Origin of the sequence: Brachybacterium paraconglomeratum (assembly GCF_039541415.1) — a bacterium.
Taxonomy (GTDB): Bacteria; Actinomycetota; Actinomycetes; order Actinomycetales; family Dermabacteraceae; genus Brachybacterium; species Brachybacterium paraconglomeratum_A.
The window spans coordinates 57,672-261,225 of record NZ_BAABGE010000005.1; the positions used below are offsets into that span (position 1 = coordinate 57,672).

General features: G+C 68.3%; 189 protein-coding genes and 2 tRNA genes (1 of these 191 running past the window's edge). 103 read left to right on the top strand and 88 right to left on the bottom strand.

Features of this window, described 5'->3' with window-relative positions; translation table 11 throughout:
* Together ABD893_RS07815 and ABD893_RS07820 are read left to right on the top strand one after the other, a co-directional pair.
* On the top strand, positions 1-391 hold the end of the coding sequence (locus tag ABD893_RS07815; protein ID WP_345077904.1) for an ADP-ribosylglycohydrolase family protein. It extends 653 nt beyond the left edge of the window; 391 of the gene's 1,044 nt are visible here — the last part of the coding sequence; its start codon lies off the left edge, out of view; it ends in the stop codon at positions 389-391.
* Positions 391-1,125, top strand: a complete 735-nt coding sequence (locus tag ABD893_RS07820; protein ID WP_345077906.1) for an endonuclease/exonuclease/phosphatase family protein — start codon at positions 391-393, stop codon at positions 1,123-1,125. Before ABD893_RS07815 ends, ABD893_RS07820 begins: the two co-directional genes overlap by 1 nt.
* An 85-nt stretch (positions 1,126-1,210) precedes the next feature.
* Here ABD893_RS07820 and ABD893_RS07825 read toward each other — a convergent pair whose 3' ends face one another.
* A complete protein-coding gene (locus ABD893_RS07825) occupies positions 1,211-2,074 on the bottom strand; it encodes a PIG-L family deacetylase (protein ID WP_345077909.1) in 864 nt (287 codons plus the stop codon).
* On the bottom strand, positions 2,071-3,324 hold the full coding sequence (locus tag ABD893_RS07830) for a glycosyltransferase (RefSeq protein WP_345077911.1): 1,254 nt from the start codon (positions 3,322-3,324) through the stop codon (positions 2,071-2,073). Before ABD893_RS07830 ends, ABD893_RS07825 begins: the two co-directional genes overlap by 4 nt.
* A gap of 176 nt (positions 3,325-3,500) precedes the next feature.
* On the opposite strand from ABD893_RS07830, the gene ABD893_RS07835 reads away from it, so the two are divergent.
* Positions 3,501-4,100: a class I SAM-dependent methyltransferase gene (locus ABD893_RS07835; RefSeq protein ID WP_345077914.1), complete on the top strand. Its 600-nt coding sequence runs from the start codon at positions 3,501-3,503 to the stop codon at positions 4,098-4,100.
* Between the two features lie 66 nt (positions 4,101-4,166).
* On the opposite strand, the gene ABD893_RS07840 is transcribed toward ABD893_RS07835, so the two are convergent.
* The 6 genes from ABD893_RS07840 to ABD893_RS07865 all read right to left on the bottom strand — a co-directional run bounded on the left by ABD893_RS07840 (position 4,167) and on the right by ABD893_RS07865 (position 11,137).
* Entirely contained in the window at positions 4,167-5,234 is a 1,068-nt protein-coding gene (locus ABD893_RS07840) for an FAD-dependent monooxygenase (RefSeq protein WP_345077917.1), read from the bottom strand.
* Positions 5,131-7,011 (bottom strand): HNH endonuclease, encoded by a 1,881-nt coding sequence (locus tag ABD893_RS07845; RefSeq protein ID WP_345077920.1) that lies wholly within the window; start codon positions 7,009-7,011, stop codon positions 5,131-5,133. The genes ABD893_RS07840 and ABD893_RS07845 overlap by 104 nt, the downstream gene beginning before the upstream one ends.
* 586 nt (positions 7,012-7,597) lie before the next feature.
* Positions 7,598-8,242 carry a response regulator transcription factor gene (locus ABD893_RS07850; protein WP_345077923.1) on the bottom strand — a complete coding sequence of 215 codons (645 nt, stop codon included), beginning with the start codon at positions 8,240-8,242 and terminating at the stop codon, positions 7,598-7,600.
* Positions 8,230-9,567 carry a sensor histidine kinase gene (locus tag ABD893_RS07855; protein WP_345077926.1) on the bottom strand — a complete coding sequence of 446 codons (1,338 nt, stop codon included), beginning with the start codon at positions 9,565-9,567 and terminating at the stop codon, positions 8,230-8,232. Before ABD893_RS07855 ends, ABD893_RS07850 begins: the two co-directional genes overlap by 13 nt.
* 95 nt (positions 9,568-9,662) lie before the next feature.
* On the bottom strand, positions 9,663-10,103 hold the full coding sequence (locus ABD893_RS07860) for an SRPBCC family protein (protein ID WP_345077928.1): 441 nt from the start codon (positions 10,101-10,103) through the stop codon (positions 9,663-9,665).
* Between the two features lie 62 nt (positions 10,104-10,165).
* Positions 10,166-11,137, bottom strand: a complete 972-nt coding sequence (locus ABD893_RS07865; RefSeq protein ID WP_345077931.1) for an NAD-dependent epimerase/dehydratase family protein — start codon at positions 11,135-11,137, stop codon at positions 10,166-10,168.
* A 106-nt stretch (positions 11,138-11,243) separates the two neighbouring features.
* On the opposite strand from ABD893_RS07865, the gene ABD893_RS07870 reads away from it, so the two are divergent.
* Positions 11,244-12,146, top strand: a complete 903-nt coding sequence (locus ABD893_RS07870; RefSeq protein WP_345077934.1) for a TetR/AcrR family transcriptional regulator — start codon at positions 11,244-11,246, stop codon at positions 12,144-12,146.
* 52 nt (positions 12,147-12,198) lie between these two features.
* On the opposite strand, the gene ABD893_RS07875 is transcribed toward ABD893_RS07870, so the two are convergent.
* Entirely contained in the window at positions 12,199-12,519 is a 321-nt protein-coding gene (locus ABD893_RS07875) for a hypothetical protein (RefSeq protein ID WP_345077937.1), read from the bottom strand.
* 134 nt (positions 12,520-12,653) lie between these two features.
* Here ABD893_RS07875 and ABD893_RS07880 point away from each other — a divergent pair, with 134 nt between their 5' ends.
* From ABD893_RS07880 to ABD893_RS07905, 6 genes are all read left to right on the top strand, one after another.
* On the top strand, positions 12,654-13,262 hold the full coding sequence (locus ABD893_RS07880) for a class I SAM-dependent DNA methyltransferase (RefSeq protein WP_345077940.1): 609 nt from the start codon (positions 12,654-12,656) through the stop codon (positions 13,260-13,262).
* A 32-nt stretch (positions 13,263-13,294) separates the two neighbouring features.
* Positions 13,295-14,071, top strand: coding sequence for a class I SAM-dependent methyltransferase (locus tag ABD893_RS07885; RefSeq protein ID WP_345077943.1), 777 nt, complete (start codon positions 13,295-13,297; stop codon positions 14,069-14,071).
* Positions 14,072-14,152: 81 nt separating this feature from the next.
* Positions 14,153-14,617 (top strand): hypothetical protein, encoded by a 465-nt coding sequence (locus ABD893_RS07890; protein WP_345077946.1) that lies wholly within the window; start codon positions 14,153-14,155, stop codon positions 14,615-14,617.
* Entirely contained in the window at positions 14,614-15,279 is a 666-nt protein-coding gene (locus ABD893_RS07895; RefSeq protein ID WP_345077949.1) for a transcriptional regulator, read from the top strand. The genes ABD893_RS07890 and ABD893_RS07895 overlap by 4 nt, the downstream gene beginning before the upstream one ends.
* On the top strand, positions 15,276-15,863 hold the full coding sequence (locus tag ABD893_RS07900; protein WP_345077952.1) for a histidine phosphatase family protein: 588 nt from the start codon (positions 15,276-15,278) through the stop codon (positions 15,861-15,863). The genes ABD893_RS07895 and ABD893_RS07900 overlap by 4 nt, the downstream gene beginning before the upstream one ends.
* Positions 15,860-17,050, top strand: a complete 1,191-nt coding sequence (locus ABD893_RS07905) for a PEP/pyruvate-binding domain-containing protein (protein ID WP_345077955.1) — start codon at positions 15,860-15,862, stop codon at positions 17,048-17,050. Before ABD893_RS07900 ends, ABD893_RS07905 begins: the two co-directional genes overlap by 4 nt.
* 89 nt (positions 17,051-17,139) lie before the next feature.
* Here ABD893_RS07905 and ilvD read toward each other — a convergent pair whose 3' ends face one another.
* Positions 17,140-18,897: a dihydroxy-acid dehydratase gene (gene ilvD / locus ABD893_RS07910; RefSeq protein WP_345077958.1), complete on the bottom strand. Its 1,758-nt coding sequence runs from the start codon at positions 18,895-18,897 to the stop codon at positions 17,140-17,142.
* 9 nt (positions 18,898-18,906) lie between these two features.
* Positions 18,907-20,172 carry an alpha-hydroxy acid oxidase gene (locus ABD893_RS07915; protein ID WP_345077962.1) on the bottom strand — a complete coding sequence of 422 codons (1,266 nt, stop codon included), beginning with the start codon at positions 20,170-20,172 and terminating at the stop codon, positions 18,907-18,909.
* A 242-nt stretch (positions 20,173-20,414) separates the two neighbouring features.
* On the opposite strand from ABD893_RS07915, the gene ABD893_RS07920 reads away from it, so the two are divergent.
* Complete coding sequence (locus ABD893_RS07920) at positions 20,415-21,122, top strand: FadR/GntR family transcriptional regulator (protein ID WP_345077965.1); 708 nt, start codon at positions 20,415-20,417, stop codon at positions 21,120-21,122.
* 82 nt (positions 21,123-21,204) lie between these two features.
* Here ABD893_RS07920 and ABD893_RS07925 read toward each other — a convergent pair whose 3' ends face one another.
* The 7 genes from ABD893_RS07925 to ABD893_RS07955 all read right to left on the bottom strand — a co-directional run bounded on the left by ABD893_RS07925 (position 21,205) and on the right by ABD893_RS07955 (position 28,348).
* Complete coding sequence (locus ABD893_RS07925; RefSeq protein WP_345077968.1) at positions 21,205-22,371, bottom strand: bifunctional 2-methylcitrate synthase/citrate synthase; 1,167 nt, start codon at positions 22,369-22,371, stop codon at positions 21,205-21,207.
* 3 nt (positions 22,372-22,374) lie between these two features.
* The gene (prpB, locus tag ABD893_RS07930) at positions 22,375-23,322 is read right to left on the bottom strand and encodes a methylisocitrate lyase (RefSeq protein WP_345077971.1); all 948 of its coding nucleotides are present in this window, start codon (positions 23,320-23,322) and stop codon (positions 22,375-22,377) included.
* Positions 23,322-24,839, bottom strand: a complete 1,518-nt coding sequence (locus ABD893_RS07935; RefSeq protein WP_345077974.1) for an MmgE/PrpD family protein — start codon at positions 24,837-24,839, stop codon at positions 23,322-23,324. Before ABD893_RS07935 ends, prpB begins: the two co-directional genes overlap by 1 nt.
* Positions 24,836-25,579 (bottom strand): GntR family transcriptional regulator, encoded by a 744-nt coding sequence (locus ABD893_RS07940; RefSeq protein ID WP_345077977.1) that lies wholly within the window; start codon positions 25,577-25,579, stop codon positions 24,836-24,838. Before ABD893_RS07940 ends, ABD893_RS07935 begins: the two co-directional genes overlap by 4 nt.
* A gap of 146 nt (positions 25,580-25,725) precedes the next feature.
* Entirely contained in the window at positions 25,726-26,295 is a 570-nt protein-coding gene (locus tag ABD893_RS07945; protein WP_345077980.1) for a PKD domain-containing protein, read from the bottom strand.
* 514 nt (positions 26,296-26,809) lie between these two features.
* A complete protein-coding gene (locus ABD893_RS07950) occupies positions 26,810-27,439 on the bottom strand; it encodes a DUF6318 family protein (protein ID WP_345077983.1) in 630 nt (209 codons plus the stop codon).
* 69 nt (positions 27,440-27,508) lie between these two features.
* Complete coding sequence (locus tag ABD893_RS07955; protein WP_345077986.1) at positions 27,509-28,348, bottom strand: spermidine synthase; 840 nt, start codon at positions 28,346-28,348, stop codon at positions 27,509-27,511.
* Positions 28,349-28,431: 83 nt separating this feature from the next.
* Here ABD893_RS07955 and ABD893_RS07960 point away from each other — a divergent pair, with 83 nt between their 5' ends.
* A complete protein-coding gene (locus ABD893_RS07960; RefSeq protein WP_345077989.1) occupies positions 28,432-28,905 on the top strand; it encodes a GNAT family N-acetyltransferase in 474 nt (157 codons plus the stop codon).
* Between the two features lie 21 nt (positions 28,906-28,926).
* Here ABD893_RS07960 and ABD893_RS07965 read toward each other — a convergent pair whose 3' ends face one another.
* A complete protein-coding gene (locus ABD893_RS07965; RefSeq protein WP_345077992.1) occupies positions 28,927-29,283 on the bottom strand; it encodes an HIT family protein in 357 nt (118 codons plus the stop codon).
* 173 nt (positions 29,284-29,456) lie between these two features.
* Between ABD893_RS07965 and ABD893_RS07970 the strand changes: the two genes are divergently transcribed.
* From ABD893_RS07970 to ABD893_RS07980, 3 genes are all read left to right on the top strand, one after another.
* Positions 29,457-29,744 (top strand): FmdB family zinc ribbon protein, encoded by a 288-nt coding sequence (locus ABD893_RS07970; protein ID WP_345077995.1) that lies wholly within the window; start codon positions 29,457-29,459, stop codon positions 29,742-29,744.
* Positions 29,745-29,802: 58 nt separating this feature from the next.
* On the top strand, positions 29,803-31,059 hold the full coding sequence (fmdA, locus tag ABD893_RS07975) for a formamidase (protein WP_345077998.1): 1,257 nt from the start codon (positions 29,803-29,805) through the stop codon (positions 31,057-31,059).
* 155 nt (positions 31,060-31,214) lie between these two features.
* Positions 31,215-31,919 carry a DNA alkylation repair protein gene (locus ABD893_RS07980; protein ID WP_345078001.1) on the top strand — a complete coding sequence of 235 codons (705 nt, stop codon included), beginning with the start codon at positions 31,215-31,217 and terminating at the stop codon, positions 31,917-31,919.
* Between the two features lie 153 nt (positions 31,920-32,072).
* Here the strand turns inward: ABD893_RS07980 and ABD893_RS07985 are convergent, their stop codons facing one another.
* From ABD893_RS07985 to ABD893_RS07995, 3 genes are read right to left on the bottom strand one after another with little or no spacing between them, the layout of a single operon-like run.
* Positions 32,073-33,059: an endonuclease/exonuclease/phosphatase family protein gene (locus ABD893_RS07985; RefSeq protein WP_345078004.1), complete on the bottom strand. Its 987-nt coding sequence runs from the start codon at positions 33,057-33,059 to the stop codon at positions 32,073-32,075.
* A 10-nt stretch (positions 33,060-33,069) separates the two neighbouring features.
* Positions 33,070-33,471 carry an MmcQ/YjbR family DNA-binding protein gene (locus ABD893_RS07990; RefSeq protein ID WP_345078007.1) on the bottom strand — a complete coding sequence of 134 codons (402 nt, stop codon included), beginning with the start codon at positions 33,469-33,471 and terminating at the stop codon, positions 33,070-33,072.
* A complete protein-coding gene (locus tag ABD893_RS07995; protein WP_345078010.1) occupies positions 33,461-34,417 on the bottom strand; it encodes an alpha/beta fold hydrolase in 957 nt (318 codons plus the stop codon). The genes ABD893_RS07990 and ABD893_RS07995 overlap by 11 nt, the downstream gene beginning before the upstream one ends.
* A 424-nt stretch (positions 34,418-34,841) precedes the next feature.
* Here ABD893_RS07995 and dnaK point away from each other — a divergent pair, with 424 nt between their 5' ends.
* The 4 genes from dnaK (at position 34,842) to ABD893_RS08015 (ending at position 39,071) form a co-directional block, all read left to right on the top strand.
* Positions 34,842-36,713: a molecular chaperone DnaK gene (gene dnaK, locus ABD893_RS08000; RefSeq protein WP_345078013.1), complete on the top strand. Its 1,872-nt coding sequence runs from the start codon at positions 34,842-34,844 to the stop codon at positions 36,711-36,713.
* Positions 36,713-37,390, top strand: a complete 678-nt coding sequence (locus tag ABD893_RS08005; protein ID WP_345078017.1) for a nucleotide exchange factor GrpE — start codon at positions 36,713-36,715, stop codon at positions 37,388-37,390. Before dnaK ends, ABD893_RS08005 begins: the two co-directional genes overlap by 1 nt.
* A 138-nt stretch (positions 37,391-37,528) precedes the next feature.
* Entirely contained in the window at positions 37,529-38,545 is a 1,017-nt protein-coding gene (locus ABD893_RS08010; RefSeq protein WP_345078020.1) for a DnaJ C-terminal domain-containing protein, read from the top strand.
* An 85-nt stretch (positions 38,546-38,630) separates the two neighbouring features.
* Positions 38,631-39,071 carry a heat shock protein transcriptional repressor HspR gene (locus ABD893_RS08015; protein WP_345078023.1) on the top strand — a complete coding sequence of 147 codons (441 nt, stop codon included), beginning with the start codon at positions 38,631-38,633 and terminating at the stop codon, positions 39,069-39,071.
* Here ABD893_RS08015 and ABD893_RS08020 read toward each other — a convergent pair.
* From ABD893_RS08020 to ABD893_RS08035, 4 genes are all read right to left on the bottom strand, one after another.
* Entirely contained in the window at positions 39,055-40,338 is a 1,284-nt protein-coding gene (locus tag ABD893_RS08020; RefSeq protein ID WP_345078025.1) for a glycosyltransferase, read from the bottom strand. The two genes, ABD893_RS08015 and ABD893_RS08020, sit on opposite strands and share 17 nt — an antisense overlap.
* Positions 40,339-40,369: 31 nt before the next feature.
* Positions 40,370-41,077, bottom strand: coding sequence for a TVP38/TMEM64 family protein (locus ABD893_RS08025; RefSeq protein ID WP_345078028.1), 708 nt, complete (start codon positions 41,075-41,077; stop codon positions 40,370-40,372).
* Positions 41,074-42,321, bottom strand: a complete 1,248-nt coding sequence (locus ABD893_RS08030) for a glycosyltransferase family 4 protein (protein ID WP_345078477.1) — start codon at positions 42,319-42,321, stop codon at positions 41,074-41,076. The genes ABD893_RS08025 and ABD893_RS08030 overlap by 4 nt, the downstream gene beginning before the upstream one ends.
* A 198-nt stretch (positions 42,322-42,519) precedes the next feature.
* Positions 42,520-43,005: a YbhB/YbcL family Raf kinase inhibitor-like protein gene (locus ABD893_RS08035; protein WP_345078032.1), complete on the bottom strand. Its 486-nt coding sequence runs from the start codon at positions 43,003-43,005 to the stop codon at positions 42,520-42,522.
* Between the two features lie 24 nt (positions 43,006-43,029).
* On the opposite strand from ABD893_RS08035, the gene ABD893_RS08040 reads away from it, so the two are divergent.
* The gene (locus ABD893_RS08040; protein ID WP_345078035.1) at positions 43,030-43,611 is read left to right on the top strand and encodes a GNAT family N-acetyltransferase; all 582 of its coding nucleotides are present in this window, start codon (positions 43,030-43,032) and stop codon (positions 43,609-43,611) included.
* Complete coding sequence (locus ABD893_RS08045; protein WP_345078038.1) at positions 43,601-44,539, top strand: hypothetical protein; 939 nt, start codon at positions 43,601-43,603, stop codon at positions 44,537-44,539. Before ABD893_RS08040 ends, ABD893_RS08045 begins: the two co-directional genes overlap by 11 nt.
* A gap of 17 nt (positions 44,540-44,556) precedes the next feature.
* On the opposite strand, the gene ABD893_RS08050 is transcribed toward ABD893_RS08045, so the two are convergent.
* From ABD893_RS08050 to ABD893_RS08075, 6 genes are all read right to left on the bottom strand, one after another.
* Positions 44,557-45,831 (bottom strand): carboxylate--amine ligase, encoded by a 1,275-nt coding sequence (locus ABD893_RS08050; RefSeq protein ID WP_345078041.1) that lies wholly within the window; start codon positions 45,829-45,831, stop codon positions 44,557-44,559.
* 33 nt (positions 45,832-45,864) lie between these two features.
* On the bottom strand, positions 45,865-47,121 hold the full coding sequence (locus ABD893_RS08055) for a carboxylate--amine ligase (RefSeq protein WP_345078044.1): 1,257 nt from the start codon (positions 47,119-47,121) through the stop codon (positions 45,865-45,867).
* An 80-nt stretch (positions 47,122-47,201) separates the two neighbouring features.
* A complete protein-coding gene (locus ABD893_RS08060) occupies positions 47,202-48,905 on the bottom strand; it encodes a glycoside hydrolase family 13 protein (RefSeq protein WP_345078048.1) in 1,704 nt (567 codons plus the stop codon).
* Between the two features lie 101 nt (positions 48,906-49,006).
* Positions 49,007-49,927 carry a sugar ABC transporter permease gene (locus tag ABD893_RS08065; protein WP_345078051.1) on the bottom strand — a complete coding sequence of 307 codons (921 nt, stop codon included), beginning with the start codon at positions 49,925-49,927 and terminating at the stop codon, positions 49,007-49,009.
* A 20-nt stretch (positions 49,928-49,947) separates the two neighbouring features.
* A complete protein-coding gene (locus ABD893_RS08070) occupies positions 49,948-51,525 on the bottom strand; it encodes an ABC transporter permease subunit (RefSeq protein ID WP_345078054.1) in 1,578 nt (525 codons plus the stop codon).
* Between the two features lie 116 nt (positions 51,526-51,641).
* The gene (locus tag ABD893_RS08075) at positions 51,642-52,916 is read right to left on the bottom strand and encodes a sugar ABC transporter substrate-binding protein (protein WP_345078057.1); all 1,275 of its coding nucleotides are present in this window, start codon (positions 52,914-52,916) and stop codon (positions 51,642-51,644) included.
* Between the two features lie 160 nt (positions 52,917-53,076).
* Between ABD893_RS08075 and ABD893_RS08080 the strand changes: the two genes are divergently transcribed.
* Both ABD893_RS08080 and trpS read left to right on the top strand, forming a co-directional pair.
* A complete protein-coding gene (locus ABD893_RS08080; protein WP_345078062.1) occupies positions 53,077-54,096 on the top strand; it encodes a LacI family DNA-binding transcriptional regulator in 1,020 nt (339 codons plus the stop codon).
* A complete protein-coding gene (gene trpS, locus ABD893_RS08085) occupies positions 54,093-55,169 on the top strand; it encodes a tryptophan--tRNA ligase (RefSeq protein WP_345078065.1) in 1,077 nt (358 codons plus the stop codon). The genes ABD893_RS08080 and trpS overlap by 4 nt, the downstream gene beginning before the upstream one ends.
* A gap of 59 nt (positions 55,170-55,228) precedes the next feature.
* Here the strand turns inward: trpS and ABD893_RS08090 are convergent, their stop codons facing one another.
* Both ABD893_RS08090 and ABD893_RS08095 read right to left on the bottom strand, forming a co-directional pair.
* Positions 55,229-56,806 (bottom strand): DUF5129 domain-containing protein, encoded by a 1,578-nt coding sequence (locus tag ABD893_RS08090; protein WP_345078068.1) that lies wholly within the window; start codon positions 56,804-56,806, stop codon positions 55,229-55,231.
* A gap of 123 nt (positions 56,807-56,929) precedes the next feature.
* Entirely contained in the window at positions 56,930-58,567 is a 1,638-nt protein-coding gene (locus ABD893_RS08095; RefSeq protein ID WP_345078071.1) for a DUF5129 domain-containing protein, read from the bottom strand.
* 198 nt (positions 58,568-58,765) lie between these two features.
* Between ABD893_RS08095 and cysK the strand changes: the two genes are divergently transcribed.
* A complete protein-coding gene (gene cysK / locus ABD893_RS08100; protein WP_345078074.1) occupies positions 58,766-59,695 on the top strand; it encodes a cysteine synthase A in 930 nt (309 codons plus the stop codon).
* Positions 59,696-59,709: 14 nt separating this feature from the next.
* Positions 59,710-60,297, top strand: coding sequence for a serine O-acetyltransferase EpsC (epsC, locus tag ABD893_RS08105; protein WP_345078077.1), 588 nt, complete (start codon positions 59,710-59,712; stop codon positions 60,295-60,297).
* A gap of 87 nt (positions 60,298-60,384) precedes the next feature.
* On the opposite strand, the gene ABD893_RS08110 is transcribed toward epsC, so the two are convergent.
* Both ABD893_RS08110 and ABD893_RS08115 read right to left on the bottom strand, forming a co-directional pair.
* Entirely contained in the window at positions 60,385-61,164 is a 780-nt protein-coding gene (locus ABD893_RS08110) for an SIR2 family NAD-dependent protein deacylase (RefSeq protein ID WP_345078080.1), read from the bottom strand.
* The gene (locus ABD893_RS08115) at positions 61,161-62,006 is read right to left on the bottom strand and encodes an aldo/keto reductase (protein WP_345078082.1); all 846 of its coding nucleotides are present in this window, start codon (positions 62,004-62,006) and stop codon (positions 61,161-61,163) included. Before ABD893_RS08115 ends, ABD893_RS08110 begins: the two co-directional genes overlap by 4 nt.
* Before the next feature lie 200 nt (positions 62,007-62,206).
* On the opposite strand from ABD893_RS08115, the gene ABD893_RS08120 reads away from it, so the two are divergent.
* Positions 62,207-63,439 carry an arginine deiminase gene (locus tag ABD893_RS08120; RefSeq protein WP_345078085.1) on the top strand — a complete coding sequence of 411 codons (1,233 nt, stop codon included), beginning with the start codon at positions 62,207-62,209 and terminating at the stop codon, positions 63,437-63,439.
* A gap of 28 nt (positions 63,440-63,467) precedes the next feature.
* Here ABD893_RS08120 and ABD893_RS08125 read toward each other — a convergent pair whose 3' ends face one another.
* Entirely contained in the window at positions 63,468-64,082 is a 615-nt protein-coding gene (locus ABD893_RS08125; protein WP_345078088.1) for a GNAT family N-acetyltransferase, read from the bottom strand.
* A 243-nt stretch (positions 64,083-64,325) separates the two neighbouring features.
* Between ABD893_RS08125 and gcvT the strand changes: the two genes are divergently transcribed.
* The 7 genes from gcvT (at position 64,326) to ABD893_RS08160 (ending at position 72,776) form a co-directional block, all read left to right on the top strand.
* On the top strand, positions 64,326-65,459 hold the full coding sequence (gene gcvT, locus ABD893_RS08130) for a glycine cleavage system aminomethyltransferase GcvT (RefSeq protein WP_345078091.1): 1,134 nt from the start codon (positions 64,326-64,328) through the stop codon (positions 65,457-65,459).
* A gap of 122 nt (positions 65,460-65,581) precedes the next feature.
* A complete protein-coding gene (gcvH, locus tag ABD893_RS08135; protein WP_345078094.1) occupies positions 65,582-65,953 on the top strand; it encodes a glycine cleavage system protein GcvH in 372 nt (123 codons plus the stop codon).
* 112 nt (positions 65,954-66,065) lie between these two features.
* Complete coding sequence (gene gcvP, locus ABD893_RS08140) at positions 66,066-69,008, top strand: aminomethyl-transferring glycine dehydrogenase (RefSeq protein WP_345078097.1); 2,943 nt, start codon at positions 66,066-66,068, stop codon at positions 69,006-69,008.
* Positions 69,009-69,102: 94 nt separating this feature from the next.
* Positions 69,103-70,314, top strand: a complete 1,212-nt coding sequence (locus ABD893_RS08145; protein WP_345078100.1) for a cobalamin-independent methionine synthase II family protein — start codon at positions 69,103-69,105, stop codon at positions 70,312-70,314.
* Positions 70,315-70,438: 124 nt separating this feature from the next.
* Positions 70,439-71,584, top strand: a complete 1,146-nt coding sequence (locus ABD893_RS08150) for a glycosyltransferase family 4 protein (RefSeq protein ID WP_345078103.1) — start codon at positions 70,439-70,441, stop codon at positions 71,582-71,584.
* Positions 71,585-71,712: 128 nt separating this feature from the next.
* Complete coding sequence (locus tag ABD893_RS08155) at positions 71,713-72,456, top strand: gamma-glutamyl-gamma-aminobutyrate hydrolase family protein (RefSeq protein ID WP_345078106.1); 744 nt, start codon at positions 71,713-71,715, stop codon at positions 72,454-72,456.
* 65 nt (positions 72,457-72,521) lie between these two features.
* Positions 72,522-72,776, top strand: a complete 255-nt coding sequence (locus tag ABD893_RS08160) for a hypothetical protein (RefSeq protein ID WP_345078109.1) — start codon at positions 72,522-72,524, stop codon at positions 72,774-72,776.
* Between the two features lie 138 nt (positions 72,777-72,914).
* Here ABD893_RS08160 and deoD read toward each other — a convergent pair whose 3' ends face one another.
* Positions 72,915-73,643 (bottom strand): purine-nucleoside phosphorylase, encoded by a 729-nt coding sequence (gene deoD, locus ABD893_RS08165; RefSeq protein ID WP_345078112.1) that lies wholly within the window; start codon positions 73,641-73,643, stop codon positions 72,915-72,917.
* A 93-nt stretch (positions 73,644-73,736) separates the two neighbouring features.
* On the opposite strand from deoD, the gene ABD893_RS08170 reads away from it, so the two are divergent.
* Positions 73,737-75,005: an MFS transporter gene (locus ABD893_RS08170; protein WP_345078115.1), complete on the top strand. Its 1,269-nt coding sequence runs from the start codon at positions 73,737-73,739 to the stop codon at positions 75,003-75,005.
* Positions 75,006-75,101: 96 nt separating this feature from the next.
* Here ABD893_RS08170 and ABD893_RS08175 read toward each other — a convergent pair whose 3' ends face one another.
* On the bottom strand, positions 75,102-75,737 hold the full coding sequence (locus tag ABD893_RS08175; protein WP_345078118.1) for an L-threonylcarbamoyladenylate synthase: 636 nt from the start codon (positions 75,735-75,737) through the stop codon (positions 75,102-75,104).
* A 136-nt stretch (positions 75,738-75,873) separates the two neighbouring features.
* Complete coding sequence (locus ABD893_RS08180) at positions 75,874-76,239, bottom strand: DUF952 domain-containing protein (RefSeq protein WP_345078121.1); 366 nt, start codon at positions 76,237-76,239, stop codon at positions 75,874-75,876.
* Positions 76,240-76,263: 24 nt separating this feature from the next.
* Between ABD893_RS08180 and ABD893_RS08185 the strand changes: the two genes are divergently transcribed.
* Genes ABD893_RS08185 through ABD893_RS08200 form a run of 4 tightly spaced genes read left to right on the top strand, consistent with a single transcriptional unit; the run spans position 76,264 to position 79,110 of the window.
* Positions 76,264-76,635, top strand: coding sequence for a GNAT family N-acetyltransferase (locus ABD893_RS08185; RefSeq protein ID WP_345078124.1), 372 nt, complete (start codon positions 76,264-76,266; stop codon positions 76,633-76,635).
* Positions 76,635-77,216 carry a low molecular weight protein-tyrosine-phosphatase gene (locus tag ABD893_RS08190; protein WP_345078127.1) on the top strand — a complete coding sequence of 194 codons (582 nt, stop codon included), beginning with the start codon at positions 76,635-76,637 and terminating at the stop codon, positions 77,214-77,216. Before ABD893_RS08185 ends, ABD893_RS08190 begins: the two co-directional genes overlap by 1 nt.
* A complete protein-coding gene (locus ABD893_RS08195) occupies positions 77,213-78,673 on the top strand; it encodes an amidase (RefSeq protein ID WP_345078130.1) in 1,461 nt (486 codons plus the stop codon). Before ABD893_RS08190 ends, ABD893_RS08195 begins: the two co-directional genes overlap by 4 nt.
* Positions 78,670-79,110 carry an RNA-binding S4 domain-containing protein gene (locus ABD893_RS08200; RefSeq protein WP_345078134.1) on the top strand — a complete coding sequence of 147 codons (441 nt, stop codon included), beginning with the start codon at positions 78,670-78,672 and terminating at the stop codon, positions 79,108-79,110. Before ABD893_RS08195 ends, ABD893_RS08200 begins: the two co-directional genes overlap by 4 nt.
* A gap of 70 nt (positions 79,111-79,180) precedes the next feature.
* Here ABD893_RS08200 and ABD893_RS08205 read toward each other — a convergent pair whose 3' ends face one another.
* On the bottom strand, positions 79,181-80,578 hold the full coding sequence (locus ABD893_RS08205; protein ID WP_345078137.1) for a PrsW family intramembrane metalloprotease: 1,398 nt from the start codon (positions 80,576-80,578) through the stop codon (positions 79,181-79,183).
* Between the two features lie 299 nt (positions 80,579-80,877).
* On the opposite strand from ABD893_RS08205, the gene ABD893_RS08210 reads away from it, so the two are divergent.
* Positions 80,878-83,511: an ATP-dependent Clp protease ATP-binding subunit gene (locus ABD893_RS08210; protein WP_345078139.1), complete on the top strand. Its 2,634-nt coding sequence runs from the start codon at positions 80,878-80,880 to the stop codon at positions 83,509-83,511.
* Between the two features lie 101 nt (positions 83,512-83,612).
* On the opposite strand, the gene ABD893_RS08215 is transcribed toward ABD893_RS08210, so the two are convergent.
* A complete protein-coding gene (locus ABD893_RS08215) occupies positions 83,613-83,759 on the bottom strand; it encodes a hypothetical protein (protein ID WP_345078142.1) in 147 nt (48 codons plus the stop codon).
* On the opposite strand from ABD893_RS08215, the gene ABD893_RS08220 reads away from it, so the two are divergent.
* Positions 83,751-84,167 (top strand): hypothetical protein, encoded by a 417-nt coding sequence (locus tag ABD893_RS08220; protein ID WP_345078145.1) that lies wholly within the window; start codon positions 83,751-83,753, stop codon positions 84,165-84,167. The genes ABD893_RS08215 and ABD893_RS08220 overlap by 9 nt on opposite strands.
* Before the next feature lie 162 nt (positions 84,168-84,329).
* Here ABD893_RS08220 and ABD893_RS08225 read toward each other — a convergent pair whose 3' ends face one another.
* A complete protein-coding gene (locus tag ABD893_RS08225; protein WP_345078148.1) occupies positions 84,330-85,019 on the bottom strand; it encodes an Abi family protein in 690 nt (229 codons plus the stop codon).
* Between the two features lie 465 nt (positions 85,020-85,484).
* On the opposite strand from ABD893_RS08225, the gene ABD893_RS08230 reads away from it, so the two are divergent.
* Positions 85,485-86,207 carry a hypothetical protein gene (locus ABD893_RS08230; protein ID WP_345078151.1) on the top strand — a complete coding sequence of 241 codons (723 nt, stop codon included), beginning with the start codon at positions 85,485-85,487 and terminating at the stop codon, positions 86,205-86,207.
* A gap of 936 nt (positions 86,208-87,143) precedes the next feature.
* Here the strand turns inward: ABD893_RS08230 and ABD893_RS08235 are convergent.
* The 4 genes from ABD893_RS08235 to ABD893_RS08250 all read right to left on the bottom strand — a co-directional run bounded on the left by ABD893_RS08235 (position 87,144) and on the right by ABD893_RS08250 (position 89,671).
* A complete protein-coding gene (locus tag ABD893_RS08235) occupies positions 87,144-87,776 on the bottom strand; it encodes a recombinase family protein (RefSeq protein WP_345078155.1) in 633 nt (210 codons plus the stop codon).
* A gap of 125 nt (positions 87,777-87,901) precedes the next feature.
* A complete protein-coding gene (locus tag ABD893_RS08240; RefSeq protein WP_345078158.1) occupies positions 87,902-88,474 on the bottom strand; it encodes a recombinase family protein in 573 nt (190 codons plus the stop codon).
* A 180-nt stretch (positions 88,475-88,654) separates the two neighbouring features.
* On the bottom strand, positions 88,655-88,930 hold the full coding sequence (locus tag ABD893_RS08245) for a hypothetical protein (RefSeq protein ID WP_345078161.1): 276 nt from the start codon (positions 88,928-88,930) through the stop codon (positions 88,655-88,657).
* Positions 88,931-89,149: 219 nt separating this feature from the next.
* Positions 89,150-89,671, bottom strand: coding sequence for a hypothetical protein (locus ABD893_RS08250; RefSeq protein ID WP_345078164.1), 522 nt, complete (start codon positions 89,669-89,671; stop codon positions 89,150-89,152).
* Positions 89,672-89,950: 279 nt separating this feature from the next.
* On the opposite strand from ABD893_RS08250, the gene ABD893_RS08255 reads away from it, so the two are divergent.
* The 4 genes from ABD893_RS08255 to ABD893_RS08270 all read left to right on the top strand — a co-directional run bounded on the left by ABD893_RS08255 (position 89,951) and on the right by ABD893_RS08270 (position 94,302).
* The gene (locus ABD893_RS08255) at positions 89,951-90,316 is read left to right on the top strand and encodes a hypothetical protein (protein ID WP_345078166.1); all 366 of its coding nucleotides are present in this window, start codon (positions 89,951-89,953) and stop codon (positions 90,314-90,316) included.
* A gap of 2,191 nt (positions 90,317-92,507) precedes the next feature.
* A complete protein-coding gene (locus ABD893_RS08260) occupies positions 92,508-93,497 on the top strand; it encodes a hypothetical protein (protein WP_345078169.1) in 990 nt (329 codons plus the stop codon).
* Positions 93,494-93,934, top strand: a complete 441-nt coding sequence (locus ABD893_RS08265) for a hypothetical protein (RefSeq protein WP_345078173.1) — start codon at positions 93,494-93,496, stop codon at positions 93,932-93,934. Before ABD893_RS08260 ends, ABD893_RS08265 begins: the two co-directional genes overlap by 4 nt.
* Positions 93,934-94,302, top strand: coding sequence for a hypothetical protein (locus ABD893_RS08270; RefSeq protein WP_345078176.1), 369 nt, complete (start codon positions 93,934-93,936; stop codon positions 94,300-94,302). Before ABD893_RS08265 ends, ABD893_RS08270 begins: the two co-directional genes overlap by 1 nt.
* 216 nt (positions 94,303-94,518) lie before the next feature.
* Here ABD893_RS08270 and ABD893_RS08275 read toward each other — a convergent pair whose 3' ends face one another.
* The 5 genes from ABD893_RS08275 to panD form a co-directional block, all read right to left on the bottom strand.
* Positions 94,519-95,061 (bottom strand): WXG100 family type VII secretion target, encoded by a 543-nt coding sequence (locus ABD893_RS08275; protein WP_345078179.1) that lies wholly within the window; start codon positions 95,059-95,061, stop codon positions 94,519-94,521.
* 88 nt (positions 95,062-95,149) lie between these two features.
* Positions 95,150-96,319 carry a hypothetical protein gene (locus tag ABD893_RS08280; protein WP_345078182.1) on the bottom strand — a complete coding sequence of 390 codons (1,170 nt, stop codon included), beginning with the start codon at positions 96,317-96,319 and terminating at the stop codon, positions 95,150-95,152.
* A gap of 242 nt (positions 96,320-96,561) precedes the next feature.
* Complete coding sequence (gene leuS, locus ABD893_RS08285; RefSeq protein WP_345078185.1) at positions 96,562-99,522, bottom strand: leucine--tRNA ligase; 2,961 nt, start codon at positions 99,520-99,522, stop codon at positions 96,562-96,564.
* 263 nt (positions 99,523-99,785) lie between these two features.
* Entirely contained in the window at positions 99,786-100,712 is a 927-nt protein-coding gene (locus ABD893_RS08290) for an AEC family transporter (RefSeq protein WP_345078188.1), read from the bottom strand.
* A gap of 105 nt (positions 100,713-100,817) precedes the next feature.
* Entirely contained in the window at positions 100,818-101,243 is a 426-nt protein-coding gene (panD, locus tag ABD893_RS08295) for an aspartate 1-decarboxylase (protein WP_345078191.1), read from the bottom strand.
* 68 nt (positions 101,244-101,311) lie between these two features.
* On the opposite strand from panD, the gene ABD893_RS08300 reads away from it, so the two are divergent.
* Together ABD893_RS08300 and ABD893_RS08305 are read left to right on the top strand one after the other, a co-directional pair.
* Positions 101,312-102,994 (top strand): DEAD/DEAH box helicase, encoded by a 1,683-nt coding sequence (locus ABD893_RS08300; RefSeq protein WP_345078194.1) that lies wholly within the window; start codon positions 101,312-101,314, stop codon positions 102,992-102,994.
* A 53-nt stretch (positions 102,995-103,047) separates the two neighbouring features.
* Positions 103,048-104,442 carry an L-serine ammonia-lyase gene (locus tag ABD893_RS08305; RefSeq protein WP_345078197.1) on the top strand — a complete coding sequence of 465 codons (1,395 nt, stop codon included), beginning with the start codon at positions 103,048-103,050 and terminating at the stop codon, positions 104,440-104,442.
* Here the strand turns inward: ABD893_RS08305 and ABD893_RS08310 are convergent.
* From ABD893_RS08310 to ABD893_RS08320, 3 genes are read right to left on the bottom strand one after another with little or no spacing between them, the layout of a single operon-like run.
* Positions 104,423-105,616, bottom strand: coding sequence for an AMP-binding protein (locus tag ABD893_RS08310; RefSeq protein ID WP_345078200.1), 1,194 nt, complete (start codon positions 105,614-105,616; stop codon positions 104,423-104,425). The two genes, ABD893_RS08305 and ABD893_RS08310, sit on opposite strands and share 20 nt — an antisense overlap.
* The gene (locus ABD893_RS08315) at positions 105,613-106,446 is read right to left on the bottom strand and encodes an SDR family NAD(P)-dependent oxidoreductase (RefSeq protein ID WP_345078203.1); all 834 of its coding nucleotides are present in this window, start codon (positions 106,444-106,446) and stop codon (positions 105,613-105,615) included. Before ABD893_RS08315 ends, ABD893_RS08310 begins: the two co-directional genes overlap by 4 nt.
* Positions 106,447-106,465: 19 nt before the next feature.
* Complete coding sequence (locus tag ABD893_RS08320) at positions 106,466-107,572, bottom strand: NADH:flavin oxidoreductase/NADH oxidase (protein ID WP_345078205.1); 1,107 nt, start codon at positions 107,570-107,572, stop codon at positions 106,466-106,468.
* A gap of 219 nt (positions 107,573-107,791) precedes the next feature.
* On the opposite strand from ABD893_RS08320, the gene acs reads away from it, so the two are divergent.
* Positions 107,792-109,771, top strand: a complete 1,980-nt coding sequence (gene acs, locus ABD893_RS08325; RefSeq protein ID WP_345078208.1) for an acetate--CoA ligase — start codon at positions 107,792-107,794, stop codon at positions 109,769-109,771.
* A gap of 109 nt (positions 109,772-109,880) precedes the next feature.
* Here acs and ABD893_RS08330 read toward each other — a convergent pair whose 3' ends face one another.
* From ABD893_RS08330 to ABD893_RS08340, 3 genes are read right to left on the bottom strand one after another with little or no spacing between them, the layout of a single operon-like run.
* On the bottom strand, positions 109,881-110,885 hold the full coding sequence (locus ABD893_RS08330) for a DUF4097 family beta strand repeat-containing protein (protein ID WP_345078211.1): 1,005 nt from the start codon (positions 110,883-110,885) through the stop codon (positions 109,881-109,883).
* Positions 110,885-111,538 (bottom strand): response regulator, encoded by a 654-nt coding sequence (locus ABD893_RS08335; RefSeq protein ID WP_345078214.1) that lies wholly within the window; start codon positions 111,536-111,538, stop codon positions 110,885-110,887. The genes ABD893_RS08330 and ABD893_RS08335 overlap by 1 nt, the downstream gene beginning before the upstream one ends.
* Positions 111,535-112,857, bottom strand: a complete 1,323-nt coding sequence (locus ABD893_RS08340; protein WP_345078218.1) for a sensor histidine kinase — start codon at positions 112,855-112,857, stop codon at positions 111,535-111,537. Before ABD893_RS08340 ends, ABD893_RS08335 begins: the two co-directional genes overlap by 4 nt.
* A 160-nt stretch (positions 112,858-113,017) precedes the next feature.
* Between ABD893_RS08340 and ABD893_RS08345 the strand changes: the two genes are divergently transcribed.
* From ABD893_RS08345 to rlmB, 4 genes are all read left to right on the top strand, one after another.
* Positions 113,018-114,205, top strand: coding sequence for a LacI family DNA-binding transcriptional regulator (locus ABD893_RS08345; RefSeq protein WP_345078221.1), 1,188 nt, complete (start codon positions 113,018-113,020; stop codon positions 114,203-114,205).
* Positions 114,206-114,264: 59 nt separating this feature from the next.
* A complete protein-coding gene (locus tag ABD893_RS08350; RefSeq protein ID WP_345078224.1) occupies positions 114,265-114,747 on the top strand; it encodes a phage holin family protein in 483 nt (160 codons plus the stop codon).
* Between the two features lie 151 nt (positions 114,748-114,898).
* Positions 114,899-116,338, top strand: a complete 1,440-nt coding sequence (gene cysS, locus ABD893_RS08355) for a cysteine--tRNA ligase (protein WP_345078227.1) — start codon at positions 114,899-114,901, stop codon at positions 116,336-116,338.
* Positions 116,339-116,357: 19 nt separating this feature from the next.
* A complete protein-coding gene (gene rlmB, locus ABD893_RS08360) occupies positions 116,358-117,338 on the top strand; it encodes a 23S rRNA (guanosine(2251)-2'-O)-methyltransferase RlmB (RefSeq protein WP_345078230.1) in 981 nt (326 codons plus the stop codon).
* On the opposite strand, the gene yczE is transcribed toward rlmB, so the two are convergent.
* From yczE to ABD893_RS08375, 3 genes are all read right to left on the bottom strand, one after another.
* Complete coding sequence (gene yczE / locus ABD893_RS08365) at positions 117,323-118,033, bottom strand: membrane protein YczE (RefSeq protein WP_345078233.1); 711 nt, start codon at positions 118,031-118,033, stop codon at positions 117,323-117,325. The genes rlmB and yczE overlap by 16 nt on opposite strands.
* 19 nt (positions 118,034-118,052) lie before the next feature.
* Positions 118,053-119,291 carry a DUF4032 domain-containing protein gene (locus ABD893_RS08370; protein ID WP_345078236.1) on the bottom strand — a complete coding sequence of 413 codons (1,239 nt, stop codon included), beginning with the start codon at positions 119,289-119,291 and terminating at the stop codon, positions 118,053-118,055.
* 154 nt (positions 119,292-119,445) lie between these two features.
* Entirely contained in the window at positions 119,446-120,531 is a 1,086-nt protein-coding gene (locus ABD893_RS08375; protein WP_345078239.1) for an ABC transporter ATP-binding protein, read from the bottom strand.
* Positions 120,532-120,855: 324 nt separating this feature from the next.
* Between ABD893_RS08375 and ABD893_RS08380 the strand changes: the two genes are divergently transcribed.
* Both ABD893_RS08380 and ABD893_RS08385 read left to right on the top strand, forming a co-directional pair.
* On the top strand, positions 120,856-121,539 hold the full coding sequence (locus ABD893_RS08380; RefSeq protein ID WP_345078242.1) for a peptide deformylase: 684 nt from the start codon (positions 120,856-120,858) through the stop codon (positions 121,537-121,539).
* Positions 121,540-121,627: 88 nt separating this feature from the next.
* On the top strand, positions 121,628-122,383 hold the full coding sequence (locus tag ABD893_RS08385; protein WP_345078245.1) for a hypothetical protein: 756 nt from the start codon (positions 121,628-121,630) through the stop codon (positions 122,381-122,383).
* Positions 122,384-122,586: 203 nt separating this feature from the next.
* Here ABD893_RS08385 and ABD893_RS08390 read toward each other — a convergent pair whose 3' ends face one another.
* Positions 122,587-123,099, bottom strand: a complete 513-nt coding sequence (locus tag ABD893_RS08390; RefSeq protein ID WP_345078248.1) for an inorganic diphosphatase — start codon at positions 123,097-123,099, stop codon at positions 122,587-122,589.
* A 67-nt stretch (positions 123,100-123,166) separates the two neighbouring features.
* Here ABD893_RS08390 and ABD893_RS08395 point away from each other — a divergent pair, with 67 nt between their 5' ends.
* The 14 genes from ABD893_RS08395 (at position 123,167) to ABD893_RS08460 (ending at position 137,802) form a co-directional block, all read left to right on the top strand.
* Positions 123,167-124,588, top strand: a complete 1,422-nt coding sequence (locus ABD893_RS08395) for a D-alanyl-D-alanine carboxypeptidase/D-alanyl-D-alanine-endopeptidase (protein WP_345078251.1) — start codon at positions 123,167-123,169, stop codon at positions 124,586-124,588.
* Complete coding sequence (gene tilS / locus ABD893_RS08400) at positions 124,588-125,682, top strand: tRNA lysidine(34) synthetase TilS (protein ID WP_345078254.1); 1,095 nt, start codon at positions 124,588-124,590, stop codon at positions 125,680-125,682. The genes ABD893_RS08395 and tilS overlap by 1 nt, the downstream gene beginning before the upstream one ends.
* Before the next feature lie 44 nt (positions 125,683-125,726).
* On the top strand, positions 125,727-126,281 hold the full coding sequence (hpt, locus tag ABD893_RS08405; RefSeq protein ID WP_345078257.1) for a hypoxanthine phosphoribosyltransferase: 555 nt from the start codon (positions 125,727-125,729) through the stop codon (positions 126,279-126,281).
* Between the two features lie 4 nt (positions 126,282-126,285).
* Entirely contained in the window at positions 126,286-128,475 is a 2,190-nt protein-coding gene (ftsH, locus tag ABD893_RS08410) for an ATP-dependent zinc metalloprotease FtsH (RefSeq protein WP_345078260.1), read from the top strand.
* Position 128,476: 1 nt separating this feature from the next.
* Complete coding sequence (gene folE, locus ABD893_RS08415) at positions 128,477-129,043, top strand: GTP cyclohydrolase I FolE (protein ID WP_345078263.1); 567 nt, start codon at positions 128,477-128,479, stop codon at positions 129,041-129,043.
* Between the two features lie 5 nt (positions 129,044-129,048).
* A complete protein-coding gene (gene folP, locus ABD893_RS08420) occupies positions 129,049-129,906 on the top strand; it encodes a dihydropteroate synthase (RefSeq protein ID WP_345078480.1) in 858 nt (285 codons plus the stop codon).
* A complete protein-coding gene (folK, locus tag ABD893_RS08425) occupies positions 129,903-130,820 on the top strand; it encodes a 2-amino-4-hydroxy-6-hydroxymethyldihydropteridine diphosphokinase (protein ID WP_345078266.1) in 918 nt (305 codons plus the stop codon). The genes folP and folK overlap by 4 nt, the downstream gene beginning before the upstream one ends.
* The gene (locus ABD893_RS08430; protein ID WP_345078269.1) at positions 130,817-131,326 is read left to right on the top strand and encodes a DUF3180 domain-containing protein; all 510 of its coding nucleotides are present in this window, start codon (positions 130,817-130,819) and stop codon (positions 131,324-131,326) included. Before folK ends, ABD893_RS08430 begins: the two co-directional genes overlap by 4 nt.
* A 175-nt stretch (positions 131,327-131,501) precedes the next feature.
* Positions 131,502-132,107 (top strand): PH domain-containing protein, encoded by a 606-nt coding sequence (locus ABD893_RS08435; protein WP_345078272.1) that lies wholly within the window; start codon positions 131,502-131,504, stop codon positions 132,105-132,107.
* Positions 132,104-133,831, top strand: a complete 1,728-nt coding sequence (locus tag ABD893_RS08440) for a PH domain-containing protein (protein ID WP_345078277.1) — start codon at positions 132,104-132,106, stop codon at positions 133,829-133,831. The genes ABD893_RS08435 and ABD893_RS08440 overlap by 4 nt, the downstream gene beginning before the upstream one ends.
* Positions 133,828-134,733, top strand: coding sequence for a Rossmann-like and DUF2520 domain-containing protein (locus tag ABD893_RS08445; protein WP_345078280.1), 906 nt, complete (start codon positions 133,828-133,830; stop codon positions 134,731-134,733). Before ABD893_RS08440 ends, ABD893_RS08445 begins: the two co-directional genes overlap by 4 nt.
* Entirely contained in the window at positions 134,730-135,620 is an 891-nt protein-coding gene (panC, locus tag ABD893_RS08450; RefSeq protein ID WP_345078283.1) for a pantoate--beta-alanine ligase, read from the top strand. The genes ABD893_RS08445 and panC overlap by 4 nt, the downstream gene beginning before the upstream one ends.
* Before the next feature lie 43 nt (positions 135,621-135,663).
* Complete coding sequence (gene lysS / locus ABD893_RS08455) at positions 135,664-137,172, top strand: lysine--tRNA ligase (protein ID WP_345078285.1); 1,509 nt, start codon at positions 135,664-135,666, stop codon at positions 137,170-137,172.
* Positions 137,173-137,472: 300 nt separating this feature from the next.
* Positions 137,473-137,802 (top strand): histone-like nucleoid-structuring protein Lsr2, encoded by a 330-nt coding sequence (locus tag ABD893_RS08460; RefSeq protein WP_345078288.1) that lies wholly within the window; start codon positions 137,473-137,475, stop codon positions 137,800-137,802.
* Positions 137,803-137,900: 98 nt separating this feature from the next.
* Here the strand turns inward: ABD893_RS08460 and ABD893_RS08465 are convergent, their stop codons facing one another.
* From ABD893_RS08465 to ABD893_RS08505, 9 genes are all read right to left on the bottom strand, one after another.
* On the bottom strand, positions 137,901-138,965 hold the full coding sequence (locus ABD893_RS08465; RefSeq protein ID WP_345078291.1) for a substrate-binding domain-containing protein: 1,065 nt from the start codon (positions 138,963-138,965) through the stop codon (positions 137,901-137,903).
* Positions 138,966-139,056: 91 nt separating this feature from the next.
* Positions 139,057-140,136 carry an ABC transporter permease gene (locus ABD893_RS08470; protein WP_345078294.1) on the bottom strand — a complete coding sequence of 360 codons (1,080 nt, stop codon included), beginning with the start codon at positions 140,134-140,136 and terminating at the stop codon, positions 139,057-139,059.
* Positions 140,129-141,649 (bottom strand): sugar ABC transporter ATP-binding protein, encoded by a 1,521-nt coding sequence (locus tag ABD893_RS08475; RefSeq protein ID WP_345078297.1) that lies wholly within the window; start codon positions 141,647-141,649, stop codon positions 140,129-140,131. Before ABD893_RS08475 ends, ABD893_RS08470 begins: the two co-directional genes overlap by 8 nt.
* Before the next feature lie 140 nt (positions 141,650-141,789).
* Positions 141,790-142,755: an aldose 1-epimerase family protein gene (locus ABD893_RS08480; RefSeq protein WP_345078300.1), complete on the bottom strand. Its 966-nt coding sequence runs from the start codon at positions 142,753-142,755 to the stop codon at positions 141,790-141,792.
* Positions 142,752-143,525 carry a LutC/YkgG family protein gene (locus tag ABD893_RS08485; RefSeq protein WP_345078303.1) on the bottom strand — a complete coding sequence of 258 codons (774 nt, stop codon included), beginning with the start codon at positions 143,523-143,525 and terminating at the stop codon, positions 142,752-142,754. Before ABD893_RS08485 ends, ABD893_RS08480 begins: the two co-directional genes overlap by 4 nt.
* Positions 143,522-145,129, bottom strand: a complete 1,608-nt coding sequence (locus ABD893_RS08490) for a lactate utilization protein B (protein ID WP_345078306.1) — start codon at positions 145,127-145,129, stop codon at positions 143,522-143,524. Before ABD893_RS08490 ends, ABD893_RS08485 begins: the two co-directional genes overlap by 4 nt.
* A gap of 108 nt (positions 145,130-145,237) precedes the next feature.
* The gene (locus tag ABD893_RS08495; RefSeq protein ID WP_345078309.1) at positions 145,238-146,023 is read right to left on the bottom strand and encodes a (Fe-S)-binding protein; all 786 of its coding nucleotides are present in this window, start codon (positions 146,021-146,023) and stop codon (positions 145,238-145,240) included.
* A gap of 95 nt (positions 146,024-146,118) precedes the next feature.
* Positions 146,119-147,603 (bottom strand): malate:quinone oxidoreductase, encoded by a 1,485-nt coding sequence (locus ABD893_RS08500; RefSeq protein WP_345078312.1) that lies wholly within the window; start codon positions 147,601-147,603, stop codon positions 146,119-146,121.
* A gap of 218 nt (positions 147,604-147,821) precedes the next feature.
* The gene (locus ABD893_RS08505) at positions 147,822-148,064 is read right to left on the bottom strand and encodes a DUF6458 family protein (RefSeq protein WP_345078314.1); all 243 of its coding nucleotides are present in this window, start codon (positions 148,062-148,064) and stop codon (positions 147,822-147,824) included.
* 257 nt (positions 148,065-148,321) lie between these two features.
* Here ABD893_RS08505 and ABD893_RS08510 point away from each other — a divergent pair, with 257 nt between their 5' ends.
* The 3 genes from ABD893_RS08510 (at position 148,322) to ABD893_RS08520 (ending at position 152,595) form a co-directional block, all read left to right on the top strand.
* On the top strand, positions 148,322-150,916 hold the full coding sequence (locus tag ABD893_RS08510; protein WP_345078317.1) for an ATP-dependent Clp protease ATP-binding subunit: 2,595 nt from the start codon (positions 148,322-148,324) through the stop codon (positions 150,914-150,916).
* Between the two features lie 195 nt (positions 150,917-151,111).
* On the top strand, positions 151,112-152,095 hold the full coding sequence (locus ABD893_RS08515) for a VTT domain-containing protein (protein ID WP_345078320.1): 984 nt from the start codon (positions 151,112-151,114) through the stop codon (positions 152,093-152,095).
* Positions 152,092-152,595 (top strand): amino-acid N-acetyltransferase, encoded by a 504-nt coding sequence (locus tag ABD893_RS08520; RefSeq protein ID WP_345078323.1) that lies wholly within the window; start codon positions 152,092-152,094, stop codon positions 152,593-152,595. Before ABD893_RS08515 ends, ABD893_RS08520 begins: the two co-directional genes overlap by 4 nt.
* A 69-nt stretch (positions 152,596-152,664) precedes the next feature.
* On the opposite strand, the gene ABD893_RS08525 is transcribed toward ABD893_RS08520, so the two are convergent.
* From ABD893_RS08525 to ABD893_RS08545, 5 genes are all read right to left on the bottom strand, one after another.
* Complete coding sequence (locus ABD893_RS08525; protein WP_345078326.1) at positions 152,665-153,651, bottom strand: HhH-GPD family protein; 987 nt, start codon at positions 153,649-153,651, stop codon at positions 152,665-152,667.
* 5 nt (positions 153,652-153,656) lie between these two features.
* The gene (mscL, locus tag ABD893_RS08530; RefSeq protein ID WP_345078329.1) at positions 153,657-154,094 is read right to left on the bottom strand and encodes a large conductance mechanosensitive channel protein MscL; all 438 of its coding nucleotides are present in this window, start codon (positions 154,092-154,094) and stop codon (positions 153,657-153,659) included.
* Positions 154,095-154,155: 61 nt separating this feature from the next.
* The gene (locus ABD893_RS08535; RefSeq protein ID WP_345078332.1) at positions 154,156-154,788 is read right to left on the bottom strand and encodes an SAF domain-containing protein; all 633 of its coding nucleotides are present in this window, start codon (positions 154,786-154,788) and stop codon (positions 154,156-154,158) included.
* A gap of 182 nt (positions 154,789-154,970) precedes the next feature.
* Positions 154,971-155,306, bottom strand: coding sequence for an FmdB family zinc ribbon protein (locus ABD893_RS08540; RefSeq protein ID WP_345078335.1), 336 nt, complete (start codon positions 155,304-155,306; stop codon positions 154,971-154,973).
* 78 nt (positions 155,307-155,384) lie between these two features.
* Positions 155,385-156,050, bottom strand: a complete 666-nt coding sequence (locus ABD893_RS08545; RefSeq protein WP_345078337.1) for a 5-formyltetrahydrofolate cyclo-ligase — start codon at positions 156,048-156,050, stop codon at positions 155,385-155,387.
* Between the two features lie 70 nt (positions 156,051-156,120).
* Here ABD893_RS08545 and ABD893_RS08550 point away from each other — a divergent pair, with 70 nt between their 5' ends.
* The 6 genes from ABD893_RS08550 to ABD893_RS08575 all read left to right on the top strand — a co-directional run bounded on the left by ABD893_RS08550 (position 156,121) and on the right by ABD893_RS08575 (position 161,439).
* Entirely contained in the window at positions 156,121-156,750 is a 630-nt protein-coding gene (locus ABD893_RS08550) for a GNAT family N-acetyltransferase (RefSeq protein WP_345078339.1), read from the top strand.
* 36 nt (positions 156,751-156,786) lie between these two features.
* Positions 156,787-157,680, top strand: a complete 894-nt coding sequence (locus ABD893_RS08555) for a hypothetical protein (protein WP_345078341.1) — start codon at positions 156,787-156,789, stop codon at positions 157,678-157,680.
* Between the two features lies 1 nt (position 157,681).
* Complete coding sequence (locus ABD893_RS08560) at positions 157,682-158,893, top strand: alanine racemase (protein WP_345078344.1); 1,212 nt, start codon at positions 157,682-157,684, stop codon at positions 158,891-158,893.
* A gap of 95 nt (positions 158,894-158,988) precedes the next feature.
* Positions 158,989-160,314 carry a D-arabinono-1,4-lactone oxidase gene (locus ABD893_RS08565; RefSeq protein ID WP_345078347.1) on the top strand — a complete coding sequence of 442 codons (1,326 nt, stop codon included), beginning with the start codon at positions 158,989-158,991 and terminating at the stop codon, positions 160,312-160,314.
* A gap of 58 nt (positions 160,315-160,372) precedes the next feature.
* Positions 160,373-161,266, top strand: a complete 894-nt coding sequence (locus ABD893_RS08570; protein WP_345078350.1) for an inositol monophosphatase family protein — start codon at positions 160,373-160,375, stop codon at positions 161,264-161,266.
* Positions 161,267-161,366: 100 nt separating this feature from the next.
* Positions 161,367-161,439, top strand: a tRNA-Ala gene (locus ABD893_RS08575).
* Between the two features lie 79 nt (positions 161,440-161,518).
* Here ABD893_RS08575 and ABD893_RS08580 read toward each other — a convergent pair.
* Complete coding sequence (locus tag ABD893_RS08580; RefSeq protein WP_345078353.1) at positions 161,519-162,451, bottom strand: aldo/keto reductase; 933 nt, start codon at positions 162,449-162,451, stop codon at positions 161,519-161,521.
* A 56-nt stretch (positions 162,452-162,507) separates the two neighbouring features.
* Positions 162,508-163,347 (bottom strand): aldo/keto reductase, encoded by an 840-nt coding sequence (locus tag ABD893_RS08585; protein ID WP_345078356.1) that lies wholly within the window; start codon positions 163,345-163,347, stop codon positions 162,508-162,510.
* 75 nt (positions 163,348-163,422) lie between these two features.
* Between ABD893_RS08585 and ABD893_RS08590 the strand changes: the two genes are divergently transcribed.
* The gene (locus ABD893_RS08590; protein WP_345078359.1) at positions 163,423-164,397 is read left to right on the top strand and encodes a LysR family transcriptional regulator; all 975 of its coding nucleotides are present in this window, start codon (positions 163,423-163,425) and stop codon (positions 164,395-164,397) included.
* A gap of 107 nt (positions 164,398-164,504) precedes the next feature.
* Here ABD893_RS08590 and ABD893_RS08595 read toward each other — a convergent pair whose 3' ends face one another.
* Together ABD893_RS08595 and ABD893_RS08600 are read right to left on the bottom strand one after the other, a co-directional pair.
* Complete coding sequence (locus ABD893_RS08595) at positions 164,505-165,353, bottom strand: NAD-dependent epimerase/dehydratase family protein (RefSeq protein ID WP_345078363.1); 849 nt, start codon at positions 165,351-165,353, stop codon at positions 164,505-164,507.
* A gap of 143 nt (positions 165,354-165,496) precedes the next feature.
* Positions 165,497-165,844: a hypothetical protein gene (locus ABD893_RS08600; RefSeq protein WP_345078366.1), complete on the bottom strand. Its 348-nt coding sequence runs from the start codon at positions 165,842-165,844 to the stop codon at positions 165,497-165,499.
* Between the two features lie 182 nt (positions 165,845-166,026).
* Here ABD893_RS08600 and ABD893_RS08605 point away from each other — a divergent pair, with 182 nt between their 5' ends.
* From ABD893_RS08605 to ABD893_RS08620, 4 genes are all read left to right on the top strand, one after another.
* The gene (locus ABD893_RS08605) at positions 166,027-166,737 is read left to right on the top strand and encodes an alpha/beta fold hydrolase (protein WP_345078369.1); all 711 of its coding nucleotides are present in this window, start codon (positions 166,027-166,029) and stop codon (positions 166,735-166,737) included.
* Positions 166,734-167,561: an alpha/beta fold hydrolase gene (locus ABD893_RS08610; protein WP_345078372.1), complete on the top strand. Its 828-nt coding sequence runs from the start codon at positions 166,734-166,736 to the stop codon at positions 167,559-167,561. Before ABD893_RS08605 ends, ABD893_RS08610 begins: the two co-directional genes overlap by 4 nt.
* Positions 167,562-167,603: 42 nt before the next feature.
* Positions 167,604-168,149, top strand: a complete 546-nt coding sequence (locus ABD893_RS08615; protein ID WP_345078375.1) for a LysR substrate-binding domain-containing protein — start codon at positions 167,604-167,606, stop codon at positions 168,147-168,149.
* Between the two features lie 111 nt (positions 168,150-168,260).
* Positions 168,261-168,734: an S-ribosylhomocysteine lyase gene (locus ABD893_RS08620; RefSeq protein WP_345078378.1), complete on the top strand. Its 474-nt coding sequence runs from the start codon at positions 168,261-168,263 to the stop codon at positions 168,732-168,734.
* Here ABD893_RS08620 and malQ read toward each other — a convergent pair.
* Together malQ and ABD893_RS08630 are read right to left on the bottom strand one after the other, a co-directional pair.
* Positions 168,721-170,844 carry a 4-alpha-glucanotransferase gene (gene malQ, locus ABD893_RS08625; RefSeq protein WP_345078381.1) on the bottom strand — a complete coding sequence of 708 codons (2,124 nt, stop codon included), beginning with the start codon at positions 170,842-170,844 and terminating at the stop codon, positions 168,721-168,723. The two genes, ABD893_RS08620 and malQ, sit on opposite strands and share 14 nt — an antisense overlap.
* A gap of 45 nt (positions 170,845-170,889) precedes the next feature.
* The gene (locus ABD893_RS08630; protein WP_345078384.1) at positions 170,890-172,491 is read right to left on the bottom strand and encodes a dolichyl-phosphate-mannose--protein mannosyltransferase; all 1,602 of its coding nucleotides are present in this window, start codon (positions 172,489-172,491) and stop codon (positions 170,890-170,892) included.
* 108 nt (positions 172,492-172,599) lie between these two features.
* On the opposite strand from ABD893_RS08630, the gene rsmI reads away from it, so the two are divergent.
* Positions 172,600-173,439 (top strand): 16S rRNA (cytidine(1402)-2'-O)-methyltransferase, encoded by an 840-nt coding sequence (rsmI, locus tag ABD893_RS08635; protein WP_345078387.1) that lies wholly within the window; start codon positions 172,600-172,602, stop codon positions 173,437-173,439.
* Between the two features lie 212 nt (positions 173,440-173,651).
* Here rsmI and rpmF read toward each other — a convergent pair whose 3' ends face one another.
* Positions 173,652-173,822: a 50S ribosomal protein L32 gene (gene rpmF, locus ABD893_RS08640; protein WP_096799564.1), complete on the bottom strand. Its 171-nt coding sequence runs from the start codon at positions 173,820-173,822 to the stop codon at positions 173,652-173,654.
* Between the two features lie 342 nt (positions 173,823-174,164).
* Between rpmF and ABD893_RS08645 the strand changes: the two genes are divergently transcribed.
* The 4 genes from ABD893_RS08645 to ABD893_RS08660 all read left to right on the top strand — a co-directional run bounded on the left by ABD893_RS08645 (position 174,165) and on the right by ABD893_RS08660 (position 179,381).
* Entirely contained in the window at positions 174,165-175,139 is a 975-nt protein-coding gene (locus ABD893_RS08645) for a TatD family hydrolase (protein ID WP_345078392.1), read from the top strand.
* Positions 175,136-176,044 (top strand): 16S rRNA (adenine(1518)-N(6)/adenine(1519)-N(6))-dimethyltransferase RsmA, encoded by a 909-nt coding sequence (rsmA, locus tag ABD893_RS08650; RefSeq protein WP_345078395.1) that lies wholly within the window; start codon positions 175,136-175,138, stop codon positions 176,042-176,044. Before ABD893_RS08645 ends, rsmA begins: the two co-directional genes overlap by 4 nt.
* Positions 176,044-176,970, top strand: coding sequence for a 4-(cytidine 5'-diphospho)-2-C-methyl-D-erythritol kinase (locus tag ABD893_RS08655; protein WP_345078398.1), 927 nt, complete (start codon positions 176,044-176,046; stop codon positions 176,968-176,970). Before rsmA ends, ABD893_RS08655 begins: the two co-directional genes overlap by 1 nt.
* A 746-nt stretch (positions 176,971-177,716) precedes the next feature.
* Positions 177,717-179,381: an HNH endonuclease gene (locus tag ABD893_RS08660; RefSeq protein ID WP_345078401.1), complete on the top strand. Its 1,665-nt coding sequence runs from the start codon at positions 177,717-177,719 to the stop codon at positions 179,379-179,381.
* Positions 179,382-179,496: 115 nt separating this feature from the next.
* Here ABD893_RS08660 and ABD893_RS08665 read toward each other — a convergent pair whose 3' ends face one another.
* The 3 genes from ABD893_RS08665 to ABD893_RS08675 all read right to left on the bottom strand — a co-directional run bounded on the left by ABD893_RS08665 (position 179,497) and on the right by ABD893_RS08675 (position 182,667).
* Positions 179,497-181,323 (bottom strand): ABC-F family ATP-binding cassette domain-containing protein, encoded by a 1,827-nt coding sequence (locus tag ABD893_RS08665; RefSeq protein ID WP_345078404.1) that lies wholly within the window; start codon positions 181,321-181,323, stop codon positions 179,497-179,499.
* Positions 181,324-181,462: 139 nt separating this feature from the next.
* Positions 181,463-181,999 carry a MarR family winged helix-turn-helix transcriptional regulator gene (locus ABD893_RS08670; protein WP_345078406.1) on the bottom strand — a complete coding sequence of 179 codons (537 nt, stop codon included), beginning with the start codon at positions 181,997-181,999 and terminating at the stop codon, positions 181,463-181,465.
* 20 nt (positions 182,000-182,019) lie between these two features.
* Complete coding sequence (locus ABD893_RS08675; RefSeq protein WP_345078409.1) at positions 182,020-182,667, bottom strand: TetR/AcrR family transcriptional regulator; 648 nt, start codon at positions 182,665-182,667, stop codon at positions 182,020-182,022.
* A 303-nt stretch (positions 182,668-182,970) separates the two neighbouring features.
* Here ABD893_RS08675 and ABD893_RS08680 point away from each other — a divergent pair.
* The 3 genes from ABD893_RS08680 (at position 182,971) to ABD893_RS08690 (ending at position 185,589) form a co-directional block, all read left to right on the top strand.
* Positions 182,971-183,042, top strand: a tRNA-Gln gene (locus ABD893_RS08680).
* Positions 183,043-183,103: 61 nt separating this feature from the next.
* On the top strand, positions 183,104-184,612 hold the full coding sequence (gene glmU / locus ABD893_RS08685) for a bifunctional UDP-N-acetylglucosamine diphosphorylase/glucosamine-1-phosphate N-acetyltransferase GlmU (RefSeq protein ID WP_345078412.1): 1,509 nt from the start codon (positions 183,104-183,106) through the stop codon (positions 184,610-184,612).
* Positions 184,609-185,589: a ribose-phosphate diphosphokinase gene (locus ABD893_RS08690; protein ID WP_345078415.1), complete on the top strand. Its 981-nt coding sequence runs from the start codon at positions 184,609-184,611 to the stop codon at positions 185,587-185,589. The genes glmU and ABD893_RS08690 overlap by 4 nt, the downstream gene beginning before the upstream one ends.
* A 188-nt stretch (positions 185,590-185,777) precedes the next feature.
* On the opposite strand, the gene ABD893_RS08695 is transcribed toward ABD893_RS08690, so the two are convergent.
* Positions 185,778-186,368: a hypothetical protein gene (locus ABD893_RS08695; protein ID WP_345078418.1), complete on the bottom strand. Its 591-nt coding sequence runs from the start codon at positions 186,366-186,368 to the stop codon at positions 185,778-185,780.
* A 411-nt stretch (positions 186,369-186,779) separates the two neighbouring features.
* On the opposite strand from ABD893_RS08695, the gene ABD893_RS08700 reads away from it, so the two are divergent.
* From ABD893_RS08700 to ABD893_RS08755, 12 genes are all read left to right on the top strand, one after another.
* Positions 186,780-187,382 (top strand): 50S ribosomal protein L25/general stress protein Ctc, encoded by a 603-nt coding sequence (locus tag ABD893_RS08700; protein ID WP_345078421.1) that lies wholly within the window; start codon positions 186,780-186,782, stop codon positions 187,380-187,382.
* A 306-nt stretch (positions 187,383-187,688) separates the two neighbouring features.
* Positions 187,689-188,303, top strand: a complete 615-nt coding sequence (pth, locus tag ABD893_RS08705) for an aminoacyl-tRNA hydrolase (RefSeq protein ID WP_345078424.1) — start codon at positions 187,689-187,691, stop codon at positions 188,301-188,303.
* Entirely contained in the window at positions 188,300-191,902 is a 3,603-nt protein-coding gene (gene mfd, locus ABD893_RS08710; protein ID WP_345078428.1) for a transcription-repair coupling factor, read from the top strand. Before pth ends, mfd begins: the two co-directional genes overlap by 4 nt.
* 244 nt (positions 191,903-192,146) lie before the next feature.
* A complete protein-coding gene (locus ABD893_RS08715) occupies positions 192,147-192,863 on the top strand; it encodes a MazG nucleotide pyrophosphohydrolase domain-containing protein (RefSeq protein ID WP_345078431.1) in 717 nt (238 codons plus the stop codon).
* 66 nt (positions 192,864-192,929) lie between these two features.
* Positions 192,930-194,213: a phosphopyruvate hydratase gene (eno, locus tag ABD893_RS08720; protein ID WP_345078434.1), complete on the top strand. Its 1,284-nt coding sequence runs from the start codon at positions 192,930-192,932 to the stop codon at positions 194,211-194,213.
* Positions 194,214-194,243: 30 nt separating this feature from the next.
* Entirely contained in the window at positions 194,244-194,933 is a 690-nt protein-coding gene (locus tag ABD893_RS08725; protein ID WP_345078437.1) for an FtsB family cell division protein, read from the top strand.
* Positions 194,930-195,475, top strand: a complete 546-nt coding sequence (locus tag ABD893_RS08730; protein ID WP_345078440.1) for a DUF501 domain-containing protein — start codon at positions 194,930-194,932, stop codon at positions 195,473-195,475. The genes ABD893_RS08725 and ABD893_RS08730 overlap by 4 nt, the downstream gene beginning before the upstream one ends.
* Positions 195,472-196,425: a Ppx/GppA phosphatase family protein gene (locus ABD893_RS08735; RefSeq protein WP_345078443.1), complete on the top strand. Its 954-nt coding sequence runs from the start codon at positions 195,472-195,474 to the stop codon at positions 196,423-196,425. The genes ABD893_RS08730 and ABD893_RS08735 overlap by 4 nt, the downstream gene beginning before the upstream one ends.
* A gap of 88 nt (positions 196,426-196,513) precedes the next feature.
* Positions 196,514-197,887 (top strand): NAD(P)/FAD-dependent oxidoreductase, encoded by a 1,374-nt coding sequence (locus ABD893_RS08740; protein ID WP_345078446.1) that lies wholly within the window; start codon positions 196,514-196,516, stop codon positions 197,885-197,887.
* A 190-nt stretch (positions 197,888-198,077) separates the two neighbouring features.
* A complete protein-coding gene (nagB, locus tag ABD893_RS08745) occupies positions 198,078-198,878 on the top strand; it encodes a glucosamine-6-phosphate deaminase (protein WP_345078449.1) in 801 nt (266 codons plus the stop codon).
* 52 nt (positions 198,879-198,930) lie between these two features.
* The gene (locus ABD893_RS08750; protein ID WP_345078452.1) at positions 198,931-200,436 is read left to right on the top strand and encodes an NCS2 family permease; all 1,506 of its coding nucleotides are present in this window, start codon (positions 198,931-198,933) and stop codon (positions 200,434-200,436) included.
* Positions 200,437-200,483: 47 nt separating this feature from the next.
* Positions 200,484-201,002, top strand: coding sequence for a MarR family winged helix-turn-helix transcriptional regulator (locus ABD893_RS08755; RefSeq protein ID WP_345078455.1), 519 nt, complete (start codon positions 200,484-200,486; stop codon positions 201,000-201,002).
* A gap of 122 nt (positions 201,003-201,124) precedes the next feature.
* On the opposite strand, the gene serC is transcribed toward ABD893_RS08755, so the two are convergent.
* Complete coding sequence (serC, locus tag ABD893_RS08760) at positions 201,125-202,288, bottom strand: phosphoserine transaminase (RefSeq protein ID WP_345078458.1); 1,164 nt, start codon at positions 202,286-202,288, stop codon at positions 201,125-201,127.
* 126 nt (positions 202,289-202,414) lie between these two features.
* Here serC and ABD893_RS08765 point away from each other — a divergent pair, with 126 nt between their 5' ends.
* Positions 202,415-203,113 (top strand): demethylmenaquinone methyltransferase, encoded by a 699-nt coding sequence (locus ABD893_RS08765; RefSeq protein ID WP_345078461.1) that lies wholly within the window; start codon positions 202,415-202,417, stop codon positions 203,111-203,113.
* Positions 203,114-203,554 lie beyond the last annotated feature (441 nt).

Sequence of the window (203,554 nt, forward strand, 5' to 3'; positions counted from 1 at the left end):
GCCGGAGGAGAGCCGCCAGCAGTGGATCGAACGGATCGACGAGGCGGAGGAGTCCACGCCAGCGATGTTCCGACGCAACGGCTGGGTGGTCGGTGCATTCCAGGCTGCCTGGGCAGCGATCTCCGGGGTCTCGCCGATTCCTGAGGGCAAGTTCGCGCAGCGCGACACCCTCGTCGCAGCCCTCGAAGCCGCTGCCCGTTCCGGCTATGACACCGACACGGTCGCGTGCATCACCGGCTCCTTGATCGGTGGTGCGCTCGGCTACAAGGCGGTGCCGCCGGAGTGGCGACGCACGCTGTTCGGCTGGCCCGGGTACGAGATGGATGAGCTCAAGGGACTGGTCGAACGGGTGATCGCCCCGATGGTGCTGGACGATGGGGGAGAGGCGTGATGACGAGGTCTGCCACTCCCCAGTCGGCGCCCTGGGATCTGCGGATCCTTGCCTGGAACCTGTGGGAGCTGCGAGGTGACCTGTCAGCTCTGATCGAGGCCGTTCAGGATCTGCAGCCCGATGTGCTGCTGCTCCAGGAGGCGCCACGCTTCGTGCTGCCGACCGCGCGGCTGCAATGGTTCGCCCGGCAGATCGACCGGCGGATCCTGGTCGGCGGTGCCGGCGGGCGCGGCCTCGCGATCCTCGCGACCGACGACGTCGCGGCACAGGTGATCCGACGAGGAATGCACCCGGTCGCGCAGACGGTGTCGGATCTGAACTCCACCTACCCGCGCGGAGTCGCGGCGGTGCGACTCTCCGTGCCCGGCGGAGGCGCGGTGGTGCTCTCCTCGACTCACCTTGCGCTGCAGGAGGACAACCGGATGCGGCACGCCGAGCATCTCGCGGCGCTGGTGCGCAGCGCGGGAGCGCCCGTCATCGTGGGTGGGGACCTGAACGAGACGGCCACCGGCAGCGCGCGGACGTTCCTTGCGCCGCTGCTGAGTGATCCGGCGGAGCAGAGCGAGCACACCTTCCCGGCGGCGTCCCCGACACGGCGGATCGATGCCATCCTGACCACCGCTGGAGTGCGGGTGCGGGAAGCGCGCGCGGTGCACGAGACCGTGCGGGTCAGCGAAGAACGGCTGTCAGGCGCCTCCGACCATCTGCCGACGCTGCTGAGCGTCTCGCTCTGACAGGGGTGCTTGCGCTCTCGCGCAGAGTATCCAGCGCTGCTCATCCGGCCCTGAGCATCCAGCGCTGAGCATCCAGCGCTGAGCGTCACCGGGCGAGCCGCAGCCCCGTCCGCAGGGCGACCACATCCCCCTGGCCCCCGACGTGTCGGATGGCGATGCCACCGGGGGAATCACCCACCACCGTGAGCTGGGTGCGGTAGGACTCGACAGCACGGCGCACAGCCGCTGCCGCCTCCGGCTGGTCACGCCAGAAGAAGGCGAGCTCGTCGGCGCGGGCGGCCGACTCCGGGTCGTCGCTCGGCCCGGCCGGAACCTCGCTCGCGACCTCGAGCATCGGTGTGCCGGTGCGTGCGCAGGCCCCGGCGGTGACGTGGTGGGCGCGGACGTGATCCGGGTGCCCATAGGTGCCGGCGTCGTCGTAGCCGATGACCGCATCGGGCTGCAGCAGGGAGATGAGGGCCGCGAGGTCCTCGACCGCATCCTCGAACGGATGCCGGGAGAAGCTGTCGGCACCCGCGGTCTCGGAGGGGCCCGCAAGACCCTCGCGCACCCATCGCATTCCGGAGTCCCGGTAGCGCCGCGGACTCGCTCCTGGGGCCAGAGCCGGGGCGGTGCCGAGCCAGTGCCGCTCGGAGATCCCGAGCGCGTGGGTCGCAGCGTCGATCTCGTGCTCTCGGATCTCCTCGAGCGGGCGGGGATCACCGGCAGGGACAGCCCCCGCCACGATCTCGCCCTCCTCCCCTCGGGTGGCGGTCACCAGCACGACCCGAGTGCCGGCTGCGGCCAGCGTCGCGAGCAGGGCGCCGGTGGAGAGGGACTCATCATCGGGGTGAGCATGGACCGCAAGGACCAGCCGGGCCGTATCCAACAGCTCCCAGGGGCCGACGGCGGGGGCAGTCGCAGGGGTGGTCGAGTGGGTGGTCGCGGGGTCGACAGCGGCGGCATTCATGACGTCTCCTCTGCGGCACGAGACTCCAGCAGTCGCGTGTACTGCGACTCGAGGGTCTGGGCGGTGGTCTCCCAGGTGCGGGTGGCGGCGAACTCACTGGCGGAGCTGACGGCTTCGCGGTAGTCATCGGCATCCCGCAGCAGGGACTGCAGCGCCTCGGCCCAGACGTCGGGATCGCGGCTGTCCAGCACGAGCCCCTCGGGGGCGACGGCCTCCTGGACTCCGCCGGCGAAGCGCCAGGCGAGCACTGGGGTGCCGCTGGCCTGTGCTTCGAGGGCGACCAGCCCGAACGTCTCCGACCAGCTGGTCAGCAGCAGAGCGCCTCCGCAGCGCATGGTCTCGGCAAGCTGGTCCCGGTCCAGCGATCCCACGAAGTCGACCCGGTCCTCGATGCCGAGGTCCCGGGCGAGCTGGCGCAGCTGCTCGGCATAGTCCGCGAAGTCCTGCGAGGTGCCTCCGGCAAGCACCAGGCGGGCACCGAGCTCCGGGTCCAGATGCGCGAGGATCTCGAGAGCGAGGTCTGGGCCCTTGAGCGGTTGCAGGCGCGCGGTGAACAGCAGCGTGGGACGCTGTCGCCGCTCGGTGAGATCCGCGCAGGGGCGGAACCGGTCGACATCCACACCGGGGCGCACGACGGTCAGCCGCGAGCCCGGCACGCCATAGCGCTCACCGATGGTGCGCGCCTCCGCCTCGGAGACGGCGACCACGAGGTCAGACCCGGTGGCGACGAACTGCTCGCCGGGAATCCTTCCGTCGGACTCAGCAGGCTCACCGGCATCCAGGGTGGTGGAGCCGTCCGGGGCGGCCACGGAATGGAAGGACTGCAGGTGGGGGAGGCCCAGCTCGCGGGCGACGGGAAGCGCGGCGACCCCGCTGAACCAGTGGTGCGAGTGGAGGAGGTCCCAGCCCGCCGTGGCAGGCCCTTCCCCCGATGTCACGCCAGCGGCGAGAGCTTCGCGCAGCGCCGCACGGAAGGGACTGATCACCTGTTCCATATCGCTCTTGGCCAGAGGCGTGGCAGGGCCGGCGTCGAGATGGAACAGACGCACTCCGTCGGCGATCTCGACCACGGCAGGGGAATCCGGGTCGGTGCGCCTCGTGAACAGGTCGACCTGATGGCCGAGGCGGGCCAGGGCCAGGGACTGTTCGAGCACCACGACGTTCATCCCGCCAGCGTCTGCACCTCCCGGTGCCTCGAGCGGTGAGGTGTGGAGGGAGACCGCAGCGATGCGCAGAGAGGTGGCCGACATGCCCGCCATCCTAGGCGTGCACAGGGCTCCTGCTGTGTTCGCTGCTGTGTCCGGGAGCGCAAAGGCGGGCGGGGAGGGGTGGACTTCTCACCCGGTGTTCGCCCTAGACGAAACTTCGGGCGGCTTGCGTCACGGGAAGTTGAAACGGGCAACAACAAGGTGCGAGTCTGAAACGCATGGAGACGGCGGAGAAGGTTGACTGGGCTGCGTTGAACGCCCACGCGGCGGGCCGTCCTGCCCGCCGGATGGTGTCGAAGGCGATCGCTGCAGCAGGTGGTTCCCGTAGACCGGGGACTGTGCTCGATCTCGGTGCTGGTGCGGGGGCGGACTCGCTCCAATTCGCACGCCAGGGCTGGACCGTTCACGCCTACGACAGTGATGACACCCTGGCCGCCCGGCTGGTGGAGAACGAGCGGATGACCGGCTCGGTGCAGTTCCACCACGGCGATATCGCGACTGTCCCTGCCTTCCCGCCCGCTCAGATCGTCTACTCGACGTACACGCTGGGCCTGCTGGGTCCGGCCGCGCTGCCTGGAGTCTGGAAGAAGCTGGTGGATGCCCTTCCCCGCGGCGGCGTGATGGCAGTGGACTTCTTCGGCATCAACGACTCGTGGGCGGAGCGCCCGGATGTGGCGACCCTGCCGCTCGAGCAGATCGACGCGATGTTCCGTGGCTTCCAGGTCATGGACCGGTCGATCCGCGACGAGGACGGACGATTCCTGGCCGACAAGAAGCACTGGCACGTCATCACCACCCTCGCCCGCAAGCTGCACTGAGGCGGCAAACGCTGGCGGGGTTCCCTCTGGAGAGGCTCTCCCTGGTGAGGCTCTCCTCTGTGCGTTTCACGCGCGGAACCTCCCGACCCTCGTGAGCACGCGATCACGCAGGTCTGCGTGCTCTTCTGTCATCGCAATCCTCATCATCAGGTCCGACGCCACCTGCCACCCTTGATCGGGGAGGGCCCGCCGCAGTGCGTAGAGACGCAGCGCACGGCGCACGAGCAGCGGCGTAGCTGCTCGTGCTGAGGTGCGGCCACCTAGCACCAGACGGACGGACCTGTCCAGAGCTTCGGCATCCTGGAGTGCGGTATTCGCCCCGTGCCCGAGGTTCGGGGCCATGGCATGGGCGGCATCGCCCAGCAGCACCACGTTCTCCCGCACCGGGCTGAGTGCTGGGGCGGTGTGGATGCCATGGACGAGGGTGCGCTGCCAGGAGGCTGCGGCGAGGACCTCATCGATCTCGTCGCGATGGCCGCCCACCACCTCGCGCAGATGGGCGAGGTCCCCGGCTATGGATCCGGTGCGATGCTCCGGGACGCAGGCGAACCAGTTGGTGCGATGACCGGGCAGTGGGGTGATGCCGAACAGCCACCCGCTGCCCCAGGTCTCGGAGATCTCCGGAGGGACGTGATCCGTGATGCCGCGCAGGACGGTCAGCCCACGGGACCGCGCCGCCTGAGCGCCGGGCCACCCTGAGCGTCGCACCAGGGAATGGACACCATCGGCGCCGACCAGGAGATCCGTTCCCTGGCGCAGCGGACGCACATCGTCGATGCGGCGCTGCCCGAGATGCACGGTCGGGGGGAGCGACTCCCACAGGATGCGCACCAGCTCGGAGCGCGAGATGAGCACTGCATCGTCGGCAGGCATCGTGAGCAGGATCCGCCCGTCGGACGCTCGCAGTGTGCCGGCTTCAGGTGCGACGGCCGCCGCCCGCACCTCCTCTCGCAAGCCCATCCGGTCGAGCGCCCGCTGCGCAGAGCTGAACAGGACCAGTGCGGTGCCGACGGTGGGGATCGCGAAGCTCTCATCGATCAGCTCTACGCGGTGACCGTCTGCGGCGAGCAGGATCGCGGAGGCCAGCCCGGAGATCCCGGCGCCGAGGATGCGGACCGTGAGCACTGGCGGCATGGAAGCGACTCCGGAGTCGAGGGATAGCAAGCGAGTTCTGGCCCCATCGTAGAGAGCGGATAGCTCTAGGCGGGGGTGAGGTCGGACGGGGGCAGCTCTTCGGGGGGCTTGTCGGGAGGCCCGTCGGGAGGCTCTTCGGCGTTCGGCCGATGCTGCTTCGGAAAGTTCTGCTCCGATGGAGCCTGCGATGGGTCCGGAGCGAGGAGAGCGCGCGTGAACGAGATTCCTTGCGCTCCATGCGGGCTCGACCAGAACCAGGCCTCCGGTGGCATATCTTCACCGGGCGCTGGCGTGGAGGACGGCGAGCCTTCCCGGTAGAAGCTATGTCCGTGCCATCCAGCGGCACGATCGCCCACAGGCCATGCTCCTTGAGCAGGTTGCAGCGCACGCACAGACCCTGGCCGTTCGCGTAGCTGGTGGGCCCTCCGCGATGGTGCGGGATGACGTGGTCGCTCTGGCGGATCTTCGCATTGCACCACGGCGTGCGACAAGTCGTGTCCCGCCATCGGATCATCCTCGCCAGCCCAGCGGGGAATGCCCGCGATCGCGATTCCATCGCGATCAGCTCACCCTTGCTGGGGCTGGCGTAGAGGCGCCGGTAGAAAGCGCTGACCTCTTCATCGGGATGCTCCGGCTCGGTATGGCGCAGGTGACCCGGCGGCCTGCCGAGCAGAGTGTCCGAGACGATGTGGGCGGGGATCACGCCGTACCCCTCGAGCCGTGCGCTCTCGGCATCATCGTCGCGGCCGAGCAGTGCCGTATCGGTGATGACGATGCCGACTTCGATGCAAGGGGTGGGGCGGGGGCGACGGAAGGCAGATCCCTCGGCTGCGGTGTTCGGCTCTGCCTCCGAACCCTGCCCTGCGTCGGCAGCGTGCGGATGCAGGACGGCGTCCACCAGCAGATCGGCTTCGAGGGCAGGGACGGAGGCCTTCTCCCCGGCGGCGCGCAGCGACTCGGCCTGACTGTTCAGAGTCTGCATGAGCCCGACGGCGTCGATCCCGCGCAGCACGGCAGAGACTCGTGCCATTCCATCGGCCAGCGGTGTCATCGTCACGTGCCGTTCCCGTGCGGCGCGCTCCGCCCGTTGCCGTGAGGTCTCCGGTTCGAGCGTCTGGATCATCTCGTCGACGTCTTCGCGCAGCCGCTTGTGCCCTTTGCCCGACAGCAGCTGAGGGGCCTCGGAGATGATCTCGTCAAGGCGTTCACAGGTGGCGGGGGAGGCCGTGGAGAGCGCGCCGGCCACTGTGGAGGCCTGCTGAGCGGTGACGGACCCCTCCCAGAGACGGGTGATCAACCGCGGCATGTGCTGAGTCAGTCGGCGAGCTGAGGCGAGGGAGAAGGAGGACGCAGCAGGGGTGATTCGGCGCGCCAGGGCGATCTCATGGCTCGCCCCCTTGCCCTGGGAGAGGGGTGCCACTCCGCGCTCCGCATCGCTGTGTCGGATTCGCTGTTCCGCGGTGACCTGCCAGGTCGCGTCCAATGCAGCCAGCGAGGCACGCAGATGGTCGATGCCGGCGAGGACCGCGAGGGCCTCTTCAGGAGAGTTCGGTGCAGTGTCCGGCAACGGGTCACGGACCGAGCCGGTGTGGGAGAAGGCGACCAGTGTCGCGGTCAGGATCTGCGCAAGCACGATGCGGGCTTCGCTGCTCGCCTCGATCTGGGTGAGGCGGGTCGCCACGGAGGACAGGACATCCGCCGACGGCTCGGCCTCGGCGCGACGAGGTTCGTCCTCGCCGGGGCCGTCCCCGTTGCTGTGCGGTGCCGTGTCATCCATACCTCGATCGTACGGAGATTCGAATCGGCCGACCATCCCCGGGAGAAATGTGTGGACAACGTCTTCGTAAGAGTGGAAATGTGCACAAGTATGTGGATAAGTGGGCTCGGTGGAGGAGTGGTCGCACAGTGATTCCGGCTCCCCATTCGTCACCCGGCTCCCGGGCGATTCGGTGCCTGGAGGCATTTGGCCTGCTTGCGACCTGGGGTGGGGCTCCGCTACCGTGCGCCTTGCAGCCTGGAGCGATGTTGACCAGGCGGACTCCGTATTCCGCATCATGATTGGTGATCGCTCTATGGCTCGGGCGTGCAGAGGCCGCAAGAATCGCGGAATCTAGAAGCGGTCAAGAATGCTGATGATCTTGTGGATAACTCGCACTGGGGAGGAAGCGTCGACTTTGCCGGCACCTTTGCCTACGTCGGCTCTGCCGACTTCGTCTCCGCCAACGTCGACTCTGCCCGGGAGGCGCCCCTGGACATGGTCACCACGGCCGAAGCCATCACAGCTGGAGCCATCACAGCCGAAGCCCTCACGGCTGGAGCCGCAGCATCTCTCCACCCGTGCCCGCAGCCTCATCAGCCAGCGGTCACTTGCCGCCCAGCAGCGTCAGCACCGCGGTGACCCGTCGGTGCACGCTCGCGCCCTCGCTGAGTCCGAGCTTCGCGAACAGGCGCTGGGTGTGCTTCTCCACTGCGCCGCCGCTGATGTACAGCCGCTCGGAGATTCCGGCGTTGGTCAGGCCCTCACCCATCAGCTCGAGCACCTCGCGCTCGCGCGGAGTGAGCTCATCCAGCGGCGTGCGTCGACGGGAGGAGATCACCTGCCCCACCACGTCGGGATCGATCGCGACCCCTCCCGCGGCGACCCGCTCGATCGACTCGAGGAACGAGCGGATGTCGAAGATCCGGTCCTTCAGCAGGTAGCCGGTCGCGCTGGCGCCGGATTCGATCAGCTCGGTCGCGTAGCCGACCACCACGTACTGACTGAGCAGCACGATCGGTGCCTCGGGCCACTGTGCTCTGATCTGCTGCGCGGCGCGCAGTCCCTCATCGGTGTGGCTGGGAGGCATTCGGATGTCCGAGATCACGAGGTCCGGCCGCAGCTCCAGGGCTCGCACCACCAGCTCTGTGCCGGTTGCGGCGGCGCCCACCACCTCGTGGTCGGCCTCTTCGAGCACCAGGCGCAATCCTTCACGGATCAGCGCTGAGTCGTCGGCGATCAGGATGCGCATGGGATGACTGCCTCGATCCGGGTTCCGTGAGCGTGGGGTGAGGTCACTGTCAGGCGTCCCTCCAGGGATGCGACTCGTCCTGCTAGCCCTGCCAGGCCGCCGCCGGTGCGCATCTCGGCGCCTCCGCGTCCGTCATCTTCGATCCTCACTCGGGCATCATCCCCGATGCGCGCCACCTCTACCAGGATGTTGTCGGCGCCGGAGTGCTTGGCCGCGTTGGTCAGTGCCTCGGAGACCACGTAGTAGATGCCGATCTCGACGTGCTCGGGGAGGGTCAGGTCGGGGCTCTCGACGGTGGTGGGGATAGGGGAGATCGCTGCCAGCTCGGTGAGCGCTGCGGCGAGACCGCGATCGACCAGCACCGGTGGGGCGATCCCGCGGGAGAGCCGACGCAGATCATCCAGGGTCATCCCCAGCTGCTCACGGGTCTCGCGCAGCACGGTCTGGGCCTTCGCCGGATCTTTCGCCGCGAGGGCTTCGACCCGGGCGAGGTCCATCGAGGCTCGCACGAGGCGCTGCTGAGGGCCGTCGTGCAGGTCCCGTTCGAGGCGGCGCAGGGCGGTGGACTCGGCGGTGCGGCCGGCAGCGCGGGACTGCTCGGTGCGCAGCAGCTGCTGCTGCTCGTGATAACGCGAGCTCAGCATGCCGCGTGCCACGCCACGGTGCAGAGCGGCCAGGCCCCGCATCACGGGGTTGAGGGTGAGCAGGAACAGCAGGCCGATGAGGAACTGCAGGACCATGTCCACCGGAAGTGCATAGGCCTGCGGCACCCCGATCAGCTCGCCCAGGCCGTTGTTGTCCTCAGCGGGCAGCACCTGCTCCAGGATCAGGGTCGCGATCGGCCCACCTGCCGTGGCGATCGCCCCGACGGTCCAGGCGATCGCGAGAGGGAACGTGATCAGCACCAGGATGAAGTTCACCAGCACCCAGAGCGAGTCCAGCCAGTTCTGCGGGTCGGTCAGCGGGGTGACGAGGCGACGCATCCAGCCGGCTCCGTGAGGAGCGGTCCGGGGCGCGGGCGTCGGCAGCTCCGTGCCGAGCATCGAGGACTGCAGGCCGCGCTCGGCCGCGGCGAACCCGCGGGCGACCAGCACCCCGCCGATCAGGATCGGCAGGCCCACCCAGACGATCACGGTCGAGACGCCAGCGGCGAGCAGGGTGAGGACGAGGGAGAATCCGATCGCACCGAGCAGCAGGGCGATCAGCGAGTAGGCGAGGAAGCGGCCGATCGGGGTGGCCCAGCGGCCCACGGACCAGCGCTGTGCCGGGGGAGCAGTCTGAGGGGGAGGCGCATCGAGGGCTTCGGGCACGGTCATGGTGGTCATGTCTCCACTCTGGTGGCGATGGACCGCGCACCCCATCCTGGCACCAGGTCAGCGGTTGTCGGGCTGGCCCGACAGCTGCTGAGCACGGAGGCGGTTCAGTCCTGCTCGCAGATCTTCTTGAGCATGGCGAGATCCTCGGTGACTGCCGCGGCATCCTCGGTGAACTCCTGCTCGGACATCGCCCCTCGGCGCAGGGTGAACACCACCTCGCAGCGATGCGGCTCGAGTGCCAGCACCCGCAGCGGATTCAGCACGGACTCGCCGCTGGGGAGGGTGACAGCGTGGTCCATGACCCCGTACTCGTTCTCCGGGACGAAACTGACCAGCACCCGCCCCATCGGAGAGTCCATCGACCACTGTGTGGCCTCGCGCTGCACTTCGCTGCCGGCGAGCCCCGCCGCCCAGCGCGGCAGATTCCGCGGATCGCTCGCGAATTCGTAGACCGTGCGCCAGGGTCGCTCGATGACGATGTCGAGATGGCGGGAGGCGCCGACGGAGGCTGTCGCACCGTCGCTCAGCTGTGCACTGTCGCTCATGGCGGCGACGCTAGCAGGTGCGGCCGACGGGCGATGCCTCGCACGGCAGCTCACACTGCAGCTCACGCCGCAGCGGCGCGTGCGCCGCGGGCTTCGGCCCGGGCCGCGCCCGCTGCCTGGGTCGTCTTCTCGAGCGCGTCCTCCCAGCTCGTCGGCTGCAGGCCCTCCTGCGTGGTGAGGAGCCCCGGCTGCAGCACGCTCGGTGAGTACCAGAGCCCGGAGATCCCGTGCAGTTCGCGCGCGAAGGTGCTCAGCGGTGCCAGTGCGCGCAGCGCGATCCGGGGGATGACCAGGGGTCGACGTGCTTTCGTCGCGAGGAGTGCGGACGCCGCTGTGATCAGCTCTGACTGCGAGCGGGCGGGGGCGGAAGGCGCATGCAGCACGGCATCGCCCTCGGGGGCCAGACGCGCCGCGTGCCGGACTGCATGGAGCATGGCGACGGCGAGATCAGGGATGAACGTCAGTGAATGCGCCGCGGCAGGATCTCCGACGACGATCGGCCGAGTGTCGGCGGCGATCCGCTCGATGAGCATCGCGCACACCACCGCAGCATTGGTGCCCACGGCCGTCGGACCGAGGAGGTCCGCCGCCACGAGGCTGAGGGTGCGGGCGGGATGCGCCCGGCGCTGGGCGAGGAGCATCTCGCGCACCTCGCCCTTGAGGTCGCGCGGGGCAAGCCGTGCCCCCTCGGCGAGGTTCAGCGCCGCACCCTGGAAGCCGTACAGCGATTCAGGGAAGGTCACCGGAATGTCCTTCGCTGCGGCGGCGTCCAGCACGGCCAGCTCCCTAGGTGGTAGATCCCGCGCCCAGATCCGGGCGTCATAGGGCGCGTGGAAGCAGGCATGGATCGCATCGGCTCCCACGAGCGCCTCGCGGAGGACGGTTGGGTCGAGGAGGTCGCCGGTGACCCGTCGGACCCCGGGTTCTGGCGCCGCTGAACTGCGGCGCAGCACGGTGACCGAGTCGCCCTCCGCGAGAGCCCGGTCGATGATCGCGCGACCGATCTGTCCTTCTCCGATGACGAGGTGATGCATGGGATCTCCTAATGGTGAGCACTGCTCTCGATGTGTGGGATTCAGTGAACACCGCTCTCGGTTCCGAGTCAAGAGCACTGCTCTCGAAATGTGGAAGAATGCGGCCATGACTCCCGCACCTCGTCCTCCCGGTCCGCGCGCCCAGGCACGCCAGCGCACGATGGAACGCATCGTCGAGCTGGGCAACGCGCAGCTCGTCGAGCAGGGAGTCGCGGGGCTGAGCGTGCGCGAGATCGCCCGCGGCCTGGGCATGGTCTCCTCCGCGATCTACCGCTACGTGGCCAGCCGGGACGAGCTGCTCACGCTGCTGATCGTCGATGCCTACGGCGATCTGGCCGACGCTGTGGGCGCCGCCGTCGACAACGCTGCCGTTGACAACGCTGCCGTTGGCAACGCTGCCGTTGGCAGCGCAGTCATCGATGATTCCGCCACGGCGGCCGGATTGACGGCCGGCGCGTCGAGTGATGGAGGATCCCGTGCACGCTTCCTCGCACTCGGGGATGCCATGTGCTCCTGGGCGATCGCGCACCCCGAACGGTGGACGCTCCTGTACGGCACGCCCGTGCGTGACTACTCCGCTCCGGCCGACGCCACCAACGCCGACGGCACGCGGGTGATGCAGGCGGTGCTCCGCATCGCCGCAGACGCTGCCGCCACCAGCACCACTGCCGCCACCGCCACGGCCACCACCGCTGCCGCCACTACCGGTACCACCGCTGCCACGGCCGCCGCCGCGATGGGACTGGAGGCGCAAGCAGGAATCGGCCCCATGGCGGGGGAGTTGGATCTCGCGCCTGAGGTCGCTGCGCTGCTCGAGAGCCATCTGGCCGAGTTCGGCGTCGAGACGACGCCAGCCACGGGGTTCGCTGCTCTGACCGTGTGGAGCAGCCTCGTCGGGATGGTCAGCGCACATGTGTTCAGGCAGCTCGGAGCTGATGCCGCCGCGGTCGGCGACCGCATTCTCGCCGCCCAGATCCGGGTGCTTGCGGACCTCATCGCGCCGCTCTGACTGCAATGGGGTTCAGGGGCCGCGGGGACTCTGATGGCAGTGAAGACGGCGATCAACGACGGGCTTCGGCCTCCTGCAGAGCTCCCAGCACAACGCGGACCACGGCGCTGAGCGTCGACGGCTCTCGCAGCCTCGCGCCGTCGGCCGAGGGAGTCACCACCACCCACCGGGCCGTACCTCGCCGGCGCATCCGACCGATCTCGATGCTGCGCCCCGTGGGCAGCGGGATCAGCAGGGCCCCGCTCGGGCCGACCAGCAGCCGACGCTCGAGATCCGGTCGATGCTCCAGCAGGAGGGCACGGATCGTCTCCCGCTCCGCGTGGGCGGTGCCGCCCGAAGCGGGGTGCGCGAGGATCGAGCCAGAGGAAGACATGCTCCGAGACTAGGAACGGGGTGTGACAGTCGACGGGGACATGGTTGACGGGGACGGTGCGAATCCCTTGCCACCAGCGGCAGTCATCAGCTGGCGGGGCAGAGAGTCCGGCAGTGGGGTCGTACAGTGCCGGAATGACCACGATCGATGCCTACGGTGTTCGCGCGCAGGAGTATGCCGAGCTGCTCGGCACGATCGAGGCGATGGCGCCCGAGGACCGGCACCGTATCGAGACCTGGGCCGGGGCCGTCGACGGACCGATTCTCGACGCCGGCTGCGGGCCAGGGCACTGGACCGCGCATCTGGCGGCTTTCGGATATGAGGTGCAGGGAATAGACCCGGTCCCGAAGTTCATCGAGATCGCACGCCGTCGCCATCCCGGGATCGAGTACGACCTCGGGTCCTTCGCGAATCTCGCCGACGGGTCCGTGCGGTCCGGTGGGGCAGGGGTCTGGAGCGGGATCCTTGCCTGGTATTCGCTGATCCATCTCGTGCCGAGAGAGGTGCCGGGAGCCCTTGCGCAACTGCACGGGGCTTTGCGGCCTGGGGGCTCCCTGCTGCTGGGTTTCTTCGACGGCCCGCGCCAGGAATCGTTCGCGCATGCAGTGGCGCCAGCGCAGCTCTGGCCGGCGGAGGAGATGGCGCAGCTGCTTGAGGAGGCCGGCTTCGACGTCGTCGACCTCGAGCGGCACGCGGATCCTGGCGCCCGACCACACGCCGCGATCATCGCGACCCGCCGCTGACGTCTCGGGCGTGGATGGCTACTGTGAGCGGTATGGGCACACGAGCGACGGATGGCAGTGCAGGCGACGCGAACTACGGGGAGATCGGCTCCTCGTACTCGCGGTACCGACGGCCCGACCCGCGGATCGCCGCGGTGATCAGGGAGGCGCTCGGGGATGCCCGCACAGTGCTCAACGTGGGCGCAGGCACGGGATCCTATGAACCGGCAGACCGGGAGGTGACCGCGGTGGAGCCCTCGGCGGCGATGCGGGCTCAGCGTCCTGCGGATCTGCCGTCCGCTGTGGACGCCACCGCGGAGCAGCTGCCCTTCGCCGACGACTCCTTCGACGCGTCGATGGCCACCTTCAGCGTCCACCAATGGCGGGACGTCGGCGCGGGCCTGTGCGAGATGCGCCGGGTGACCCGCGGCCCGGTCGTGATCCTCACCTGCGACCCGACGCGGGTCGAAGAGTTCTGGCTGCGTGAGTACGCCCCGGAGATCCTTGCCGTCGAGGCGCGTCGCTATCCCGCACTCGAGGTTCTTGCCGAGGGCCTCGGAGGGAACGTCTCGTGCAGCGTCGTCGCGATCCCGCAGGTCTGCACCGACGGGTTCACCGAGGCCTACTACGGCAGGCCGGAGCATCTGCTCGACGCGGAAGCCCAGCTGTCCTGCTCGGCGTGGAGCTTCGTGGAGCCGGCCGTCATCGCGCGCTTCACCCAGCAGCTCACGGTGGATCTCCTCACAGGCACCTGGGATGCGAAGCACGGAGCGCTGCGCACCCTTCCGCAGTACGAGGGGTCGCTGGTCCTTGTGTTCGCGGAGCCTTGAGAGAGACGATCACCCTCCGGGCCTGCCTTCAGAGTTCAACAGTGTGTTGACAACGAGTTGTTGATGCTCCAGGCTGGGCGGATGGACAGCAGCAGCCAGCACGACCCGTCGGACATCGACGTCACCCGCGAGATGCTCCGAGCCGCTGGAGCACGCGAGCTCCCGCGCGCTCCGTGGCAGCACCCGGCTGAGCCCCCAGAGGCGTCATCCCTGCTCCGCCTCGCGCTCCAGCGCGCCAATGCCGCTGCTGGTCACGCCTCGGCATCGGAGCTGACCGCCGCGCTGTCCTTGATCGAGACCGCGCGCTCCGACCTGGACACCCTCGAGGTCGCCCTTCTGCTCACTGCCCGTGCCGAAGGCCTGACCTGGGCGCAGATCGCTCGAGCGCTCGGGCTGCGTTCACCTCAGGCGGCACAGCAGCGGTATCAGCGGATCTCGCAGCGGCCGGTCGACACCGCTGTCGGACCCGACTCCGACCGCGACCGCGATTCACGCCGCGCCCACGACTCCGGCCGCGAGCTCGAGTCAGACAGCGGCACAGCATGAGTTCGCCGCGTTCTTCGAGCAGGCTCCTCACGCTCCACGCGGTGCGGCTCGCCGGATTCGCCGACGAGGAGGCCCTCGCCGATCGTGCCCTGCTCTCCCTCGACGCGATCCGAGCCGTGCTCGAGGACGCAGTGCGGGCCGACGAGGTGGAGACCGTGAGCTTCGCCGACGCCCGGGGCTGGATCCTCACCGAGCTCGGACACTCCCGTCTCTCAGCGCTGCTCCAGGACCAGGTCACCGCTGCCGAGGCGCGGGACGTGGTGGCCACGACGAAAGCCGTCTTCGAGCAGCCCGACGGAGTCAACGAGCGCTTCATCGAGGTCGTCTCCCGATGGCAGCTGCGTTCCACCGCTCCGACGCAGGGACCGGCCGAGGACGACGAGGCGGAGGAGGTCCACGCCCTGTTCTCCGAGCTCGCGACACTCGGCCGGCGGCTCCGCTCCGTGCTCGCCGAGCTGATCGCTCATCTGCCTCGCTTCGGGCGCTATCCCGCGCAGTACGACGCAGCGGTGCGCCGGGCGCGCACCGACGGGCTGGGATGGGTGACGGGCGTCGGGGTCCTCTCATGTCATGCCCTGTGGGCGGAGCTGCATCAGGACCTGCGCTCCACCGCCGGCGGTGACCGCCCGGCGGAGCCGGAGAGCCGAGGGGAGCGACGATGACGCGACGCACCCTGTACCTCGCCCGCCATGGGGAGGCGGATGCGCTCGGCACACTGACCGAACGGGGGCGTGAGCAGAGCCGGCGCCTCGGGTGCCGCCTCGCGAGCTCCCCGATCGACGTCATCTGGCATTCGCCTCTGCCGCGGGCGGCACAGAGTGCGGCCCTGGTCGCGGAGAGCCTGCCGGGTGTCCTGGTCGACGAGGCCCCGGAGCTCATCGACCACATCCCCTGCGTCCCCGAGCTGACGACGATGACGCCCACCTGGGCGGCGTTCTTCGACGGGTACGAGGCCGAAGAGGCGGCCGCCGGTGTACGCGCCGCTCACCGCCTCACCGAACGCTTCTCAGGGCAGAACCCCGCGGGAGCCCGACCCACGCACGAGGTGCTGATCACCCACGCCTACCCGGTGGCATGGATGGTGCGCGAGGCTCTCGGCGCACCTGCGGAGACCTGGCTGTCCCTCGCCGGGATGCCGAACACCGGGCTCACAGTCCTTGCGTACGACGACGGGCCGACACTCGTGCAGTGCGTCGGCGACCTCTCGCATCTCGCCGGCTTGGAGCATGAAGGGGCCCGGCGATGATCCACGATCTGCGCGACGCCCAGCTCCCGCAGTCCGGAGGGAAGGCCGCGGCCCTCGGGTCCCTGCTGCGCGCCGGGATCGATATCCCGCCCGGCATCGTCGTGCCGGTGCGGGAGTACCACCGGCACCTGCTGCGTGCCCGCCTCGACCCAGGCACGGCATCTCCCACAGAGCTGCGCGCGATGATCCTGCAGCTGCGCCTGGAAGCTGATCTGGTCCGTGCGCTCGAGAGCCGGCTGCGGTGCGGATCCGAGCAGGCGCTCGGCGACCTGCTGGCCGTGCGCTCCACGGCGACGAGCGAGGACGGGACCTCGGCGTCGGCCGCCGGGCAGCACGACAGCGTGCTCGCGGTGCGGGGAACCGACGCCGTCTGCGCAGCGATTCTGCGCTGCTGGGCCTCCCTGTGGTCCGAGCGCGCTGTCGCCTACCGCTGCGGCGAGGCCGCCAGGCACGGCGACGCCGCTCCGGACGATGCGCCTCCGCAGATGGCCGTGATCGTGCAGCAGTTCCTGGACGCCGACGTCTCCGGAGTGCTGTTCACCGGGGAGCAGCGAGTCCTCGAAGCCATCCGAGGACGGGGAGAGCAGCTGGTGGGCGGCGAGGTCACGCCAGATTCCTGGCGGATCGACGAGGGCGGGATCCAGAGCACCCGGGCCGGGTCGAATGCTCAGGGTGTGTGCCTGAACGAAGCGCAGGTGCATGCGCTGGACGCCCTCGGTGCTCGGGTCAGCCGGATCCTCGGGGCGCCGGCTGATATCGAATGGACCCTCGTGGGCGACCGGTTCCAGGTGCTGCAGGCCCGACCGATCACCGCGGCCGTGCCCGGGCCCCGCCCCGAAGCTTCCCCTGCTTCGGAGATCGGCACCCTGCAGGGCACTCCGGCGAGCGGTGGGTCCGCGACAGGTACGGCCCGGACTGTGCGGGGACCCCAGGACTTCCGACGGGTGCGACAGGGCGATGTGCTCATCTGCCGCTCCACCGACCCGGCCTGGACCCCGCTGTTCCGCATTGCGGGGGCCGTGGTCACGGAGGTCGGGGGAGTGCTCTCCCATGCGGCGATCGTGGCCCGGGAGCTCGGCATCCCGGCGGTCCTCGCGGTGCCCGGAGCACTGGCGGCCATCCCGGATGGCAGCGTCGTCACCGTGCACGGCGATGAGGGGCTGATCGCCTCGAAGCAGGCCAGCTGACGGTCACGGCAGCTCACGGTCACGCCAGATCGCTCACGCCAGATCGCTCACGGCAGGCCGCACTGGGCAGCCCCCTCGTCATGAGGCGCTCAGTCGCCGAGGATCGCGCCCCTCGAGGCGGACTTCACGAGCTTCACGTACTTGCCCAGCACGCCCTTGGTGAACTTGGGCGGCAGCGGCTCCCATCCCTCGCGTCGGCTCTCCAGCTCCGCCTCATCCACCAGCAGGTCCAGCGCCCCGGTCCCGACGTCCAGGCGGATCCGGTCTCCGTCGCGCACGAAAGCGATCGGGCCAGCATCGACGGCCTCGGGGGCGATGTGGCCGACGCACAGGCCGGTGGTGCCGCCGGAGAAGCGGCCGTCGGTCATCAGCAGCACGTCCTTGCCCAGCCCCGCACCCTTGATCGCGCCGGTGATCGCGAGCATCTCGCGCATGCCGGGCCCGCCCTTGGGGCCCTCGTAGCGGATCACCACCACGTCGCCGTGGGTGATGGTGCCGTCGTTCAGGGCGTCCAGCGCGTGCTGCTCGCGCTCGAACACGCGAGCGGTGCCCTCGAAGATGTCCTCCTCGAAGCCTGCGGACTTCACCACCGCTCCCTCGGGGGCGAGTGAGCCGTGCAGGATCGTGATCCCTCCAGTGGGGGCGATCGGTGCGGAGGCCGGTCGCAGCACCTTCCCGTCGGCCGGACGAGGGGCGAGCACCTCGAGGTTCTCCGCGATCGTGCGACCCGTGACGGTGAGGCAGTCCCCATCCAGCAGGCCCTCGTCCAGCAGAGTCTTCATCACCACCTGGATCCCGCCGACGTGGTCGACGTCGCTCATCACATAGCGGCCGTAGGGCTTCAGATCCGCGAGGTGGGGGACCTTCTTGCCGATGCGGGCGAAGTCTTCGAGGGTGAGGTCGACGTCGGCCTCATGAGCGATAGCCAGCAGGTGCAGCACCGCGTTGGTGGAGCCGCCGAAGGCCTGGACCACGGCGATCGCGTTCTCGAACGCAGGCTTGGTCATGATGTCGTGGCTGGTGATGCCCTGCCGGAGCATCTCCACCACGGCCTCGCCGGCACGGCGGGCGTCGGCATCGCGGCGGCGATCGGCCGACGGGGGAGTGGCCGAGCCCGGGATCGACATCCCGATCGCCTCGGCGGCCGTCGACATGGTGTTGGCCGTGTAGAAGCCGCCGCAGGCGCCCTCGCCCGGGCAGATCGAGCGCTCGATCCGGCCGACGTCCTCACGGTTCATCAGTCCGCGGGCGCAGGCGCCGACGGCTTCGAAGCCGTCGATGATGGTGACGTCCTTCTCCTCACCGCTCTCGAAGGTGACCCGTCCCGGCATGATCGTGCCCGCGTAGACGAACACGCTGGCCAGGTCCAGGCGGGCGGCGGCCATCAGCATCCCGGGCAGGGACTTGTCGCAGCCGGCCAGCAGCACCGAGCCGTCGAGCCGTTCGGCGCTCATCACCGTCTCGACGCTGTCGGCGATGATGTCGCGGGAGACCAGCGAGTAGTGCATGCCGTCGTGCCCCATCGAGATGCCGTCGGAGACGGAGATGGTGCCGAACTGCAGGGGGTAGCCGCCGCCTGCGTGCACGCCATCCTTCGCTGATTGCGCGAGCCGGTCCAGCGAGAGGTTGCAGGGGGTGATCTCGTTCCAGGAGCTCGCGATGCCGATCTGGGGTTTGACCCAGTCCTCATCGCCCATCCCCACTGCGCGGAGCATCCCGCGGGAGACGGTGGCGCCGAGCCCGTCGGTGACAGTGCGGCTGCGGGGTTTGATATCCGGGGCGGAGAAGGTGGCGTCGGCGTCGGCGAGAGGTGAGTCTGCGGTGCTGAGGGCGTCGTCGGCGTTCATGGCCCGACTCTATGCCTGGTCCGCATGGCGGGGAAGGGGCCCGCCCCTCAGTCGGGTGTAGCGGCTCAGCTGGGTGACGTGCTCCGGGGTGAGCTCCTGGAGGGTCGAGACCTGCAGGAGCTTCATCGTCCGCTCCACCTCCTCGGAGAGAATCTGGATCGTCCGATCCACACCCTGCCTGCCCCCGGCCATCAGGCCGTAGAGGTAGGCGCGGCCGATCAGCGTGAAGTCGGCGCCGAGGGCGATCGCGGCGACGATGTCCGCGCCGCTGCGGATCCCGGTGTCGAGGATGATCTCGAGGTCCTGGCCCACCTCACGCGCCACTTCGGGCAGCAGATGGAAGGGGACCGGGGCCCGGTCCAGCTGGCGCCCGCCGTGGTTGGACAGCACGATCGCGTCGACCCCGAGGTCGGCGAGCTTCTTGGCGTCCTCCACCGTCTGGACGCCCTTGACCGCGAACTTTCCGGGCCACATCTTCCGGATCTGCGCGAGATCCTCGTAGTCGATGCTGGGATCCATCGCGGAGTTCAGCAGCTCGCCGACGGTCCCGCCGGTCTGGCTGAGGGAGGCGAACTCGAGCTTCGGGGTGGTCAGGAAGTCCCACCACCACCAGGGCCGAGGGATGGCATTGGCCACGGTGGACAGGCTCAGCTGCGGCGGGATCGAGAAGCCGTTGCGGGCATCGCGCAGGCGCGCTCCGGCCACCGGGGTGTCGACGGTGAAGAACAGCGTGTCGTAGCCGGCCTGTGCCGCTCGCTCGACGAGCCCGTAGGAGATCTCCCGCTGCTTCATCACATAGAGCTGGAACCAGTTGCGGCCCAGCGGGTTCTCGGCCTTCACCTCCTCGATCGAGGTGGTGCCGAGGGTGGAGAGGGTGAAGGGGATTCCGGCGGCGCCGGCCGCGCCTGCCCCGGCGATCTCCCCCTCGGTCTGCATCAGACGGGTGAACCCCGTGGGTGCGATGCCGAAGGGCTGGGCGGAGCTGCCGCCGAGGATCTGTGTGGTGGTGTCCACCTGGGAGACGTCGTGGAGGATCGAGGGGTGGAATTCGACATCCTCGAAGGCCTCGACGGAGCGGGTCATCGAGATCTCCCGCTCGGCGGCGCCATCGGTGTAGTCGAATGCCGCGGCGGGAGTGCGATGCTTCGCGATCGTCCGCAGGTCATCGATGGACAGCGCGGAGCTGAGACGCCGGCGACGGGAGTCGAGGTCGATCTTCTTGAACTTCATGAGCTCCAGGAGCTCGGCGGGACGGGGGACCTGGCGCTTGACCAATGGGCTTCTCCTTGTGGATGGCTGTCACCGAGGGAACGAGGGCCAGCGACGCGAGGAATGGCGGACCGCGCTGTGGTCTGACCACACGAAAGAGACTAGTTGGTCGTGCAGCGGAGGGCAAGACCGCTGTCGCGCTGCAGGAGGCTCTGTGCTAGAACGTCCCCATGGTCGACAACACGCAGGGTAATGAGGTCGGACCGCAGGGCGCCGGTTCGAGGGAGCGGGGAGCCGCGTGGAAGCCGGTGGCGCGCAGCAGCACGCACCGGCTGGTCATCGACGCGATCGAGGACCAGATCATGACCGGCGCGCTCGCCGTCGGCGACCCCCTGCCGCCGGAGCGCGAACTCGCCTCCCAGCTCCAGGTCAGTCGCGCGGGGGTGCGTGAGGCGATCCGGGTGCTCGAGGCCTACGGCGTGCTGCACTCCGCGGTGGGCTCAGGACGGGGGGCGGGTACGTTCGTCTCGGCGCTGCCGAGCGCCGCTCTGGGTCAGTTCCTGCGTCTCCATGTCGCGCTGTCGAACTTCCGGCTGCCCGACGTCATCGAGGCGCGGATCCTGCTCGAGCGGGCGAGCTCCATGCTCGCCGCCGAGCGTGCCGATGCTGGGGCCCTGGCCGAGCTCGAGCGACTGCTGGCGGTGATGGATGCGCCAGGTGTGAGCCGTGAGGACTTCAGCGAGGCCGACACCGCGTTCCATGTCGCGATCGCGCAAGCAGGGGGCAACGCGCTGTTCTCCGAGCTGACTGCGGCGATCCGCGCGTCACTGCGCGCCCCGATCCTCGAGGGGTTCACGAAGGTCGCGCAGTGGGAGGATGTCGTGGGCAGCCTCCGCGCGCAGCACCACGAGATCTACCGGGCGATCGCCAGCAGGCGGGGAGAAGAGGCGGCGGAGCTGACCGTCACGCATATCCGCGCCGCGTCAGCATTGCTGCCAGGCCTGTCCGCGGACTGACCCGCCTCGTGATCCCGCCGGCACCCCGTCGGCAGGACGGGGCGCCGGCGGCGCGTACGGAGGGTGGGTCGAGGCGAGAACTTCAGGCTCCGGGCACCTGGCGCTCGTCCGGACCGTTGTAGACGGACAGCGGGCGGATCAGCGCATTGGCCGCGCGCTGCTCCATCACATGGGCGGTCCAGCCTGTGATCCGCGCGGCGATGAACAGCGGCGTGAACAGCTCGGTGTCGAAGCCCATCAGGTGATAGGTGGGGCCGGCCGGGTAGTCGAGGTTGGGCTTGATGCCCTTTGCCTCGTCCATCGCCTGCTCCAGCCCGTTGTACAGGCCGAGGATCTCGGGGCGGTCGAAGTGGGCGATCATCGCATCCATCGCCTGCTTCATCGTGGGCACCCGGGAGTCGCCGTGCTTGTAGACGCGGTGCCCGAAGCCCATCACCTTCTTCTTCTGCGCCAGAGCGTCCTCCATCCAGGCCTTGGCACGATCCTTGGCCTCCTCCTCCGTCTCCTCGGGACGGATGCCGAGCTCATCGAAGGTGTGCATCACCGCTTCGTTGGCGCCGCCGTGCAGCGAGCCCTTGAGCGCGCCGATCGCCCCGGCCACGGCCGAGTGCAGGTCCGACAGGGTCGAGGTGATGACGCGGGCGGTGAAGGTGGAGGCGTTGAAGGAGTGCTCCGCATAGAGCACCATCGAGACGCGGAAGGCGTCGACGACCTCGGGGGCGGCCTCCTCGCCGAAGGCCATCCACAGGAAGTTCTGCGAATAGTCCAGCTCCTCGCGGGGCGCGATCGGCTCCGTCGGCCCGTCCGCGCGCCGGCGCCGCTGCTCGTAGGCGATGACCGCCGGCAGCTGGGCGAACAGCCGTCGGGCCTTCTCCAGCTCGGCGTCGGGGGAGGAGTCCTCTGCGGTGGGATCGAGGGCGCCCAGCACCGAGACGGCCGTGCGCACCGCGTCCATCGGATGGCAGGTGGCAGGCAGCGAGTCCATCGCCGCCTTCACCTCCGGGGCAAGGTCCCGGTGGGCGCGTTCGTGGCGGGTGGCCTCGGCCAGCTCCTGTGCATCGGGCAGCTCACCGGTCCACAGCAGGTGCGCGACCGCTTCGACGGGCTGGGTCGCGGCGAGCTGCGGCACGGGGTAGCCGCGGTAGAGCAGCGAATTGGTCTCGGGGTTGACCTTCGAGATGCCGGAGACGTCGGCGATGACCCCGTTCAGGCCCTTGCGGATCTCACTGGTCTGGTCGTTCTCGCTCATGGCTCACTCCTGGGGGTCGACGGCGGTGTCTGGGGTGGTGGACGTGCGATGGGCGGCAGGGACCTCGAAATCGAACACCGAGGTGTCGAATCGGTTGTAGCCCTCATAGTCCACCAGTTCGTAGAGCCTGGCGCGAGTGAGCATCTCAGGAACCTGTGACTGCTGGGTGCCCTCGGCGAGGATGGACTCCAGCACTCGCTCGGCAGCGCCCATCGCCGACCGCAGCAGCGTGACGGGGTAGATCACCATCGCCACGCCCGCGGCGGCGAGCTGCTCGCGGGTGAACAGCTCGGACTTCCCGAACTCGGTCATGTTCGCGAGCACCGGCACGTCCAGCGCCGCGCAGACCCGTTCGAACTCGCCCAGATCCTTCAGCGCTTCGGGGAAGATCGCATCGGCCCCGGCATCGACCAGGGCCTTCATCCGGTCGATCGCGGCATCGAGCCCGTCGGTGGCGCGCAGGTCGGTGCGGGCCATCACCAGGAAGTTCTCATCCCGGCGGCCATCCGCTGCAGCACGGATCCGCTTCGTGGCGGTCTGGAGGTCCACCATGGCCTTGCCATCGAGGTGGCCGCAGCGCTTGGGATTGACCTGGTCCTCGATGTGGCAGCCGGCGAGCCCGGCATCCTCGAGCTCCTGGATCGTGCGGGCCACGTTCATCGGCTCGCCGAAGCCGGTGTCGGCATCGATCAGGCAGGGCAGATCGGTCGAACGGGCGATCTGCGCACCTCGGGCGGCGACCTCGGTCAGGGTGGTCAGGCCCACGTCCGGCAGCCCCAGCTCGTTGGCGATCACCGCCCCGGAGATGTACACCCCGGGGAAGCCCTTCTCCTGGATGAGCTTCGCCGACAGCGGCGTGAACGCGCCGGGGAAGGGCTGTGCTGCGCCGGGGGTCAGCAGAGCGCGCAGGTCCTGACGCTTCTGCGCCGGAGTCTTGGTGGAGGACAGCATCAGAACAGTCCCTTCGGGGCGGCCGACGCATTGATCACGCCGGGTGCGGCCTGGATGTTCAGCTGGCCCAGCTCCCCGGCAGGCAGCTGGGAGAGGTTGGCTGCGGCCTCGAGGAAGCGCTCGATCTCCGACGGCTCGACCAGACCTTCGGCCAGGGCACGGAACTTGCCGATGTACTGCTCGCGGGCGAAGGGCCGGGCGCCCTGCGGGTGGGCGTCGGCCACGGCGATCTGGTCCTCGATCACGGTGCCATCGGTGAGCGTGATGACCACCGCGCCGCCGAACGCCTTCTCGGCGAGGTCCAGCGAGTGGTAGCGGCGGGTCCACTCCGCGTCCTCTTCGGTGGTGACCTTGTGCCAGAGCGCCACGGTGTCGGGGCGGGCGGCGCGCTCAGGAGCGTAGGAACTCGCGTGATGCCAGGACCCGTCCTGCAGGGCGACCGTGAAGATGTACGGGATCGAGTGGTCGAGGGTCTCCCGCGACGCCGTCGGATCATACTTCTGGGGATCGTTCGCGCCCGAGCCGATCACGTAGTGGGTGTGGTGGGAGGTGCGGATCAGGATCGAGGCGACGTTCCCGGGATCGGTGGTCTCGGGGTGCTCGTTGTGGAGCCGGCGGGCCAGGTCGATCCAGGCCTGCGCCTGGTATTCCGCCGAGTGCTCCTTGGTGTAGGTGTCCAGGATGGAGCGCTTGGCTTCTCCGGCCTCTGGCAGCGGGACCGTGTAGCGGGCACCGGGGCCATCGAGCAGCCAGGCGATCACGCCGTCCTCGCCCTCGTAGATCGGGACCGGGGAGGTCTGGCCGCGCATCGACCGGTCCGCTGCCTCGACGGCCAGCTTCCCCGCGAAGGCGGGGGCGTGGGCCTTCCAGGTGGAGATCTCGCCCTTGCGGGACTGACGGGTCGCGGTGGTGGTGTGCAGCGCCTGCCCGATGGACTGGAACACGGTCTCGGTGTCCAGTCCCAGCAGAGTGCCGATCCCGGCGGCGGCCGACGGGCCGAGGTGGGCGACATGGTCGATCTTGTGCTCGTGCAGGCAGATCGCTCGCACCAGATCCACCTGCAGCTCATAGCCGGTGGCGATGCCGCGGATCAGATCACGGCCGGAGCGGCCGGTGTGCTCGGCGACGGCGAGGATCGGTGGGATGTTGTCCCCGGGATGGGAGTAGTCCGCCGCGAGGAACGTGTCGTGATAGTCCAGCTCGCGCACGGCCACACCATTCGCCCAGGCCGCCCACTCAGGGGAGGTGGTCTGGGAGATGCCGAAGACGCTCGCGCCTGAGCCGCCGGTGGAGACGGGGTGGCTGAGCGCCTGGCTGCGTGCGGAGATGATCGGCGCGCGGTTCAGCGAGGCAATGGCGACCGAGGCGTTGTCGATGATCCGGTTGATGATCATCTCCTCGACGTCAGCGTCGACCTCGACCGGGTCAACGGCGACCTCGGCCATCTTCCAGGCCAGCTGGCCTTCGCGGGGCAGGTTCTCATCGGAGCGGTGGACGCGGACGGCGTGGTCTCTCATGCTGATCTCTCCTGGGAGGTCGGGGTGTGGTGGGTGTGGTCTGTGCGGTCGGAGCCTGCGGTGTCGTCAGCGGGGGCTTCAGTCTCGGGGCGGTCGCCCTGCATGTGGGCGAGGGCGTGGTGGAGGTGAACGAGGGTGGTGGCCGCGGCGAGCTCCGGGTCTCCACCGGCGATGGCGTGCGCGATCGCGGCATGCTCCTGGGCGGAGGTGGCGAGCCGGGTGGGGGAGTTGCGAGCCAGTCGGCGCAGACGGCCCAGATGCAGGCGCAGTCCCCGCAGCGACTCTGCCAGGTAGGGATTGCCGCTGGCGGCGTCGAGCGCGGCGTCGAGTTCAGCCGTCAGGGAGTAATAGCCGGTGGGGTCGGTGCCGGTGGCGAGCTCTTCGGTGGCCCGGTCGAAGCGGGCCGCGAGGCTGCGGAAGGTCTCGCGCAGCGTGAGGCCATCGACGGGGTGGTTCGCGTGCTCTGCGGCGCGGCGGCTGGCGAGGGTCTCCAGCGCGATGCGCAGATCGAACAGCCGCGGGGCTTCAGCGAGAGAGACTGCGGTGACGACGACCCCGCGTCCAGCGGCGGGCGCTGCCAGCCCATCGGCGACGAGCCTCGACAGGGCCTCGCGCAGCGGAGTGCGAGACAGGCCCAGGCGTGCGGACTGCTCGACCTCGCCAAGGACCATGCCGGGGGCGAGGGCGCCGTCGATGATCCCCTCACGGAGGGCCTGGTAGGCCCGGTCGCTGGCACGCATGTCGCTCACTGTATACAGAGGGCGGTGGCAGTGGGCATATCTCGGTCGATCCCTCGCCCTCCCTCCGGTTCTGTATACAGAGACGGCGTTCGTGCCGGTGTGTCCGTTGCACGCACGGCCCGTGTGCAGATCTGGTGCCAGGGCCCTCAGAGCTCGCGGTTCGCAGCCTCGGGAGCCTTCGGACCTTCGGTGTCGGGAGAGCGTTCGGGAATCCAGGGGTCTTCGTTCTCGTCGACGGGGACATCGCCGTTGACGAGGCGAGATTCGAGGGACTTGGAGTAGATGGGAACCGGGTCCGAGGTGATCTCGATGGTGCCGTCGATGTCCTGCCATTCGCCGCCGTTGACGGAGAACTGTCCGGAGAAGGTGGTGGTGAGCGTGATGTCGTACCAGCCCTCCTGCGTGTACGTAGCCGAGACGGTTTCGGAGGGATACGGCTTGCCGGGGTTCGTGGTGCTGATGGTGTTCCCGTCCCCGAGATCCCAGTGATAAGAGATCGGGGTGGCACGGATCGCGACCGGGGTGTTGAGCAGCTCAGTGCTGAGCGTCTGGGTTTCAGGATCCGTGTGAAGGACGTTCACCATATTGACCGGCAGCCAGCCGTCGGCGGGCCCGGCGTGGGCCGCGAGAGGCTTCACTGGGAGTCGTGCGAAGTCCTCGCGGGTCACGGTGATCACGACGGGCGCTGCCTCTGCGAATTCAGGAGTGCCCGGCATTGCGCAGCGGAAGCCGAGGTCTACGTTCTCTCCACTCTCTCGGTCCACACGAATTCCACGTTGAGTCACGCCTTCGACGGGTGCTTCCGAGACTGTGGTGGCACCAATCTGTAACGTATCTCCCTGGCCCGTGACGCGACTGCCGTTCCCGGCCTCACAGGAATTTGGATCTGGCGTGCAAGACCAGGATGACCCGATTGTTAAATCAGTCCCGCACCCGGAGAACTCGGAGACGGGGACCCAGAGGTAGCTGTAGCGGGGTGGTGGGGCGGGTGCGCGAGAAGCGCCGCTCTCGGAGGTACTGCCGTCCCCTCCGTTCACAATTCTATCGCGTGCCTCCTGGACCGTGACACCTAGTCCACTTTCCGAATTCGAGGCCGCGGCTGAGGTGGATGGGGTGGGCGTGGGCGGCGGGTTCTTAGTGGGGGCTGTCAACGCAAAACTAGGGGCTGTGATGAGTGCTGCAGCGATAAGAAGTACGAATGCGAAGGGCAGGTATGCAGTTCGGCTGGACTCATGTTTCATCGCCGGTCTCCTCAAGCGCTAGCTCCTCGATGAGCCACGACTCTGACGCCCATGCCATTCCAGCAACTCCGGTCCACTCCTGTGCTGGAATCGGTGCGGATGAGTTGGGTTCTGTGTGCTGGCTAACTATGAAGACATAGCCGACTTCTACGTCGTAATTCTCCGACTCGAAGTTCGCTGTCCCGGTATCGACAATATCGATGTCTTTCCAGTGTTCTCCGCGTGCGTCATGTTCATTTACCGCCGAAGACATTTCTTTGCAGAGTGTGCATTCGTCTGAGAATAAGGTGTTGAGTGAGTCAGAGTCGCCGGACTGTCGTGCCCAGGCAAGAGTAGCGATGTAATACCGGAACGCCTGCTCCGCACCCTCTGGCGTCTGCTCATCCTTGCCCGCATAGTCCGCCGGATCCGGCGGCGGGATGTCGGGCGCGGCAGCCGTGGGTTCTTCGGTCTCACCCCCTCCGTCGCTCGGCTCGCTGTCACCGCCGCCATCGCTCGGGGCCTCGATATTTATGCTCGGCGGGGGAGTCGTGACGGTCCCCTCCTCGCCGTCGCCGCACGAGGCGAGGCTGAGAAGGAGAGCGCCAGCGGCAGCGGCGCTGAGTAGGCGACGGGGCATGGAAGTGCCTTCCGGGAGTGCGTCAGATCACGGTCACGCTACCCAGGAACGTTCAGGCTCGCCATCACATCACCGAGATTGTGGATAACTCCGGAGTCCGAACGCCTCGATCGTCTCGCCGGGATCGAGCACTGCGGCGGGGTGCGGCCCGGCCTGCAGCCAGGCCGAACGCCACTGGGCGACCTCTGGTGAAGCGAGCGCACCGCCCGCCAACAGCACCATATTCCCGTCAGCCGGAGTGCTCAGCAGCGAGGCGTGGGTCAGAGTCCACACTCCCGAGAGCCCGACTTCGGCGGAGGCGTCCTCGAGCTCACGCACCTGGGCGGCGAGGAACCGCTGACCGGCATCGTCGCCGACATTGACCAGCAGCAGACCATCGGCCTCGAGGTGCGCGATCGCTTCGAGGTAGAAGTCCTTTGTGGCCAGATGCGCCGGGGACTCGTCGCCGGAGAACACATCGAGCACGATCGCGTCGAAGCGACGACCCTCCATCACCGCGAGCTGTTCGCGGGCATCGCCGATCACGATCTCGAGGTCCGTGCCTTCCGGCAGGGGCAGCGCGGTGGTGACGAGAGTGGGTAGTTCCCGTTCGATTTCGATCACGACCTGTGCGGACCCGGGGCGGGTGGCCTGTACGTAACGCGCCAGCGTCAGCGCTCCTCCGCCGAGGTGCGCGATTCGCAGCGGCTTCCGTCGCGGCCACGCTTCATCGAGCACATTGGCGATGCGCCGCAGGTACTCGTGCACGATGTGCGTCGGATCCTCGAGGTCGACGTGGGACTGCTCCACTCCACCGATCTGCAGCGCCCAACCACCGGAGACCTCGTCCTTGACGATCCATGCCGGCTGATCGGAGAAGCTCAGCTGGGCACTGCGCTGTGCGCCGGGGAGAAAATCACTGGAGGCCATGGAGTCATTGTCCGCGATGCCGCATGCACTCCTCCCCATCCCGCCTGCTTCCAGGCCCGACAACCAGGCCCGACAATGGAGCCATGCATACTCTCGAACTCGGCGACCGCTCCTTCCGTGTGACTCGTGCGAACGGTTCCGAGCTGCCGGAGCTGGTCGCGCTCCTGGCGGACGACATGCTCGGCCGGGAACGGGAGAGCGCAGCTCTGGGACCCTATGAACGGGCCTTTGCACGTATCGACGGCGACGAGAACCAACTCCTGATCGCCGTGAGGGATGACACCGGTGCCCTCGTCGCGACGATGCAGCTCACGCTGATCCCCTCTCTGTCGCGCGGCGGAGCCACCCGACTGCAGATCGAGGCGGTCCGGGTCGCCGCATCGACGCGGGGAAGCGGCCTCGGCACAGCCCTGTTCCACTGGGCGCACCGGTGGGGGAGAGAGCACGGAGCACAGCTCGCGCAGCTGACCACGGATGCCGCCCGCACCGACGCCCACCGCTTCTATGACCGGCTCGGCTACCTGCCGAGCCATGTGGGGTACAAGCTGCCCCTGTGATCCGTTGCGGTATGCCGCGAGTCAGCGACGCGGCCCCGAGTGCACATGCACGTGCAGATGCTTCGAGTCCTGGTAGTGGCCCAGATTCGTGAGGACCGCGGCGGCGCCATGATCGCGCTCCACCTCGCGCGCCACCTGCTGGACCACGCCGAGCAGGGCTCGCAGATCGCCCTCCTCCGCGGCGTCCGCGGTGGTGAACGAGGCGATGTGCCGCCGCGGCACCACCACCACGTGCACCTGCCAGAACGGGCGGGTGTGGTGGAAGGCGAGAACACGCTCGTCGAGATGGACCACTTCGAGCGCACCGGGATCCGGGATCGCGATGTCGCAGTAGAAGTCATTGCCCGTGTACGCGGGCGGCGGTGTCGAAAGCTCCATGGGGTCAGTATCTTCGGTGTCGCATCCGGGCTGGGGACGTACGCCGACGTCCAGCCGAAGCACGCCCCTGAGCGATCAGTCCGGTGGATCTGCGCAGAACCGGCGCGCCCCGTGGCGCGGGAGCCTAAGGTGGGCGCATCCCGAGGACGTGATGCTGGTGAGGAGGACTATCCGTGCCGATCTACGAGTTCCGCTGCGAGAGCGACCATGAGTACGAGCGCTCCGTGCCGATGAGCACCCGCGACCAGGACCTCACCTGCCCCCGCTGCGGGGCCTCCTCGCGTCGCCGGATCAGCGCCCCGCGGCTCGGCACCCTCGGCTCTGCGGCAGGGAGGCTGCTGGAGAGCACCGCCGCGAGCGCCCACGAGCCTGCCGTCGTCGACCGGATCCCCGGCGCCCGACGGACCCCGGGAACCCGCACCACCCTGGACCCGCGCCACGCGCGGCTGCCGCGTCCCTGAGACCGGCACTGGACCTGGCGGGCCCGCGCAGAGGACCCGTCGCTGTGGAAGGAGAAGCATGCCAAAGAACGTGTTCCCTCTCGACTCCGCGAAGCCCTTCACCGAGCAGAAGATCCTCGGCCACAACCGCTGGCATCCGGATATCCCACCGGCTGTCAGCGTCAACCCTGGTGACGTCTTCCGCGTCGACTGCCGCGAATGGTTCGACGGCTACATCAAGAACGACGACTCCGCCGAAGACATCGCCACCGCACCCCTGCACACCGTCCACACCCTCTCCGGCCCGTTCCGCATCGACGGCGCGAAGCCCGGTGACCTGCTGGTCGTGGACATCCTGGACGTCGGCCCGATCCCGCAGGAGGACTCCGGCCCGCTGGCCGGGCAGGGCTGGGGTTACACCGGCATCTTCGCCAAGCGCAACGGCGGCAGCTTCCTCACCGACGAGTTCCCCGACGCCTACAAGGCCGTCTGGGACTTTCGCGGCGACCGGACCACCTCCCGCCACGTGCCCGGCGTCGAGTTCACCGGGATGATCCACCCCGGCCTGATGGGCACCGCCCCTTCGCCCGAGCTGCTGAAGACGTGGAACAGCCGCGAAGGGGCGTTGATCGCCACCGAACCGGACCGTGTCCCCGCGCTCGCACTGCCCCCGGAGCCCAACGGTGCAGTTCTCGGCGGCGTGCCGAAGGATGACTGGGACCGGGTGGCCGGGCAGGGCGCCCGCACCGCACCGCCGCGTGAGAACGGCGGCAACCAGGACATCAAGAACCTCACCAAGGGCACCCGAATCTTCTATCCGGTGTTCGTGGACGGGGCGAACTTCTCCGTGGGCGATCTGCACTTCTCCCAGGGCGACGGCGAGATCACCTTCTGCGGTGGCATCGAGATGGGCGGGTTCCTCGACCTCCACGTCGACGTCATCAAGGGAGGGATGGAGAAGTACAACGTCTCCGAGAACGCGATCTTCATGCCCGGCAACACCGCACCGCAGCACAGCCGGTGGCTGTCCTTCTCCGGCACCTCGGTGACCCTCGACGGCGAGCAGCGCTACCTCGACTCTCACCTCGCCTACCAGCGCGCCTGCCTGCACGCGATCGACTATCTGTCGACCTTCGGCTGGTCGAAGGAGCAGGCATACCTGCTGCTCGGGGCGGCGCCGATCGAGGGCAGGTTCTCGGGCGTCGTCGATATCCCGAATGCCTGCGCCACGGTCTACCTGCCATTGGACATCTTCGACATCGACATCCGCCCCGGCAGCGGCGACGTGCCGAAGATCGATCCGGGGATCGGTGCACCCCGGGCGAGCGTCGACTGAGCACGGAGCGCTGAGAGCTGAACGCCTGGGCGCTGAACGCCTGGGCCGACGGGGGAGCGTCGGCCCAGGCGCTTCGACGCCTGCACTTCCAGTGGCTGACGGGCCACTCCGCGACGTACGCTCATCGCAATCACACCTCGGAGGAAGGACCCATCTTGACCGGCACCACGCAGGCGACTCCCGATCTCACCGCTACGGTCGCCGCCCTGCGCGAGGAGCTGGCCGGGCTCGAGGATGAACGGATCCGCGCAGTCAATGCCCGGCGCGGCGACGACCACGCCGTGAACCTCACGAAGCTCCGCGGCATCGCCAAGCGCGTGAAGGTGCAACCTGGACTCGCCAAAGCGCTCTGGGAGACGCCGGCCCAGGACTCCACGCCCAAGCTGCTCGCGCTCCTGATCTCCCGCCCGAAGCAGTACTCCCAGGAGGACCTGGACCGGATGCTCCGGGAGGCCGGGACCCCCAAGGTCCACGACTGGCTGGTCAACTACCTGGTGAAGAAGAGCCCTCACCGCGAGGCGCTGCGCGAGGCCTGGTTCGCCGACGCCGACCCGGTGGTCGCGAGCGCCGGCTGGGCACTGACCAGCGACCGGGTGGTGAAGAAGCCCGAGGGCATCGACCAGGATGCGCTGCTGGATCAGATCGAGGCCGAGATGAAGAATGCCCCGGCGCGCCTGCAGTGGGCGATGAACGACTGCCTCGGTCAGATCGGCATCACGAACCCCGCGCTGCGCGCACGTGCTCGCGACATCGGGGTGCGACTGGAAGTCCTCAAGGACTACCCGACGCCGCCGAACTGCACCTCACCGTTCGCGCCGCTCTGGATCGACGAGATGGTCCGCCGAGGGCGCGCCGCCTGAGAAGCTCGACCTCCACTCGGTGTCCCCGTCGACAGCCTCCTCGAAGCCGTCATCATCCGCCATCGAGGCGAAGACCTCGTCATCTTCGGTGGGGTCCCCCGGGCCTTCGACGACCGTCGAGTACGGAGGTTGCGACCGTACGCGGTGGTGCCGCTAGTCGATCCTGGCGGCGACCTCGACCAGCAGCGCCTTGTGATCGCTGCCGGTGACCGTCTCGAACTGCGTCACCCCGCCGCGCACCCTGCCGGAGACCAGCGCGTGATCGATGCGGGCGAACGACGGCGCCCACGTGCCCGTCGGCCAGGTGGGATGCCAGCCCAGTCCTTCGCCCTGCTTCCTCGCCGCGAGGTCGCGCAGGTCGCCGCCGGCAGTCAGCTCCCGCATCGTGAAGTGCTGGTCGATCGCGTTGAAGTCGCCGACCAGCAGCAGGTTCTCCTCGAGATACGGCTCCGTGAGATCCTCGACCGCCGCGCCGTCGTGGACCCAGGCGTCGGCGCCCATCTGCGGGGGCGCCGTGTGGATGACTCCGAGATGCCAGTCCGTGCCCTCGACGGTGGTGGTCGCGATCAGGTTCTCGAAGACGGTGCCCTCAGTCTCGGCGACGAGCTCGACCGGGCTGCGGGACAGGAGCATCGTGCCGCTCGCATCACTCGCCGCAGTGCCGACCTGGTGCGGGAACTCCTCGAGCAGACCGGCCGCCACCAGCTCCTCCTCGAACCCCGGGGTGTACTCCTGCAGAGCGAGCACGTCGACATCGCCGTTGACCAGCTCAGAGACCTCCGCGATGTCCGCCTGGCCGAACTGGAGATTCAACGAGAGCACCGTGAGGGTGCTGCCGACGGCGATGGGGACGTCCGACCGTTCCTCCTCCGGCAGCAGCGGCCAGGCGAAGACCGTCATCGCGGCGATCAGGAGCGCGGCGCCGAGCAGCCGCCACCGGGCTCGGAGTACCAGCAGCAGTCCCAGGCAGCCGACCAGCACGGGGATCCACAGCAGCGGGATGAAGGACGACATCGCGATGACGTAGTGATGCCAGGTGTGCAGCTCCGGGACAAGCCGCAGCACCAGGAGCACTGCCGAGGCGAGGACCCCCGCCACCAGCAGCGCCCATCCCAGAATCGATACCCCCGCACGCCTCATGCGGCGGAGTCTACGGGGACGGAGCGCCGCCCGAACGTGCGCCGAAGGACCCCGGATCCACGGGACGCTGCGCCCGCGGCAGCCCCTCCACCACGAGCAGATACGACTCGGTCACCAGCTCCCGGATCAGGTCGCCGTTGAGCTCCCCACCCGGTGCGAGCGAGATCCAGTGGCGCTTGTTCATGTGATAGCCGGGGGTGATGTTCGGGTGGGCCTGCCGCAGCGCCTCGGAATCCCGAGGGTCCGCCTTCAGGACCACGATCTGCTCCCCACGCACCTCCGTGAACAGCAGGAACATCTTCCCCATCACCTTGAACACGTCGTAGTCCGGGCCGAAGGGGCGGGTCGCCTCCGCCGCCGGGAGCTCCTCAGCGCGGGCACGGGCGATCTCCTGCAGGGCGTCACCGTTCATGGCGCTTCTCCTCATTCTCTGCAGCGCGGTTGCCAGCGTCTTGAACCAGTCGGGTCACCCGGCCGACCGCATCGACCAGGTCGTGCAATCCCGGATCCTCGATAGGGAAATGGCCGCACTCGCGCAGTATGACGAGCTCGGCCGGGGCGGCGATCCGGCGGAGCCACCGGGTGCTGAGCTCCACCGGTGTCCAGGCATCCTTCGCCGGATGGGCAAGGGTCACCGGGGCGGTCATTCGTTCCGGCGGCGTATGGCGATAGGTGAGGTACGAGGCGAGGAATCCGAGCGGGACCTCAGCGCCTCCTCCCCGGGGGTCGGTGGTGCACAGACGCGACAGGCCCGGATCGCGACTCATCCTGGACAGCGCCGTGACCCAGGACATCCGGATGCGACGTCCAGCGAAACGTACCGGAAGAAGCCGCGCCAGCGGCCCCCCGAGCACGCCGAGCGGGCCGAAGCGCGTGATGACGGACCGGGTACGGGGATCGCGCGGGTCGAGCAGACAGGTGGCGACCACTGCTGCGGTGCGACCGGTGCGGGCGGCGACCTCGTAGGCGAGCATGCCGCCGATGCTGGCGCCCAGCAGCACGAGGGGACGGTCGTCCTCCTCAGCGGCGACGAACTCGCAGAGCAGGGAGACCCAGTCCTCGTATCGGACCGCGGCCGGGTCCGGTGACCTCGTCTCGCCGTACAGGGGAAGATCGACAGCGGCCAGCTCCACCTCCTGCTCCGGCAGGAGCGAGGCGATCGGCCAGAGTGCTGCGCTGTGGCCGCCGGCTCCGTGGAGGAGCAGCACCCGCACGGGAGCATCGGGATTCGGCCGACGAAGCACATGGACGTCGTGCCCGTGCCAGTTCCACCACGTGCTCGCGGGCTTCGGCTCGACACGCTCCTGCCAGGAAGCGGGGAGGAAGGCGGCGTAGTCAGCGACGCCGGGAGAAGTCATGGCACCACCGTACTGAGCAGGTGCACTCACCGTGCAGCATCGTGCGCATGCTCGGAAATGCTCGGACCGGCGGAGCCCGGACCGGCAGCGCTCGGACCGACAGTGCTCAAGCCGGCGGTGACGGAGGCTCGACGAGGCGCAGCGGCAGGATGCCCGACAGCACCGAGCACGAGAGCTGACGCCGCGCCCGAGCCGCGAGCCCGGTCCCTACAAAAGTGTGCCGCGCCACATCCTTGCCGCACGGGAATGAACCTGGCCAAGTCGAAGTTGAGTCTAGTGTGCTCAAGTTTGATGCTCTCCAGATTGACAACGTCGATCCAGAGTTTTCTACTTGAGCGAGTACAGCTCAAGTCTTGCCGTCGGCCCCAAGGTCGGCAGTGCACGAACCCGTTGCGGCGCACCCGTCGCAGAAAGGCAGGCCCCCATGTCCCGTGTCGTCGGAATCGACCTCGGTACCACCAACTCCGCCGTCGCCGTCCTTGAGGGTGGCCAGCCCACCATCATCGCGAACGCCGAGGGCTCCCGCACCACCCCGTCGGTCGTGGCCTTCTCCAAGCAGGGCGATGTCCTCGTCGGCGAGGTCGCCAAGCGTCAAGCCGTCACCAACGTCGACCGCACCATCGCCTCCGTCAAGCGCCACATGGGCACCGACTGGAGCCAGGAGATCGACGAGAAGAAGTACACCCCGCAGGAGATCTCCGCCCGCATCCTGGGCAAGCTCAAGAAGGACGCCGAGTCCTACCTGGGCGAGGCTGTGACCGATGCGGTCATCACCGTCCCCGCCTACTTCTCGGACTCTGAGCGCCAGGCCACCAAGGACGCCGGCACCATCTCCGGCCTGAACGTCCTGCGCATCATCAACGAGCCCACCGCAGCCGCGCTCGCCTACGGCCTGGAGAAGGGCAAGGACGACGAGCAGATCCTGGTCTTCGACCTCGGCGGCGGCACCTTCGACGTCTCCCTGCTCGAGGTGAGCAAGGACGAAGAGGGCTCCACCATCCAGGTCCAGGCCACCGCGGGCGACAACCGCCTCGGCGGCGACGACTGGGACCAGAAGGTCGTGGACTGGCTCGTCTCGCAGGTCAAGAACAAGGACGGGGTGGACCTGTCCAAGGACAAGATCGCCCTGCAGCGCCTGAAGGAGGCCGCTGAGCAGGCCAAGAAGGAGCTGTCCGCCTCGACCTCCACCTCGATCTCGCTGCAGTACCTGTCGATGACCGAGAACGGTCCGCTGCACCTGGACGAGAAGCTCACCCGGGCGCAGTTCGAGGACATGACCTCGGATCTGCTCGAGCGCACCAAGGCACCCTTCCACCAGGTCATCAAGGATGCGGGCGTCTCCGTCTCCGACATCGACCACGTGGTCCTCGTCGGCGGTTCCACCCGCATGCCGGCCGTCACCGAGGTCGTCAAGGCCCTCACCGGTGGCAAGGAGCCCAACAAGTCCGTGAACCCCGATGAGGTCGTCGCCGTCGGCGCCGCCCTCCAGGCCGCGGTCATCAAGGGCGAGCGCAAGGACGTCCTGCTCATGGACGTCACCCCGCTCTCCCTCGGCATCGAGACCAAGGGTGGCGTGATGACCAAGCTCATCGAGCGCAACGCCGCCATCCCCACCAAGACCTCCGAGGTCTTCTCCACCGCCGAGGACAACCAGCCCTCCGTCGCGATCCAGGTGTTCCAGGGCGAGCGTCAGTTCACCCGGGACAACAAGCTGCTCGGCACCTTCGAGCTGACCGGCATCGCCCCCGCACCGCGCGGCATCCCGCAGGTCGAGGTCACCTTCGACATCGACTCCAACGGCATCGTGCACGTGACCGCCAAGGACCGCGGCACCGGCAACGAGCAGTCCATCCAGATCACCGGCGGCTCCGCACTGTCCGATGAGGACATCGACCGCATGGTGAAGGACGCCGAGGAGCACGCCGCCGAGGATGAGGAGCGCCGCAAGAACGCCGACGCCCGCAACACTCTCGAGCAGCTCGTCTACCAGGGTGAGAAGCTGCTCAAGGACAACGCGGACAAGATCGAGGACGGCGACAAGACCAAGGCCGAGGACGCCATCAAGGAGTCCAAGGAGGTGCTGGCCAAGGAGGATTCCTCGACCGAGGACCTCGAGGCCAAGCGCGACTCCCTCAACGAGGCCCTGCAGGCCGTCGGCACCGCGATCTACTCGCAGGCCGAGGGTGCTGAAGGCGCCGAGGGCGCTTCCGAGGACGCTGCCGGTGCTGCCGGTGGCTCCGACGATGACGACGTGGTCGACGCCGAGATCGTGGACGAGGACGAGGAGAAGAAGTGATGACCGAGGGCCAGAGCACTCCTGAGGACCGCGAGCGGCCTGAGGGCGAGCCGAGGTTCTCCTTCACCGACAAGCGCAAGGTGAACCCCGAGGACGGCTCCGTCCGTCCCTCGGGGTCCACCCCGGCGGCGGAGGGGCAGGGCGGCACAGAGCCGGTCGATCCCTTCGACGCCGAGGCCGCGGCCCTGTTCGATCAGGCCGCCCAGGGCGGGGAGGATTCCTCGCTCCCGGCCGACGCCGGACGCGTCGCCGAGCTCGAGGGGAAGGTCACCGAGCTCTCCGAGCAGCTCAAGCGTGAGCAGGCGGAGTACGTCAACTCGCGTCGGCGCATCGAGGGCGCGGCGGAGGTGAGCAAGGAAGCGGCAGTGGCTCGCGTCCTCGGCTCGCTGATCGGCGTGCTGGACGATGTGGAGCTGGGCCGTCAGCACGGCGACATCGTCGACGGCACCCCGTTCCACTCGATCGCCCAGAAGCTCGAGGAAGTCCTCGGCTCGCATGGCCTGAAGCGCTTCGGTGCCGTCGGGGAGAAGTTCGATCCGAACCTTCACGAAGCCCTGATGCACGAGGACGCCGATGACGTCGAGACCAACACCATCTCGCTCGTCATGCAGCCCGGCTACGCGATGAACGAGCGGATCCTGCGACCGGCCCGGGTAGGTACCCGCGGCCCCGCCTGATCCGACTTACTCCCTGAGGCATCCGCCTCACCCGGAGACGGTGCGGTGCCCGCTGACCTCCACGGCCAGCGGGCCCGCACCTCCTCACCGCCACGAAACAGCACCCGCAGCACCCCACGCTCCCGGAAGGAGACGCACATGTCCCAACAGGACTGGCTCGACAAGGACTTCTACGCGGTCCTCGGCGTCTCCAAGGACGCGAGCGCCCAGGACATCAAGAAGGCCTACCGCACCCAGGCCCGCAAGTACCACCCCGATCACCACCCCGACGACGCCAAGGCCGAGGAGAAGTTCAAGAGCATCGGCGAGGCCTACTCGGTGCTCAACGATGACGAGCAGCGCCAGCAGTACGACGCGATCCGGGCCATGGGCTCCGGCGGTGCGCGCTTCTCCGCCGGCCAGGGCGGTCCCGGAGGTGCCGGCGGCGCCGGATTCGAGGACATCTTCTCCTCGATGTTCGGCGGCGGCGGGCACCCCGGCGCTCGCCCCGCCCCCGGCGGCGGCGCCGGCAACCCCGACATCGACGATCTGCTGAAGATGTTCGGCGGCCAGGGCGGCGGATTCGGCGGCGGGGCCCCCACCGGCTTCACGCCGAACCGCGCCCCTGCGAAGGGTTCCGATACCTCTGCCCGCACCCGGGTCAGCTTCCGCGACGCGGCGCTGGGCACCGATCTGCGCCTGACCGTCGACGGCCGCACCATCACCACCCGCATCCCCGCCGGAGTGCATGACGGGCAGAAGATCCGCCTGCGCGGCAAGGGACGGCCCGGCCCCGGCGGCGCCCCCGCCGGTGACCTGCTGCTGACGCTCGACGTCGAGGAGCACCCCGTGTGGAGCGCCGACGGCGTGAACCTGCGCATCACGGTCCCGATCTCCTTCGACGAGGCGGTGCTCGGCACCACCGTGGCGGTCCCGCTGCTCGACGGCGACTCCGTCTCCGTGAAGGTCCCGCCGGGAACCCCGTCCGGTCGTACCCTGAGGGTGCGAGGCAAGGGGCTGGTCACCACGAAGAAGACCGGCGACCTCCATGTCACCGTGCAGGTTGCGGTCCCCACTCACGTCGAGGGTGCGGCGAAGCAGGCCGTTGAGGATCTGCGCGCGGCACTGGCCGACGAGGACCCTCGTGCCGGCCTCACCGAGGCCGCTGCCCGCTGAGCATCCGCGTCTCGCGCGCGGCCCGCTGAGCACACCGAGCCGAGAGAGCACCCGCCCGCTGCAGAGCTTCGAAAGGAGCAATCCGATGGCTTCCCCGCACCGTCTCGATGACCGCGCCCCGGTCTTCGTGATCTCGGTCGCCGCGGAGCTGTCCGGGATGCACCCGCAGACCCTGCGTCAGTACGACCGGCTGGGACTGGTCGTCCCGCAGCGCACCCGGGGACGCGGCCGCCGCTACAGCCCCCGTGACGTCGTGCGCCTCCAGGAGGTCCAGGCCCTCTCCCAGGACCAGGGCATCAACCTCGCCGGCATCAAAAGGATCCTCGAGCTGCAGGACGAGGTCAGCGACCTGGCGGGCAAGCTCGAGAACGTCCGCGAGAAGCTCGGCGCGATGACCCCCGCCCAGCGGCGCGTGTTCTCCGCCGACAGGGATGGCGAGATCAGCGCGCTGCGCCGTGGTGAGCGTCCCCGCCGGCGCAGCAGCGGCAGCGCCCTGGTGGTGTGGCGGCCTACGCGCCGGTCGTGACCTCGCCGCTCGCCGTGTCGTGACTCCCGGTCTCGGCCGGCGACGGCGAACTGCTGGCAGGACGCTCACTGCGCTGCGGCAGCACCCCGGCGAGGCGGTAGATCTCCTCCAGCTGCAGGGCCACCTGTGCCAGGTCCACCCCTTCGGCGGCCTGGCGCCCGGCGGCGGTGAGATCCGCGAGCTCCCCGGTGAGCAGCGCGGTGAGCTTCTGGGCGACCTGACCCGCGAATTCGGGCCCGTCTCCGGCGACCTGGTGCGTGAGCACCCCGTCGGGCATCGCGTCGCGGTACAGCGGGATCCCGCGCACCAGTGCCGGGACCTCGGTCGCGAGCGCCTCCCAGAGCACGATCCCCTCGGTCTCCTCCTTGGTGAGGAAGACGAAGGCGTCGGCCCCGGCATACGCCTCCCGCAGCCGCTCTGCGTTCACATAGCCGGGGAACCGGGCGTTCGGAGGGGCACTGGCCAGCGCCCGCTGGACCTCGGCGGTCAGCAGCCGGGGATCTGTGCGCCCGTACCAGACGAAGCTCACCTCGGGCAGCTGCCGGGCGACCTCCACCCAGTCCAGGATCCCCTTGCGGACAAGGTGCATCCCGACGCTGATCACCACGGGGGCGTCGGCAGCGAGCCCGAGTCCTGCTCGCAGCCGTTCCCGGGCTGTCGGATCTGCGCGGAAGAAGTCGGTGTCCACGCCATTGGAGAGCACCTGGACCGGTGCCGTGATCCCGTACTTCGGGGCGGAGACGAGATCTCGTGAGTAGCCGCTGGGGGTGATGACGATGTCGCCGCGCCGGTAGAGGTGGGCGATCCAGCGCCGGAACAGCGGGGCCAGCTGATTCGACCCCGTGAAGGAATCCCGGAAGTCGTCCTCGGTGGAGTGAGCCCACACCAGCGCCGGGCGCCGCCACAGCCGTGCCCAGCGCGCCAGCAGGGGAGTGTCGGGGAAGGGAGTGTTCAGGTGGACCACGTCGAAGGGACGCAGGGGAGAGGTGACCACCTGGTGCCCGAGGGAGCGCACCGCCGATTCCTGATGGCGGATCGCGGCGCCGATGCCCGATTCCCGGGCCAGGCCCGTCAGCCCGCGCGGCATCAGCACTCGCAGCGGCCGGTCCCCGAGCTGAGCTCGGTCCCGATCGCTGCGCGGGTCTTCACGCTGGCCGCCGCGGGGGCCTCCTCCGGGCAGCGCGATCCGGGCGAACTGGTCCAGATGGCGCAGGGCACGGTCACGGAAGCGGGCGGGGCGCCGCAGGGCGCGAGATCTCATGAACATGTCGTGGCTCCATTCACCAGGGCAGGAAGTGTCACCAGGGCAGGAAGCGCATCACGAGCGCGCTGACGCCGAGGCCGTAGGCGATCAGAGCCCAGGGCTTGCACAGCAGGATGATCCAGACGTACGTGCGCCACCGCATCTTGGTGGTGCCGGCGATATAGCAGAGCAGATCATCCGGGGCGATCGGCAGCGCGATCGCGGTCGCGAAGGCGCGCGTGAAATGGGGGCTGCGGGTCCAGCCCAGGAACTTCTCGACCGTGCGCGGGCGGAAGATCCGCTCGATCAGCGACAGGCCGACATGCCGGGCGATGAGGAAGTTCAGCATCGAGCCGGCGGAGACGGCGACGTAGTTGTAGAGCGTGCCCTCGACCGCCCCGAACAGCACCGGGCCGGCGAGCACCAGCAGCCCGCCGGGAACGATCGGGAACACCACGGAGGCGACGGAGACCACCAGGAAGACGATCGGTCCCCAGGCTCCCAGCGAGTCCATGAACGCCTGCAGGTTCTCGAGCGACTGCAGCACCCCGCTCTGCAGCCCCCACCAGACCAGTCCGATGCTGAGGCCCAGGCCCAGCAGCGGGGAGAACCGGGCGGCGATCCGCAGCGGATCCCGGCGCGGGTGAGCCACCGGGGTTGCAGCCTGCGGGCGGTCTAACCGTGTGGCAGCCCGTGGACGGGTCGGGGTCGGCAGCGCGGAGGTGGCCTGCACGACGGGGAGAGTGTCCGTGCTGGTGCTCATGCTGCGACCGGCTGCCGGCGGAGGATCAGCGGGGAGCGCTGGGCATGGACCTGCTCGTACACCTCCAGCACCTTGCGCGCGAACTCCTGATCGCCGAACGTGGCGTGGGAGTGCTCGAGCGCGGCCACAGACATCTGCTCGCGTCGCAGCGGATCATCGAGCAGCGCGCCCAGGTGCGCCGAGAACTGTGCGGAATCCTCGTACTGCCAACCGGTGAGTCCGTCGAGGATCACGTTCGTGAGCGAGGGATCGCGGCGGGCCAGCAGTGGCAGCCCGACCGCCATCGCTTCGATGAAGGTCAGTCCCTGGGTCTCGCTGAGGGAGGCGCTGACGAAGACATCCCCCACGCGGTACCAGCGCTGGACCTCGGCCGGGTCCACCACTCCGGTGAACCGCACCTGGTCTGCGATGCCGAGCGAGAGCGCATGCGCCTCGAGCTCGGCCCGATAGGGTCCATCGCCCACCATGACCAGCACCGTATCGGGACGGTTCGCGGCAGCGACCATCTCGAGCACCTCGTCAAGGTTCTTCTCCTTGGCCAGCCGGGAGATCGAGATCAGCACCTTCTGACCCTCCGCGATCCCCAGCTCTGCGCGCAGCGCTCGGATGTCGGCGCGCTCCTGCTCGCTGCGCGCCGGGCGGAACTTGTCCAGGTCCAATCCGGTGGGGATCACGTGCAGGGGCTGATGCACGCCGTAGCCGGTGAGCAGGTCGGCGACCTTCGCGGTCGGGACGATCACCGCGTCGGTCACCGCGAGCACACGGCGGGAGAAGGACTCCACGAACTTGCGACCCATGGTCTTGCTGGGGGAGTAGTAGTGGGTGTAGTCCTCATAGATGGTGTGGTACGTGTGCACCAGTGGCACCGAGAGGGTGCGGGCGATGCGCCGGGCCCACACATAGGTGGAGAACTCTGCCTGCGAATGGACGACATCGGGGCGCCACTGCAGGATGTCGCGCAGCACGCGGCGGCTCGAGGGCATGCCGATCCGCGCACGGTCATAGAGCATCGCCGCGGAGACCGAGCCGATGCGATAGACACCGGGTTCGTGATGGGGCCGAATGCCCTGGGAGAGCGTCAGCACCCGCACATCGAGACCGAGCGCGATGAGCCCCCGGCGCAATGTCTGGACGGAGGCGACCACGCCGTTGACCACGGGCTCCCACCAATCGGTGGTGATCAGCACGCGCAGGGGACGGTGAGAATCGGTCTCCGTGAGAGGGCCGGGGAGCTTCGTCAACATGTTCACGCTATGAGCCTTCCACTCTGCCTCCGGGGATACGTCCCCCGTGCGGTGGAGAGGTATCAGACCGAAGTCTGATATCTGGTCCTGAGGCGCACCCTGAGCTGTCCGGCTGTTCATGTTTTGAGCCTACGACCGGTGGCGATGCGGTGATACGGGGCGCGCCCGACCCGTCGCGGAGTGTTTCCCCCTAGTATTTCAGGCTGTCACCTGGTAACGGGCCGTGAAGGAGGCGGAACCGAGCTGCTGGGAGAAGATCGCGAAGCGGGCACCGATATGCGGGTCCTGCGGATCAACCCCCAACGTTTCCACCGGCATCGCGTGCACAGAGAACTGATAGCGGTGAGGAGCGCCGGGCGGCGGCTCCGGGCCGTCGTAGCCGAGATTGCCGAAATCATTCCGCGCCTGCTTCAGCGAGGGATCCTCCCGGGGCACCCCGAGCGGGAGCGAGGTCGCCGAGACCGGAAGATCCCAGGCCACCCAGTGCCAGAACCCCGAGCCGGTCGGGGCGTCGGGGTCGTAGCAGGTGATGGCGAAGGAACGGGTCCCCTCCGGAGCGTTGCTCCAGCGGAGGTCGGGGGAGAGGTTCTCACCGCCGAGGGCCTCCACCAGCTGCTGCGGCGCCACATCGGAGCCATCGGGTGTGGCGGCTGAATGGATGACGAACGGATCCTGGGCAGTCATGGCGCTCAGTGTAATCTCTGTCATATGGAAGAGCGAGTACATAGCAGGATCGATCCGCCGCGGCATGGCCTCGACCCGAAAGACCTCGATTCGATATGGGAGATCCTCCGGGACGCGGACGGGCAGTTCATTCCGCCGCTGTCCGCACGTACTTCCAGCGTCCAATCCGATCTCATTGTCAGCGAGCTGGACCCGGATGGCCCTCGCGAGTATTTCGACTCGATGCGCACGCAATACTTCCTCATTGCTCGCGGAACGAAGGGGAGAGCTGTCGGCTTCATGAGCTTCCGGAAGAACTACCGGTTGCCGGAAGAAGCGTCCGCACCGCCCGGCCTCTACTACTACGTGAGCACTGTCATCATCGAGCGCGCCCATCGCAGGCAGGGCCTCACACGGGAGATGTACGAACTCCTCCTCGAGGACGCCGACCACCACGGTCACGGTGTCGCGACGCGCACCTGGTCGACCAATGCAGGACATCTGGCGCTCCTGGAGCAGCTTGGGATCGACGTCGTGCACACGATCCCGGACGGCCGAGGTCGGGGCGTCGACACCCTGTATCTGGCGCGACCCCCGCGACGTGAGGCGGCGGACGATGGCGCGTGAGAAGAACCGTGGCGGTCGAGAGAGGCTGGGTTTCCTGGGACGCATCGTCGCCTATCGCCTGCAGTCCAATGTCTACGCACTGCTCGCGCTCAGTGTGCTCACGGGCGTCTTCATCCTGCTCTACCTGGACTCGTCCAAGTCGTCCGGATTCTCTGCGAACCTGTGGCTGGCGATCTCCACCTCCCTGATGGCCTCCGTGCTGGTGCTCGCCGCCGAGACCTTCGTCAAGTTCCGCCAGCATCAGAACGACCTGTTCCTCGAGGGGATCTCGAAGCTCGGCATCTCGAACCTCCACTTCGACCGGGCGGGTCTGTTGAACGAGCTTCTCGAGAGTTGCGACCGAGCGTTCTGGGCGGTCGGCTACCGTCACATCCTGACGCGATCGCTGGTGCAGCAGGTGGAAGCCGTGGCAGACCGGGGGGTGTCGATCCGGTTGCTCATCGTCCCGCCATGGACGGAATCTTTCCGCCTTGTCTACGGCGGGCATGAGCGTGTGGCCGACAACTACGTCGCCATATTCAACGCGATGGTGCATGGTCGCGGGAGCGCAAGCATGGATGACATCGAAGTCAGGTTCGTGAACCAGCCTCTCTTCAACGACACGTACAAAGTCGATGACAAGATCGTCACCGGCCCCTACATGCATAACCGGGATAGAGACCACGGGAAGATCACCGCCAACCAGTTCTTCACCTATGAGCTCCATCGCTCGAGCAGACTCCACGAAATGGTGCTCGGCGAATTCGAGACCCTATGGGACATGGCGGAACAGAAGTTGGACTGGTCGCAATACATCAGCACGATGGAGAAGCTGCGGGTTGAGGACCTCAACGAGGCGGGTCGGCTGGAGCTGCTCAGTGCGGCGTGCGTGCCCGTGAGGGGCAGCGTGCCGGCTGTCGATGCGGCGGATGATGCGTTGCGTGCGTAGTCACGCAGACCCTCGCCTCAGAAGCCGTGCGCCGAAGGCCGCGGGTAATGCTGCAGGAACTTCTTGACCTGGTTCGCCATCGCCGCGAGGACATAGAGCCGACGCTTGCTGCCCTCGACCCCATAGGCCAGCGGATGGGTGGTCCCGTGAGCGCGGATCTGCTGCACCCGATCCCGCAGATCCGGATCCACGATGTAGCGCCGCAGCAACGGCCAGGGGACGATCGAGTACAGGATCTCCTGGCGGGGCACCAGGCGCGTCAGCTCGCGCTCCTCGATCAGGTCCGCGACCACCGGCTCGGCGACATTGGCACCGGCCGCGGTCATGTAGTAGTTGTTGCGCCCGATACGGGGATTCACCTCGAAGAACTTCGCGACCCCATCACGCGGATCGATCTTCACATCGAAGTTCGCATACCCGCGGTATCCGCTGTGCTGGAGGAAGCGCACCGACTGCTCGAACACCTCGGGCAGGTCGGTGGTGAACATCGCCGCCGGGTTCCCCAGCGCCCCCGGGGTGTGCTCCTCGAGCAGCACCTGAGCGCCTCCCAGCAGGGTGACCGCGTCCTGCGTATCGACATAGGCCGTGACCGACAGCATCGCGGTGTCATCGCCTGGGATCATCTCCTGGACCACGAAGCGGTCCCGGTAGCCAGCGGCGGTGAGGCGGCCGATCAGGTCCTTCAGCTGGTGCAGATCCTCGATCTCGAACACCTTCCGCTTGCCGGGGAAGGAGACCGCGTTGTACGCCGAGGATCGAGATGCCTTCGCCACCAGCGGCCAGCCCAGGTCCAGCTCGGGCACCTCGGGGGCAGTCCCGGACGCGAAGTCGAGCACCACGGTGCGGGGTGTGGGCACGTCGATCTCGGTGCACATCTCGGAGAAGGTCGCCTTGTCCGCGACCGCGTGCAGCACGTCATCGTCCAGCAGCGGCAGATGGAAGAGTTTGCCGAGCTCCTCGCGGTGGGCGGCGATCAGCGCGACCAGGAAGTCGGCATTGGCCAGCAGCACCGGGCGGGTGCCGGAGGGGCGGGACGCCTTGTCCGCACCGACTTTGAGCAGCGCCTGGACCATGTCCTCCTCGGAGGCGGACATCCCCAGTTCGACCGTGCGCAGGATCGAAGAGTCCGCGACCGGCCCGGCGACCTTGCGGGTCACCACGGTGGAGATGGTGCCGTACTTCTCGTGGAAGGCGCGCGCCAGCGCATAGATGCCGATGTCGCCACCGAGCAGCACCAGATCGACCTCAGAGCTCGGCAGAGCGGCGTAGGGGCGGGGCGGGGTGTCGGGCATGAGGGAGGACCTTCCAGGGGCTCGGACCGGAGCTCAGAATCCGGTGTCGGTGGGACGCGGGTAGACGGCGCGGTACTTGCGCACGAAGTTCAGACCGGAGACGACCGAATAGGCACGCATCCACAAACCCTCCGGACCGTACCGGAACGGATTGCGCAGGTGGGTGCGCGCCACGCGCCGAACTCGCTCATGCAGAGCGGGATCGCGCACATAGCTCAGCACCAGGCGCAGCGGCAGGATCGTGTAGAGGACCGGCGCGGTCACCACCACCTGCTCGAGATCGCGGTCGTGCACGCGATCTTCCACCACGTGGCGGGCCACGGATTCCCCGGCGGCCGTCACGTAATAGTTGTTGCGGCCGATGCGGGGGTTGATCTCGAAGAAGCACTCCCGGCCGGTGCGAGGGTCGACCTTCACATCGAAGTTCGCGAAGCCGACGTAGCCAACTGCGTCGAGGAATCTCTCGGCGGCGGCGGTCAGCGTCGGGAAGTCACCGGTGACCATCGCCGCAGGACGACCCAGCGCCTCGGGGGTGTGCTCTCCCAGCAGCACCTGGGCGGCGCACAGCAGGGTCACCTTCCCGCGGCTGCTGCGGTAGGCGGTGATCGAGCGCTGAGCGGTGTCATCGCCTTCGATGAGCTCCTGGAACAGGAAACGGCCGGTGAAGCCCGACTGCCGCAGCCGTCGCACCAGGTCCTGCTGCTCGGCAGCGGATTCCAGGAAGAACACCTTCTTCTTCCCCGAGAACTGCACGTGGTGGTACTCCGCAGTGTTCGCTGCCTTGCCCACCACCGGATAGGACCAGGGGAGCTCGTCCCCGCCGTTCCAGTCGGGCTCCTCGGTGCGGGAGAAGTCGACGATCACCGTGGGCACCGTGCCGATGCCGAGCTCCTCGCAGATCTCCGCGAACTCGGCCTTGTCGGCGAGGCGGGAGAGCAGCGGCGCATCGACCTGGGCCAGCAGGTAATGCTGCTCCAGATCGGTGCGGAAGCGATCGATGAAATCGATCAGAGAGTCCGCATTGGTCAGCAGCAGCGCCGGCCGACCGGCCGGGCGCTGCGAGGCGAGATCGATGAGCGCATCGCGCATGTCCTCATCGCTCGCGTCGGCGCCGAGGACGAGCAGATCCGAGGTGACGGTGTGCTCATTCATCGCCACCGGGATGCGCACCACCGTGGTGCAGCGCATCCCGTACTGCTGGTGGAAAGCGATGGTGAGGTTCAGGGAGTTCAGCCCGGCCCCGAGCACGACGACGTCGAATCCGGGGTCGACCGAGGGGGAAGGACGCATGGAGGCGATCCTAGCGGCGCGATCACGCCCGACCGCGGAGGACGGCGTCCTCCGGCGGCCGGGCGTGATCCGTGCGACGTTCAGGAGGTGCGCAGCCACACCGCCGTATCCGCCGGGACCGTGCCCGGGGAGGTGGGGGCGGAGGCGACCAGGACCTCGGCCGAGGCGAGATCGCCTGCGACCGAGGAGGCCGGCAGCTCGACCTGAGCGTCGGTGGTGTTCACGAGGATCGTGACGTCACCGCGGATCACGCCGAGCACTCCGGCGGGGAGGTCCTCGGCGAAGACCACCGCGGCATCGGGACGGCCCAAGCCCAGCTCGCGACGCAGGTGCACCGCCGTGCGGTACATCTCGAGCGTCGAGCCCTCCACCCCGTCCTGGGCGTCGGCGGCCAGGGGACCGAAGGCCTCCGGCTGCGGCAGCCAGCTCTTCCCGGTGGGGGAGAAGCCGTAGCCCGGTGCGTCCTGCGTCCACGGCAGCGGCACGCGGCAGCCGTCGCGGCCGGGCACGCCGGCCCGCAGATGGGAGGGGTCCTCGCGCAGCTCGTCGGGGATGTCGCTGACCTCGGGCAGGCCCAGCTCCTCGCCCTGGTAGAGGTAGGCGGAGCCGGGCAGGGAGAGCATCAGCAGGGTCGCGGCGCGGGCGCGGCGCAGGCCGAGCTCCGCATCGGGGATTTCGTCGCGGCGCAGCCCCTCGCCGAACTCGTAGTCCGGGGCGAAGCCGTAGCGGCTCGCATGCCGGATCACGTCGTGGTTCGAGAGCACCCAGGTGGTGGGGGAGCCCACCGCATCGGCCAGCGCGAGCGGCTTCTCGATCGCCGCGCGCATCGTCTCCACTCCCCAGCGGGCCTGGAGGAAGCCGAAGTTGAAGGACTGGTGCGCCTTCTCGTCGCCGATGTACAGCGGCAGGCGGTGCTCGGGGATCCAGGCCTCGAGCACCATCATGCGGTCGCCCTCGTAGGAGTCGAGGATCGGGCGCCACTCGCGATAGATGTCCAGCACGTCGTCGTTGTCGAAGTAGATCGGCACCTCGCCTTCGGGGATGTCGATCAGCCCGGCGGAGTTGACCGTCGCATCCGGCAGTCCCTCGGGCTTGATCATGCCGTGGGCGACGTCCACGCGGAAGCCGTCGGCGCCGCGATCCAGCCAGAAGCGCAGCACGTCCTGGAACAGCTCGTGCACCCGCGGGTTCTCCCAGTTCCAGTCCGGCTGGCTGGTGTCGAAGATGTGCAGGTACCACTGGCCGGGCGTGCCGTCGGCCTCGGTGACGCGGGTCCAGGCGCGGCCGTGGAAGATCGAGGTCCAGTTGTTCGGCGGCAGCTCCCCGTCCTCGCCCTTGCCGTCGGCGAAGACGTACATGTCTCGCTCGGGCGAGCCGGGCCCGGCCGCGAGCGCCTGCTGGAACAGCACGTGCTGATCCGAGGAGTGGTTGGGGACGATGTCCACGATGACCTTCAGACCCAGCTCGTGGGCGCGAGCGATCATCTCGTCGGCGTCGGAGAGCGACCCGAAGCGGGGGTCGACGTCCTGGTAGTCCGAGACGTCGTAGCCGCCGTCCTTCTGCGGGGAGGTGTAGAAGGGCGAGAGCCAGATCGCGTCGACCCCGAGATCGCGCAGATAGGGCAGGCGGGCGGTCACGCCGGGCAGGTCGCCCATGCCGTCGCCGTCGGAATCGGCGAAGGAGCGGGGGTAGACCTGGTAGACGACGGCATCACGCCACCACTGCAGGTCCGGGGAGGTCTGCTGCTCGGCGGTGCGCGCAGCGAGGGAGGTCTGGGGGGTCATGGCGGTCCTTCCGGTGGAACAGGGGGTGATGCGACGCGCCGCACCGACTGGCCCGTGCCGACGGGCCAGGTGGGTGCGGCGAGGTTCGGTGGGCGGGCGGGTCAGCCCTTGACGGCGCCGGCGGTCGAGCCGCCGACGATGTATCGCTGCAGGAACTGGTACAGGATGATCACCGGGACCATGACCATGACCGAGCCGGCGGCGAAGACGCCCAGATTGTTGGAGCGATCCGAGGAGAACATGCCGTACATGCCCACGGCGAGGGTCTTCTTGGAGTCGTCGGTGAGGAAGATCGAGCCGATCAGGAACTCGCTCATCGAGCCGACCAGGGCCAACAGCAGCGTGGTCGCCAGGATCGGGGTCATCGAGGGGACCAGGATCTTGCGGAAGGCCTGCCAGTGGGTGGCGCCGTCGATGATCGCGGCCTCGTCCAGGGACTTCGGGATGGTGTCGAAGAAGCCCTTGATCAGCCAGACCTGGCCGAAGGCGCCCCCCATCAGCACCGCGATGTAGCCGGCGAGGGTGTTCAGGCCCAGCATCGGCACCGCGTCGCCGAGGTCCGAGATCATCGTGTACACCGCGATCATCGAGAGGATCGCGGGGAACATCATGACCAGCAGCACCGCGAGCATGCCGCCGCGGCGGCCGCGGAAGCGGAAGCGGCTGAAGGCATAGGCGGCCAGCAGGGACAGGAACACCTGACCGATGGCGACGACCCCGCACACGATGATCGTGTTGAGGTACCAGCGCAGGAAGTTCGCCCGCTCCCCGCTGAGCATCGCTGCGTAGTGATCGAGCGTGACGCCCTGGGTGGGGACCAGACCGGCGGAGGTCAGCGAACCGCTCGGGTTCAGCGAGGCGGAGACGACGAACAGGATCGGGAAGACGGCGAAGATGACCGCCAGCACGCCGATGACGTGCCGCCAGCCGATCTCGGTGAACCAGCGACCGAAGGGCATGCGGTGCTTCGCGCCGGCCTGCTGAGCAGAGGTGCGGAGGGGCGGAACAGTGGTGGAGCTCATGATGGACCTCTTCCGCGGGCTCAGTTGACGTCTTCGAGGACGTTGGTGAATCGGAACTGGATGGCGGCCAGGACGCCGGTGAGGATGAACAGGCAGACCGAGACCGCAGAGGCGAAGCCGAAGTCGGCTCCGGAGCCGCCGAAGGCGATGCGGTAGACCATCGAGATCAGGATGTCCGTGGAACCACGACCCGAACCGTCGGGGAACGGACCGCCGCCGGTGAGCAGCTCGATCGCGTTGAAGTTGTTGAAGTTGAAGGCGAAGGACGAGACCAGCAGCGGGGCCACGGCCACCAGCAGCAGCGGCAGCACGATCTTCGACGTGGCCTGCAGAGGTGACGCACCGTCCATGCGGGCGGCCTCCGTCAGCTCATCGGGGATCGCCTGCAGGGCGCCGGTGGAGACGATGAACATATAGGGGAAGCCCATCCACAGGTTCGTCAGCAGCACCGCTGCCTGCGCGAGCGTCGGATCTCCGAACCAGTTCAGGTTCAGGCCGAGCGTCTGGTTGATCAGACCGAACTCCTGGTTGTAGAAGTTCGACCAGACCAGCAGGGAGATGAAGCCGGGGATCGCGTACGGCATGATCAGGATCGAGCGGTAGACGCGGCGGCCCTTGAGGCGCTGATCGTTGAGGATCAGAGCGAGGGCGAAACCGAGCGCGAAGGTCAGCAGCACCGAGCCGGCGGCGAACACCAGCGTCCACACGAAGGCGGAGACGAACTGGTTGGCCACGGTCGGGTTGGTGAACAGCCGCTCGTAGTTGGAGATGCCCACGCTCTGCAGCCAGCTCTGGGAGAAGGCCCGCTGGCCCTCGGAATCCACGAAGTACTCCTCGTCGCCTATCACGCCGACGGTGTACACCTCACCGGTCGCGGTGTCCGTGATGGCGTCCGCAGCCTCGTCGTACTGCAGCACCGTGGTTCCCACGAAGGCCTGGTTCACGCCCAGCGGGCGCACGGCGGTGGACTCGTCCACCGGTACGGCCAGCTCCATCAGCTCGTTGTAGATGGCGTTGACCTCGCCCGCGTTCAGCACGGTCATCCCGTCGACCTCGGTGACGCGGCCGTCGACGACGGTGACGTCCCCGGCGGGGACCTCCTCGAGCGCGTTCTCGGCGTCGCCGCTGAGCACGGTGCCGGCATCGGGGTCGACCAGGAAGAGCTCGTAGGGGCCCTCGGCCGCGGTGCCCGAGGTCGCCACCGTCATGGCGTAGCGCGGGGCGTCGGGGCTCTGCTGCACCGAGCTCGCGATGATCGAGCCGACCGCCTGCTCCTTGGTGCCGCGGGTGCCGTCGCCGTAGTTGGTGAAGGAGTAGCCGACCGTCAGGGCGATCGGCAGGATCAGGAAGACGGCGAGGAAGACCGAGCCCGGGAACAGGTACTTGCCCGGCACGAAGCGCTTGGTGGAGTAGAGGACGAAGATCCCTGCTGCGGCGAGCAGGAGCACCGTCAGCCACATCCATGACTGCTGGGAGATCAGCACCGGGGCGATGAACACCGTCAGTGCGAGGGTGATGCCGAGCACCAGGACTCGGGTGACCACGGCCGGGACCGACGTGGACCGCGTCCGGTGCGCAGGGGCGTGCGTCGAGGTCATGAGGCGACTGTGCCTTTCAGGGGATCAGTGCGGAGTGCAGGGTGGCGGGAGGCGAGGACGCCGATCGATCGTGCCCGCCACGAGGGCGGCGGGCACGATCGATCGGCTCGGGGACGTCAGCCGATCGCGGTGGCGATCTCCTCGCCCGCCCCCTCCATGGTCGAGTGCGGGTCAGCGCCGCCGACGATGTTGGCCTGGGCGATGCCCAGCGGGCCCCAGATCGCGGCCATCGCGGGGATGGCCGGCATCGGATCGGCCCCCTCGGCGGCCTCGGCGAAGATCACCACGTGTTCGTCCGAGGCGGCGATCTCCTCGCGCAGCTCGAGGTTCACCGGGGGCAGAGGGTTCGCCTCGTACATGGCCTTGGCGACATCCGGGGAGGAGGCCACATCGGTCATGAACTGCTGGGCGAAGCCGGCATTGGCCGCGTTGGAGGCGACGTAGAAGGAGTTCACGCCGGCGAACGGCGCGGCATCCTCCATGCCCTCGAAGCCGGGGATGGGGGAGATGGTGAACTCGAAGCCCGCATCGCGCACGTCGGCCAGGGCCCACGGACCCGAGATCAGGTACGCGGACTTGCCCTCGGTGAACAGCGAGATGGAGTTGTCGCCGTTGATCGAGTTCTTCAGCACGCCCTGCTCGCCGAGCTCGGCGATCTTGTCCGCCGCGGCGAGGGAGCCCTCCTCGCCCACACCGAGGTCGGAGGGGTCGAGGCTTCCCTCGGAGTCCTTGCCGAACAGGTAGCCGCCGGCCGAGGTGTAGATGGGCTGCATGTGGTACGGGTCGCCCTCCTCGCCGATCGGCAGAGAGAGGATGTTCTCGGCGCCGCCGGCCTCCGCCGCGGAGATCAGCTCCTCGAAGGTGGAGGGGGCGGGGGTGTCGGTGAGGTCGTGGTTCGCGTAGAGCGCGAGGGTCTCGACCGCGTAGGGCACGCCGTAGGTCTGGCCGTCGTAGGTGACGGCCTCGATGCCGATCGGCGCGATGGTGTCGCCGACGTCCGAGGGCAGCTGCACCGGGGCGATGGAGCCGTTCTGGACCAGGTTCCCGATCCAGTCGTGGGCGCCCATGGTGACGTCCGGGCCGTTTCCGGCCTGGTTGGCGGTGATGAAGTTGTTCTGGAGCTCGTCACCGGGGACAACCTCGACGACGACCTCGATGCCGTTCTCCTCGCCCCACGCCGTGGCGGAGGGCTCGAGTGCGGGGGCCTTCTCCTCGTCGGCCCAGATCACCAGGCGGCCGGAGGAGTCGCCGCCGGCCTCGACGCTGCCACCGTCGGAGGCGCCGCCTCCGGTGGTGCCACCGGAGGACGAGTCGTCGCCGCATGCGGCGAGGACGGTCATGGAAGCTGCGAGGCCACCCAGTGCGAGAAAGCTCTTACGACGGATCTGCACGTCTTCTCCTTTGAATCGTGGTCGTTCTCGACCGTTGTCAGGTCTGTGCCTGATGGGAGCACCGTAGACCCTTAGGCCATCTGTGTGCAAGAATGTGCAAGATCTTGCAGATTACGATTGGGCCACGGGGAGGATGCCGGGGGTCCGGAGGGAGAGCGTGATGGCGCGGCTCATCGATATCGCGAAGGCTGCCGGCGTGAGCGAGGCGACCGTCTCCCGCGTGCTCAACGGGCGCTCCGGCGTGAACGAGGCGACCCGCAGGTCAGTGACGGAAGTGGCGCGCCGGATGGGGCGCGTTGTCGACGCTGGCCAGGTGGAGGACGGGCCGCTGGTCGGCGTGCTCGTCCCCGACCTCGACAACCAGGTCTTCACCTCCTGGGCCGAGCGGATCGAGGCGGAGCTGTTCGAGCGTGGCGCCTCCACACTGGTGGCGATGCGGGCGCGGACCGCCGAGCGTGAGCGAGAGATCTTGCAACGCTTTCTGCGCTGCGGCGTGGTCGGCATCATCGTGGTCTCCGGGCACCACGCCCAGGAGAGCGGCCCCCTGGACCACTACCGCGAGGTGACCGCCGCCGGGATCCCGCTGGTGCTCGTCAACGGCGTGCAGGAGGAGCTCGACGCGGCCTTCCTCTCGACGGACGACGACCACGCGGTGCGCGCGGTGCTGAGCCACCTCCAGGAGCTCGGCCACGAGCGCGTGGGTCTGGCCGTGGGCGATGAGCACACCTGGCCGGTGCGCGAGAAGCTCCGCGCCTTCGAGGCGGTCACCGCTGACTGGGCGGAGGACCCCCAGCCGGTCTCCTTCACCGACTTCTCCTACGCCGGGGGCTACGAGGCCGCCCGGGACCTGGTCGCGCGCGGGGTGACTGCGATCGTCTGCGGCTCCGACGTGATGGCCGCGGGCGCCCTAGAGGGCGTGCGCTCCCTGGGCCTGAGCGTCGGGCGCGACATCTCGGTGGCCGGCTACGACGACGTCTTCTGGGCCTCGCTGACCAATCCGCCGCTGACCACCGTGCGCCAGGCCGTCGGATCGCTCGCCCGGGCCGCCGTGCGCACCGCCCTCAGCGGCGGCGAGGACTCACGCCGCCCCACGCGCACCGAGGTGGTGGTGCGCCCGCAGCTGATCGTGCGCGGCTCCACGGCGGCCGCACCCGGCGGGGCCGCTAGAATGGAGCGGTGACCGCACCGAACACCACCCGCACCAGCTACGACACCGCCCAGAAGCGCAGCGACGAGATCTGGTCCACGATCGTCTCGGACCCCTCCGGCCTGCGCATGCTCACCGGCGACCGCCCCACAGGCGCGCTGCACATCGGCCATTACTTCGGCTCGCTGCGCAACCGCGTGCGACTGCAGGACGCAGGGGTGGAGACGTGGCTGATCGTCGCGGACTACCAGGTGATCACCGACCGTGAGGTCATCGGGGACATCAAGGGATCGGTCCGCGAGCTGCTGACCGACTACCTCGCGGCGGGCATCGACCCGGAGCGCTCCACGATCTTCACCCACTCCGCGGTGCCCGCGCTGAACCAGCTGATGCTGCCGTTCCTGTCGCTGGTGACCCAGCCCGAGCTCGAGCGGAACCCCACCGTCAAGACCGAGCTCGGCGCCGCCGGGAAGTCCGCCATGGGCGGGCTGCTGCTGACCTACCCGGTCCACCAGGCCGCCGACATCCTGTTCTGCCACGGCAACCTGGTCCCCGTGGGCCGGGACCAGCTGCCCCACATCGAGCAGACCAGGGTGATCGCCCGCCGCTTCAACGAGCGCTACGCCGGGGGCGAGGAGTTCTTCCCCGAGCCCGATGCGCTTCTCTCCGAGGCCCCGACCATCCTGGGCCTGGACGGCGAGCACAAGATGAGCAAGTCCCGCGGGAACACCGTGATGCTGCGCATGAGCGCCGACGAGACGCTCAAGAAGATCAAGAAGGCCAAGACCGACTCGGATCGGCAGATCACCTTCGACCCGGACGGCCGGCCCGAGGTCGCGAACCTGCTGACCATCGCCGCGCAGGCGACCGGTCGAACTCCCGAGGCGATCGCCGAGGAGATCGGCGACGGCGGCGCGGGCACGCTGAAGATCTTCACCGCCGAGGCGCTCAACGAGCACCTCGCCCCGCTGCGCGCACGCCGGGCCGAGCTCGAGCAGGACCCCGGCTACCTCTTCCAGGTTCTCCGCGCCGGCAACGAGAAGGCGAACGCCGCGGCGGAGGAGACCCTGTCGAAGGTGCGCGAGTACATGGGGATGGTCTACTGAGCTGCATCTGAGCAACGCAGCGGGCGGGGCTCACCGCCCCGGCCGCTGCGGTCTCCTGGTCAGAAGCGGCTCGAGCTGCCTGCGCCGGAGAAGCCTCCCGAGGAGTAGCCCGAGGTGCTGCCTCCGCTCGAGGACGGCGGATTGCGGTGCGTCTCCAGAGCCGAGGTCGACTCGTGGTGCCAGCTTGAGTACCACAGCACGGGGCTGAGGCTCCAGAACTGATCACTTGCGGATCCGCCTGCGCTCCCGTGTTCTCGTCGATGGCGCCGCGCCCGCAGTGACGAGTACTCGTCATCTTCGGAGAAGTCGACGTCGTCGGCGGCCTCCCGCAGCACCTCGGCCTCCCCGTCGTCCTCGGCGATCTCGGCGATGTGCACGGTCTGGAGCCGCATCACCGCCGCCGAGAGCTCCCGGGTCAGGGTGTCCAGGCGCTCGAGCGCAGAGTCGGGATCGATCTGATCGGCCTCGAGCTGGGCGGTGAGGGTGTCGATCTCGCGGGCGACGTCCCCGCCGAGCTCCGTCAGCTCCGCGGCAGCCTGCCACTCCGCTTCCGACATCTCCTCTCGCTCCGCGACGACCTGCTCGAGCCCGGAGAGGGAATCCTGCAGGGGGGCGAGCTCGCGCTGCCAGGCCGTTCGCCAGTCACCCATCCGGTGCAGCAGATCAGCGGCGGAGATGATCTCGTCATCGGTGTCATCCAGCCGGCTGACGGTGTTCTCGAAGTCCTTCGCGAGTCTGCGATGAGCCGAGGCGAATCCCCAGCTCCAACGGCGATGCTCCGGTGCGGGCAGCTCGGCGTGGAGCCTCTCCGCCTCTGTGAGCCCCTTCCCGTACTCCTCATGTTCCTCCAGCATGGCCTGTGCGTAGGGAGAGGCGGTGGGCATGGTGCGCGCGGCGGCATCGGTGAGCGCGCGCTTGGCCAGCACGTCCCGGTAGCGGGGGAGGGACTGATCCACGCGACGACGGGCCGCACGGCGCAGACCGACAAGGCTCACGACGGTAAGGACCGCGGCGCCCAGCGCGACCGCGCCAGCGATGAGGGCGCTGGGCTTCTGCCACCAGGGCCGCTGCAGCAGGTCCGCGTACTCCTCGGCCCCGGCGAGCAGTGCTGCATTCCACTGGCCGTCCCGGGCATCCTCGGTCATCGACTCCTGCACCGCGTTGAACTCGTCCTCGCTGAGCTTCACGTCCTCACCGGCGTAGGTGCCCAGGAAGCGGCCCACCGGATCCACGGCGAGGATCACGGTCCCGTCGGCGAAGTGCTGACCGTCCGGGGAGAGCAGCTCCGGGGCCGAGGTCTGGGCATGGTCGCGCACGGTGTCGTTCAGCGCGGTGTCCTCGGAGGCGCTGTAGCCGTGCTCCGTGACGTCCAGGACCAGCACCACCAGGTCCACCTCGGTGCGGAAGTCGACCTCCGCCAGTTCGTCTTCGAGCGCAGCCTTCTGGACGGAGCCGGTGGTGTCCAGCACGGACACCGTGCTCGGTGGTACAGCGTGGGCCGGTGCCGGGACCAGGACGGAGAGCGCGAGCAGGAGCAGCGCGCACAGGGCGAGCACTCGTGGAATCGAGCGGACCCCAGCGGCCCCGGCGGCCGGGGTGCTCGCGTGCGGGACGGCGGGTACGGGCGAGAAGTCCATGGGGGCGAGCGTACGGAACGTAGGTGCTCGACCTCGTCCGACGTTGGTCGGCAGAAGCGGGGGACCTCGGTCCAGAACCTGAATGTGATCCGTGGATCTGATCCGGCGCCCGCCCGGCCACGGTCAGAACCTGCTCGAGCTCCCTGAACGGGACCGCCCGCCTGAGGACCGGCCCGCTCTGCGACCGGGGCGGGAGAATCCGGTGCGCACGCCCCTGCCGCGACCCGAGCGGAGCGAACCGGACCCTCCACGGTCCGCCTCCCGGGCACGCTGATCCGCAAGCGCGGCGTAGGACCCGCCATGCCAGAGCACGTACCAACGAACGGGGCTGATGCTCCAGAAGGTGTCCTGCTCGCCGCGGCCCGCAGCCTCTCGGGTATGGCGTCGCTCGCGCACTGAACGGTAGGGCACTGCCCCCAGCGCATCGGCACTGTCCCACAGCACGCCTTCCTCGTCGTGGTCATCGGCCAGACGGCTGATGCGCCTTGATCGGAGTTCGGCCACCTCGGCGCTCAGCTGCCGCGTGATCTCGTCGAGGCGATGCAGAGCGGCATCTGCCGTGATCTCCTCGGCGTCGAGGCGGGCGGTGAGATCGTCGAGCTCCTGCGCGATTCGCGGTCCGCGGTCCACCAGCGCCGCAGCTGCCTCGGCCTCAGCCCGCGGCATGCTCCGGGAGTGGAAGCAGTTGTCCTGCAGGGCCGCGAGCGAATCGTGCAGCGGCTCGAGCTCGTTCTCCCACTGCTCGCGCCATCCGCCTCGCAGGGTCAGCAGATCACTGGAGATCCTGACCTCGTCACCGAGTGCGTCGACCTGGGTGAGGGTCTGTGCATACTCCCTGCCGAGCTTCTGCTGCGCAGGCACCAGCCCCCAGAGCGCGCCTCGCTGCCCCGTGTCCGGGAGCTGATCGCGCAGCTGCTGGAGAGTCGTGATCCCGGCGGTGTACTCCTGATGCGCCCGGTGTGCGGAATACGCGTAGGCGGAGTCCTCGGGAAGCTCGCGTGCCGCACGGTCGGTGAGGGTGCGGGCGCTCAGCACCTGGGCATGGCGGTTATCGGCCTCATCCACGTCCTCCAGAATTCCGCGACGGAGGCGGAGCAGGTGCGTCAAGCCAGCGCCTCCGGCAAGGATCAGGACCGCGGCCAGGAGCATTCCGCCGGCCCCGCGCCACCAGGGGCGGCTCAGACGGTCGGCATAGGTCTCCGCTCCCGCGAGCAGCGCCTGCTCCCACTTCCCGGCTCGGGCGTCCTTGCGCATGGCCTGCTGCACGTCGGCAGGGCCTCCGCCGCGCAGTTCCACGTCCTGTCCGGCATAGACGCCGACAAAGCGATTCGTCGTGTCGAGGGCGAGGATCACGGTGCCCTCGGCATAGCCGACCCCATTGGAATGGAGCAGCTCCGGGGCCGTGTCCCCAGCGTAGGCCCGTACCGCGCTGTCAAGTGACCCGTCAGAGGACGGCGAGAAGCCGAGCTCCGCAACGTCCAGCACCAGCACCACCAGATGCACTTCGGTGCGGAAGTCCACCGTTGCGAGCTCAGCCTCGAGCGCGTCGGGATCCACCTCTCCGCTGAGATCTGTGACCGTCACGGTGCGGGGAGGCGCGGCCTGCGCGATGGCGGCGCCCCCGGTCATGAGGAGCGCCAGTGACAGCACGAGGGCGATGGAGAACGCCATGAGGACAGTTCGCCACTGCGCGATCCAGTGACCGGCAGCAGGCGCAAGAACAGCGACAGCGGTGGGCTGTAAGGGAGGCGCGGAAGGCATGGCCCGAGCGTAGATGACGGTCGCTCTACCCGCTCTACCCGCTCTACTTGCTCCACCTGGCCGCTCCGCCTGCTCGTTCCGCACGGCGTCGGGCACCAGAACCCCGATGTCGTGCACCAGAACCGCCCACACCGTTATGATCGGGGCAAGATCACCTTAGGGCTCGCCCGTGCGGGCCACGCAACGTCAAGGAGCAGCATGCCTATCTATGAGAACGTCTCTGAACTCGTCGGCCGCACCCCGCTGGTGAAGCTGAACCGCCTGGGAGACGAGGTCAAGGCGACCATCGTCGCCAAGCTCGAGTTCTACAACCCCGCCAGCTCGGTCAAGGACCGCATCGGTGTCGCCATGATCGACGCCGCCGAGAAGTCCGGCCAGCTGCAGCCCGGCGGCACCATCGTCGAGGCGACCAGCGGAAACACCGGCATTGCACTGGCGATGATCGGCAGCTCTCGCGGCTACAAGGTCATCCTCACCATGCCCGAGTCGATGTCCAAGGAACGGCGCATGCTGCTGCGCGCCTACGGTGCCGAGCTGATCCTCACCGAGGCCCCCAAGGGCATGAAGGGCGCGGTCGAGAAGGCGGAGGAGATCGCTGCCGAGACCGGCGCGGTCCAGGTGCGCCAGTTCGACAACCCCGCCAACGTCGAGGTCCACCGCCGCACCACCGCGGAAGAGATCTGGAACGACACCGACGGCACCGTCGATGCCGTGGTCGCAGGTATCGGCACCGGCGGCACCATCAGCGGTGTGGGACAGGTGCTCAAGGAGCGCAAGCCCGAGGTGAAGATCATCGCGGTCGAGCCCGAGGAGTCCGCGATCCTCAACGGCGGCCAGCCCGGCCCCCACAAGATCCAGGGCCTCGGCGCGAACTTCGTGCCCAGCATCCTGGACCGCGAGATCTACGACGAGGTCATCGACATCGACGCGGAGACCGCGATGGACCGTGCCCGCTCCGTGGCCCGGACCGAGGGCCTGCTGGTGGGCATCTCCTCCGGCGCGGCCATCGAGGCGGCGGTGCGCGTCGGCTCCCGCGAGGAGTTCGCCGGGAAGACAATTGTCGTGGTGGTGCCCTCCTTCGGCGAGCGCTACCTCTCCACCCCGCTGTACGCCGAGCTCGCAGACTGAGTCGGAGCACAGACATGGCGAAGAACCCGTTGGATCGGGTGATGGTCGCCGTCGCGGCGGTCCGGGAGGATCTCGCGGCGGCGCATCGCCGTGACCCCGCTGCGACCGATGATCTGTCGATCATGCTGACCTCTCCGGGGCTGCATGCGATCTGGACCCATCGAGTCGCCCACCGGCTCTGGACCAGCGGCGCGAAGCTGCCCGCGCTGGTCCTCGCCCAGGGCGCACGGTCGCTCACCGGGGTGGAGATCCACCCGGGCGCGACGATCGGACGGCGCTTCTTCATCGACCACGGCATGGGGGTGGTGGTGGGGGAGACCGCCGAGGTGGGCGATGACGTCATGCTCTACCACGGGGTCACCCTCGGAGGCCGGTCGATGGAACGCATCAAACGCCATCCCACGGTCGAGGACGGCGTGACCATCGGTGCCGGCGCCCGGGTGCTTGGCCCGGTGGTGATCGGGGAAGGTGCCCAGATCGGGGCCAATGCAGTGGTCGTCAAGGACGTCCCTGCCCAGGCCACCGCCATCGGCATCCCGGCGACGGTGCGCACGGGTGCCGCCCATCCCGAGGAGCAGATGGACCCCGCGATCTGGATCTGAGCGATCCGAGAGCGGGCTGGATCTGAGCGCTCCGAAAGTGGGTGAGCCCCGACAGGTGCTGTGGTGCCCGGACGTGAGCGGGCCGGCTCAGACGGTGAACGGGTCCAGGAAGGACGTCCCGCCCACGCGATGGATGCGCCGCTCCCACTCCGGAAGCACCTCATGGGCGTCCTCGGCGAGGACGTGATCGAAGAGCGTGCTGGAGCCGACGGGCGGATCGATGTCGATCAGCACCGTCGTCGCGCCGTGCGCCGCCGCCAGCGGTGCCAGCTGCGCGGAGGGGAACACGACCCCACTGGTCCCGACGACGACGAACAGATCAGCGCGCTGCGCCAGCTGCATCGCGAGCTGGAGCGCAGCCGGGGGAAGCTGCTCGTCGAAGAGCACCACATCGGGACGCGGTGGGGCCCCGCACTGCGGACATGTCGCGGGCACCCCGTGATCCGTGGGCCGGGAACCGTCCCCCGGTTCGAGCAGCTTCGTCCACGAGCAGTGCTCGTCCAGGCACACCGCACGCAGGGCGCTGCCGTGCAGCTCGGCGACCACCTCGCTGCCCGCCGCCTGGTGCAGCCCGTCGATGTTCTGGGTGATCACCGGTGCTCCGAGGCGCGCGATCGCACGATGCCCAGGGGTGGGACCGTGCTCGAGCGCGATCCGGGCCATCCGCCCCCAAACCCGCCACAGCTGCGGCAGCGAGTCCGGGAGCAGCTCGGCGTGCATCGCCTGCTCGGTCTCCGGCTCGAGCGCCCAGAGCCCATCGGGCCCCCGGAAGGTGCCGAGCCCCGTCCGGGCGCTGATCCCGGAACCGGTGAGGAAGACGATCTCGCGGTGCTCCGGGCCCGGGATGAAGCGGCCGGCTGCGGTCACCACTCCTCGTGCTCGCGCGAGTCCCAGGCGGCGTCCTCTCCCAGATCGAGGGAGGCCAGCAGGGCGCGGTCCTCGTCATCGAGCTGGATCGCGTCCAGCGTCGCATTGGCCTGCTGGCGCTCGGGACTCATCGACTTCGGGATCACCACGATGTCCTGGTCGATCGCCCAGCGCAGAGAGACCTGCGACGGCTCCACCCCGTGCTTGGTCGCGACCTTCTGCAGCGCGAACTGCGCGGCGAGCCCCTCGCGGCCCCCCAGCGGTCCCCAGGCCTGGGTGACGATGCCGTGCTCGCGGTGGAAGGCGACCGCCTCCGGGCGCGCCAGAGCGGGAGAGAGCTGGATCTGGTTCACCTCGGGAGTCACTCCGGTCGCGTCGATCAGCTCCTGGAGCTGCTCGGGCTGGAAGTTCGAGACCCCGATGTGCAGGGCCTTCCCCTCCTCCTTGAGGTCGATCAGGGTGCGCCACGTGTCCAGAGCCAGACCGCGGGAGGGGTTCGGCCAGTGGATGAGCACCAGCGCGGCACGGTCCAGGCCCAGCCGCCGCAGCGAGCCGAGATATCCCTCGCGGGCAGCTTCACGGCCCTGGTCGCCGCCGGCGACCTTGGTGGTCACCACGGCGTCGTCGGGGTCGATGCCGCTGTCCCGCAGGCCCTGCCCGACGGCGGCCTCGTTGCCGTACTGGGCCGCGGAGTCGATGAGCCGGTAGCCCGAGCGCAGCGCCGCCCCGATCGCGTGGGCGCCCTCGACGCCCTTCATGCTGGAAGTGCCGAACCCGATCAGCGGGAACGCGGTGCCGTCGGCGAGGGTCGTGGTCGGGATGGACAGCGCGGGAGCAGTCACTGGGTCCTCCAGGGGAGAGCGGATGCAGACCCCGCCAGCGTAGCCACCGCCGAGCCGTCGGTGCACGTCGGTCGCCCGAAAAGGGTGCCACCCCCACCGGATCGCCCAGTGGGTGCACTCCACTCTGTTAGCGTGCACGCACCGCAGAGTGGACGCGCCCTCACCGTCGAGGGTGCGCAGGCGACGAGCGAGGAGCACACATGGCAGTGGCAGCAGAGCTATCGATCGGGGTGCACGACGAGATCTCGCCGCTGCGCCGCGTGATCGTCCACGCGCCGGGTTCCGAGCTCGAACGGCTCACTCCCGATTCCCGGGAAGGCCTGCTGTTCGACGAGGTGCTCTGGCTCGACCGGGCCCGGGCGCAGCACCGGCAGTTCACCGACCTGCTGCGCGGTGAGGGTGTCGAAGTGCTCGAGCTGACGCTGCTGCTCACCGACCTGCTGGACGATCCCGCTGTCCGCCAGGAGCTGCTGCAGCGCGCCCTGGACCCGGCGATCCTCGGTGACATCGCCGTGCAGGACCTCCACGAGGCCCTCGCCGATCTCGCTCCCGGACCGCTGGTCGAGGTGCTCATCGGAGGCATCACCGTCGGAGAGCTCGGCGCTCTGGGGGTGAGCCCGCGCTCGATCGCCCTGCACCGAGCGGGGGAGGAGCACCTGGTCCTGGACCCGCTGCCCAACCACATGTTCACCCGAGACTCCTCCGCGTGGATCGGAGACGTGGTCTCGGTCAGTCCGATGCGCCATCCCGCCAGGCGCCGCGAGAGTCTGCACCTGGAGCTGATCTACCGTCACCATCCGCAGTTCGCCGGAGCCTCCGCACCCCGGCGTGTCGTCGGCCGGGACGGCGCTGGGGCCGCGACCGTCGAGGGAGGTGACGTGATGATGCTGTCACCACGCGTGGTCGCCGTCGGCATGTCCGAGCGCACCAGCGCGGTCGGCGTCGAGCGGCTCGCTGCGGATCTGCTGGCCGACGGATCGGTGGAGCGGGTGGTCGCGATCGCCCTTCCGCATCGCCGCTCGATGATGCACTTGGACACCGTGACCACTGTCGTGGATGAGGAGTCGATGCTGCGGTTCGGGCAGCTCGAGGCGCTGGAGACCTTCGAGATCGAGCGCCCGGGGGACCGTTTGGTCTCCAGGGCCAGGCCGGCCGACGAGATGGACCAGGTGCTCGCGCGGGGGCTCGGTGTCCCCTCGCTGCGGGTGCTCACCCCTCCGCTGGACGCCTACGCCGCAGCCAGGGAGCAGTGGGACGACGGCTGCAACGTGCTGGCTCTGGCCCCGGGGAAGGTCGTCGCCTACGAGCGTGCCGCGTCGACCAACGAGTACCTGCGGGGACAGGGCGTCGAGGTGCTCGAGTTCGCCGGGGACGAGCTGGGGCGCGGGCGCGGCGGTCCGCGCTGCATGAGCTGCCCGGTCGCTCGCGGCTGAGCGCTCAGCCGGGCGGGCGACGCCGCGGTCAGCGGCGGGTCGGGGGCGGCGGATCGGCCGCGGTCTGCAGCGGCTGGGCATACTCCGGCAGCGGCGCGCTCAGCGCACGCTCGAGGAGCAGCTGCTGGGTGCCGAACTCCTCGAGCCCCTTACGCACGGTGAAGCCGAGCTTGCGCAGCAGTTCCACGCTGCGTTTGTTGCGGGTCTGGCTGATGGCGATGACGTGCTCGTCCTCGAGCTCCTGGCGGGCCCAGCCCAGCAGGGCGATGCAGGACTCCGCGGCGAAGCCCTGGCCCGTCCACTCCGGCAGCAGTGCATAGGAGAGCTCGAGCTCTCCCCGGTCATAGCTGAGGGAGATCGACCCGATCATGGTGTCGTCGTCTGCCAGGGCGAGCGCCCAACGCCCCCAGGTGAGCCCCAGCGGTGAGAGCTCCAACGCCTGTCGCGAGGCGTAGTCCACCGCCCCGCCGAGATACTCCCGGGTGACGGGATCGGTCATCAGACGGATCATCGCTCCGCGATCGTCGTCGCCTGGCGGCCGGATCACCAGCCGCGGGCTGTGGATCCGTACCGGCCACTCAGTCGTGCCTTCCGTTGTCACGCACCCCACGGTACTAGGTACCCGGGCCGGGGCGAGCGGCATTCGGTCCCGACCGTTCCGCAGCTGAACCTCCGACTCGGCCCGGACACGGTCCCGGACTCGACCACCGACCCGATCCTCGGCATGCGAAGTGCCTGCGCGTGCGACGCGGTCGACGCGCGGGCGGTATGGTGACCCTGCGGCACAGCGACGTGGCGCACTGGTCGATGCGGCCTGTGCCGTGCCTGGCAAATCGGGACGCAGACGGTGGGAGCGCATGCCTCCCCGGGACGAGTAAGGAGCACCATGGCTGAGCAGGAGTTGCGCAGCACCGCCCTCGAGGCGGTCCACGAGTCGCTCGGTGCGACGTTCACAGATTTTGCGGGCTGGCGCATGCCGGTCCGGTACGACTCCGATCTCGCGGAGCACAAGGCGGTGCGTCAGAGCGCGGGCCTCTTCGACCTCAGCCACATGGGGGAGATCCACCTGCGCGGCCCGGAAGCCGCCGCCGCGCTGGATCATGCGCTCGCCGGGAAGATGTCCGCGATGTCGGTGGGGCGCGCGAAGTATTCGCTGCTGCTGACCGAGGACGGCGGCGTGATCGATGACGTCATCACCTACCGATTCTCCGAGGACCACTTCCTGGTGGTCGCCAACGCCTCCAACGCCGAGGTCGACGCCGCCGAGCTGCTCGCCCGTGCAGAGGGCTTCGATGTCGAGGTCGACGATGCCTCGTCCCGCACTTCGCTGATCGCCGTCCAGGGTCCCCAGAGCGAGCAGATCCTGCTCGATACGCTGCTCGGCGCGGACAGCGGGGTCGAAGGCCTCACGGCCGAGGACCTCACCGAGATGAAGAACTACCGCTTCGCCGAAGGCACCTATCGCGGAGAGTCTCTGCTGATCGCTCGCACCGGCTACACCGGCGAGGACGGCTTCGAGCTCTACCTTCCGAACGAGTATGCGCCAGCGCTGTGGGAGCAGCTCACCGCCGTCGGCGGCGACCGCGTGACCCCCTGCGGACTCGCCTGCCGCGACACCCTCCGCCTCGAGGCCGGGATGCCGCTGTACGGCAACGAGCTCGGCCGCGACCTCTACCCCGCGCAGTCGGGCATGGGCCGCGTCGTCGCGCTGAAGTCCAAGGAGGACTTCGTCGGCCGCAAGGGCATCGAGGCGGCGGACCTGAGCGGCCGTCCGGTCCTCGTGGGCCTGGTCGCGGAAGGCCGCCGTGCCGCGCGCGCCGACGCCCAAGTGCGCGACGGGGACGGACGCGAGGTCGGAGCGATCTCCTCCGGCGCCCTCTCTCCGACCCTCGGCCACCCGATCGCGATGGCCTTCGTGTCAGCTGACGTCGCCGAGGTCGGCACCGAGCTGGTCGTCGACGTCCGCGGCAAGGACCTCCCGGTCCGAGTCGTCGAGATGCCCTTCTACCGCCGCGACTGAGCCGCTGTCAGGACCGACCTCCTGGTGCGGTCCCAGCGGCCATGCTCCGATCCGCGTCACGACCCACCCGAGTCACGACCCCACTTGAGTTTCCCCCAACCCCCTCCGGAAGGACCGATCCCATGTCCGCAGAACTCCTCTACAGCAAGGACCACGAGTGGGTCCGCGTCGAGTCCGACGGCGTGGCCGTCATCGGCGTGACCGACTTCGCCGCCGAGCAGCTCGGCGACGTCGTCTACGTCGACCTGCCCGAGGTGGACGGCGAGATCACCGCCGGCACCGAGATGGGCGAGATCGAGTCGACCAAGTCCGTCTCCGATCTGTTCTCTCCGATCAACGGCACTGTCACCGAGATCAACGCCGCCGTCGTGGACACTCCCGAGCTGGTCAACTCCTCACCCTTCGATGAGGGCTGGCTGATCAAGGTCACCTACGAGGCACTGCCGGACGACCTGCTGAGCGCCGCGGACTACAAGGCGTTCACCGAGTCCTGAGCGACACGGAGGCGGTTGCCGCGCGGCAGCCGCCTCCCGCCGGTGCCGCGCAGCGCTGCGCGGACGGCTCCCACCATCCAGAACCGCACGCAACATCCAGGGGCATTCCTTCATGACCGCATCGCCTGCGCATGCTCACGACTCCTTCGTCCGCCGCCACGTCGGCACCGATCCCGACGCGCAGCGTCACATGCTCGAAGTCCTGGGCTATGAGTCCCTCGACGAGATGCTGACCGCTGCGGTGCCGAGCACGATCCTGCTGGACCAGTCCGAGGGGACGCGCAGCATCGACTCCGTGGTCCCCGCCGGCGTGACCGAGCCGGCCGCGCTGGTCGAGCTCCAGGCACTCGCGAACCGCAACACGGTCCACCGTTCGCTGATCGGCCTGGGCTACCACGACACCCACACCCCCGCGGTGATCCAGCGCAACGTGCTGGAGAACCCTGCCTGGTACACCGCCTACACCCCGTACCAGCCTGAGATCTCGCAGGGCCGCCTCGAGGCGCTGCTGACCTTCCAGACCATGATCTGCGACCTCACCGGGATGGACCTCTCCAACGCCTCCACCCTCGACGAGGCGACCTCCGCGGCGGAGGCGATGCTGCTCGCCCGTCGTCAGGTCAAGCGCAACGGCAACGTCTTCCTGGTCGACGCCGATGCGCTCCCCGCCACCAAGGCGGTGCTCCAGGGCCGGGCCGACGGACTCGGCATCGAGCTGCGCGAGGTCGACTTCGCCGGCGAGGGTGCGCCCGAAGGTGAGTACTTCGGCGCGTTCCTGCAGTACCCCGGCGCCTCCGGCCGGGTGTGGGATCCCCGGGACGTGATCGCCGAGGTGAAGTCCACCAAGGCCCTCGCGATCGTCTCCGCGGACCTGCTGGCCCTGACCATGCTCGCCTCCCCGGGCTCGCTCGGCGCGGACGTCACCGTCGGCACCTCCCAGCGCTTCGGCATCCCGCTCGGGTTCGGCGGCCCGCACGCCGGCTTCGTCGCCGTGCGCAAGGGATTGGAGCGCCAGCTGCCGGGACGCCTGGTGGGCGTCTCCCAGGACGCCGACGGGAACCCCGCGTACCGGCTCTCCCTGCAGACCCGCGAGCAGCACATCCGCCGCGAGAAGGCCACCAGCGCGATCACCACCGCGCAGGTGCTGCTGGCCGTGATGGCGGCGATGTACGCCGTCTACCACGGCCCCGAGGGTCTGACCCGCATCGGGCGCACCGTCGCCGATCGCACCGCAGCCCTCGCGGACCTGCTGCGCCGTAGCGGCTTCGAGCTCGTCGGGGACACCTTCTTCGACACCCTCGAGGTGCGGGCCACCGGGCAGGCAGCGGATCTCTCCGCCTCGCTCCGCGATGCCGGCTTCCTGGTTCACACCGTGGGCGATGACCTGGTGCACCTCTCGCTCGACGAGACCACCACCCCCGCAGACCTCGAAGCGATCGCCGCCGCCTTCGCCCCCCACGCGCCGACCCCCGGCCAGGAGCTCGCCGAAGTCAGCTCCGGCAGCGGCTGGGGCGGTCTGGTGCGTGAGGACCCCTTCCTCCAGCATCCGGTGTTCTCCTCCTTCCGCTCCGAGACCGCGATGATGCGCTACCTGCGCCGCCTCGCAGACCGCGACTTCGCGCTGGACCGCGGGATGATCCCGCTGGGCTCGTGCACCATGAAGCTCAACGCCGCCACCGAGATGGCGGGCATCACCTGGGCGGGCTTCAACGCCCTGCATCCCTTCGCACCCCGCGAGGACGTGAGCGGCTATCTCGAGCTAATCACGCAGCTGGAGACCTGGCTCGCCGATCTCACCGGCTATGACACCGTCTCCCTGCAGCCCAACGCCGGTTCGCAGGGTGAGTTCGCGGGACTGCTCGCGATCCGCGCGTACCACGCCTCCCGCGGCGAGAGCAACCGTGAGGTGTGCCTGGTGCCGTCCTCGGCGCACGGCACCAACGCCGCCTCCGCCGTCATCGCCGGTCTGCGCGTGGTGGTCGTCGCCTCCGATGCGCGCGGCAACATCGACCTCGATGACCTCAAGCAGAAGATCAAGGACCACGGCGACGAGCTCGCCGCGATCATGATTACCTACCCCTCCACCCACGGCGTCTACGAGGAGGAGGTGCGCACCGTCTGCGAGCTGGTCCACGATGCCGGTGGGCAGGTCTACGTCGACGGCGCGAACCTCAACGCCCTGCTGCAGGTGGCGCGTCCCGGTGAGTTCGGCGGCGACGTCTCCCACCTGAACCTCCACAAGACCTTCTGCATCCCGCACGGCGGCGGCGGTCCGGGGGTCGGCCCGGTCGCGGCGAAGGCGCACCTGGCGCCGTTCCTGCCCGGCCATCCCTCGATCCAGCAGGCCGAGCACCCGGTAGCAGGCCAGGGCGAGCAGCCCCACGGTGGCGCCCCGGTCTCGCAGTCCCCCTACGGCTCCGCGTCGATCCTGCCCATCACCTGGACCTACATTCGGCTGATGGGCCCGGACGGGCTGCGCCACGCGACCGCCTCCGCGGTGCTCGCGGCGAACTACATGGCACGCCGGCTCTCGGAGTCCTACGAGATCCTCTACACCGGCGAGAACGGCCTGGTGGCCCACGAGTGCATCGTGGACCTGCGACCGCTCACCGCCCGCACCGGGATCACCGTGGACGACGTCGCCAAGCGGCTCATCGACTACGGCTTCCACGCCCCGACCATGTCCTTCCCGGTCGCGGGGACGCTGATGGTGGAGCCGACGGAATCCGAGGACCTCGCCGAGATCGACCGCTTCGTCGACGCGATGCTGATGATCGCGAAGGAAGCCGACGAGGTCGTGGCCGGGACCTGGCCCGCCGAGGACAACCCACTGGTCAATGCCCCGCACACTGCGGCGTCGGTGGTCACGGGGGAGTGGACCCACCCGTACTCCCGCGAGGTGGCCGTCTACCCCGGAAGCTGGACCGCGCTCGAGGACGATTCCGTCCACGACAGCGCCCAGATGCGGATCCAGTCGAAGTACTGGCCGCCGGTGCGCCGCGTCGAGCAGGCCTACGGCGACCGCAACCTGGTGCCGACCTGGCCACGTGACTGAGCTCGGCCCGCTCGCCCGGTGAGCACCCGTTCTGTGTGAACAGCTGTGACGCCCCGGTTTCCGACCGGGGCGTCATTGCTTCTAGGCTCAGGGCATGACCGAGATCCTCACCACCCACGCCGGTTCCCTCCCTCGCAGCCCTGAGCTGATCGAGGCCAATGCGAAGCGCCCCGTCGGCGCCGACGGGCTCACTCCTGAACCCACCGACGAGTTCCGCGAGGTGCTGCGCCAGGCCGTGGTGGACGTGGTGGCGAAACAGCGGGAGATCGGCATCACGATCCCCAACGACGGGGAGTACGGGCACCTGATGGGCTCGGCCGTGAACTACGGCTCCTGGTGGTCGTACATCTTCGATCGCGTGAGCGGCCTGGAGCTCACCGGCAGCGACCATTTCTCCTCCGAGCCCGTGCGCTCGAGCCCGGGGAACGTTCGCCTGACCACCTTCCCGGACCGCCGCGACTGGACCACCTTCGCCGACGCCTACCAGGACCCGACCTCCGGCATCACCGTCGGCGCGCAGACCACGTTCCCGGCGGCGACCGGCGGGGTCGCGTTCTCCGACGTCGGCCGCGAGCTCGTCGCGCAGGACACCACCAACATCCAGGCAGCCCTGACGGCAGCCGGCTATGAGCACGGCTTCCTCAACTCTCTCTCGCCGGGGTCGGGCAGCCGCATCGTCGATGACCACTACGGTGACGAGGACGCCTTCCTCGACGCGTGGGTCGAGGTGATGCGTCCCGAGTACGAGGCGATCGCCGCCGCCGGGCTCACCGTGCAGATCGACGACCCCTCGATCGCCGAGAACTGGGACCAGATCAACCCCGAGCCGAGCGTCGAGGACTACTTGACCTTCACCCGCAAGCGGGTCGAGGCGGTGAACCGGGCGCTGGTGAACGTGCCCACTGAGCAGACCCGCTTCCACCTCTGCTGGGGCTCCTGGCACGGCCCGCACACCACGGACATCGAGTTCCGCCACATCGCCCCGCTGCTGCTGGAGATCGACGCGAAGTACTTGAGCTTCGAAGCGGCGAATGTGCGCCACGAGCACGAGTGGACCGTGTGGCAGGACCTTGAGCTGCCCGAGGACAAGGTGCTCGTCCCCGGGATCGTCTCCCATGCGACCAACGTGGTCGAGCACCCCGAGCTGGTCGCCCAGCGCCTTGAGCGCTTCGCGAAGCTCGTCGGCCCGGAGCGAGTCATCGGCTCCACCGACTGCGGTCTCGGCGGGCGCATCCACCCGCAGATCGCCTGGGCGAAGCTCGAGTCCCTCGTCGAAGGTGCGAAGCTCGCCTCCCAGCGCCTCTGACCTGGGCGCTCCGGCGGCCGTACGCTGCACCACCAGGCAGCGGCCGCCGGGGCGGACGAAGTGTTCATCCAGATGTCACGTGCCCATCGCGTGGAGGACCGCCGCTCGGAGCATCATCGGCGGCGTGAGGATTCTCTTCGTCTCCGAATCATTCCTTCCACACATGAACGGTGTCACGAACTCGGTGCTCCGGGTCGTGGACCACTTCGCCGCCACGGGTGATGATCTCGGGATCATCGCCCCTAAATGGCCGGGGGCGGACAAGCACCTGCGCACCGCGTGCGGCCGACGGGTGAGGGTGCGTCGTATCGCCTCCGCGCCGATGCCCGGCTACTCCGAGGTGCGGATCGCCACCACCAGCGCCGCGGCGCTGAAGCGGCGGATCGACGAGTTCCAGCCCGATGTCCTCCATCTCGCCTCCCCGATGATCCTCGGCGGCCGGGCCGTGGTCGCCGCGCAGAAGGCAGGGGTGCCCACCGTCGCGGTCTACCAGACCGACATCCCCGGGTACACCGCCCGGTACGGGATGCCCTTCCTGGAGAACGCCACCTGGCAGCTGCTGCGCGATGTCCACAACCGGGCGACGGTGAACCTCGCCCCCTCGACCGCGACCCGGGACCAGCTGCTCCAGCACGGGATCGAACGTGTGGACCTCTGGCGGCGGGGCGTGGACACCAGCCTGTTCACCCCGGAGCTGCGCAGCTCATCGCTGCGGGCCACGTACGCGCGCCCGGAGGAGAAGCTCGTGATCTATGTGGGCCGGCTCGCGGCCGAGAAGCAGGTCGAGGACCTCAAGGTCATCCACGACATGCCCGGTGTGCGGCTGCTGATCGTCGGGGACGGGCCCGAGAGGGAGCCGCTGCGCCGGCTCATGCCGCGGGCGCGCTTCGCAGGATTCCGCACCGGCACCGACCTCGCCGCCCACCTCGCCAGCGCCGACCTGTTCATCCACCCCGGTGAGCTCGAGACCTTCGGCCAGACCCTCCAGGAGGCCATGGCCTCCGGCCTGCCGGTGATCGCCCCGCGGCGTGGGGGACCGGTGGACCTCGTCGCCCCCAGCCGCACCGGCTGGCTCTACACCCCGGGCATGCTCGACGAGCTGAGGGAACGTGCGAGCGACCTGCTCTTCGACGATGCGAAGCGCCAGGCTTTCGGGCGGGCGGCCGAGGCATCCGTGCGCAAGCGCACCTGGCCGGTGCTCGCCGAGCAGCTGCGCGGCTACTACCTGCAGGCGATCGAGCAGCACCGACAGGTCGACGCCCTGTTCTGATCTCGCTGTCACGAACCGCCGTCACATTCCGCCACATAGCTCGCCCGCCACGCCCCGGACGAGGTGAACTGGGTCCAGTCGTCAACCGGCGGCCCGGAACATCGCTCCTCTGCGGAAGGGACAACATCATGGCGCAGCGCACTCGACGCCCGCTCATCGGCGTGACCGCGGGGACCCGCACGATGATGTCCGGCGCCTGGGCGGGCCATGACGCCGTCGCGGTCAACGAGCAGTACGTGCGCGCTCTGCGCGAGGCCGGCGCCCGCCCCGTGATCATCGCCCCGCAGGATGAATGGAGCGATGAGGAGATCGCCGAGCTGGATGGTCTCGTGCTCACCGGCGGCACGGACCTCGACCCCGCCGCCTGGGGTGAGGATGCCCTCGCGACCGATATGACCCCGGACCCGGAGCGGGACGCCTTCGAGACGGCGCTCTACCGTGCCGCCCGACGCAACGACGTGCCCGTGCTGGGGATCTGTCGCGGCCTGCAGATCATCGTCATCGCCGAGGGTGGCGAGCTGCATCGCCACCTGCCGGCGGATCTGCCCGCACACCCCGCGACCGGCCAGCAGCCCACCCGTGTCGAGGCGCAGCTCGATGCGGCCAGCGACCTGGCCCTCGCCCTCGGCACCCGCGCCGAGGTCACCGCCTTCCATCACCAGGGAATCCGCGCCGTCCGCGGCGATCTGAGGGTCGTGGCCCGCCATCAGAGCGGTCTGGCGCTCGCCGTCGAGGCCGAGTCCGGATCGAGCGTGCTCGGCGTGCAGTGGCACCCCGAGATCGACGGGGACGCAGGAAGCGCCGTCTTCGAGAGCCTGCTCACGGCCATCCACCACCGCGACACGGTCACGCTCACACCCTCCCTGGTCTAAGATGGGGAGCGGTCGTCCGAGCCCGTGTCGGACGCAGCCATTGGTGATACAGAGGAAGAGGCAGCATGAGCAACCAGCATGTCGCGGACGCGACCGATGCGCAGACGCATCAGGACGAGAACGTGACCTCGAAGGGCAACAACACCCTCTTGTCGGTGGTGCTGTTCATCGTGCTCTTCGGGCTGTTCGCAGCCGGGCTGTACACGATGTCGCTGATGCCGATGGATGAGCCGTCGATCGGTCTCTTCGTCGGCGGCCTCGCCATGTGCATGGTTGCGCTGTACGGCACCTTCGATCTGGTGCCGCGCTTCCTCACCTGAGCCCCATCCCTGACCATCCTCGTGCCCGGCGCCTCACGGCGGCCGGGCACGAGTCATTTCTGGTGGGTATCCCTCCCCGGAGCACCTGCCCGGGAGTGGCTGCTTGTCAGGGCGCGGCTGCCAGACCGACTGCACTGATCAGCCGACGGGGTGCTTCTCCTCCAGCCGCACGATCGACTCCAGCGCCACCACGATCATGTCCTCGAAGGTCTCCTGCCGCTCCTGTGCACTGGTCTCCTCTCCCGTGAGCAGATGATCCGAGACCGTGCAGAGGGCGAGCGCGCGGCGGGAGAACTGCGCGGCGAGGGTGTACAGGGCTGCGGCCTCCATCTCCACTCCGAGCACCCCGTACCCCGCCAGGGTGCGAGTGGTCTCCGGATCCGGTGAATAGAACTGGTCGGCGGAGTAGAGCCCACCGGCGACCAGCGGCAGCAGGCGTTCCTCGGCGACCTCCGCCGCGATCCGGGCCAGGGTGAAATCTGCGGACGGTGCGAAGGAGACGTGGCGGAAGCGCGGCACGTTCATCGCGGAGTCCGTCGAAGCGGCCACGCCCAGGATCACATCCCGCACATTCACCGCCTCCGAGAGGGCGCCGCAGGTGCCCACCCGGATGATGGTCTGCACGTCGTAGTCGTCGAAGAGCTCCTGGGCATAGATCGCCATCGAGGGCTGACCCATGCCCGACCCCTGCGCGGAGACCCGGATCCCGCGATAGGTGCCGGTGTATCCCAGCATCCCGCGCACGTCGTTGTACTGGACAGGATCCTCGAGGAAGGTCTCAGCGATCCAGCGTGCGCGATACGGGTCCCCGGGCATCAGGACGTAGGGGGCGATCTGGTCGGGCGAAGCACCGATATGTGTCGACATGCTGCCAGCGTACGGCGCAGTCATGGCACGACGGCCCTCGGCCCCGCCGCCCCATGGTGCGTTCCGGCACCGGATGGCGCAGAATGGTTGACCGTGAACGATCACGAACCTTCTCTCGCCACCTCCGGGCGCCCCTCTGTGCCGGCGGCGGTGCGCCGAGCCCGCTGGGCCGTCTCCCTGGTCTTCTTCCTCAACGGCGCGTCCTTCTGCGCGATCCTGCCGCGGTATCCGGAGCTGGTGGAGTCGATCGGACTGAGCAACACCTCCTTCGGCCTCGCCATCGGCATCGGTCCCCTCGGCGGTCTGCTGGCCGGCCTGTTCGCCGCCCGTCTGATGTCCCGCTTCGGTTCTGCCCGGGTCAGCGTGGTGATGCAGGTCCTCGCCTCCACCACGCATCTGGCGGTCTACCTCTCCGGGTCCTGGCTCTGGCTGACCTGTTCGCTGCTGCTGGCGACGGCGGCGGATGCGATCACCGACATCGCGATGAACGCCCATGGCATGCGGGTCGAGCGACGCTACCGACGTTCGATCATGAACAGCTACCACGGCTGGTGGTCGCTCGGAGCCGTGGTCGGCGGCCTGATCGGTGCCGGCTGCGCGCAGCTCGGCCTGCCGCTGTGGATCCAGGGCGTCGTCGGCATGATCGTGTTCGGCGCCCTCGCCGCCGGCTCGCTGCGCCTGATGCTGCCGGGTCATGACAGCACTGAGCGCACCCCGGTCGCCGCTCCTTCGGCCTCTTCCGCAGCAGAGGTCCCCGATGCGGCACCGACCGGCTTCCGGCTGGCCGGGATGAGCTTGCGAGCACTCGGCCTGGTGAGCGCGCTGGGCATGGTCCTGGTGTTCGCAGGCTCCACGGAGGACGCCGGCAGCACTTGGGGAGCACTGTTCATGCAGGACACCTTCGCGGCCACGCCCTTCCTGGCAGGCATGGCGTTCGTGGCGCTGCAGGGTGCGCAGACCATCGGCCGCTTCACCGGCGACGCGGTGGTGGACCGGCTGGGAGATCAGACCACCGCACGGCTCGGAGGCGTGATCGCGATGGTGGGGATGAGCTTCGCCCTGCTGGTGCCCACGCCGGTGACGGCAGTGATCGGCTTCGCCGCCGCCGGCTGGGGTGTGGCGACCCTCTTCCCCGCCGCCTATCGCGCCGCGGATGACCTGCCCGGTGTACCCCACGGAGTCGGCATCACGGTGGTCGGCTGGTTCGCGCGCCTGGGCTTCTTCCTCACCCCGCCGCTGATCGGGGTGCTCGCAGATGCGATGACCCTGCGCTACGCGCTGTGGATGGTCCCGTTGTATGCCATGGGAATCCTGGTGTTCTCCCGGGTGCTGAGCACCCGCAGCGTGAAGGCGGGTCACTGACGCCGCCCCTCAGGTCAGGTCGCCCCACCAGGCGAACGAGGTGGCGCTGGAGGAGTGCTCGAGGCTGCTGGGGCGGTCACCGGCCGGAGGCCGCGTTCAGAAGCGGCTGCTGTCCCCGGCACCTTCGCGAGCGATCACGAGATCTCCGCTGGAGAGATCCACCACGGTCGTCGGCTCGATCCCGACCTCCCCGGAGTCGATGATCGCGTCCACCTGCTCGCCGAGCAGATCCTGGACCACCCAGGCCTCGGACGGCGGGTCCTCCTGCCCGGGCAGGAGCAGGGTCGAGGAGGCGATGGGTTCACCGAGCGCCTCGACCAGAGCGTGAGCCACCCGATGGTCGGGAATCCGCACCCCGACCGTGTGCTTCTTCGGATGCGCGAGCTTGCGAGGCACCTCTTTGGTCGCCGGGAGGATGAAGGTGTACGCCCCGGGGGTCGCGTTCTTGACCACCCGGAAGACCGGGTTCGAGACCAGCACGAATTGACCCAGCTGCGCGAAGTCGGCGCAGACCAGCGTGAAGTGATGGTCCTTCCCGACCTGCCGGATGCGACGGATCCGATCGAGCGCCTCGACGTTTCCCAGGGTGCAGCCCAGGGCGTAGCAGGAATCAGTGGGGTAGGCGATCAGCCCACCGTCCTTCAGCACCGAGACCGCCTGCTCGATGAGCCGGAGCTGCGGATCCTCGGGGTGGATGTCGAGATACTTCGCGGGGCGACGTGACCTGGCCATGCCCGATGATACGTCGGAGCCTCACGAGTCGTCGATCAGGCGGGCGAACGGTCCAGCCCGGCAGGCCTCACCGTGATCCGGTGAGCGGCCGGTCGACGTGGGCCGTCCCCCGTGGGGGAACGGTCGGCACTACGGCTCAGGCGACGACCACGAATTCGCGGCCGATCCATTTGGTGCGCCGCAGCCGCACCACCGCGCTGACGGGCAGCGGACCTTTGATGTGGGGATAGCCGCGACCCTTGCCATCCACATCTGCCTCGATGTCCACCGCGACGCCGGCGGCTTCGACTCGCGCCACGTCGATCTCCAGGATCACGAGGTCTGAGGGGCGATCCGGATAGACGCGCTTGGCGACCTTCGAGACCTGCTCGGGCCAGGACGCGTGGAGGAAGCCTTCTTCGGCCAGCTCGCGACCGCGCGTTGCGCGGGTGTAGGAGCCTGACCGAACGGCTGCCTCCCAGGTGGGCAGTTCGGTGATGTGCCAGATCAGGGGCGGAGGCATGACCGGCAGTGTACCGTGGCCGGCATGGATGAGACCTCCGCCGGGCCTGGCGCGGTGCGCCTGGTCCACGATGAAGACCGTGACCGCTACGAGGCGCTCGACGGCGATGAGCTGGTCGCCGTCCTCGCCTATGGTGATGAGGACCTGTCGCCGGACTCCGGCGACGGCGGCGCTCTGGGAGTGCGGGTACGAGACCTGCGCTCGACCGTGGTCGCCCCCGAGCGCTCCGGTCAGGGCATCGGGTCCGCGATCGTGCGCTACGCCCTGGACGACATTCGTGGCCAAGGGCTGAAGGTGCGCCCCACCTGCTGGTTCACGAGGGGATGGATCGGCCGTCATCCCGACTACGCGGACCTGCTGGAGACCCCGCCGTCCACTTCCGACCAGGAGGGTTGATGACCTACCGGATCCTGACCGTCTGCACCGGCAACATCTGCCGCTCGCCGATGGCCGAGTATGCGCTGCGAGAGGCCCTGGACCACGCAGGCCTCGGTGACCGCACCGAGGTCGCCTCCGTCGGCACCACCGGTTGGGAGATGGGGGCACCGATCGACCCGCGCGCGGGTGCTCTGCTGCGCCGCCACGGCATCGATGCCGCCGGACATCGTGCACGCCAGCTCGAGGAGGACGAGCTGCGCCGAGCCGACCTCGTGCTCGCGCTCGACCATGACCATGTCGGGCCGCTCGAGAGCGTGCTCGGCCCCGAGCACGCCGCCAGCACCGTACGGATGGTGCGGGACTTCGCACCGACCCCCGTCCAGGACACCGGTATCCGTGACCCCTGGTACGGGGACGAAAGCGACTTCGAGACCGCCTGGGAGCAGATCGACGAGGCGCTGGGCGGCATCGTCGATCATGTCAGCTCCCAGATCGCCGCCGACGGCGATGCCACTGCCGACGCCGATGCTGTTGGCGATGGCGAGCGCTCAGGTGAGGGTGCCGCCCAGCGCCCAGTCGACCCGCCGGTGCAACGATGAGCGCTCCGGAGCCGCTCGGCGCCCTGGAGACGGCCGCCGCCCTGCGCAGCGGAGAGCTCGACGTCCTCGAGCTCGCCGAACAGACCCTCGCATCGGCCCGCAGCATCGGGGCCCGGACCGGCGCATTCGCCCACCTGCTCGAGGACCTGACCCGGGAACAGGCCCGCGCCGTCTCCGAGCAGCTCAGCGACGCGCGCCGCCGCGGTGGAGAGCAGGATCTCGCCGCACAGCTGCCACTGCTCGGGGTGCCGTTGCCGATCAAGGATCTGACCCAGATCGCCGGCGCCCCCTTCGAGGCCGGCAGCGCCGCCCTCGCCGGCAACATCGCGACCGTGACCGACGGCGTCGCACAGAAGATCCTCGACGCCGGCACCCTCACCATCGGCAAGACCACCACGCCCGAATTCGGCATGCCCTGCTACACCGAACCCGCCACCGGCGCCCCCGCCCGCACCCCCTGGGACCTGCGCCGCACCGCCGGCGGTTCGAGCGGAGGAGCGGCCGCTGCAGTCGCCTCCGGCGTGGTCCCGCTCGCGCACGGCTCCGACGGCGGCGGATCCGTCCGGATTCCGGCGGCCTGCTGCGGCATCGTGGGCCTGAAGCCGTCCCGCGGGGTCGTCTCTCCCGGGCCGTACGGCAGCGAAGGGATGGGCCTGGTCTCCGACGGCGTGCTCGCACGCAGCGTGCGCGATGCTGCCGCCGGACTCGACCTCATCGCCGGGCCCCGCACGGGCGACTTCACCCCGTCGCATGCCTCGGAACGTTCCTACCTCGCGCGCCTCGACGAGGGTGCCCAGGCTCAGGCCCCTTTGCAGATCGCCGTGCTGCGAGAGCCGCTGGCCGCGGAGACCGAAGTGCACCCGGCCGCCCTGCGAGGGCTCGAACGTGCCCTCGAGGTGCTGCGAGGACTCGGTCACGAGACCGTCGAGATCAGCGCCCCCTTCACCCCCGAGGACTGGAAGTCCTTTATGCCCCTGTGGACCGTCGGGGCGGCGACCATTCCACTGACCGCTGCCCAGGAGGACTCTCTGCTGGAGCTGACCCGCTGGCTGCGCGAGCGGGGCCGCAGCTACAGCGGAACAGATCTGGCCCGGGCGTTCTCCTCGGTGCAGTCCCTCGCGCGGCGCACCCTGGAGGGCTTCGCGCCGTTCGATCTGGTCATCACCCCCACACTGGCTGCGCCCCCGGCATTCCCGGCGGAGCTTCAGCTTCCCGACGGCGAGGCTGACTTCTTCGCCCAGTGCGCCTTCACCCCCTGGACCAGCACCTGGAACATGCTCGGCACCGCCGCGGTATCGGTCCCTGTGCATCGGGAGCAGATCGACGGCATGGAGCTTCCCTTCGGCGTCCAGATGGGCGCCACGCGTCCCGCCGACGAGCCGCTGCTGCTCGCCGTCGCCGCGCAGCTCGAGGCGCACGACCCATGGCCGCTGGTGCGCGTCCCGCAGCACGCATGAGCGCACCTGCGGGAGCGGACGGACCGCAGACCGTTCGACTCGACATCTGGCTCTGGAGTGCGCGACTGACGCCCACCCGCTCAGCGGCCACGGCCGCGTGTCGCGGCGGACACGTGCGGCGCAACGGTGAACCGGCCAAGGCAGCCCAGAAGATCGTGGTCGGGGACGAGCTGCGAGTGCGCTCACCGGGCCGCGAACGAGTCGTGGTGGTCACCCAGATCCTCACCAAGCGGGTGGGGGCACCGATCGCTCGCGTCAGCTACGAGGACCACAGCCCGGAGCCACCGCCCCAGCTCGCCGCCGCCCCGCCCCGGCGAGAGCGCGGCACCGGCAGGCCCACCAAGCGGGAACGTCGGCAGTTCGATCGTCTTCGCGGGCGTGACGCCGACGGCGGCGATGACGATCAGGAGTCCCCGCTCGGAGATTCTCGCTCCTGAGCACGACCAGGGCCCCGCGTCGATGACGCGGGGCCCTGGCCGATCCTTGCCGGGCTGCGCCGGAACTGGATCAGCGAGCGAAGGAGAGCAGCTCGTGGCGGTTCGAGGTCAACCGGCTGAGCAGATTCCGCTCGATCTCGATGACCTTCGGATTCGCGCCGTCGGCGAGCAGCCGCTGGCGGATCGAGGCGAGATCGGCGCTCTCCCGGATGAACCGCTTCATCACCGGCTTCGCACCGATCTGGCTCGCCCACTGCTTGCCCTCACGCCTTCCCTTCCAGGTGGCGAGCATGTCGACCTCTTCATGGGTGAGCCAGCCCTGGTTCGCGTAGTCACCCAGACGGACCCGGGTCAACCGGGATTCATCCCAGATCAACACCACGATCGCGATCAGCCACAGCAGGGAGAGCAACGCCTTGGCGCCGTACATCAGCAGCAGGACCGGAAGCCCGCCGCCGAGACCGGCGACGAGGTTCCACGCTGCATGGATCAGCATTCCGGGGATCAGCGCGGGGAGGAACACCAGGAAGCCCATGATGGTGCCCCATTTGCGCGCGACGAAGCCGACGATGATCCCCGTGAGCGAGGTGTAGATCGCGTGGCCGAAGATGTTCATCACCCCGCGCAGGATGAACAGGAACAGCACCTGACCGGCGCCGAAGCTCTCCAGCCCACGGGTGTAATAGATGATGTTCTCGGTGAAGGCGAACCCGCCGCCGATCAGTGCACCGTAGATCAGGCCGTCCAGCGGCCCGTTGAAGTAGCGGCGTGCGAGCACCATCAGGAGCAGCAGCCCGACCCCCTTGGTGGTCTCCTCGACCAGGGGTGCGCTGATCACCGGGCCGGCGAAGGCTACAGCCGCCTCGCTGCCGGTGACCATGTAGACCAGGAAGGAGTTCAGCGTGTTCAGGATGTAGCTGAGACCGGCGGCGATCGCCGCACCCCAGAACACCGCGATGATCAGCAGAGGCAGAGGCTGGGGATCCCAGCGGTCTGCGAGGAACATGATCCCGGCGATCACGAGCAGGGAGATCCCGGCGAGGAACGCCGTGACCGGCCACCAGATCGGGCTCGAGCTGGCGGTCAGGACGAACTCGAGGAAGAACCAGCCGAGCACCAGCAGCACGAAGAAGCCGAGCACCACCAGGGCGAGCCAGACCACGATGCTCACAGTGGGCAGCTTGGTGGCGTTCTGCGAGACGTCCTGCAACCGGCGAGTCTGTGTGGACCAGGCCGACTGCGGCTGGGCCTGGTCGGGACGCTGGATCTGCGCAGGCGCGAATCGCGCCGCGGTGAGTCCCGAGGCTGGCCGCACCGACGTGTCATAGGCACGCGGATTGCCGTAGTCGATATAGCGCGGTGGGGCCTGCGCCGACGGAGAGCCTGGCGCGGAGCTCGGGGCACCGGGACGCGGCCGCCCATTGGGCATGTATTGGCCGCCGGGCGGCTGATAGGGGGGCTGGGACATGTGGGCCTCTGTTTTCACGGCAGGGGTTTCAGCGATAGCTGTGCGGCTCGTGATCGACGTCGGTTCCCCTGGACGGGCGAGTCACGGCAGCAGTGCGATGCTACAGGTGGGTGATCCCATTCTTGCGGAGAGACAAGGTGCGCGGGAAGCATTGTGGACAGCGGCCGCTGGACGGCTGATGAGGGATGCCCGGGCAGCTTCCACCGAAGTTTCTTGAAGTTGAGCGGAATAGACTCAACTTGGTTGACGTTGATCTGAGCGGATGTCGTACACACCGACGCGCAGAGAAGAGGAGCATCGTGGAATTCCAGTTCACCACCCGCTCGCAGGAAGCTGTCGCCGCCGCCGCGGAGAAGGCGGTCGAGCTCGGCAACCCGCAGATCAGTTCGATGCATCTGCTGTGGGCGCTGGCTGATCAGGACAACGGCATCGGCCGTGCGGCGCTGGAGGCAGCGGGCGCCGATCCGCTCGAGGTGGTCCGTCGTGCCGCACAGGCGATCGACTCGCTGCCACGCGCCAGCGGGGGCTCTTCGCCCACCTTCGTCGGTACCGGGTTCGATGCGCTCGAGACGGCTCGGCGCGAAGCGACTGCCGTCCGCCGCACCTACCTGTCCACCGAGCATCTGATGCTCGGCATCGCGCTCGGGAAGGACGCTGCCGCACGGCTGCTCGCAGCGTCCGGCGCGACCCCGCAAGCACTGCGCGATGCCGTCACCCAGCTGACCCAAGGAGATGACCGAATGAACCAGATGGATTCACAGAACCCCGAAGGCACCTTCAAGAGCCTCGAGAAGTTCGGGGTGGACCTTACGGAGCTCGCTCGCGAGGGACAGCTGGACCCGGTGATCGGCCGGGACGCAGAGATCCGCCGTGTCGTGCAGGTGCTGTCCCGCCGGACCAAGAACAATCCGGTGCTGATCGGTGAACCCGGCGTCGGCAAGACCGCGGTGGTCGAGGGCTTGGCCCAGCGCATCGTCGCCGGGGACGTCCCGGACTCGCTGCGCGGGAAGCGGCTGGTCTCGCTCGACCTCTCATCGATGGTCGCGGGTTCGAAGTATCGCGGCGAGTTCGAGGAGCGCATGAAGGCTGTCCTGGACGAGATCCGCACCAGCAACGGTCAGATCGTCACCTTCATCGACGAGCTCCATACGGTGGTGGGCGCCGGGGGCTCCGGCGATGGCTCGATGGATGCCGGCAACATGCTCAAGCCCATGCTGGCCCGGGGCGAGCTGCGGATGGTCGGGGCCACCACGCTGGATGAGTACCGCGAGAACATCGAGAAGGATCCCGCCCTCGAACGGCGTTTCCAGCAGGTGTTCGTGGGGGAGCCGAGCGTCGAGGACACCGTGACGATCCTGCGCGGCCTCAAGGACAAGTACGAGGCCCACCACAAGGTCACCATCACCGACTCCGCTCTGGTGGCCGCTGCGACCCTCTCCTCGCGCTATATCTCGGGTCGGCAGCTGCCGGACAAGGCCATCGACCTGGTCGATGAGGCGGCCTCCCGCCAACGGATGGAGCTGGATTCCTCCCCGGAGCAGCTGGACATCCTGCGCCGTCAGGTGGACCGGTTGAAGATGGAGGAGCTCGCGCTCTCCGGCAGCGAGGACCCGGGCAGCATCGCCCGGCTCGAGTCGGTGCGCGCCCAGCTCGCTGATCGCACCGAGCAGATGGATGAGCTCTCCGCGCGCTGGGAGCGGGAGAAGGCCGGCCTGAACCTGGTGGGCGATCTCAAGGCGCAGCTCGAGCAGCTGCGCATGCAGGCTGACCGGGCGCAGCGCGAAGGTGACCTCACCGCAGCGTCGAAGATCCTCTATGGCGATATCCCGGCGCTGAAGGACCAGCTGCGCGACGCGGAGGAGCAGGAGGCGGGCATCGCCGGTGAGCAGGAGCGGCCGATGGTCGCCGACCACGTGGGCCCTGATGACATCGCCGACGTCGTCTCTGCCTGGACCGGGATTCCTGCCGGCCGTCTGCTCCAGGGAGAAACCGAGAAGCTGCTGCAGATGGAGGAGATCATCGGACGCCGGCTGATCGGCCAGGCTCGTGTCGTCGGCGAGGTCTCCGACGCGGTGCGCCGAGCCCGTGCCGGCATCTCCGACCCGGACCGCCCCACCGGCTCCTTCCTCTTCCTCGGACCCACGGGGGTGGGCAAGACCGAGCTCGCCAAGGCGCTCGCGGAGTTCCTCTTCGATGACGAGCGGGCGATGATCCGCATCGACATGTCGGAGTACTCCGAGAAGCACACCGTGGCGCGGCTCATGGGTGCTCCTCCCGGGTACGTCGGGTACGACGAGGGCGGCCAGCTCACCGAGGCCGTGCGGCGCAGGCCGTACTCGGTGGTGCTGCTCGACGAGATCGAGAAGGCCCACCCCGATGTGTTCGATGTGCTGCTGCAGGTGCTCGACGACGGCCGGCTCACCGACGGCCAGGGACGGACCGTGGACTTCCGCTCCACGATCTTGATCCTCACCTCGAACCTCGGTGCCCATGCGCTGCAGGACCAGCTGCTCGACGAGAAGGAGAAGCACGAGCGGGTGATGCAGGTGGTGCGAGCCTCCTTCAAGCCGGAGTTCCTCAACCGCCTGGACGACATCGTCATGTTCGATGCGCTGGACCGCGAGCAGCTGACCAGCATCGTCACGCTCCAGATCCAGGAGGTCGCCGCTCGGCTGCAGGACCGTCGCATCTCCCTCGAGGTCGACGAGGCCGCGACCCGTTGGCTCGCTGCCGAGGGCTTCGATCCGATGTACGGGGCACGCCCCCTCAAGCGCCTGGTGCAGAAGGAGATCGGCGACGGGCTGGCCCGGCTGATCCTGCAGGGCGAGGTCCACGATGGTCAGCGCGTCGAGGTCAGCTCCCGGGACGGCGCAGGACTCGAGCTGACGGTCCTCGGCGACAGCGATGAGGAAGATACCGCCGCCAGGGTGTGAGGCTGGATGCGCGGTGCAGCCTGCGAGGAGGCTGGATCGAATGATCGGCTCCGCTTCCGTGCGCAGTAAGTACCATCGGTCTGTGCGCTGGCCGCGGAGGCTCAGTCGTCTGCGGTGTTCCAGAAGCCGCTGATGAAGTTGGGAGCTGCGGTGATCGCATTGCCGGACGCGATGGCGAAGGACGCCACGGGAAGGACCACATCCATGTCGTCGTCTCGCGCGTCAACGACACCGGCGAGGTGTGGCACGGGCGCAATGATCGCCGGCAAGCACAAAGCGCCTGCACCCGCATCGAGAAGCAGCACGACCTCGAGCACGCGCCTCGGCGGCGAACCCAGCAGAAGAAGACGATCACCCAGCAGCGTCAGGAGCACCGCGAGTCCGCGGCCGTCACGCCCGAGCAGCGCCGCCTGCGGCGCCGCGTCAAGCAGTTCACTCCTGCGCAATGGGAGGCCCTCGACCCTGAAGTGCAACAGGTGATGCGCACCAACAGTCGGGAGCGCGTGCCGGGGGCGCACGTCAGGACGAAGGACGACATCCCGCAGGCCAGGAAGACAAAGCGATCAACAGCAGCACCGGATGACGGCAGGACCTCCTACCGGGAACGCACAAGCCCCCATGCCCCCAGCCGCAACGACCAGGGGTATGGCCGCTAGAGGCCCCGGCTCGCTCGACGGACGAGCGGGGGCGCACTGCGCCGCGGTACCTGTCTTCGGTGATGCCATCCCGACCGCGCCGTCACCGGACACTTGAGCACCCCAGACCCCCAGGCCCCCAAACGGCCATATGGGGGTTTGGGTGCAACCGTTGTCGTCCTATCAGGGAGTAGTGAGAGGAGAGCGGGCCAGGGTGCTCGAAAGGGAGGAGCTCGCCTCTATCCATGTCGCTAGGTCAGGGTCGATGTACCCAGCGAGCTCCTGGAGCTGTACTTGAAGTCGCTCGCAGGGGAGGTTCCAGATCCGGTGGTGATGGCCGATGCGGTTGCGGAGATCGCGGAGGGCCTCGAGCCGGTCAGCCACCAGTGCACGGTTACGACTCGGTGCGTGAGGGAAGGCGCGAGCCAGATCAGGCCACAGTGAAGACGCGAAGCGCTTGGAAACCAGCTGATGCCACAGTCCGAGCGACGTTTCGGAGATGATCTGCCCGTGGTCGAGTGGCTTGCCGTTGTCGTGGACCCGCCGCCGGGCGCGGTCGATGTCTCGGTAGGGCTGCCGATGGCGAGGACGAACATTGATGAGGTCCCGACCAAGAGCACCTGTCGGATCATCCAGCCAGGAGCCAGGATGTCCGGCGCTCTGATGCCGCATCGTCATGCGCTCATCCAAAGCGTTGCGCACCGCTACCTCGAGATGGCCGAGGTCGGCAAAAAACGCGGCGGCTAGCTGACTGTTCCAGATGTACAGCGCGTGCGCGAGATCGCGGTCGCCGCCGGCCGCGACGAGGTAGTGATGCAGGCGTGCAGAGCTGAAGTGATGCTCAGCGACTTCGTAGCTGCCCTGCTTGCCCATGCCACACATCCCCAGTATCGTCTTCAGTAACACCCCGGAACCGTCCCTGTAACTCCCTTGGGAGTCGATCAGACGGCCGGGGTTTTGTCTTGCCTGCCGCACCGCCGCGGGATGCCAGTAGGCACGAGCGTACGTCGAGGCTGCCGGTGACCCCTCAGGGGCCAGCCCACTCCCGAACTGCTTGGCATCGCCTCGGATCGATTCAAGTGCTCGCGCCTGCGGGGGTGCCCGCTGAGGAGTGGCTTGTGGGGTGGGTCACGTATCGGTACGGTGTAGGGCAATGACACAGGTGTTTTCAGGTTGCGATACAGGGGCGGGATCACGATGACGCGATCACTTACCAGCGATATGTGCCGAAGCTTGGCCGCGCTAACTTCATTCACAGTCGCCGGGGCGATGGTCCTTGCGGGAGCGGGTCTGGCATCCGCCGAACAGCCCGCGACGGATGCTGCATCCGCGCAGAGCGTGGAAGAGTCTCTCCAGAATCTGGAGGAGGTGAACCCCGGATTGCTGGCCGTGCCGGTCGAATCCGAAACGCATGGGTTGGCTGGATCAAGCCACTCGGTCCCCATTGGGGGAGGGAGCGTCGAAGTCTCTAGTAGCCCCGCCGAAGGCGTTAGCCTCCGCAGTTCGGAGGGTGAAGCTTTGAGCATCCAGTTGCCACATGCGAACAGCGCTGAGCCGGTTGAAGTGCTCGAAGACGGAACGTTTGCGTATCCAGGCGAGGATAGTGCCAATGCAGTGGTGGTCACTGAGCAAGGTGTGCAGATGTTGACTACGATCGCCAATGAGGGTGCATCCTCGACGTTCGCTTACGAGATCGATCTCAGTGTGGGTGAAACCCTGGAGCTGGTCCCCAGCGGGGCGGCAGTCGTCGTGGACTCTGCCGGCGAGACGGTACTAGCCTTCGGGGAGCCGTGGGCTAGTGACGCGGAGGGTAAGGAAGTTGAGACGTGGTTCGAGGTCAACGGCTCGACCCTGACTCAGGTCGTTGATCATGCGTCCGATGAGGATGTCACCTATCCGGTGGTCTCCGACCCGATCGTCCTGGCCCCGTGGATGGTTAGGTGCCTGGTAGGGATCGGCCTCAAGAGTCCTGACATCACCCGTATCGCGCAGTTGGGAACGCCCTATTCCATCCTGGCCGCCTTCGGCCGAGGGGCCGTCGCCTGCGTCTTCATGAAGTGATAGTCATGTTTCGTCGACGAAGCGTGCCCGAGCTGGAAGGACAGTTGCGCGAAGTGGAGGAACGTATTTCAGCTCATCCACTCGCCTCAGAGCGTGTAGTAGAGGCCCAGAAGCTGGTCGAAGAACGCAACGGGAAAGACCAAAAAGCACTTTCGAGAGAGCTGTCCGAAAGAGGCTTGCCCAGTCTCGAAGAGCTGGGCCAGATCCAGTTTCGGAATACTGCTAGTTGGTGGCGACTCCATCGTGACCAGAAGCGCTTATCCCGGCAGATCCAGAAACGCCGGACATAGGCTTCCGAACTCACTTTTCCTTAATCGGGAGAGCGGGGAGATTATTTTGCGTGAGCGGCCGCGTAGACGGACCCGATCACCGCTCCGGGCTTGCTTAGCAGTGTCCGGCTCTCAGGCACGACTAGCAGGTGGTTAACCATCTTCTGGGTACTTTCGAGGCTTCGATACCAATAGCCCCGGAAATGATGTGGACTCAGCGCCAGAGATCTCTCAGCGTGGTCACGAGTCGTAACTAGAGCGGCGCCGTCCTTTGGGGTAAACCCTGGGTCATCCTGGATTGCTGCGATAAGGGTTACGTAGGCGAGGTCGGACATCGCTTTCGAAAATGCAAAGCGAGACGACGGCATGTCTATATAAATCGACTTGAGAGCTTCCCATGGCTCCCCCCAAAGGCGTTGCTCTCGTTCGTGGTGGGAAACGGAGAGGGGGGTGAGGAGTAGGAAGTGTCGGCCAGGATCGCCGAGAGCTAAGCCCGCCGGAGTTTCCTCCAATGGCCCGAATCGCTTCACGCGCGTCAGCTCCTCTTGCTCATGATTACCGGCGACGCTGGACGGAGAGAGCTTAGCGCGAAAGGGGTGAAGCTCCGCTCTTAAGCAACTATTCTATGCGACGTTCGCGACGCGGAAGGTCTTTGCTTAACTGGCCATCAGCCCAGGGGTAGTTCTGGTTGCTCGAGGTAGCGGTACAGCGTGGATCGGCTGATTCCGTGGTCACGCGCGATTTGCACCTTAGGCGTGCCGGCCAGGGCGGCGTTGCGGACGGAGCGGATCTGGTCGCTCTCGAGGGTGCGGGGCCGGCCCTTGTAAACCCCACGCTTCTTCGCCGCGGCGATGCCCTCGGTCTGGCGCTGGCGGATGAGCTCACGCTCGAACTGAGCGAACGCGCCCATCATGTTCAGCTGAAACGAGGCCATCGGGTCCGTGTCGCCCGGGGCGAAGGTGAGTCGCTCCTTGAGGAACTCGATGCTCGCACCCTTCCTGGGGTGCTGATCGGTGTGTTCGGTCGGGTCGCCGGTGATCTGCTGGACGATGTCGTTGAGGTCGATCACCGAGCGGGCGAGACGGTCCATAGAGGCGACCACGACATGGTCGCCGTGGCGGACGTGCCGGATCAGCGCCTGCAGCTGTGGGCGGTCGACCGCGCTCTTGCCGGACTGCTTCTCAGTGAAGGTCTGGTCGCACTCCCCCACCGCTTCGAGCTGCCGCGCGAGGTTTTGGCCAGCCGACGAAACCCGGAGGTAGGCGACGCGCTGTCCCAGGGTCCGATGTGTGTCACTCATGTTCTAGACCCTAGCCGAGACATGTGCCAAAAGCCGCTATTGGACCCTGTGGAACAGGAGCGATATGTGGATGTGATGGCTCAGTGGCGCGGTTCTGTGCTCGCTCAGTGGCGGGGCATGGGCGGTCAGGAGGTGGTCGTGGTGCGGCGCAGCTCGCGGTAGATGGTGGTGCGGGAGACGTTGAACAGCTCGGCGAGCTCGGCCTGGGTGTGCTCGCCAGCCGTGTGCAAGGTCAGTAGGTGCTTGCGCTGAGAGGGCGAGAGCTTGGGCTTCTTGCCTTTGAGCTTGCCCTTGGATCTGGCGATGGCCATACCCTCGCGGGTGCGCAGACGGATGAGGTCCGCCTCGAACTCGGCCACCATGCCGAGCACGTTGAAGAGCAGCCGGCCCACGGCGTCATTGGGGTCGTAGACGCTGCCGCCGAGACTGAGCGCCACTCCCTTGATGGTGAGTTCGTCGGCGATGTCCCTCGCATCGGGGAGTGAGCGGGCCAGCCGGTCGAGCTTGGCGACCACCAGGGTGTCGCCGTCCCGGGTCGCGGCCAGTGCCTCGCGGAGCCCGGGCCGGGCGCGGTTCGTTCCGGTCAGGCCGTGGTCGAAGTAGATGTTTTTGCCCTCGACTCCGAGGCGCTCGAGCGCCTCTCGTTGGGCGGAGAGATCTTGCTCGAGGGTCGAGACGCGCGCGTAGCCGACATGCATGTCGACATTGTTGCAGTTAACCTCCCCTCACCGCTCACGTCACCGTACGGGTCTTGCGTACATGACGACCCCTCGTAAAGAGGCGTCGAGGAGGACGCTCGCTCGACATACGGTGAAGGATCCCCTATCGGGCGATTGCTCACTGCAGCTGTTCGCTTCGCCAGCTGCCCGCGAGGGCCACTAGTCCAGCATGAGCTCTACGTCGTAGGCCGGCCCGAGCTCGGCCACCAGAAGACGGTGCAGCTCGATGCCTTCGGCTCGGTGCTCCGCACCCGCCGCGGAAGAGTCCCAGCCGCGCTCCCAGTCGTAGTGCGCATTGAAGAAGGCCGCCCAAGCCGTCAGTCGCCGCTTCAGTGGCTGGGAGAGTTCCCAGTCGCTCTCATCGGTCAAGCCGTCGGTCCAAAGGGGCCATTCAGCGGTGTAGTCGTTCATCAGTCGCACCTGGATCGGTTTCATGCCAGCCAGTGTGCAGCCGGGAGGGAGCCTTGGCGACCTCGATGACGCCAGCGAGCTGTCACAGACAACCGCCACTCAGCGTTCACATCCACAAGCGATACTCCGCCGGCGGCCGTCTCGTTTGGGTATACCTCAGCGAGACGTTCCGATGACAGCTGGCCAGCCACCCTTTGGGCAGCGCGAGCTCCGTCCGGGACGCAATTACTGGCACTTCAGTGCTCAGCCCCCGTTGAGACCTTCCCAGGTGCCAATCTCGGTCACGCCATCGGCCTGGTAGGCCGTGATGGGGATATAGGCGAGGCCCTCGTCGTTGGTCTCTGTCGCCATGTTTTTCACGGTCTCGTTCCACTCGAGTGCCTCTTCCGGCGAGTTGACGTGCCCGCCTTCGAGGCGGATCAGCTCCTCCGCATAGATGTAGCCGACCGCACCGTCGGGCATCTCTACCGCAACGAGGTCTGGCATGGCGTCGTACGATTCCACATCAGAAGAGGAGCCGTAGGTCTGGCCGTTCGCGTTCGTGGGGAAGCTTGGACTCGGCGCGCCCTCATCGGCGGCGGGCTCTGCCTCCGCGTCGGGTGCCGGCTCGGTGGCGGGACTGGCCACGACGGGTGCTGCCTGGCTGGGCGTGGTGGGACCGCTCCCAGCGATCAGGAAGCCAGTGGTCATGCCGGTGACCAGTAGCGCGGCCGCTCCGGCGATGACAGCAGCAGTGCGGTGGCGGGGAAGTCTCTGCGAGGACATCTGTACGGCACCTCCAGACGGCATTCGGACTGCGTCGGTGTCCCATCTCGGTATTTCGAGCGTGGGCCAGGCGTTGTGCTGAATCTGCCAACAGTACCGGCCCGGGGTGACGGGCGCCACTAACGCGGCAGGGCTGCGCACCTCGCGTGACAAGTTTCGGTCCAGGATTGTGGAGCATCTTCATATGCGACAACGAAGCGCCGGCGGCCCTGCTGCTGATGTGCCGCAATGGACCGTTTATGACGCGGGCTGCGGATCGCACTCGGCTAGCCTGGATTGATGAGCGTCACCCTTTCGATCGACTCACGGAAGCTCGACATCCTCGGCATCATGTCAACCACCGCAGGCGGTCTCGGGGTCGCACTCACGGTCTGGGGGCAACTAGCGCGGCAAGAGCTGTATTCGTTCTATGTGTTCAACGGGCACGGGACGGCGGACGGCCTCATGCTGATCCCGTTTATTCCAGGGTTGATCTGCGTCGTTCTCGCCCTTGGGCTCGGCACGGCCAGCCTGCGTAGCCGGGACAGCGGGAGAACGTGGGCAATAGTGGGCCTCATTGCGGGAGCTGTTGCGGTCGCCTTCATGGTGTCTGGCATACCCGTCAATTTGGTGCCTGACCCCCGGATTCCACAAGGGCCCCTGTGAGCATCTTTGGTGCGTTCGCGGTTCACCCCTGAACCGACCGTTTAGGGATTGCTGACCTCCAGGCGCGTTCCGCGGCTTGGTCGTCGGCTGCCGCACGAAGCTGTTCGGCGGTTGTGATGTTTGGGGTTGCGAGCCGAGTGGGGTCCTCGTAGACGCCAGAGGCCGCCCCCAACAGGTGCGGCCCCTGGCGTTACGATCGGGAGAACTGTGCTATCTGAACTCTAGGGAGACTTTACTGGCGGAGGCGCCAGAGCCGAAACAATTTCCCGACTGCCATGATTCTCCGCGTATTGCCCAGCTCGTGTATCGATCCAGACCGGAACAATGAGCTCGCGCACGAGCCTGTTTGCCAGCAGCAAGAGTGGGGCATGAGACCGTTGCGTAGAAGGATGTTCCGGTGTAATAGCCGTGTTCGACGCTATATAGTCGCTCCGTTCTCTTTATTAGCTTGCCCGTACACCCGCTAGAGGTTGCCGTGCTGACGGTTGTGGTTTTGACCTGATCCGCATGGGCCAGACCAACCATCCCGGTCCACAGGCTGAGAGACAGCAACGCCGTTGCGGCTACGCGCATAGATCGTGATCGAGTTGGCATTCTCGAAGCCTTCGCTTTCTTGTTTAAGCGCCCAGCGAAAGGGCGTAGTACGTCAAGTAAATGGTAAAGGCTGGCGAAATTATTTCGACCACACCTACTAGGCACATCCACCAGGATCTGGCATATATGCCCAAACAAACTGTAACTATCCCGAGGAGGGGAACAAAAAGGAAAGCGAGACTGTTCGCGAGTGGAGACAATACGCATAACGCCAACGAAATCGCAGCTATACTCAAGGTTGAAATGGTAGCCATCTGTTTTCGTGATTGCGCGCCATTCGGAGTTGTCGCACTTTTGTCGGACATGCCATCCTCCACTGCTAGCATTTTACGGCGATTTGGGCCGCGAAATACGTTTTCACGGCGGTTGCTGCGATCTTCTCGGTCGTATGCATACGGTTGTAAGTGCGATTAATGGTGGCAATGAGGGCGCGGTCGCAGGAGCAGTTGAAGTATCCGTTTGAGGCGTAGCACCTATCATGGGTGCGGCAAGCGCTATCAAGGAGGTCCTTGGCGATTCCTCCACCATGCCCGGGGCCGCACCAGTTCCCCCAAATAGGGATACCTAGCTTCCTTGCAGATACGCCCCCTGCCTCCTCGGTAGCGTACGCTTCCGATAAGTCAGTTAGTATAGCCCCCGCTTGAAGCACGTCCGGCGAAGCCCCTTCGGAGAGGGCTCGATCAGTGTCGAAGGCGATTATTCCACCTTCGGTTACCACATACTCTTGCACGGCTGCGTCAAAGTCATCCTGAGACGAGTTCACTGAGGCTGAGACGGTCGCACTTCCCGAGCCTGCGCCAGGAATCGCAGGTGCCGCAAAAGATGGGGCGGCCATTAATAGCGGGGCTACTAAGATGACATGCGCTACTAATAGCGAAGTAAGCTTCCTCTGGCGCCGTGTCAAAGGCCCTCCACTGCCACTCTGCATGATTCTCCCCTCTTCCGGGCTGGTAACCTTCGCTAGCTACAAGTCCCGGGCGCTTCGTTGCGCTTAGGCGGACTGTACCGAACGCGGAAGGTTACCGCTAGGTCAAGCGGGCATCTGATCTTCGTGCTGCTCCTGCTGCCTCGGCAGGCAGTGATGGTTGCAGCATCCCGGACTTTCTTTGTCAGCCGCGACCCCAATGTGGCCCGCCTGGCGACAGCAGATCTGCCCCCGCCGGTTCGGTCGATGTCCTTCTGAACAGGACGAGCTTGTGCTTAGTACTGAGGGGCGGCCGGACGCCCGCGACACGCCGCACCCCGCAGCAAATCAGGACACAAGTGGGACTGCCGCACAAAGAGGTGTCACGCGCGGCACCGTAAGGTACGTCCTTAACTGGGGCACCCCAGCCGGACAGTTACCGGAGGGTCATTTACGGTTCCCAATAGGCCCAAAAATGCTCCGCCTCAGTCGACGACGGCGACGTCTCCTTCAGTCGAGTCGGTCGCCGCATCGACTGAAGCTCGTAGTCGGCACGTAGTGACGCGAAGACTGGGATGCGCGACCCCTGGGTCGCGCGCTGCCCAGGCCGAGATCGCGCTTTTACCAGATTTGTGGTCAACTTGTCCAACACGCTAGATCCCACGTGGCGGGATCTAAGTTGTTGGAGGTTTCATGTCTGTGGACGTAGCAGCTCTGTTGCAGGAGCTTGGCGTGCGGGTGGCTGAGGGCTCTTCTGAGTGGAGCTGGCTCCTGCGAGCTCCCGATGGCGGATCCTTTGAGGTCGAGTCGGTTGCGCCAGTGGAGCGCCTTACTGCCCACCGGGTGCGTGCGGTCGGCGGCGGGACAGACCCCCGCCGCCTTCTATACGTCGGCAAGTCGGCTACCGATGGGGTGGTGGAGGCCGCCAAGGCCAGCGAGATCAACATTCTCACCGCGGAGCCAACCCGGCTGATTTTCGACGGACGCTCATACTCGGTGAATCCGGGGCCGCAGCCGGGATCACGACTGCGCCCCCAGCGAACGGGCCGACCTGCCTGGATCCGCTGGGCGTTGGAGCGCTATCTTCTCCTGACCCATGAACCGAGTAGACAGTCCGTGATCGCGGAATCGCTGGGCACCACCCAGCAGTCGATCTCGCGGGCCGCGCAGTACCTCGACGGGCTCGTTACCGATGAGGGTGAGGGATTGGTGGCCGTCGATCGTGCGAAGCTCCTTGAGCGCTGGCGGAACGAGTACGCCGGCCCGGGGGGGCAGGAGTTCGGGTGGTACAGCCTGGACCCGGTAAACGAACAAGTAGAAGGGGTGGTCGACCTAGTGGCCCTGCTCGAGGTGAAGGCTTTGGTCAGCGGTGACATCGCGGCAGACCGACTCGCACCTTGGAAGCTTCCGTCGCGCGGACGGGTCTACCTCACAGGTCCGGTCGATCTCGGGGGCGACGGCTTCGTGGCCGTCCCCGTCGAGGAGGCCAGCCTGGTCACCTGTGTTCCCCGCGACGCGAGCCTTTGGTTGCTCGCCCCACCCACCGAGGCTGAGGCCGGGTCAGATGACCTCCCAATCGCCGACGCGGCGATCGTCTACTGGGACTTGCTCATGAGCACCGACCCCGATAGGGATGAAGCAGCTGATCAAGTAGCTACTCTTCTCACCAGGACCCCGCGATGAGCGACGACGCGGAGCTCCGACCCGAGCGACGACACAGCATCCGAGTCCATGCGATCAGCAACTCTGACGCGTTGGGATACCTCGGCCAACAAGCAATCTCCACAGCCGTCTCCCCTGAAGACGACTACCGGATTGTGGGTGGCCACATGGTGCGTCTCCTCCTCGAGGTATACCCGACCCCGCGAGCCACCCCGAGATCGACCCTCGATGCTGACGCCGCGGTTGGGGACATTGAGATGGTCGGCCCACTCAGTGAGAGCCTAAGGGCGCAGGACTTCGTTAAGAGTGGAGGCAACGTCTTCCTCAAACAGGCGGAGGGCGAACAGCAGATCGAGATCAATCTGCTCCTACCCCGTCTCGACCGCGCACCGGGAATCCGACCACGACATGTGGGGGCATCGGTCAGGTTGATTCCCTGCCCGAGCTCCACTTGGTGATGCAGAGCGATCCACTGCACCTCGATGTGACCGCCATCTTGCTTGACGGGCAGGCCATCGAGTACCGCACGCGGATCCCTGACGTCGAAGCAGCCATCATCCTGAAGGCCCACGCTTGGAAGGCGCGACGCACGGAGAAGGACCTCGCGGATCTACACTCGCTGCTCGAAATGAAAGAGGCTCATCCAGAGGTGCCATGGAAATTGGCAGGCAGCGGGCTAATCGGCTTCAAGCGAGACACGGCGCGAATCCTCCATGAGATCGCCGGGAGGGTCGTCCTCCGGAACGCCGGGTTCCCAGTGCCCGCACACCTCGACCGGAAACGCATGGCCGGGCTAGTTCTGCGGCATGTCTCGCCGCCGAGGTAGCCTCCCGCAGCACGATGGCCTGGTGGGGCTTGCGCCCGACTAATGCACGGATAGGCGGCGACAGTCTGGCTGACTCACGGGCGTGACGACATGGGCCAACCGACACTTATCACCGCACTTCCGCAAACATGAAGGCGGACCCTGGTTCCACCCAGAGCCCGCCTCCGACGCCGCACTTCTGCTGCCACCTCGAGGCCCGAACCAAGCAAGGTCTTTTCACGGACCAAGCCCCGAACGGATCACTTCCGATGTGTCAGCGCCTAGCTGAGGACTAAAGCTGAGGCGTGCAACTCTGCAGATCTGCGCAACCCCGCTCCCCCGAGCTTGCGTCCTTGAGGTATCCCGACCATCCTTGCCGAGTTTCCCGGCGTCGGAGGCCTTGTCGAGCCAGTCCGGGAGGTCGGGGCCGCCGTCGCGACCGCCACCGTCTCCAAGGATCCTGCGGATCGCATCGAGGGGGTTGTCATCCCTGATGCCGGTGGAGCTGCCCGAACCATCGTGGGCAGAGGTCGCGTCCTGCTCGTCGGCTTCTGCACTGAGCTGGGTGCCGCGCTCGGAGATCTGCGCGGTGGTGCTCGCTCCGCGCTGGTGGGTGTCATCGAATTGAGAGCGGAAGTCCTCGGCATCCGGGCCTGCCCAGTTCACCGCGCGGACCAGTCCCTGCAGCGATGTCAGCAGATCGTCGATACGTACCGAGGCATCGGTGAACCGGCCTGCGAGATCGCGCAGCTGCTCGGTGTCTGCACCATAGAACGTCATGTGGACAATGATCGGACCTTGGACGGCGAAGCACCATGGGGTGCACTACCCATCCCTCAACGGGGCATCTGCTGCGCGCCGGGCGATCTCACCCTTGTGGGTCCCACGGTGTCGGGAGATACTGGCGGCGCAGGTCGTAGTAGCGCTCGGGGTCGGTGATCTCGTCCACGCCGTGCTGCCATGCCTGCCCGAACTCGAGGGACGCCTGCTCCGCCGCGCGCAGCGGTGCCGCCGCCTCCGGGCTGAGGGGCTCCACCAGGTCCGCCCCGGTGCCGATCACCTCTGAAGCCGTCCGGGACAGGGCAGGCACCGGGGTAGCGGCGAAGATATCCGCCATCGCCCCGGCGTGACGGTACATCCCTCGTTCCCCAGCGCGCACCACACCCGCCAGATCCCCGTCGCCGATCGCGGAGGAGACCTCCTCGCTGGTCTGCATGACGTTGGCGAGCCCCTGGTCGATGCCGGAGATCACCTGCCCCGGCACGGAGTCGCTTCCGAGGATGGCACTGGAGAGGGTGTGGGGCAGCCGCATCACTGAGACCGCCGGGGTGAATGCCCCCAGGCCGACCTCCTCGAGGTTCTGCTCCGTACGGTCGAAGACCTTGCCCATCCCGCTGTGCACCCCCATCAGCGTCTGGACCGCGCCCACCACGGGGATCGCACCGAGGCCGAGCTTCCGGTCGAGCTGCGCTTCGGCCAGGGTCTCGGGATCCAGGGCGAACTCTTCTCCCTCAGGGAGCGGTCGAGTCGATGGGAGTGGCGATGGGTCCTGGCGCATGAAGGGACCGCCGATCATCGGCCAGAGCTCCTCCAGATCGGGGAGGTGATCCACCAGGCTCGGCGGGTCCGGGTGCATGAACGGCCCACCGATCATCGGCCCCCACTCCACGTCACCCTTCCCGCGCAACGGAGGGAATCCCACTGCCGGGTCCGGGACCCAGGGAGGGGCCATGCGCACACCGAGCGGATCTCCTGCCAGTCCTGGGGCGGTCTCGGGCTGGGAGCAGACGTCTTGTTCCGTCGCCTCCTGCTCGAGCAGTGTGCCGAGCTTCCGCAGCTTCTCAGCCAGCCGGATCACGGTGTCGACCACCTCGTCGGTGCGTCGACGATGGTCCACCGCATCCGGGCCGAACCAGGCTGCAGCGTGCACCGCGCGGGCTGTAGCGGTGATCACCGCTTCCAGCTGGCCCGCGCTGGTGGCGAACTCGGCGGACAGCTCAGTCACGGCCTCGGTCTCTGATCCCCAGAAGGTGTTCATATCCAGACCGTAGGCAGAGCAGCCCCCGGAGCGCCGGGTACCGCGGGGGAATGTGGACGGCGAGGGGATGTGGAGGAACCGTCGCCTGCGCGCGAGGGGCGCACAGCAGGGGCCCAGGGAACCCGCTCTGGGTTCCCGGGGCCGTCGGCCTGTCGCGAGCGCCGTCGTGCAGGGCAGCCCCTAGAACTGCCCCGCCGTACTGCTCCGTCGAACTGCACAGGCGAGCTGCCCAGCCGTACCGCTCAGACGACGATGTTCACGATCTTCGGTGCGCGGACGATGACCTTGCGGAGGGTCTGGCCCTCGAGCAGCTCCTGTACTCGCGGCTCGGCCATCACGGCGGCCTCGAGATCGCTTTCAGAGATCTCGGGATCGACTTCGATCCGGTGGCGTACTTTGCCCTTGATCTGGATCACGCAGGTGACCTGCTCGGCCTTCAGCAGCTCAGGGTCAGCCACGGGGAAGGGCACGCGCGAGATGCTGCCCTGGTGGCCCAGCCGTGCCCATAGCTCCTCGGCCAGGTGCGGGGCCAGGGGCGAGACCATCAGCAGCAGTGGTTCGAGGGCCTCGCGCGGAGTGGAGCCGTGGGCGATCAGATGCTTGGTCAGGTGGTTCACCAGCTCGATCAGCTTCGCGATCGCGGTGTTGAAGTGCATCCGCTCCATGTCCCGGGTGACCCCGTCGATGGCGCGGTGCGTCGCCTGCTGGATGGCGAGCTCGGCGGGCTCGTCGGAGACGTTCAGCTCCCCGGTCTCCTCATCGACCGCGAGGCGCCAGAGGCGTTGCAGGAAGCGCTGGGAGCCGACGACGGCCCGGGTCTCCCAGGGACGGGAGAGGTCCAGCGGACCCATCGACATCTCGTATACACGCAGGGTGTCTGCGCCGTACTCCTCGTACATGTCGTCCGGGGCCACAGCGTTCTTCAGCGACTTGCCCATCTTCCCGTACTCCTGGGTGACGGGCTCGCCCTGGTAGGTGAAGGTGCCGTCGGACTCCGCGACGACCTCCTCGGCGGGGACGTGGACGCCGCGGGCATCGGTGTAGGCGAAGGCCTGGATGTAGCCCTGGTTGAACAGGCGGTGGAAGGGCTCCTGGCTCGAGACATCGCCGCGGTCGAAGAGCACCTTGTGCCAGAACCGTGCGTACAGCAGGTGCAGCACCGCGTGCTCGACCCCGCCGACGTAGAGATCCACGCCGCCCACGCCACCGTCCTCGCGCGAGCCGAGCCAGTACTTCTCATTCTCCGCCCGCACCAGGACGTCGTCCTCGGTGGGGTCGATGTAGCGCAGGTGGTACCAGGAGGACCCGGCCCACTGCGGCATCGTGTTGGTCTCGCGGCGGTAGGTCTTCAGACCCTCGCCCAGGTCCAGCTCCACCTCGGCCCACTCGGTGGCGCGCGAGAGCGGCGTCTGCGGCTCGGTGTCCGCGTCCTGAGGATCGAAGGTCTTGGGGGAGAAGTCAGCGACCTCGGGCAGGTCCAGCGGCAGCATCGATTCCGGCAACGGGATCGGCACCTCGGGTGCCGCCGGGTCGTAGACGATCGGGAAGGGCTCGCCCCAATAGCGCTGGCGCGAGAACAGCCAGTCCCGCAGCCGGAAGGTGGTGCGGGCGCGACCGAAGCCCTTCGACTCGGCATAGGCGGTCGCCTTCTGCTTGGCCTCGTCCTTGTCCAGGCCGTTCAGATCCAGATCGGCGCTGGCAGAATTGATCTTCTGACCCTCGCCGGTCCAGGCGCCGCCCTCGAAATCGGCGGGCGGCTGCACGGTGCGGATCACCGGCAGCGAGAACTTCGAGGCGAAGGCGAAGTCGCGCTCGTCCTCGGCGGGGACCGCCATGATCGCGCCGGTGCCGTAGCCGGTCAGCACGTAATCGGCCGTGAAGACGGGCAGCACGCGGCCGTCCATCGGGTTGGTCGCGGTCAGTCCGGTGAAGACGCCGGTCTTCTCACGATCGTCTGCGGTCCGCTCATCCTCGTCGAGGGAGGCGGCTCGCGCCCGGTAGGCCTTCACTGCCTCACCCGGGGTGTCTGCGCCGCCGGTCCAGGACTCTTCAGTGCCCTCCGGCCAGGCTGCCGGCAGGGCCGAGGGATCCGCGAGCAGCGCGTGCTCGGGGGAGAGCACGCAGAAGGTCGCACCGAACAGGGTGTCGGCGCGGGTGGTGAAGACATCGAAGGATGCCTCAGGGGCGGAGGCGACGCCCGTGGTGGGGAAGGTGATCTGCGCGCCATGGCTGCGCCCGATCCAGTTGCGCTGCATGGCGCGGATCGACTCGGGCCAGTCCACCCGGTCCAGGTCGTCGATGAGGCGGTCCGCGTAGGCGGTGATCCGCATGTTCCACTGCCGCAGGCGGCGGGTGAACACGGGGAAGTTCCCGCGCTCGGAGCGGCCCTCGGCGGTGACCTCCTCATTGGCCAGCACGGTGCCCAGGCCCGGGCACCAGTTCACCGGGGTCTCAGAGATGTAGGTCAGCCGGAAGGAGTTCGCCAGCTCGGCGATCTCGGCGTCGCTCGCACCGGTGACATCGGCGGGGGAGCGGCCCGCCCAACCCTCCGGCAGGTCGATGCCCTGACGGTCTGCGAGGGTGAACGGATCCACCGTCCCGCGGCGCAGCTCCTCGCGCAGCTCGGCGATCGGTCGCGCCTTTCCTGTGACGCCGTCGGCGTTCGGCGCCGTCGGGTCGTACCAGGAGTCGAAGATCCGCAGGAAGATCCACTGCGTCCACTTCACGAACGCGGGATCGGTGGTGGCCAGCGAACGACGGGAGTCGTGGGACAGGCCCAGCCGGTGCAGCTGGCGGCGCATGTTCGCCACGTTCGCCTCGGTGGTGATGCGCGGATGGGTGCCGGTCTGCACGGCGTACTGCTCCGCTGGCAGGCCGAAGGCGTCGTAGCCCATCGTGTAGAGGACGTTCTTGCCCATCATCCGCTGGTGGCGGGCGACCACGTCGGTCGCGATATACCCCAGCGGATGCCCCACGTGGAGTCCCGCCCCGGAGGGGTACGGGAACATGTCCATGATGTACATCTTCTCGGCGGCCGCTCCGCCGGAGGTGGCGGCGGCCTGCTCGATCGACTCGGCAGAGCCGCGGAGCTCGCCGACGGGGTTGTCGGCGTGGAAGGTGCCGTCCTCGTCCCAGCGCTGCTGCCAGCGGCGCTCGATATCGTCCGCCACGGCGGCGGTGTAGCGGTGCGGGGCCTCGCTCATGGGTGGATCGTCCTCCGAAGGATCAGTGCGGCGGATGCCGCCAGGCGTCTCGTGACATGAAAAAACCCTCGCGCAGGCGAGGGGAGCCGCATCGGTGCCTCATGTGCGCACCGGCACGCTCTCAGGAGCGCGGGGTGGACGCGGGCCTTGTCCGACGCGGCTGCATAAGCAGGAGCCGTCGAGTCACCGACCCATCGTACCGCGCCGCGGGCCGTGCCCAGGAGTGTGCGCGCCAGCGCGCACCGAGGGGCACCCTGCCTCGCTCAGGCCCCGAGCACCGCGGAGATCGCCAGCAGCACCAGCACGGTGCCGATCGTGGTGATCAGCACCGTGTCTCGGGCGAGATTCTCCGAGGCCCGGTAGCGGGCGGCGGCGACGTAGACGTTCTGCGCCGTGGGCAGCGCCGCCATCACCACCACCTCGTAGAGCGAGGCGCCCCGCATGCCGAGCAGCAGCCCCACCCCCAGTGCGATCACCGGCATCAGCAGCAGCTTCGAGCCCGAGGCCACCGCGATCAGGCCGCGATAGCCGTCATCCTTCGCCAGCGGCCGCGATCCGTACAGCGAGAGGCCATAGGCCAGCAGCATCGCGGGGATCGCCATGTCCGCGAGCGAGTGGATAGGTTCGAGCGCCACTGCGGGGATCTTCACCCCCGCCAGCACCAGGAGCAGGCCGACCGCGGAGGCGATGATGGTCGGGTTCGCGATGATGCTGCGCAGCACTCCGGCGGGGCCCGACGAGTCCTTCTCGGTGATCCGATGCAGGACGAACAGGTACAGCGGTGTGTATACCGCCTGCTGGAACAGGATCACCGGCAGCGCGTGGGAGATGTCCCCGAGCACATAGAGGGCGATCGGGAAGCCCATATTCGCGCCGTTGACGACGGAACCGCTGATCGCGGTCATCACCAGGTCGGCCCCGCGCCGCTGGGTGAACAGCCGCACCGCGAGGATCACGATCGCGCCGGTGGCGAGCCCCGAGATCCCCGCCACGGCCATCGGCAGCGAGAGCACCTCGGCCACGTCGGATTCGAGCAGCCCCACCAGGACCAGGGCGGGGGAGGCGATGAAAAAGGTCGAGCGGTTCAGCACATAGCGGCCGTGCGGGCCGAGCACACCGGTGCGTCCGACCACCCAGCCCACGGCGATCATCGCCCAGACGATGAAGAAGCCGGCCAGAACCCCGCTCAAAGTGGCGGGAAGAGGGAAGTCGATATCACCGGGCTGATCCTAGTCGGCCAGCAGGAAAGGGGCTTCCCTCGTTCAGCAGCCGGACATCTACGACTGCGGCAGGGGTCAGCGCAGCCCGTGGGAGGTGCGTCCGTCGATCTGATCGCTGCTGCCGGGAACCGGCTCGGCGCCGTCGGCACCGAGCGCGACGATGCGGTTCTCCGCATCGACGTGGACCACGCGAGGACGGTGGGTGGAGACCTCCGTCTCGTCCAGCTGCCCGTACGCAATGATGATCACCAGATCGCCCGGGGTGACCAGGTGTGCGGCGGCGCCGTTGATGCCGATCACTCCGCTGTCGCGCTCGCCTTCGATCACGTAGGTGATCAGGCGGTGACCATTGGTGATGTCTACGATGGTGACCTGCTCGTTCTCGACCAGCCCCGCGGCCTCCGTGAGGGCAGGATCGATCGTCACCGAGCCGACGTAGTGCAGGTCTGCCTGCGTGACAGTGGCTCGGTGGATCTTTGAGGTCATCAGAGTGCGCAACATCGCTCCTATTCTCTCATCACGCCCGCATGCTGGATGATGAGGGCGTCCGTTTCGTCAGGAGGATCACCATGCCCAAGGCCCGCCGTAGTTCAGCACGCCGTTCCGAGCAGTTCGAGGACATGGCTCTGCCCGATGAGCTGCTCGGAGTCCTCGCCTCGCAGGGGCTCGAGAGCGCCTTCGAGATCCAGTCCGTGATCCTTCCCGACGCGCTCGCCGGGCGCGACGTGCTGGCCCGTGCCGAGACCGGCTCCGGCAAGACTCTCGCCTTCACTCTCGCGATGACCTCCCGCTTCCGTGGCCGCAAGATGCATCGCAAGCGCCCGCTCGGTGTGGTTCTGGTGCCCACCCGTGAGCTGGCGGTGCAGGTTGTGGACACGATCCACCCGTTCGCCCGAGCAGTGGGCATCAAGGCGCAGCTGGTCGCCGGCGGCATGAACATCGAGAAGCAGGCCGACGCAGTGGCTCGCGGAGTTGCGATCGTGGTGGCCACGCCGGGTCGGCTGATCGACCTCGCCGAGCGAGGCGCGCTCCAGCTGGACCTGGTGGAGACCACGGTCATCGATGAGGCGGATCACATGGCTGATCTCGGCTTCCTGCCGGACGTCAGCGACATCCTCTCCGCGATCCCGATGGGCACCCAGAAGATGCTGTTCTCGGCCACTCTGGACGGTCAGGTCGAGCAGATCGTCGACAACTTCCTGGTCGATCCCGTCAGTCACGAGACCACTCCCGTCACCGCCGCGGTGGCCACGATGGACCACCATGTGCTGGCCATCGCCCCGACCGCGAAGCGCGAGGTCACGGCTCAGCTCGGTGCCCGCGAGGGACGCACCTTGATGTTCACGCGCACCCAGCTCGGTGCCGAGCGGGTCGCGCAGGAGCTGGTCGAGGTCGGGATCGGCGCTGCGGCGCTGCACGGGAACAAGCAGCAGGGATTGCGGACCAATGTCCTGGCCGGGTTCCGCGAAGGCGCCTATCCGGTGCTGGTCGCGACCGACGTCGCCGCCCGCGGACTCCATATCGACGACGTGACGATGGTGGTTCACGTCGATCCCTCCGATGACGTGAAGGAGTACGTGCACCGCTCGGGCCGTACCGCACGTGCAGGAGCGACGGGCAGCGTGGTCACGCTCGCCCTGCCGCACCAGATCGCGAAGACCAAGAATGTTCTCGCCGGCGCCAAGGTCGAGCCGACCTGGGCCGACGACGTCGATTCCGCGGAGGTTCCCGCCCTCGCCGACCTCGGCGGGAGGACGCCTGCCGGCGAGCCCGTGGAGGATCCCGCGAGCGTGAAGTACAAGGGCGCCCCGCGCAAGCTCGACCTGGGGCGCAACCGCCACCGAGGGGCGGACGCCGGCAAGGCCGAGGAGCGACGGGCGAACGAGGAGCGGCGTGCCTCGTGGGAGGAGCCGGAGGAGGCCGAGGGCACTGCGCGCTCGGGCCAGCGCGGTGGCCGGCCCGGTCAGAGCAGCGCTCGCTCCGGGCAGGGCAGCGCCCGTTCGGGACAGGGGCAGCCGCGTCGTGGTGGCGCTCGTGGCCGGGACGGTGCCGCAGCTGAGGAACGAGGCCGTCAGAGCGATGCCCGCTCGGCAGGCGGCGGTCGTGGTCGCGCCGGTGGGTCCAGCAGGGGAGAGGACCGAGGTCGCTCCGCGGGTGGCGCCGGGAAGGGCGCAGCAGGCACCGGAAAGGGGCAGGGGCGTGGACGCTCCGGCGCGCCGACTCGCGCGCCACGTCGCCGTGGAGGACGATGAACGGCGGAAGCCTGGCTCGATGACGAGCAGGTGAAGCGCCGAGGAGGCACGCGATGAGCATCAGTACCTTCGACATGTTCAAGATCGGTATCGGGCCCTCGAGCTCGCACACCGTGGGGCCGATGCGAGCCGCCGGCATGTTCGCCCGCGAGGTGCTCGGAGATCCTGTGCTCGGCCCGCGCGTCGCCGATGTCGCAGTTCATCTCTACGGCTCTCTCGCCGCCACCGCGGTGGGGCACGGCACGCTGGACGCGGTGGTGATGGGCCTCGAGGGAGCTGACCCGGAGACCGTGGATCCGGTGGCCGGGCGTGAACGGGTCGCCCAGATCGAGGCCGAGGGCGGGCTGCTCCTGGATGGCACCCTCTCCATTGCCCTGCGGCCCTCCACGATCGTGCTGCATCCGCTGACGTTCCTGCCCCAGCACTCCAACGGAATGACCTTCATCGCGCTGGACGCCACGGGCCAGGAGCTTCTGCGACGCCCGATGTTCTCCGTGGGCGGAGGCTTCGTGGTCGACGAGGCGGATATGGACCGCTCGATCGCCGAGGTCGCCGCCGAGGACGAGGGACGCACCATCTTCACCACCGGTGACGAGCTGCTGCGGGTCTGCGAGGACCGCGGGATCTCCATCTCCGAGGCGATGCTGCTGAGGGAGCGCCAGTGGCGCAGCGACGAAGAGATCCGGTCCGGCCTGCTCACCATCTGGCGCGCCATGCACGACTGCATCGAGCGCGGCACCCGCACCGGCGGCATCCTGCCCGGAGGCCTCGAGGTCAAACGCCGCGCCTCCTCCTGGTACGACTCCCTCTCCGCTGAAGACCCGGTGCGACTGCCGATGAACGCCTTCGAATGGGTCTCGCTCGCGGCACTCGCGGTGAACGAGGAAAATGCCGCCGGTGGCCGGGTGGTCACGGCGCCCACGAACGGAGCGGCCGGCATCGTCCCGGCGGTGCTGTACTTCGCCACCACCTACATCGAGGGGGTGGACCCCGACGAGATCGCGGTGCGCTTCCTGCTCACCGCCGGTGCGATCGGTTCGCTGTACAAGGAGCACGCCTCGATCTCGGGTGCCGAGGTGGGGTGCCAGGGCGAGGTGGGCTCCGCCTGCTCCATGGCCGCCGCCGCCCTCTGTGAGGCGATGGGTGGCAAGCCCGCCCAGGTGGAGAACGCCGCAGAGATCGCGATGGAGCACAACCTGGGCCTGACCTGCGATCCGATCGGAGGCCTGGTGCAGATCCCCTGCATCGAGCGCAATGCCATGGCCGCGGTCAAGGCGATCACCGCCGCACGGTTCGCGCTGCGCGGCACCGGGGAGCATTTCGTCTCCCTGGACACCGTCATCGAGACGATGCGCCAGACCGGCAAGGACATGAACGAGCGCTACAAGGAGACCGCGATGGGCGGGCTCGCAGTAACTGCGGTCCCGGTCAGCGTCCCGGACTGCTGAGATCGGTACTGCTGGGATCTGTACTGCTGGGACCCGGCTGCCCGCATTCCGGGCTGCGGGGATCCGGAATGCAGGGACCTTCAGTGCTGAGCAGCATCTCGCGCGGCACCGAGGCGGCACCCAGCTGGTCCCGCACCAGTGCTCGCAGCTCCTCCGTGCCGGGTGCAGTCCCCGCCGCAGCTCCTAGGAGCCGCACTTCGGCGACAGTCCGTACCCCGAAGCGGTCATCAGGAACCACACGCAGGCGCGCCTCGAGCACCCCGCGTTGGGACCGCAGCAGCCGCAGCACCGAGGCGGGGTCGTGCACCATGCCACCGGAGGAGAGCGTGCCGTCGGCGCGCCCGAGCACCCGGACGACGCCGTCGGCGGTGATCTCTCCGCGGTCGGTGACCAGTTCTTGCCCTGCGGTGAAGGGGGTGCGGGCGTGCAGCAGGCCATCGACCTCGCGCAGCCGTACTCCGCGCAGCGGCGTGCCGTCGACGGTGAGCGAGCCGGTCTCGGTGGTCCCGTAGACGTCATGCACGCGGGCCCGGAAATGCCGGGCCAGATCCGCGCGAAGCCCGGGGGAGAGCTGATCGGAGCCGGAGACCACGCGGGGGATGTGCAGCGCCTGGCCTCGGTCCAGGGCACGGTCCGCGGTGAGGAGATCCACCAGGTGCACGGGCACGCCGGTGAGCAGGTCCGGTGCGCTGCGGTGCAGCAGGGTCACCCGCTGCGGGGCGGGGAGATGACTCAGATCCACCAGCGTGGCACCCAGCGCGAGCGAGCCCAGAGAGACCAGCAGCCCGTGGCCGTGGACGCCCGGTGCCGCGCAGGCGATCCGTTGCCCGCGGCGCATCCCGATCCGTCGGCCGAGATCGGCGAGGGTGGCCAGCTGGGCCACGGAGAGCGGACCGCGACGCTCGGTACGGGGCGACCCGGTGCTGCCGCTGGACCGCAGTTCGAGCATCCCGTTCCCCGCCAGCGCGGTGACCAGCACCTGACGCAGTGAGGCATTCGCAGGCAGCGCACCGAGTCCCGGCCGGTCCGCTGTCCTTCGAGAGCGGCGGTGCAGCTGCACCTGATCGAGCAGCTCGCCTGCGGTGAGAGTGCCGCGCAGGTCCAGGAGCACGACGGCGCGAGGACGCAGAGAGAGTCGGGCACGCAGAGCGGCCGACGGAGTCAGGAGTTTCATCGAGGCGTGCTCCTCCTGCTGGGGGGCTCCGCAGCGCCATCGGCGTCGGGAGTGGTGTGTCCTCGCGAGACGAGGCGCTGAATCACCTCTCCGACCCGCCCCGCGGCGGCAGCGGACAGCGTGGGCGCCGCTTGTGCGAGCACCGCCCCCGCGCGTGCCCAGAGCGGCGAGAGCAGGGTGCGGGGTGCATCCAGGGCGTGCAGGACCCGGCGGGCGGCGTCCGAGGGAGAGAGTGCGCAGCGCGGAGAGCTGCCGTAGGTCGGGGCCGCCATCGCGGTCGCGACCAGCGGGAGCTCCACGATCGCGATCCGCACCCCATGGCGTGCGGCGTGTGGGCGCAGCGCCCGCAACCAGGTGTCCAGCGCTGCCTTCGACGCCCCATAGGCGGCCCAGCCCGGGGTGGGGATTCGGGCAGAGGCGCTGGTGACCGCGATGACCCGGCCGCGACCAGCGCTGCACATCGGCTCCAGCATCGCCAGCAGCAGGGCAGCCGGTCCGAGCAGATTCGTCCCGGTGAGGCGCACCAGGTCATGGGGTCGCCCGAAGCTCTGCTCGAGACTGCGACGGATGGAGTGCCCGGCGAGCGAGATCACCGCCTCCGGGGTGCCGTGCTCGGCCAGAACGGTCTCGGCGAGCTCGGCGACAGCCTGCTGGTCGCGCAGGTCGCAGGGGAGCACCCGGGCCTCTCCTCCGGCGGCCCGCACCGCGGCGGCCACGGACTCCAGCCGGGATCTCTCCCGGGCGGTGAGCACGAGCTGCTCCCCACGAGCAGCCAGCGCCAGGCATACCTCCCGGCCGACCCCGCCGCTCGCCCCGCTGATCAGGATCATCGCCGCCCGCCAGGGACGTTCACCAGGAGCCCCGCTGGTATGCGCCGGGGTACAGCGCGGCATCGCGCATCCCGAGCTCGTGTGCGGCGCGCTGGGGCCAGCTCGGCTCGCGCAGCGCGGCACGCCCCACAGCGACGAAGTCCGCGTCGCCCCGCTCGAGCACGGTCTGGGCGCCGACCGGGTCCGTGATCAGGCCCACGGCCGCCACCGGCATCGACACCGCATCGCGCAGGGTGCGAGCGAAGCCCACCTGATACTCCGGCCCGACCGCGATGTCCGCGATCACCGCTCCGCCGGTGGAGACGTGCAGGGCATCGACGCCCACGCCCTCGAGCTCCTGGGCGAGCTCGAGGGACTGCTCGATATCCCAGCCGCCGTCGATCCAGTCGGTGGCGCTGAGGCGCACGATCAGAGGGCGCTCGGCAGGCCATTGCTCCCGCACCGCGGAGGCGATCTCGAGGGCGAGCCGGCGCCGTCCGGGACCTTCGCCGCCGTACTCGTCATCGCGGGTGTTCACGAGCGGGGAGAGGAACTCATGGACCAGATAGCCGTGGGCGAAATGCAGCTCGACGGCATCGAAGCCGGCTTCCTCCGCACGTCGGGCAGCGGCCACGAAATCCTTGACCACCTGAGCGATCTCCTCGCGGCTCAGCGCATCCGGAGCGTCCAGCCCGGGGAAGGGATCCGAGGTGGGGCCGACGGTGCGCCAGCCGGAGGCGAACTCCGGCACCGTGCCGCGCCGTCTGCGGAAGCGAGGCAGCGCCGGCCAGGTGGAGGCCTTGCGGCCGGCATGGGCGAGCTGGACCGCGATCTTCGCCCCCTGCTCTTGGCAGAAGCCGGTGATCCGTCGCCAGGCCTCGACCTGCTCGTCGTTCCACAGACCGGTGTCCTGGGGGCTGATCCTCCCGTCGGGGCTGATCGCGGTGGCCTCGGTGATCAGCAGACCGAATCCACCGGTCGCGCGCGCGCCCAGGTGCACCAGATGCCAGTCCGTGGGGACGCCGTCCTCCGCCTCGACCATGTACTGGCACATGGGCGCCAGCCAGATGCGGTTGCGGATCTCCAGGGAACGCAGGCGGGTCGGGGCGAGGAGCGCCGGAACTGCAGCGACAGGATCGGGGGCCATGGGCCCCTACGGTAGTCGCCTCGGCTGAAGGCCCGACGAGGTGCCCGCGAAGGGGACGTGGTGCCCTCGAACGGTTTGTCGGCTCGGTGCGACCTGCGCACCGCGACGGCCGGATCCTGTTCGAGGAGTGTGACCGGTGCCCGTGACGTGAGTCTCCTGCGATACGGTGGCCGCGTCCATTCGCCCCGGGGACCCGGGGCCCGTGTAGCAGGAGTGCTGATGTCCGACGACGCCACCACCGGGATCGAGAACCTCTCCCAGGAGAGCCGCACCTTCTCCCCACCCACCGAGTTCGTCCAGAACGCGGTCGCCCGACCCTCGCTCTACAAGGAGGCGGAGCGTGACAATCTCGCCTTCTGGCGCTCGCGAGCAAGCCTGCTGAGCTGGGAGACCCCGTTCACCGAGACCCTCGACTGGTCCAACCCGCCGTTCGCCCGCTGGTTCGCCGACGGCACCCTGAACGTCGCCTACAACTGCGTGGACCGTCACGTCGAGTCCGGGCACGGCTCCCAGGTCGCACTGCTGGCGGAGTATGAGGACGGCTCCGACGCCGCCTACACCTACGCAGACGTCAAGGACGAGATCTCCAAGATGGCCAACGTGCTGGCTGATCTCGGAGTGAAGACCGGCGACCGGGTCGCGATCTACCTGCCGATGATCCCGGAGGCGGTGTTCGCGATGCTCGCCTGCGCCCGCATCGGCGCCCCGCACTCCGTGGTGTTCGGAGGCTTCAGCGCCGAAGCCCTGCGCTCCCGCATCGAAGATGCCGAAGCGAGGGTGGTCATCACCGCTGACGGCCAGAACCGTCGCGGCAAGCAGCTTCCGCTCAAGCCCGCCGTCGACGAGGCGCTCGCCGGAGGCGGCGACAGCGTCGAGCACGTCCTGGTGGTGCGTCGCACCGGCGGCGACGTCGAGTGGACCGAGGGGCGCGATGTGTGGTGGCACGAGGCGCGCGAGACCGCCTCGACCGAGCACGCGCCGGTCGCGGTGGAGGCGGAGCATCCGCTGTTCATCCTCTACACCTCCGGGACCACCGGGAAGCCCAAGGGCATCATCCACACCACCGGCGGCTATCTCACCCAGGCCGCCTACACCCATCGCAACGTCTTCGACATCAAGCCGTCCACGGACGTCTTCTGGTGCACCGCCGACATCGGCTGGGTCACCGGCCACACCTATGTGGTCTACGGGCCGATGGCCAACCGCACCACGCAGGTCATCTACGAGGGCACCCCGGACAGCCCGCACCAGGGCCGCTGGTGGGAGATCATCGAGAAGTACAAGGTCACCCAGTTCTACTCCTCGCCCACCGCGATCCGCACCGCCATGAAGTGGGGCGAGGAGATCCCCGGCAAGTTCGACCTCTCCTCGCTGCGGCTGCTCGGCAGCGTCGGCGAGGCCATCAACCCCGAGGCGTGGCTGTGGTACAGCCGGGTCATCGGCGGCGACCGCTGCCCGATCGTGGACACCTGGTGGCAGACCGAGACCGGCGGCATCATGATCTCCCCGCTGCCGGGCGTGACCGCGACCAAGCCGGGCTCCGCCCAGCAGCCGCTGCCCGGTATCAGCGCGGACGTGCGCAACGACGCCGGTGAATCCGTCGCGAACGGGGAGAGCGGCTATCTGGTGCTGGACCAGCCCTGGCCGGGCATGCTGCGCGGCATCTGGGGCGATCCCGAGCGCTTCAAGGAGACGTACTGGTCGCGCTTCGAGGGCCTCTACTTCGCCGGTGACGGCGCCAAGCGCGATGAGGACGGCGACATCTGGCTGCTGGGCCGGGTGGACGACGTCATGAACGTCTCCGGACACCGACTGTCCACGATGGAGATCGAGTCCGCACTGGTCAGCCACGAGTGGGTTGCCGAGGCTGCGGTGGTCGGTGCGGCCGACGAGACCACCGGGCAGGTGCCTGTCGCCTTCGTGATCCTGCGCTCGGGGAACGACGAGGCGATCGCCGCCGCTGGTGGTGAGGACGCCGTGCCCGAGATGCTGCGCGCCCATGTGGGCAGGGAGATCGGCCCGATCGCCAAGCCGAAGAAGGTGCTGGTCGTCTCCGAGCTGCCCAAGACCCGCTCCGGCAAGATCATGCGGCGCCTGCTGCGGGACGTCGCCGAGAACCGCCAAGTGGGTGACACGCAGACCCTCGCCGACGCATCGGTGATGGATCTCATCCAGCAGGGCCTGGGCGGCAAGTCCTGAGCAGCAAGGGCTGAGCCCGTGGCCCGGCACCCGCCGGGTCCAGAAGGACGCAGGAGGGGCTCCCGGTCATCGGCCGGGAGCCCCTCCTGCGTGCTGTCGAGCCGACAGGTCACCGTTCGATGGTGATGTCTCCGAGATCTGCGGTCACGCTGAGGGTGCCGTCGTCACCGGCGCCGGCGGCCACGCCCGGGTCCACCCAGACCTGGCCGAGCTCCGAGTCTGCGTCGACCTGCCAGCGGGTGGTGCCGGGGGCCGTGACGGACACATCGCCCAGGTTCGAGACGATGTCCAGAGCGCCGCTGGAATCAGTGGGCAGCTGGAGGCTGACGTTCCCCACCGCAGCGGTGATCTCGGTGATCGCGGGCGCGGGGGATTCGAGCTCGATCTCCACCTCGCCTATCTCAGAGGACACCGTCAGCGTGTCAGAGACGCTGAGCGGTTCCAGCACCACGTTGCCCACATCAGCGCGCACCTCCAGCGCGTGGAACGTGCCATCGACCAGGACATCGCCGACACCGGCGTCGATCCCGAGGGAGAGCTCCAGACCGGAGGGGACCAGCAGCAGGACGTCCCTGGTGCGATCGTCCCAGGGCCATCCGACCGTGCTCTGCGGCTGAGCCACGGTGACCCACGTGGTTCCTGCCGAGTCGGTGTTCTGGGTGAGGCGAGCAGGAGTGGTGTCCTGTGGCGAGGGGAGGCCCGTGGCGCCCGGCTCCACCAGAGCGAGAGTCACCTCGTCGACATCGTCTGAGGGAAGCACCTGGACGGTCCCCATCATGCTGTCGAGGCGCAGCGAGGCAGGGCTGCCGAGCCCGGCCGTCGACGCGATCTCCGTGTAACCGCGACCCGCCGCCCAGTTCGCCGCGGAGGCCACGGCGAGGCCGCCGACCAACAGCAGCACGACCGAGGCGCCCAGGAGCACCGTCAGCACGCGCCACGGGCGGTCCCTGCCCGGGGAGGGGATCAGCCGCTCTCCAGGAAGCAGCAGGCGTCCCTGAGGCGGTGCCGCCGAGTGCTGCGCGAGGACTGCCGTCGGCGCGGCGGGCCCGGAGGGATCAGCCGGGCCGGGCGGGGGCGCCGGGCTGGGCGGAAGCGACGGGTGCGTGGTGGACATCAGCGTTCCTCGGATTCCAGAAAGCGCAGGACTGCCATGACTCGGCGGTTCTCGCCGTCGACAGGGGGGAGGTCGAGCTTGCCCAGCAGCGAGGAGATGTGCTTCTCGACGCTCCCGGTGGAGACGAACAGGGCGTCGGCGATCGCCTGGTTGGAGCGACCCTGGGCCATCAGCGAGAGCACCTCGCGCTCGCGCGGCGTCATGCCCTCGAGGGTGCGGCGCCGTCGGGAGCGGATGAAGATCTGCTGCACCACCTCGGGGTCGAGCCAGGTCCCGCCAGCCCCGACGTCCGCGACCACGCCCAGGAAGTCCTCGACATCCGCGACCCGGTCCTTGAGCACATAGCCCAGGCCGAGCGGGGAATCGGCGATCAGCTCGGAGGCATATCGCTCCTCGACGTACTGCGAGAGCACCAGCAGCGACACCTCGGGATCCTGGTGCCGGATCAGCACGGCAGCCCGGATCCCTTCATCGGTGAAGGTGGGCGGCATCCGCACATCGATCACCGCGAGGTCCGGCCGATGCTGCGAGATCGCGCTGAGCAGCGCCGTGCCGTCACCGACCGCGGCCACCACCTCGTGGCCGGCATCGGTGAGCAGCCGCTCGAGCCCTGCGCGCAGCAGCACGGCGTCATCCGCGATCACGATCCTCATCGGAGGTCCTCCTGGGTGGTGGGGTGGGAGAGTTCTGGCACCGGGGCGGTGCGATCCGCGAGCGGGATCACGGCGATCAGCACCGTGCCGCCGCCTGGCGGGCTTGCGACCTCGAGCAGGCCCCCGGTGGCTCGGACTCGGTCCGTGAGCCCGGCCAGACCGGTGGAGAGGCCGTCTCGACGCACCTGCGCGCCACCTCGGCCGTCGTCCTGGATCCGTACCCGGAGCATGGCGTCCTTCCGGCGGACGTCCACGGTCGCCGCTGTGGCCTCGGCGTGCTTGGCGATGTTCGTCAGCGCCTCGGCGACCACGAAGTAGGCCACCGCCTCCAGCTCCCGGTCCAGGGCGGGCATGTGCTCGGTGCCCAGCTCCACCTGCAGCTCGACCGGAACCAGAGAGCGGGCTGCCAGCGCGGACAGGGCGGCGTCCAGCCCCCGATCGGTGAGCACCGCAGGATGGATGCCGCGCGCAAGCTGGCGCAGATCGGTCATCACGGCTTTGGCCTCGGAGTGGGCCTCGCCGACCAGCCGCTCGGCTCGTTCGGGATCGGTGCGGACAGTGTTCTTCGCGATGCCCAGGGTCATCGCGAGGTTCACCAGGCGCGGCTGCACGCCGTCATGGAGATCACGTTCGATGCGCAGGCGCTCCTGCGTCGCAGCATCGACTGCACCCTGCCGGCGTTCGGCCAGTTCGGCGACCTGCTCGCGAAGGTCCTCTTCGGAGCCGGAGATCAGTCCCTGAGCGAGTCCTCGGTCCGCGAGCGCGCCGAGTCCCAGCATGACGATCGCCAGCACCACCCCCGCAGTGCCGATGCCACCGAGAGACCAACGAGAGAGCTCGAGCCCTCCGAGCTCCACGCTGCCGAGGGTGAGGGCCACTTCCCATCCTGTCCAGCCGATCCAGAGGAACACTGCGAAGGCGGTGAAGAAGGCACCGGTGACCAGGATCGCGAGATGGTGATGCAGCGCTCCCCGCCAGAATGCCCAGGAGCCGAGTTCGAACCAGCGGTTGCTGAGCCATCCGGCAGCGCCGGTGCGGCGGGAGCGTCGACGCGGGGGAAGGATCACGGGAATGCCATGGATGGCGACCGCACGGCGACGTTCGACCCGCACAGCCAGCTGCATCACCAGCAGCCACGGGATCAGCAGCAGCAGACCGGTGCCGAGCGCGGGAAGGGAGGCGAGCCCGCCGATCAGCAGGGTGAGGCTCAGCCAGAACCAGCTGTAGAACAGCAGCCCGCCCACGACCACGGAGGCGAGGGAGGAGGGGGTGAGCCGGGAGCGCGCGCGCATTGCACCCCGGGCAGAGGAAACGTCCATACCCAGACACTATGCGTGGACGGAGCGCCCGCCCACGGTGTCCGCCCGCCGTCTGACTGGGGGGAAACCCCCAGTTCGCCGGGCGAAGCAGAGCACGACCCATCGAGGTCGTTGCGCGGACAGTCACGGATAGTGCCGCAGAATGCGGTTCAATGGGTCTATGAGCAGTGACGCCACATCTTCCGATGAGACCATCGACCCCGCCTCCGATGCCGGGTCACCTTCCACCGCTGACGGCTCCACCGGTCAGGTGATCGAGAACGTCGAGCAGACCGCCACCGAGCTGGAGGCGGACGACCAGGACCGCGGCACCCTCCACGATGTCGCGAACTCGTTGGGCATCTCCAGCGCCGTCGCACTGCGCGCGCTGCGCGAGTCCGATGAGATCAAGCCGCAGATGATCCGCCGGGTGCGGGAGGCGGCTGAGCGGCTGAACTTCCCGCTCGCCGAGCTCAGCGAGGAGACCGACCATCGAGGTGTGGTCGCGGTGCTCGTGAATACGATGCGCAACACCTGGATCTCTGATCTGGTGCGGGCGATCCGCATCGAGCTGGCAGCGACCGGACGCACCGCCGTGGTCGTCCCCACCCGGCGCCGGATGCCCGAGTACCCGGTCGCTGCGGACACCGATGCGATCGAGAACCTGGTCCATCTCGGTGTCGACGGCTTCCTGATGATCTCCGACCTGGCGGATATGGACAACGTGCTCGAGGCCACGGGCAACCGCCCGTTCGTCGGGATCGGCTGCTCGCAGGAGTTCGTCGGCCGCTTCGACACGGTGCGCATCGACGACGAGGTCGGCCAGGGGCTGCTGGTGGACCATCTGGTCGGGCTGGGACACCGCGAGATCGCGCACGTCGGGGGAGTCGGCGCGGCAGTCGCCCGCGAGCGGGCCGAGGCCTTCCGCAAGGCGATGGACCGTCACGGCCTGGGCGAGGTCGCCCGCGTCGAGCCCGGTGACTTCACAGAACAGGTCGGGCAGACCGCCGGGTCGATGCTCCTGCGCGGCAGCCGTGTCCCCACGGCTGTCACCTGCGCCAACGATGTCACTGCGGTCGGTGTGCTCGCCGCGGCTCGTGACGCCGGCTTCGCGGTGCCTGAGGAGCTGGCGGTGGCCGGATATGGCAACACCTCGCTCGCAGCCTCCGGGGTGTCGCAGCTGACCAGCGTGGATCCCAACTCGGACCGTCTCGGCGCTCTCGCCGCCCAGTTCCTGGTCGAGCGCGTCTCCGGCCATGAGGGCCCGGCCCGTGACGTCGCGGTCGCGCCGTCCATCGTGGTGCGTCGCACGACGTCCGCGGGCCCGCGGACCGAGACCACCAAGCGCAAGCGGATCTCGGTGGACTGATCCACCGATCCTCATCCGGTGAACTTCGAACGACCTGCCCTCTGCGTTAGGCTCAGACCATGATCAACACCACGAACGACCCGAGCACGCCGCCCACCCAGCGGTCCATCGGCGAGCTCGTCCAGTCCATCCGTGACGAGCTCCTCGGTGTCGTGCACCATGAGATCGACATCGCCAAGAAGGAGTTCACCGCCCTCGCGATCAAGGTCGGCATCATCGCCGCCTGCGCGGCGGTGCTGCTCTTCCTGCTCCTCTCCGCCTGGGTGATGCTGCTGTTCGCAGCGGCCACCGGGCTGCAGAAGACGGGGCTGCCGGACTGGGCGTCCTTCCTGATCGTCGCCGGCGTGTTCATCGTGATCGGCGCGATCCTGGGCCTGGTCGCCTTCCTGGTCTTCAAGAAGCTCAAGGCTCCCGAGACCACGATCGAGACCGCTCAGAGTGCCGTGAGCGCAGTGCAGGGCAAGCGTCGTCAGAACGCGGTGTCCTATGACGACACCTTCGATGAGCTCTACGGCAAGCAGGTCAGCGCCCGAACGGACTGACCCGCAGGGAAGGCTCGCACGCACGGGCTGATCCGCAGGACCAGCCCTGCACCCACGGAATGACCACTGGGCCAGCCTCGCCGGGTCGGGTAGCCGACCCTCTGCGAGCCGCAGGCCGTGGGTCGGTCCTGAGGGCAGTACCCTTGAGTGCGTGAGCCTCCACCTGCATGACACCGCCACCCGTACGACCGCACCCTTCATCCCGGTGCGCGCGGGGGCGGTGTCGTTGTATGTCTGCGGGCCGACGACCCAGGGTGCACCGCACCTCGGCCATCTGCGCACCTTCCTCGCCTTCGATGTGCTGGTCCGTTGGCTCGAGCGCAGCGGACTCCCGGTGACACATATCCGCAATGTCACCGACATCGACGACAAGATCCTCGTCAAGTCCGCCGAGGCCGGCGCCGAGTGGTGGGCCTGGTCCCTGCGCTTCGAGCGCGAGTTCCAGGATGTGCTTGACCAGATCGGCAACCGTCGGCCCAGCTATGAGCCGCGCGCGACCGGCCACGTGCCCGAGATGATCGAGCTGATGCAGCTGCTCATCGAGCGCGGCCATGCCTACGCGGACGGGAACGGCTCGGTCTACTTCGACGTGGCCTCGCACCCCACCTACGGATCGCTCACCCGGCAGTCCCTCGAGAACATGCAGGACGCGGGGGAGGAGCCGGAGCCCGGCAAACGGGATCGTCGCGATTTCGCGCTGTGGAAGGCCGCGAAGCCCGCTGAGCCGGACACCGCCGCCTGGGACACGCCCTTCGGCAGAGGCCGGCCGGGCTGGCACCTCGAGTGCTCCGCCATGAGCCGCAAATACCTGGGCGAGACCTTCGACATCCATGCCGGAGGCCTCGACCTGCGCTTCCCGCACCACGAGAACGAGCAGGCGCAGTCGCATGCCGCTGGCTATGGCTTCGCCCGCCGCTGGATGCACTCCGGCGTGCTCACCGTGGACGGCCTGAAGATGGGCAAGAGCCTCGACAACTTCGTCACCGCTGCCCAGGCCCTGGCGGAGCACCCGACGCCGTCCGTGCGGCTGGCTCTGGTGAGCGGCCACTACCGCGCCACCGTGGAGTACAACGCCACGGCGATGCGGGAGGCGGAGACCGTCTGGGAGCGCTTCAGCGCCAGCGCACGCCGCGCCGCCGAGCTGCTCGGCGACCATCCGCTGGCAGCGCGCGAGGCAGAGCTGCACACGCTCGAGCTGCCGGCCGATTTCGTGGCGGCGATGGACGATGACCTCGGAGTTCCCGAGGCGCTTGCTGTGATTCACCGCGAGCAGTCCGACCTGAACTCCCTGCTCGCCGCCGGCGCTGCAGAGGCAGAGATCGCCGCGGTCCTCGGCCGGCTGCGCGCCATGCTTGACGTGCTGGGGCTGGACCCCCTCTCCGCCCAGTGGGGGAGCGGCACGGGGTCCGAGGGCGCCGAGCACGCGGCACTGGATTCGCTGATCAACACTCAGCTCGCTGCCCGGGAGACGGCACGCGCGGAGAAGGACTGGGCTCGCGCAGATGAATTGCGCGATGCTCTGGTCGCGGCAGGCATTCGTATCGAGGACGGGCCCGAGGGTGCCCGTTGGACCCTCGACACCAAGAACTGAAGGACTGAGGAGTTATCTGATGGCAGGGAACAGCACGCGACGCGGTGCGATGCGCAAGGGCAAGAAGGGTGCGACCGTCGGTTCCGGCGGTGTGCGCCGCCGTGCGCTCGAAGGCAAGGGCCCGACGCCCAAGGCCGAGGACCGCACGTATCACAAGGCTTACAAGGGCGGCGCTGCAGCGTCGGGCGGGTCCGGCGGAACGGGTGGGCGCCGTGGCCCCGCCGGCAAGGGCGCTCGGAAGCTGCCGGGCAGCGATCAGGTCGCTGGCCGCAACGCCGTGCTCGAAGCATTGCGGGAAGATGTGCCCGCGACTCAGCTGACCGTCATGGTCAGGATGGACAGTGACGAGCGCGTCGGCGAGATCATGCGTCTGGCCACTGCTCGCGGGCTGCCGATCGCCGAGGCTCCCCGCACCGATCTGGACCGGTTGACGGATCACGCGGTGCACCAGGGCGTCGCGCTGACGATCCCGGCGTATCAGTATGCGGAGCTCGATGACCTGCTGAGCATCGCCGCGGACCGTTTCGAGCCGCCGCTGCTGGTCGCTCTCGATGGGATCACCGACCCACGCAACCTCGGTGCGATCCTGCGCTCTGCGGATGCCTTCGGCGCGCATGGTGTGATCCTGCCGGAGCGTCGCAGCGTGTCGATGACCGCGAGCGTCTGGAAGGTCGCGGCCGGTGCCGCCGGCCGGGTTCGCGTCGCCCAGGTCACCAACCTCAACCGTGCCCTGACCTCGCTCAAGGAGGACGGCGTCTTCGTGCTCGGTCTCGACGCGGACGGGGATGTCACCTCCCGTGAGCTCGAGCTCGGCACCCAGCCGACGGCGCTCGTGGTCGGCGCGGAGGGCAAGGGCCTCTCGCGCCTGACACGGGAGCTCTGCGACCAGGTGGTGTCCATCCCGATGGGTGGGCGTGCGGAGTCGCTGAACGCCTCGGTGGCGGCGGCGATCGCGCTGTATGAGCTCTCCGGCGTGCGGGCGCGTCAGGGACTGGGCTGAGGAGCCTGACGCTGCTGTTCCGGGAGTGACCGCTCGCGGTCAGCCCGGACCCGCAGCGTCACATAGGGGAGGGCGAGCTGGATGATCGGACCCAGCCCGAACGCATAGACCACGGTGCCTGCCCCGAGCGGGCCTCCCAGCGCCCATCCGGTCCCCAGCACCAGGATCTCGAGCACGATCCGGACCGGGCCGACGGGGCGGCGCAGCACGCGTCCGAGTCCCGTCATCAGCCCATCGCGCGGCCCGGCCCCGAGCTGAGCCCCGATGTAGACGGCACCGCTGATCCCGTTGAGGATCACGCCGGCGATCATCATCGCGATCGCGATCGGCAGGGAGCCAGCCTCGGGAAGCACCGCCATGCCCAGGTCGATGCTCACCCCGACCCAGATCGAGTTCGCGACCGTCCCGATGCCGATCCGCTCGCGCAGCGGAATCCACAGCAGCAGCACCACGAAGCTCACGGCGATGCTCACCGAGCCGACGCTCCACCCGATGCGTCCCGCGACCGCGGCATGCAGCACATCCCATGGAGCACCGCCCAGCCCGGACTCGAGCAGCATCGCCAGCGAGACGCCGAATCCCGTGAGCCCCACCATCATCTGGAGCAGGCGCAGCGGCAGTCGGTCGACCCTCAGCTGCTCACGCAGGGTCAGGTTGTCCAGGCGCGCAGGACCCTGGCTTCGTTCACGACGCATCGGCGACGTGCTCCTCTCCTCATTCGAAGATCGGCAGTGCCGAGGTCTCGGTCGTCATCAGGGACTTCTCATCGGGCCGATGGATCAGGACGTTGAGGATGTAGTGCCGGACGGTGTCATCCAGGCTCACGTCCTGCCCGCCCTGCTCGGAGAGGAACCACTTGTGCTCGAGGATCTCATGGAAGAACTCCGGAGGTTCGAGCTTGGCACGCATCGACCGGGGAACCGCACGCACCACCGGCTCGTACTGGTCCTTCAGCCACTCGTGGGCCACGAACTCCTCGTCCTCGAGCTGCTGCTCGGTATCTGCGCGGAACTGGTCGAGGTCGTTGAGCAGCCGCCGGGCCTGGTTCTCCTGCGCGTCGATCCCGGTGAGCCTCATCAGGCGGCGCGAATGGTGCCCGGCGTCCACCACCTTGGGCATGATCGACAGCGTGGTGCCGTCGAGGTCGGTCGTGATCTCGAGCTCGCCCACGTCGAATCCGAGGGCGTTGAGCTTCTCGATCCGGGCGGAGACCCGCCAGCGCTCGTCCGCAGAGAACCGCTCCCGGGACGTCAACGTCTCCCACAGCTCCTCATAGCGGGAGACCAGATCGTCGCCCACAGCGACGGGATCCGCTTCCGGGTCGAACATGTCGCCGGCCTGGAGATCCATCAGCTCACCGATGATGTTGGTGCGGGCGAGGTCGAGATCGTAATGACGTTGTCCCGACGTGAGCTGCTCGTGGAGGGCGCCGGTCTCGACATCGACGAGATAGGCGGCGAAAGCGCCGGCGTCCCGTCGGAAGAGGGTGTTGGACAGGGAGACGTCTCCCCAGTAGAAGCCTTCGAGGTGAAGATGGACGAGCAGCACGGCCAAGGCATCGAGCAGGCGGTGTGCCGTGTCCGGTCGAGAGACCTGGCTGAACACTGCGCGGTAGGGCAGCGAGAACTGGAGGTGGCGCGTGATCAGCATCGCGTCGAGCGGCTCACCCGCCGGGGTGCTGCGGCCGGAGATCACGGCGAAAGGCTCCACGCAGGGGATGCCGAGGCGGCCCAGTATCCGGAGCATGTCGTACTCACGCTGCGCGAGATGCTTGGAGATCTCCTTGAGGGCGAGCACCCGTCCGGAAACCCGGACGAAACGCACGACGTGACGGGAGATGCCGCGGGGGAGGGCGGCGAGCATATGCTCCGGCCACTCCTCCAGCGGTTGCTCCCATGGCAGGTCCAGCAATGCAGGATCTGCACGGGACGCGGTGATCTCCAGAGGTGCCATTGCTCCATTCTCTCCCGAGCGGGGATGCTTCGACCACTCCCGGCATGATGTCACGTCGACCGGACGCACAGCACCCCGCGAGGACATGCCAGAAACAACGGCGACGGGCGCCCGGCAACAGCCGGGCGCCCGTCGCACGAGACAGCTGGCGAGGTCAGTCGCCCAGGCGCTGACCGCTCTTCACATCGAAGAGGTGGATGTGGCTCGGGTTGGGACGGAAGTAGACCGTCTCACCCTTGGCCGGGGGGTTACGAGAGTCGACGCGAGCGATGAACGGCTTGTCCGTCTCCTCGCTGCCGACGCGGCGGCCGTAGATGAAGGCGTCCGCGCCGAGCTCCTCGACGAGGTCGACCTCGATGGCGATGCCCTGGTTGTCCGAGGCGAGCTCGAGGTCCTCGGGCCGCACACCCACGGTGATGTGGGACTCATCGGTGGCCGAGAGCGTGGAGCGATCCACAGGGACCACGGTGCCGCCGAACTCGACACCACGATCGGTGAGCTTCGTGTCGAACAGGTTCATGGCGGGGGAGCCGATGAAGCCGGCCACGAACACGTTGTCCGGGTGGTCGTACATGCGGCGCGGGGTGTCCAGCTGCTGGAGAACACCGAAGTTCAGCACCGCGACACGGTCGCCCATGGTCATGGCCTCGGTCTGGTCGTGGGTGACGTAGACCGTGGTCACGCCGAGTCGACGCTGCAGCGACGCGATCTGGGTACGGGTCGCCACGCGCAGCTTCGCATCGAGGTTCGACAGGGGCTCATCCATGAGGAACACCTGGGGCGAACGGACGATCGCGCGGCCCATGGCCACACGCTGACGCTGACCGCCGGAGAGCGCCTTCGGCTTGCGGTCGAGGTACTCGGTGAGGTCCAGGATCTCGGCGGCGTCCTCGACGCGCTTGCGGATCTCGGCCTTCGGGTTGCCGGCGATCTTCAGGGCGAAGCCCATGTTGTCGGCGACCGTCATGTGGGGGTACAGCGCGTAGTTCTGGAACACCATCGCGATGTCGCGATCCTTCGGCGGGACGTCGGTGACGTCGCGGTCGCCGATCAGGATGCGGCCGGCGTCGATCTCCTCGAGGCCGGCGAGCATGCGCAGAGCGGTCGACTTGCCGGAGCCGGAAGGCCCGACCAGCACGAGAAATTCGCCGTCCCCGACTTCGATGTTGAGGTTGTCGACCGCAGGGCGCTCCTGGCCCGGGTAGACGCGCGAGGAATTGTCGAACGTGACTGTTGCCATGGTGGTTCTCCTTCACCGGCAGGTACGTGCCGGACGGTCCGTTGTGAAGTGATACGTGGCCGGGTGGATGTCGCTCTCACGAAGGGGTGCTCCATCGCACCGGCTCGGGAAAGTGTAGCCCAGCTCTCATCGGGATGGGTGCACCGGGCGAGGCATGTCTCACGTCTCGGGACTCCCGCCGCCTGAGCGCCGTGCACGGAGGACGTGGCGGGCGGGTCGCGCGCACAATGCCCCGTCGGTCCGGCGGGCGGGCTGGGCGCTCGATGCCCCGTCGTCCTGGTTGCCCGGGCCGCGGGTGAGTCCACGCTGCGGGATACTGGGGAGGTGGACATCACTGAGCTGACTCGCAAGATCCTGGACCGTCGCGCGAAGGAGGGTGACCCTCTGCGGATCGTGCAGGCAGGCCATCCCGCGCTGCGGAGAAAGGCCGTGAACGCCGTCGGGCGGATCGACGTCGGTCTTTTGATCGAGCTCGCCGAGGCGATGACGATCACGATGCATAAGGCGCCGGGCGTGGGGCTGGCTGCTCCCCAGGTGGGACTGCCGCTGCGGTTCTATGTGGTCGAGGATTCCTTCGCTGCGGAGGAGGGGGAGGACCCCGACGATGATCTGCTGGAGCGGCGGCCGCTCGCTCTGCGTGCCCTGCTGGATCCTGTCGTCGAGCCGCTCGGAGAGCAGCGGGTCTACGCCTTCGAGGGGTGTCTCTCCGTGGATGGCTGGCAGTCGATCGTCCCGCGCTCCCGGCGGGTGCGGCTGCGGGCGACCGAGCTGCTGCGCGATGGCCGTCTGCGGGAGATCGATGAAGAGCATGCGGGGTGGACGGCACGCATCTTCCAGCATGAGACGGATCACCTGGCGGGGACCCTCTGCCACGACGTCTCCGTGCCCCGGTCATTCATGGAGGCCGGGTACGCCGCGCACTACTCCGACCTCGGTGAGGCAGTGCGTCGGCTCGGACTGAGCGGGGAGATCGCTGAGCTCGGCGACGGCGAGGTCATGATCGGCTGAGCGGGCGAAGCTCGCGGAGTCTTCAGGGTGAAGCCTGCGCGAGGCGGTACCTTGACCCTGTTCATGACCCCACAGAACGGAGCCGACGGTGGCACAGAGCGACCCGAACATCTCGCGCGATGACCAGAACGGTCCGGAGGCGCTTCCCGAAGACGGTGAGCTCACCGAGCAGATCGACGAGCGCTGGCTGGCGGTGATCGATGCCGCGCTGAAGGTGCAGGCTCCGCTCGCGCACAGCTATGTGCAGAAGCTTCGCCGGAAGCACACCGAGGCGACCGATCGGCAGCTGCTCGAGCACGTCACCAAGCGCTTCACCACGCTGACCACTGCGGCCGGCGCGGGCATCGGCGGGGTCGCGGCGCTGCCGGGCCTCGGCACCGCGGCGGCGCTCGGCCTGACCGTCGGCGAGGGAGTCACGTTCGCTGAGGCCTGCGCCTTCCTCACTCTTGCTGCGGCGGAGATCCATGGCGTCGACATGACCGACAAGAACACCCGCCGCCTGGTACTGATGGGAGTGCTCGGTGGCGAGCGCGGCACCGAGATCATCGCCAAGGCGATGGGCAAGCAGGGCCTGCAGTGGCACTCCGTGCTGAACGGCGGTGGGGGCTTCCTGCCGGGCCTGATCAGCAAGCAGGTCTCCCGCTACGTCCGCCGCCGGGTGGTGGCCAGGACCGGCAAGCTCTGGTTGATGCGGCTGCTGCCCTTCGGCCTCGGAGCTGTGATCGGGGGGCTCGGCGCTCGCTCGGTCTCGAAGTCGGTGGTCGAGGCGATGCTCGAGATCTTCTCCCAGGAGCTGACCGTCCAGGGCGAGCTCGCCGACGAGCAGAGCGCGCTGGACGCCTGAGCATCACCGGACGCTGAGCCCGTCCACGTGGTGGATATTCGCGGAGCCCTGAACGGGCAGTGCGCGAAGAGGGCGGAGCGCCGAGAAGTCCAAGCACGAAGAGATCCAAGCACGAAGAGATCCAAGCACGAAGAGGGCCGACCCCTGCGGGTCGGCCCACTTCGTCTGCGTGATCCCGGGGGTCAGCCATCGCCCCCGGCCGGTCACATCTCCTGCGTGAAGTCGTTCTCGTGCTCGGTGCCGACTGCGCGCCGATAGGAACGACGGATCTCCGCCTCGGCGTCGCTGCGGCCCTCCCAGTGCGCGCCCTCGACGCTCTTGCCCGGCTCGAGGTCCTTGTAGACCTCGAAGAAGTGCTGGATCTCCAGGCGGTGGAACTCGCTGACGTCGGTCAGCTCCTGGCGGCGCACCTGACGCTGGTCGCCGACCGGCACCGCGATGATCTTGTCGTCGCCGCCGGCCTCATCGCGCATGCGGAACATGCCGAGCGCCCGGCACCGGATCAGGCAGCCGGGGAAGGTGGGCTCCTCGAGCAGCACCAGGCAGTCCAGCGGATCGTTGTCCTCGCCGAGGGTCCCCTCGATGAAGCCGTAATCGTCCGGATAGCGGGTGGCGGTGAACAGCATCCGATCGAGCCTGATCCGGCCGTTGTGGTGGTCCACCTCGTACTTGTTCCGATTTCCGCGAGGGATCTCGATGGTCACGTCAAATTCCACGACTGCCGCTCCATTGCTCCGGCCCCGTGGGCCTCTGGTACTGACCCGGACACCATATCGTGGGGTCATGGCCCTGAGAGCATCGGAACGCATCTGGCGCACCACCGCGATCGTGATGTGCGCGGCAGTGCCCACGAGCTTCTACGTGCTCGGCGACCTCACCGATGCCTTCCCCGGCGTGCTCACCGCCGCCGCTGTCGAGGAGGGGCCGGCCTCTGGTCCGCGTGCTGTGGCGGAGGATTGGGAACGGCTGACAGCTGGCGATCAGCTCCCGCCCATCGATCGGCCCGGATCCCCGGTGGACCCAGCTGACCTCCAGGAACGCATGGCCGCAGGGGCACAGCTGCCTGTGGTCGATGGGGGACTGGCCTTCAGCGTGGTCGACGCCGGGACCGGCGAGGTGCTCGCAGAACGTGACGCCGATGCCGCGCTCGTCCCCGCCTCGACGCTCAAGCTGCTCACCGCCGCCGCAGTGCTGCGCCAGTACAGCGGCGACGAGGTGCTCACCACCAGAGCCGCCGTGCAGGACGGCGTGGTGACCCTGATCGGCGGCGGTGATATGACTCTCAGCGAGGACGAGCTCCGCGGGCTCGCGACCCAGGCGGCCGAGCTGGCCACCACCCAGGCCGCGGCCGAGGGCACGGTGCAGGTCTCCGTAGTCCTCGATGACAGCTACCTGGTCGGCGGTGCCAATGCGGCCTGGGGGAACAACGGCACCGCTGGCGGATGGGTGACGCCGACCGCGAGCCTGGCTCTGGACGGCGGCTGGCTCGACGGAGAGCAGTACGGCCCGAAATCCTCCGATCCAGCCGGGGACGTCGCACGCCGCTTCGCGGAGCAGCTGACCGAGGCCGGCCTCGAGGTCACCGGAGAGGTCACGGCCGGCGAGGCTCCCGCGGAGGCGCCGTCGGTCGAGATCCACTCCGAGCCGCTCGCCGAGATCGTGCGCCACACCCTGCTCATCTCCGACAACACCACCGCCGAACTGCTGGCCCACCTGGTGGCGCTCTCCCGCGGGGAGGAGACCACACCGGCGGGGGCGGCCGCCGCGGTCGAAGCCGAGATTCGTGACCTGGCGTCAGAGATCGGGGTGACGGACGCCGACCTCGCCGGGCTCGAGCTGTATGACGGTTCAGGCCTCTCCCGGCAGAACCGGGTGCCGCCCGCCCTGTTCTCCGCCGTGCTCGCGGAAGTCGCCTCCGGTGAGGTCCCCCGGCTCGAGCAGATCCTCTTCGACGTGCCGATCGCAGGACTCTCCGGAACGCTCGCCGAACGCTTCACGGCCGACGGCACCGTGGATGCGAGCGGTCTGGTGCGCGGCAAGACCGGCTATCTCGGCGGCGCCGCCACCCTCGCCGGCGTGGCTGTCCTGCCTGATGGACGCACCGTCGGCTACTCGATCGTGGTGCATGGCTTCGACGGTGCAGATGCCCTGGCGGCCCGCGCTGCGGTGGACCAGGTCGCCGCAGAGATGGTGCAGGTCGACTGATGGCCGGCCCCCCACCAGTGATCGCCCGGGCTCGCACCGCCGTGCGCGCCTCGCTCACCGCACGCATCGAGCAGCTCGCCGATGACACCGCCGTCGGTCATCTCTCCCCCCGGATCCTGGTCGGGCTCAGCGGGGGAGCGGATTCCCTCGCCCTGCTGGCGACCACCGTCTGGGTGGGGTCGCGGATGGGGCTGGAGACCGAGGCGGTGATCGTGGACCACGCCATGCAATCGGGATCCGCGCAGGTCGCCGAACGGGCCCTGGTCCAGGCGCAGCAGCTCGGTGCCGGGGGACAGGTGATCCGGGTCGAGGTCGACCTCGCGGCGCCCGGCGGGCTCGAGAACGCGGCACGCAGCGCCCGCCACGAGGCCCTGGAGACCGCGCGAGAAGAACGCGGAGCGCTCGCCCTGCTGATGGCGCACACTCTCGACGACCAGGCGGAGCAGGTGCTGATGGGGCTAGCCCGGGGAGCAGGGCTGCGAGCGATGGCGGGGATCCCGCGCACGCGGGGAGCTCTGCTGCGGCCATTCCTGGGCACCGGGCGTGACGAGCGCACGGCATTGCGCCGCGTCGACACCGAGGAGATCTGCCGCCTGCACGATCTCCAGTGGTGGGAGGACCCGATGAATTCGGATCTCACGATGCTGCGTTCACGGGTCCGGCATCGGGCCCTCCCGCTGCTGCGAGAGATCCTCGGTGACCAGATCGACGAGAACCTCGCCCGCACCGCCGACCTGGTGCGCCCGGACGTGGACCACCTCGACCGGGAGGCGCAGGCACTGCTGCCTTCCCTGCGACGTGAGGGGGGCGAGCTGCGCGAGGACGGCGACCTGCTGCAGCTGGATGTGCACGCTCTGGCCGCCGTCCCCGCGCCACTGCGCACCCGGATCCTGCGCGACGCCTCACGTTCCGCTCACCGCGCAACGCCCCGGGACGCCGCCGCTGGATCATCGAAGTCCCTGCTCCGACGCCACGTGCTCGCGATCGACGCACTCGTGGTCTCATGGCACGGTCAGGCAGCAGTGCCCGTTCCAGGTAGGATCGAAGTCGCTCGCCGCGACGGCCTGTTGGTGTGGCGCCGCCTCGATCCGTGATCGGCGGCGGACGCACCCCACCACGTTTCATGGAGGAGATCCGCGTGCCCCAGACGCACCCCCACCCCGATGTCGACCGCGTGCTGCTGGACGAGCAGCAGATCCGCGAACGCCTCGCCGAGCTCGGTCAGCAGATCGCCGAGGACTACGCGGACGAGCCGCCGGTCCTGGTCGGCGTGCTGCGCGGCGCGGTGATGGTGATGGCGGATCTCGCCCGCCAGATCGACCTCAAGGTCGAGATGGACTGGATGGCCGTCTCCTCCTACGGCTCGGGCACCAAGTCCTCGGGCGTCGTGCGGATCCTCAAGGACCTCTCGGGAGACATCACCGGGCGCAACGTGCTGATCGTCGAAGACATCATCGACTCCGGACTCACCCTGAAGTGGCTGCTGTCCAACCTCCGCTCGCGAGGCCCCAAGAGCGTCGAGATCGCGACCCTGCTGCGCAAGCCCGAGGCCGCGCGCGTCGAGATCGACGTGAAGTACGTCGGCTTCGACATCCCCAACGAGTTCGTCATCGGCTACGGCCTCGACTACGCCGAGAACTACCGCAACCTCCCCTACGTGGGCGTCCTCGCACGCTCGATCTACGAGGACTGATCTCATGGCAGATTCCCCCAAGAGCAAGAGCAAGAGCTCAGGCGGCAAGAAGCGTCGCCCGTTCACCGGCATCGCCCTATGGATCGTCGTCGCCCTGCTGCTGGGCATGGCGATGTTCTCCCTGTTCGGTCGCGACGGGTATGAGCCGATCGACACCCAACAGGGGCTCGAGCTGCTGACCGGTGACACCGTGGAGCAGGCAAAGATCATCGGTGGCAACCAGCAGCGGGTCGACCTGGTCCTGACTCAGGACTTCGTGGACGGCGAGGAGAACAAGGGCACCGAGGTGCGCTTCTCCTATGTCGACGCGCGCGGCGAAGCCGTGGTGCAGGCCGTCGAGGACTCGGCACCGGCCAAGGGCTACACCGATGAGATCGCCACCAACTCCTGGTGGTCCACGCTCCTGCTGTCCTTCCTCCCGCTGCTGATCTTCATCGGCCTGTTCTGGTTCCTGATCATGAACGCCCAGGGCGGCGGCAAGGCGATGCAGTTCGGCAAGTCCAAGGCCAAGCTGTTCAACAAGGAAGCCCCCAAGGTCACCTTCGCGGATGTGGCAGGCGCGGAGGAGGCCGTCGAGGAGCTCGACGAGATCAAGCAGTTCCTCGTGGATCCGGGCCGGTACCAGGCTGTCGGCGCGAAGATCCCCAAGGGCGTGCTGCTGTACGGCCCGCCCGGCACCGGAAAGACCCTCCTGGCCAAGGCCGTGGCCGGCGAGGCGAATGTGCCCTTCTACTCGATCTCCGGCTCGGACTTCGTGGAGATGTTCGTGGGCGTCGGCGCGAGCCGTGTGCGCGACCTGTTCAACACCGCCAAGGAGAACTCCCCGGCGATCATCTTCATCGACGAGATCGACGCCGTCGGCCGCCACCGCGGCGCCGGCATGGGCGGCGGTCACGACGAGCGCGAGCAGACCCTGAACCAGATGCTGGTGGAGATGGACGGGTTCGATGAGAACCAGAACGTCATCCTCATCGCCGCCACCAACCGAGTGGACATCCTGGACCCCGCACTGCTGCGACCGGGCCGCTTCGACCGCCAGATCGCGGTGGAGGCCCCGGACCTCAAGGGCCGTCTGCACATCCTCGGCGTGCACGCCAAGGGCAAGCCGCTCGCTCACGACGTCGACCTCGAGCACGTCGCCAAGCGCACCATCGGCATGTCCGGCGCCGACCTCGCGAACGTCCTCAATGAAGCCGCGCTGCTCACCGCCCGCTCGGGCAACCAGATCATCGACAACCGCGCCCTGGATGAGGCGATCGACCGCGTCTCCATGGGGCCGCAGCGGTATTCGAAGGTGATGAGCGAGCGCGAACGGCAGATGACCGCGTACCACGAGGGTGGCCACGCCCTGGTCGCAGCGGCGATGAACAATTCCGCACCCGTCACCAAGGTGACGATCCTGCCGCGTGGCCGCGCCGGCGGTTACACGATGGTGGTCCCCACCCAGGATCGCAACTATCAGTCCCGCAATGAGCTGCTGGACCGACTGGCCTACGCCCTCGGCGGCTACGCCGTGGAGGAGAGCATCTTCCACGATGTCACCACCGGTCCCAGCTCGGACCTCCAGAACGCGACCAAGATCGCCCGCACCATGGTGATGCAGCTGGGGATGAGCGATGCCGTGGGCCAGGTCGCCCTGGCCGGCGAGCAGGACGAGGTGTTCGTCGGGATGCAGCAGGGGCAGGCCCCCCGCTTCAGCGCCGAGACGGCGAGCCTCATCGACCAGGAGGTCCGGGCCCTGCTCGATACCGCTCTGGACGAAGCCTGGGCCGTGATCGTGGAGAACCGTCACGTGCTGGACCGTCTGGTGGAGGAGCTGCTCGAGCGGGAGACGCTCAACGAGCACGAGCTCGCCGAGATCTTCAAGGACGTGAAGAAGCAGCCGGCGCGCGAGGTCTGGGTCTCCAGCGCCGAGCGTCCCGCACTGGCTGCGCCGTCCGTCGGGGCGACGATCACCGCGACCGGGACCGAGGCCCACGACGCGGGGGAGTCCCTGCAGCCGGGCGCCCCCGAGCTGCCCCACCCCGGTGGCCAGGGGCCGCAGATCCCGGGCGCCCCGCAGGGTGGCGGACCGGCAGAGGGCGGCACCGGAACCGGCTACGGCTATGGGAGCACGGAGTACGGCAGCACGGGCTACGGCGGCACTGAGCACGGCAGCACCGACCATGACGGCACCGACGGGGCGGAGCGTTGAGATGAGTGTGGATCAGCCCCGTATCGAAGCCGCCGTGCGGGAGATCCTCGCGGCGATCGGTGAGGATCCGGACCGGGACGGCCTGCTCGACACGCCGTCCAGGGTGGCGCGCATGTACGCGGAGGTCTTCGCGGGACTCACGCAGGACGCCCGTGAGCCGCTCTCGACCACCTTCGATATCGAGCACCAGGAGCTCGTGCTGGTGCGCGACATCGCGTTCTACTCGATGTGCGAGCATCACCTGCTGCCCTTCCATGGTGCCGCCCACGTGGGCTACATCCCCGGCAGCGGCGCGGTCACCGGCCTCAGCAAGCTGGCACGGCTGGTGGATGTCTACGCCCGCCGGCCGCAGGTGCAGGAGCGCCTCACCACCCAGATTGCGGACGCGCTGATGGACGAGCTCGGTGCCGACGGCGCGATCGTGGTCATCGAGGCCGAGCACATGTGCATGTCGATGCGCGGAGTGCGCGCGGCCGGCGCCCGCACCGTCACCAGCGCGGTGCGAGGAATGCTGCGCGACAGCCCGAGCACCCGTGGCGAGGCCATGGCCCTCATCAACAGGGCGTGAGCATGATGAGCAGTTCATTCCGTCGTCCCGCCGGTCTCCCCGAGCGGCTCGACACCGAGGACACCCTGGTGATGGGAGTCCTCAACGTCACCCCGGATTCCTTCTCCGACGGGGGCGCGCACGACGATGCACCCGCCGCGATCGCCCACGGGCAGCGGCTGATGAGCCAGGGCGCGGCGATCGTCGATGTCGGTGGCGAGTCCACCCGACCCGGTGCTCCTCGTGTGGATGAGGACGAGGAGCTGCGCCGGGTGCTCCCGGTGGTCACTGCTCTGGCGGCGCAGGACATCGTGGTCAGCGTCGACACCATGCGCGCCTCCGTCGCGGCGGCGAGCGTGGAGGCAGGGGCACTGATCGTCAATGACGTCTCCGCCGGCCGGGCCGATGTGGACATGGGCAGTGAGGCGGCTCGGCTCCGCACGCGCCTGGGCACCCCACCGGTCTTCATCGCGATGCACTGGCGTGGGCACAGCGATGTGATGAACGAGTTCGCCGTGTACCGCGATGTGGCGCGCGACAGCGCCGCAGAGCTCGCCGAGCGCCTTGCCGCTCTGCGCGAGGCAGGAGTCGAGGACCGCTTCCTGGTCGCCGACCCAGGCCTCGGATTCTCCAAGACCGGAGAGCAGAACTGGGAGGTGCTGGCCGATTGGCCGACGCTGAGCTCCCACGGGCTGCCGCTGCTGATCGGTGCCTCTCGCAAACGCTTCCTCAGCGGCTTGGGGGTGGACCGGGACCTGGCGACCGCCGCCATCAGTGCCTACAGCGCAGAGCACGGCGCCTGGGCGGTCCGCGTGCATGACGTCGCCTCCTCGGTCGCGGCCGTGACGGTGGGCGACCGCCTACGACGGAGCGTCCGACGATGACCGCGCAGCCTCTCCAGCCGGGCCGCGGCCCGACGCGACTGGACCGCATCGAGGTGACCGGGATCAAGGCCTGGGCCCACCACGGTGTGCTCGAGGAGGAGAAGCGCCTGGGACAGCAGTTCGAGGTCGATGTGACTCTCCACCTCGACACCGCACCTGCTGGCGCCTCCGATGCGCTCTCGCGCACCGTGAACTATGCCGAGGCCGCTGCGGCGGTGCACGAAGAGATGACCGGCGGCCCTTATGACCTGGTCGAGACGCTCGCCGAACGGATCGCCACGCGGATTCTGACAGACACCGGACACCCCCTGGTGCGTCGCGTCGGGATCCGGGTCCACAAACCCTCCGCCCCCGTCGGGCTGCCCGTCGGGTCTGTCACGGTGAGCATCGAACGGGACGCCGCGCCGATCTCAGCGGTGCTGGCAGTGGGCACCAACCTGGGGGAGCGGGAGCAGCACCTGCAGGACGCGCTCGCCCACCTCGCCGCGACCGACGGCATCGAGATCGCCTGGACCGGACCGGTGCTCGAGACGGTCCCCGTCGGCGGGCCCGCCGGGCAGGGCAGCTTCCTGAACTCGGTGATCGGCGTGCGCACCGTGCTAGGCCCCTTCGCTCTGCTCCGGGCTGCGCAGGATGCGGAGCATGCTGCGCATCGGGAACGCCTGGTGCGGTGGGGCCCGCGCACCCTTGACGTGGACGTCATCACCTACGGCGACTGGGTGAGTGATGATCCGGAGCTGACGGTGCCGCACCCGCGGGCCCACGAGCGAGCCTTCGTGCTCGCCCCCTGGCACGCTGCCTGCCCGCAGGCGATGCTGCCCGGTCAGGGCCCGGTCGACGCACTGCTGGCCCGTGCCGAGGACCGGGAGGGGCTGCGCCCGGGGCCGGCCCTCGAAGGGTTCGGACTCTCGTGAAGCCGCTCAACGTGCCGATCCTGGTGCTGATCCTCGTGATCGGCGCGGGCTTCGGGGCGCAGATGCTCGAGGCTCTCGCCTCCCGCGGCCATTCCCTGCCGATCGCTGGCTGGCTGACCACCCTGGTGCTGCTCGCCCTCGTGGCGGTGCTGCTGGTGAACGGCCTGCCCCTGCGCCGCTACATGCTCGAGAGCCAGGAGCGCAAGGAGCATCCCAGCTTCGCCCCGCGGCGCCATCAGATCGATCTGCCGACTGCCTATCGCACCGTGCTGCTCGCGCGTGCCTGCGCCTATACCGGCGTCGTGGTCGGCGGGATCTTCGCCGGGCAGGCGCTGTTCCTGCTCCTCACCGGGACCGGTGACCCGCTGCAGGGGATCCTGCCCACCGCCGCGGCAGCGATTGCGGGGATCGTGCTCGGGGTGCTGGGCGTGATCGTCGAGCGTTGGGGCCAGCTGCCGCCGGAGGATGGCGAGAAATCGGCGGAGGGTGCTGGCGTCGGAGGCTGAGCCTTCCGACTGTGCTCTTCGGCGGCATCCCTGGTCGAGCCGTTCGGCAGGACCCCGCGGCTGAGCCTCTCGGCCAGGCCGCGGAGGGTGCACACCTCGCTCCTCGACCTTCGGCGGGTCTTGTCCCCACTTCGGGAGGAGCGCGCCAGGGCTCGAGGATGACACGATGGTTCCTATGACCTCAGCGCCCGATCCCCACGAGCTCCCTGTCGAACCTGCCGCATCCGTCGAAGCGCGCTCGGCGGGAGCTCCTGCCGCTGCCGCGGAGCCCGCCCGTACGCTCTCGGATCTCCCCGCCGGTCTGCTCGGAGCGGAGCTGCTGCGTCCCGTCTCCCCGAAGCTCATCCCTGCCCGCTATGTGGGCGGCATCGCGGGGAATGTCTTCTGGCTGCTGCTGATCATCGCCGCGATCGTGGGCACTGTGCTGACGGGCTGGTGGTGGATCGCCGCCTGCGGCCTGCTGCCGCTGGTGATCATCGTCCAGAGCCTGCTGTTCACCCCGCGCCGGGTGCGGGCGATCGGCTACCTGGACGGCGAAGAGGACCTCACGATCGCCAGCGGCATCATGTTCCGCTCAGTGCACACGATCCCGTACGGCCGCGTCCAGTCCGTGAAGATCGGTGAAGGTCCCGTCGAACGGCGCTACGGACTTGCGACTCTCACCCTCACCACCGCCGCGGGTGGCGGCACGGAGACCCTGCCGGGGCTGCCGAAAGCGGAGGCGGAGCGACTGCGGGCCCTGCTCACCGACCGCGGCATCGAACTCATGGCGGCACTGTGAACGACTCAGAGACCAGCCCCACCGGCCCCGGCAGCCCCGCCACCCCTGCGGGTTCGACTCACCCTACGGAGTCGACTCACCCCACGGATGCGACCAGCCTGACGGACCCGATCGGTCCTGCGCTCGAGGGGAGTGCGCTGCCGGACGCGGATGCTCCGCTGGAGGCGACCGAGCCGGATCCCTCGACCCCACGCCGCCGCACCCACCCGATCACCCCGCTGGTGACCGGTTGGAAGATCGTGGTGGGCGTGATCGCGGTGCTCGCCGCGCAGAACATCGCCCAGCTGCTCGACGAGTTCACGGTCCAGCGCGCACTCATCGGCGCGGGCATACTGCTTGCCGCAGCGCTCATCGCGATCGCCTTCTCGACGCTCAGCTGGTGGTTCACCACCTACGCGGTGGACGAGGAGGGCGTCTCCCTGCACTCCGGCATGATCAGCCGCTCCCGCGAGTACGCACCCCGCGCCCGGATCGAGTCGGTCTCTGTCGAACGCCCGCTGCTGGCCCGGCTGCTGGGTCTGGCGAAGGTGCGCGTCGAGGTCGCCGGCGGGGGTGAGTCCTATCTCGACATCGAATACATCAAGTCCGCCGCGGCGGAAGACCTCCGACGAGGCATCCTCGGCATCGCTGAGCGCTCCGCCCCGGAACAGGCGGCCGAGCGCACAGTGGATCGGGCCGAGGGATACGAATCGACCGGACTCGCAGGCACCCCGCACCCGCACCCGCAGCACGAGGAAGACGCTGGAGCCCCCGGGCGGCTCGAGGAGCTGCTCACCGACGGGGTCACCGATGGCGAGCTGATCGCGCAGGTGCCCACCGAGCGGCTCGTCCGCTCCCTGCTGCGAGACATCGGCTTCCTGATCGGTGTCGTGATGAGCATCGTCGGCGTGGCCGTCGCCGTGGCGCTGGCGATATGGCAGGACGGGATCAACATTGCGATGTTCATCGCTCTGGCACCCGCCGCGATCGCCGTCCCGAAGTACATCTTCGGCCGCATCGAATCCGGCTGGGGCTTCGTCTCCAGGATCACGGGGCGAGGACTACGGATGCGCCGGGGCCTGGCCAACACCCGCACCGACAACATCGTCTCCGGGCGCATCCAGCGCATCGAGCTGCGGCGTCCGCTGCTCTGGCGCGGTCCGGGCTGGACCGCCGCCACCGCAACTGTCGCGGGTATCGACGACGACAGCGAGAACGGCGCTGAGAACGTGCTCCCGGTCGGTACCCGCGAGGAGCTCCGTGCGACGCTCGGCCACCTCGCCGTACCGCTCGGCACGGCAGACGACATGGCCTTCATCGAGCAGTTGCTCACCGCCCCGGCCCGAGAGATCGACGGGTTCCGCACGCGGGTGCGGGCGTACTGGATCGCCCGCCGCACCGAGGTAACCGTGCTGCTGCCCGGCGCACTGGTGAAGCGCGGGGGAGTGCTGACCCGGCACATCGAGATCGTTCCCCGTGAGCGCATCCAGCAGCTCTCCGTCGATGACGGCCCGCTGAACAGGAAGCTCGGCGTCCTCGACCTGCAGGTGGGGATCGCCGGGGAGACGGTCACGATGAGCAACCTGCCCCGCACCGAGGTGCTCGGCCTTCACAGCGTGCTCTCCCACGATGCCGCCACGCTTCGCCGCTACCGGGACCGGCAGCACTGGCCGCAGCCTGCGCTGAGCCTGGCTGCACCCGCTGGGCAACTGCCCCATCCGGTCGAGTCCGAGGAGCTGCGATGACCCCGCCCCGCCTCGGCATCGGGGTGATCGGCGCTGGCCGGGTGGGTGCGGTGCTCGGCGCCGCGCTGCGTGCTGAAGGACATGCGATCACCGGCGCCTATGCCGTCTCCGACGCCTCCCGCGAGAGAGCCGGACTGCTGCTTCCCGGAGTGCCGCTGCTGGATGTCCCGGCCCTTGTCGAACGCAGCGAGATGCTGCTGCTGGCCGTCCCGGACGACCAGCTGGGACCGCTCGCCGCGGGTATCGCTGCGACCGGGATGATGCCGGGCGGCCAGCTCGTGATGCACACCTCTGGTCGCTACGGCACCGAGGTGCTCGCCCCGCTCGCGGAGGCAGGCAGCGCCACCCTCGCCCTCCACCCGGCGATGACCTTCACCGGCACTCGAGCAGATCTTCCTCGACTGATCGGCTGCCCGATGGGGATCACCGCAGCGCCCGAGCTGCTGCCGGTCGCAGCCGCGCTGGCCGTCGAGCTCGGCGGCGAGGCGGAGGTGATCGCCGAGGGGGACCGTCCGCTCTACCACGCAGCTCTCGCCCACGCCGCGAACCATCTGGTGGTGCTGGTCGACCAGTCTCGTGAGGCACTGTCCCGGCTGGGGATCAAGGAACCCGGCGCGTACCTGCGCCCGCTGCTCGAGGCGGCGCTCGACGAATCACTCCGTCATGGTGCCAAGGCCCTGACCGGACCCGTGATGCGCGGAGACGCAGGTACCGTCTCCTCCCATCTCGAGGCGCTGCGTGACCTGGACGCCACCGGGGTTCCCGGCGATCCCGGGGACACCTCCGCCACGTATCGTGCCCTCGCTCTCGCGGCCCTGAGCCGTGCCAGACTCCCCGAGGACACCCGGATGCTGATCCGGGCACTGCTGGAGGACCACTCGCCGCTGGAGGACGACCGATGACCCTGGACCCTGGATCGCGCGAGCCGCAACCCGGCGCCGCCCTGCATCGCGCCACCTCGCTGCTCCGCACCAAAGCGGAGCTGCGCGCGCAGCGCGCGGCGATGACCGGCACGGTCGCGGCAGTCTTCACGATGGGCTCCCTGCACGCCGGACACCTGGCGCTGGTGAATCGCGCTCGTGAGCTCGCCGACCACGTCATCCTCACCGACTTCGTCAATCCCCTCCAGTTCGGCCCAGGAGAGGACTTCGACGCGTATCCGCGCGACCTCGACGCGGATCTCGCCCTCGTGGACGGGCTGGTCGATGTCGTCTTCGCTCCCTCGGTCCAGGAGATGTACCCGGTGCTGCCCCCGACCGTCTCGGTGTCTGCGGGGCGGGCCGGCACGATCCTCGAGGGCGCGGCCCGGCCCGGGCACTTCGACGGGGTGGCGACGGTGGTGGCCAAGCTGCTGCAGCTCACCGCTCCCGATCTGAGCGTGTTCGGGCGCAAGGACGCCCAGCAGCTGGCGATCATCCAGGCGCTGGTCGCTGATCTGGACCTGCCGGTGCGGATCGAGCCGGTCGAGATCCAGCGCGAGCGGACGGGGCTGGCTCGCTCCAGCCGCAACACCTACCTCAGCCCGGCCGGCCGGGAGCAGGCGCTAGCGCTCTCCCGCACCATCTCGGCGGCGCTCGCTGCCGCGCCCTCGGTCACCGAGATCAAGTCCGCTCTCGCGGAGGCCGTGGACCGCGCCGAGATCGAGTGGGACTACGCGCTCGCCCTCGACCCCGGCACTCTCGAGCAGATCGCGGAGGAGCATCGCGGCGAGGTGCTGGTGGTCCTCGCCGGGCGCGTCGAGGGCACCCGGCTGCTCGATGCAGCTGTGGCAGTGGCGACAGCACCCTGATCCAACGGGCATTACCGGGTGCAGTGATGAGACAATCGCACTCATGAGCGAGAATTCCCCTGCCCTCGAGACGACGGATACCTCCGACCAGGTTGCGGTCCGCAAGTCCAAGCGCGAGCGCCTGCTGGCGCGCGGGGAGGAGCCCTATCCCGTCTCGTTGCCGGTGACCACCACCATCGCCGAGGTGCGCACGCAGTACGGCCACCTCGAAGCCGGTGAGGAGACCCAGGACGTGGCGGGCGTCGCCGGGCGCGTCGTCTTCCAGCGCAACACCGGCAAGCTGGCCTTCATCACCCTCCAGGACGGTGCCGGGGAGCGGCTGCAGATCATGGCCTCGCAGGCCGTCATCGGCGAGGAGCGACTGGCGGATCTCAAGGCTGATGTCGACCTCGGCGACCACGTGTTCTTCGCGGGCCGGGTAGGTGCTTCTCGACGCGGGGAGCTGAGCATCTTCGCCGAGTCATGGCAGATGGCCGCCAAGGCCGTGCGGCCGCTCCCGGTGCTGCACTCCGGGCTGTCCGAAGAGTCTCGGGTGCGCCATCGGTATGTCGATCTGATCGTGCGCCAGGAGGCCCGTGACACGGTGCGTCAGCGCGCGGAGGTCATGCACTCCCTGCGCACCTCCTTCCGCGATCGCGACTTCGTCGAGATCGAGACCCCGATGCTCCAGGTGATCCCCTCGGGTGCGGCGGCGCGGCCGTTCGTCACCCATATGAACGCCTTCGACCTCGATCTGTACCTGCGGATCGCTCCCGAGCTCCACCTCAAGCGGGCTGCGGTGGGAGGCCTCGAGCGGGTCTTCGAGATCAATCGCAATTTCCGTAACGAGGGCGCTGATTCCACGCATTCTCCGGAGTTCGCGATGCTTGAGGCCTATCAGGCGTACGGCGATTACAACACCATCGGCGACCTCACCCGGACACTTGTCCAGGAAGCTGCTGAGCGTGCGACAGGTTCACAGCTCGTGACCCTCATCGACGGGTCGGAATACGACTTCTCGGGAGAATGGACACAGATCACGGTCTACGGGTCGCTCTCGGAATCGCTCGGCGAGGAGATCACCCCGGATACCACCCCGCAGCGCCTGCGAGAGATCGCGCGTTCCCTGGAACTGGATCTTGATCACCCGAAGTATGGCCACGGAAAGCTGGTCGAGGAGCTTTTCGAGCACCAGGTGGGGGACCACCTCTATGAGCCAACGTTCGTGCGGGACTTCCCTGTCGAGACCAGCCCGCTGGTGCGTGCGCACCGCTCGCAGCCGGGCGTGGTCGAGAAGTGGGACCTCTATGTGCGCGGATTCGAGCTGGGCACCGGCTACTCGGAGCTGGTGGACCCCGTCATCCAGCGAGAGCGCTTCGCTCAGCAGGCGGAGCTGGCAGCCCAGGGCGACGACGAGGCGATGCGCCTGGATGAAGATTTCCTCCAGGCGATGGAGTATGCCCTGCCGCCGACCGGTGGCATGGGATTGGGCGTGGACCGGTTGCTGATGGCCCTGACCGGCCTCGGGATCCGCGAGACCATCCTGTTCCCCCTCGTGAAGCCGGAGGCCTGAGATGGACTCTGGATTCTGGTTCGAGGCCGGGGCTCTGCTCCCCTCGATAGGCGTAGGTCTGCTGTTCTGGTTCACGATTCGCGCGATTATGCGGGCGGATCGCAGCGAACGGGAGATCGAACGACAGGTGGAGCGAGAATATCGTGAACGCCGCGATAGGGATGAACCGAATCACTCCGTCTGATTGAAAATCGGAATGAGATTGATATCTGTGTCTTCGAGTCGGATACTTGGTGCTGACGACGAACTCACCAGAGTTCGTTCGGATGCATGAAGACATATCAACGAGGGAGTACCCCTATGGCACGGAAGACGTACGTGGAGCTCATTGACGATCTCACCGGCGATAAGGCCGCTGAGACGGTGAGCTTCGCCCTGGATGGCGTCGCCTACGAGATCGATCTCTCCGAGGACAACGCGAAGAAGTTCCGCGAGGAGATCGGCAGCTGGACGGAGAAGGCTCGCCGTGTGGGCGGCCGTCGCGCTCGCGGCACCTCGTCCGCTCGCAGCGGTGCGAACGATTCCGCGCGGATCCGTGAGTGGGCCCGTGAGGCCGGCTACGAGGTCCCGGACCGCGGTCGTATCTCCGGCACCATCCGCACGGCGTACGAAGAGGCGCACGGGGAGTGATCCCTGCTTCTCCGCGGTGGCTGTGAGCGATCTCGGAGACCTTCAGCAGCATGCAGGCCCGTCACCTCGTGGTGACGGGCCTGCATGCTGTCAGGACCTCAGGATTCGAAGGCCGAATCGATGTACTGATCGACGTTGTCCTTCGTCACCACCGGGGCGAAGAGCTGGACCTGGCGGGGAACCTCGTTCTCGACGAGGTCGGAGAGGGACTTCCCCTGGACCAGCAGACGTGCCAGCGCCACGCCGTTGGCGGCCTGGCTGGAGGGGTAGACCACGGTGGCCTCGACCACCGAATCGCCATCCTGGATGTGGCGCATCATGTTCGCCGAACCGGCACCGCCGACCATGAAGAACTCGTCGCGGCCGGCGTTCTCGATGGCCGCCATCACACCCACGCCCTGGTCGTCGTCGTGGTTCCAGACGGCGTCGATCTGCGGCGCGGCCTGCAGCAGGTTGGCGGTGGCAGATTCGCCGCCCTGGACGGTGAAGTCCGCGTCGACGCGGTTGTCGACCTCCTGGCCGCATTCGCCGAGCGCATCCTCGAAGCCCTGGGTGCGCTCTGCGGTCAGGGGCAGGGAGGAGATGCCGGTGATCTCGGCGACCACGGCGTCGGGGTTGTCGCCCACACGCCCGCAGATGTACTCGCCGGCGTTGTGGCCCATTCCGTAGTTGTCACCCATGACGGTCACACGCGCGGCGTTGGGGTCGGAGAACTCGCGGTCGACGTTGACGACCGGGATCCCGGCTTCCATCGCCTGCAGAGCGACACCGGTCAGCGCTGCGCCATCGAAGGGGACCACCACGATGGCGTCCACCTCGTCGTTGTTGATGAAGGTCTCGATCTGGCTGATCTGCAGGTTGACGTCGTTCGTCCCCTCGGCGACCAGCAGCTCGACATCGTCGTACTCGGCGGCCAGCTCCTGCGTGAGGGTGCTCATCGCCGCCATCCAGCCGTGGTCGGCGGCCGGGGCGGAGAAGCCGATGGTGATGGTCTCGCCGACTTCATCATTGCTGCTGCCGGCATTCGTCTCCCCGCTGCCGTCGCCGTCTCCGCCACCGGTGCTCTCCGGTGTGTTGCCGGTGCACGAGGCGAGCAGTGCTGCTGAGGCGAGCACGGCGAAGAAGGCGGTGGTTCTGCGGCGCAACGTCATTGATGCGGTCATGGGGATGCTCCTTGGTGAGGTGAGGGAGATGTGGACAGATCGGTGCGGTCGGGATGGGCTGGGGCAGGTCATGGTCGGGACCCGCGCACGATCACGTGGATCTGGCGCGGACGACGAATCGTTGCTGGAGGAGGACCGCGAGCACGATGATCGCGCCCTGCACCAGTGCCTGGACGGAGGTGGACAGGTTGTTGAGCACGAAGACGTTGGTCAGGGTCTGGAAGATGAGCACTCCGATCACCGTGCCGACGATCGTGCCTCGACCACCGATGAGGAGGGTGCCGCCGACGACGACTGCCGCGATCGCATCGAGTTCGTACAGCGTCCCGTTGGTCGAGCTGCCGGCACCCGTGCGTCCCAGCATCATGACCGCCGCGAGGCCGGTGGTGAAGCCGCTGAGTGCGAAGACGTAGACGGTATGACGCCTGATATTGATCCCCGCCAGGCGGGCGGCCTCTGCGTTGCCTCCGACGGCGACGGTGCGACGACCGAAGGTGGTCCGGTTCAGCACCACCCAGCCGATGGCCGCCACCACGAGGAACATCCACACGATGGTGGGCACACCGAGGAAGCTGCCGCTGAAGAAATCATCGAAGCCGTCGTTCGTGACCAGCTGGGTGCCTCGACCGGAGATGATCTCGGCGAGGCCGCGGGCGGCGATCAGCATGGCGAAGGTGGCGATGAAGGAGACGACCTTGCCGTAGGAGACGACGATCCCGTTGACGACACCCGCGGCGGTACCGACCGCGACAGCGGTGAAGACCATCACGACCCAGTGCACATCCTCCGCCATGGCCTGGGTGGCCAGTGTGGTCGCCCAGACGCTGGCGAGCCCCAGCACCGAGCCCACCGACAGATCGATGCCGCCGGCGGTGATGACGAAGGTCATCCCGATGCTGACCACCCCGATGACCGCGGCCCCGCGGACGATCGTGAGGACATTGTCGACATCCAGGAAGCGGTCGCCGCTGGTCAGCGCACCTACGAGACAGATCAGGAGCAGTGCGACCACCAGTCCGAGGCTGCGTCCCAGCCCGCTGCCGCGGCCACGACCGGCGCGTGCGCCACCTGACGCTCCGTCCGTTGCTGGCAGCTGCATGCGATCCGTCGGCGGCAGGGAGCTGTCCACCAGTTCTGCGCCTCCCTCGCTGCGCGGGACCTGTTCACTCATGTGCGGTTCCTTCCATGACGAGGTCGAGCACGCGGTGCTCGTCGATCTGTGTGGTGGGGCCGTTGTGCACCACTGCGCCATCGGCGATGACGAGGACCTGGTCGGCGAGGCCGAGGACCTCGTCGATCTCGCTGGAGACCACCACGACGGCGGTGCCCTGGCGTGCCAGGCGTCGGATCAGCCCGTAGATCTCGGCTCGAGCGCCGACGTCGACCCCGCGCGTGGGCTCATCGAGCAGCAGCACCTTGCAGCCGTGCACGAGCCAGCGGGCGAGCATCGCTTTCTGCTGGTTGCCTCCGGAGAGGGTTCTGATCGGGCGATCGGGATCATCCGGTGCGAGGCGGAGCGCCTCGATCTGCTCTACGGCGGCCCGCCGCTCGGCGCGCTCGTCGAGGAAGCCTCCGCGTGCGAACCGGGCGAAGGTGGACAGCGTGATGTTGCGGAAGACCGGTTCGTCCAGCAGGAGACCCTGGCTCTTGCGCTCCTCGGGGGCAAGCCCGATGCCCCGTTGCACGGCGCGGGCGACGGAGCCGGTGCGCAGCGGCTGCCCGTCGACACTGACGGTGCCTGCGGCGGCCGGCCGGGCGCCGTAGAGCGTCTCGAGGATCTCGGAGCGTCCGGCACCGACGAGTCCCGCCAGGCCGAGGATCTGCCCGGAGCGGACCTCGAAGCTCACACCATCGAACACGCCAGCGAGCGCGAGGCCCTCGACCTGCAGCACCACATCGCCGAACTCCTCGACCCCGGCGCCCCCGTAGTCGCTCTCGACTCGGTGGCCGGTCATCAACTCGATGAGGTCGCCGGTGGGGGTGTCCGAGACCGCAAGCCCGGAGGCGACGGTCCTGCCGTCCTTGAGCACCGTGATCCGATCACCGATACGGCGGATCTCCTCCAGACGATGGGAGATGTAGATGACGGCCAGGCCTTCGGCGATGAGTGATTCGACCACTTGGAAGAGGTTGTCCACCTCCTCGGGGTCCAGCACTGCCGAGGGCTCGTCCATGACGATCACACGGGCGTCGTGGGACAGCGCGCGAGCCATGGAGACGATCTGTTTGCCGGCTGCGGACAGGCTCCCCACATCCTGGCCCGGGCGGATCTCCGGGTGCCCGAGGCGACGAAGCAGATCCCGGGTGCGCGCCTGCGCCTCGGCATGCCGCAGGAACCCTCCGCGGGAGAGCTCATGGCCCAGATAGATGTTCTCCGCGACCGTCAGGCCGTCGACCACATCCAGTTCCTGGTACATGGTGGCGATGCCGAGATCGAGAGCTCTGGTGGGCGACGCGATCGTCACGACGTCGCCCTGCCAGCGGATCTCGCCGTCGTCGGGCTGATGGGCCCCGGCGAGCACTTTGATGAGGGTGGACTTGCCCGCGCCGTTCTGCCCGAGCAGGCAGTGGACCTCGCCGGCACGGACGTCGAAGTCCACCCCGTCCAGGGCCTTCGCACCGGGGAAGTGCTTGATCAGATGAGTGACGCGCAGCAACGGCGCTGAGGGGTCGGCTGTGACCATGCCCACTATGTTAGATGAAGAAACTTAACAGGCAACCAGAATTTCGGGATCGGGGAATCTCGGGACGACGAGGTGAGGCCCGGCCACCGAGTGATCTGCTCGGCGGTGGCCGGGCCCGGACCGTTCTGCGTGCCTCTTTCTCACCAGCCGCGCAACGACCATGACGCCGAGTGCTCTGCCCCGGAGCGCAGGCGCACCACGTCCGTGCCGCTGCGGAAGGCATCCGGAGGACAGGTCATCGGCTCGACCGCAAGGCCACGCCGATTGTTCTCCGGCTCCGGCCGGTCCCCGGTGTGCACCTGCAGCCAGGGCAGCTCCGTCCCTGCGGAGAGCTCGACACCGGTGCCGCCCGGGGCGGTGACGGTGACGGTGAGACGCCCCTGCGCGTCCCGGTCGAGATCGGTGAAGGCATGATCGATGAACAGCGGGCCGATCTCCTTCACGCTGCGGAAGTCGAACTCCGACCCGGGCGCGATCGCAGCGGTACCGGTGGGCAGCAGTCGGTCCTCGGTGACGGTGAGCACGGTCCTGGCGTCGACCTGCAGGGACCACTGATCCAACGGTTCCGGGCCGGCGACCAGGTACGGGTGCGGGCACACGCCATAAGGAGCGTCCCGTGCGCCGAGGTTGCGGGCAGTCACCGCGGTGGTCAGCCCCTCCTGCGGATCCAGTGCATGGTGCACCGTCAGCAGCAGATGGAAGGGATATCCAGGGGAGGGGAACAGCTCGGTGCGCAGCACCAGTTCGTCCTCGGAGACCGTCACCGGGGTGAACGCCTGGAAGGACACCAGCCCGTGGAGGGCGTTGCCCCGTTCCGGTTCGGTCAGCGGCGTCTGGATCTCCTGCCCGTCCCAGGTGTAGCGGCCGTCGCCGATCCGGTTCGGCCAGGGTGCGACGATCGCGCCACGGTAGAACTGCATCGGCCCGGTCTCGGGATTGCGGACCAGCAGATCGCGGCCGCCGATGGTGAGCGACTCGAGGATGGCACCCACGGTGGAGACCTCGGCGCGGTACGCACCGGCCGTGATGGTGAGCAGCTCGCCTCGGTCCCGAAGGTCGCTGACGGCGTTCAGCTCGATGCCCTCAGCGGGGGTGGAATGGTTCATCGGGTCTTCTCCTGGTCCGGTGCGGGCACGGCCGCGGGCTGGCTCTCGGGTGCGCTCTGCGGCGCTGGGTCCGGTGGAGATTCTATGAGCACGACGTCGAGGCGGCGCGGCCCATGGACGCCTTCCACGCGCTCGAGCTCGATGTCGCTGGTAGCGCTGGGTCCGGAGATCATGGTCCAGGCCGCTCGAGGATCCTCGCCCATGCGCTCGATCGCCTTCGGGACGCCGAGCACCACCTGCGCGGCGTCCACCACGATCACGTGATGGTCCGGAACCAGCGAGATCGCACGGCGCCCGCCTCGCTCATCGCCGCGCAGCACGAGGGTGCCGGTGAGCGCGATCGCGGTATGGCAGCCGGTCAGCACGGCATCGATCGCGTCGAGCTGGTGCGGGTCGGCGCTGCCGTCGTCGACGATCAGCTCCGCCTCCACTCCCGTGGTCCATGCCCCGGGCAGGCCCGAGGGCACGACCACGGTGCGGGCGGTGCCGAGGGCGGCAGCGACTGCCGCCGGGACCTCGTCCGGGGTGGTCCGGTGGACGACTGCGGTGTAGTCCTCCAGCCGCTGGACCAGCACGGCGAGCATCTTCTCGGGCGCTGTGCGCAGCTCCTGCTTGTCGTCGGCCCGCTGGTAGCTGCGCGGCACATCCTCGGCCTCGGTGACCTCATCGCGGCGGGGGGCGTCCAGCGCGGTGCGGAGCCTGGCGAGGATCTCTTCCTTCGCGCTCATCCCCGGCGTGCGCTGCGGTCGAGCGTCGGTCCACTCGGTCATGCCTGCTCCTCGCTCTCTGGCACGGTCCCAGGACCGGCAGCAGGGGAGCCGCCGGCGTCGTCGGCTCCGGCCGAGCCGGTGGGACCGCCCTCCGCGGTGCGCCCCTTCTCATGCTGATCCCACCAGGAGCGGAACGAGGTGCCGGGCTTCGGCAGGTCGCGATGATCAGTCCAGCCGGGCACGAGGGGGAGCATGCCAGGGAGCTTCCCGATGTTCTTCCCGCCGAGCACCGAGGTCAGCGGCCCGGCGGAGCGCACCGCGAGATCATAAGCACGCGGAGAGGACATGAGCTTGCCCGCTCCCTTCAGCGCCATATCCCAGGTGCTGTGGAAGTCGCCGCGGGTCTCCCGACGGCGGTCGACGTCCTTGGTCCGCAGGTGCACGAGGATCTCCGGGATGTTGATCTTCACCGGGCAGACGTCGTAGCAGGCGCCGCACAGGCTCGAAGCATAGGGGAGTGTCGAGTTGGGATCGTCGTTCCCGCTCATCCCTGTCATCTGGGGGGAGAGGATCGCGCCGATCGGGCCCGGATAGGTCGAGCCGTAGGCATGGCCGCCGGTGCGGACATAGACCGGGCACACGTTCAGGCAGGCCGAGCAGCGGATGCAGTGCAGGGCACTGCGCCCCTCGGGATCCTCGAGCACCGCGGAGCGGCCGTTGTCCAGGAGCACCAGATGGAACTCCTCCGGCCCATCACCCTCATGGACCCCGGTGAACATCGTGGTGTACGGATTCATGCGCTCCCCGGTGGAGGAACGGGGCAACAGCTGCAGGAAGACCTCGAGATCCTCGAAGGTCGGCACGATCTTCTCGATCCCGACCACAGAGATGAGCGTCTTGGGGAGGGTGAGGCACATGCGGCCATTCCCCTCGGACTCCACGACCACCATCGTCCCCGTCTCCGCGACGGCGAAGTTCGCCCCGGAGATCGCCACCGAGCCGGGCATATCCAGGAACTTCTCCCGCAGGAAGCGACGTGCCGCCTCGGCGAGCTCGGACGGCTCATCGGTGATCGACTCCTCGAGGTCCGGCATCGAGGCCAGGAAGATCTCCCTGATCTCCTCGCGGTTGCGGTGGATCGCCGGCACCAGGATGTGGCTGGGCGTGTCATCGGCCAGCTGGACGATCAGCTCAGCGAGATCGGATTCGATCGCCCGGATACCGGCGTGGGCGAGCACCTCGTTCAGCCCGATCTCCTGGGTCGCCATGGATTTGACCTTCAGCACCTCGCGCGCGCCGCGTTCGAGCGCCAGCGCGGTGACGATCTCACCGGCCTCCTCGGCGTCGCGGGCCCAGTGGACCACGCCGCCCGCAGCGGTCACCGAGGCTTCAAGCTGCTCGAGAAGCTCAGGGAGATGATCTGTGACCTGCCACTTCAGGGCGCTGCCAGCATTGCGGAGCTTCTGCCAATCCCGCACCTCACGCACCGCCGAGGCACGCTTGGACTGGATCGTAGACGTGGCACGGCGCAGATTCTCACGGAGCGTCGGATCGGCGAGCTCATCTCGTGCCGCCTCCGGGAACCCTCGCTCACCGCGCAGGGTCGAGCTGGGGGAGGCGTGCTGGGGGCGGACCTGGGGGATGCCGAGGTGGACTGTGCTCATCCCGCCATCTCCTCCCGCTCGTTCCTCGCAGTTCGTCGACCGGCGCTGATGCTCATCCCGCTATCTCTTCTCGCTCGTTCCTCGCAGTTCGTCGACCGGCGCTGGTGCTCATGAGGCGCGCCCCAGGATGGTCTCCGAGGGGACGAAGGGGTCTTCCTTGGTCGAGGCGAGGATCTGCGCCAGGTGGACCGACTTCGGTGCAGCGCCGGTACGGCGCAGCTTGCCACCGATGTTCATCAGGCATGAAGCGTCGCCGGCGACCACGAAGTCTGCCCCGCTGCGCACCACGTTGGCGGCCTTGTCCGTCACCATCGCATCGCTGGTCGCATCGTTCTTCACAGAGAAGGTGCCGCCGAACCCGCAGCAGGTGTCCGACTCAGGGAGGTTCTTCACCTCGATGCCGTCCACTGCCCGCAGCAGCTTGAGCGGGCGGGCACCCACCTTCAGGAACCGCATCGAGTGGCAGGTGGGGTGGTAGGTCACCGAGTGCGGGAAGTATGCGCCGACGTCGGTCACCTTGAGCACATCCACCAGCAGCTCGGAGAGCTCATAGGTCTTTGCCGAGACCGCCGCGGCACGCTCTTCCAGGTCGCTGTCCCCCTCGTGACGAGCCACCAGCTGATGCTGGTCGCGCACACACCCGGCGCAGGAACCCGAGGGCATCACGATCGCGTCGACCGTGTCGAGCGCGGGCTCGAAGGTGTCGACGAAGGAGCGCACCACCGGAGCGGCCTCCGTGTAGTAACCGGAGTTGGTGTGCATCTGGCCGCAACAGGTCTGGCGCTTGTCGAACACCACCTGGTGCCCGAGCCGCTCCAGCAGGATGACGGTCGCGCGAGCGACGTCCGGGGCCATCACATCCACCAGGCAGGTGGTCATCAGCGAGATGCGCATCCGTGGTCCTTCTTCCTCAGTCGTGCGCCCTGCTGCAGTCGTGCGCACGGAGACGGGGACGCGGTCGGCAGACGATCGGCCGCGTCAGCGAGAGCTCAGGCGTGGTTCAGCCCCAGCGCCTCGGCAGTGCGCGAGAGCGTGCGGTGCGCCTCGTCCGCATCCTCTGAGAGCGACCGCCCCCAGCTCGGGATCATCTGCGTGAGCATGGGTCGCCAGGACTCGATGCGCTGCGGGAACATCTTCTCGAGCATGCCCAGCATGATGCTGGTGGCCGTCGACGCGCCGGGTGAGGCTCCGAGCATGCCGCCGATCGAGCCATCTGCGGCGGTGATCAGCTGGGTGCCGAACTGCAGCACCCCGTGCTTGGCCTTGTCGGGGGCGATCACCTGGACTCGCTGCCCGGCGGTGATCTCTTCCCAGTCGCCTTCCCGGGCGGCCGGCATGTACTCGCGCAGAGCTTCGAAGCGCTGATGGTGGGTGGAGGCGAGCTGCGAGCCGAGGTAGACCATCAGATCGAGGTTCGGGGGAGCGACGGCCATCATCTGGGTGATGTTCGAGGGCTTCATCGACTCGAAGAGGTCCATGTAGCTGCCGGTCTTGAGGAATTTCGGGGACCAGCCGGCGTAAGGGCCGAACATCAGCGAGCGCTGTCCGTCCACAAAGCGGGTGTCGAGGTGCGGGACGCTCATCGGCGGCGCCCCCACCGCCGCCTTGCCGTAGACCTTCGCATCATGCCGGGCGATGACCTCGGGATCGGTGCAGCGCAGCCACTGGCCGGAGATCGGGAAGCCGCCGAAGCCGCGGATCTCATCGATCCCTGACTTCTGCAGCAACGGCAGTGAATAGCCGCCAGCGCCGACGAAGACGAACGGTGCGCGCACCACCCGGAGCGAGTCATCCTTGGTGGAGCGGACCATGACGCCCCAATCCTCACCCATGCGGCGCAGGTCGACCACCTCGGAACCGGTGGAGACCGTGGTGCCGGTGCGCGCGGCGAAGTCCAGCATCTGGCGGGTCAGGGCGCCGAAGTCGACGTCGGTGCCGTCTGCGGAGCGGGTGGCGGCGATGGTCTGGGTGACCGGTCGGCCCTCGGCGATCAGAGGAGCCCACTCCGCCAGCTGAGCGTGCTCGGTGGTGAACTCCATGCGGTCGAACAACGGGTTCGCGGCAAGGGCCTCATGCCGTCGCCGCAGGTAGTCCTCGTTCTCCATTCCCTGCACGAAGCTCATGTGCGGGACCTTGTGGATGAACTTCGAGGGATCGCCGATGCGATCGTTCTCCACCAGGTGCGACCAGAACTGTCGCGAGACCTGGAACTGTTCGTTGATGGTGATCGCTTTGGCGGGGCTGACGGAGCCGTCGACGTCCTGCGGGGTGTAGTTCAGCTCGCAGAGCGCGCTATGGCCGGTGCCCGCGTTGTTCCAGGCATCGCTCGACTCCGCACCCAGGGTATGAAGTCGTTCGAGAACCACGATGTTCCAGCTCGGCTCGAGCTCGGTGAGCATCGCGGCGAGCGTCGCGCTGGCGATACCGCCACCGATCAGCACCGCATCCGCACGGGTCACGTCCAGGTCAGCCATATCTCTCCGTTCGCAGTGCACGTCACACGCCTCAAGTCCGGTCGGCATGTCGCGTCATGGAGCCCCGGGCGGTCGTGGCATCCAGCGTATCCCGTGTCCGGGCCGCTCCGCCGCCGCCTCCTCGAGCAGACGCAGGGCCTCCGGTGCACGCCGGAGGCCCTGCGGCCGTGACTGGGCCCGCCTCGGCGCGTCGCCTCTGCGCTGGAGGAGGGCGGAGATCAGACGGTGGGCGGGGGGTCCCGACGCTCGGAGACCGTGTGCCCCGGGGCGCTCTGGGTGTTCACCACGGTCTTGCGGGAACGGAGCGAGAGCAGCAGGCCCACGATGAACAGCACCGCGCCGGCGACCATCAGGATGGTGCCGAGCATGGCGGAGTCCACTCCCGGCAGATCGAACTCCAGCGCGAAGCGCGAGATGGCACCGAGCACGAACAGGATGATTCCGCCGACGATGGCGCCCATGGGTTGCTCCTTCAGGCAGGGAATATGACGTGCGTCATCTTACGTGTCGTGAGACCAGCTCTCCGCCCTCTCGACCATCAGGTCGGGGCGCGTGGCGGCTGCTGGACACAGCGTCATCGTCGGCATGCGGAATCGGTCGGTATCCCCTCCTCCGAGTCCTGGAGCGACGACCTGTCACGCCAGCGGCGAACAGGCGAGGAATCCCTCTCGGATCCGCGTAGTCTCGATCCATCACCACCACCGGACGGGGGAGGACCATGTTCGAACGCTTCACTGATCGCGCCCGTCGCGTCGTTGTCCTGGCGCAGGACGAGGCACGACTGCTCAATCACAACTACATCGGTACCGAGCACATTCTGCTGGGCCTCATTCACGAGAACGAGGGCGTCGGGGCCAAGGCTCTCGAAGCTCTCGGCGTGACGCTCGATGCCGTGCGCGAGCAGGTTCGCGACATCATCGGCGAGGGCAATCAGACGCCCTCCGGCCACATTCCCTTCACGCCGCGGGCGAAGAAGGTCCTCGAGCTGAGCCTGCGCGAAGCGCTGCAGCTGGGACATAACTACATCGGTACCGAGCACATCCTGCTCGGCCTGCTCCGCGAGGGCGAGGGCACTGCCGTCAAGGTGCTCTCCCGCCTCAAGGCAGAGCCGTCGGCCGTGCGCCAGGAAGTCATCGAACGGCTCTCCGGCTACCAGGGCAAGGAGCCGGCCAATGCGGGCGGCCCCGCCGAGGGACAGCCTGCCGGTTCCCTGGTGCTGGACCAGTTCGGTCGCAACCTCACCCAGGCTGCCCGTGAGGGCAAGCTCGACCCGGTCATCGGCCGCGAGCATGAGGCCGAGCGGGTCATGCAGGTGCTCTCCCGCCGCACCAAGAACAACCCCGTGCTGATCGGCGAGCCCGGTGTCGGCAAGAGCGCCGTGGTCGAGGGGCTCGCGCAGTCCGTCGTCGCGGGCGACGTTCCCGAGACGCTCAAGGACAAGCAGATCTACACCCTGGATCTGGGCTCCCTGGTCGCTGGCTCTCGCTACCGCGGTGACTTCGAGGAGCGCCTGAAGAAGGTGCTCAAGGAGATCCGCACCCGCGGAGACATCATCCTGTTCATCGACGAGATCCACACTCTCGTGGGTGCAGGTGCCGCCGAGGGTGCGATCGATGCGGCCAGCATCCTCAAGCCGATGCTCGCGCGCGGCGAGCTGCAGACCATCGGGGCGACCACCCTCGACGAGTACCGCAAGCACATCGAGAAGGACGCCGCGCTCGAGCGCCGCTTCCAGCCGATCCAGGTCGAGGAGCCCTCCGTGGCGCACACCGTGGAGATCCTCAAGGGTCTGCGCGATCGCTACGAGGCGCACCACAAGGTGACGATCACCGATGCCGCCCTGGTGGCCGCCGCGAACCTCGCCGACCGTTACGTCAACGACCGCTTCCTGCCGGACAAGGCGATCGACCTGATCGATGAGGCGGGCGCGCGCCTGCGCATCCGTCGCCTCACCGCACCGCCCGAGCTCAAGGAGTTCGACGCGCGCATCGAGGAGACCCGCAAGAAGAAGGAAGAGGCGATCGACGGACAGGACTTCGAGCTCGCCGCCTCCCTGCGGGACCAGGAGCAGACGCTCAAGACGGAGCGCGAGGAGAAGGAGAAGGCCTGGCGCCACGGCGAATCCGACGCCGTCACCACGGTCAGCGAAGAGGTCATCGCCGAGGTGCTGGCAGCCTCGACGGGCATCCCGATCGTGAAGCTCACCGAAGAGGAGTCCTCGCGACTGCTCAACATGGAGGACGAGCTGCACAAGCGGGTCATCGGGCAGAACGAGGCCATCAAGGCCATCTCCCGTGCCATCCGGCGCACCCGTGCGGGCCTCAAGGACCCCAAGCGTCCAGGCGGTTCGTTCATCTTCGCCGGGCCCACGGGCGTCGGCAAGACCGAGCTGGCGAAGGCATTGGCCGAGTTCCTCTTCGGAGACGAAGAGGCGCTGATCCAGCTGGACATGTCCGAGTTCGGCGAGAAGCACACCGCCTCGCGGCTGTTCGGCTCGCCCCCCGGCTACGTCGGCTATGACGAGGGCGGCCAGCTGACCGAGAAGGTGCGTCGCAAGCCCTTCTCCGTGGTCCTGTTCGACGAGGTGGAGAAGGCCCATGTGGACATCTTCAACTCGCTGCTGCAGATCCTCGAGGATGGTCGCCTCACCGACTCGCAGGGCCGCGTCGTGGACTTCAAGAACACGATCATCATCATGACCACCAACCTCGGCACCCGCGACATCGCCAAGGGCGTGTCTCTGGGCTTCACCGCGGGCGGCGACCTCTCCACCGACTACGAGCGGATGAAGTCGAAGGTCAATGAGGAGCTCAAGCAGCACTTCAAGCCCGAGTTCCTCAACCGTGTCGATGACATGCTGGTCTTCCCGCAGCTCTCGATGACGGAGATCGTCCAGATCGTCGATCTGGAGATCGCCAAGCTCCAGAAGCGACTGCTGGACAAGGACATGTCCCTCACCCTCTCTGCAGCGGCCAAGGGTCTGCTGGCCGAGAAGGGGTACGACCCGGTGCTCGGAGCTCGGCCGCTGCGTCGCACCATCCAGCGCGATATCGAGGACACGCTCTCCGAGCGGATCCTGTTCGGTCAGATCCAGGTCGGCGACGAGATCGTGGTCGACGCCGAGGGAGAGGGTCTGCTCGGCGAGCTCACCTTCGCCCGTCGTGGCGAGCATGGTGCTCTGGAGCCGATCTCCGAGGTCGTCGATCTCGAGTCGATGACCCAGGCTCGCGTGGACGTCGTGACCCAGGCCGAAGGCTCGGACGTCGAAGGCTCGGAGGCACCGGGCACGGACAGCGCGGACGCCAGCGCCTGATCACGCATGGTGCCGGCCCCGCCTCGACGAGGTGGGGCCGGCACCGGTGGGCCACCCCGCTGTTCTCCGCCGTGCGCATGGAGCCCGGACGCTCACCGACCGCGTCCGGGCTGAACGAACCGTGAGACCTGCTGCCTTGGAGCGGCTGACCGCGGAATCTCAGGGAGAGGACCGATAGCTCAGGTGATCGATTGGATGCTGTCGCTGACTGGCCAGCTGGAGTCATGGATCATGACACTCGCCGATGCCTGGTGGGTCTATTTCGTGGTGTACGGATTCGCCGCGTTCGACGGCTTCTTCCCCTCGGTGCCCAGCGAATCGACGATCGTCACGCTCTCCTCCCTCTGGTCGAGCTCGGGCAAGCCATCGATCATCCTGATCGGCCTCGCCGCCTGGATCGGCGCCTGGACCGGGGACAACCTCGGCTATCTGCTCGGCAACAAGATCGGCTACGAGCGCTTCAAGTTCCTGCGCGAGGGCAAGGGGCGCGCCGCCGTCGAGGCCGCTGACCGGGGCCTGCAGAAGCGCGCCCTGGTCTTCCTCATGACCGCCCGCTATATCCCCTTCGGCCGTACCGCAGTCAACCTCGTCGCTGGTGCCGTGCACTACCCCCACCGGGAGTTCTGGCCCCGCTCATTGCTGTCCACCTTCGTCTGGGCGGTCTACTCCTGCGCCATCGGAGCCCTCGCTGGGGCCTGGTTCGAAGACAACCACCTGCTGGGCATCACAGTGGCGCTGATCGCCGCGGTGGTGATGGCTCTGCTCGTCGAGCGGCTGATCAACGCGGTGCACCGCGCGCTGGACCGTCGTGCCGAACGCCGTGAGGAAGCGGAGGGTGCGGCGCAGGGCACAACCCACGAAGGGGAGTCCTCCACCGAGGGCTCCGCGATCGAGGACCCCGCAGACCCGCAGCCCGAAGCCGCAGCTCCCAGCGCCGAGCTCTCTGCCGCTGAGCGATCAGCAGCTGAGCGATCGACTGCTGAGCGATCGACAGCCGAGCGATCGACAGCTGAGCGGTCCACGGCTGAGCACGACCCCACACGGTGGCCCGACACCGAAGTTTCCGCTGGCTCGGATCCTGCGCTCACGCAGCCCCGCCCGGGGCTCCCGCACGGCGCACCGATCGTTGTCAGCGCTGAATCCCCGAGCGCAGCCCGAGGCGAGGAGAGCCCCGCATGAGCATCACCATCCGCCCCGCACTGCCCGCTGATGTGCGCGCGATCAACTCGCTGGTCGAGCCCATGACCCATACCGGGGTGCTCCTGGGCAAGGACCTCGTCTCCTACTACGAGTCGATCCAGGAGTTCCTGGTCGCCACGGATGAGCACAGCCAGGTGATCGGCTGCGGCGCCCTCCACGTGATGTGGGAGGACCTCGCCGAAGTGCGCACCCTGGCGGTCCATGACGACCAGCGGGGAACCGGTCTTGGCCATCGCCTGCTGGAGGCTCTGCTCGAGCGCGCCCTCCAACTCGGGCTGCAGCGGGTGTTCTGCTTGACCTTCGAGGTGGAGTTCTTCGCCCGCCACGGCTTCGAGGTGATGAGCGAGAGCGTCGACCCCGAGCTCTACAACCAGCTGCTGCGCTCACTCGACGAGGGCATCGCGGAATTCCTCGATCTCGCCAGGGTCAAGCCCAACACCCTGGGGAACACGCGGATGATCAGGCAGCTGAGCAGCTGATCTGGCGGCTCGACAGCTGATCAGGCTGCTCGACACCGCAGCCACCGACCCCCGAGGGGTCCCTGTCACTCAGGGCAGTTGCAGACTCTCGCCGACGCGGACCGCGAGCCCGTCGGCGATCAGCGAGGCGGTGCAGCGTTGCACACGAGCCGGGTCCTCGGGATCCAGGGCGAGCAGCAGCTCTTCGAGCGCAGCGCCGTCACGACGCAGCAGAGCCATGATCTGGCCGCGCATCTGCCGATCCGTCCCTTCGAAGCTCTGGCGACGTCGAGTGTCTGCTTCTGGTGCGGGGCGCCCTGCGGCCAGCCATGCGCAGCCCTCAGCTGCCAGGGGGCATTCTTCGCAGCGCGGCGACCGTGCGGTGCAGACCAGCGCCCCCAGCTCCATCACCGACTGGTTCCAGGCGACGGAGCGCTGCGGCTCGGCGGGGAGGCTGCGGGCGGCGAGCAGGCGCTCCGCAGCGCTGTAGGAGCGATCCGGCAGCGCACGACCCCGACGGGAACGGGTCAGCACACGCCGGATGTTGGTGTCGACCACGACGGCGCGTCCATGGTGGGCGAAGGCGGTGACTGCCGCGGCGGTGTATTCACCGACCCCCGGCAGAGCACGCAGCGCCTCCTCCCCGCGAGGCACCTCACCGCCATGCTCGCGGACGATGGCGCGGGCGCACTCCTGCAGCCGCAGCGCCCGTCGCGGATAACCCAGCCGATCCCAGCGGCGCAGCACCTCTGCGGTCGAGGCATCGGCGAGATCAGCAGGCGTGGGCCAGAGCTCCATCCACTCCTGCCAACGAGGCAGCACCCGGACCACGGGAGTCTGCTGAAGCATCACCTCGGAGACCAGGATCGCCCAGGCCGAGACTCCCTCGTGCCGCCAGGGCAGATCACGGCCGCTGCGCGCGAACCACGCGATGACAGCGTCGATCGACCCCTCGTCGACAGCAGAGCAGGGGTCATCCGGGGCGACGTCGGTGGGGGAGGCACTACGAACGGCGCGGGCCGAGACCTGATGGTCCCGACCCGCGCCGCTCGTGGATGGTGCCGAAGCACCGCTCATGGAAATCAGACCTGCGGGGTGGTGCCGCCGGGCTGGACCGGGCCGCCGCGCTGCGCGGTGAGCGCGTCACGGATCTCGGTGAGCAGGACGATGTCCTCAGACACCGCGGTCTCCTCTTCCTCGGGCAGGCCACGACGCTTGCGATCCATCGCGCGAGCGGCCGAGATCGGCATCACGAAGACGAAGTAGACGACAGCAGCGGTGATCAAGAATGCGATGACCGCGGAGATGACGACACCGAAGTCCACGCGGGTGGCCTCATTCGCGCCGATGATCTTGAACGAGAGTCCGTTGACGTTGGAGCCGCCGAAGACATTGATCACGGGCTGGATCAGGCCGGATACGAAAGCGCCGATCAGAGCGGTGAAGGCGCCGCCGATGACGACACCGACCGCCAGGTCGATGACGTTGCCCTGCATGACGAAGTTCTTGAAACCCTTCATGGGATCATCCTTCTTGATTCGGGGGAAAGGGAGGAGCCACGGAAGCGGTTCCGCCCGGACTCTAGCCGATCACCGCGACCATGAGGGTGCCCGCGCCGAGAGCGTGAGCCAGTTCTCCTGCACGGGAACGGCCCACGGCCACCAGGATCTGGGAGGAGCCGGTGCCGCTCCCGCTCAAGGCGGCGTCGGGGGCAGTCGTCGGGACTGACCGGACCACCTGGGCGGCGATGCTCTTGCGGGCATCCTGGGAGGTGCTGGCGACGAGGAGTTCGATATCGGTGCCCGGGCTCAGATGCGGAGCGAGCAGATCGGGTACCGGCACCACCATCAGGACCGCCCCCTTGGGAAGGGCAGGTTGTCCATCCGCTGAGAGATAGGGGTCAAGGAGCGGGGTGCCGGCAGGAACAGGTAGTGCAGTGGTGCGGCCGAGCACGTCCTCGGCCTTGGTCGGTGCCTCGGCAGGCACCAGCTGCACGGCGGTGCGCACAGTGCGCAGATGCTCGGGTCCCAGCACCGTCCCGACCGGCAGATCCTCGTTCGCGACGATCACCCGGACTCCCTGGGCCGAGGGAGGCAGGAACGAGGGCAGTACCGCGGTGACCGCTACCGCGAGCGCCAGCACCGCGAGGAGGCGCCGACGGCGGCGGAGGACACGGCGCCAATGCGGCAGATGATGGCGGAATCGGGAGAGCATGCCTGGACGCTAGGCCGCTGGCTCTCCCGGTGGGGTCGCTGGGGCCCCACGGTGGATGACCACTCGATGGGGAGGAACGGTCGAGACCTGAGCACGGCAGCGCAGAGCAGTGCCGCGCAGAGCGCGCTGCAGGCCCTTGCAGAGCGTGAACTCAGGAGAGCGTGAGCTCAGGATTTCCGAGCTCAGGACGCCGCAGCGGCGACCGGCTGTGCGTACGTGGCCGACGAGCTGGCCGTGGTCGAGGAGTCAGCAGCGGCGGGCGCAGCAGAGGTCGTCGACGTGTCGGCAGCGGACTCTGAAGAGCTGGAGGAGCTCGAGGCGGCCGTGGAGGCCCCCGAGGTCTGGGAATCGGTCGAGTAGAAGCCCGATCCCTTGAAGACGATGCCCACCGAGTCGAAGACCTTGCGCAGTGCATCTTCGGCGCACTCGGGGCAGGTCACCAAGGAATCTTCGCTGAAGCTCTGATACTGCTCGAAACGGTGCGCGCAGCTCTTGCAGGCGTAGACGTACGTGGGCACGCGGGATCCTCCGGGATGATCGATGGGCACGGGTCCGCCGCAGGGCTGACCGCCGACCATCTTACGACTGCAGAGCCCTCAGGCGCGCTCGGACGTGATCAGCGAGACCAGCCCGTCGGCGGTGAGCACGCGCGGGATCGGCACATCATGCTCCCCTCGCACCAGTGACCCCTCCTCCAGCAGCTCGCTCGGGTGGACCACGGCCACCACCAGGGCGCTCTCCGGGATCGTGGCCAGGGCACGGTCGTAATATCCCGCCCCGTGACCGATCCGGGTGGCCGAACGGTCCACAGCGACGGCGGGGGCGAGCACGAGCATCACCTCGTGGAGGGCTCCGACGCCCAGCCGCTTCCCCTGCGGCTCTCTGCCGAAGCCGCGTCCGGGAGAGTCTTGGAACTCGGAGGTTCCATCCCAGGAGATCCACTCGAGTTCGGTGCCCGCGTCGGCAGCAGGGAACACCAGTCGAGCTCCCGTCTGCGCCAGCCGGTGGGCCAGCGGCATCACATCGGCTTCGGTGGGGGTGGGGTGAAAGCAGGCGACCAGAGGCATGGCAGTGCCTGCCTGCCGCGCGGCGACCACGGCCGTCTCGACGGAGGCGATCAGGGGTTCGGCGTGCTCGAGCAGCTGCTGAGCTTCCTGGGCTCGTCGGGCCCTTCCGCCCTCGCCTGCATAGATTGCGGCTCGCCCGGCTCGCAGCTGCCGGCGTTGCTCCCGCTTCTTCGACGCCATCGTCTCTGGATCCATGACGACAGGGTCCCATAGGACACTCGCGTGGAGGGTCAGCGGGAGACGTGCTGGCGACTACGATGGCGCGATGGTTCACGTGTGGCCGCTGGCCCTGCACGACGGCGAGCTGACCCTGCGACCCCTGCGGCGGCGCGACCGCACAGACTTCGACCGGTTGCGGGCGCGCAATGCAGACTGGCTGCGCCCATGGGATGCGAGCGATCCGGATCGCGGTCGGGCCGGGATCGATTTCCGCACTCTACGTCGCTGGAACGAGCAGCAGGCACGGCTGGGTACGCACCTGCCGCTGGCGATCACGCTCCGCGGTGGTGCCGTGATCGGACAGATCACCGCCGGCCCGATCCAATACGGAGCCCTGCGCACTGCGGTGCTCGGGTACTGGATCGACCGCGAGGCAGCGGGGCGCGGCCTGGTGCCGCGATCGGTGGCGCTGGTCATCGACCACCTCTTCGCCGAGCTGGGACTGCACCGGATCGAGGTCACGGTGAGACCGGAGAACACTGCGAGTCTGCGCGTGGTCGAGAAGCTCCACCTGCGGTCGGAGGGGATGCGGCGCGCGGCGATACACGTCGATGGTGCGTGGCGCGACCATCTCGTCTTCGCGCTCACCGCAGAGGAAGTGGCCACGGGCGATGACGGCCGCGGGGTGCTGAGACGGCTGCAATACGAGTTTCCTTCCGACACGCCCACGACGTGACCAGGGGAATCACAGTCGTGTCATTACTCTGTGGGTGTGGAGTCCATCAATCTCGGAGCCGTCCTCTTCGGCATCCTGCTGCTGCTGTGGCTGGCCTATGCCCTGCCGCGCACCGCGAGTCGTCGTGAGGTGATGGGCCGTGCCCACGCCGCGGACGAAGCCGAGATGACCCCCCAGGCGCGGGACCTCTCCGCGGCCGTCCACGCCCGCCGCATGCCTACTGAGGTGAACCCGTCCATGTCCCAGGACCGTCTGCTCCTTCGCCCTGCTGATCCGACACGCCGTCCCCGCTTCGACGCCGAGCCGGGTACCCGCATCGACCCCGCCCAGGAGCGCGTCCGCTCCCGTCGTCTGCTGCGCGTGGTGCTGGGTGGGATGCTCCTGGCGACGGCGGTGCTGATCGGTCTCGCTGTCACTCAGACCGTCACCTGGTGGCTGCCGGTGATCGCGCTGATCGGCACCGTGATCTATCTGCTGGGGCTGCGGCGCAGCGAGCTCGAGCGGAGGTCGCGGCAGACCCGTGCCGTGACCCGCGCCCGCCAGCAGCGGGCCGAGCAGGAGACCGCGCGGCGCCGTGCGACAGCAGTGGACCGTGCGTCCAGCCCGGTCGCGGTGGCCGACGCCATCGAGCCCGCTCCTTCTGCGGCGACTGACGAGAGCACTCCGCTCGAGGATGCCGCTCAGCGCGCACTTCAGCAGACCACCCGGCCGGGGGAGTGGACCCCCCGTCCCGTGCCCCGCCCCACCTACACGATGCGTGGTGAGGTGGACGATCTCGCCACCCGCCATGCCGCCCACCGACAGAGCATCCTGGCCACCACGGTGCCGCTCGAGGGTGCGCAGGTCGAGGAGCTCGAAGCCGTCGAGGAGAACTTCGCACCGGCTCAGGATCTGCACCTCGACGAGATCCTCGCCCGCCGACGGGCCTGAGATGCGCGCGGGCCGAGACTTCGGCCGCCTCGAGACCCTGCTCGCCCGCGAGGGCTATCAAGAACGGCCGGTCGCGGTCCTCGATCTTGACGCCTTCGACGCCAACGCCGAGGATCTCGCGCGCCGTGCCGCCGGCACCCCGCTGCGCATCGCCTCGAAATCGCTGAGGTTGCGGGGCCTGCTCGACCGGGTGCTCGCCCGGCCCGAGTACGCCGGAATCCTCGCCTTCACCCTGCCCGAAGCCTTGTGGCTGGTCGAGCACGGGGCGCGAGATGTCGTGGTCGCCTACCCGACCGCCGAACGCGGAGCGCTGCGCCGACTCGCGATCTTCCCCGAGGCGCTGGACGCGATCACGCTGATGGTCGATGAGACCGCGCACCTCGACCTGCTCCTCGAGGCCACCTCCGATCTGCGCCCCCTGTCCGCGGGCCGACGATTCCGCCTCGCCCTCGAACTCGATGTCTCCTACATACCGGCGCCCGGCGTGCGATTCGGCGCCTTCCGCTCCCCGCTGCGCACCGCGGCGCAGACCGTGGACCTCGCTCGCGAGATCCAGGCCAGACCGGAACTCGCACTGGTAGGGCTCATGGCCTACGAGGGCCACATCGCCGGGGTGACCGACGCCGCCCGCACCCCCTACGGCGCTGCGGTGCGCGCCATGAAGGGGCTCTCCCGGCCGGAGATCGCCGCGCGCCGTGCCGAGGTGGTCGCTGCGGTGCGGGAGGTCGCCGAGCTCGAGTTCGTCAACGGCGGCGGCACCGGGTCGATCGAATCCACAGCCGCCGAGGACGTGGTGACCGAGATCGCGGCCGGCTCGGGACTGATCGGCCCCGGGCTGTTCGACCACTACCGAGACTTCGCCCCGCGCCCTGCCCTGCTGCTCGGGGTGAGCGTGGTGCGCCGACCCTCCCCGAACGTGGCGACCCTGCTCGGCGGCGGATGGATCGCCAGCGGGGTGCCCGGACCGGACCGCCTCCCCACCATCGCGCACCCGACAGGTCTCACCTTCGCCACCCAGGAGGCAGCGGGGGAGGTGCAGACCCCCGTCCTCGGGCCCGCCGCCGAGAGGCTGCGAGTGGGGGACACCGTCTGGCTGCGCCATGCCAAGGCCGGTGAGCCCGCAGAGCACTTCGCGAGCTACCTGCTGGTCCGCGGCGACCAGATCGTCGGATCCCAACCCACCTATCGCGGGGAAGGTGCAGTCTTCCTCTGAACAGTCTTCCCCGTTCTTCCCTCCGTGCCACCTCGGCGTAGGTTCCAGACCCCGGGGCCTGCGATCCACACCACCGAGCCCCGAAGGAGCGGCCGATGCCGACGAGCACCATGACCCTCCGCACCTGGAGCAGAGCCGTGCGGTGGACACCGCAGCAGGTGCTGCGCCCCACCTCGCAAGATTCAGTGGTCGCAGCCATTGCTGTCGCCCGCGCCCGCGCCTGCTCCTTGCGGGTGATCGGTGGTGGCCACTCCTTCTCCGCCCTCGCAGCGACCGACGGAATCACTCTGTCGCTGGACGGCTATCAGGGCCTGGTCGCGGCGGATCCTTCAACGGGTCTCGTCACCCTGCGCGGCGGCACGCGGCTGTGGGCGGTGGCCGAGCTGCTGGCCCCCTATGGACTCGCGCTGTCGGTGATGGGGGATATCGACCGCCAGTCCATCGCCGGAGCGATCCAGACCGGCACCCACGGCACCGGCGCACGCTTCACCGGCTTCGCCGGGATGGTGCGCGCTCTGCGGCTCGTGCTGCCGGACGGCTCCGTGGTGGACACCTCGCTGGACCGCGACCCGGCGCTGTTCGAGGCGGCCCGCCTGGGGCTCGGCGCCATCGGCGTGATCCTGGAGGTGACGCTGCAGTGCATTCCGGCCTATCGGCTCGAGCTCGTCGAGAGCACCGAGCCGATCGAGGCGACCACCCGCTCTTTCCTCACCATCTCGGATACCACTGACCATCACGAGTTCTTCTGGTTCCCCCGCACCGATCGCGCCACTGTGCGGACCATGCATCGTGTGCCGGCGGCCACCCCGCGGGAGCGCCCTGCCCGTGCCATCGAGCTGTTCCAGCAGGAGCTGCTCGGCAACGGGGCGTGGGAGCTGCTCTGCCGCAGCGCAGCAGCCATCCCCTCGCTGAGCAGGCCCGCCGCAGAGATCGCCTCTCACGTGTTCGCTGGGCCCAGGATTGTCGATGACTCGGCCGCGGTCTATGTCGCTCCGCGCCGGGTGCGCTTCCACGAGTCGGAGTGGGCGCTGCCCGCGGAGCGCTTCGAGGACGCCTTCGCCGCGCTGCAGCAGCGCTTCGAGGAGGAGTCGGTGCGCGTGACCTTTCCGCTCGAGGTGCGCCGTGCCGCCGCCGACCACGTCTGGCTGTCCACCGCCTTTGGCCGCGACACGGTCTACATCGCCGCTCACCGGTATCACGCAGAAGAGGCGGGGCCCTATCTGCTGCTGGTGCAGCGGACGCTCGCGGACTTCGGGGCCCGTCCGCACTGGGGCAAGCAGCACTGGCTCGGCGCCCGCGAGCTCTCGCGCCTCTATCCGCGCTTCGAGGACTTCCAGGCCGTGCGCCGCGCCGTCGACCCGGCGAGTCTGCTGATGACTCCCTATCTGCGCCACCTGCTGGAGGATCAGCCCGGCAGCTGAGCTGTCCGCACCGCAGGCGGAAGCCCCGGTGCCGACGGACCGGGCTAGCCTGGCGGTGATGAACACCACCGCGCCCCGCACCCCGTCCGATTCCCTCCCCTCTCCCTCGCACCTGCTGGACATCGCGACCGCCGCGGCCTTCGCCGCCGCCGAATACATCCGCGGCCTGGACCGCGACGGCATGGCCCGCGAGTACAAGACCTCCAGTCACGACATCGTCACCGAACACGACCGGGCCAGCGAGGAGATCATCGTCTCCGAGCTGCGACGGCTGCTGCCCACCGCCCGCATCGTCGGTGAAGAGGGCGGGGAGCGTCCGGCCGAGCAGTCCGCCACGAGCGCTGAGGGCGCGGAGCCGGTGGTCAGCTTCTACGTCGACCCCATCGACGGCACCAGCAACTTCGCCGCCGGCCTGCCGCTGTTCTGCATCTCGATCGGCGTGACCATCGGCGACGAGCTGGTCGCCGGCGTGATCGACGCCCCGGTGCTCGGTCAGGTGTTCGCCGCCGCCGATGGCGACGCCACCCTGAACGGCCGCGTGCTGCGACCCCGCGCCACTCGGTCGGCGCCCGATGCCCTGGTGCTCGCAGGGTTCCCCGGCCAGCGCGTCGGCGCCCAGTTCCCCGACTACGCGGCACGTTCCCTGCGCTCCCTCGAGGATGAGGTCTCCGCGGTGCGGCACCTCGGCTCGGCGGCGCTCGAACTCGCCTATGTCGCCGCCGGCTGGGCCGACGCGACGGCACTGACCGCGATCAACTCCTGGGACGTGGCGGCCGGCTTCCACATCCTGCGTCGCGCCGGCGGCTCGCTGCGCACCTGGCCTGGCGAGGGCGGCGTGGTGCGCCCCGATCACCTGCAGCCTGCCTATGTGGCCTGCACCGGGCAGGAGCGCGTCGCCGTGCTCGACACCGTGCAGGAAGAGCTCCAGGAGCTGCGCGACGCCCTGACGTGAGACCTGATGTGAGAGAGGTTGTGACCTTCCTCAAGACACTGATCTCGATGCGACAGCACTGCGGCCGCGGTGCTAATCTGTCGGGGTCGCTCAGCGACATGGGGCTATGGCGCAGTTGGTAGCGCGTCTCGTTCGCAATGAGAAGGTCGGGGGTTCGAATCCCCCTAGCTCCACCGCAGGTCAGAGATCAGAACCGCCCTTCCGGAAGTATCCGGAAGGGCGGTTCTGTGTTCGTAGCGGGGTCGTCCGGGATCAGGGGACCGTGTACCCCGCAGCGCGGAACAGCTCGTACCACTCCGAGCGCTCGAGAGGGACCTCGGAGCCGAGCGCAGCATCGGCCACCCGCTGCGGGGTGGTGGTGCCGAGGACGACCTGGATCTGGGCGGGATGGCGCGTGATCCAGGCGACGGCGATCGCGATCGCGGGGACGTCGTACTTCGCCGCGAGGCGATCGATGACCTCGTTCAGCTCCGGATAGTCCGGGGAGCCGAGGAACGGTCCGTTGAAGAATCCGGCCTGGAACGGTGACCACGCCTGCAGCGTGATGTCATGCAGCCGGCAGTAGTCGATCAGCCCGTCATCGCGGGTGATCGACTGATCGAGAGCCTGCATGTTGGCCGCCACGCCCTGGGCGATCAGCGGTGCGTGGGTGATCGAGAGCTGCACCTGATTGGCCACGATCGGCTGGCTCACGGACTTGCGCAGCAGATCGATCTGGCGGGGCGTGTGGTTGGAGACACCGAAGTGGCGCACCTTGCCCGCGGCCTCGAGCTCGTCGAAGGCCCGAGCGACCTCGTCGGGCTCCACCAGTGCGTCGGGCCGGTGCAGGAGCAGGATGTCGATGTAATCGGTGCCCAGCGCCTCGAGAGACCCTTCGACGGACTCGATGAGGTGCTCGTAGGAGAAGTCGAAGTACGGGCCCGAGGGAACGATCCCCGCCTTGGTCTGGATCACCCAGTCGGCGCGCTCGCTCGCGGAGAGCTGGAGCGCCTCGGCGAAGCGCCGCTCGCAGCCGTGCAGGTCGGATCCGTACACGTCGGCATGGTCGAGGAAGCTGATGCCCGCCTCTCGTGCAGTGCGGATCAGGGTCCGCACCTCGTCATCGGTCTTGTCCTGGATGCGCATCAGGCCCAGGGTCACGTTGGACGCGGTGATATCCGTGCCCGGCATGGTGAAGGTCTTCATGGTGGAGATCCTGCCGATCTGGTGGTGGTGGTCGTGATCGTGGTGGACTGGGGCGGTCAGTTGACCTCGAGCGGGTGGCCGCCCACACGCCCGGAGCCGTCGCGAGGATCGAGAGCATCGATCGTCGTGATCTCGTCAGCGGTGAGCTCGAAGCCGAACACGTCGAAGTTCTGGGCCATGCGCTCACGGTGGACCGACTTCGGGAAGACGATGATGCCGCGCTGCAGGTGCCAGCGGAGCACCACCTGCGCAGGGGAAACCCCGTGTGCTGCGGCGGCCGCGGCGACGGCCGGGGCCTCGAACAGCGGGTACTTGCCCTGCCCCAGCGGGCCCCACGACTCGATGTGCATGCCGTGCTCGGCCGCCCACGCGAGGATATCGCTCTGCTGATGGGCCGGGTGCAGCTCGATCTGGTCGACGGCAGGGACGACCCCGGTGTCCTTGACGATGCGGTCCAGGTGCTCGGGCAGATGGTTCGAGACCCCGATGGAGCGGGACAGTCCCGCGTCACGGATCTCGATGAGCTTCTCCCAGGCGTTCGAGAAGGTGTTCTTCTCCGGCGTCGGCCAATGCGTGAGGTAGAGGTCCACGTACTCGAGGCCCAGCTTCTCCAGGCTGGAGCGGATCGCATCGTGCGGCGCCTCGCCTGCCTGGTGGTCGTTCCACAGCTTGGTGGTCACGAACAGCTCCTCGCGCGGGATGCCGCTGCGTGCGATCGCTGCGCCGACGCCTTCTTCATTGCCGTAGATCGCGGCGGTGTCGATGTGTCGGTAGCCGAGCTCCAGGGCGGTGCTCACTGCCTCCTCGGCCTCGGCCGGCGCGACCTTGAAGACGCCGTAGCCGAGCTGGGGGATGAGGTGGCCGGAGTTCAGGGTGAGGGTGGGGACTGATGTCATGCAGGACAGACTAGAAGTGCGTAATCTATACGTCCAACAGCTCGCATCGATGGGATTGAGAAGCAGGAGCGGTGAATGGAACTTCGTCAGATGGAATACGTGGTCGCCCTCGCCGAGGAGCGCCATTTCACCCGCGCGGCGGAACTCGCCGGCATCTCCCAGTCGGGACTGTCCTCGGCGATCCGCAGCCTTGAGGCGGAGCTCGGCACGCCTCTCTTCGACCGCACCACTCGCCGGGTCGAGCCCACTGCCGCGGGCCACGCGCTGGTCCCGCACGCCCGGGCGATCCTCGATGAGGCGGCCAGGGCCCGTGATGCCGTGGTCCGGGTCAGCCGTACCGTCACCGGTTCGCTGCGGATCGGTGCCGAGCAGTGCCTCGGCCTGGTCGACGTCTCTGCGCTTCTCGAGCGCTTCCACCGCCGCTATCCCCTGGTGGAGACCGAGTTCGTCCAGTCGGGTTCCCATGAGCTGGTCGATGCCGTGCGCACCGGGCACCTCGACGTCGCCTTCGTCGCGACCACTCGCCACCTGGGGGCCGTGCGGCATCTGCCGTTGGGCCATGAGCCGCTCGTGGTGCTCCTGCCTCCTGAGCATCCGCTGGCCGCCCGCTCGGAGCTCAGCTGGGAGCTGCTGGACGGCCAGGGGTTCGTCGACTTCAGTGCTTCCTGGGGAGTGCGGACCCTCAACGACGAGTCGCTGGCGGCGCATGGGATCTCCCGCCGGGTGCGCTGCAGCGTGAACGATGTCCACACCCTGCTCGACCTGGTCAGGCGTGGCCTCGGCATCGCGATCGTCCCGCAGCATGTCGCGGCGAAGCCGCAGGCTGAAGGGCTGGTGCGGGCGTCTCTGCCCGGGGCTACCTCCCTGGAGTGGACCGTCAGCGCGATCAGCCCGATGCACGAGCGGACGGATATCCCCGCGGGGATGCTGCTCGAGCTGCTCGGAGAGACCTGTCTGGGCACCGATGGCACGGATCTCTGCGACCAGGCAGATGCGCTCGCCCGTGAGCTGGACGTGGAGGCCCGGACTCCACAGCACGTCGACGGATAGGCACGGCACGTCGACGGGTCGGGCGAGCACGGCGGCAGCCGGAAGGTTCAGGGCAGCAAGGTCAAGGACTGCGCTGGTGCCCGAGCGCAGGTGCTGCGCTCAGATTTTCATGCCAGCCTGCGCCAGCTGTGCTGCGGGTCGAAGCCCAGGATGGCGCGTGCCTTGTCGATCGACAGCAGGGTCCCATTGCCCGCGATGTCCCCGTGCACCGGAACCCCCGGGAAGATCTCGGCGACCAGCTCGGTGTTGTCGCGCGACATCACGGTGTCGGCGGCGGCGATGATGAAGCGGTCAAAGCCGGGGGCCGGGTGCTCGAGCGCGAGACGTACGGCCTCGGCGCCGTCGCGACCGTCGATATATCCCCAGAGGTTCCATCTGCGCAGCGTCGCATCGGCGTCGAAGGACGGGAACTCGGCGTAATCCGCCTCGTCCATGACGTTCGAGAAGCGCAGCGCGATGATCTTCAGCTCCGGATGCCAGCGTGTCAGCTCGATCGCCATCTGCTCCTCGAGGTGCTTGGAGAGCGAGTAGGTCGACTCTGGGCGCGCCGCGTACTCCTCGTCGACCGGGATATACGGCGGAGGGGTGTCGAAGGGCAGCCCGAGGACCGTCTCGCTCGAGGCGGTGACGATGTTCGTGATGCCGGCCTTGATCGCGGCGTTGAACACGTTGTACGTGCTGACCATGTTGTTCTGGAAGGTCGCCGTGTTGGACGCGAGCCCCGGCGCCGGGATCGCGCTGAGGTGCACGACGGCGTCGAACCCGTCCGGTGCCTGTTCGTCGATGCCGGTGAACGCGTCGAGCACCTGGCCGGCGTCACGCAGGTCGATGCGTACGAAGCCGGGGCCTCGTTCCCCGGACTGGTCGAGGTTGACGACCAGATGTCCATGGCTGCGGAGGCTGCTGACCACCGTGCGTCCGAGCTTGCCCGAGCCACCTGTCACTGCGATTCTCATGCGGTCATCCTGCCCTATCAGTGCCATCGACTGCAGCAGCGCCGCCGACTGCGGCGGCGCCATCGGCTGTGGCAACGCCGTCGGCTGCGGTCTGGTGGTGTTCAGTGTTCAGTGTTCAGTGCTCAGTGCTCAGTGCTCAGTGCTCAGTGACCGGTGGCCGCGGGAATCGGGCGGAACCGGCCGCCCATACCTCGGGTGAGCACCACGGCGCTGCCGGGTCCCACGCGTGCGGCGGTGTCCTCCAGGTGTTCTATGACCACGGCGAGGGCGTGGCGCGCGTCAGCATCCTCTGTACTGCGCACGGTGGCGTCAACCGCGAAGCGCAATGCCACCCGCCCCACCCGTCGGCCGCCCACCAGCGGTGCCTCCACCTCTTTCTGCTCGACCACGTGCAGGGTGCCGAGGGCGAGCACGGCCTGGTCCATGACATCAGCGGGGGAGCAGCCGGGGTGGAGGCTCCCGATGGGCACGTGCATGCGATAGCTGGGCATGGGCGCAGGCTATCTGTGCTGCCTGCTTCCAGCAGTCTTCTTCCAGCAGTCCCGCGACGTGGCCTTACCCGTAGGACCCCGTGGTCTGGGAGGATTGAGCGGCAAGACTGAGCAGGGCTGGGCAGGGCTCAGTCGCGCGGGGTGGTTCCGGTAGGGCAGAGCTGAGCGGGGAGAGGAAGTCCATGACGCAGAGCATCGTGCTGATCCACGCCATCCGTTCCTCGCGGACGATGTGGAAGGGACAGGTGCGTCGTCTGCGCGAGCGCGGCTATGAGGTGATCGCCCCGGACCTGCCCGGGCATGGCCGTCGTCGCGAAGAAGAGTTCACCCTCGAGGGAGCGCTGGAGACGATAGACGAGGCCGTCGCCTCCTGCACTGAGCCACCACTGCTGGTCGGGCTCTCCCTCGGCGGCTACCTGACCCTGCACTGGGCAGGCACTCATCCGGGCCGGCTGGCCGCCGTGGTCGCGGCGGACTGCACGATCGTGCCGGGCCCCGCGACCGCGCGCCTCTACGGGCTGTGGATCTCGATGAAGGACTGGCTGCCCGGAGATTCCGACGCCAGGGTCGCCCGCTCCTTCGCCCGCCGCCACACCCGAAAAGCGTCCAAGCGATACTACGGCGGTGGTCGCGCCCACGGGGTGGTCCGCGCGGTGGTGCGGCTCATCGGCGGTCTCGATCTGCTCGCCGACATCGCAGAGATCGACGTCCCGATCACCTTCCTCAACGGCGAGCACGATCCGTTCCGACGTCACGAGGCCCTGTTCGTCGAAGCCGCCCGGGATGCCGAGCTGGTGATCCTCTCCGATGCCGGCCATGTCGCGAACCTCTCCCGCCCGAAGCGGTTCGCGAAGCTGCTGGACCGTGCCGCGCGAGCGAGCGTGACGCTGTGAATCCAGACGGCGCCGCCGTGCCGGCCGGAGCAGATCCAGCGGCGCAACGGCAGGCCCCCTGGCCGGTGGTCCTGATCCACGGCACCCGCACCTCTCACAGCCAGTGGGACCTCCAGCTGCCTTCCCTGCGCGCCGCGGGGCACCCGGTCACCACCCCGGACCTGCCCGGGCATGGCGCTCGACGCGGTGATCCGTTCACCCTCGAGACCGCCGTCGCGGCGATCCAGGATGCGGTCCGCCACAGCCACGAGCGCTCCGGTGAGCCCGTGCACCTGGTGGGCAGCTCCCTCGGCGGGATGCTCGCGATCCACACCGCCAGCCGCCTCTCCACCATCCCGGGGATGCTCGGCTCGCTCACCGCGTGTGGGGCGGCTCTGCAGCCGGGCCCGCGCGGCGCCCGCCTGTACGGGGCCCTGGTGCGGGGAACAGATCTTGTGCCGGGCATGCGCACCGGCGTGAGCGGGGACCTCTTCACCTGGATCCTCGGGCAGAACGGAGCCCGCGCCTACCTGCGGGGCGGCCGGGCGGACGGCTCAGTGGTCGCTCCCGCCTTCGCCGCGGTCGCCTCCCTGGACCTGCACGAGGATCTGCGCCAGATCGATGCCCCGGTCACCTTCCTGCACGGCCGTGGCGACCATCTGCGTGCCCATGAGCGGAGCCTCGCGGCCGCCGCTCCGCACGGGCGGCTGGAGGTGCTCCCGTACGGCGACCACATGGTGAACCTCAAGACACCTGGCCGCTTCACGGCTGATCTGCTTCGAGTGCTCGCTCGTGCCCAGCGGGAACAGGCTCAGCAAGAAAAAGCTCGACAGGAACCGGCCTGACAGGAGCGGGGAGAACCGGTCGACGGGTCGTAAGCTGGGGGGATGCACACCACTCCACTGCGTGTCGGCTTCGTGCCCGGCGTCGAACCCGACCGTTTCATGCGCCGCTGGAAGTCCGGCCACCGGGATGCCTGGCTCGAGCTGATCCCCGTGCCGCTCTCGCGTCAGCACGAGGCGCTCACGGCAGGAGAGGTCGACATGTGCTTCGTGCGCCTGCCACTGGTGGCAGCGGAGCTGCACATGGTCTCGCTCTGGGAAGAGCGGGCCGCCGTCATGGTGGGCAGCGACAACGAGCTCAGCCTGCTCGACGAGATCGGCGAAGAAGATCTGGAAGCGGAGACCGAGATCCCCTCCGCCCACCTCGACGACGCGGCAGAACGGATCGCGGTGGTCGCCGCTGGGGTCGGTTACACCCGCATCCCCCTCTCGCTCGCCCGTCTTCACCACCGCAAGGACGCCGTCTCCCGGCCATTGCGGGATGCCGAACCGTCGCGCATCGCCCTGGCCTGGCCGCGCGCAGCGGATGATCCGGTGCGTCAGGAGTTCGTCGGTGTGGTCCGCGGCCGCACCTCTCGCTCCAGTCGCTGAACTCCTCCCTCCCAGCGCGCAGGCGGCCGCACCGGCAAGCCCACGAAGCAGTCCCACGAACAAAACCCCGCATGAGTCCTCCGGGACGAGCCTCACGAAGGAGCATCACCGATGACCGATCAGCCCCGCATGAACGTCGAGAGCTTCAACCTCGACCACCGCACCGTCGCCGCGCCCTACCTCCGCATCGCGGATCGCAAGGAGCTGCCCGGCGGCGACGTGCTCACGAAGCTCGATGTGCGCTTCACCCAGCCCAATGTCGCGCATCTCGAATCCGAGACCGTGCACTCGCTCGAGCACATGATGGCCGAGCACATGCGCAACCACTCGGGTGACGTCCTGGACGTCTCCCCGATGGGCTGCCGCACCGGCTTCTACGTGCTGCTGGTCGGCGATCACACCACCGAGAGCTTCGCCCCGGTCCTCGAGGCCACACTCCAGGACCTGCTGACCGCGACGGAGGTGCCCGCCGCCAACGAGATCCAGTGCGGCTGGGGTGCGCACCATGACCTCGAGGGTGCACAAGCGGCCGCCCGCGAGTTTCTCGACCAGCGGGCCGCCTGGGCTCAGGTCACCGCGAGCTGATGCCCTCGCGCACCGCCGCCAGCAGGCGCGCGGTGCGCTCGTCGGTCGCGAGGTCGTCGATCGACACCGGGGCGCCGCCCGCGTCCGCGAGCGGGATCCGCCAGTTCGGATACTCCTCATCGGTGCCCGGCTGATTCTGGATCCGTCGCTCACCCACGCAGTCCACGAGCGAGACGCCCAGCAGCATGGAGGGGGTCCGCGCCAGATGTCGGTGCAGGGCCAGCACGGTCTGCTCGATATCCGCGCCCTCTTCGAGCAGTCCTTCGCCGCGGAGCACGTCGAGTACCTGTTCGCGACCTGTGGCGTCGGCCTCGAGCTCCTCGGCCAGATCCCGCTCGAGCAGTCCCAGCTCATGGCGCAGCGCCACGTGGTCGCCTGCCAGGTAGCCAGCCGTAGGCGGCAGGTCGTGCGTGTTCACCGAGGCCATGCACAGGGTGCGGTAGTCCTCGGCGCGCAGCGGATGGCCCTCGCCGTCGTACTCGAACCAGAGGATCGAGGTGCCCAGGATCCCGCGGTCCACGAGATAGTCGCGCACCCACGGCTCGAAGGTGCCGAGGTCCTCGCCGACCACCAGCGTGCCTGAGCGCTGCGCCTCCAGCACGAGGATCCCGATCATCGCCTCATGGTCGTAGGAGACATAGGCGCCGTCGGCCGCCTCATGGCCCTCAGGGATCCACCACAGCCGGAACAGCCCGAGCACATGATCGATCCGCAGCGCTCCCGCGTGGCGCATCAGGGTGCGCAGCATGTCCCGCCACGGCCGATAGGACGCGTCTCGCAGCCTCTCGGGGTGCCAGGGCGGCTGATGCCAGTTCTGGCCCTGCTGGTTGTACTGATCGGCCGGCGCGCCGACGCCGACGCCGCCGGCGAGCACCTCGCGCAGGCGCCAGGAGTCGGCGCCGACCTGCTCGACCCCGACGGCGAGGTCGTGCATGATCCCGATCCGCATCCCGGCGTCGCGGGCCGCGGCCTGCGCGGCGCCCATCTGCTCGTCCAGAAGCCACTGCGTCCAGACGTGGAAGTCGATCCGCCCGGACAGCTCGCGACGGGCCTGCCCGAGGGTGGCCTCATCGAGATCCTGCAGGCAGGCCTCATCTGCCGTGCCGCGCACGGACTCCGCGATCGCGGACCACAGGGCGAAATCTTCGAGCCCCTGCCCCTCCCGGGCGCGGTAGGCATCCAGCAGGGCCTGGCGCCCTGCCGTCAGAGGCACCGCGAACAGCTCCTCGAGCGCCTGCAGCTTCGCTGCGAGCACGTCATCGCGTTCGAGGCGGTCCACGCGGTCATTCCAGCCGGAGACCTCCTTGCGCAGGAGGCTCACCCGCTGGCGGGCGAAGTCAGGCAGCTCCCGGTGCTCGGGGACGTCCTCGATCCGCAGGTAGAGCGCGCTGGTGAAGCGACGCGTGACCGGCAGATAGGGGGAGGGTTCGACCGGCGGGGTCGGGTAGGAGGCATGCAACGGATTGACCAGCAGGAAGTCCGCGCCATGGCGCGCACCGCTGATCGCGGCGAGATCGCGCATGTCGGCGAGGTCGCCGATGCCCCAGGAGCGCTCCGAGCGGACCGAGTACAGCTGTGCCTGGAGCCCGAAGGCGCGCTGGGTCGCGAACTCCGCATGGACGGTCAGCCGAGCGGGCGTGATGACGAGGTCCGCCTCGACGGGGCCCTGCGCGGTCTCGGCCACCAGGCGATGCCAGCCCAGGGGCAGCCCGAGCGGGATATGGAACCGCGCGCGGCCCCGCAGAGCCCCGTCGAACTCGAAGGGCGGGGTGTTGTCCTCCGCCTGGTAGAGATCGCGACGGCCGCCGTCCTCGAGCTGCACGTGCAGGCTCACCGGGGTGCCGTGGTCGATGTGGACGGGGACGGTGGTCGCGCGGTCCTCGCGCAGCACCGTCACCGGGGGGAGCGTGCGCGTCCAGGGGGCACGCTCGCGCTCGCTCCGCACAGAGGAGACATCCTCCTCGCTGGTCGCGGACGCACCGAGCGCGGCGAGGATCGCGTGCAGAGTGTCGTCGGCGACGTCTTTGAGAGTGCCGTCCCAGCCCCAGTACTGGGTGCTGACACCGAGGTCGCGGGCGAGATCACGCAGCGCTGAGGAATCTGGGGCCATGGGGCAATCGTAGCGGCCGGAAGCGCCGGAACAGACCGGGTCGGCTCAGGTCCAGGACGGCAGCCACATGCGGTAGCGCCACTGCTCGACGTCGAGCACCTGGCCTGTCCACACCGGCCAGAAGAACGCTGAGACCAGGACGATCAGGACCAGCAGCGAGCCGATGAACAGACCACCGGCCAGCCGGCGCTCCTTGTCCGCGCCGGGGGGACCGATCACCAGCGTCATCACATAGGCCAGGCACAGGATCAGCCAGGGCGAGAACGCCACGACGTAGAAGGTGAAGATCGTGCGGTCGGTGTACAGCAGCCACGGCAGATAGCCGGCGGCGATGCCCGACAGCGCCGCCCAGCCGCGACCGTCTCGGAAGACCACTGCGATCACCAGCGTCACCAGGATCGCCAGCGTCCCCAGCCACCAGATCAGCGGGTTGCCGACCGAGAGGATGTGCGCGCCGCACTTGGCGACCTCGCAGCCCTGCTCCCCGTATTCGGAGGAGCGGTAGTAGAAGTTCGTGGGACGCAGCTGCAGCAGCCAGCCTGCGGGATTCGCCGCGTAGGGATGCTCCGAATCAAGGCCCACGTGGAAGCTGTAGGCCTGGCGGTGGTAGAGCCACAGCGACAGCAGAGAGTCGAGCACACCGTTTCCAGTGGCCATGTGCTGCTCTGCCGCGAGGTGTCGGTTGTAGCCGACGGAGGAGGCGAACCAGCCCGCGAACGAGGCGACATAGGTGACCAGAGCGGTGCCGACGATCGCGAAGAACGCGGGCACGGCATCCCTGACGAACCCTCCCAGCAGCCAGTCGCGCTGGGCGATGGTGCGGCGCGCCCACCAGTCCCACAGCACCGTCATGATTCCGAACACCGCGACGAAGTACAGCCCGGACCACTTCACCGAGCAGGCCATGCCCAGCAGCAGTCCGGCCAGCACGCGCCAGGGCCGGATCCCGCCCGAGACTCCGAGCGGAGGCGCGCTCTCGGCGCCGGAATGCAGCGCTGCCGAGGCCAGCGCGAGCCGCTCCCGGAACCGGTCGCGGTCGATCAGCAGCGCACCGAATGCCGCAAGTGCGAAGAACATCAGGAACGGGTCCAGCAGGCTGGTGCGGGAATGGACCAGGGACACCCCGTCGATCGCCAGCAGCAGGCCGGCGATCAGGCCCGCGGTGGTCGAGCGGAACAGGCGTCGGCCGATCCGCGCCAGCAGCAGCACTGCGATCGAACCCAGCAGCGCCGAGGAGATCCGCCAGCCCCAGGGGTTGTCCGTGCCCAGCAGCACCATCCCGCCGCCGATCAGCCACTTGCCCAAGGGAGGATGGACCACGTACGCGCCCTGGGGCTCGTAGGAGTTCACCTCCCCGGCTTCGAACGCGGCATCCGGCTCCTCGGGCCAGGACATCTCCACACCCTCCTGGGTGATGGCGTAGCCGTCCTTGACGTAATACGTCTCGTCGAAGATCAGCTCCTCGACGGAACCCAGGCCCCACAGACGCAGCACCAGGGCAAGTCCGAACACGGCCATCGCCCCGGCCCATGCCATCCGGGACAGCGGCAGGTCGAAAGCCTTCAGTCGCCGACGGTAGGAGACGAGCAATGCGCCCGACTCGTCCTCGACGGGGGCGCGGTGGGTGGCTTCCTCCTCCGTGTGCACCCGCACATGCTAGGACATCACCAGCACCGAGCATCGGCGCGTGCGTGCGCAGTCGGTGCGCACCGGGACGAGGGAGCCGGTGCGCCTCAGGCTGGATAGCATGGCCAGATGCTGGAACCCGGAGTCCTCACCCTCGCCGCCACCCCTATCGGCAATCCGCTGGATGCCTCCGTGCGCCTGATGCGCGCGCTGGGGGAGGCAGACCTGATCGCCGCCGAGGACACCCGACGGCTCGCCCGCCTGGTGCGTGAGCTCGAGGTGGAGACCAGCGGGCGGATCCTCTCCTATCACGAGCACAACGAGGCCGAACGGACCGGCGTGCTGCTCGAGGCGCTCGCGAAAGGTCAGCGGGTGCTGATCGTCACCGATGCCGGGATGCCGGTGGTCTCCGATCCTGGTTTCGAGGCGGTGCGGGCAGCCGCGGAGGCCGGCTTCCGGGTCACCGTGATTCCCGGCCCCTCGGCGGTGCTGACCGCGCTGGCCGCCTCTGGCATCGCCCCGGACCATTTCACCTTCGAGGGCTTCCCTCCCCGGCGTGAGGGGCGCAAGGCCACAGCCTTGGAGCCCCTCGCGGGCGAGCAGCGCACCATGATCTTCTTCGAATCGCCGCGCCGCACCGCCGCCACGCTCGCCGCGATGGCAGAAGCCTTCGGGGCGGACCGCCGCGCCGCCGTCGCCCGGGAGCTGACCAAGACTCATGAGGAGATCGTGCGCGGCACCCTGGCCGAGCTCGCTGCCTGGGCGGCCGACGGCGATGTGCTCGGCGAGGTGGTGCTCGTGGTGGCAGGAGCAGTGCCGGCCGCAGCCACCGCGGAGAGCCTCGTCGCGCAGGTGCTGGCCAGGGCGGCGGCGGGGGAGCGGCTCAAGGATGCAGCCAAGGAGCTCGCCAAGGCGCACCCCGGGGTCGGCGCGAGCGAGCTCTACGACCTGGCGCTGAAGCAGCGGTGACCTCGCACTGACACGGGGCAGCTGAGACTGTTCGGGTGCCCGGGTGCCCGGGTGCCCGGGTGCCCGGGTGCCCGGGTGCCCGGGCGCTCGAACGCAGAGCAAGGCTGTCATCGCACATGACGACGCCCCTGACAGCAGCTGCTGTCAGGGGCGTCGTCGGAGATCTCGGTGGTGCGGGCCAGGGCCCGCGCCGGATCACTCCTTGATCGAGATCAGTCTTCGATCTGGAGGAGGCCGCGCTGGTACGCCTTTGCGAGGCGACGCGGCACGGAAGCGGTACGGCCGCGAACCGTCACCTGCACGAGGTCGGCGTTGTTGGCCTTCCACTGCGAGCGGCGGGAGTGCGTGCGCGCACGGGACATCTTGAACTTGGGCACTGCCATGGGATGCTCCTTGACGGTCCGGAGGGTGAACTGGCGCTGGCGCCCGTCCCGAGCAGCGACCCGAACCCGGTCCGTGAGGAATCGGGGCGCTCGGGTGCACGAAAGGACGCACAACGACGACTTATCTTGCCACATCCTGGCGCTCACCGCTCGCTCTGAGGCCATGAACTAGCGCACCGGAGGGGTGGGATGCGGCACACCTCACGATGGGACGGCCCGCAGGCCGCACTTCGGGCGTTCCACAGGCCTCACTCCGAGGTGGCCGGGCACAGTCTGGTCACGCTCGCGGTCCAGGAGTGCCCAGTGGTCCGGGGCTGTCGCCGACACTCCTACCATGGTCGCATGTCCTCTGAGCGCCAGAACCCGTCCGGCACCGCCGCCCCTCCGCCGGTGCGTGACCGTGAGGACATCGATCCCCGCGGGAAGAAGCGCGACCGCTCCTGGCCAGCGATCCCCGAGCCTCTGCCCTTCCCCGTGATCGACAACCACTGCCATCTCGACTTCGCCGATGGCGACGAGCAGCTCACCGTGAACGACCACGTCGCACGCGCCGCGGCCGTCGGCGTCGATGCACAGATCACCATCGGATCAGACCTCGAGGCGGTGCGCTGGACTGCGTCGCTGCTTGCCTCCGAGGAGTGCCCTCCCTCCCTGCGAGGTGGCATCGCCGTGCACCCCAACGAAGCCGCGCTCCACGCGCGGGGCCGGGACCGCCAGGGTCGAGAGCTGGTGGGGTTGGACGAGGCGATCGCTGAGGTGTCCGAGCTGCTGCGCGGCCCCGGGATGGTCGTCGTGGGGGAGACGGGGCTGGACTGGTTCCGCACGTCCCGGGACGATGAGCAGGCCCGTGCCGCTCAGATCGAGTCGTTCCGTGCGCACATCGCACTCGCCAAAGAACTGGATCTGCCGCTGCAGATCCATGACCGGGACGCCCACCGCGACGTGCTCGAGGTGCTCGAGGCGGACGGCGCTCCGGAGCGCACCGTCTTCCACTGCTTCTCCGGCGACGCCGAGTTCGCCCGTGCCTGCGTGGACCGCGGGTGGTATCTCTCGTTCGCCGGGACCGTGACCTTCAACAGCGCCGGCTACCTGCGCGCAGCGCTCGCGGAGGTGGGGCTCGGCCGGGTGATGGTCGAGACCGACGCACCCTTCCTCACCCCGGTGCCCTACCGGGGGCGACCCAACTCCTCCTATCTGATCCCGCACACCATGGCCACCATCGCCGAGGTGACGGGTGTCGACCTGGAGCAGGCATGCCGCTCGATCCGCACCACTACGCAGGATGTCTACCGATGGCCTCTGGAGGTGGCGGCATGAGCGGCGACGAGACACAGAGCACGGGACTCCTGCTCACCGCCCGAGACATCCGTGATCTCGCCGACGCGGCAGGGATCCGACCCTCGAAGCAGCGCGGGCAGAACTTCGTGATGGACCCGAACACCGTGCGCACGATCGTCGGCCGAGCCCATGTGGAGCCGGGGCAGGCGGTGCTCGAAGTGGGGCCCGGGCTGGGGTCGCTGACGCTCGGACTGCTCGAGGCAGGGGCCGATGTGGTCGCCGTCGAGCTCGATCGCGGACTGGCCGAGCTGCTCCCGCTCACGCTGCGTGCCCGCGGCGTCGAGGACGACCGCTTCCGGCTCCTCCATCACGACGCTCTGCAGGTGACTGAGCTGCCGGCACTGCCTCGGGCAGGGGAGCCGACCGCACTGGTCGCCAATCTTCCCTATAACGTCGCCACCCCCATCCTGCTCACGATGCTCGAGCGCTTCGACTCCCTCCGCACGGCTCTCGTGATGGTGCAGTCCGAGGTGGTGGACCGCCTCATCGCCGGCCCCGGCTCACGCACCTATGGCGGACCGAGCGTGAAGGTGGCCTGGTACGGCCGGGCCGTGCACGCGGGGAAGGTCTCTCGACAGATCTTCTGGCCGGTCCCCAACGTTGACTCGGCGCTCGTGGAGCTCGTGCGGCATGAGCAACCGCTCGGCACCGCTGCAGAGCGCGAGGCCGTGTTCACGGTCATCGATGCGGCCTTCGCGCAGCGCCGCAAGACGCTCCGTGCTGCGCTCGCCGGCTGGGCAGGCTCCGCTGCACGTTCCGAGCAGATCCTGCGCGCTGCCGGCATCGATCACAGTGCTCGAGGCGAGACCTTGGAGATCGAGCAGTTCCGGGCCATCACCCAGGCGGAGCGGGAGCTGGGGCGGTCAGAAGGGGTGACGCCCTGATGGTTCCTGCACTGGAGCGGGTGGTCGTCCGCGCCCCGGGGAAGATCAACCTGTCGCTCATGGTCGGTGACGTCGATGCGCGCGGCTATCACTCCCTGGCCACGGTGTTCCAAGCAGTGGACCTCTACGAGACGGTCACCGCGACCCGTGCCCGCACCCTCAGCCTCGAGGTCACCTCGGAAGTGCCCGGCGACCTCCCCCTGGATGGCAGGAACCTCGCTCTGCAGGCGGCTGAGCTACTGCGTGCAGAGTGCGCGCTCGACGTCGGTGCGGCCCTGCACATCCATAAGCAGGTGCCCATCGCCGGCGGCATGGGCGGGGGATCTGCCGACGCCGCGGCGACGCTGGTCGCGCTCGACCGCCTGTGGGGCACCGGACTGGGCAACGAGCAGCTGCGGGAGCTCGGCGCTCGGCTGGGGGCCGACATCCCGTTCGCGATGCTCGGCCACACGGCACTGGGGCGCGGCAACGGCACCGATCTCACCACTGTGCTCACCCATGGGGAGTGGACCTGGTTGCTCGCGGTCCCCGGCGGCCATCTCTCCACTCCGGAGGTGTTCCAGAAGTTCGATGAGATTTCGCTGGCGACCGGACGTGTGCTGCCTGAGCAGCCGGAGCTGGACGAGCGGCAGCTGCAGGCGCTCAGCGGCGCGAACCTCGAGCTGCTTGCGGACACCCTGCACAACGACCTGCAGGTCGCAGCCTTCGCCCTGCACCCCGGCCTGGAGCTGGTGGTCGAATCAGCTGAACGCCTGGGCGCGCCAGCCGCACTGGTCAGCGGCTCCGGTCCCACGATCGCGGTACTGGTCGAGGATGAAGTCCAAGCGCGCTCGATCGCCGCGGGGCTGATGCGTGACGGACTCGTCGAGAACTGTCTGGTGGCGCGAGGCTCCGCACCCGGGGCGAGCGTGCTCGAGGAGAGCTGAGCGTCGACGGGCCGACGGGTCGCGGCTCCGTCTCGGAGGGGACCCGATCTGTAGGGACGTTCCGGGCCGACGTTCACCGATGGTGGCCCGCAGTGTCGTGTCCTGAGCTCGGAGTCTCCAAGTGTTCGTCGCCTCCAAGCGCTCGGAGTCTCCAAGTGTTCGTCGCCTCCAAGCGCTCGGAGTCTCCAAGCGTTCGTTCCTTGCAGGGTTGCAGCGCACTGACGAAACTCCAACGCGCCAGTATCTGACCTCGCCAGTAATTGCTGTGTAAATATTTGATGCGAATACGTGCGGAATGCAATGGGTGTTGCGCGGCGAGGCCATGCGGGACTAGTCAAGATTGTTGTCGAGTATTGCGGCGATGAGAAGTTCATGGGGTGCGTCAATAGGGTGCATGCGCGTTCGGCGTCCGGCATGATCCGACGTGTATCGACAGTCCATAGGTGCTGAGTGGACCGAGGGGCCGCGCTGCGTGCTGTCGCTAGTAGCTGTAGGGGTAGCTGCAGGGGCGTCGCTCCCTCTCTTCTCGGCTGTCGCGATGGTTCCTCCACGCTGCGAGTTATCCACAATTCAAAATTACTGGCAAGTAGGATTGCGAGATACCTTCTCATCGTTGAATAAATGTGCGAAAATGGCGTCATGACAAACCAGCCGCGCAGTGATGATGCAGAATTCCCGGAGGCGAAACGCGACGCCTCTGGTGATGCGTCTGGTTGTGCGGGCTCAGGTTCGGGTGCGGGTGCAGGATGGGCCCGGAACAGGCGGTCCCGGGGCCGGTTGCGGCGCGCACTCGTCGACGCAGCGCACTCCCGATCTCTGCGAACAGCGAAGAGCTGTGGATCGGCGATGCCGATATCGCTGGGGCGCGTTCCGCGCTCGCAGATATCGGTGCGGATGGGTCGATCGCGCTGGACAGGCTGACTGCCACCGAAACCATCTCGCTGCTGGCCCGTGTCCAAGATCTGACCGGAGCGATCGCCGCGGTGCAGGCCCGGGCGCTGGTTCACCTGGAACAGGCGGTCAAGGAGGACTCCCGGCGCCGCGAGGAGACTCCGAAGCAGGCAGTGAAGATCGCGCGCGCCGAAGCGTCGAAAGCTCTCAAGCAATCGAAGTCTTGCGCCGGCCAGTCGATGTCCTCATCCCGCCGCCTGGTCCACTCCATGCCTGGCATGCTCATGGCTCTCGCACAGGGTCGGATCGTCTCCACAGCGGCGCACAGGGTCGGCCGCACGATGGGCCCGGCGACACCCGAGCAGCGCGCCCAGGTCGACGCGATCCTCACTGCCCACCTGGCCTACCTCGAAGACTGCGGTCCGGAGGAGCTGGCTGGCGAAGCAGCCAAGGTCCTGCACGGACTGGACCCTCATGGCGCCGCTGATCGCCACCGCACGGCGACACGGGACCGCAATGTCACTGTGCGCCGCGGCGAGCACGGCATGTGCACGGTCACCGCGCAACTGCCGGCGTTGGACGGCGCCCGGATCCGCAAAGGACTCTCGGTGGCTGCCGAGAAGGCTCGCGCCCACGGGGATCGGCGCGGCCACCAGCAGATCATGGCGGATCTCTTCGCTGATGCTCTGATCGGCCGTGGAGAAGGCATCGATCCCTCCACGCTGGAGATCGCCGTGATCATCACCGACCGCTCCCTGCTCGCGCCCGAGCATGCCGACGCCGCCACCATCGAGGGCTACGGTCCGGTGCCCTACGAACATATTCGTCAGGAGATGCTCAACGCGGTGACCTCCGCTGAGGATGACCCGGAGCTCACCATGACTCTTCGTCGGCTCTACGCCGCACCGGAGGACGGGCAGCTCGTCGCGGTCGAATCCCGCTCCCGAGAGTTCCCGGCAGCCCTTGCCCGCTTTCTGCGACTGGCCCACCAGACCTGTCGAGCTCCGTACTGCGATGCCAACATCCGCCAGAACGATCACATCGTCCCCTGGTCGCAGGGAGGCCCCACCTCTCTCCTCAACGGAAACGGTGTATGCGTCGGCGATAATCAGAAGGAAGAGTCCGGTGAGAAAGTCCAGGTCATCACCGATGAGAATGGCGTGAGACGCACTGTCGAATGGACCAGTCGCTACGGGCAGAAAGCCCGACGACGAGGCATCAACTTCGACCCGCTCGGCACCGGGCTCAGGCTTCTGGCTGCGTCAGCGCACGAGCGCGTCGGTGTTCCCGAAGTTGAGACTGAAGCGCCCGAGGTCGACAAGGCCCCTGCAGACCAAGGACCCCCGCAAGCACCGCACGCCTCGTTCCACCGTGCCTTCGAACGGGTTGAACGCCGGGCCCTGGACCTCACAGATCCTCATCCGAGGTTCCGAGATGCCCGGCGCAATCGACACTGGCTCCTCCAGGGCCGCACCGACTACATCTTCGCCCCAGACCTCATCATCATCGACAGCCAGTAGATCGACAGCCAGTAACGAGCAGAGCACGCATCGCCCTCACACGAGCAGCTCAGCCAGCACGGCCTGCTCAGCAAGCCCTGCCAGTTCGCGTGGGGAGTTCACCTCACTCACCGGTTCACTCGAGCAGCTCGGACAGCTCCAGCCAGCGCTCCTCCAGCTCCTCGATCTCCGCCTCGACCGCACGCAGCTCGTCAGTGATCTTCTGCAGTCCCACGTAGTCGGACTGGTCATGTGCCGCGAGGGTGGAATGCAGAGTGGTCGTCTGCTTGTCGAGCTTCTTCATCCTCCGCTCGATCGCCCCGATCTCCTTCTGCGCCGTATGGGCCTGGGCTCCCGACACATTCGACGCAGAGCTGGCCATCCCGCCGCTTGCCCCAGCGGCGCCTCCCGCACCCTTCTTGGCCGAAGAAGACGCGACAGACGGCGCATCCTCCTGCAGTCCCTCCGCGCGCAGCGAGAGGTACTGCTCGACGCCCCCAGGCACATGCCGCACGGCGCCATCGAGCACGGCGTACTGGATATCGGTGACCCGCTCCAGCAGGTAGCGGTCATGGGACACCACGATCAGCGGCCCGGGCCAGGTGTCCAGCAGATCCTCCATGGCCGCGAGCATGTCGGTGTCCATGTCGTTCGTCGGCTCGTCGAGCACCAGCACATTGGGCTCTTCGAGCAGGGTGAACAGCAGGTTCAGGCGCCGTTGCTGGCCGCCGGACAGTGCTCCGACCAGAACCTTCTGGTGTGCCGTCGTGAACCCGAGACGCTCCAGCAGCTGCCCGGGGGAGACCTCGTCCTTCCCGGCCCGGAAGGTGGTGCGGTACTTCGCCACCACGTCGCTGACCCTCGAGTTCAGATGCTCCTCGAGACCCTCGAGCCGCTGCGATACCTGCCGCACGGTCACCGTCTTGCCCCGCTTGACCCGACCGGCCTGCGGCTCGAGATCGCCGGTGATCAGTGCGAGCAGGGTCGACTTGCCTGCACCGTTGGGGCCCAGCACACCGATGCGGTCCGCGGGCCCGATATGCAGGGTGACATCGCGCAGCACGGTGTGATCGCCGTAGCCGGCATCGACATCGAGCACGTCGAGCACGTCGCGTCCCAGCCGCGAGGTCGCCAGCTGCGTCAGCTCGACGGTGTCGCGCGCCGGCGGTTCCCCGGCGATCAGCTCATTGGCGGCATCGATGCGGAACTTCGGCTTCGCCGTCCGGGCAGGTGCACCCCGGCGCAGCCAGGCCAGCTCCTTGCGCATCAGATTCTGCCGCTTCGACTCGATGGTCGCCGCCTGCCGGTCCCGCTCGACTCGCTGCAGCACATAGGCCGCATAGCCGCCCTCGAAGGGCTCGACGATCCCGTCGTGCACCTCCCACATCCGGGTGCACACCGCATCGAGGAACCAGCGGTCGTGCGTGATCACGACCAGTCCGCCGTCTCTCGGGCTCCAGCGTCGGCGCAGATGCTCTGCGAGCCAGGAGATGCCTTCGACGTCAAGATGGTTGGTGGGCTCGTCGAGCAGGAGCACATCCCAGTCGCCCACGAGCAGTTCGGCCAGGTGGACTCGCCGCAGCTGACCGCCCGAGAGATCAGTCAGCGGTGCGTCGAGCTCGATGCCGCCGAGCAGCCCGTCGAGCACGTCGCGGATCCGCGGATCCGACGCCCACTCGTACTCCGGGCGGTCACCGAGCACCCGCTTGTGCACGCTGGTCTCGGCGGTGGCCTCGTCCTGCTGGCTCAGCACCCCTACCCGGACCCCGCCGCGCACGGTGACCCGCCCCTCGTCGGGCTCCGTGAATCGTGCCAGGAGTCGCAGCAGGGTCGACTTGCCGTCACCGTTGCGCCCCACCACCCCGATGCGGTCGCCTTCGTCGATCCCGATGGTGATGTCGTCCAGCAGCACGCGGTCGGGCAGAGCGACGTGCAGAGATTGGGTGCCGAGCAGATGGGCCATGCGATGGAGTCCTCAAGTGTGGTGTCGGTGAGTCGTGGCGGAATGATGCGGAGAGGGTGAGCGGCCGACGGCGTTGGGGACGTCGGCTGGGGACGTCGACGGCGCTGGAGATGGTCAGCTCTCGCTGGCCGGGCAGCCCTCACAGCGAGCGCGGCGGCTCCGACTCGAAGGTCAGCAGCAGGGTGCGCAGCGTGTCGGCGAGGCCCGAGCGTCCATCGGGGGCGAGCGGCTCGAGCAGCTCCTGCTCCGCATCCAACAACCGCTCCATCGCCGCATCGACCCGGGCGACGCCGTCGGCACGCAGCCGTACCTCGACCGCGCGGCCGTCGTGCGGGCTGCGGTTCTTGCTCACCAGTCCTCGGGCGACGAGCTTGTCGATCCGGGTCGTCATGGTGCCGCTCGTCACCAGCGTCTCGTGCATGAGTGCGCCGGGGGAGAGCGCATCCTCCCCGCTGCGGCGAAGTGCGGAGAGCATGTCGAACTCCCATCCTTCGAGCCCGGCATCCGTGAAGGCGCTGCGGCGGGCGACCTCGAGATATCTCGAGAGCCGGGAGATGCGGGAGAACACCGCCAGTGGTGCCACGTCCAGATCGGCGCGTGCTCGTTGCCAGCCTGCGACGATGCGGTCGACCTCGTCGTGGCGGGGTGCGGCGGCGTCCTCAGGCGTAGGGGGCATGTGTCGAGTCTAGGTGCCGCTCAGGTGTGGGTGTTCCCGCGCAGAGCCGGGGACTTCTGCAGAGCGCTGAGTCCGTACCAGGACAGATTGACCATCCGGGCGGCGACGACCTCCTTGGAGGGTTCACGGGTCTCGAGCCACCACTGACCGGTGTACGCGACCATTCCCACCAGCATCTGGGCGTACAGAGCAGCATCGCGTGGCGGATAGGAGTGGAGGGTCAGCTGAGCGGCGAGGATCTCCTCGACTCGTCCTGCCACATCTGTCAGCAGGGAGGAGAAGGTTCCGAGGGAATGGCTGACGGGGGAGTCCCGTACCAGCACCCGGAAGCCGTCCTCGTTCTCGTCGATATAGGCGAGGAATGCCAGCGCCGCCCGCTCCATCAGCACCCGCGGATGCTCACGCTGATTCTGGAGGGAGCTCTCCAGGTCTCCCAGCAGCGTGGAGACCTCGCGGTCCACGACCACCGCGTACAGCCCTTCCTTGCCGCCGAAGTGCTCATACACGATCGGTTTGGAGACCTTCGCGCGGGCCGCGATCTCCTCGACCGTGGTCATGTCGAAGCCCTTCTCGGCGAACAGTCGCCGGCCCACGGCCACCAGCTGCTCGCGCCGCTCCTTGCCCGTCATCCGGGTCGATCGACCGCGGGGCGCCCCGTTCTCCACCATGGCCGAAGTCTTCCACACCAGTGCCAGCCCGCCCCCAGCGCCAGCCAGCCCTCAGTGCCAGCCAGCCCCCAGTGCCAGCCAGCCACCAGTGACTGCACGCCACGGGTCTGCCCCGGCAGGTCCTCGCGAGCATCAGGTGAGCCTGGCGAGGCGCGAGCGTCGAAGCGACCTGCGCCACCGAAGACCACTACCGGGTCCGGGAGGCGTGGCACGGGCGATAGGATCGGGCCGCGTCCAAGGCGCTGAGTGCCCGTTCCGGATCTTCACAGGATCCGGCCCGTCGCCAGGCCCTGCCGGACGCGATCCGCCATGGTGTAATCGGCAACACCTCAGATTTTGGTTCTGAAATTTCAGGTTCGAGTCCTGATGGCGGAACGCTCACCGCCGTCGCGGCGGTGCCGCAGACCTCACCCGTCGATCCTGAGGAGCCGCTGTCGTGGGAATTGCTGAGACCACTGCCCCCGCCGCCGTGATAGTTCTGGCCGCTGGCGCCGGAACCCGTATGAAGTCGCGAAGGCCGAAGGTTCTCCACGAGATCGGGGGCAGATCTCTGCTGGTCCACGCCGTGACCGCGGCCGAGGGCACGAGCCCCGGCGAGCTGGTCGTCGTGCTCCGCCACGAGCGCGATCGCGTCGCCGAGCACCTGGCCGAGCATGCCTCCGAGGTAGCGGTCGCCGATCAGGACGAGATCCCCGGCACCGGGCGCGCCGTCCAGTGCGGCCTTGAACACGTCACCGCGGCGGAAGGCACCGTGCTGGTCACCTACGGCGATGTGCCGCTGCTGGACCCCGCGACCCTGCGCGACCTGGTCGCCGCGCACGAGAGCGCCGGAGCAGCGGCCACCGTGCTCAGCGCCCGCGTTCCCGATCCCACCGGCTACGGCCGCATCCTGCGCAGCGAGGACGGCACCGAGGTGCTCGGCATCGTCGAGCACAAGGACGCCGACGATGCGCAGCGCGCGATCGATGAGATCAACTCCGGCATCTACGCCTTCGATCTCGCCGTGCTGCGTGACGCGCTGGGACGCATCGGCACTGACAACGCGCAGGGCGAGATGTACCTCACCGACGTGCTCGCCATCGCCCAGGCGGATGGCAGGTCGGTGCGTGCCGTCGTCACCGACGACGTGATGATGGTCGAGGGCGTCAACGACCGCGTCCAGCTCGCACAGCTCGGCGCGGAGATGAACCGTCGCACCCTCGAGCGGCACATGCGCGCCGGGGTCACCATCGTGGATCCCTCCACCACCTGGATCGACTCCGACGTCAGCATCGGCCAGGACGCCATCATCCTGCCCGGTGTCCAGCTCCACGGTGCCAGTGACATCGGCGAGGAAGCCGTGATCGGGCCGGACACCACCTTGCGTGACACCGAGGTCGGGGCGGGCGCCGAGGTGGTCCGCTCCCACGCGCTGCTCGCAGTGATCGGTGCAGGCGCGACCGTCGGACCGTTCTCCTACCTGCGAGCCGGCACCGATCTCGGCGCGAAGGGCAAGATCGGCGGATTCGTCGAGACCAAGAACTCGAAGATCGGCGAGGGCGCGAAGGTGCCCCACCTCAGCTACGTCGGCGATGCCGAGATCGGTGAGGGCACCAACATCGGCGCCGGCACGATCTTCGCCAACTACGACGGGGTGAACAAGCACCGCACCACGATCGGGAAGCAGGTGCGAGTCGGCTCCCACAACGTGCTGGTGGCCCCCGTCACCGTCGGGGATGGGGCTGCGACCGGTGCCGGTACCACGGTCCGCAAGGATGTGCCCCCGGGCGCCCTGGGCGTGAACGCGGTGTCGCAGCGGAACATGGAAGGATGGACCCTGCGACGCCGGGCGGGGACCGCGGCTGAGGACGCGGCGCGAGCTGCCCTCGGTGCTGAGGATGGGTCCGCTGCCGGGACGCCTGCAGGAACTGCCGCCGATGAGCACAAGGAGCACGAGCAGCGATGAGCGGAATCGTCAGCCCCGGGGAGAAGCGTCTGGTCCTCGCGTCCGGACGGGCCCACCCCGTCCTCGCGCAGGAGGTCGCCGCCGAGCTCGGCGTCGAGGTCCTGCCGATGGATGCCTGGGACTTCGCCAATGGTGAGATCTATGTGCGCTACGGCGAGTCGGTGCGCGGCACCGACGTCTTCGTGCTGCAGTCCCATCCGGCACCGATCAACACCTGGGTGATGGAGCATCTGATCATGATCGATGCGCTCAAGCGCGCGTCGGCCAAGCGGATCACGGCGATCGCGCCGAGCTTCCCCTATGCACGCCAGGACAAGAAGCACCGCGGTCGCGAGCCGATCTCGGCGCGTCTGATGGCGGATATGTACGAGACGGCCGGCGTGGATCGCATGATCTCGGTGGACCTGCACGCCCCTCAGGTGCAGGGCTACTTCAATCGCCCGGTCGACCACCTGATGGCGCTGCCGATCCTTGCCGACTACATCCAGGAGAAGTACGGCCAGGAGGACCTCGCCGTGGTCTCCCCGGATGCAGGTCGGATCCGGGTGGCAGAGCAGTGGGCGAAGAAGCTCGGCGGCGTGAACCTCGCCTTCGTCCACAAGTCCCGCGACATCAACCGGCCCAACCAGGCCGTGGCCAAGCGCGTGATCGGTGACGTCGAGGGCAAGACCTGCATCCTGGTCGACGACATGATCGACACCGCGGGCACCATTGTGCAGGCGTCCGACGCACTCCTGGCCGGCGGGGCATCCTCCGTGGTCATCGCGACCACCCATGCGATCCTCTCCGACCCCGCCACCGAGCGGCTGAAGAACAGCTCGGTGCGGGAGATCGTCTGCACGAACACCCTGCCGGTGCCGGCGGAGAAGCAGTTCGATCGCCTGACCCAGCTTTCGATCGCGCCGCTGCTGGCACGCGCGATCCGGGCGGTCTTCGACGAGGGCTCGGTCACCAGCCTGTTCGACGGCGAGGTCTGAGTCGCCGCAGTGCCCTCCTGCATGACGAGAGCGACCCCGTCTCCCTGGTGGAGGCGGGGTCGCTCTCTTCGTTCCCGGTCGGTGTCGCAGCGCGACGGCGGGCCTCTGACCCAGAGAGTCCTGAGAGGTGAGAGCGCTGGGAGGTGAGAGTGCTGGGAGGTGAGAGTACTCAGGAAGGGGAGCTCAGCTCAGATCAGGAAGCGATTGCCCTTCACGAGCCGGCTCCAGCGCTTGCCGAGGCCCACGTGGTCGCCCGCGGCGAGCCCGGCCATCGCGATGACGGCCACGGCCAGCAGCAGGTGGGTGTCGTAGAGCGGGTTCGAGGCGATCGGGAAGGCAGCCAGGTACATCAGCGTGTACATCGCGGCAGCGGACACTGCCGCCACCCGGGTGCCGATGCCGAGCATCAGGGCGGCACCCACGCCGAACAGACCGAGCATGAACAGCACGTCCGTGAGCGGGTTGATCGAGAGGAAGAACTCCCAGGTCTGCGCGAAGGGGTTGCCTCCCGCGATCGAGCCGCCCAGGAACCCGGTGGTGGGGGATCCGCCGTTCAGCCAGGAATTCTCGGTGGGTGTGGAGAACCCCAGCCCGAAGACCTTGTCGAAGAAGGCCCACAGGAAGGTGAACCCGACCATGAGGCGCGCAACGCCGAGCACCGTGTAGCCCCATCCCTTCTTCTCGGTGCCGGCGGAGGGAGCCACGGCAGCGGCGGGTACAGCAGCGGCAGGCACGGAAGCGGGGGAGACAGCAGCGGCGGGAACGGTGGTGGGAGTCACGGGAGGGCCTTTCGGAGGGCGACGCCGCGGGAACGGGTCTCATTGATGTACTGGGGACAAGAGCAACCTATGCGCGAGATGGCGCACCCGACGGGGACCAAGGTCACCGAGAAAGTGCTTTGACCTGCAGGGACGTAGGTCCCGGCAGTGAGCGGCGGGGCAAGCGACGTGATGGTGGGGCGTAACGTCCACGGCGCGGGCGACGAGCGACTGTGACCCCTGACGCGGCGCCGGTCACGCCCTCGCGGTGCTATGGCCGAGTGCGTGCTAATCTCACCTGGTCACTTCGGCGAGGGAGCGGGCTATGGCCCCTCCGTGATCGACGCGGTGCGGAGTACCGGGAGCCTGCTGTCCCTGTGCCTCGTGGCGTCGCTCATCGTCGAGCCACACGTATCTACGAGGAGCACCCCCATGGCTGAGAAGCTGAACGTCGAACTGCGCGAAGACTTCGGCAAGGGCGCCGCCCGCCGCCTGCGCACCCAGAGCCTGGTCCCCGCCGTCCTGTACGGACACGGCGAGGCACCCCTCCACCTCTCGCTGCCCGGCCACGCCACCGCCCTGGCCGCGCGTAACTCCAACGCGCTGCTCGAGCTCCAGCTCGCCGACGGCACCACGCACCTCGCGCTGATCAAGGAGATCCAGCGTCACCCGCTGAAGCGCTCCCTGAACCACCTCGACCTGATCACCGTCCGCAAGGGCGAAAAGGTCGAGGTCGAGATCCCGGTCGTTCTGGTCGGCGAGCCCGTCGCGCCCGCCGCTGCGTTCGTGGACCTGCAGACCCTCACCCTCCTGGTCGACGCGCTCAACGTTCCGCAGGAGGTCGAGGTTTCGGTCGAGGGCACCGAGGACGGCTACCAGCTGTTCGCCGGCGACGTCACCCTGCCGGGCGACGCCGAGCTGGTCACCGACGCCGAGATCCTGGTCGCCTCCGTGCAGCTTCCGCGCGTCGAAGAGGAGTCCGACGAGGAGTCCGAGGGCGCGGCACCCGCCGGGGAGTCCGCAGACAAGGAGTGACCTTCCGGTGCGGTCGCAGCAGGCCCAGTGCCGCTGTCGCCCCGCTCCGTTGCTCACACCCCAGGGACCGGGGCGTCGCGCTGTGCGCGGCGCCCCGGTACTGTGTCCGGGGTTGTGCGCTCTGCGTCGCAGGGAGTCCGCAACAGGTCCTGCGCCGGCCGGTGGGCGGCATCGAGCGTCGACCCGGTCCCGACGTTCCCTCAGCCGCAGCCGCCGACTCGGCATAGCAGCTGGCATGACGCCACAGCAGACACGACGCCGCGGCGAGCGGCAATCGCAGCATCGAGCAGCAGCAAGGAGCAGCCCATGACCGCCAGCGAACGCCGGCCAGGCCCCTATCTGGTGGTGGGCCTCGGGAATCCGGGCCCGAAGTATGCCGCGACGCGCCATAACGTCGGCCAGATGGTCCTGGACCACATCGCGGACGCCGGCGGCGGGCGCTTCACCGCTGCACGTCGCGCCCAGGCGGTCGTCCTCGAGGGGCGGCTCGGCATTCCCGGGGCTGACGAACGGGTCATCCTCGCGAAGACCACCAGCTATATGAACGTCTCGGGCGGACCGGTCAAGGCGCTGGCCGCCTACTACGACATCGCCCCTGAACAGGTCGTCGTGGTGCACGACGAGGTTGACATCCCCTTCGACGCCCTCCGCCTCAAGCGCGGCGGCGGCGAGGGTGGCCACAACGGCCTGCGCGACATCACCAAGGCCCTGGGCACCAAGGACTACCTGCGGGTGCGAGTCGGCGTGGGCCGGCCCCCCGGCAACCGTGACACCGCCGACCATGTGCTCGCCCCCTTCAGCTCCACCGAGCGCAAGACCCTCGAGCTGCTGATCTCCGACGCGGCCGACGCCGTCGAGTCCGTCATCCTCGAAGGCCTCACCACCGCTCAGCAGCGCTTCCACTCCCGAGAGGTCCGATGACCGCCCAGACCACCGCCCCCGTCCAGACCGCCCAGCGGCCCCCGCTGCAGCCGCTGCTCGACCAGCTCTCCGCCGGCCGTGACCTCACCGCAGTCCGTGAGCTGATCGCCGCCGGCGCCGAGAACGGCGAAGGCGGCAGCATCGTCGCTGCCACCGGACTGTTCCCCTTCCTGGTCTCCGACCTCGCCCGGCAGGCGAGCGCCGAACATCCCCTGGTCGTGGTCACCGCCACTACCCGGGCCACCGAGGATCTGCGGGCGGCGCTGACGGCCCTGGTCGGCACCGAGCACCTCGCGGAGCTGCCGGCCTGGGAGACCCTGCCCCACGAGCGGCTCTCCCCGCGGGCCGACACGGTCGCCAAGCGCCTCGCCACCCTGCGACGCATCGCGCACCCCGAGACCGAGGTCCCGGTCCACGTGCTGCTGATGCCGGTGCGCTCCCTGCTGCAGCCCATCGCCACCGGGCTCGGCGACCTGCAGCCGGTGCGTGCCCGCGTGGGGGAGACCTACCCCCTCGAAGATCTCGAGCGCGATCTCGTCGACGCCGCCTACGTGCGCGTCGACATGGTCGAGAAGCGCGGCGAGTTCGCCGTGCGCGGCGGAATCCTGGACGTCTTCCCGCCCACTGAACCGCATCCGGTCCGCGTGGACCTCTTCGGCGATGAGATCGACGACGTCCGCTACTTCTCCATCGCCGATCAGCGCTCCCTGGACCCCGCCCCGCGGGGACTCGATGCCCCGCCCTGTCGCGAGATCCTGCTGACCCCCGCGGTGCGGGAGCGCGCTCGTGCCCGGGCCGAAGAGCTGCCCGGCGTACGAGATCTGCTGCTGAGGATCGCCGACGGCATCGCCGCAGACGGCATGGAGTCCCTCAGCCCTGTGCTCGTCGGCGAGATGGAGCAGGTCGCCGACGTGCTCCCCGCCGGGGCCCGGTTCCTCATCGTCGACCCCGAGAAAGCACGGGGCCGAGCGGATGAGCTGGTCGCGACCACCGATGAGTTCCTCGCCGCGGCCTGGTCGAGTGCCGCCGCCGGTGGCGGGCTCCCGATCGACGTGGGGGCGGCGAGCTTCGTGCCGCTCTCCGAGGCCAAGGGCCATGCCCGCGAGGGCGGCCGCCCCTGGTTCACCCTCGCCGCCTTCGGGCTGGACACCGATGTCGACGTCACCACCGCATCGACCACCCATCCCGGCTACTCCGGCAAGCCCGGGGACGCTGCGAAGGATCTCGAACGGCGGCGCCTGGACGGCTGGTCCGTCATCTCCACCATGGTCGGCCCCGGCGGGGCCCGCCACGTTGCGGAGAACCTCCGCGGTGAAGGCCTGCCCGCGGTCTATGCCGCCGAGCTCGAGGCACCTGTCGCGCCCGGCGAGGCCGTGGTCACCTCGGGCCCCTTCATCGAGGGCCTGGTCGACGAGGAGCTGAAGCTCGTGCTCACCTCCGAGCGCGATCTCACCGGCAAGTCCGGAGCACGGCGCGGCGAGGAGCGGAAGATGCCCTCGCGACGCCGCAACGTCGTGGATCCGCTCCAGCTCCGCCCCGGGGACCACGTGGTCCATGCCCATCACGGGGTGGGCAAGTTCGTGGAGATGACCAGCCGCGCCGTCGGCACCGGCGCCAAGCGCACCACCCGTGAGTACCTCGTCATCGAATACGCGGCCTCGAAGAAGGGTCAGCCCGGGGACCGGCTCTACGTCCCCAGCGACCAGCTCGACCAGGTCACCAAGTACGTCGGCGGTGAGGACCCCAGCGTCAACCGCATGGGCGGCGCTGACTGGGCCAAGACGAAGTCGAAGGCCCGCAAGGCGATCCGAGAGATCGCCGACGAGCTGGTGCGGCTGTACTCGGCCCGGCAGTCCGCGCCCGGCCATGCGTTCGGCCCCGACACCCCGTGGCAGCGTGAGCTCGAGGACTCCTTCGAGTTCGTCGAGACCCCCGATCAGCTCTCCACCATCGAGGACGTCAAGGGTGACATGGAGAAGTCCGTCCCCATGGACCGGCTGATCCTCGGCGACGTGGGATACGGCAAGACGGAGATCGCGGTGCGCGCCGCCTTCAAGGCCGTCCAGGACGGCAAGCAGGTCGCCATCCTCGCGCCGACCACCCTGCTCGCCCAGCAGCATCTGGACACTTTCACCGAGCGCTATACCGGGTTCCCCGTCACTGTGCGGGGTCTCTCCCGCTTCCAGAACCCTGCAGATTCCAAAGCCACCGTCGAAGGTGTCGCCGACGGCACCGTGGACGTCGTCATCGGCACCCACCGCCTGCTCACCGGCCAGGTCCGGTTCAAGGACCTGGGACTGCTGATCGTCGACGAGGAGCAGCGTTTCGGCGTCGAGCACAAGGAGACGCTCAAGGCTCTGCGCACGAACGTCGACGTGCTCTCGATGTCCGCGACGCCGATCCCGCGCACCCTCGAGATGGCCGTCACCGGCATCCGCGAGATGTCGATCCTGGCCACCCCGCCGGAGGAACGCCACCCGGTGCTCACCTACGTCGGCGCCCAGGAGGACAAACAGGTCACCGCGGCGATCCGTCGCGAGCTGCTGCGCGACGGCCAGGTCTTCTACATCCACAATCGGGTCGAGGACATCGACCGGGTCGCCGCTCACCTGCGGGAGCTGGTGCCCGATGCTCGGGTGCAGGTGGCCCACGGCAAAATGAACGAGCACCAGCTCGAGAGGGTGATCGTCGACTTCTGGGAACGAGACTTCGATGTGCTGGTGTGCACCACCATCGTCGAGACCGGGCTGGACATCGCCAATGCCAACACCCTGATCGTCGAGCACGCCGACAAGTTCGGGCTCTCCCAGCTGCATCAGCTGCGCGGCCGGGTGGGGCGCTCGAGCGAGCGCGCCTACTCGTACTTCCTGTACAACGCGACCAAGCCGCTCACCGAGCTCGCCCATGACCGACTGACCACCCTGGCCACCAACACCGACCTCGGTGCCGGCATGAAGGTCGCGATGAAGGACCTCGAGATCCGCGGCGCCGGCAACCTGCTGGGCGGGGAGCAGTCCGGCCACATCGCCGGGGTCGGCTTCGACCTGTACGTGCGGATGGTGGGGGAGGCCGTGGCGGCCTTCCGCGGCGAGGGCAAGGCACCGGAGAAGGAGATCCGGGTGGAGCTCCCGTTGGACGCGCACATCCCGCACGACTACATCGGCTCCGAGCGGCTGCGCCTCGAGGCGTACTCGAAGCTCTCCGCAGTTCGGGAGGTGGCCGAGATCGACCAGATACGTGCCGAGCTCTCCGACCGCTACGGCACACCGCCGGCCTCCGTCGAGGTGCTGCTGGATGTCGCCCGGTTCCGGATCGACGCCCGCGCCGCCGGGGTCGACGAGATCCTCGCCCAGGGCAAGATGATCCGCTTCGCCCACCTCGAGGTGCTCGATTCCGCCGCGATGCGCATGAAGCGCCTCTACCCGGGCACTCTGCTGAAGCCCGCCACCCGGCAGGTGCTGGTCCCGCGGCCGATGACCTCGCGCCTGGGCGGCACCGAGCTGCGGGACCATGAGCTGCTGAACTGGGCGCGCGAAATTCTGCGCACCCTGGTCCCGGCGGCGGCGGAGGAGATCACTTCCCGAGCCCCGGCGAAGTAGCCTCGCTTCTGTGAGCCGACCTCAGCAACCCCCTGCGGAGGAGCAGCCAGTGCCCGCACAGCCGATGTCTGAGCAACCGGATCCCGCACAGCCAGTGTCCGCACAGTCTGTGTCGGAGCAGCCTGTGCCCGGACAGCCTGTGTCGGAGCAGTCAGAGCCCGCGTCACCGGTGCTCGCACATCGTGAGCCTGAGCTCGCTGCCGCGGGCCCTCGGAGTGCGGCGCTGCAGCGGGCGGTCGCAGTGATGGACTCGCTGCGAGCGCCCGACGGGGATGCCTGGACGCATCAGCAGACCCATGCCTCGCTGGCCCGGTACCTCGTGGAGGAGACCTACGAGGTGCTCGAGGTGATCGACGACCCGACCGGTCATGGTCCCGGGGCGCTCGCGGACGAGCTCGGTGATCTGCTGTTCCAGATCCTCTTCCACGCTCGGGTCGGGCAGGAGGAGGAACCTGCGTGGGGTGTCGAGGATGTCGCCCGCGCCTTCGTCGAGAAGATGGAGCGGCGCAATCCTCACGTCTTCGGAGAACGGCGCGAGCAGGCTCTGCAGGACCCCGGCGACGTCGACCAGATCATCGCCCAGTGGCATGAGGTGAAGGCTGCGGAGAACGCCGAACTGGGGCGCCGACGCAAGGGCTGGTTCGACGGCATCCCTGCACAGCTGCCCGCTCTGCAGACCGCTGCGAAGGTGGTGCATCGGGCGCGGTCCGAGGGCCGCCTCGAGGAGCTGCTGGCCGCCGCTGAGCAGGTCGCAGAGGCAGAGGACGCCGGGGACTGGGGAGCGGATCTCGCACGAGCGCTGCTGGATCTCGTGACGGTCGCCGAGTCCCGTGACGATGATCCGGAGTCCGCGCTGCGCGCCCTGCTCACCAGGACCCGGACGCTCCTCGCCACGGACGCTGAGACAGCGCAGAACGCCACCGGGGCCACCCGGGAGCAGGAAGCAGGAGGCACGGCTTAGACTGTCCGGTGGACGGTCAGCGCCGACCGGACGTGACGGAACATCACCCGACGGAAGGAACAGCCCATGGCAGCCCTGATCGATGCCCTGCACGCCCGCGAGATCCTCGACTCCCGAGGAAACCCCACCGTCGAGGTGGAGATCCTGCTCGATGACGGCACATTCGCCCGCGCCGCAGTCCCCTCCGGCGCCTCCACCGGTGCCTTCGAGGCGGTCGAGCGTCGTGACGGCGACAAGTCCCGCTACCTGGGCAAGGGCGTCCTGGACGCCGTCGCCGCAGTGGTCGCCGACATCCAGCCGAAGATCCTGGGCATGGATGTCCAGGAGCAGCGTGCGATCGACGCCGCGATGATGGAGCTCGACGGCACCAAGAACAAGGGCACCGTCGGCGCCAACGCCATCCTCGGCGTCTCCCTCGCCGTCGCCCGCGCCGCCGCAGACTCCGCCGGCATCCCGCTGTACCAGTACGTCGGCGGCCCGAACGCCCACATCCTGCCGGTGCCGATGATGAACATCCTCAACGGCGGCTCGCATGCGGACTCCAACGTCGACATCCAGGAGTTCATGATCGCTCCGCTCGGCGCGGAGACCTTCTCCGAGGCGATGCGCGTCGGCGCCGAGGTGTATCACGCACTGAAGGCTGTCCTTCAGGAGCGCGGCCTGGCCACCGGCCTGGGCGACGAGGGCGGCTTCGCACCGAACCTCGACTCGAACCGCGCCGCACTCGACCTGATCGTCGAGGCCATCGGCAAGGCGGGCTTCGAGGTCGGCACCGAGGTCGCGCTCGCGCTCGACGTCGCCGCCTCCGAGTTCTACAAGGACGGCTCGTACACCTTCGAGGGCGCTCAGAAGACCGCCGCCGAGATGGTCGAGTACTACGCCGAGCTCGTCGACGCGTACCCGCTGGTCTCCATCGAGGACCCGCTGGACGAGGACGACTGGGAGGGCTGGAAGGCCATGACCGATCGTCTCGGCGCCAAGACCCAGCTCGTGGGCGATGACCTCTTCGTCACCAACCCCGAGCGCCTGAGCCGCGGCATCGCCGAGGGCTCCGCGAACGCGCTGCTGGTGAAGGTCAACCAGATCGGCTCGCTCTCCGAGACCCTGGACGCCGTGGATCTCGCACACCGTGCGGGCTTCACCGCGATGATGTCCCACCGCTCCGGCGAGACCGAGGACACCACCATCGCCGACCTCGCCGTGGCCACCAACTGCGGTCAGATCAAGTCGGGCGCCCCCGCCCGTGGCGAGCGCGTGGCGAAGTACAACCAGCTGCTGCGCATCGAGGAGGAGCTGGGTGAGGCAGCTCGCTACGCCGGCGCCTCCGCCTTCCCGCGTTTCACCTCCTGAGTCCCCAGCTCGAGGTTGTAACCTCGAGCCATGACCAGCAGACGACCGGGCGCCCCGCGATCGACGAGGCGCCCGGTCGCTGCGTCCGGGGGTCGGCGGCCGGGCACGCGAGCTTCCTCGCGGCCCGCCGCCGCCACCTCGCGCACGGCGGCCAAGAAGGCCGCCCCGGCCCGCTCACGAGGCCCGGTCGCGGCCGCGCGACCAGCTGCCGGCAGCAGCGCGGGAAGCGCTCCGGAGGATGGCCCCGGGATCACCATCACGCGGCGCACCCTCGCTCTGGTGGCGCTCGTGGTCGTCGCCCTGGCCGCACTGGTGCCCACGGTCAACTCCTACGTCGCCCAGCGCCAGCAGCTCTCCGAGCTGAGCGCGCAGGTCTCACAGCAGGAGCAGCAGGTCGAGGACCTGCGCACCCAGGTTGCGCGCTGGGAGGACCCGGCCTATGTCGCGGCCCGCGCGCGTGAGCGCCTGCTGTTCGCGATGCCGGGGGAGACCCAGTACCGCCTCACCGACACCTCCGGACAGGACGTGCCGATGACCGAGGCCGAGCAGGCTCAGGAAGCCGCGAAGGAGGGCGAATGGTTCTCCGTCCTCTGGGAGAGCGTGGAAGGCTCCAGCCGCCTGACCGCCGAAGACATTCCCGATGAGACGGGGTCGACCGACGACGACGTCTCCGAGCAGGACCCCGCCGACGACACCACCGACCAGGATCCCGATCAGTGACAACACTTTCCCCTCTGCCCTTCGAGACCCCGACCACCGCACATGACCTCGAGGTGATGCACGAGCAGCTCGGCCGGGAGATGCGCGGGGTGGTCTCCGTCGCCCGCCGCTGCGGCTGCGGTCGCCCCGCCGTCGTGCGCACCGCCCCGCGCCTCGAGGATGGGACCCCGTTCCCGACCTCCTTCTACCTCACTCTGCCCTGGCTCACCCTCGAGCTCTCCCGGCTCGAGGCCACCGGGATGATGGCCGAGCTCACCGAGCAGCTGGCACAGGATGAGGCTCTCTCGAGCGCATACCGGGCCGCCCACGAGCTGTATCTCGCGCGGCGGGAGGAGCTCGGTGACGCCGAGGAGGTCCACCACGTCAGCGCCGGAGGGATGCCGACCCGGGTGAAGTGCCTTCATGCGCTTGCCGGGCATGCCCTCGCAGAAGGCCCCGGGGTGAACCCGGTCGCCGACCTCGTGCTGCCTCGCATCGACGGCGCCGTGGAGCTGCGCTGCCGCTGCGCAGATGCCCCGGCTGAGCTCTCGGAGACGCGATGAGCGCGCCCGTCGCCGCGATCGACTGCGGCACCAACTCGATCCGCCTGCTGATCGCTCGCCGGGATGAGGCCTCCGGTGAGATGGTCGAACTCGAACGCCAGCTGGAGATGGTGCGTCTCGGTCTCGGTGTGGACCAGACCGGACAGTTCGACCCCGTCGCCGTGGAGCGCACCCTGCAGGCCGCCCGCCACTATCGGACCCTGATCGATCGACACGGTGTCACGCGCCGGGAGATCCGCTTCGTCGCCACCTCGGCCACTCGGGATGCCGCCAATCGCGACCTGTTCATCGACGGGATCCGCGAGATCCTCGGTGTCGAACCCGAGGTCATCAGCGGGCAGGAGGAGGCGGCGCTCTCCTTCCGAGGCGCGGTCAGCACGGTGCAGCGCCTGCCAGCAGGCCCTCGGCTGGTGGTCGATATCGGCGGCGGATCCACAGAGCTGGTGCTCGGCACCGAGACTCCGACCCATCGCATCAGCATGGATATGGGCTCGGTGCGCATGACGGAGCGCCACCTGCACTCCGATCCGCCCACTGCGGCCGAGATCGCGGCGGCGACAGCGGATATCGACGCTCACCTCGACGCGGCCGAAGCCGCCGTGCCGCTGCATGAGGCCACAGCGCTGATCGGCGTCGCCGGAACCGTGACGACAGTCACTGCCGTCGCGACCGGGATCCAGGACTATCGTCCCGACGTCACGCACGGCGCGCATCTGCCGGTCGAACAGGTGGAGTCGATCTGCCGCACTCTGCTCGGGGAGACCAGGCAACAGCGCTCCCTCCGTCCGGTCATCCACCCTGGTCGGATCGATGTGATCGGGGCCGGAGCCCTGATCTGGTCCCGCATCATCACCCGGGTGGAGGCAGCCGCTGCGATCACCGAGACACGCACGAGCGAGCACGACATCCTCGACGGGATCGCCCTGGACCTGCTCGATGCGGTGCCCTGAGCCCTCCTCGGCGTCTGTCTGAGGCGTGGATGTCCAGTTTCGTCTCATGCTTTTTGTCTCCGAGGCCATACGGTTCTAGGCTGGGGGTATGACCAACACTTTCGGCGGTAAGCCCCATGTCCTCATCCTCGGCGGTGGTTCCGTCGGTCTGACGACCGCGTCCGAGCTGCGCAAGACCCTCGGCGCGGAGGTCGCGATCACTGTCGTCGACCCCCGCCCGTATATGACCTACGCGCCCTTCCTCCCCGAGGTCGGCGCGGGCAGCATCCACCCGCGTGACGTTCTGGCGCCCCTGCGGAAGGTGCTGCCGGGTGCGAAGGTCGTCACCGGCTCAGTCACCTCCATCCGCAGCGCTGAGAAGACCGTCGTGGTGGACCTGGAAGAGGGCGAGAAGCTCGAGATCGCGTACGACTACCTCGTCGTCGGTCTCGGCGCCGTGCCGCGCCTCCTGCCCATCCCGGGCCTGGCCGAGAACGCGATCGGCTTCAAGCAGGTCGAGGAAGCTGCCGCAGTCCGCGACCGCATCCTCGGAAACCTTGCTGAAGCGGCGTCCACCAAGGACCCGGCAGTGCGCAAGCGTCTGCTCACCTTCACCTTCATCGGAGGTGGCTTCGCCGGCGGCGAGGCGGTCGCAGAGACCGAGGACATGGTCCGCGACGCGCTGCGCTACTACCCCGACCTGCACGCCTCGGACATCCGTTTCGTGCTCGTCGACGGCGCCCCGTTCATCTTCCCCGAGCTCACCGAGGATCAGCGCGCCTATGTGCTGAACCAGCTGCGCGAGCGCGGCATCGAGGTCAAGCTCGAGACCTTCCTGAACTCCGCCGAGAACGGCGTGATCAAGACCAGCGACGGCGACGAGTTCGAGACCGACCTGCTGGTCTGGAACGCTGGAGTGAAGCCCGCTCCGGTGCTCTCAGACTCCGAGGTCTCCGACCTTCCTGTCGTCATGGAGCGCGGCCCGCTGATGGGCAAGCTCGAGGCACTCGCTGACCTGCGCGTCAACGGCGTCGACGGCCCCCTGGACGACGTCTTCACCGCCGGCGACTGCGCCGCGGTGCCGGATCTCGCCTCGGGCGAGGGCAAGTTCTGCCCGCCCAACGCTCAGCACGCGGTCCGTCAGGCCAAGCGGGTGGCAGACAACATCGCCCGCTCTGTGCAGGGTCGTCCGCTCGTGGACTACTACCACAAGAACCTCGGCGTCATGGCGACCCTCGGCATGTACAAGGGCGTCGGCCGCCTGCAGCTGGGCGAGAAGGAGCTCGACATCCGCGGCCTCCCGGCCTGGGTGATGGCGCGCTCGTACCACGTGTACGCGATGCCGACCTTCGGTCGCAAGGCTTCCGTGGTCGCGGGCTGGGTGACCAACCTGATCTCCCGCCGCGACATCATCGGCATCCCGCAGACCGAGACCCCGCGCGCCGCTTTCGAGTTCGCTGCGAACTCCGGCAAGAAGAAGTGAGCCGAGCGGGCAGCTCGATCTGAGCCCGCCCGCGCGTGACGTGAAGACCACGACGCTGCCGCACACCCGCTGTGCGGCAGCGTCGTCGTGTCTGGACCTCTCTGGGCACTAAGCTGTGAAGCTTCCGAGAACGTGCAAGATCGATCATCAGGGTGCCCCGAGGCGCTCCGGGACGGATGGGCAGGACCGTATGGAGATCCACATCGTGGCCGACGCCGAAGCAGGCGCGCAGGTCGTCGCCGACACCTTCGCACGCACGCTCCAGGAAGCCGGCACCTCCGGCGCCGTGCTGGGCCTGGCCACGGGCTCATCCCCGGTCCCCGCCTACGCCGAGCTGATCCGTCGCCACCGTGAGGAAGGTCTGTCCTTCGCTGGCAGCCGTGCTTTCCTCCTCGATGAGTACGTGGGGCTGCCCGAGGGGCATGAACAGAGCTATCACCGCTTCATCCGCGAGAACTTCACCGCGCAGATCGACATCGACGATGCCGCCGTCGTCTCGCCGAACGGCGCAGCCGAGGACCCGATCGCTGAGGCCGCCTCCTACGATCGTCGGATCGCCGAGGCGGGGGGAGTGGACCTGCAGATCCTGGGCATCGGCTCCAATGGGCACATCGCCTTCAACGAGCCCGGCAGCTCCTTGAACTCCCGCACCCGAGTGGTGGGGCTGACCCGCTCGACCATCTCGGACAACTCGCGCTACTTCGACAGCCCCGCAGACGTCCCGGTGAGAGCGCTCAGCCAGGGACTGGGGACGATCCTCGAGGCACGCAGGATCGTGCTCACCGCGACCGGGTCCGGCAAGGCCGCCGCTATCGCTCAGCTCGTCGAGGGCGCCATCAGCTCGCGCTGGCCCGCGACCGTCCTGCAGCTGCACCCCGACGTCGTCGTGGTGGTGGATGAAGCCGCCGGTGCGAAGCTGCAGCTGGCGGATGACTACCGCTATGCCCGTCGTCTGGAGAGCGAGAAACCACTGGACGTGACGCTGGACTGACGGAGGCAGCTCCGGGGGATCAGCAGGGTGCGAGACAGATACGATTCGTCTCATGCAGCAGGCTGATCCCTCGTCCCCCTCCTCGACCAGCGCCCGGGCGGCAGTGGCACCCCGGTCCCGGCTGGACCGCTACTTCAAGATCTCCGAGCGTGGCTCCACGCTCAACAGGGAGATCCGTGGCGGCCTCGTCACCTTCTTCTCGATGTGCTACATCGTGGTTCTGAACCCGTTGATCATCGGCACCGTCCCCGATTCGACCGGCATGTATCTGGGCGGCGGCTCAGAGCCGAATCTCGCGGCGGTCGCCGCCGGCACCGCCCTCATCGCCGGTCTGCTGAGCATCTTCATGGGGGCATGGGCCAAGTTCCCGCTCGCCCTCGCCGCCGGATTGGGCCTGAACGCCTATCTCGCCTACTCCGTCGTGCCACTGCCGGGGATGACCTGGGGCGGCGCCATGGGCATGGTGCTGATCGAGGGCGTCGTGATCCTGATTCTGGTGTTCACCGGATTCCGCAAGGCGGTGTTCGACGCCGTCCCGCCCTTTCTCAAGACGGCCATCGCCGTGGGGATCGGCCTGTTCATCGCCTTCCTCGGACTCTTCAATGCGAAGTTCGTGACCACCGCTGCCGGCACTCCGGTGCAGCTGGGCAACGACGGCTCGCTCACCGGCTGGCCCACCTTCGTGTTCGTCACCGGCCTGCTGCTGATGTTCGTGCTCTGGATCCGCAAGGTGCCCGGGGCGATCCTGATCGCGATCGTCACCGCCACCGTGCTCTCGGTCATCATCGAGCAGGTCCTTCACCTGGGTGCTTTCACCGCACCTGATGGCTCGGGTCCCGGCAATCCCGGTGGCTGGGCGATGAACGTCCCGGCCATCTCCGAGTTCCCGGTACAGATGCCCGACTTCGCGACCCTGTTCACGGTGGACCCCATCGGAGGGATCACTGCCGCCGGCGTCATCGGAGCCACGGTCATCGTCTTCTCCCTGCTGCTCGCCGACTTCTTCGACACCATGGGCACGATGGTCGGCGTCGCCTCCGGCGCGGGCCTGGTGGCGGAGGACGGGGACATCCCCCATTCCCAGCGGATCCTGATCGTCGACTCCGCCGCCGCGATCGCCGGTGGCCTCGGCGGCGTGTCCTCGAACACCAGTTTCGTCGAGTCCACCTCCGGGGTGGCCGAAGGCGCGCGCACCGGTATCGCCTCGATCGTGGTGGGTGTCCTCTTCCTGCTCTCGACCTTCCTCTCACCGCTGGTCGCGATGGTCCCCTATGAGGCGGCCACCCCAGCGCTGGTGATGGTCGGCTTCCTGATGATGACCCAGATCACCGACATCGACTTCACCGACGTCGAGGTCGCGGTGCCCGCCTTCCTCACCATCATCCTGATGCCCTTCGCCTACTCCATCACCGTCGGCATGGGCGCGGGCTTCGTCATGTACGTGCTGATCCGCGTGGTGCGCGGCAAGGCACGCGAGGTGCACTGGCTGATGTACCTCATCGCTGCGCTCTTCGTCGCGTACTTCCTGCGCGGCTCGATCGAGGGCCTGCTGCTGTGAGCCATGGCGGGGGCGCGGAGAGCGCGCGGGATGCTCAGCATCCTGCCGTGGATCCGGAGGAGGGCACCGAGGCGACCGGGCTGACCGAATCGGCGGAGGCGGCTGCCGCCGGTGACTCCGTGGACGCAGCCGGGCTCGTCGAGGTCGCGGAGCTTGCCGCCGAGCTGCAACGAGTGCTGCTGGTCTCCTCTCGGATCCTGCGTTCCCACACCGCGTCCGACGCCGTCTCCGCCCCGCAGTTCTCGGTGCTGGCCTATCTGCAGCGCGCCGGGGAATCCACCCCCGGCGCCCTCGCGGACTTCGAGCACGTCAGCCCGCCGGTGATGACCCGGAGCCTGGGACGTCTCGAGGAGGCAGGACTCGTGGAAAGAGCGGCGCACCCCGGTGATGGCAGGCAGGTCCGGGTGACGCTGACCGAGAAGGGACTGCAGGTGGTGCTGGCAGGCCGTGAGCAGCGCGATGCCTGGCTTCGCGCCCGACTCGGGGAAGCCACCCCGGCGCAGCGGAACGATGTGCGTCATGCGTCCACGCTGCTGCGACAGATCCTGATCCCACCCCGGCAGTGACCCTCTTCTGAACACGTCTGGCGGAAGCTGCCGCCGCACCCTCCCCTCCTTCGTGCTCGAGAATGACGACGGCCGGACCACCCCTTCAGGGGAGGTCCGGCCGTCGTGTTCTGCGGGGCGGCTCAGTGGCCGCTGCTCGCGTCCAGCACGTGATCGAGGACGGAGATCAGCGCGGCGGTGTCATCCTCACCGACGGCAGGGAAGGTGGCGATCCGCAGCTGGTTGCGACCCAGCTTCCGGTAGGGCTCGATATCCACCACCCCATGGGCACGCAGCACCGAGGTGATCGCCGCGGCATCAATGGACTCGTCCACGTCCAGGGTCGTCACGACCTGGGAACGCGCAGCGAACTCTGTGACGAAGGGAGTGATCTCGTCGCGTCGATCGGCCCATTCGTGGAGCATTCCGCTGGTGGTCCTGGTCCGGGAGTCCGCCCACGCCAGGCCACCCTGCGCCAGCATCCAGTCGATCTGCTCCGCGAGCAGCACGAGGGTCGCGACCGCGGGCGTGTTCAGCGTCTGGTTCTTGCGGGAATTCTCGATCGCGCTGGTGAGCGAGAGGAACGACGGCGTCCAGCGGTCGGTTGCCGCTCCGAGGCGCTGCGCACGCTCGATCGCGGCAGGGGAGAGCACGCTGAGCCAGAGCCCGCCGTCCGAGGCGAAGGCCTTCTGCGGCGCGAAGTAGTAGGCGTCAGTCTGCGAGATGTCCACCGCTGCTGCGCCGGCCACCGAGGTCGCATCGACCAGAACCAGCTGGTCCTGGTCGGCGCCGACGGGCCGCTGCACGGGGGCCATCACGCCGGTGGAGGTCTCGTTGTGCGGCCAGGCGTACGCATCGACGTCAGGGTTCGCCGTCGCCTGCGGCAGCGACCCGGGCTCGGAGCGCAGGATCTCGGGGTCCTCGAGATGGGGGGCGCCGGCGGCCTCGGAGGCGAACTTCTGCGAGAACTCTCCGAGCACCAGATGCTGAGAGCGCCGCTCGATCAGTCCGAACACCGCCACATCCCAGAACGCGGTGGAGCCGCCGTTCCCGAGGACCACTTCATACCCTTCGGGCAGGGCGAACAGCTCGGACAGGCCCGACCGAACCCGTGCCACGACATCCTTGACCGGGGCCTGACGGTGCGAAGTGCCGAGGACCGTGCGAGACACCGACTGCAACGCCTCCATCTGCGCCTCACGGATCCGTGAGGGACCGGAGCCGAAGCGACCGTCGGACGGGAGCAGCTCCTGGGGGATGGACAGGGAGTTGATGGCTGCGGAGCGTGCAGAGCGGGCATCGGTCATTCGGGGTCTCCTCCTGAGGGTGGGCCTGGGGCGCCGACGGTATAGGGCGCTCACCCATTCTTCCAGCGGATGCCGGTTGGGTCCCAGTCGGTCCGCGAGCGACGACCGGCGTGGGAAGATCGGAGCATGAGCCGTGCCGATCTTGAGAAACAGCCGTACGACGTCGCGACGATGTTCGACGGTATCGCCAAGCGCTATGACCTGATGAATGACGTTGCCGCCATGGGCCAGGTAGGGATGTGGCGCGAGCTGATGGTCGAAGCGCTCGACATAGAGCCAGGGGACACGGTGATGGACCTTGCTGCCGGCACCGGAACCTCGACGACCGCGATCGCACAGGCGGGTGCTCGGGTGGTCGCCGCGGACTTCTCCCTGGGGATGATGTCCGAGGGCCGACGACGAGGTGCTCCCGTGCCGTTCGTCGGGGCTGACGCTCAGCACCTGCCTTTCGCGAACGATTCCTTCGATGCCGCCGTCATCTCCTTCGGACTGCGCAATGTGCAGCAGCCGAGGTTCGGGCTGGCCGAGATGGTCCGAGTGGTCAAGCCCGGCGGCCGGATCGTCGTCTGCGAGTTCTCGACCCCGACATGGAAGCCGTTCCGCACCGTGTACGAGAAGTACCTGCTGCGCGCGCTGCCGGCGGTGGCGAGCAGGCTCGCGACCACTGTGGATGCCTACGAGTACCTCGCAGAGTCGATCCTGGAGTGGCCGGATCAGGAGTCGCTGCGCCGATGGTTCGCCGATGCGGGTCTCGAGAGGACGCAGTACCGCAACCTCAGCGGAGGCATCGTCGCTCTCCACCGAGGAGTCGTGCCGCACCGCTGATCCGGGGTGGCAGGCCTGGCGTCGAGCCCACGGGAGCTCCTGCTGCCGATGAGAAAGCCCAGCGCAGCGTCCTGACCAGGCTGTTCACCGGATTGGAAAGCTCCAGACCGCATGTGTGGTCGAGGCCACTTCGGAAATGGTCGTTCTGGCTTGACGGGGGTGCGCCAGGCCCGTAATGTTCTTCCTTGTGCCCAGCAGGACGGGAACAAGGAGAGGCCAGCGTGCCCGACCGGAAATCCCGCACTGAGCAGGCACGGAAGGTCTTCCGAAAGAAGATTGCGGCGCGGATCACACCGCAGCGATTTGACTCGGAGAACTGGAAGTTGTAAGTTAGCGAAGTTGCCTCGGGACGAAGAGCCGAAAGGTTCGGAGCTCGGAGTGCGCGTGTTGCTTGATATCTCAATAGCGTGTCTGTTTGTTGATGCCATTTATTTGAATGGC

Excerpts from the sequence above, each read along its gene's own strand:
- ABD893_RS08690 (WP_345078415.1), top strand. The coding sequence starts at position 184,609 with ATGAGCGGAATCGTCAGCCCCGGGGAGAAGCGTCTGGTCCTCGCGTCC.
- dnaK (WP_345078013.1), top strand. The coding sequence starts at position 34,842 with ATGTCCCGTGTCGTCGGAATCGACCTCGGTACCACCAACTCCGCCGTC.
- epsC (WP_345078077.1), top strand. The coding sequence starts at position 59,710 with ATGGCGAAGAACCCGTTGGATCGGGTGATGGTCGCCGTCGCGGCGGTC.
- ABD893_RS07890 (WP_345077946.1), top strand. The coding sequence starts at position 14,153 with ATGGACAGCAGCAGCCAGCACGACCCGTCGGACATCGACGTCACCCGC.
- fmdA (WP_345077998.1), top strand. The coding sequence starts at position 29,803 with ATGCCAAAGAACGTGTTCCCTCTCGACTCCGCGAAGCCCTTCACCGAG.
- ABD893_RS07955 (WP_345077986.1), bottom strand. The coding sequence starts at position 28,348 with ATGGCCTCCAGTGATTTTCTCCCCGGCGCACAGCGCAGTGCCCAGCTG.
- ABD893_RS08250 (WP_345078164.1), bottom strand. The coding sequence starts at position 89,671 with ATGTCCTCGCAGAGACTTCCCCGCCACCGCACTGCTGCTGTCATCGCC.
- ABD893_RS08020 (WP_345078025.1), bottom strand. The coding sequence starts at position 40,338 with ATGTTCATGAGATCTCGCGCCCTGCGGCGCCCCGCCCGCTTCCGTGAC.
- ABD893_RS07965 (WP_345077992.1), bottom strand. The coding sequence starts at position 29,283 with ATGGAGCTTTCGACACCGCCGCCCGCGTACACGGGCAATGACTTCTAC.
- ABD893_RS08505 (WP_345078314.1), bottom strand. The coding sequence starts at position 148,064 with ATGGGCGCCATCGTCGGCGGAATCATCCTGTTCGTGCTCGGTGCCATC.
- ABD893_RS08270 (WP_345078176.1), top strand. The coding sequence starts at position 93,934 with ATGCAGAGCGATCCACTGCACCTCGATGTGACCGCCATCTTGCTTGAC.
- ABD893_RS07865 (WP_345077931.1), bottom strand. The coding sequence starts at position 11,137 with ATGCATCACCTCGTCATCGGAGAAGGACAGATCGGTCGCGCGATCATC.
- ABD893_RS07960 (WP_345077989.1), top strand. The coding sequence starts at position 28,432 with ATGCATACTCTCGAACTCGGCGACCGCTCCTTCCGTGTGACTCGTGCG.
- leuS (WP_345078185.1), bottom strand. The coding sequence starts at position 99,522 with ATGAGCGAGGCCCCGCACCGCTACACCGCCGCCGTGGCGGACGATATC.
- ABD893_RS08190 (WP_345078127.1), top strand. The coding sequence starts at position 76,635 with ATGACCTACCGGATCCTGACCGTCTGCACCGGCAACATCTGCCGCTCG.
- rsmA (WP_345078395.1), top strand. The coding sequence starts at position 175,136 with ATGAGCGGCGACGAGACACAGAGCACGGGACTCCTGCTCACCGCCCGA.
- ABD893_RS08370 (WP_345078236.1), bottom strand. The coding sequence starts at position 119,291 with ATGGCACCTCTGGAGATCACCGCGTCCCGTGCAGATCCTGCATTGCTG.
- ABD893_RS08205 (WP_345078137.1), bottom strand. The coding sequence starts at position 80,578 with ATGTCCCAGCCCCCCTATCAGCCGCCCGGCGGCCAATACATGCCCAAT.
- ABD893_RS07900 (WP_345077952.1), top strand. The coding sequence starts at position 15,276 with ATGACGCGACGCACCCTGTACCTCGCCCGCCATGGGGAGGCGGATGCG.
- ftsH (WP_345078260.1), top strand. The coding sequence starts at position 126,286 with ATGGCAGATTCCCCCAAGAGCAAGAGCAAGAGCTCAGGCGGCAAGAAG.
- ABD893_RS08740 (WP_345078446.1), top strand. The coding sequence starts at position 196,514 with ATGACCAACACTTTCGGCGGTAAGCCCCATGTCCTCATCCTCGGCGGT.
- ABD893_RS07840 (WP_345077917.1), bottom strand. The coding sequence starts at position 5,234 with ATGCCGCCAGTGCTCACGGTCCGCATCCTCGGCGCCGGGATCTCCGGG.
- ABD893_RS08275 (WP_345078179.1), bottom strand. The coding sequence starts at position 95,061 with ATGACGTTCTATGGTGCAGACACCGAGCAGCTGCGCGATCTCGCAGGC.
- ABD893_RS08320 (WP_345078205.1), bottom strand. The coding sequence starts at position 107,572 with ATGGCCCCCGATCCTGTCGCTGCAGTTCCGGCGCTCCTCGCCCCGACC.
- ABD893_RS08725 (WP_345078437.1), top strand. The coding sequence starts at position 194,244 with ATGACCAGCAGACGACCGGGCGCCCCGCGATCGACGAGGCGCCCGGTC.
- ABD893_RS08655 (WP_345078398.1), top strand. The coding sequence starts at position 176,044 with ATGGTTCCTGCACTGGAGCGGGTGGTCGTCCGCGCCCCGGGGAAGATC.
- ABD893_RS08445 (WP_345078280.1), top strand. The coding sequence starts at position 133,828 with ATGACCCCGCCCCGCCTCGGCATCGGGGTGATCGGCGCTGGCCGGGTG.
- ABD893_RS08160 (WP_345078109.1), top strand. The coding sequence starts at position 72,522 with ATGAGCAACCAGCATGTCGCGGACGCGACCGATGCGCAGACGCATCAG.
- ABD893_RS08475 (WP_345078297.1), bottom strand. The coding sequence starts at position 141,649 with ATGGTCACAGCCGACCCCTCAGCGCCGTTGCTGCGCGTCACTCATCTG.
- ABD893_RS08050 (WP_345078041.1), bottom strand. The coding sequence starts at position 45,831 with ATGCCCGACACCCCGCCCCGCCCCTACGCCGCTCTGCCGAGCTCTGAG.
- ABD893_RS08030 (WP_345078477.1), bottom strand. The coding sequence starts at position 42,321 with ATGTTGACGAAGCTCCCCGGCCCTCTCACGGAGACCGATTCTCACCGT.
- ABD893_RS08310 (WP_345078200.1), bottom strand. The coding sequence starts at position 105,616 with ATGAAACTCCTGACTCCGTCGGCCGCTCTGCGTGCCCGACTCTCTCTG.
- ABD893_RS08305 (WP_345078197.1), top strand. The coding sequence starts at position 103,048 with ATGAGCATCAGTACCTTCGACATGTTCAAGATCGGTATCGGGCCCTCG.
- mfd (WP_345078428.1), top strand. The coding sequence starts at position 188,300 with ATGACCGCCCAGACCACCGCCCCCGTCCAGACCGCCCAGCGGCCCCCG.
- ABD893_RS08605 (WP_345078369.1), top strand. The coding sequence starts at position 166,027 with ATGACGCAGAGCATCGTGCTGATCCACGCCATCCGTTCCTCGCGGACG.
- nagB (WP_345078449.1), top strand. The coding sequence starts at position 198,078 with ATGGAGATCCACATCGTGGCCGACGCCGAAGCAGGCGCGCAGGTCGTC.
- ABD893_RS08175 (WP_345078118.1), bottom strand. The coding sequence starts at position 75,737 with ATGGCCAGGTCACGTCGCCCCGCGAAGTATCTCGACATCCACCCCGAG.
- ABD893_RS08145 (WP_345078100.1), top strand. The coding sequence starts at position 69,103 with ATGACCGAGATCCTCACCACCCACGCCGGTTCCCTCCCTCGCAGCCCT.
- ABD893_RS08060 (WP_345078048.1), bottom strand. The coding sequence starts at position 48,905 with ATGACCCCCCAGACCTCCCTCGCTGCGCGCACCGCCGAGCAGCAGACC.
- ABD893_RS08565 (WP_345078347.1), top strand. The coding sequence starts at position 158,989 with ATGCCGACGAGCACCATGACCCTCCGCACCTGGAGCAGAGCCGTGCGG.
- ABD893_RS07995 (WP_345078010.1), bottom strand. The coding sequence starts at position 34,417 with ATGACTTCTCCCGGCGTCGCTGACTACGCCGCCTTCCTCCCCGCTTCC.
- ABD893_RS08185 (WP_345078124.1), top strand. The coding sequence starts at position 76,264 with ATGGATGAGACCTCCGCCGGGCCTGGCGCGGTGCGCCTGGTCCACGAT.
- ABD893_RS08525 (WP_345078326.1), bottom strand. The coding sequence starts at position 153,651 with ATGAGCGGTGCTTCGGCACCATCCACGAGCGGCGCGGGTCGGGACCAT.
- ABD893_RS07885 (WP_345077943.1), top strand. The coding sequence starts at position 13,295 with ATGGGCACACGAGCGACGGATGGCAGTGCAGGCGACGCGAACTACGGG.
- ABD893_RS08330 (WP_345078211.1), bottom strand. The coding sequence starts at position 110,885 with ATGTCCACCACGCACCCGTCGCTTCCGCCCAGCCCGGCGCCCCCGCCC.
- cysK (WP_345078074.1), top strand. The coding sequence starts at position 58,766 with ATGCCTATCTATGAGAACGTCTCTGAACTCGTCGGCCGCACCCCGCTG.
- ABD893_RS07880 (WP_345077940.1), top strand. The coding sequence starts at position 12,654 with ATGACCACGATCGATGCCTACGGTGTTCGCGCGCAGGAGTATGCCGAG.
- ABD893_RS08225 (WP_345078148.1), bottom strand. The coding sequence starts at position 85,019 with ATGGGCAAGCAGGGCAGCTACGAAGTCGCTGAGCATCACTTCAGCTCT.
- ABD893_RS08675 (WP_345078409.1), bottom strand. The coding sequence starts at position 182,667 with ATGGTGGAGAACGGGGCGCCCCGCGGTCGATCGACCCGGATGACGGGC.
- ABD893_RS08520 (WP_345078323.1), top strand. The coding sequence starts at position 152,092 with ATGAGCATCACCATCCGCCCCGCACTGCCCGCTGATGTGCGCGCGATC.
- ABD893_RS08615 (WP_345078375.1), top strand. The coding sequence starts at position 167,604 with ATGCACACCACTCCACTGCGTGTCGGCTTCGTGCCCGGCGTCGAACCC.
- ABD893_RS08120 (WP_345078085.1), top strand. The coding sequence starts at position 62,207 with ATGGCAGTGGCAGCAGAGCTATCGATCGGGGTGCACGACGAGATCTCG.
- ABD893_RS08240 (WP_345078158.1), bottom strand. The coding sequence starts at position 88,474 with ATGCATGTCGGCTACGCGCGCGTCTCGACCCTCGAGCAAGATCTCTCC.
- ABD893_RS07875 (WP_345077937.1), bottom strand. The coding sequence starts at position 12,519 with ATGTCTTCCTCTGGCTCGATCCTCGCGCACCCCGCTTCGGGCGGCACC.
- ABD893_RS08750 (WP_345078452.1), top strand. The coding sequence starts at position 198,931 with ATGCAGCAGGCTGATCCCTCGTCCCCCTCCTCGACCAGCGCCCGGGCG.
- ABD893_RS07820 (WP_345077906.1), top strand. The coding sequence starts at position 391 with ATGACGAGGTCTGCCACTCCCCAGTCGGCGCCCTGGGATCTGCGGATC.
- ABD893_RS08580 (WP_345078353.1), bottom strand. The coding sequence starts at position 162,451 with ATGAAGACCTTCACCATGCCGGGCACGGATATCACCGCGTCCAACGTG.
- ABD893_RS07860 (WP_345077928.1), bottom strand. The coding sequence starts at position 10,103 with ATGAGCGACAGTGCACAGCTGAGCGACGGTGCGACAGCCTCCGTCGGC.
- folK (WP_345078266.1), top strand. The coding sequence starts at position 129,903 with ATGACCGCGCAGCCTCTCCAGCCGGGCCGCGGCCCGACGCGACTGGAC.
- ABD893_RS08560 (WP_345078344.1), top strand. The coding sequence starts at position 157,682 with ATGCGCGCGGGCCGAGACTTCGGCCGCCTCGAGACCCTGCTCGCCCGC.
- ABD893_RS08735 (WP_345078443.1), top strand. The coding sequence starts at position 195,472 with ATGAGCGCGCCCGTCGCCGCGATCGACTGCGGCACCAACTCGATCCGC.
- ABD893_RS08375 (WP_345078239.1), bottom strand. The coding sequence starts at position 120,531 with ATGGCAACAGTCACGTTCGACAATTCCTCGCGCGTCTACCCGGGCCAG.
- ABD893_RS08235 (WP_345078155.1), bottom strand. The coding sequence starts at position 87,776 with ATGAGTGACACACATCGGACCCTGGGACAGCGCGTCGCCTACCTCCGG.
- ABD893_RS08435 (WP_345078272.1), top strand. The coding sequence starts at position 131,502 with ATGACCTCAGCGCCCGATCCCCACGAGCTCCCTGTCGAACCTGCCGCA.
- panD (WP_345078191.1), bottom strand. The coding sequence starts at position 101,243 with ATGTTGCGCACTCTGATGACCTCAAAGATCCACCGAGCCACTGTCACG.
- ABD893_RS08180 (WP_345078121.1), bottom strand. The coding sequence starts at position 76,239 with ATGCCTCCGCCCCTGATCTGGCACATCACCGAACTGCCCACCTGGGAG.
- ABD893_RS07855 (WP_345077926.1), bottom strand. The coding sequence starts at position 9,567 with ATGACCACCATGACCGTGCCCGAAGCCCTCGATGCGCCTCCCCCTCAG.
- ABD893_RS08055 (WP_345078044.1), bottom strand. The coding sequence starts at position 47,121 with ATGCGTCCTTCCCCCTCGGTCGACCCCGGATTCGACGTCGTCGTGCTC.
- rlmB (WP_345078230.1), top strand. The coding sequence starts at position 116,358 with ATGGCAGGGAACAGCACGCGACGCGGTGCGATGCGCAAGGGCAAGAAG.
- acs (WP_345078208.1), top strand. The coding sequence starts at position 107,792 with ATGTCCGACGACGCCACCACCGGGATCGAGAACCTCTCCCAGGAGAGC.
- gcvP (WP_345078097.1), top strand. The coding sequence starts at position 66,066 with ATGACCGCATCGCCTGCGCATGCTCACGACTCCTTCGTCCGCCGCCAC.
- ABD893_RS07990 (WP_345078007.1), bottom strand. The coding sequence starts at position 33,471 with ATGAACGGTGACGCCCTGCAGGAGATCGCCCGTGCCCGCGCTGAGGAG.
- ABD893_RS08395 (WP_345078251.1), top strand. The coding sequence starts at position 123,167 with ATGGCCCTGAGAGCATCGGAACGCATCTGGCGCACCACCGCGATCGTG.
- ABD893_RS08480 (WP_345078300.1), bottom strand. The coding sequence starts at position 142,755 with ATGAACCATTCCACCCCCGCTGAGGGCATCGAGCTGAACGCCGTCAGC.
- ABD893_RS08620 (WP_345078378.1), top strand. The coding sequence starts at position 168,261 with ATGACCGATCAGCCCCGCATGAACGTCGAGAGCTTCAACCTCGACCAC.
- ABD893_RS07985 (WP_345078004.1), bottom strand. The coding sequence starts at position 33,059 with ATGAGGCGTGCGGGGGTATCGATTCTGGGATGGGCGCTGCTGGTGGCG.
- ABD893_RS07905 (WP_345077955.1), top strand. The coding sequence starts at position 15,860 with ATGATCCACGATCTGCGCGACGCCCAGCTCCCGCAGTCCGGAGGGAAG.
- ABD893_RS08550 (WP_345078339.1), top strand. The coding sequence starts at position 156,121 with ATGGTTCACGTGTGGCCGCTGGCCCTGCACGACGGCGAGCTGACCCTG.
- rsmI (WP_345078387.1), top strand. The coding sequence starts at position 172,600 with ATGCTGGAACCCGGAGTCCTCACCCTCGCCGCCACCCCTATCGGCAAT.
- ABD893_RS08765 (WP_345078461.1), top strand. The coding sequence starts at position 202,415 with ATGAGCCGTGCCGATCTTGAGAAACAGCCGTACGACGTCGCGACGATG.
- ABD893_RS08125 (WP_345078088.1), bottom strand. The coding sequence starts at position 64,082 with ATGCCGCTCGCCCCGGCCCGGGTACCTAGTACCGTGGGGTGCGTGACA.
- ABD893_RS08660 (WP_345078401.1), top strand. The coding sequence starts at position 177,717 with ATGGGCCCGGAACAGGCGGTCCCGGGGCCGGTTGCGGCGCGCACTCGT.
- ABD893_RS07835 (WP_345077914.1), top strand. The coding sequence starts at position 3,501 with ATGGAGACGGCGGAGAAGGTTGACTGGGCTGCGTTGAACGCCCACGCG.
- ABD893_RS08080 (WP_345078062.1), top strand. The coding sequence starts at position 53,077 with ATGGCGCGGCTCATCGATATCGCGAAGGCTGCCGGCGTGAGCGAGGCG.
- ABD893_RS08545 (WP_345078337.1), bottom strand. The coding sequence starts at position 156,050 with ATGGATCCAGAGACGATGGCGTCGAAGAAGCGGGAGCAACGCCGGCAG.
- ABD893_RS08095 (WP_345078071.1), bottom strand. The coding sequence starts at position 58,567 with ATGCCTTCCGCGCCTCCCTTACAGCCCACCGCTGTCGCTGTTCTTGCG.
- ABD893_RS08335 (WP_345078214.1), bottom strand. The coding sequence starts at position 111,538 with ATGAGGATCGTGATCGCGGATGACGCCGTGCTGCTGCGCGCAGGGCTC.
- eno (WP_345078434.1), top strand. The coding sequence starts at position 192,930 with ATGGCAGCCCTGATCGATGCCCTGCACGCCCGCGAGATCCTCGACTCC.
- ABD893_RS08515 (WP_345078320.1), top strand. The coding sequence starts at position 151,112 with ATGCTGTCGCTGACTGGCCAGCTGGAGTCATGGATCATGACACTCGCC.
- ABD893_RS08500 (WP_345078312.1), bottom strand. The coding sequence starts at position 147,603 with ATGGCTGACCTGGACGTGACCCGTGCGGATGCGGTGCTGATCGGTGGC.
- ABD893_RS08465 (WP_345078291.1), bottom strand. The coding sequence starts at position 138,965 with ATGACCGCATCAATGACGTTGCGCCGCAGAACCACCGCCTTCTTCGCC.
- panC (WP_345078283.1), top strand. The coding sequence starts at position 134,730 with ATGACCCTGGACCCTGGATCGCGCGAGCCGCAACCCGGCGCCGCCCTG.
- ABD893_RS08015 (WP_345078023.1), top strand. The coding sequence starts at position 38,631 with ATGGCTTCCCCGCACCGTCTCGATGACCGCGCCCCGGTCTTCGTGATC.
- ABD893_RS08470 (WP_345078294.1), bottom strand. The coding sequence starts at position 140,136 with ATGAGTGAACAGGTCCCGCGCAGCGAGGGAGGCGCAGAACTGGTGGAC.
- ABD893_RS08485 (WP_345078303.1), bottom strand. The coding sequence starts at position 143,525 with ATGACCGAGTGGACCGACGCTCGACCGCAGCGCACGCCGGGGATGAGC.
- ABD893_RS08700 (WP_345078421.1), top strand. The coding sequence starts at position 186,780 with ATGGCTGAGAAGCTGAACGTCGAACTGCGCGAAGACTTCGGCAAGGGC.
- ABD893_RS08260 (WP_345078169.1), top strand. The coding sequence starts at position 92,508 with ATGTCTGTGGACGTAGCAGCTCTGTTGCAGGAGCTTGGCGTGCGGGTG.
- ABD893_RS08350 (WP_345078224.1), top strand. The coding sequence starts at position 114,265 with ATGATCAACACCACGAACGACCCGAGCACGCCGCCCACCCAGCGGTCC.
- ABD893_RS08570 (WP_345078350.1), top strand. The coding sequence starts at position 160,373 with ATGAACACCACCGCGCCCCGCACCCCGTCCGATTCCCTCCCCTCTCCC.
- ABD893_RS08665 (WP_345078404.1), bottom strand. The coding sequence starts at position 181,323 with ATGGCCCATCTGCTCGGCACCCAATCTCTGCACGTCGCTCTGCCCGAC.
- ABD893_RS07845 (WP_345077920.1), bottom strand. The coding sequence starts at position 7,011 with ATGGATGACACGGCACCGCACAGCAACGGGGACGGCCCCGGCGAGGAC.
- ilvD (WP_345077958.1), bottom strand. The coding sequence starts at position 18,897 with ATGAACGCCGACGACGCCCTCAGCACCGCAGACTCACCTCTCGCCGAC.
- yczE (WP_345078233.1), bottom strand. The coding sequence starts at position 118,033 with ATGCGTCGTGAACGAAGCCAGGGTCCTGCGCGCCTGGACAACCTGACC.
- lysS (WP_345078285.1), top strand. The coding sequence starts at position 135,664 with ATGAGCGAGAATTCCCCTGCCCTCGAGACGACGGATACCTCCGACCAG.
- ABD893_RS08200 (WP_345078134.1), top strand. The coding sequence starts at position 78,670 with ATGAGCGCACCTGCGGGAGCGGACGGACCGCAGACCGTTCGACTCGAC.
- ABD893_RS08265 (WP_345078173.1), top strand. The coding sequence starts at position 93,494 with ATGAGCGACGACGCGGAGCTCCGACCCGAGCGACGACACAGCATCCGA.
- ABD893_RS08670 (WP_345078406.1), bottom strand. The coding sequence starts at position 181,999 with ATGCCCCCTACGCCTGAGGACGCCGCCGCACCCCGCCACGACGAGGTC.
- gcvH (WP_345078094.1), top strand. The coding sequence starts at position 65,582 with ATGTCCGCAGAACTCCTCTACAGCAAGGACCACGAGTGGGTCCGCGTC.
- ABD893_RS08040 (WP_345078035.1), top strand. The coding sequence starts at position 43,030 with ATGGAAGAGCGAGTACATAGCAGGATCGATCCGCCGCGGCATGGCCTC.
- folP (WP_345078480.1), top strand. The coding sequence starts at position 129,049 with ATGAGCAGTTCATTCCGTCGTCCCGCCGGTCTCCCCGAGCGGCTCGAC.
- rpmF (WP_096799564.1), bottom strand. The coding sequence starts at position 173,822 with ATGGCAGTGCCCAAGTTCAAGATGTCCCGTGCGCGCACGCACTCCCGC.
- ABD893_RS08025 (WP_345078028.1), bottom strand. The coding sequence starts at position 41,077 with ATGAGCACCAGCACGGACACTCTCCCCGTCGTGCAGGCCACCTCCGCG.
- folE (WP_345078263.1), top strand. The coding sequence starts at position 128,477 with ATGAGTGTGGATCAGCCCCGTATCGAAGCCGCCGTGCGGGAGATCCTC.
- ABD893_RS08345 (WP_345078221.1), top strand. The coding sequence starts at position 113,018 with ATGAGCAGTGACGCCACATCTTCCGATGAGACCATCGACCCCGCCTCC.
- ABD893_RS08585 (WP_345078356.1), bottom strand. The coding sequence starts at position 163,347 with ATGACATCAGTCCCCACCCTCACCCTGAACTCCGGCCACCTCATCCCC.
- ABD893_RS07895 (WP_345077949.1), top strand. The coding sequence starts at position 14,614 with ATGAGTTCGCCGCGTTCTTCGAGCAGGCTCCTCACGCTCCACGCGGTG.
- ABD893_RS07870 (WP_345077934.1), top strand. The coding sequence starts at position 11,244 with ATGACTCCCGCACCTCGTCCTCCCGGTCCGCGCGCCCAGGCACGCCAG.
- ABD893_RS08340 (WP_345078218.1), bottom strand. The coding sequence starts at position 112,857 with ATGGACGTTTCCTCTGCCCGGGGTGCAATGCGCGCGCGCTCCCGGCTC.
- ABD893_RS08255 (WP_345078166.1), top strand. The coding sequence starts at position 89,951 with ATGAGCGTCACCCTTTCGATCGACTCACGGAAGCTCGACATCCTCGGC.
- ABD893_RS07825 (WP_345077909.1), bottom strand. The coding sequence starts at position 2,074 with ATGAATGCCGCCGCTGTCGACCCCGCGACCACCCACTCGACCACCCCT.
- ABD893_RS08045 (WP_345078038.1), top strand. The coding sequence starts at position 43,601 with ATGGCGCGTGAGAAGAACCGTGGCGGTCGAGAGAGGCTGGGTTTCCTG.
- ABD893_RS08300 (WP_345078194.1), top strand. The coding sequence starts at position 101,312 with ATGCCCAAGGCCCGCCGTAGTTCAGCACGCCGTTCCGAGCAGTTCGAG.
- malQ (WP_345078381.1), bottom strand. The coding sequence starts at position 170,844 with ATGGCCCCAGATTCCTCAGCGCTGCGTGATCTCGCCCGCGACCTCGGT.
- ABD893_RS08645 (WP_345078392.1), top strand. The coding sequence starts at position 174,165 with ATGTCCTCTGAGCGCCAGAACCCGTCCGGCACCGCCGCCCCTCCGCCG.
- prpB (WP_345077971.1), bottom strand. The coding sequence starts at position 23,322 with ATGCTGTCCTCCACCAAGACTCCGGCGCAGAAGCGTCAGGACCTGCGC.
- ABD893_RS08245 (WP_345078161.1), bottom strand. The coding sequence starts at position 88,930 with ATGAAACCGATCCAGGTGCGACTGATGAACGACTACACCGCTGAATGG.
- ABD893_RS08280 (WP_345078182.1), bottom strand. The coding sequence starts at position 96,319 with ATGAACACCTTCTGGGGATCAGAGACCGAGGCCGTGACTGAGCTGTCC.
- ABD893_RS08010 (WP_345078020.1), top strand. The coding sequence starts at position 37,529 with ATGTCCCAACAGGACTGGCTCGACAAGGACTTCTACGCGGTCCTCGGC.
- mscL (WP_345078329.1), bottom strand. The coding sequence starts at position 154,094 with ATGAAGGGTTTCAAGAACTTCGTCATGCAGGGCAACGTCATCGACCTG.
- ABD893_RS08065 (WP_345078051.1), bottom strand. The coding sequence starts at position 49,927 with ATGAGCTCCACCACTGTTCCGCCCCTCCGCACCTCTGCTCAGCAGGCC.
- ABD893_RS07950 (WP_345077983.1), bottom strand. The coding sequence starts at position 27,439 with ATGCCCCGTCGCCTACTCAGCGCCGCTGCCGCTGGCGCTCTCCTTCTC.
- deoD (WP_345078112.1), bottom strand. The coding sequence starts at position 73,643 with ATGTCGACACATATCGGTGCTTCGCCCGACCAGATCGCCCCCTACGTC.
- ABD893_RS08005 (WP_345078017.1), top strand. The coding sequence starts at position 36,713 with ATGACCGAGGGCCAGAGCACTCCTGAGGACCGCGAGCGGCCTGAGGGC.
- ABD893_RS08035 (WP_345078032.1), bottom strand. The coding sequence starts at position 43,005 with ATGACTGCCCAGGATCCGTTCGTCATCCATTCAGCCGCCACACCCGAT.
- ABD893_RS08495 (WP_345078309.1), bottom strand. The coding sequence starts at position 146,023 with ATGCGCATCTCGCTGATGACCACCTGCCTGGTGGATGTGATGGCCCCG.
- ABD893_RS07935 (WP_345077974.1), bottom strand. The coding sequence starts at position 24,839 with ATGAGAGACCACGCCGTCCGCGTCCACCGCTCCGATGAGAACCTGCCC.
- ABD893_RS08195 (WP_345078130.1), top strand. The coding sequence starts at position 77,213 with ATGAGCGCTCCGGAGCCGCTCGGCGCCCTGGAGACGGCCGCCGCCCTG.
- ABD893_RS07940 (WP_345077977.1), bottom strand. The coding sequence starts at position 25,579 with ATGCGTGCCAGCGACCGGGCCTACCAGGCCCTCCGTGAGGGGATCATC.
- ABD893_RS08155 (WP_345078106.1), top strand. The coding sequence starts at position 71,713 with ATGGCGCAGCGCACTCGACGCCCGCTCATCGGCGTGACCGCGGGGACC.
- ABD893_RS07925 (WP_345077968.1), bottom strand. The coding sequence starts at position 22,371 with ATGAGCGAGAACGACCAGACCAGTGAGATCCGCAAGGGCCTGAACGGG.
- ABD893_RS08595 (WP_345078363.1), bottom strand. The coding sequence starts at position 165,353 with ATGAGAATCGCAGTGACAGGTGGCTCGGGCAAGCTCGGACGCACGGTG.
- ABD893_RS08090 (WP_345078068.1), bottom strand. The coding sequence starts at position 56,806 with ATGGACTTCTCGCCCGTACCCGCCGTCCCGCACGCGAGCACCCCGGCC.
- serC (WP_345078458.1), bottom strand. The coding sequence starts at position 202,288 with ATGACCGATGCCCGCTCTGCACGCTCCGCAGCCATCAACTCCCTGTCC.
- ABD893_RS08715 (WP_345078431.1), top strand. The coding sequence starts at position 192,147 with ATGGACTCGCTGCGAGCGCCCGACGGGGATGCCTGGACGCATCAGCAG.
- ABD893_RS08590 (WP_345078359.1), top strand. The coding sequence starts at position 163,423 with ATGGAACTTCGTCAGATGGAATACGTGGTCGCCCTCGCCGAGGAGCGC.
- ABD893_RS07850 (WP_345077923.1), bottom strand. The coding sequence starts at position 8,242 with ATGCGCATCCTGATCGCCGACGACTCAGCGCTGATCCGTGAAGGATTG.
- ABD893_RS08460 (WP_345078288.1), top strand. The coding sequence starts at position 137,473 with ATGGCACGGAAGACGTACGTGGAGCTCATTGACGATCTCACCGGCGAT.
- tilS (WP_345078254.1), top strand. The coding sequence starts at position 124,588 with ATGGCCGGCCCCCCACCAGTGATCGCCCGGGCTCGCACCGCCGTGCGC.
- ABD893_RS08535 (WP_345078332.1), bottom strand. The coding sequence starts at position 154,788 with ATGCTCTCCCGATTCCGCCATCATCTGCCGCATTGGCGCCGTGTCCTC.
- ABD893_RS08510 (WP_345078317.1), top strand. The coding sequence starts at position 148,322 with ATGTTCGAACGCTTCACTGATCGCGCCCGTCGCGTCGTTGTCCTGGCG.
- ABD893_RS07830 (WP_345077911.1), bottom strand. The coding sequence starts at position 3,324 with ATGTCGGCCACCTCTCTGCGCATCGCTGCGGTCTCCCTCCACACCTCA.
- ABD893_RS08315 (WP_345078203.1), bottom strand. The coding sequence starts at position 106,446 with ATGATCCTGATCAGCGGGGCGAGCGGCGGGGTCGGCCGGGAGGTATGC.
- gcvT (WP_345078091.1), top strand. The coding sequence starts at position 64,326 with ATGGCTGAGCAGGAGTTGCGCAGCACCGCCCTCGAGGCGGTCCACGAG.
- ABD893_RS08490 (WP_345078306.1), bottom strand. The coding sequence starts at position 145,129 with ATGAGCACAGTCCACCTCGGCATCCCCCAGGTCCGCCCCCAGCACGCC.
- ABD893_RS07945 (WP_345077980.1), bottom strand. The coding sequence starts at position 26,295 with ATGCCGGGCACTCCTGAATTCGCAGAGGCAGCGCCCGTCGTGATCACC.
- ABD893_RS08600 (WP_345078366.1), bottom strand. The coding sequence starts at position 165,844 with ATGCCCAGCTATCGCATGCACGTGCCCATCGGGAGCCTCCACCCCGGC.
- ABD893_RS08070 (WP_345078054.1), bottom strand. The coding sequence starts at position 51,525 with ATGACCTCGACGCACGCCCCTGCGCACCGGACGCGGTCCACGTCGGTC.
- pth (WP_345078424.1), top strand. The coding sequence starts at position 187,689 with ATGACCGCCAGCGAACGCCGGCCAGGCCCCTATCTGGTGGTGGGCCTC.